Genomic DNA, 230,686 nt, shown 5'->3' on the forward strand with positions numbered 1-230,686 from the left:
GGAAAGTCCCGAAGATAATGAATGATATCCTGGCAATGGCGGGGAGCTTCGTACTTCCTTCTCGACGGCAAAGGCATTACCCACGGGCAGTAAAAAAGAAGCCGCAACGTTATACGTTGCGGCTTCCTCAAAAGCTTAACTGACAAGCATTAGGCGATTTATCGCCCCGTTTTTTTATGTTTGTCTGTTCGTCGTTTACTTTTTCTTGCCGCCTTTGGCGCCGGTTTTCAACAGCTGGCGGAGTTTCTTCAGCTCTTTCTGGCTCAGAGGCTGTTCAATTTCTTCTTCGGTGCTTTGGTTGTCGATCTCGCCATGGTGCAGCTCATCCGCCTTTTTGGCCGGTTTTTCTGCCTTGGCGGCGGGCGCACTGAAGCTGCTTTCCAGGCGCTGGCACACTTCCACGCTCAACGAAAATTCGTTTTCAGCGGCGGCGGCGCGGATTTTTTCCTTGAGTTCCAGAGGAATTTTAATGGTAAGTGTCGATATCTCGCTCATTTTGAAAGCCTTTCTGCAGGAAGATGCCTTCAAGCTAAGCCACTGGCGATCGGGTGTCTAGTGTGTAATAAAAATTTAATATTTCTGTAACAAATAGGGGCGGGGGAAAACGCGGGTTTTTTAGGCGAGAAACAGAGGCAGGGCCCGAACGCGCGGGCCCTGTACCAGAAATGTTATTTGTAGATGATGGCGGTGCCGCTCAGCATGTTGTTACCACCGGCGGAGATGATGCGGTAGCTGCTGGCGCCTTGAGCGTCGGCCTTAGCGGCCAGCTTTTTCTCCAGGCTGCTGAGGGTGGTCGCGTGGCCTGCGGAAACGATGCCGGTGGCGGTCAGGTTATCGGCCTGCTGGCTGTTGACCGGTTCAGCGGCGAAGGTGGCGAAAGAGGTCAGTGCGATAGCAGCAGCGGCTGCAAAATATTTGATGGTTTTCATAGGTGACTCCAGTCTGTTTATTTAGGAAGGAAGCCATTCGCTTCCGATGGACTGAATAATAAAGCATCTGCAAAGATTGAAAATCTGATAATGCTGAGTAATTCATTCAAAATATCTGATTAACAATTTACGCATCTTTACGGCGTTTTACGCTGCGTGGTTTATCGCTGATGCGCTTTCGTTGACGCGCCATGACAAAGGTGAGAGGTAACATGACAGAGCGCCGCTGTGCGCTGCGGCTGGGATTTCTGCCCCCCGACATGTAGAATGCGGCGGTCAGTTTCGCGGGTGAGTCCCTGATTATGTCTATTTTAGAGAAGGTAGAAGAAATGAAGTCTGAAAATAACGCTAATAACAATGACTTAAAATCATCTCCAATCGTTGTGGCGTTAGATTACGCCGATAAGAACGCTGCGCTGGCGTTCGCCGACCGTATCGATCCGCAAGACTGCCGGCTGAAAGTGGGCAAAGAAATGTTCACGCTGTTTGGGCCGCAGCTGGTGCGCGATCTGCATGGGCGTGGCTTCGACGTGTTTCTCGACCTGAAATTCCACGATATTCCCAATACCACCGCGCATGCGGTCGCGGCGGCGGCCGAGCTGGGCGTTTGGATGGTCAACGTCCACGCCAGCGGCGGCGCGCGCATGATGACCGCCGCTAAAGAAGCGCTGGCGTCATTCGGGGCGGATGCGCCGCTGCTGATTGCCGTGACGGTGCTCACTAGCATGGAAGCGGAAGACCTGCGCGGCATCGGCATCGAGGCCAGCCCGGCGGAACACGCCGAGCGCCTGGCGCGCCTGACCCGCGACTGTGGGCTGGACGGCGTGGTGTGTTCGGCACACGAAGCTCAGCGGCTGAAGGCGGCCTGCGGGCAGGCATTCCAGCTGGTTACGCCGGGGATCCGCCCTGAAGGCAGCGCAGCGGGCGATCAGCGCCGTATCATGACGCCGGTGCAGGCACAGGCCGCCGGCGTGGACTACATGGTGATTGGGCGTCCGATCACCCAATCTGCCGATCCGGCCGCGACGCTGCGCGCGATCCGCGCCTCTTTGGCCTGAGGAGCCGCCAATGAATGACGATAACAGCCGCCTGGTGTATTCCACGGACACCGGCCGTATCAAGCAGGAAGAGGTTAAACCGCAACGCGCCAAGGGTGACGGCATCGTGCGCATCCAGCGTCAAACCAGCGGCCGCAAGGGGAAGGGCGTGTGCCTGATCGCCGGTGTCGATCTGGATGACGCTGCGCTCGACAAACTGGCGGCCGAGCTGAAAAAGAAATGCGGCTGCGGCGGTTCGGTGAAAGACGGGATCATCGAAATCCAGGGCGATAAACGCGATCTGCTCAAGCAGCTGCTGGAAGCCAAAGGCATGAAGGTCAAACTGGCGGGCGGTTGAGCTGAATCGCCATACCGCGGTGCAATGCCGCGGCATGGCTTGAGGTTGTTGCTGCCGGGGGTTAGCCCGTTAACGGCAAAAGAACCATAGACTTAAAGTAAAACAGACCTGAAATCATCGTTATTCTGGTTAATACGTCAAAGCGCCGAGGCGCTTTTGCCAGCCTGTTGGCCGAGGACGCTCGGTCAGGTTATTTGCCAACCTGGTGACCGATAATGCCCCCCACCGCAGCCCCACCCAGCGTGCCCAACGCGCTGCCGTTGGTCAGCACTGCACCGCCGACTGCACCGGCACCGGCACCGATTGCGGTGTTGCGATCGCGTTTGGACATGTTGGAACAGGCGCTGAGTGAAAACGCCAGAGTCAGTGCCAGAGCGGCGGTGGCGAAACGTTTATTGATAATCATCATAATGACTTCTCCTTAGCATTGGCTATATGGAAGTGCCCTATAAGTATAGGCGTTAACCATAAATCAGGCCTGCCGTTGGTTCCCATACAGTATCGATATAAAAAATGGCATTTTTTGTTAAAAGCCGAATAATTAGCAAGTTACGGCCCAAAAGTTGCCGAAACTGAGTATAGGTTTCTCGGGAAGGATAAACAGGTAAATAGTCTTAAAATCCCGCTGCGCAGGGGGAAAGGCGCGCGGCGTGGCCCGCGCGGCGCGCTTGGTATGATGGGGGCCCGCGTTAGTCGTTGACCAACTCCACCTGTATGCCCTGGCGTTTCAGCTGATGCTGATACTCGAGCGCCAAGCGCGAATCGGTGATCACCCGGCTGATCTGGCCCGGCTGCGCCAGCGGGTTGGGCTGGATCTGGCCGAATTTGCTGGAGTCCGTTAGCACGATATTCTCCACGCCCTTGGCCAGCACTGCGCTGACCACGTCGGCGCGCATCATGTCGCGGCCGGTAAAGCCGGTTTCGGCCTGAAAGCCGTCAATGCCGATAAACGCCTTGTTGAAATGCACCTGCTGAATGCACAGCCGCGTGAGTGGGCCGACCACGGTCTCGCTTTTCTTCTGGTACATGCCGCCCAGCACAATCACGTCGCAGTCAGTTTCTTTCAGCAGGTTGGCGATGTAGTGGCTGACGGTGATCAGCGTAATGCGCTTGCGTTCGGCGATGTAGCGCGCCAGCAGGGCGTTGGCGCTGCCGCTCTCGATAAAGATCGTCTCGCCGTCGTTGACCTGCGCGGCGGCATACTGCGCCAGCCGCTGCTTGAGAGTGAAGTTGGACATCATGCGGGCGTCGACGTCGTCGCTCTCCAGCGCCACGGCGGAGCCATGTACCCGCTTCAGGTAGCTGCGCTTTTCCAGCAGGTTGAGATCTTGCCGGATGGTGACTTCCGAGACGCCCGAGGCGCGCGCCAGCTCATTGACGCTGATCCGCCGGCGATCGTTAACCAACTGCAATATGGTCTGTTGTCGTAAATTCATATCGGCCTGATGATGCGGCCGCCAAGGTGCGGCCGCTAAGAGTCAAAGGTTTAAAGAGTATGTTCTGTGCGCGCAATAATATCATCCTGCGCCTCAGGGGATAATGCGGTAAAGAAGGCGGAATAGCCAGCTACGCGAACCACTAAATCACGATATTGGTCAGGGTGTTGCTTCGCTGCCAGCAGCGTTTCGCGCGACACGATGTTGTACTGCACATGCCAGCCGCGATAGCTCTCGAAGAAGGTGCGCAACATCAGCATCAGCTTTTCCCGATCGCGTGGGTTGTCCAGCGTCGTCGGGTTCAGCTTTTGGTTGAGCAACACGCCGCCGAGGATCGCTTCGGTCGGTAGCTTGGCGAGCGAATTGAACACCGCCGTCGGCCCCAGGTGGTCGGTGCCGGACGCCGGGCTGGCGCCTTCCGCCAGCGGCTGGTGCGCCTTACGGCCATCCGGGGTCGCCAGGGTGGCGGCGCCGAAGGGCACGTTGGCTGAGATAGACGACGTACCGGAGTAGTAGCCGCCGCCGATCGGCCCGCGGCCGAAGCGGGTGTTGCGATACTGCTTCAGTTCCTCGATGTAGGTTTGGTAGGCGCGCACCAGCAGCCGATCGACGTCGTCCACGTCGTTGCCGTATTTGGGCGCGGCGTTGAGCAGCCGCTGGCGCAGCTGTTCGCCATCCAGCCCGGCGAAGTCGTCGGCCAGCGCCGCCGCCAACTGCTGCTGGCCGATTGTCCCTTGCTCGAACACCAGTTTGCGCACCGCCGCCAGGCTGTTGCCGAGGTTGGCGATGCCGACCTGCAGGCCGGAAACCCAGTCGTACTTGGCGCCGCCTTGCTTGATGCTTTTGCCGCGTTCGATGCAGTCGTCCACCAGCGCGGAACAGAGGATATCGTGGGCGTTCTCCTCCAGCACGCTGTCCACCACGCATTCGACCTCAATTGACTTGCGCGTGTAGTAACGGATTTGCCGATCCCACGCTGCCATCACCTGCTCGAAATCGGCGAAGTTCCCTTTGGACAGCGCCTGTTCCTGCGGCAGGAAAATCTGCCCGGAGGTGGCGTCGCGGCCCTGTTCCAGCGCCGCCAGCAGCACGCGGGCGAAGTTGATGAAGCTCATGCCGGTGCAGCGATAGCCCCATTTGCCGCCGACGGCGGTCTCGATGCAGCCGATGGCGGCATAGTCGTAGGCGTCCTGTGGCTCAACCCCCAGTTTGATGAACTCGGGAATGACGATTTCGTCGTTGTTGAACGCCGGCATGCCGAAGCCGCAGCGGATCACCTGCACGCAGGCGTCGAGGAAATCGGCGCTCATTCCGGCGTGGTAACGCACGCTGAGGTTGGGCTGGGTGGAGCGCAGGCGGCCGCAGGACTCGAGAATGGCGTAGGACAGCGGGTTGACCGCGTCGCACGGCCGGCCGTCGATCAGTTTTTGGCCGCCGATGGTGACGTTTTGGTACAGCGGGCTGCCGGCGGAGGCCTTGGAGTGCGAGCCGGAGCGGATCTTGTTGACCTCCAGCAGCTTCAGCCAGCAGCTGTGCAGCAGCTCGATGGCGTCTTCCCGCGCCAGGTTTTGCTCCAGCTCGACGTCGCGCCGATACCAGGGATAGAGATATTGGTCGAGACGACCAAAGGAAACCGAATGGCCGTTGGATTCGATCTGCAACGTCAGCTGGATGAAATAGCACAGCTGCAGCGCCTGCCAGAAGGTCTGCGGCGGACGATGGGCGATCAGATCGCAGTTGTCTGCGATAGCCAGCAGCTCGGTGCGCCGCCAGTCGCGGGTTTCGCGTTGCGCCATGTCGCGCGCCATGCGAGCGAAGCGCAGGATGTGCTCGCTCAGCGCCGCCAGTACGATGTCGATGGCGTTGAGAAACTGCGCTTTGTGCAGATCTTCCCATTCGGTCAGGTGCAGGCGGCTGCGGCGCGCGTTCACCTTTTCACGCAGGCCGTCGAGGCCTAGCGCCAGCAGCAGCGGGAAGTTGACCGCCAGGTGGGCGTCGCCGGAGGTCATGTTGCCCTCGGCCTTGATGATGCCGGTGGCCAGCAGCGCCTTCTGTTCGTCGGTAAACATGCCGTAGCAGCGATCCTGCACCGTTTGGCCGCGCCACCAGGGGCAAAGACGGTGCAAAATCGCCTTGTTCTCTTCGCTGACCGAGAAGCCGGCGCCCGGCCGGTCGGCCAACTGGTCGATCTCGTTTTCTATCCAGCCGACGGTGTATTCGGGGAAGATCGGCGCGGCGCGCAGCTCACTGGCCTGGTTGCCGATGATCAGCTCGTCGTTGGCGATCCAGATACTGCGCTTCGCCAGGTGGTTGGCCAGCGCCAGCGCACGGCGCACCGGCAGCGGCCGATCCTGATGCTGTTGATAGGCTTCGGTATAGTGCTGCGCGCGTTCGGTGCACACCGGCGGTTTGACGATGTGGATCAGCGCGTTCTTATGCGCCTGAATACGGGCGCTGAGGGTGGTCAAATCCAATGTGGTCATGGCGTTATCCTCGCAAAATGGCGGTCAGGCCTTTGGCGCCGGCGTACGCTTCGGCGAAGGCCAGCAGATCGGGCGCGTCCAGCGGCGTGCGGGCGGCGCGGTAGGGCTCGCCGAGCAGGTGATACTTGTTGATGCCCAGCGTGTGGTACGGCAGAAAATGGATCTCCGATACGCCGATCTCGTCGGCGGCGAAGTCGACAATCGCGCGGACAGAGTGGCGATCGGCGTTGAAATCGGGGATCAGCGGCACGCGCACGGTCATTGGCACGCCGTGCGCCGCCAGCCGGCGAAAATTGTTCATCACCCGACGGGCGGAGCCGCCGGTCCAGGTTTTGAAGCGCGCTTCATCGGTGTGTTTGAGATCGGCCAACAGCAGATCCAGCCAGGGCAACGAAGGAGCGATGTAGCGCCAGGGAACGTGCAGACAGGATTCGACGGCGGTGTGGATGCCGGCTTCGCGGCCGCGCCGCAGCAGCTCCGCCGCGATTTCCGGCTGCATAAAGGGTTCGCCGCCGGACAGCGTTAAACCGCCGCCGCTGCGCAGGTAGAAAGGCTTATCCCGCATCACCTCGGCCATGATATCGTCGGGGTTGACCGCGCTGCCGCACAGGCTGAGCGCGCCGGTCGGGCAGGCGGCGGCCAGCGCCGCATAGTCGTCTTTGCTGATGACGTCGCGCCGCAGCGTCAATGCTCCCTCGTCACGCCGCAGGCCTTGCGGGCAGCGCTCGGTGCACAGCGTACAGCCGCTCAGGCACAGGCGCTCGTCAAACAGCAGATCCGCGTGGCGCGAGCGGCTTTCCGGGTTCTGACACCAGTGGCAGCTCAGCGGGCACCCTTTTAAAAAGACCACGCTGCGGATGCCGGGGCCATCATGGGTCGAGTAGCGCTGCAGATTGAAGAACATGAGTCACCCGTTTGGCGTTGCTGAATCTTTCGCCATTAAAGATGTTTCGAATGAAAGTTGAATTGATTTTGGTCAAAAGTTGACAGGGTTTTTGCCCTATGATGATCAGAGTTTGAATCCGTCCACAGAACATGACACAGGAGTCCGTGATGGAGCTTTATCTCGATACCGCCGATGTGACTGCGGTAAAACGCCTGGCGCGCATTCTGCCGCTGCACGGCGTCACCACCAACCCGAGCATCGTGGCGAAGGAAGGCAAGCCGATCTGGGAAGTGCTGCCCGCGCTGCGCGACGCCCTCGGCGGCACCGGCAAGCTGTTCGCGCAGGTGATGGCGGCCGATGCCGAGCGCATGGTGGCGGAGGCGGCGCTGCTCAGCCAGCGCGTACCGGGGCTGGTGGTGAAGATCCCGGCAACCGCCGAGGGGCTGGCAGCGATCAAGAAGCTTAAAACGATGTCCATTCCGACGCTGGGCACGGCGGTATACGGCGCCGGGCAGGGGCTGCTGGCGGCCTTGGCCGGGGCAGAATATGTGGCGCCTTACGTCAATCGGCTAGATGCGCAGGGCGGCGACGGTATCGAAATGGTGCACGAGCTGCAGCAGCTGCTGAGCCTGCACGCGCCGTCGGCGCAGGTGCTGGCCGCCAGCTTTAAAACGCCGCGCCAGGCGTTGGAATGCCTGCTGGCGGGCTGCCAGGCCATCACGCTGCCGGTGGATGTGGCGGAGCAGTTCCTCAGCGCGCCGGCGGTGCAGGCCGCGGTCGAGAAGTTCGAGCAGGATTGGCAGGGGGCTTTCGGCTCCACGCTGCTGGGTTAAAGCCTGGCCAGTAAAAAGGGCGCCGCGGCGCCCTTGCTGGATGACTGAAACGCTTAGCTGCGGCCGGTTTCTTCCCTAAGCACGGCGCTCACCTCGTGCGCCGTCGGCTGTTCGGTACGCAGCGCCCGGCGGATCGCGAAGAAGGCGGCGATCAGCATGGTTACCGCCACCAGCATAAAGAACCCGCACAGCGCGGCGTTGATTTGGTTGCTGAACACGATGGTCTCCATGTCTTTCAGCGATTTGGCCGGCGCAATGATCGTGCCTTGCTCAATGCCGGTGGAGAATTTCTTCGCCTGCGCCAGGAAACCGATGCTCGGTTTCTCGTGGAAGATTTTCTGCCAGCCGGCAGTCATGGAGGTCACGAACAGCCAGGTGGTCGGCAGGATGGTAACCCAGGCGTAACGCTGTTTTTTCATCTTGAACAGCACCACGGTGCCGAGGATCAGCGCCATCGATGCCAGCATCTGGTTGCCGATGCCGAACAGCGGCCACAGGGTATTGATGCCGCCGAGCGGATCGACCACGCCTTGATACACGAAGAAGCCCCAGCCGGCTACCGCCACCGTGGTGCCCGCCAGATTGCCGAACCAGGAACGGTTGTTGGCCAGCTGCGGCACCGCCACGCCCACCAGATCCTGCACCATAAAGCGGCAGGCGCGGGTACCTGCGTCGACGGCGGTCAGGATGAACAGCGCTTCGAACAGAATGGCGAAGTGGTACCAGAAGGCCATCATCGCCCGGCTGTTGAACACCTCGCTGATGATGTGCGCCATGCCCACGGCGAAGGTTGGGGCACCGCCGGCGCGCGACAGGATGGAGTTCTCACCTACTTCTTTGGCGATCAGCGCCAGCGTTTCCGGCGTGACGATAAAGCCCCAGCTGTTAATGACCTGCGAAGCATTTTCCACCGTGGTGCCGATCAGCGCCGCCGGTGAGTTCATGGCGAAGTAAACGCCCGGATCCAGCACCGAGGCGCAGATCAACGCCATGATGGCGACGAAAGACTCCATCAGCATGGCGCCGTAACCGATAAAGCGAATGTGGCTTTCGCGTTCCACCAGCTTGGGCGTGGTGCCGCTGGAGACCAGCGCGTGGAAGCCGGAAATGGCGCCGCAGGCGATGGTGATGAACAGGAACGGGAACAGGGCGCCGGCGAACACCGGGCCGCTGCCGTCGATGAAGCGCGAGACCGCCGGCATTTTCATCTCCGGCATGGCGAAGACGATGCCGATGGCCAGGCCGATGATGACGCCGATTTTCATAAAGGTGGAAAGGTAGTCGCGCGGCGCCAGCAGCAGCCACACCGGCAGCACCGAAGCGACGAAGCCGTAGATCACCAGCACCCAGGTCAGGGTGGTGCCGTGCAGCGTGAAGAACGGCCCCCAGTAAGGATCTTGCGCCACGTTGCCGCCGTAAATAATCGCCAGCAGCATCAGCACGAAGCCGATCACCGAGATTTCAGCGATCTTGCCCGGCCGGATAAAGCGCATGTAGATGCCCATGAACAGGGCGATCGGGATGGTGGCGGCGATGGTGAACAGCCCCCACGGGCTGTCGGCCAAGGCTTTTACCACCACCAGCGCCAGCGCCGACAGGATGATGATCATCACCCCCAGCGCGCCGAGCATGGTGATCACCCCGGCGAACGCGCCCAGCTCTTGCTTGGCCATTTCCCCCAGCGAACGTCCGTCGCGGCGTGTGGAGATGAACAGCACCAGGAAATCCTGCACCGCGCCGGCCAGCATAACGCCGACCAGGATCCAGATGGTTCCCGGCAGGAAGCCCATCTGCGCGGCCAGAATCGGCCCCACCAGCGGCCCGGCGCCGGCGATGGCGGCGAAGTGGTGGCCGAACAGCACCCATTTGTTGGTGGGCACGTAGTCCAGGCCGTCGTTGTGGCGTTCTGCCGGGGTCAGACGGCGGTCGTCCAGTTCAAAGACCTTATCGGCAATGAACCGGCTGTAGAAGCGGTAGGCGATGCTGTAGCAGGCGACGGCGGCGACCACCAGCCAGACGGCGTTGACGTGTTCGCCGCGGCTGAGCGCCAGCATGGCGAAGGCGAAGGCGCCGACCAACGCCACCAGCAGCCAGATAAGTCCTGACCTGATGTTTTTCATGAAACAACTCCTTGGCGTACAGAGGTAAAAATCGACGTTGTTATTAGGAATGACGTTTTAACAGTAGAAGTTTTGCCGCCGAACCGCGGCAGGTCGGATGAGAAATGTGAAGCAGGTGGGGTTTTAGTGTAAAAACAACGTGATGAAACCGCGTTGGCGCAGGCTGCCGCCCATGCAACCCCCGGCAGTTATTCATTCTGCATTTTCACGGCGCGTACAGCGAATCATCGTCGTTTTTTATTCGGGCACGGCGTCTGGCGAATTATTATTTTATCTGTCGAGGCGTGCCGAAATAAAATCATCCGTGCCGTGTTATACCTTTATTTCAACCCGCAGGTTTAATCATTCATAAAATAAATAATAAAGTCACGAAAGGAATTTAATTATGATAAATAAAATCATCGAAGGGTATTTACCGCAGCTCACGGCCATTCGGCACGATATTCATCAACACCCTGAACTGGGTTTCGAAGAGTTTCGCACCAGCGATCTGGTGGCGGATTATCTGAATTCGTGGGGCTATGAGGTGCACCGCGGATTGGCGGGCACCGGCGTGGTGGGCACGCTGCGGGTGGGCGACGGCGTTAAACGCCTCGGGCTGCGCGCCGATATGGACGCCTTGCCGATCGAGGAGAACAACGGCAAGCCCTGGAGCAGCAGCGTGGCCAACCGCATGCACGCCTGTGGCCATGACGGCCACACCACCATGCTGCTCGGTGCCGCTCGTTACCTGGCGCAAACGCGCAACTTCAACGGCACGCTGCACCTGATTTTCCAACCGGCGGAAGAGATGCTGAACGGCGGCGCGCGCATGGTCGAACAGGGGCTGTTCGAGCGCTTCCCCTGCGACGCCATCTTCGCCATGCACAACATGCCGGGGATGCCGCTCGGCGAGTTCTTCTTCCAGCACGGCCCGTTTATGGCCTCGATGGATCAGTTCAACGTGCGGGTGCAGGGGCGCGGCGGCCACGGTGCCATTCCGCAGCTGACGGTCGATCCGGTGCTGGTGGCCTCGCATATCACCGTCGCGCTGCAGAGCATCGTTTCGCGCAATATCGATCCGCTGGAGGCGGCGGTGATCACCGTCGGCAGCATCAAGGCCGGTGAGGCGGCCAACGTGATCCCGGACAGCGCGGAGATGAAGCTCAGCGTGCGCTCGCTGGATCGCCAGGCGCGTGCCACCTTGCTGGCGCGCATTCCGGCGCTGATCGAAGCGCAGGCGGCAAGCTTCGGCGCTCACGCGGTGGTGGAACACGTTAACGGCACGCCGGTACTGGTCAACGACGAAGCGATGACCCGTTTCGCCCACCGCGTGGCGCAGCAGCAGTTCGGCGATGACCGCGCACACTACGGCGCCCGGCCGCTGATGGGCAGTGAAGATTTCGCCTTCATGCTCGATGCGCATCCGCAGGGCTGCTACCTGATCATCGGCAACGGCGATGGCGAAGGCAGCTGCATGGTGCATAACCCGGGATATGACTTTAACGACGGCTGCCTGGCGGCCGGCAGCCAGTATTGGGGAGCGTTGGCGGAAGCGTATTTAAAATAAACTCGAAAATAATAACAGGGAAGGTAATGATGAGTGAAAATATGGCTGAAACCCAGGCGGCAATAATATCGGCCCCGAAGGCCGGCGGCAAAAAGGTCATATTCGCCGCCTCCTTCGGCAATGCGCTGGAGTTTTTCGATTTCGGTATTTATAACTTCTTCGTTATTTACATCAGCGTATTATTCTTTCCGCCGTCCAGCGATCCGCATCTGGCGTTGCTGTTGGCGTTTGCCACGTTCGGCGTCAGCTTCTTCATGCGGCCGCTGGGCGGCATTCTGATTGGCGCCTATGCCGATCGCCATGGCCGCAAGCCGGCGATGATCCTGACGATTTCCTTGATGAGCCTGGGCACGGCGATGATCGGTTTTGCGCCGACCTACGCCAGCGCCGGCTATTGGGGAACCGTCACGCTGGTGGCGGCACGCCTGATCCAGGGCGTGGCGGCGGGCGGCGAGGTGGGGGCATCGATGTCGTTGCTGGTGGAGTCGGCGCCGCCCAACCGGCGCGGCTTCTATTCCAGCTGGTCGCTGGCGACGCAGGGCATCGCTACCGTGGTCGGCGGCGTCACCGCGCTGGCGCTCAGCGCGGCCTTGCCGGTGCTTTCCGGTGAGCCGAACGCTATGGCTGAGTGGGGATGGCGCATTCCTTTCTTTATCGGCGTGGCGCTGGCGCCGCTCGGTTGCTGGCTGCGCCTCGGGTTGGAGAGCGATCGGCCGTCGGTGTCGCGAGCCCACGAGCCGCCTGCGCAGTTGCGCCAGCACTCGCGGGCGGTGGTGCTCGGCGTGATGTTGACCATCGGCGCGACCGTCGCCACTTACATCTCGATGTATTATCTCGGCACCTACGCGGTGAAATACCTGGGGATGGCGCAGGCCTACGGCTATGCCGCGATGCTGCTGGCGGGCCTCGTCACCTTCGGCGGCAGTCTGCTGGTCGGGCACTGGTGCGATCGTTACGGCCGTTTGCCGCTGATCCGTGGGTCGCGGATCGCGATTCTGATCGTGGCCCTGCCGGCATTTTGGTGGCTGAGCGCGGTACCGCATCCGGCGGTGCTGCTGCTGATTGTCGCGGTGCTGGTCGGGTTGACCACGCTCGGTTCGGTGCCGACCATGCTGATGATTTCGGAGCTGTTCCCGCAGCGCATTCGGGCGCTGGGGTTTGCCTTGGTCTACAGCCTCGGGGTGGCGATCTTCGGCGGCTTCGCCCAGTACATCGCTTCGCAGTCGATCGCGCTGAGCGGTTCGCTGCTGGCGCCCGCCGTCTATCTGATGCTGGCGACGCTGGCTTCGCTGGCGGTGCTGCCGCTGCTGCGTGAAACCGGCGGCGAGCCGCTGCGCTAGTCGAAAAAAAACGCCGGCGGTTTTCACCGTCGGCGCTGTGCGTTGCGGCCGTTTCAGGCGGGCGTTCAGGCCGCCGGACGGGCGATCACGCTGCGGGTTTCCATGCGCACTTCGGCGATGGTGACCTGCAAGGTGTCGCTCTGGCGGTAAACCACTTCACCCTTGATCTGCACGGTGCCGGTTTCCTGGCTGCACTGCATCTCGTCGCGCACCGCGTGAATAAACGGTGCCGGGATGAAGGCAACCGCACCATTGTCCAGCAGGCGCACGCGCAGGCCGCCGCGGGTCACGTCGATGATCTCGGCGTTGAAGCGGGTATCGGTACCGGCCTTGTCCTGCAGGAAGCGGGCGTACAGCCAGTCGCCGACGTCGCGCTCCGCCATGCGGTTCAGGCGGCGGCGTTCCGCCAGCTGCACCGTGACGTCATCCTGCGGTTTTTCTGCCGGCTGCTGGTTGATGATCGCCTTCAGCAAGCGATGGTTGACCATATCGCCGTATTTACGGATCGGCGATGTCCAGGTGGCGTAAGCCTCCAGACCCAGACCGAAGTGTGGCCCCGGCGTGGTGCTGATCTCGGCGAAGGTCTGGAAGCGGCGGATGCGGCTGTCGAGGAACTGGGTCGGCTGCGCATCCAGGTGGCGGCGCAGTTCGCAGAAACCGTCGAGGGTCAGCAGCTTCTCGGCCTCGGCTTCCACGCCGTTGGCCTGCAATACGGTGACCGCTTGCTCGACCAGAGCAGGATCGAAACCGGTGTGCACGTTGTACACGCCGAAGCCCAGGCGATCGCGCAGCACGATGGCGGCGCAGACGTTGGCGGCGATCATGCACTCTTCAACGATGCGGTTGGCGCTGCGGCGTTGCTCGGTAACGATCTCGAGCACGTCGCCTTTTTCACCCAGCACGAAGCGGTAGTCCGGGCGGTCTTTGAACACCAGCGCATGCTGATGGCGCCAGGCGTTGCGCGCGTCGCAAACGCGCTTCAGCAGGGTGATTTGTTGCGCGATGGCGTCGCTCGGCGGCTGCCAGCCGGCAATGCCTTCCAGCCAGTCGGAGACTTCGTCGTATACCAGCTTGGCTTTGGATTCGATCTCGGCGGCGAAGAACTGAATATCCTCGCCCAGCGCGCCGTCGGCGGCGATGGTTACGCGGCAAGCCAGCACCTGGCGGCGCTCGTTAGGGCGCAGCGAGCACAGGTTGTCCGACAGATCGCGCGGCAGCATCGGGATGTTGAAGCCCGGCAGGTAGTTGGTGAAGGCGCGCACGCGGGCGATATCGTCCAGCTTGCTGCCTTGTTCGACGTAGGCGGTCGGATCGGCGATGGCGATGGTCAACTGCAGCGAACCGTCGCCGTTGTCGGTCACATACAGCGCATCGTCCATGTCTTCGGTGCTGGCGCTGTCGATGGTGACGAATTCGAGCGCGGTCAGGTCTTCACGCACCAGCGCAGCGGCCGGCTCGCTGAGAGCCTGCATCTCCGGTGCCTCTTTCTCCAGGTTGTGACGCGCCAGCGTCACCCACCACGGGGCGAAATGGTCTTCACCTTCGGTGATAAAGTGGGTCAGATCGGCGTTGAAGCTGCGATCGCCTTTCAGCGGGTGACGGCGCATTTCCGCCACCGCCCAGTCGCCGGCCTGGAAGTTGTGGGTCAATTCACGCACCGGGCGGCACGGAATCGCATCTTTCAGCAACGGATGATCGGGCACGATGGACAGACGGTCGTCGCGCTTTTGCACGCGGCCGACAAAGCGCGACAGGAACGGCTCGACCAGGGTTTCCGGCTCGGCGATTTCGCGCTCTTTCTCGGTGTGCAGGGTGGCGATAATGCGATCCCCGTGCATGACTTTCTTCATGTACGGCGGCGGAATGAAGTAACTTTTTTGACCGTCTACTTCAAGAAAGCCAAAGCCTTTCTCAGTCCCTTTCACTACGCCTTCAACGCGCGGGGTCTGAGAGTGAAGTTGCTGTTTAAGCTGCGCCAGCAGCGGGTTATCTTGAAACATATCGTCCAGTGAATGGGTTGTGAGTGGCAAGATTTGCGGCTGACAGTTTTACGCGAATCACCCGCTGCGAGCAAGCCTAACGTCACGGAACCCCGCGTTGCCACGCGATTTTGCGCAAGAATGGTCAATCGGAGTGCTATCGATGGAAAACCCCGGCGCGAAGGCCGGGGTGGAGGGCGGGTGGCGATCAGTCCCGCAGCGGCGTCGGCTGCAGGATTTCAATCCAGTAATCGTCCGGATCGCGAATGAACGCCACGTAGTTCATACGGCCTTCATGCAGGCGCTTTTGGAAGGTGACGCCGAGGCGCTCAAACCGCTCGCAGGCGGCGCGCACGTCCGGCACCGTGACGCACAGGTGGCCAAAACCGCGCGGCTCACCGTTGCCGTTGTGGTAGTGGAAATCGGCCTGATTTTCGGTGCCGTGGTTATGGGTCAGCTCGAGAATGCCCGGCTGGCTCAGCGCCCAGCGTTTGCGCTCATCGTCGTCCTGCGGTATCTGTTCACGCGGGCTGCGTGTCAGGTAGCAGATGGTAAAAGCGGCTTCTTCGAACGTTTCCAGATAGACCGGGGTAAAGCCCAGCACGCGGGTGTAGAAATCCAGCGCTTTGGTCAGATCCTTCACGCGGATCATGGTGTGGTTGAACACGTAACCGTCGGTTACCGCGTCCGGTTGGGCCGCCACGCCGGGCAGCGTCAGTAGATCATTCAGTGGCATCAGAGATCCTCCTCAGGGTGTCGGCAGACTGTAGGTGAAATCGATGCTAATCTAAAGTGATTGTTTTTAACTAAAGCACTAACTAAAAGTGAATGATAGATGAAGCTGAGCCAGCTGAAGTTTTTCTGTACCGTGGTGGAGCACAAAACCATCGCCGCGGCCGCGCGCGAGCTGCACTGCGTGCCTTCCAACGTCACGCTGCGGCTGCGCGAACTAGAGGAGTCGCTGGGCGGCGAACTGTTTTTCCGCGACAAGAATCGGCTGTACGTCAATCCCAAAGGGCGGCTGTTCTATCAGCAGGCGCGCGACATTGTGGCGCAGGCGGAGCGCAGCAAGCAGCTGTTCGCCGGCGAGCATCAGCGTGGGCTGCTGAACCTCGGGGCGCTGGATTTCTCGCTGGTCAGCCATTTGCCGGCGCGCATTGCCCGGCTGCGCCGTTTACAGCCTCATCTGCACATCAACGTGCTGAGCCGCGACTCGCTGGTGCTGGAACGCATGCTGATCGACAGCGATCTCGACCTGGCGATCACCGACGGCCCGATTGAACATCCGCTGCTCGCCAGCCAAAAGGCATTCGATGAACGGCTGGTATTGTTGATGCCGGCCGATGCAGGGGAACCCGACGCCGCCACGCTGGCGCCGCTGGAGTTTTACACGTTCAGCCGCGAATGTTCGTTTCGTCTGAAGGTGGATCACTGGCTGGCCTCGCGTGGGCTGAAACCGCGCATGACGCTGGAAATGGAGTCTTATACCGCGATGGCGGCCTGCGTACAGGCCGGTTGTGGTGTCGCCTGCGTCCCCGGTTCGTTGCTGCCGCTGATCTTGCCGGCGCCGGGGCTGAAGGTGGTGGAAATGGGCGAAGAGGGGCTGAGCGACCTGTATTTCGTCTGGCGACGGCATCAGCTGTCGGACGAGTTGCAGACCATCCTGGGGATATTGGCGCACCCGGCGTGAACCGGGCGCGCATTTTCAGGCGATGCGCAGCGAAGGTTGCTGTTCGCTGCGGCGGATCACCACCGGAATCGACTTCGAGGTCGGGGTACCGGTACCGTCGCCGAAGCTGGCCAGTGGCACCAGCGGGTTGGTTTCCGGGTAGTAGGCCGCCAGGTTGCCACGCGGAATGTCGTAACTCACCAGCTTGAACCCGTCCACTTTGCGCACCACGCCGTCGTTCCACAGGGTTTCTATCTGTACCCGTTCGCCATCCTGCAGGCCCAGCGCCGCCAGATCCTCCGGATGGATGAACAACACTTCACGTTGACCGTAAACGCCGCGGTAGCGGTCATCCAGACCATAGATGGTGGTGTTGTACTGATCGTGCGAGCGCAGCGTTTGCAGGGTGAACGGCGCTTTCTCGCTGCCCAGCTGTGGGAACAGGGTGGTCGGCAGCGCGGCGGCGCTGAATTCCGCCTTGCCGCTCGGCGTGGCGAAGCGCAGTTCGGCGGCGGCATTGCCGAGGTAGAAACCGCCGGGCTGGTCGCAGCGCCGGTTGAAATCTTCGAAGCCGGGAATGGTAGCGGCGATGTGATCGCGGATCAGCGAATAGTCGTCGGCCAATTCCAGCCAGTCCAGCTGCTGGGTGCCCAGCACCGCGTCGGCGATGCCGCAGACGATCGCCGTCTCCGAACGTTGGGTCTCCGCCAGCGGCTTGCCGATGCCTTCCGAGGCGTGGACCATGCTGAACGAATCCTCGACCGTAATGTACTGCGAGCCGCTGGCCTGCATGTCCAGCTCGGTGCGGCCGAGCGTCGGCAGGATCAGCGCGTCTTTACCGGTCACCAGATGGCTGCGGTTAAGCTTGGTGCTGATATGCACCGTCAAATCGCAGTTGCGCAGGGCGCGGGCGGTGCGTTCGGTGTCCGGCGCCGCGGCGGCCAGGTTGCCGCCCAGCGCGATCAGCACTTTCACTTCGCCGCGCAGCATCGCTTCGATCGCTTCCACCGTGTTGTGGCCCAGCGCGCGATTGGCGGTGAAGTTAAAGTGGCGCTCCAGGCTGTCGAGCAGCGCCTTCGGCGACTTCTCGTCGATCCCCATGGTGCGGTTACCCTGGACGTTGCTGTGGCCGCGTACCGGGCACAGGCCGGCGCCCGGTTTGCCCAACTGCCCGAACAGCAGCTGCAGGTTGGTGATTTCACGCACCGTCGCAATAGAGTGTTTATGCTGAGTCACGCCCATCGCCCAGGTGCAGATCACCCGTTCGGCGCCCTGATAGGTGGCCGCCGCCTGGCGCAGCTGCGCCTCGCTCAGGCCCGACTGCGCGGTAATGGTCTGCCACTCGGTGGCGTCTACCTGCGCCAGGTAAGCCTCCACGCCGACGCTGTGCCGTTCGATAAACGCCAGGTCGAACAGGGCGGGCTCGCCGGAGGCTAAACGCTGACGGTGGGTTTCCAGCAGGGCTTTCACCATGCCGCGCACCGCCGCCATATCGCCGCCCAGATTCGGCTGGTAATAGGAAGAGCTGATCGGCGAGGATTTTGGCGTCAGCATCTGTACCGGATCCTGCGGATCGGCGAACCTTTCCAGCCCGCGCTCGCGCAGGGTGTTGAAGCTGACGATGCGCGCGCCGCGTCGGGCGGCGTTCTTCAGGCTGTGCAGCATGCGCGGGTGGTTGGTGCCGGGGTTTTGGCCAAACACGAAGATGGCGTCGGCCTTTTCGAAGTCATCGATGCGGATGGTGCCTTTGCCGACGCCGATGCTCTGCTTCAGCCCGACGCCGCTCGCCTCGTGGCACATATTGGAGCAGTCGGGGAAATTGCTGGTGCCGAGCATGCGGCCGAACAGCTGATAAAGGTATGACGCTTCGTTGCTGGCGCGGCCCGAGGTATACAGCTCGATCTGGTTCGGGTTGTCCATGCCGTTGATGTGTTTGGCGATCAGCGCCAGCGCGTCCGGCCAATGGATAGGTTCATAGTGGTCGGTTTCGGCGTTGTAGCGCATCGGATGGGTGAGGCGACCCTGATACTCGAGGAAATAGTCGCTCTGCTGCTGCAGCGTGCTGACGCTGTGGGCGGCGAAGAACTCAGGCTCCACGGCGCTGCGCGTCGCTTCCCAACTGACCGCTTTGGCGCCGTTTTCGCAGAAGCTGAAGGTGCTGTGATTGTCGTCGCCCCAGGCACAACCGGGGCAGTCGAAGCCGCGAGCTTTGTTGACGCGCATCAGGTTGCGCATGTTTTTTAGCGTTTGTTTACTGTCGAGGACAAAGCGGGTGGTGGCTTCAAGCGAACCCCAGCCGCCCGCCGGGCCGGTATAAGGCTTGATTGACGGTTTGAATTTCATGGTGACACTTCGCAGGTGGTTGTAGCTAAAAAGTAAACGCTTTTTTATGCGTCTTGCGTATTTATGTCACAAGTTTAGGGGCGCTGCGGGGTGGCGTCTAATCGAATGGGGCAATGGCGGCATAGAGCGCATCTATCGCCGGCGGGCGGTGCCGTAAACAAATGGTTGCATAAAGACACCCGCTGCAAAAGAGTAATGGTTTCGTCTGAAAGTGAATTCATGCAGTCTATCTCGCGGATTATATTGGCATTTTATTCAGCCTGCGGGCCTGAGGAACACAGCGTGAAGCGTTCAGTATCAGTGGTAATCGGCGGCATATTGCTGCCTTTAGCGGCGCAGGCGGCGGAAACGACGCCCAATTTTCCTACCATGGCCCCGCCGGCGATAGACGCCGCCTCTTACGTTTTGATGGATTACACCACCGGCCAGGTGTTGGCCGCCGGCAATGCCGACGAACGGCGCAACCCGGCCAGCCTGACCAAACTCATGACCGGGTTGGTGATCGACCACGCGCTCGATCAGCACAAGATTGGCCTCGACGATGTCGTCACCGTGGGGAAAGACGCCTGGGCGCAGGGCAACCCGGTGTTCAAAGGATCTTCGTTGATGTTCCTGAAGCCAGGTGACAGGGTCACGGTTCGCGATCTCAGCCGCGGTATCATCATCGATTCCGGCAACGACGCCTGCGTAGCGATGGCGGATTATGTGGCGGGCAGTCAGGCCAACTTCGTCAAGCTGATGAACGAGAAGAGCGCGCAGCTGGGCCTGCAGAACACCCATTTCGAAACGGTACACGGGCTGGATGCGCCGGGGCAGTTCACCACCGCCGGCGATCTGGCGGTGATTGCGCGCGCCATCATCATGAGTGAACCGGCGGAATACCATATGTACAGCGAGAAGTCGCTGACCTGGAATGGTATCACGCAGCAGAACCGCAATGGCCTGCTGTGGGATAAGACGCTGCACGTCGATGGGCTGAAAACCGGGCACACCGCCTCGGCCGGCTTCAACATCATCGCCTCCGCCACCGAAGGGGATCGCCGCCTGATTGCCGTGGTGATGGGCGGCAAAAGCGCTAAAGGGCGTGAGGAGCAGGCGCGTAAGCTGTTGACTTGGGGGCTGAGCGACTTTGCCACCGTACATCTGTTCAGCGCCGGCCAGAGTCTGGGGGAAGAGCCGGTCTGGTACGGCGAGAATCACCGGTTACCGGTCGGTAGCGCGCAAGAGCAGTCGCTCAGCCTGCCGAAAAGCGAGGCGGACAAGCTGAAGGCGCAGTACGTGATCAATACCGCACGGCTGGAAGCGCCGATTGGCAAAGGGCAGACCGTTGGCGAGATCCGCATCAGCGACAATGGCCAGGTGGTGAAAACCTTGCCGCTGGTGGCGCTGCAGGCGGTGCCGCAGGGCGGCGTGTTCTCGCGCCTGGTGGATTACGTGAAGCTGAAGCTCTGACTCGCCGGGCGGACGAAGGTGCCCGGTGGTATACTGGTGCGAATGCCGATCATTGAGCCGCGCTATGGATATTAAACAACTGATTTATTTGTGTAATTTAGAACGAGAACGTCACTTCGGCCGGGCGGCGGAGGCCAGCTTCGTTAGCCAGCCGACGCTATCCATGCGATTGAAAAATCTGGAAAAAGAGCTGGGCGTTTCGCTGATTAACCGCGGCAACCATTTCGGCGGTTTTACCGCCGAAGGCGAGCGGGTGCTGGCGTGGGCCCGTGAGATCGTCTCGGTTTACCAGGGGCTGAAGCTGGAGGTGGAGTCGCTCAAGCACGGCTTGCACGGCACGCTGCGCCTTGGCGTGGTGCCGCAGTGCAGTATCTCGGTATCGGAAATGCTCAAGGCGGTCAGCGAGCGTTACCCGCATCTCGATTACCGGCTGGCGGTGCTGAGCGCCGATCAGCTGCTGGAGGCGCTGACGGCGCATACCGTTGACATCGGCATCGGCTTTTTCGAGCTGTCGACCTTAAAGGAGCTGCACTTCCAATCGCAACCGCTGGTGGAAACCGGCGTCGAGCTGGTATTTCATCCGCAACACTTTCCGAAGCTGGTGGGCGATACGCCGTTGCCGCTGGAGGCGGTTGCCGCTTTGCCGCTGTGCCTGGCCGAGCCGACGCGTTATTTCCGCCGCTATCTCGATCAACACTTCCGCGACGCCGGGTTGACGTTGCACACGCGGCTGGAGACCGCCTCGATCTTCCAACTGCTGGAGGGGATTTTCGTCGGCCTGGGCTGCGGGTTGTTTCCGCGCGGCCAGCTGCAATCGCCGCTGATGCCGGCGTTGCAGCGCCGTCCGGTGGCCATCGGCGCCATGCCGCGTCATGCGGCGGTGGTGGTCGATATGGCAGAGCGCGCCACGCCGTTGGCGCAAAAATTCTTCGACGCCGCCAGCGAGTGGCTGCGTCAGCAGAATGTCTAAAACGCGGCGTATCACGGCCGGTAATCAGGCCGCGTAGCGGTCTTCAGTCGGCGGCGATGAAAGGCTCCGCATCGCCCAGCGTTTGGCGCAGCCGATTTTCCCAGGCGTAGAGCGCGGCGGTGAGGATCACTTCCAGTGCCTGCGCCTGATTCAGGCCGCTGTTGAACAATGGCTGCACGCTCTGCGGGGTAAATTTCTCCGGTGCGCGCGTCAGCTCGGCGGCGGAGTGGATCACCGCGCGTTTGACCGTGTCCTCGGTAGATGCCAATCCCTGAGGCAGCCCGGCGAACATCGCCTGTACCAATCCGTCATCCTGCAATTCATGCGCCACCGTGGCCGCGCAGTAGCGGCTGCCGTTGATGCGCGAGACCGCCAGCGTCGCCAGCGCTTTCAATCGGCTCGACAACCCATATCCTTCGGCATTGATGCCGTTAAACACGCCGTTGCGCTCACGCAGTGCGGCGGCATCGTGCGCCAGCAGCAGGTAATAAGATTCGGCGCGAGCCTGCGGGTGGCTCTGATCCAGCACGTCAAGCTGTTCGGCGGCGGCGGCTTCCGTGTCGATTGGCGGCAGGCGCGCAGTCCAGCTTAACTCTTCGGCACTGAAAGCGACGCCATCGGCATCTTCGACGTTCGGGAAACCGGGCACTACCACCGCCGGTCGGCCGGCCAACGCCGCTACGCCCGCCACCACGCGCGCTTGGTAACTGACAAAACCGATGACCTGCGAAAAGGTGACGATATCCGCCGGGCTCAGCCCGACGTCGCCAAGCTGCTGCAGCGCTCTGCGGCAAATCAGCGTGGGCTGGCTGGCGAGCTGGCGGGCGTATTGGGTGATCTGGGCGAGGCGGATATTGCTTTCCCGGGAGGCGTCCGGGCTGTGCAGCGGGGCGAGGCGGGCGGCGTAGTGGCTACAGAGCGACTGCACACCGGTCACCTGAGCGACGGTCAGCGCGGTGCTGAGGCGATCATAGGGTGACAATGTCACGTATCGTGATAGCGACACCTGGTCGGGAAACAGGGCGTGGTAACCGGCCAGCGAGGCGTTGAATACCCCGGCGCGGGCGCCGAGCGCAGCGTTTAACGCTTCATCGGCGAAGGCGCCCAGCCCCAGCAGAAAACGATCGCGCAGGGTAGCCGCCTGCGGCTCCAGCGGCGCATCGCCCCGCACGCTGCTTTGGGTTTCGTGATACCACTGGGCATTATGTTGTCGACGGAGTCGTTCCATAGGGTCAATCCTTAATCATGAGCAACAGCCACCGGTGCGTGCGGCAGCGGCGGCTGGACAAAGAGTCAACATGCCCGCAGGCGGGGCGAAAGGCAGATTTAGCGCAGCTCATCGCAGCACAGCGCGTGGCCGTAAGGCGGCCAGCGTGAGCAGAAACTGCGTGAGGCGGCGATGGCGAAGGCTGTTCATCAGTGCGATATCCTGTCGTATGAGAGGCTCAACGTAGGGGATATCCTCACCGATCGCCCTGGCGAGATAAAATAATGTTACGGACTAATCAATAACTGAAAGGAATAAAATATAAGGATATATAACAAGAATGTAATTTGTATGTGCGCTTTCTCGCTAAGCGGCAGGCACGCGCGGCAATAAAAAACCCGCCGCAGCGGGTTTGCATGTACAGCCGTGGCTCAAAAACGCCCGCCGTCGCGTCGCCAGGCGTCGGCGGTCAGCGCCTCGCCGAAGTGGCTGGCGATAAGGCGCTTGGTCAATTCGTGCAGCGGCGCCGCCAATACCTCGGCGGTGCTGCCGCGCTCGACGATTTCCCCTTCGTGCATCACCAGCACCTGGTCGCTGATATGCTTCATCATGCCGAGGTGCTGGGTGACATAGATATAGGAAATACCGTGTTTTTCCTGCAGCTCCAGCATCAGGTTGATGATTTGCGAGCGCATCGACATGTCCAGCGAGGCCAGCGCCTCATCGGCGACGATCACTTTCGGCTGCAGGATCAGCGCACGCGCCAGCGCGACGCGCTGTTTCTGCCCGGAAGCCAGCATGTGCGGATAGTAGTAGGCGTGATCCGGCAGCATGCCGACCTGGCGCAATGTCTGGTTGATGCGCTGCTCGCGCTCGGCGGGTTCCAGACTGGTGTTCAGCCGCAGCGGCGCGTCCAGCAGCTGGCCGATGCGCTGGCGCGGATTGAGCGAGGTGCTCGGATCCTGAAAAATCATGCGAATGCGCTGGCTGCGATAGCGATAATCGCCGAATTCCAGCGGATGATCGTCGATCAGCAGTTCGCCGGCGGTCGGTTCCACCATGCCGGAGAGCATCTTCGCCAGCGTGGATTTGCCGGAGCCGTTCTCGCCGATTACCGCCAGCGTCTGGCCTTCGCGCAGGGTAAAGCTGACCGATTTCACCGCCTCGACGTGCTGGCGGCGGAACAGCCCGGTGCGGTAGCGGTAGGTTTTGCTCAGGTTGCGCACTTCCAACAGCGTTTCCATGTTATTGCTCCTCCATGTTCAGCGGGAAGTGGCAGGCAAAGAAGTGGTTTTTGACCGGGCGCAGGCGCGGTGTTTCGATGCACTTCTTCTGTGCGTAAGGGCAGCGCGGCCCCAGACGGCAGCCGATCGGCAGGTGTTCCAGCGAAGGAATGGCACCCGGCAGCGTGTTCAACCGGCTCTTGTGCGGCAGCGAGCGGCCGAAGTCCGGCATAGCGCGGATCAGCGCCTGGGTGTAAGGGTGGTGCGGCGCCGCCAGCAGCTCTTCGCACTGGGCGCTTTCCACCGTTTGCCCGCAGTACAGCACGTTCACCCGGTCGGCCCACTTGCTCATCATCTGCAAATCGTGGCTGATCAGCAGGATGGTGGTGTTGTTGTTCTGATTGAGGCGCGCCAACAGGCGGAAAATCTGCGCCTGGGTGGTCGGCTCCATGGCGTTGGTCGGCTCATCGGCGATCAGCAGGCGCGGCTGGTTGGCCAGCGCGATGGCGATCATCACTTTCTGGCACTCACCTTCGGTCAGCTCGTACGGGAAGCTGCCCATGATGTCGTCGTGATCCTTAATGCCGACGCGGTGCAGCAGTTCGATGGCGCGGCGTTTGCGCCAGTTGAAGCGCTGCCACCAGCGGCCCTTGTAGGTCCAGCCCGGAATGGCCTGCGCCAGCTGGCGGCCGATGCTTTCGGAAGGATCCAGACAGGACTGCGGCTCCTGGAAAATCATCGAGACGTTGTGGCCCACCAGCCTGCGCCGCTCGCGCGGGCTCAGCTGCAGCAGATCGATGTCGTCGAAGCGGAAACGGTCGGCGGTGACGCGCCAGTTGTCTTTGGTTACGCCGCAGATGGCTTTGGCGATCAGGCTCTTGCCGGAGCCCGATTCGCCCACCAGGCCGCGCACCTCGCCCTCGGTCAGCGTCATGCTGACGCGATCGACCGCCTTGACCGGCCCTTCGGCGGTCATAAATTCAATCGTTAGATTGCGGATATCGAGTAACGGCATTATTCCACCCCGGCATTGATTGCGCGGCGCATACCGTCGCCTAACAGGTTAACCAGCAGCACGCTGACGAGGATGGCCGCGCCGGGCAGCATCACCGTCCAGGGCGCGACGTACACCAGCTCGAGCGAATCGCCGAGCATCGCTCCCCATTCCGGCGAAGGCAGCTGCGCGCCGAGATCGAGGAAGCCAAGCGCGGCGATATCCAAAATGGCCATCGACAGCGCGCGGGTGAACTCGGTCACCAGCACCGCCGCAATGTTCGGCATCACTGCGTACCACAGGATCTGCAGCGTGGAAGCGCCGTCGAGCCGCGCCGCCACCACGTATTCTTTATCCAGCTCGTCGTGCACCGCGCTGTAGATGGTGCGCACCATGCGCGGCAGCAAGGCGAGCCATACCGCCAGCATGGCGTGTTCAAGTTTGGGGCCGATAAACGCCACCACCACGATCGCCAGCAGCAGCGAGGGAATGGACAGCAGGGTATCGAGAATGTGGTTGAGCACCGCCGAGCGCAGCCCGTGAGTGACGCCGGCGAACACGCCGAGGATCACCCCGCAGAACGCCGCAGCCAGCGTCACCGCCAGCGCCGAGCCGAAGGTGGCAGCGGTGCCGGTCAGTAGCCGGCTGAGGATGTCGCGCCCGAGATCGTCGGTGCCGAGAAAGAACGACACGTTGCCATAGCGCGACCAGGAAGGCGGCAGCAGCTGATAACCGAGGAACTGCTGATCCAGCGCGTAGGGCGCCAGCAGGCTACCGAACAGCGACAGCAGCAGCAGGGCGATCACGCCGTAAAAACCGATCATCGCCAGCGCGTCGCCGTAGAAAATCCGCCAGGTGTAGCGCAGCGGGCTCGGCATCTTTTTCTCGCGGTATACGTTATCGAAGGGCATACCATTCCTTATGTTTCAGCGGGTTGGTTGCCGCACCCAGAATGTCGGCCAGGACGTTAATGGTGATCACCAGCGTGCCGACCACCATGACGCCGGCGGAGATCGCCGCATAGTCCTGCTGGCGAATGGCGTTGATCAGCCACCGGCCGAGGCCCGGCCAGCTGAACACCACTTCGGTGATCATCGCCAGCGTGAGCATGGTGGAGAACTGCAGCCCCAGCTTGGGCACGATCGGCGGCAGCGCATTGTGCAACACGTGGCGGCGAATGATGGTGAAGCGCGACAGGCCGCGGGTGGCGGCGGCCTTGATGTAGTTTTGGCTCAGCACGTCGTCGGTGCTGATGCGCATCAGGCGCACCACTTCGGTGGTGGGCGCCACCGCCAGCGCGGCGATCGGCAGGATCATGTGGCGCAGGGCGCTGCCGATCATCTCGGCGCGGTATGGCGAGTCCGACAGCCAGGCGTCAATCAGCGCGAACCCGGTGATCGGCTTCACCTGATACAGCAGGTCGAAACGGCCGGAAACCGGCAGCCAGCCCAGGTGCAGCGAGAAGAACAGCATCAGCAGCAGCGCCAGCCAGAACACCGGCATCGAAAAGCCCAGCAGCGCGAAGGTGCTGATGGCGGTGTCCTGCCATTTGCCGCGCAGCACGCCGGCGATGATGCCCAGCGGAATGCCGATAAACAGCGCCAGGGCGAAGGCCAGCAGGCACAGTTCCATGGTAGCCGGGAACACTTCGCGCAGCTGTTCGCTGATCGCCTGGCCGTTGATGCTGGAGACGCCGAAGTCCCAGTGCAGCAGGCTGACGAAGTAGAACTGATAGGCGTCCAGCAGGGCGGCGCCGTTCAGCGGCGCGCGCGGCGTGAAATAGCTCAGGCTGAAGCTGACCAGCGTCAGGAAGAACAGCGTGATCAGCAGCAGCAGAATGCGGCGCAGGGTAAAGATAATCACTTTTTCACCTCCGGCGCGGATTCACGGTACACCCCGGCGAACGAGGCGTTGCCGAACGGGCTCAGCACCAATCCCTTGATGTCGTAGCGGTAGGCCTGCAGCCGCAGGGAAGAGGCCAGCGGCAGCACCGGCAGTTGCTGCTCGAGGATCTTCTGCGCCTTGCGGTAGTTGTCGATGCGCTGAGACAGCTGCTGCGACAACAGCGCGTTCTGCAACACCTCGTCGAAGCCCGGGTCACACCAGTGAGCATAGTTGGTTTGCGAACGGATTGCCGCGCAGCTCAGCAGCGGCCGGAAGAAGCTGTCCGGGTCGTTGCTGTCGGTGGCCCAGCCGGTCAGGGTCAGATCGTGGTTCATCTCCATCAGGCGCGCCTCCTGGAAGCGCCCCTCTACCGGCACGATGGTGACGTTGATGCCCACCTGGCCGAGATCGGCCTGGATCAGCTCGGCGGTTTTCAGCGGGCTCGGGTTGTAAGATTGCGAGGCGGTCGGCACCCACAGCTTCAGGTTCAGTTGGCCGACGCCGGCCTGCCGCAGCATTTCGCGTGATTTGGCCGGATCGTACTCGGTGACGTGCGCGTCGTTGTCATAGGCCCAGGAGGCGCGCGGCAGGATTGAGGCGGCGGTTTCCGCCGTGCCGTAATAGATCGACTGCATCAACCGCTGGTTGTTGATCGCCAGCGAGATCGCCTGGCGCACGTTGAGGTTGTCGAGCGGCGGTTTGCGGGTGTTGAACGCCAGGTAGGCGATGTTCATCCCCGGGCGTAGCGTCAGGCGCAGGCGCGGATCGTCGCGCAGGATAGACAGCTGGCTGGCCGCCGGATAGGCCAGCACGTCGCATTCGCCGGTCAGCAGCTTGGAAAGGCGGCCGGTGCCGCCTGCGCCCAGATCGATCACCACCTGCGGCATGCGCGGCAAGCCTTTCCAGTAGGCGGCGTTGCGCGCCAGGCGAATATATTGCCCCGAGCGGTATTCATTGAGCAGGAACGGGCCGCTGCCGACCGGCTCGCGGTCGATCAGCTCCTGGTGGCCTTCGCGCGTCAGCGTGTCGGCGTATTCAGCGGACAGCACCGGCGCGTAGTGGGTCGCCAGGTGCCACAGGAACGAGGCGTCCGGCGACTGCAGGCGGATCTCCACCGTGTAGTCGTCGAGCTTTCTCACGCTCTGCACCGAATCACCGAACTGCAGGCTGTCGAAATAGGGGTATTCGCCGCCGTTGACGTCGTGATACGGGTGTTTTTGGTCAAATACGCGCGCGAAGCTGAACACCACGTCGTCGGCGTTCATCTTGCGGGTGGGCGTGAACCAGGCGGTGGTCTGGAACGGCACGTCCTTGCGCAGATGGAAACGGTAGGTGGCGCCGTTGTCCAACACTTCCCAGCTTTGCGCCAGCTCGGGGATCAGCCGGTAGGTGTAGGGATCGACATCCAGCAGACGATCGTACAGCTGGGCGGCCAGGGTATCCACCGTCAGGCCGCTGCTGGCCATTTGCGGGTTAAAGGTATTCAGTATGCCGCTGACGCAATAGACAAAGCCGCTCTGGCGAATGTCCGGCAGCGGCGCCGCGGCGGGCGCGGGCGGTGTTGTCGCGGCCAAGGCGGAGCCGGTAAAGCACAACGACACTATCCAAAGGGGTAAACCACGCATAGGGGCTCATGGGTTAATCAGCAATAGCGTTAGTGTATCGCACTCTGACCGGCAGCCCAATCCATTGAGCAAAATCGCTGAGTTTTCTGCTACTTGATTAATCAGGTCGCCCAACGGCGTGAAAAAAATCTCATTTGATATGTTATAACATAACAAAATCATGATACCGTTCCCCGGCAAAGTCACAATAACGCAAGGGGATGTATGAACGAAGTTGCACTTCCACCACGCCGTTCGCTGCCGGACGCTCAGGCATGGCGCGGCGAAATGAGTGATGTCGGGCTCGATTGGGTCGGGATGCAAGGGATCGCACTGCCGCTGGAGCTGGCCGGCAAGCCACTGATGGCCAAAGTCGACGCCGGCATCAACCTGCGCGCCGAAGCGGCGGGCGAACGCGGTATTCACATGTCGCGCCTGTATCTGGCGCTGGATGAATTGACGCAGGGCGAGCTGACGCCGCAGCGCATCGGCCGAACGCTGCAGGCCTTTCTGGATTCGCAGCCGGAACACAGCGATCGCGCCAAACTGGCGATCGGCGGCGAGCTGCTGTTGTCTCGCCCGGCGTTGCTGTCGCCGCAGCGCGGCTGGAAGGCTTACCCGCTGCGCATCGAGGCGACCCTGACGAACACGCTGACGCTGGCGCTGACCGTCGGTGTGCCTTACTCCTCTACCTGCCCGAGTTCGGCGGCGCTCAGCCGTCAGTTGGCGCAGCAACAGTTTCAGTTTGATTTTGAACAGGCGGCGGAGCGGATCAGCCAACGCCAGGTGAGCGAGTGGCTGTTGGAGCAGGGAATGCCGGCCACCCCTCACAGCCAGCGCAGCTGGGCCTGGGTCACCGTGACGCCCGAGAATGAACGGGCGTTCGAACCGGTGAAATTGATCGACCGCATCGAACACGCGCTGGGCACGCCGGTACAAACGCTGGTGAAACGCCGCGACGAGCAGGCCTTCGCGCTGGCCAACGGTCAGAACCTGATGTTTTGCGAAGATGCGGCGCGCCGTCTGTATCGCATGCTGCGCAGCCAGTGCGATTACCGCGCCTTCTCGCTGCGCGTCGAGCATCAGGAGAGCCTGCATGCCCACAATGCGGTGGCGGAGTTGAGCTGGCGGGGAGAAAATCATGTTGCGTAAAAATCCCAGCGGCCATCTGCCGCAGGTCTCGCCGCTGGCCTACATCGATCCCACCGCCATTATTTGCGGCCGGGTGATCGTCGAAGATTTCGTTTACGTCGGCCCTTATGCGGTGATCCGCGCCGACGAGTTGAACGCCGCCGGCGACATGGAGCCGATCGTCATCGGCTCGCACTCCAATATTCAGGACGGCGTGGTGATCCACTCCAAGAGCGGGGCGGCGGTCACCATTGGCCGTTACAGCTCGATTGCCCACCGCGCCATCGTCCACGGTCCGTGTCGCATCGACGATCGGGTGTTTATCGGTTTCAACAGCGTGCTGTTCAACTGCCACATCCAGTCCGGCTGCGTGGTGCGTTACAACGCGGTGGTGGACGGCGTGACGCTGCCGGAAAACCGCTATATCCCCTCGACCGAGCGCGTAGGGCCGGACAGCGACCTGTCGCGCTATCGCCAGGTCGATCGCGGCGCGCTGCAGTTTTCGGAAGAAGTGGCCGCCACCAACGTCGAGCTGGTGCGCGGTTACCAGGCATTACGCAATGAATTTTAATGAGGCTCCCATGAAACAACTTCCCGTGACCGTGCTTTCCGGCTTTCTCGGCGCCGGCAAAACCACGGTGCTGAACCACATTCTGAACAACCGGCAGGGCATGCGCGTGGCGGTGATCGTCAACGATATGAGTGAGGTGAACATCGACGCCGCGCTGGTGGAAAATGCCGTGCATCTTGATCGCCAGGAAGAGAAGCTGGTGGAGATGAGCAACGGCTGCATTTGCTGCACGCTGCGCGAAGACCTGCTGGTATCGGTGCGTGAGCTGGCGCAGGACGGGCGTTTCGATTACCTGCTGATCGAATCGAGCGGCATCTCCGAGCCGCTGCCGGTGGCGGAAACCTTTACCTTTGAGGACGAAAAGGGCGAAAGCCTGTCGCAGTTCGCCCGGCTGGATACCCTGGTGACGGTGGTCGACGGGGTGAATTTCATCCAGCAGTACCAGCAGGCGCAAAGCCTGCAGGAGGCCGGCCAAAGCCTGGGCGAGGACGATCTGCGCAGCGTGGCGGATCTGCTGATTGAGCAAATTGAGTTCTGCGACGTGATCCTGGTCAGCAAGACCGATCTGTTGACGCCAGCCCAGCAGGGCGAAGTGATGGCGCTGCTGGCCAGCCTGAACCCCGATGCCCGCATTGTGCCGATCGCGCCGGGCAAACTGCCGCTGGAGGCGGTGCTGAATACCGGCAGCTTCAGCTTTGAAAAGGCGCAGCAGGCGCCCGGCTGGCTGAAAGAGCTGCGCGGCGAACACGTGCCGGAAACGGAAAACTACGGCATCAGCAGCTTCGTCTACCAGGCGCGGCGGCCGTTTGCGCCGGACAAGTTTTACCGCGTGATCAACGGCGATTGGGGCGGCGGCAAGTTGCTGCGCTCGAAAGGCTTTTTCTGGCTGGCGACGCGGCCGCGGCAGGCCGGGCAGTGGAGCCAGGCAGGGGGCATCGCCCACTACGGCCTCGCGGGCACCTTTTGGCGCGCCATTCCGCAAGATAATTGGCCGCAGGATCCCGAAGCGCGGGCGCACATTCAGGAAAAATGGGTGGAGCCGTTCGGCGATATGCGCCAGGAACTGGTGTTTATCGGCCAGCATTTGCAGCAGGCGACGATCGTGCGTATGCTGGACGACTGCCTGCTGAGCGACGATGAAATGGCCGCCGGCGTGGGCTATTGGCTGGACATGGCAGACCCGTTCCCTGAGTGGTAATTGCGCAATCTTCGTGTGGTAATGAGAAAAATTCTCAACAAAGTGCTTTACAGACGATACTGATAACTATTATCATCGCCTGGCAGTTCACGGAAGGCCACAGTTTGCGGCTCTGATGTGGAAGGCACGACATTGCTCACATTGCTTCCAGTGTTTTTTAAGCCAGCTCGGGTGCTGGCTTTTTTTTTGCCTGTCTAAGACCGGAAACCTCGCTTGGCGAGCCGCCATGATCCACTTCTCTTCTCTTTGCGCCGCGTAACCTGGACGATCTCGACAGAAGTTCGGGGTTTCATGCATTCACAGTCACGTGACGGAATTTCATACTTCTTCTCATCGACGCGCTGGCTGCGTTTGGCCGGTCACTGTTAACCGTGAGGAGAATGCCTGTGATTACCCAACAAACCCCCATCAAGTCAGGATTTGGGCCCAAAACGACCGCCGGCGAGGTGCTCGCAGGCCTGGATCTGTCAGGCTCGCAGGCTATCGTCACCGGTGGTCATTCAGGTCTCGGTCTGGAGACGACGCTGGCGCTGGCCGGTGCCGGCGCACGTGTCATCGTTGCTTGCCGGGCACCGGCGGCAGCCAAAGAGGTGTTAGGACAGAGCGCCGGCGTCGAGATCGCCGAACTCGATCTCGCCGATTTGAACAGCGTGCGCCGCTTCGCCGCTGACTTTTCCGCATCGAGCCTACGGGCGGATATTGTCATCAACAACGCCGGAGTGATGGCATGCCCGGAGGCGCGGGTGGGGCAAGGTTGGGAAAGGCAGTTCGCCACCAACCACCTCGGCCACTATGCGCTGACCAACTTGCTGTGGCCGGCCATTGCCGATGGAGGGCGGGTGGTCACCGTCTCCTCCGCCGGGCATCACCATTCGGCGATCCGTTGGGAAGATGTGCAGTTCGAACGCGGTTACGACAAGTGGCTGGCGTACGGTCAGTCGAAGACGGCGAATGCCCTGTTCGCCGTCAGGTTGGATCTTCTGGGCCGCTCGCGGGGGATCCGCGCATTTAGCCTTCATCCTGGCAGTATTGCCACGCCGCTGCAGCGGCACATATCGAGAGCAGAGATGATAGCCCTGGGCTGGATGGACGAAGACGGCAATCCGGCCGATCCCGACGCTCTTAAAACGCCTCAGCAGGGGGCCGCTACTCAGGTGTGGGCCGCCACTTCACCGCAATTGCAAGGTTTGGGGGGCCTTTACTGCGAGGATGGTGATATTGCCGGCATCGCCCCGCACGACAGCCAGGCGCTGGTCGGCGTGAAGGAATACGCGATCGACCCGGAACAGGCGCAGCGTTTGTGGGCGCTTTCGGCATCGCTGACCGGCATTGATGCTTTCGCCTGACCAGGCCGCTAATCGGATAAGGGGGCGCCCATGATGTCGATGATGAAAGAAAAAAACTTGGCGATATCCAGCATGTTTTTCATGCTTGGGCTGTGTTTCGGTAGTTTGAGTTCAAGGATGGCGACGATCAAAGGAGGGCTTGCGTTGTCTGACGGCGTATTTGGCAGCGTACTGTTCGCCATGTCGGCCGGGGTGGTCTTGTCTCTGCCGATATCGGGATGGGCGATCGCCAAACTTGGCAGCAGGGTGGTCGGCGTCGCGGCCATACTGATCAACGCCATGCTTTTGCTTCTGGTGCCCTTCGCCGCGACGGTCCCTCAACTGGCGGCGTTGCTGTTTTTCTCCGGGTTCGCTTATAGCGCGGTCAATGTCTCGAACAATATGCAGGCCAGCATCGCCGAGGCGGTCAGCGGTAAAACCAGGTTGCCCTTCTTTCACGGCATATGGGGCGTGGCCGGGTTTGTCGGCGCAGGGATCGGGGCATTAATGATCGGCCGGGATGTCGCCTTGCCGCTGCACTTTGTAGGAATAGCGGCGGTGGCGTTGATGTCCGCCTTGCTGTGCCGGCGTGCGTTGTTCGACAAACCGGAGCTGGAACAGACCGGGCGTGCTTTTGCCATTCCTGACCGATCGTTGTTCAACTATGGCCTGATCGTTTTCTGCTCGATGGCTTGTGAGGGCATCATGTACGACTGGAGCGTCGTTTATTTTCAGGATGTCGTCTCGGTCGATCGAAAATACATCGGCCTGGGTTTTACGGTATTTATGGCGGCCATGACGATCGGCAGGCTCATGTTGAACCGGTTCGTTGATCGGATAGGAGTGAGAAGAACGTTACAGTGGGGCGGTATGCTGGCGTTCATCGGCATGACGCTAACGACCTGGTTACCGGGGTTGGTGACATCGATAATCGGTTTTTTCCTGGTTGGCCTGGGTATTTGCGCCATAATTCCGCTGGTTGCGGGGGCGGCTGCAAGGTCTTCTTCCATGGCACCAAGCGCCGCCATTGCGGCGGTGCTGACCATCGGCTTTCTGGGCACGCTAATCGGGCCGCCGTTAATCGGGTTCTTATCCGAAACTTTCGGTCTGCGTTATGCCTTTCTGGTCTGCGTCGCGTTGTCGCTCGGCGTCATTTACCGGGCAGGAAAAATACCGCAGTGATCTTGCAAGAAGGTGATTCATCGGCGGGACATTCCCGCGCAGTGAAGTGACCGTCGGGAAAGACCGACATCTCCAGGCGGCTGTTCTCAGGCCACATCTCTCAACCTGGGGTTAATAGCTGACGGCCGGGAAAGACCGGCACCCCATCTCCACGTTGTTATTCCTCGTCCGCTTCGCCGTTTTGTAGCAGCGCATGCTTTTTCAGCATGCCGCGCAGCTGGTGATAGGTGAGCCCCAGCAGCTGCGCCGCCTTGCGCTGATTGAAGCGCCCCTGCTGCAGCGCCGCTTCGATCAATGCCTTTTCCTGCTCGAGCTGCCAGTGTTTCAAATCCAGCGGTAGCGGTGGTAACGCGCCGGCGTCTTCAGGAACGGGCGCGACCGGCGTGGCCTCGCGTGGCGCAAACGGGTTGATGACGATGTCGTCCAGCGGGCTGTCGCTGTCGCCGTGGCGATAAACCGAGCGCTCCACCACGTTTTTCAGTTCGCGCACGTTGCCCGGCCAGCCATACTCGAGCAACGTTCGCCTGGCATGCTCGGTAAAGCCGGGAAACAGCGGCAGCGCCAGCTCGCGGCACATTTGAATGGCGAAATGCTCGGCCAGCAGCATGATATCGGGTCGCCGTTGGCGCAGCGGCGGCAGCTGCACCACGTCGAACGCCAGCCGATCCAGCAGATCGGCGCGGAATTTGCCCGCCGCCGCCAGCGCCGGCAGATCGTCATTGGTGGCGCACACCAGGCGCACATCCACACGCAGCGGCTGGCTGCCGCCCACGCGCTCCAACTGGCCGTATTCGATCACCCGCAGCAATTTCTCCTGCACCAGCATCGGCGCGGTCGCCAGCTCATCGAGAAACAGCGTGCCGCCGTCGGCGCGCTCGAAGCGCCCCAGATGGCGCTTTTGCGCGCCGGTAAACGCGCCGGCCTCATGGCCGAACAGCTCGGAATCCAGCAGGTTTTCATTCAGCGCCGCGCAGTTAAGCGAGATGAACGGCCCTTGCCAGCGGTTGGAGAGGTAGTGCAGACGGTGAGCGATCAGCTCCTTGCCGGTGCCGCGCTCGCCGATCACCAGCACCGGCTTGTTCAGCTTGGCGACCTGGGAGACTTGCTCCAAGACTTCGACAAAGGCGTTTGCCTCGCCCAACAAATTCTCTGGCTGTTCGTTCATGATGAAATTCGCCAATGTTTGGTGAAAATAATCACTCTACAGCAAGCGCGCAGAGAGTCAAAAAATAATATTCGTTACTTTTCAATAACATAAAAGTTGGCACGGGTTTTGATTATATCTTTGGGCAAGCTGTACGACTTAACGCGGCGCTTCAGACGCCATCAGAACCAAGAGGAAGTGAATTATGGGTATTTTTTCTCGTTTTGCCGACATCGTGAACGCCAACATCAACACCCTGCTGGACAAGGCGGAAGATCCGCAGAAGCTGGTGCGGTTGATGATCCAAGAGATGGAAGACACGCTGGTTGAAGTTCGCTCTACGTCGGCGCGCGCGCTGGCGGAGAAAAAGCAGCTGCTGCGTCGCATCGAGCAGGGTGAAAACCAGGTAAGCGACTGGCAGGAAAAAGCTGAACTGGCGCTGCGCAAAGATAAAGAAGACTTGGCCCGTGCGGCGCTGATCGAAAAACAAAAGGTGGCCGATCTGATCGCCACGCTGACGCAGGAAGTGGCGACCGTAGAAGAAACGCTGGCGCGCATGAAGAGCGAAATCGGCGAGCTGGAAAACAAGCTGACCGAAACCCGCGCGCGGCAGCAGGCGCTGGCGCTGCGTCATCAGGCCGCGTCTTCTTCCCGTGACGTGCGCCGCCAGCTCGACAGCGGCAAGCTGGATGAGGCGATGGCGCGTTTCGAACAGTTCGAGCGCCGTATCGACCACATGGAAGCCGAGGCGGAAAGCATCAGCATCGGTAAAAAGAAGTCGCTGGACCAAGAGTTTGCCGAACTGAAGGCCGACGACGCCATCAGTGAGCAACTGGCGGCGCTGAAAGCCAAGATGAACCGCTCAGAGTAAGGCGAACCGCGGCCACACGCCGGAGGTGGCCGCCTATCCAGGACCCGATAAGAAGGAATAACAATGAGTGCTTTATTACTTGCCATTCCGCTGACAATTTTCGTGCTGTTTGTCGCGCCGATTTGGCTTTGGCTGCATTACAGCAATCGGCAACAGACCGGCATCCAGCTGAGTCAGCAAGAAATGCAGCGCCTGGCGCAGCTGGCGGAAGACGCCAAACGCATGCGTGAACGCATTCAGGCGTTGGAAGAGATCCTCGATACGGAACACCCGAACTGGAGACAGTCCTGATGAGCACGACGCTGGGCAGTAAAAAGCTTTATCGCGTTCCCGAAGAAGGCATGGTGAAAGGCGTCTGCGCCGGTTTGGCCCACTATTTCGACGTGCCGGTGCGCCTGATCCGCGTGATGGTGGTGCTGTCGCTGTTCTTCGGGCTGTTCTTCTTCACGCTGGTGGCCTATATCGCGCTGGTGTTCGTGTTGGATGAAGCGCCGGCCAGCCGTTTCGAAGGCGAGCATCAGAAGACGCCGCGCCAGCTGCTCGATCAGCTGGAGTATGAGCTGGGCAGCGGCGAGCAGCAGCTGCGTCAGGTCGAGCGCTACGTGACGTCCGATACCTTCGGCGTACAGAGCCGTTTCCGCAAGCTGTAACCCTTCTTGCGATACCCGGCCTGCACAGGCCGGGTATCTTCGCCGCCGTTATCCCATAAATGTAACCTTAATCGTCTTGTGCCGGAGGGCATTGTCATGAATAAAATCGATGTCGCAAACACCGCCAAAACGGGTGGATTTAAACGAGGAGCGGCGGCAATGTTGAAGACATTGGCTAAAGTCATCATCATAGCGTTATTGAACTATGGCCCGGCGGGCGCCGCCGGCTGGCTGTTGAAGACCGTCGGCCGCAAACCGGTGCGCTTCGTGCTGGCGCTGGTGCTGGAACCGCTGTTCCGTAAAGGCCTGAACAAGGCATTCGGGCGTTACGTCAAGGAGAGCAATGAAACGACTGCAAAATGAGTTAACCTCGCTGGTCAACCGCGGAATGGATCGCCATCTGCGCCTGGCGGTGACCGGCCTGAGCCGCAGCGGCAAAACCGCCTTTATCACCGCCTTCGTCAACCAACTGTTGCATGTGCACAGCGGCGCGCGCATGCCGCTGTTTTCACCGGTGCGTGAAGAGCGCCTGCTGGGCGTCAAACGCATCCCGCAGCGCGATCTCGGCATCCAGCGTTTCACCTATGACGAAGGGCTGGCGCAGCTGTACGGCACGCCGCCGGCCTGGCCGACGCCGACGCGCGGCGTCAGCGAAATTCGTCTGGCGCTGCGTTACCGCTCCAACGACTCGCTGCTGCGCCACTTTAAAGACACCTCCACGCTGTACCTGGAGATCGTCGATTATCCCGGCGAATGGTTGCTGGATCTGCCGATGCTCGAGCAGGACTACCTGGCCTGGTCGCGCCAGATGACCGGGCTGCTGCAGGGCGAACGCGCCGAATGGGCCAAGCCCTGGCTTGAGCTGTGCAAGGCCTGCGATCCGCTGGCCCCGGCCGATGAAAACCGCCTGGCGGCGATCGCTCAGGCCTACACCGATTACCTGCTACGCTGCAAAAGCGAAGGGCTGCACTTCATTCAACCGGGGCGTTTCGTGTTGCCGGGCGATATGGCCGGCGCGCCGGCGCTGCAGTTTTTCCCATGGCCCGATGTGGCCGCGATCGGCGAATCGAAGCTGGCGCAGGCCGACAAACACACCAACATCGGCATGTTGCGCGCTCGCTTCAACTACTACTGCCAGTCGATCGTCAAAAACTTCTACAAAGAACACTTCGTCCGTTTCGATCGGCAAATCGTGCTGGTCGACTGCCTGCAGCCGCTCAACAGCGGCCCGCAGGCGTTCAACGACATGCGTCTGGCGTTGACCCAACTGATGCAGAGCTTCCATTACGGAAAGCGCACGCTGTTTCGCCGCTTGTTCTCGCCGACCATCGACAAACTGATGTTCGCCGCCACCAAGGCGGACCATATCACCGCCGATCAGCACGCCAATCTGGTGTCGCTGCTGCAACAGCTGGTGCAAGAGGCGTGGCAGAACGCGGCGTTCGAGGGCATCAGCATGGATTGCGTCGGCCTGGCCTCGGTGCAGGCGACCGAGAGCGGCATCGTCGATCATCAGGGGCAACGCATTCCGGCGCTGAAGGGCAACCGCCTGAGCGACGGCGCGCCGCTGACGGTGTTCCCCGGCGAAGTGCCCGCCCGCCTGCCGGGGCCGGCGTTCTGGCAGAGCCAGGGGTTCCACTTCGATGAGTTCCGTCCGCGCGCCATGAGCGTGGACACCCCGTTGCCGCACATTCGTCTGGATGCGGTGATGGAGTTTTTATTGGGAGACAAATTGCGATGAGCGAGCCGATCAAACCGCGTATCGATTTTGACGAGCCGCTGCAGCCGCCGCAGGAGCCGGCGTTGCGCGCCGGCGTCGCTTTCGATGCCGAACAGGCAGAAAGCTTTTTCCCGGCGGCGCCGGAGCTGCAGCAGGAAGAGGAAGAAGGGCGCGCCGAAGGCATCATCAATGCCGCGCTGAAACCTAAACGCAGCCTGTGGCGCAAAATGGTCACCGCCGGCCTGGCGCTGTTCGGCGTCAGCGTGGTGGCGCAGGGCGTGCAGTGGGTGCATACCGCCTGGGTGCAGCAGGACTGGATCGCCATGGGCGGCGGCGTGGCCGGCGGCCTTATCGTGTTCGCCGGCGTCGGTTCGGTGGTCACCGAGTGGCGGCGTTTGTATCGGCTGCGCCAGCGCGCGGAAGAGCGCGACGTGGCGCGCGAGCTGTTGCATAGCCACGGGCTGGGGCAAGGGCGCGAATTCTGCGAGAAGCTGGCGCGTCAGGCCGGGCTGGATCAGGGGCATCCGGCGCTACAGCGCTGGCAGGCGTCGCTGCATGAAACGCAAAACGATCGTGAAGTGGTGGAGTTGTACGCCAAACTGGTGCAGCCGGTGCTCGATAACCAGGCGCGGCGCGAAATCAGTCGCTCGGCCGCAGAGTCGACGCTGATGATCGCCGTCAGCCCGTTGGCGCTGGTGGATATGGCGTTTATCGCCTGGCGCAACATCCGTTTGATCAACCGCATCGCCGCGCTTTACGGCATCGAGCTGGGCTACTTCAGCCGCATTCGTCTGTTCCGGCTGGTGCTGTTGAACATCGCCTTCGCCGGCGCTTCCGAGCTGGTGCGCGAAGTGGGCATGGACTGGATGTCGCAGGATCTGGCGGCGCGGCTGTCGGCGCGCGCGGCGCAGGGCATCGGCGCCGGGTTGTTGACCGCGCGGCTGGGCATCAAGGCGATGGAACTGTGCCGCCCGCTGCCGTGGCTGGAAGGGGAAAAGCCGAAGCTTGGCGATTTCCGCAGCCAGCTGATCGGCCAGTTGAAAGACACGCTGAAAAAGAGCGACGGCAAGGCCAAATGACCCCACGACGGCGCTCTCAGGAGCGCCGTTTTCTCAACGGCGCCGACGCCGAACGTAATCGAGACTTGACGACAGTCGATCCCCCTGTGAGTGCGTGATAAATCTCTGCAAAATTAATTCTGGTTGTGATAACTCTCTGTTTGTAGGCTAAAATGACGCCGATACTGTTATCCGCTTGCGTTTAAAATCAGCAACCACGGCAATAAATCAGAGTTCTGTCAACTTTTGCTGACAGATCGCTTCTACCGCCCGGTGCGAGGGAGTATCATCATCGTCAACGATCCCCGCACCTGCAGAGATAAGGCCAACACTGATGCGTTTGGAAGTATTTTGCGAAGACCGCCTCGGTCTCACTCGAGAATTACTCGATCTTTTGGTATCGCGCAGCATTGACTTACGTGGCATCGAGATCGATCCCATCGGCCGCATTTACCTCAATTTCTCCCAGCTGGATTTCGATACTTTCCGCGCGCTGATGGCGGAGATCCGCCGCATCGCCGGCGTAACCGACGTGCGCACCGTCAGCTTTATGCCTTCCGAACGCGAGCATCGCGCGCTGCGTGCGCTGCTGGAATCGATGCCGGAACCGGTGTTCTCTATCGATATGAAGGGCAAGGTCGAGCTGGCCAACCCGGCGGCACAGGCGCTGTTCAGCCTGAACGAAGACAAGATCCGCAACCAGACCGCCGGAGCGCTGATCGGCGGCTATAACTTCAGCCGCTGGCTGGAGAGCGAGCATACGGCGCCGCACTCCGAGCGAGTGGTGATTCGCAGCCAGGACTTCCTGATGGACATCACGCCCATCTATCTGGAAGACGAACAGCAGCAGCCGGCCGCGGTCGGCGCGGTGGTGATGCTGAAGTCCACCGCGCGCATGGGCCGCCAGCTGCAAAATCTGTCGGTGAACGACGATACCGAATTCGACCACATCGTCGCGGTAAGCGCCAAGATGCGCCACGTGCTGGAGCAGGCGCGCAAGTTGGCGATGCTCGATGCGCCGCTCCTGATCGTCGGCGATACCGGTACCGGCAAGGATATTTTGGCCCGCGCCTGCCATTTGCGCAGCCCGCGCGGCAAACAGCCATTCCTGGCGCTGAACTGCGCTGCACTGCCGGATGACGTGGTGGAGAGCGAGCTGTTCGGCCATGCGCCGGGCGCTTATCCCAACGCGCTGGAAGGCAAGAAAGGCTTCTTCGAGCAGGCCAACGGCGGTTCGGTGCTGCTGGATGAGATCGGCGAAATGTCGCCGCGCATGCAGACCAAACTGCTGCGTTTCCTCAACGACGGCACCTTCCGTCGCGTTGGCGAAGAGCATGAGGTGCACGTCGACGTGCGCGTGATCTGCGCCACCCAGAAAAACCTCACCGAGCTGGTGCAGCGCGGTGAATTCCGCGAAGACCTCTATTACCGCCTCAACGTGCTGACCATCACCATCCCGCCGCTGCGCGAGCGTCCGCAGGACATCATGCCGCTGACTGAGCTGTTCGTGGCGCGCTTCGCCGATGAGCAGGGTGTGGCGCGGCCCAAGCTGGCGAGCGATCTGGGCGGCTTCCTCAGCAAGTACGGCTGGCCGGGCAACGTGCGCCAGCTTAAAAACGCCATCTACCGTGCGCTGACGCAAACCGAAGGCTATGAGCTGCGGCCGCAGGATATCGTGTTGCCGGAGTTCGAGGTGGAGATGTCGCTGGGCGACGAGGTGCTGGACGGCTCGCTGGACGACATCAGCAAGCGTTTCGAGCGCTCGGTGCTGACGCGCCTGTATCGCACCTATCCCAGCACCCGCAAGCTGGCGAAGCGCCTGGGCGTTTCCCATACCGCCATCGCCAACAAGCTGCGCGAGTATGGCCTGAGCAGCCGTAAAGGCGGCGCCGAGGGCGAGGAATAAGAAAGGCGCCTTGCGGCGCCTTTAACGGGTTTCCAAAGCCGGCGTTCGCCGGCTTTGTTATTTCAGCGCAGCCAGCGCTGCGTCGTAGTCCGGCTCGGTGGTGATTTCGTTCACCAGCTCGCTGTACAGCACGTTGTCCTGGCCATCCAGCACCACGACCGCACGCGCGGTCAGGCCTGCCAACGGGCCTTCGGCGATTTCGACGCCGTACGCCTGCTTGAACTCGGCGCCGCGCAGGGTGGACAGGGTGACCACATTGCTCAGGCCTTCCGCGCCGCAGAAGCGAGACTGCGCGAACGGCAGATCGGCGGAGATGCACAGCACCACGGTGTTATCCAGGCCGCTGGCCAGCTGGTTGAATTTACGCACCGAAGTCGCGCAGACGCCGGTATCGATGCTTGGGAAGATGTTCAGGACTTTGCGTTTACCCGCGAAGCTGCTCAGCGCTACGTCTGACAGGTCTTTGGCAACCAGTGAGAAGGCCTTGGCCTGTTCGCCCTGCTGTGGCAGTTTGCCCGCTACGCTGACCGGATTGCCTTGAAAATGTACTGTCTGAGTCATTGCTAGATTCCTTTTACAGGTGTTTATACAAAGGGTATGAACCTGATGAAACGGCGCACCGGCAACGGCATTTAACATCAGGTTCACACCCTGACGCCAGTTTATGACAACCGGGGCGGATTGGATATCAAAGTTTGCTAAATAGTTGTATATATTAGGCTGTTCTATAAAACATCACCGGCGCATCAGCCTGGCTGAATGCGCAGTTTTCGCTCAGGAGCCGTTATGAGAGACATGCGTTTTTACCCGGAAGCCTGGCCGCTGCATACCGCCTTCGTGATTGCGCGCGGCAGCCGCACCGAAGCCCGGGTGGTGGTGGTCGAAATCGAACAGCAGGACGTGCGCGGCATCGGTGAGTGCACGCCGTACCCGCGCTACGGCGAAAGCGAGGAGTCGGTGATGGCGCAGTTGGCGGAGATGGCGCCGGCGATCGCACAAGGCATGACCCGCGAACAGCTGCGGGTGCAGATGCCGGCGGGCGCCGCCCGCAACGCGCTGGATTCGGCGCTGTGGGATCTCGAGTGCCGCCTTCACGGGCAGAGCCTGTGGCATCTCAGCGGCGTGACGGCCCCGGCGCATATCCGTATGGCGCAGACCGTCAGCATCGGCACGCCGGAAGCGATGGCCTTCGCCGCGCGTGAACTGGAGCAGCAGGGCGCTACGCTGCTGAAGATCAAACTCGACGATCACTATATCAGCGAACGATTGGTCGCGATCCGCGCTGCGGTACCCCAGGCGACGCTGATCGTCGACGCCAATGAATCCTGGCAGGCGGAAGGGCTGGCGGCGCGCTGCCAGCTGCTGGCCGATCTCGGCGTGGCGATGCTGGAGCAGCCGCTGCCGGCCGGTGACGATGCCGCGCTGGAGCACTTTATTCATCCGCTGCCGATCTGCGCCGATGAAAGCTGCCACACCCGGGCCGATCTACCTCGGCTGGCGCAGCGCTATCAGATGGTCAACATCAAACTGGACAAAACCGGCGGCTTGACCGAGGCGTTGGCGCTGGCGCAGGCCGCGCGCGAACAAGGGTTCGCCATCATGCTCGGCTGCATGTTGTGTACGTCGCGGGCGATATCCGCCGCCTTGCCGCTGGCGCCGGCGGCGCGCTTCGTCGATCTGGACGGCCCGACCTGGCTGGCGCGGGACGTCGAACCGGGCCTGGCGTTCGAATGCGGGGCGATCGTCGATATCGCCCCGTAGGGATTAATTCGGGTAGGTCAGCAGCTCGGTCATCGCGTCGATGTAGCGCTCGCTGGCGGCATCGGCGGAGATCGGCGGGAATTCGGCGGTGATGCACGGCAGCGACAGATCCGCGCACCAGCTGCCAAACGAACCGGGCGTTTCATAACCGACGCTGGTCACCAGCGGCAGCTCGAACTTGTGCGCCAGCCAAACGCCGAGCCGCGAGCTGGCGGGATCTTCGATGCAGGCCAGCGGCTCATGGAACGACACCACCCAGTGCGGCTTCAGGCGATGGATCAGGTGACACAGCGCCTGAGTTTCAGGTTCGGAACCGGGGCGCCCGCCGGTGGAGAGCTTGACGTCGCGCACCGGCGCCGCGCTGTTCCAGCGGTAGACGGTGTCGCCGGAGCGCCAGTTGGCGGCCGGGAAGTTGCGGTTCAGATCGACGCCGTTGGCATTGGCGCGCAGCCCCAGTTGGCAGCCGTCGGGGTTGACCGCCAGCACCACGTGGTGCCGCAGCCGCTCGGGGGCGATGCTGCGCAGCGCGCAGGACAGGGTCACGATGGCGGCGCTCTCATCGCCGTGGGTGCCGGCGATGATAAGGCCGGTCTCCGGGCCGCTGACCGCCGCCGGGAAATAGAGCAGCGGCGCGCCCAGCAGCGAGCTGCCGTAGTTCTCTCCTGCGACGGCCAACTGGCCACGTTCACTGCGCGGTCGATGTTCGGTCATGGTGTTGTCCCTGAGTAAAAGGCCGAGAGTCATTGTCATTTTATTCAGTGTATTACGCTTTGAGGCATCTTTCCCATCGCAATTGTGCGGCGTTTGCGCGATCTGTGACGCGGCGGCGGCGAAAACGCCAATTAAACCGCACCTGGCCTGACGCTGTTGTTATACTAACGGCAGTGCTAAGCCAATCACCCGCAAGAGGATTTAACATGCCAGTAGCCAGAATCATCGCCAGCTATAGCGAAAATGAAAATGACACCATCACGCTGCTGTGCGGCGTGGACGCTGAAAACCAGATCCGTCAGGGGGAGTGGTTCGGCGTGGTGAAAAACGACGACGGGCGCGGGGACGAATCGAATTATCCGTTCACCCTGCATATCGATTACCAGAAAGATGTCTTCTACCTTGATTACGGCTACGACGACGCCGACGCGCGCCAGCTGCAAAAAACCGATATTTCGGCCCGTCCGCTGGCCGAGAAAGGCTTTTTCACCGTGTTCGATGAAGAAGAAGGCGAAGAGTTCAGCTACCGCATCAACAGCATCCACCTGTACGACTGACGGTCGCTGCTGCAAACACCGCCCGTGCCGCCCTGCGCCGCACGGGTTTTTTTATCGCCTGAATCGCACTTTTTGCAACTTCTCGGCCGTGAGCGCTAGGCCGGACGGATCTTGTGCTATATGATAAAAAATTCAGATGGTTAACGGGGGGAACATCATAATGACGGGAAGAAAAATGCAACGAGGTTTTCGTTTGGCGCTTTGCGCGGCGGCGATCGGCGCCTGTATGAGCAGCGCCATGGCGGCGCAGGTTCCCCCGGGCACCGCGCTGGCGGCCAAACAGGAAATCGTGCGCCACATTAAAGACGAACCGGCCTCGCTCGATCCGATTAAAGCGGTTGGCCTGCCGGAGGCCCAGCTGGCGCGCGATTTGTTCGAAGGGCTGGTCAATCAGGACGCAAACGGGAAAGTGATCCCCGGCGTCGCCACGCGCTGGCAGACCAACGACAACCAGACTTACATTTTCCATCTGCGTAAAGACGCGCGGTGGTCAAACGGTGACCCTGTCACGGCGAAGGATTTCGTCTACAGCTGGCAGCGGCTGGTAGAGCCGAAAAACCTGTCACCGTTCGCCTGGTTCGCGCAGTTGGCGGGGATCCAGAACGCCGAGCAGATCATCAGCGGCAAATTGCCGGCCGATCGCTTGGGGGTGTCGGCGCCGGACGACTATACCCTCAAAGTGCAGCTGGACAAGCCGGTGCCTTATTTCGTCAGCCTGACGGCCAACTTCAGCCTGTTCCCGGTGAATAAGGCGGTGGTGGAAAAATACGGCAACGACTGGACCAAGGTCGGCAATCTGGTGGGCAACGGCGCGTTCAAACTGCAGGAGCGGGTGGTGAACGAGAAGCTGGTGCTGACGCCTAACGATCATTACTGGGATCATGCGCATACCGTGCTGACCAAAGTGACCTTCGTACCCATCAACCAGGAATCCAACGCCACCAAGCGTTACCTGGCAGGTGACATCGATATCACCGAATCCTTCCCGAAAAACATGTATCAGAAGCTGCTGAAAGACATTCCGGGGCAGGTGTACACACCGGATCAGCTCGGCACCTATTACTACGCGTTCAACACCCAGCGCGCGCCGACCAACGACGTGCGGGTGCGCCAGGCCTTGTCCTACGCCATCGATCGCAAGATTATCGCGGAAAAAGTGCTGGGTACCGGCGAAAAACCAGCCTATCATTTCACGCCGGACGTGACCGCCGGGTTCAAACCGGAGGCGAGTTTGCTGCAACAGCAATCGCAGGCGGAGCTGGACGCGCAGGCCAAGGCGTTGCTGCAGGCGGCCGGCTACGGCCCGAACAACCCGCTGAAGCTGACGTTGCTGTATAACACCTCGGAAAGCCACCAGAAGATCGCCATCGCCGTGGCCTCGATGTGGAAGAAGAAGCTCGGCATTGACGTCAAGCTGCAAAACCAGGAGTGGAAAACCTATATCGACAGCCGCAACACCGGCAATTTCGACGTGATCCGCGCCTCCTGGGTGGGTGACTATAACGAAGCGTCGACCTTCCTGTCACTGCTGACCTCGACCCACAGCGGCAACATCGCCAAGTTCAAGAACGCGGACTACGACAAGCTGCTGGCGCAGGCGGGGCGGGAAACCAATCCGGCGGCGGTGACCGCCGATTACAACAAGATGGAGCAGATCATTGCCGACCAGGCGCCGATCGCGCCGATTTACCAGTACACCAACGGCCGCCTGATCAAACCGTGGGTAAAAGGCTACCCGATCACCAACCCGGAAGACGTGGCCTACAGCCAGACGATGTATATCATCAAACACTGAATCGATTTATTTATCGCCCCCGCCTAATGCGGGGGCTTTATTTTATCGACGATGCAACGAAGGCGATAATTAATTTTCCCACGCGATAAACCCCGTTTAATAATAAACAGGGTTGCCATCATCATATGATTATTTCGTTATTTCAGAGAGAGGTTACGCTTATAGACAGTCCCGCATGGCATCCACCACCACACGGCCGCTCATGTCGGTCTGGGTGATGCGGTAGCTGGTGGGGTACGAGCGTCGGGTGCTGAAACGATCGTGGACGGAGACCTTGCCAATCTGCAGGCCGGCGGCGTTCTTCACCACAAACTCACTGATCTCTTCCTGGCCCTGGTTTTGCAAATGGATATTACTGATTTTTTCCAGCGTATCGCTGGCGTTTATTTTTAAATGGTCGCGTAACATAACTACCTCCTCGTAGTGAGAAAAGTATATGCCCCTAAAATTTGCGCTGAAACAGCTTTGTGTTGATTTATTATTATCATTTTGAATTAAAATTGATAGCAATATGTTAAGTCATAATAATAACGGCTTTGCCAGCGCTTTATCGGCGATATTGCCTGATTTATCGGCAATGGTTTATTTCATTGCCGTTATTATTAGTCTGCATTAATGGGGAAAAGCGCCTGCCTGGCCGCCGGGGCGGGAAAGACGCAGGCGACGTTGTGCCCGCAGCCGGGAACGATCGTTAACCGATGCGGCTTATCCGGCACCAGGTAACGCCGGTCATAGTCGGCATAGGCCAGGGCACGTTGCAATCGATAGGGGCCCTGCAGCTGGGCGGCGCAGGATTTGTCGAGTATCCGATAGTAGGCGCCCGGCGCGGTGCCGGTATCACCGGCGGCGGCCAGGTAGGAGATATCCGCAGCGGCATAGCGCCCGCGGGCCGCATCGGCAGTGCGCTGCAGGTGAGCGGGAAGCGATTCCAGGCCGTATTTCCACCGGTTGGCCTGTGGGCACTGGCCGGCGTTCAGCGTTTGCCAACGGAAGCGGCAGGCTGTTTCACTGCCGCAGCTTCCCCCATATGTTGGCTGGGGGCGCAGATTATCAAAATAGAGCCAGCTGCCGGGATCGGCCACCACATAGCGCAGCCGCACCCCGCCTGGCAGATGGGCAAAGCCGACATAATGTTGCACGAACTGGGCGCCGGCAGAGAAACCGGCCAGGGTGATCGTCTGCAGCGACGGCCAGCGCCGTTTCATATCGGCCAGCAGGTTATCCATGGCGTTGAACGAACCGGTCTTCCCGGCATTATCCAAACCGCCCTCGATCCAGGAACCGCAGCGCCACAGGGCGTCGCCGTCTTGCGGCTGGGGCAGACCGGCGGAATGGCAGTGGACGGCGAGTTTTTCCGGCACCTGGAACAGCGGGGCGGCCAGTAAGGCATCGTCTCCCGCTCCTGCCGCCTGCGCGGCGTCGATCGCCGCTTGCAGCGTTTTAACGGCGTCGCGTGGATGACCGTGCATCACCACCAGTGCGTTATGCGGCTGGGCGCTGTGCTTCTGGGCGACATAGTAAGAAAAATTGCCGCCGGCCGTCGTGACCCGTAAAGGGGTAGACATGCGTTCCAGCGCCGGCTCCGCGCGCAGCGGTTGGCTGGCGAACAGCAGCAGCGCCGCCATAGTACAGAACAGGCACCGCAGCACAGCCAGGTTCAATGCAAAATGTCTTGCGCCTGATTCACTACTTCCCGCCATCGTCGTTCCTCACCCGTTCGCAAATGTGGCTTCGCCTGAAGTATAGAGCACGCTTTTTGTCCGGCGTGAAAACTGGCGTTACAGCTTGGCCTTTGATCTCCAAGGTGTTAACGCTAGACTCAGCAACATAAGCAAGACTGAGGGGATAAATGAATGGATGTGATTGAGGGGAGCGAGCTGCAGGTCGCCGATGCGGTTTACGCTTATCAGCTGGACGGTAAGGGCGGCGTCACGCCGATCGAGCAGGATGACAAGATCACCTGCGACGCGCCGTGCTGGCTGCATCTCGATTATGCGCACCCGGCCAGCGCCGAATGGCTGAGCACCACGCCGCTGCTGCCGGATTCGGTGCGCGAGGCGCTCTCAGGCGAAAGCTCGCGGCCGCGCGTCAGCCGCCAGGGTGAAGGCACCATGATCACCCTGCGCAGCATTAACTTCAACGCCAACTCCCGGCCGGATCAACTGGTGACCATCCGCGTGTACATCACCGATAAACTGATTATCTCCACCCGGCACCGCAAGGTGTACTCCATCGATCAGGTGGTGAACGATCTGCAGAGCGGCGCCGGGCCGACCAACAGCGGCAACTGGCTGGTGGAGATTTCCGATGCGTTGACCGATCACACCAGTGAATTTATCGAGGATCTGCACGACAAGATTATCGATCTGGAGGACGCCTTGCTGGAGCAGCAGGTGCCGGAGCGCGGCCAGCTGGCGTTGATCCGTAAACAGCTGATCGTGCTGCGCCGTTACATGGCGCCGCAGCGCGACGTCTTCGCTCGGCTGGCCAGCGATCGCCTGCCATGGATGAGCGACGACGATCGCCGCCGCATGCAGGACATCGCCGATCGCCTGGGGCGGGGATTGGACGATCTGGACGGCAGCATCGCGCGCACCGCCATCTTGTCCGATGAAATCACCACGGTGATGGCCGACGCGATGAACCGCCGCACTTACACCATGTCATTGTTGGCGATGGTATTTCTGCCGACCACCTTCCTGACCGGGTTGTTCGGGGTCAACCTTGGCGGCATTCCGGGCGGCGGTAATCCCCTCGGTTTTGCGGCATTTTGCCTGATGCTGGTCGGGTTGGTGCTTGGCGTCGCTTGGTGGTTGAAGCGCAGCCGCTGGCTGTAGGCAAAAATGACGAAAACCCGGTTAACATTGAGCAATATCAACATTTAGCCGGGGGAAATGGGGCATGATCTCTCTCGCAGGTGAATGCAACGTCAAGCGATGGGCGTTGCGCTCCATAATTGTCTTACTTTCTTATTTTTGAATTACTGCATAGCACATTTGATTCGTACAATGCCGGTTTAATCACCGGCATTTTTTTATTCGGCTTTTACTCTGCTTCAGGCCGCGCTTTCATCCCAGAAGCTGGCTTCAATCTTGTGCCCATCCAAATCCCGAACAAAGCAGCCGTAGTAAGCCTCACCGTAGTGCGGCCGCGAACCGGGCGCGCCTTCATCGACGGCGCCGGCCAGCAGCGCCTGCCGATGGAATTCATCCACCTGTTGCTTGCTGGTCGCGAAAAAGCCGACGTGCGTTCCGTTGCCGGGCGCGGCAGGCCGGCCGTCAATCGGCACCTGCAGCCAAAACTCCGGGTAGTCGCGACCGTAACCGATGGCGCCGGGATGTTCCAACACGCGTCGGCAACCCAAGGCGGCCAGCGCACGATCGTAAAAGGCCGCGGCGGCCTCGAAATCGTTGGAGCCTAGCGAGACGTGGGACAGGCAGGGGGTAATATTCATTGCGCTCTCTCCAATTGACTGTATAAATAAACAGTATAGGGTAAAAGCGGCACTGCCCAGTAAGTTTTGCGCAAACTGTGAACAGGATCGAGATCGTCGAGAGCGGGGAATGTCGCCGCTTGCAGAGGGCAAGCGGCGAGAGGGGCTTATTTGATTTCCAGCACGTTCAACCGCTCTGGCGCTGGCACCGCGTCGTCTGAGTCTTCCGGCTGCCAACCGACCGGTTGCATCGGGATGTCTTCGCGATCGAAGGCCAAATCGCCGCCGTCTACCACGGCGCTACCGTGGTGAATGCCTTTGAAATCGAACAGATTGATATCGCTCAGGTGCGAAGGCACCACGTTTTGCATGGCGCTGAACATGGTTTCCAATCGGCCAGGGTAACGCTTGTCCCAGTCGCGCAGCATGTCGCCGATCACCTGGCGCTGCAAATTAGGCTGCGAGCCGCACAGGTTGCACGGAATGATCGGGAAGGCTTTGGCGATAGAGAAACGCTCGATGTCTTTCTCGCGGCAATAGGCCAGCGGGCGGATGACCACGTGTTTGCCGTCGTCGCTCATCAGCTTGGGCGGCATGCCTTTCATTTTGCCGCCGTAGAACATGTTGAGGAACAGCGTTTGCAAAATGTCGTCGCGGTGGTGGCCCAGCGCGATCTTGGTGGCACCCAGTTCGGTGGCGGTGCGGTACAAAATGCCGCGACGCAGGCGCGAGCACAGTGAACAGGTGGTTTTGCCTTCCGGAATCTTGTCTTTGACGATGCTGTAGGTGTTCTCTTCGACGATCTTGTACTCCACCCCCAGGCTTTCCAGGTAGGCGGGGAGAATATGCTCCGGGAAGCCGGGCTGTTTCTGATCGAGGTTCACCGCGATTAACGAGAAGTTAATCGGCGCGCTCTGCTGCAGGTTGCGCAGGATCTCAAGCATGGTGTAGCTGTCTTTACCGCCGGACAGGCAGACCATGATGCGGTCGCCTTCTTCAATCATATTGAAATCGGCGATCGCTTCGCCCACGTTGCGGCGCAGGCGCTTTTGCAATTTATTCAGGTTGTACTGCTCTTTTTGGCTAACGGATTGCTTTTCTGACATTTAAATCGTGCTCATTCTCAATGGGGGGCACTAGGGGCATGGCGTTGTAGACCGCGAGTTTACCATTCAACCGGCCAATTTTGATCATTATTCATCATCCAGCTTCCACGCGCCCGACGCGAGGCCTGTATGGTACGGATTGTGGCGATGAATGCCAGCAGGTTTTTCGGCTCACAGCATTCGCCGTCATTTGAACGACGGCTTCGAGGGAACGTTGTTTCACGGTGCGGGTCTCATCTCAGTCAGAACTTACACCGAGAGGCACAGAGAGCATGAAAGGAATCACTGTTGTTGGACTTTGCGCATCGTTTTTTGCTTACGCAGAAAACGCACTGGCGTTTGACACGATGCCTGTTGGTTTGAGCGAACCGACCGAAACCGTCGTACTGGTACCGCGAGAGCAAAAAGAGCGTCTTGATGGCAAGGATAAGGGAGATGCACTTTATTGTTACTATGACGGGAAACTATTTTCGCTGGGCGCCACGTTCAAAGACAAGGTTTGTGCTTTAGCGGAGATTAGAACGGATAAGCCATTCTCGACACGCGTCATGGCGCAATGGATAAAAGAAAAAAGCGCGGCTCGTTAAGTGTGAGGCCCTTGAGCATTGAGGGCCACCGCTGATTCAAACGGCATGTGAAAAACAGGGCGCGAATCGCTCGCGCCCTGAAGGGGATTACTCAGTGGCGGATTTTTCCGCCTTGCCGGCCAGCAGGCTGAGGAAGTCGTATTTCTCCTTCAGCTCTTTCTCGGCGGCCTGATACAGCGCGCTGGCCACTTCCGGCTGCTGCGAGTTCAGGCGGCGGAAGCGCTGTTCTTTCAGCAGCGTTTCCGACAGGCTGCTGCTCGGCGGCCGGGAGTCCAGCGCCAATGCGGCCTTGCCCTCGGCGCTGCGGCGCGGATCGAAGCGGTACAGCGGCCAGAAGCCGGTGGCGGTCAGCTGTTTCATCTGATCGTGGCTGAGCGCCAGATCGTAGCCGTGCTCTTCGCACGGGCTGTAGGCGATGATCAGCGACGGGCCCGGATAGGCTTCGGCCTCCTGAATCGCTTTCACCGTTTGGTTAAGCTGCGCTCCCAGCGAGATCTGCGCGACGTAGACATGGCCGTACATCATCATGCTGACGCCCAAATCCTTGCGCGCCTTGCGCTTGCCGTGTTCACCGAACTTGGTCACCGCACCGAGCGGCGTGGCCTTCGACTGCTGGCCGCCGGTGTTGGAGTAACATTGGGTGTCGAGCACCAGCACGTTGACGTTTTCCGTCAGGCTGAGCACGTGATCCAAACCGCCGAAGCCGATGTCGTAGGCCCAGCCGTCACCGCCGATTAGCCAGATGGATTTTTCCACCAGGTAGTCGGCGTCGGCCGCCAGCTGGCGCGCGTCTTCGCCTTCGAGACTCGCCAACAGCGTGCGCAGTTCGGCGATCTGCTTACGGCGCGGCTCCGGCGCCACGTCGTCCATCTGCAAGGCATTGACCAACTGCTCCGGCAGCTGCGGCGCCAGCGAATTCAGCAGGCGCAGCACCCGTGCGCGATGTTGATCGACCGTCAGACGGAAGCCCAGGCCAAATTCGGCGTTGTCTTCGAACAGCGAGTTGGCCCACGCCGGCCCGCGCCCTTCGGCGTTGGTGGTGTAAGGCGTGGTCGGCAGGTTGCCGCCGTAGATCGACGAACAGCCGGTAGCGTTGGCGATCAGCAAACGGTCGCCATAGAGCTGGGTCAACAGCTTGATGTACGGCGTTTCGCCGCAGCCGGAACAGGCGCCGGAATACTCGAACAGCGGCGTGATCAGCTGCGAGGTACGAATGTCGATGCGCTCCAGCTGCGCCGGATCGATTTCCGGCAGCTGCAGGAAGAAGTCGTAGTTGTCTTTCTCAGCCGTCAGATTATCGAGGCGCGAAGCCATGTTGATGGCCTTGATCTCCGGGTTCTGGCGATCTTTCGCCGGGCAGACCTCGACGCACAGGTTACAGCCGGTGCAATCTTCCGGGGCTACCTGCAGCACGTATTTCTGGCCGCGCATATCGCGCGCTTTGACATCCAGAGACTGCAGGGAAGCGGGGGCGTGTGCCATCTCCGCCGGCTGAACCACTTTGGCGCGAATGGCGGAGTGCGGGCAGGCGGCGACGCAGTGGTTGCACTGGGTGCACAGGTCGGGCTGCCAGACCGGGATTTCTTCGGCGATGTTGCGCTTTTCCCACTGGGTGGTGCCCACCGGCCAGGTGCCGTCCGGCGGGAAGGCGGAAACCGGCAGCGCATCGCCCAGCCCGGCCAGCATCGCGGCGGTGACGGTTTTGACGAAGTCCGGCGCGGCGTCCGAGACCACCGGCGGGCGCATCGGGCTGCTGGCGTCGACCAGCTGCAGCGGGATCTCGGTCAGCGCGGCGCGGGTGGCACCCAGCGCCTGCCAGTTGCGCTCGACGATCTCCTGGCCCTTGCTGCTGTAGCTGCGGGCGATGGCGTCCTGCAGCTGTTGCAGTGCCACGTCGCTCGGCAGGATCTGCGTCAGGTGGAAAAACGCCATCTGCATTACGGTGTTGATGCGCGCGCCGAGCCGGCATTCGCGCGCCAGCTTGGCGGCGTTGATGATATAGAAACGCGCCTGGCGTTGGTGCAACAGCGCCTGAACCTCCTGCGGCAGGCGCGACCAGACCTCGTCGGCGCCGTAAGGGGTATTGAGCAGGAAGGTGCCGCCGGGCTTCAGGCGTTCAACCATTTGGTACTTATCGATAAATTGCAGCTGGTGGCAGCCGACGAAGTCCGCGCGGCTGACCAGGTAGGCCGAGTTGATCGGCTGCTCGCTGACGCGCAGGTGCGACACCGTCAGGCCGCCGGCCTTTTTGGAGTCGTAGACGAAATAGCCCTGGGCATACAGCGGCGTGGCGTTGCCGATGATCTTGATGTTGTTCTTGGTGGCCGAGACCGAGCCGTCGCTGCCCAAACCGTAGAACAGGGCTTCCAGCGAGGCGCGCTGTGGCAGGATTTCGTCGCTCAGCGGCAGTGAAAGCCCGGTGACATCATCGAAGATGCCGACGGTAAAGCGCGGACGCGGCTGCGGCTGGGCCAGCTCGCGGAACACCGCCAGCGCGCAGTCCGGGCCGAACTCTTTCGACGACAGGCCGTAACGGCCGCCGATCACCCGCGGCAGCGTGGCGCGCTCACCCCGGCTGTAGGCTTCCGCCAGCGCGGTCATCACGTCCAGATACAGCGGTTCGGCCAGCGCGCCCGGCTCTTTGGTGCGATCGAGCACCGCGACGCTGCGCACGCTGTCCGGCAGCGCGCTGAGCAGATACTGGGCGGAGAACGGCCGGAACAGGCGCACCTTCAGCACGCCGACTTTCTCGCCGCGGGCCAGCAGGGTGTCAATCACCTCTTCGCAGGTGCCGGCGGCGGACCCCATCACCACCACTACGCGCTCGGCCTGCGGGTGGCCGTAATAGTCGAACGGCCGATAGTGGCGGCCGGTAAGGGCGGCGAAGGCCGCCATGGCGTCGATCACGTGCTGGCCGGTGGCGTCATACCACGGGTTGGTGGCTTCGCGCGATTGGAAATAGGTGTCCGGGTTGGCCGAAGTGCCGCGCACCACCGGATGATCCGGCGACAGCGCCCGGCTGCGGTGAGCGTCGATCGCCGCCTGCGGCAGCATTTGCCGCAGCGTATCGTCGCTGAGCGGCACGATCTTGTTGATTTCGTGCGAGGTGCGGAAGCCGTCGAAGAAATGGATAAACGGCACGCGTGCGTTGAGGGTGGCGGTCTGAGAGATCAGCGCGAAGTCCTGCGCCTCCTGCACGTTGCCGGCACACAGCATGGCGCAGCCGGTCTGGCGCACCGCCATTACGTCCGAATGGTCGCCGAAGATAGACAGCGCGTGCGTGGCCACGGTGCGCGCGGCGACGTGCAGCACGAACGGCGTCAGCTCGCCGGCCAGCTTGTACAGCGTCGGGATCATCAGCAGCAGGCCCTGCGATGAAGTGAACGAGGTTGACAGCGCGCCGGTTTGCAAGGCGCCGTGCACGGTGGCGATCGCGCCGCCTTCCGACTGCATTTCCACCACCCGGGGGATGTCGCCCCAGATGTTTTGCCGGCCATCGCCGGACCAGGCATCCGCCTGTTCCGCCATGGTGGAACTCGGCGTGATAGGGTAGATGGCAATCACTTCGTTGGTGCGATAGGCCACGGAAGCGACTGCATTATTACCATCTGTAGTTATCATCGACGTTACCTTTTCATTGCTCACAAAGCCGCGAAAGCGCACTTTCGCAGTAATGGAAAAAAGTCTAACAGAGGGTTTGAACATGGCTTTATCGTGTTTGTGTGGCGGGTGATAAATCGTCAAAGGCGTATTTCCTCGCCGATTGGGTGCCGGCGGCAATAAATTGTTTTCACCGTTTAAAGACAATTTATTTCCGGCGCGTCATAATTGCGTATCGGCAAACTGACAGAAGAAAACCATGAGCGCATTTATGTATTTGACGATGGCGATAGTCGCGGAAGTGATCGCCACCACCATGTTGAAAGCCTCCGAAGGCTTTACCCGCCTGTGGCCGTCGGTGCTGGTGGTGCTGGGCTACGGCGTGGCATTTTGGGGGCTGTCGATGGTGGTCAAGAGCATGCCGCTGGGCATCGTCTATGCGATCTGGTCGGGCATGGGCATCGTGCTGGTGTCGGTCGCGGCGGTATTCGTTTATCAGCAAAAATTGGATTGGCCGGCGATCGTCGGTATGGGATTAATTATTGCCGGCGTGCTGGTGATTAATTTACTGTCCAAAGCTTCGGTGCACTGAGTGTTATTTTAATGTGAAAAAAGGCCGGCGTGACAGCAAGTCGCGCCGGTTGAAGAATTCAGCCATCATTCACTGAAAATAGTGGAATGCTAATTACTTAGCGCCGCCAGCATAGACGCAAATATCCTCCTCTCCGGTAGCAAAAAATGCGCCGTCATACTGAAAGCACGCGAAGATAATGAATATCGATATTGCGGGAGAAATCTCCCCGTCGGCAGCAGTGACGTTATCACTTTCTGCGTGCGGCCAGGGCCGGGTAGCGGGTGGCGCCGTCACGTTTGGCACCGCGCGCCGGTGTGGAAATATTCTGCAAACAAAATAAATGTCCGGTCGGCGCAAAAAAACGACAAATAATGGCTGGAATATATTTTCATTATTTATATATCGAGCTAGATTAAACAAGTTTGCATCAAAGATAGCGAAACGTGTCCGCCAAGTGACGCGCGTTATCAGCAATGGCGATTTTACACAGCGCAGTTCCGGGTTCAGGAGTGGGATAATGACGACATCAAAATGGCTGCTTGCCAGCGCCGTGCTGCTTTTAGCCGCCTGCAGCAGCAATAACGAAGAGCCAGTACAGCAGGGCAACAGTGCCAGAATCAATACGTTGCAGACCAGCGCCGGTTGCGCGGCGGTCGGCGGCGTCACCACCATCGCGCACAACCTGAACGGTGAAGCGCTGCGCATGTGCCAAATGCCGAACGGCAAGCAGTGCGAAGAACGCACGCTGGGCCTGGGCAGCTGCGCCGGGTAAGCCCGCGGCGCCAGGCTCAGCGTGCAGGATCAATACACCCAATCGCGCAGGGTATAGATAAGCGTGTGGCCGCTGCCGTTGAGCGTCAGCTGCTGGGCGTTTAGCGTCACTTCGGCGCCGTTTTCCAGCACGGTGCCGATCACCCGATCCCAGCGGTTGCGCTGTTCATCAGGGCACAGCCTGCGCGTCGTGGCCAGCGGTTTCACCGTCAGCACGCCGTCGCGTAATTGCCCCTGGCCGAAGAAGCGGTTGCACATCGTGCCGGAGACATGCAGGCTCTCACCGAACTCCAGATTGAGCAGGCCGCCACCCGCCGGTGATTTCGCCGTTTCGCCATCCACGCTCTGCAACACAAAGTTGTGATGTAACAGATCGCCTGGCGTGACGGCCGTGTGTGGTTTCATGCTGCACCCCGCTAAGGCCAGCGCCGCAAGGGCGGCTACCGTGGTTTTTCTCATCGCGTTCTCTCAAATAAACAGGGCGCCGCAAGGGCGCCCCGAGGTTACGCTCAGGCGTTCAACTGGTTCGGGCAGGCTTCGCCGCGTTCCAGCTGGCTGATGTTCTGCAGCGTGGTTTGCGAAATGCTGGTCAGCGCCTCTTCGGTCAGGAAGGCCTGATGGCCGGTAAACAGCACGTTGTGGCAGGCCGAGAGGCGGCGGAACACGTCGTCCTGAATCACGTCGTTCGACTTGTCTTCGAAGAACAGATCGCGTTCGTTCTCGTAAACGTCCATCCCCAGCGCGCCGATTTTCTGCTGCTTCAGCGCGTCGATGGCGGCGGTGGAGTCGATCAGCGCGCCACGGCTGGTGTTGATCACCATCACGCCGTTTTTCATCATCGCGAAGGCATCGGCATTCAGCAGATGGTGGTTTTCCGGCGTCAGCGGGCAGTGCAGGGTGATCACGTCGGACTGCGCGTACAGCGTTTTCAGATCGACATACTCCGCGCCCAGTTCCAGCGCCTGTTCGCTCGGGAAGGGATCGTAGGCCAGCAGCTTCATGCCAAAGCCTTTCAGAATGCGCATCGTCGCCACGCCGATTTTACCGGTGCCGATCACCCCGGCGGTGCGGTTGTGCATGTTAAAGCCGATCAGCCCTTCCAGCGAGAAGTTGGCGTCGCGGGTGCGTTGATAGGCGCGGTGAATACGGCGGTTCAGGCACATCATCATGCCTACCGCGTGCTCTGCCACGGCCTCCGGCGAATAGGCCGGCACGCGCACCACCTTGATGCCCAGTTCTTGGGCGGCGTCCAGATCGACGTTATTAAAACCGGCGCAGCGCAGGGCGAGAATTTCGACGCCCAGCGCCGCCAGTTCTTCGAGCACTTCACGGCTGCCGTCGTCGTTAACGAAGAGGCACACCGCCTTGCAACCGGCGGCCGTTTTGGCGGTTTTTTTACTGAGTAAAAAGTCGAAGAATTCCAGCTCGTAGCCAAACTGCTGATTCACCAGTTCGAGATATTTACGGTCATACTGTTTAGTACTGTATATCGCCAATTTCATCGTGGTTTCTCCACCGTGATTTTGTGATCAATTTAACAGATTTTAGTAAATTCGACAATTGGTTAGCCATTTTCGACGCGGGCGATATGGCCGCTGCCGGGCAGTTGCGGAGGCGTGATACGGTGGAGGGAAGGCGACGGTGGCGGCAGGCGGCAAAAAAATCCCCACGGGGGTGTGGGGAATGGCTTCTCTAGTACACAGTTAGCTAGCAGCTAAACTTTTATTAGAATGGTTGCAAGACTATTAATCATCAACGGTAACGACAATAACAAAAGTCTGAAAACTGTCCTATTTATGTGATGTATATGTAACGAAAATCTACAACCCCGCACACGTTTGCGCCAAAAAGGTGCAAATCGCTTCTGGAACCGCACTCAGCTTCACCCTATGTCAAATTCGTGCCATCATTATTGTCAATTCAGGCATAGACTTAACGAATGCCTAACTCAGGAACAAGCAATCATTTAATGACCAGGCGATTGAAAGTATTCATAGGGACGGTGGCGGGCTGTGCAATTCTGGTGTTGGCGTTGTGGCAAACCCTGCCGCGCTGGCTGCCGGGAGTGCTATCGCATTGGTTACCGGCGGGGAGCCGGCTGGAATTGCAGGGCAATTTGCACTGGCGCCAGGGCGGCCTGGCGTTGGCGGGGGCGCGTTTCACCGCGCAAGATTGCCTGCTGGCCAACGTCGGGCCGACGCGGCTGGCTTATCACCAGGGCCGCTGGCAGCTGTCGAGCGATAAGGTCAGCGTCGACAGCGCCTGTTTGTCAAAACTGCCGGGCGGCGACGCCAACAGCGCGCCGCTGGCGCTCGATCAGCTGCAGCGGGAGCTGCCGTCGCTGGATCTCACCCTTAGTGACCTGACGCTCATTCCCTGGCAGCGCTATGCCGGCAAGCTGCAGCTTTCCTCCGGCCCTGACGGGCAACGCCTGCATTATCAGGGGCCGAATCTCAGCGCCGAGGCGCAGCTGGATGAAAAACAGCAGCTGACGTTGCAAAGTCTGACCATTGTCCCGCCCAACAGCGCGCAACCGCTACACCTCGCCGGCAAGATAACCATTCCGCTGGATTTGGCCAGCCTGCCGACGCAGGGGGCGTTGCAGGGGGAAATGCAGACCGCCTATCTGGAAAAGCCGGTGTTGCTGGACATGCGCTGGCAACAGCAGCAGGGCGTGTTGACGGTGAGCGAAAAAGGCGACGATCGCCCGCTGGCGGTGTTGCCGTGGGAAGTCGCGCCGCAGCGGCTCAGCATCAAGCAGGGCGAGTGGCGTTGGCCGTACAGCGGGCAGCCGTTGAGCGGCGGCCTGAACATCGCGCTGCACGACTGGAGCAAAGGGTGGGATGAAACGGAGATCAGCGCGCGGCTGAACGTGATCACCGCCGGCCACAACGGCAAGGGCAATGCGGTGCTCACCCTCGGGCCGGGCAAGGTAGGGTTGACCGACAGCGATCTGCGCTTCCAACTGACCGGCCAGGCCAATCTGGCCGATTTCTCCACCACCGCGTCGATCCCGGGCGTGATTGGCGGCAGCATTCTTAATCCGACGCTGGTGCTGCAGCCGGGGTCGCTCCTGCGCCTGTGGGGCAAGGTGACGCCGGAAATGAAGCTGGAGGAGGCGCGTTTACCGCTGGCGGGCGTGAAGGTGACCGCCGCCGGTATCACCGGCCGCCTGCAGGCGATTTTGAGCGCCAGCGACAGTTATTGGGGGCGTTTCAAGCTGCACCTGGACGGCCAGGCGCAGGATTTCTGGCCGGACAAGGGTGACTGGCAGTGGCGCTACTGGGGCAATGGCCGGTTGCCGCCGCTGCAGGCCGCCTGGGACGTTGCCGGCAGCGGCCGCTGGCAGGACAGCGAGCTGGTGCTCGACAAACTCTCCACCGGCTTCGACAAATTAAAGTACGGTCTGGTGACGGTCGCCGCGCCGCGCCTGAGCCTCAACCAACCGCTGCGCTGGCGGCGCGATGAACAAAACCCGCAGTTCAACGGCGAGCTGCAGCTGGCGGCGGATAAGGTCAGCTTCAGCGACGGCGGCCATCTGCCGGCGCCGGTGCTGGCGCTGCAGCTGAACGGCCGTTCGCCGGACAGTTTCCAGCTGCAAGGCAAACTGCAGGCGCAGCAGATCGGGCCGATCGCGCTGCGCGGCCGCTGGGACGGCGAACGCCTGCGGGGCGAAGGCTGGTGGCCGAAACAGTCGCTGAAGGTCTTCCAGCCGCTGCTCGCGCCGGATCTCAATCTCACGCTGCGCGACGGCGAGTTTTATGCGCAGTCGGCGTTTTCCGCCGCCCGCGAGCAGGGCTTCGAAGCCGGCGGCCACTGGGTGGTGAAAAACGGCGGCATGTGGCTAAAGGACGGCGAAATGAGCGGTCTGGATTTCATCCTGTCGTACCGGTTCAAGCAGCATCAGTGGCTGCTGGGTGCCAAACAGCCGGTATCGCTGCGCATCAAGTCCTTCACCAACCTGTTCGAGATGCAGAACATTTCCGCCGATCTGCAGGGCACTTATCCCTACAGCGAAAGGCAGCCGCTGACGTTGAGCAACGTCGGCGTGGACATGCTCAACGGGCATATCAGCCTGTCGGCGCTGCGGTTGCCGCAGCATGACGCCGCGGTGCTGAAGCTGGACAAGGTCGATCTCAGCGCGCTGTTCACCGCCCTGAAACCGAAGCAGTTCGCCATGTCCGGCCGCGTCGACGGCGAGCTGCCGCTGTTCCTGAACCACCCGAAATGGCTGGTGCAGAACGGCTGGATCGCCAACGCCGGCACGCTGACGCTGCGGCTGGACAAAGACATGGCCGACGCCATCGGCAGCAACAACCTGGCGACCGGCGCGGCGATCGACTGGCTGCGCTATATGGAAATCAACCGTTCGCACGCCCGGGTCGATCTCGATAACCTGGGCGAGCTGACGCTGAGCGCGCGCATCGACGGCATCAACCCGCAGAAGAGCGCCAAGCGCGAGGTGATCCTGAACTATCGCCATCAGGAAAATGTGTTTCAGCTGTGGCGCAGTTTGCGCTTCGGCGACAATTTACAGGAGTGGCTGGAGCAGGCCCTCTCACAACCTGGGGAACAACAATGAAAATCATGAGTGTGCCGGCGCTGGCAGCGCTGCTGTGCGTTTCGCTGCTGAGCGGCTGCGTGCCGCGCATCGAGGTGGCGACGCCGAAGGATCCGATCACCATCAATATGAACGTCAAGATCGAGCATGAAATTCATATCAAGGTGGATAAGGACGTCGAGAACCTGCTGAAAACCCAAAGCGGTCTGTTCTAGGAGCCGACATGAAAAAACGTTATTTGTGGCTGGCCGGCGCCGCCTGGTTGTTCAGCGGCGTGGTGATGGCGCTGACGCTGGATGAGGCGAAGCAGCAAGGGCGGGTAGGCGAAACCCTGAGCGGCTACATTGCGCCGGTGAAGCAGGACGCGGAAACGCTGGCGCTGGTGAAGCGCATCAACGCCGGCCGCGCCGAGAAGTATCAGGAAGTGGCGGACGGCAACCACATCGCCGTTGACGAAGTGGCGCGCATGGCCGGGCAGAAGCTAGTGACGCGGGCGCAGAGCGGTGAGTATGTGCGCGGCATCAACGGCCAGTGGCTGCAGAAATAAAAAAAAGCGCGCCGTCTGGCGCGCCAAGAGATACGGATAGATGATTATTATGAGGGTAGTGCAGGTTTGACAGGACGTGCGTCTTGTCCGGCAGGGGCGTGGCGCCCCTGCGCAGGGTCTTAGGCAGCAACCACCTGAGACAGGGCCGCCTTGGCGTCTTCCTGGGCTTTGGTCGCCACTTCCGGGCCGTAGGCGATGCCTTCCGCGAAGACGAACTCCACATCGGTGATGCCGATGAAGCCCAAGAACAGACGCAGGTAAGGTTCTACCAGGTCGGTTGGAGTGCCTTTGTGGATGCCGCCGCGGCTGGTCAGGATCACGGCGCGTTTGTTTTTCACCAGGCCTTCCGGACCGTTTTCGGTGTAGCGGAAGGTTACGCCGGCGCGGGCAACCAGATCGAAATAGTTTTTCAGCTGGGTCGGGATGTTAAAGTTGTACATCGGCGCGGCAATCACGATGACGTCATTGGCCTGCAGCTCGGCGATCAGCTCGTCCGACAGGGCCAGCGCTTCTTGTTGACGCGGGGTCAACGGAGCATCGGAAGGACGCAGCGCGCCGACCAGCTCACCATCCAGCACCGGGATTGGCTGCGCGGCCAGATCGCGTACGGTGATGGTGTCGCCGCTGTGGGCGTTGCTCCATTGCTCTACGAAGAAATCGGCCAGTTGGTTAGACTGAGAGTAGGTCGCCAGGATGCTTGATTTCAGAACCAATACTTTGCTCATCGATAATTCCTTACGTTGTGACAGTGACATCAGGACTCAGCGTCCCTTGCATGAAGTACATGCTATTCACATTCCCCCAACAGTGATAGCGCAATATTTCGAGATCTTCGTTCGATTTTATTGAATGACATGGCGACGCTTTACTCGCGGAAGTAGGGGGAGAAAGCCGTTTGTGATAGGCTGTGCGGCTAAAGTAAAAAAATCGCTAAAAAAACACCAAACCGTTGCTAAGCCTGCCTTGGCGGCGAAGAAACAAGGAACACCGAACGTGAAATCTCCGCTCGAGGCACTGCCGGCCCAACTGGGTGAGCTGATGCTCCGCGATCAACAACGCCTGCGTCGTCGCCTGCAGGGCGCACGAAAAATCAAAAATCCCGATGCCCAGCTGGCGGTTGCCGCCGAAGTAGAAAGCGACATCGCGGCGGCGCGGCAAAAAGTGCAGGCGCGCGCCGCGTCTTGCCCGCGCATTACCTATCCGGAAAGCCTGCCGGTCAGCCAAAAAAAGCAGGACATTTTAAACGCCATTCGCGATCACCAGGTGGTGATCGTCGCCGGGGAAACCGGCTCGGGGAAAACCACCCAGCTGCCGAAGATCTGTCTGGAACTGGGACGCGGGGTGAAAGGGCTGATCGGCCATACCCAGCCGCGCCGCCTGGCGGCGCGCACCGTTGCCAACCGCATCGCCGACGAGCTGGAAACCCCGCTCGGCGGCAGCGTCGGCTACAAGGTGCGCTTCAACGATCAGGTGGGGGAAAATACTCTGGTCAAGCTGATGACCGACGGTATCTTGCTGGCGGAAATTCAGCAGGACCGCCTGCTGATGCAGTACGACACGCTGATCATCGATGAAGCGCACGAACGCAGCCTCAACATCGACTTTATTCTCGGCTACCTGCGCGAACTGTTGCCGAAGCGCCCGGATCTCAAGGTGATTATCACTTCGGCGACCATCGATCCGCAGCGCTTCTCGCGCCATTTCAACAATGCGCCGATCATCGAGGTTTCCGGCCGCACCTACCCGGTGGAGGTACGCTACCGCCCGGTGGTCGACGACGGCGACGATACCGATCGCGACCAGCTGCAGGCGATTTTCGATGCGGTGGACGAGCTTGGGCGCGAAGGGCCGGGCGACATTCTGATCTTCATGAGCGGCGAGCGCGAGATCCGCGATACCGCCGACGCCCTGAACCGCCTCAATCTGCCGCATACCGAGGTGCTGCCGCTGTATGCGCGCCTGTCGAACAGCGAGCAGAACCGGGTATTCCAGTCGCACCACGGCCGGCGCATCGTGCTGGCCACCAACGTGGCGGAAACCTCGCTGACGGTGCCGGGCATCAAGTACGTCATCGATCCGGGCACCGCGCGCATCAGCCGCTACAGTTTCCGCACCAAGGTGCAGCGCTTGCCGATCGAACCGGTGTCGCAGGCCTCCGCCAACCAGCGTAAAGGGCGCTGCGGTCGCGTATCGGAAGGGGTGTGCATCCGTCTGTACTCCGAGCAGGATTTCCTCTCGCGGCCGGCGTTTACCGATCCGGAAATTCTGCGCACCAACCTGGCGTCGGTCATTCTGCAGATGACCTCGCTGGGGCTGGGCGACATCGCCGCGTTTCCGTTCGTCGAGGCGCCGGACAAGCGTAATATTCAGGATGGCGTGCGCCTGCTGGAAGAGCTGGGGGCGATCGCCACCGCCGATAACGGCCACTATCAGCTGACGCCGCAGGGCCGCCAGCTGGCGCAGTTGCCTATCGACCCGCGTTTGGCGCGCATGGTGCTGGAGGCGCAGAAGAGCGGCAGCGTACGCGAGGTAATGATCATCACCGCCGCGCTGTCGATTCAGGATCCGCGTGAGCGCCCGATGGACAAGCAGCAGGCCTCGGATGAAAAACACCGCCGCTTTGCCGATAAAGACTCGGACTTCCTGGCGTTCGTCAACCTGTGGGATTATCTGCAGGAGCAGCAAAAAGCGAACTCTTCCAGCCAGTTCCGCCGGCTGTGCCGCAACGATTTCCTCAACTACCTGCGGGTGCGCGAGTGGCAGGATATCTATACCCAGCTGCGCCAGGTGGCGAAAGAGCTGGGGCTGCCGATCAACAGCACGCCTTCCGACTATCGCAGCGTGCACACCGCGTTGCTGACCGGCTTGCTGTCGCACATTGGCCAGAAGGATGCGGACAAGCAGGAATTTACCGGCGCGCGCAACGCCCGTTTCTCGATCTTCCCCGGCTCCGGCCTGTTCAAGAAGCCGCCGAAGTGGACCATGGTGGCCGAACTGGTGGAAACCAGCCGCCTGTGGGGGCGCATCGCCGCGCGCATTGAACCGGAATGGATTGAGCCGCTGGCTCAGCACCTGGTGAAACACAGCTACAGCGAGCCGCACTGGTCGAAATCGCAGGGGGCGGTGATGGCCAGCGAAAAGGTCACGCTGTTCGGTCTGCCGATCGTCGCGGCGCGCCAGGTCAATTACGGCGCCATCGATCCGCTGCTGTGCCGCGAGCTGTTTATCCGCCATGCGCTGGTGGAGGGCGACTGGCAGACGCGCCACGCCTTCTTCCGCGAAAACCAAAAGCTCCGCGCCGAAGTGGAAGAGCTGGAGCATAAATCGCGCCGCCGCGACATTTTGGTAGACGACGAAACGCTGTTCGGCTTCTACGATCGCCGCATCCCCAACGACGTGGTTTCCGGCCGTCATTTCGACAGCTGGTGGAAGAACGCGGCCAAACAGCAGCCGGACCTGCTGAACTTCGAAAAAGAGATGCTGATCAAGGACGGCGCCAACAAGATCAGCGCGCTCGACTACCCGAATTTCTGGCATCAGGGCAACCTCAAGCTGCGGCTGAGCTACCAGTTCGAGCCGGGCACCGACGCCGACGGCGTGACGGTGCACATTCCGTTGCCAATCCTCAACCAGGTGGAGGAGCAGGGCTTCGAATGGCAGATCCCCGGCATCCGCCGCGAGCTGGTGATTGCGCTGATCAAATCGCTGCCGAAGCCGGTGCGCCGCAACTTCGTGCCGGCACCGAACTACGCCGAGGCGTTCCTTGGCCGCGTCACTGCGCTGGAATTGCCGCTGCTGGACGCGCTGGAGCGCGAGCTGCGCCGCATGACCGGCGTGACCGTGTCACGTGATGATTGGCAGTGGGATCAGGTGCCCGATCACCTGAAGATGACCTTCCGCGTGGTGGGCGAGAAAAACCAGACGCTGCGCGAAGGCAAAGACCTGGCCGCGTTGCGCCTGCAGCTGAAAGAGAAGGTGCAGGAGACGCTGTCGGCGGTGGCCGACGACGGGCTGGAGCAGAGCAATCTGCATGTCTGGAGCTTTGGCCAACTGCCGGCGTTTTACGAGCAGAAGCGCGGCGGCTATTCGATGAAGGCTTACCCGGCGCTGGTGGATGAAAAGGACAGCGTGGCGATCCGCCTGTTCGACAGCGAAAGCGAGCAGCAACAGGCGATGTGGCAGGGCACGCGCCGCCTGCTGTTGCTGAATATTCCTTCGCCGATCAAATACCTGCATGAAAAGCTGCCGAACAAGGCCAAGCTGGGGCTCTATTTCAACCCGTACGGTAAGGTGCTGGAGCTGATCGACGACTGCATTTCGTGTGGCATCGACAAGCTGATCGCCGAACACGGCGGCCCGGTCTGGCAAGAGGAAGGCTTTGCCCGCCTGCAGGAGCAGATCCGCGCCGAGCTGAACGACACGGTCGTCGAGGTGGCCAAGCAGGTTGAGCAGATCTTGACGGCGGTCTTCAACATCAACAAACGGCTGAAAGGCCGGGTGGACATGTCGTTGGCGCTGGCGCTGTCGGACATCAAGACCCAACTCGGCGGGTTGGTCTACCGCGGTTTCGTGACCGGCAACGGCTGGAAACGCCTGCCGGACACGCTGCGTTACCTGCAGGCGATCGAGCGTCGGTTGGAAAAACTGGCTATCGATCCGCATCGCGATCGCGCGCAGATGTTGCGGGTGGAGCAGGTGCAGCTGGCGTGGCAGCAGTGGCTGAACAAGCTGCCGCCGAAGCGACAGCAGGAGGAAGAGGTAAAAGCGGTGCGCTGGATGATCGAAGAGCTGCGCGTCAGCCTGTTCGCGCAGCAATTGGGCACGCCTTACCCGATCTCCGACAAGCGTATTTTGCAAACTATCGAGCAGCTTTCGGGCTAAGCTCAGGTGCGCCGGCCGGCAAGCGGCCGACACACCACAGGCTCAACAGGCCGCACAGCAGCAGCGTGGCGGCCAAATCCTGCCCGCGTGCCGCGATCGTCAACCCCAGGCCGATCAGCAGATAGTACAGCAGCCCGAATAACGCGCCGGCGGTGCCGAGTTGCTCCCGGTAGCGGGTCAGCGCCTGGCTCAGCACATTCGGGATAGCCAACCCGAACGCCAGCATCACCAGCGCGCAGGGAAGCAGCATCCAGAGGCTGTGTTGCCACCAGAACAATGCCACGCCGCTGGCCATCGCCAGCAACCCGCCCAGCAGGATCTGACGCTTGGCGCTGACGCCGCGCGCTAGCAGGTGGCGGTTCAACAGCGCTCCCGCCAGGCTGCCCAGCGCCAGCATCACGCCCGAGTAGCCAAACTGCTGGCTACTCAACCCAAGCCTTTCGAACATGAACGGCGCCAGGCTGAAGTAGCTGAACACCATGATATTGAAGCTGGCGACCAGCAGTGCCGAACACCAGATATGCCGATCGCGCAGCATCGTCGTCAGGGCAATGCCCGGTGCGGCGGCCGTTGCGGTCTGCCGCTGCTGCGTTTCCGGCAATGTGCCGTAGCTCCACAGCAGCAGCGCCAGCGCCCAGGCCGCCTGTGCGATGAAGATCGCCGCGCTGCCGCCCCAGGCGACCAGCGCGCCGCCGGCAAACATTCCCAGCAGCGGGCTGATGGAAAGCGCGATGCCGACCAGCGCGAACATGCGCCCCAGCGCCGGGCCTTGATAGACGTCACGCAGCATGGTTTGCGTGACGATTGAACCGACCGCGGCACCGAAGGCGATCAGCGCACGGGCGACCAGCAACAGCGTGAAGCTGCCGCTCAGCAGCGCGATGCCGGCGCCGACCAAATAGAGCGCCAGGCCGGCCAGCATCGCCGGACGGCGGCCGAACCGATCGCAGAAGGCTCCCCAAAAGGCGACGCCGAGGGCGAAGGCGAAGAAATAGATGGATAACGTCTGCCCGGCCTGCGCGGCGCTGATGCCGAAATCGCTGCGGATGGCGGTAAGCGCCGGGCTGTACAGCGTTTCCAGGATCTGCGGCGTCATGATGGCGGTGACGAGCAGCGGTAAAGATAAGCGTTGCATGATGCACATTCTCCCTAAAAGTTAATGCGGCCAGTATAGGGAGCGACGCTTTGTTCGATTACAATCATTAGGACAAAAAACAACGGATATAGGACAATCTGATGGCGCTGATTCAACAGCATCACCCGTTCGACCCGGATCGGCTGCCGGCACCGGTGCTCGGCATTGCGGCCGAACTGGCGGAGCACGACTCCGGGCTGCATTGGCATCAGCGCTCGCAGCTGCTGTATGCGCCGCAGGGGTGCATGACGGTCACGTTGGCGCAGCAGTGGCTGATTCTGCCGCCGACGCGCGGCGTCTGGATACCGGGCGGCATTGCGCATCGGGTGCAGCTGCGCGGCCGCGTCGCGTATCGCTCGCTGTATTTCGATCCGGCGCTGACCGCCGCCATGCCGCCACAGGCTGCGGTGCTGGCGGTGAACCCGCTGTTGGCGGCGATCGTCGAGCGCATCGCGCACTGGCCGCTGGACTCTGCGTTGGCGCAGCCCCAGGCGCGCGATTTGCTGGCGGTACTGATCAATGAGCTGAGCGAGGCGCAGCGCGAGAATACCCAGCTGCGGCTGCCGCAGGATAGGCGTCTTGCCGCCTGGCTGGCCACGCTGCCGGAGAGTGACGAATTGCCGGGGTTGGCGGCGTTGGCGCAGCGCTTGAATCTGCACGCCAAAACGTTGACGCGGCTGTTTGTGCGGGAAACCGGCCTGAGCTATCAGCAGTGGTGCCAGCAGTGGCGGTTGATGCGCGCGATCGAACTGCTGGCGACGTTGCCGTCGGTCAGCGCGGTGGCGCAGCGGTTGGGGTTTTCCAGCGACAGCGCGTTTATCGCCTTTTTCCGTCAGTTCACCGGCACCACGCCGCGGCGCTATATGCAAGGGGGCTGAAAAGCACAACGGCGCATAATGCGCCGCTGAGAGAGGATTACTTGCCTGCGGCCAGGGCGTCCAGCGCTTCGCGGATGCCGGGCACCGCCAGGGCGCGGTTATCGGCGCGATAGCGATCTTTCGCCGCCGGCGCCGAACTTTGGATGGCGATCAGCTGCCAGCCGTCGGCGGTTTTCAACAGCAGCGGTGAACCGCTGTCGCCGGGCAGGGTATCACATTGGTGCGACAGTACGCCTTGCTGGGCCCAGCCGGTCACCTTGCAGTTTTGGTGGCTGTAAAGGTCATCCAGATGATCTTCCGGGTAACCCGCCTGAGTAATCAGCCGTTTGGCCTGTTTCAGGGCCTGGGTCAGCGCCTTGCTGTCGCCTTGCCACAGCGGCAACGGTGCGATCGGCAGCGGCTTTTTGTCTTTCAGACGGATCAGCGCAAAGTCATAGGCGGCGGCGGCGGGCGGCACGATCCAGCCATCACCGTCCGGCTTCAGCTTTTTGCCCAGTTTGCTGTCGACCAGGGTCTCGATATTGCCGGTTTGATACTGCCAGGATTTATCGCCTGCCACGAAACGCAGCGCGATGGCTTTATCCAGTTGTCCGGGCGGCGCCAGTACGCAGTGGCCGGCGGTCAACGCCAGGTGCGGGGAGATCAGCGTGGCGGTGCACAGATTGCCGCTGGCGGTTTCGACCTGGCCGATGGCCTGCCACGGCTGGGCGGCGGTATCCGTGACCTTGATTCGTTCATCTTTGCCGAAAAACAGACGCGTTTGCTCGGCCTTGGACGGGCCGTCGGCGCGTGCCGCCTGAGCAGCGATGAGCGGGAGTGAGCACAGCAACAGTAAAACGGATATGCGCATAGATCTCTTGCCTGACAAATACGGATCATCCATAAACACACTGAATGCTAACTATAGACTGATTTAGCAGCCATGTGGATGGGCAATAATTGATTTTTCAATAATTTCCCGCCGGCGACGCGGCAGGCTACAGGTAAAAAAAGACGGCGATCAGTCCACAAAGGATCAGGGCGGTCAGAACGATCTCGAACAGGTAGCGGCGCAGCATCAATGAGAACCCCCCGATGAAAAAACACCCGGCGAACCGGGTGTCGTACACGTCAAGCCTGAAGCGGTGAGGGGACCCTCACGTCATTACGCTTTTTTGTGGCTGGCTTTCTTGTGGTGCTTTTTAGCCGCCTGGGCTTTTTGAGCCGGGGCTTTCTTACCGGCTTTTTTGTGATGCTTTTTGGCCGCCTGAGCTTTCTGAACCGGGGCTTTCTTGCCGTGGTGTTTCACCTGAGCTTTAGCCGGCGCAGCGGTGGCGGTGGTTGCGGTAGCCGCAGGTGCGGTGGTGGCAGCCTCGGCAGCGAAAGCCACGGAAGACAGACCCATTGCAGCGGCAACAACCAGAGCTAATACTTTTTTCATCGCAGAATCCTCAATATGACTTTTGGGTATCAACCCCACTGCGGGGCCGTTGAGATGATAGTAGGCAAACGGCGCCCGGCTTTCCGTGAGTGATTGGTTTCGGCTTGTAACCTAATGTACAGGGCGGCGGCGGCAAGGGGGATTGCTGCTATAATGACCGCCAGGGGCGATAAAAGGGATTTAAAATGAAAGAGATAACGATTCGCTGTGGCGTGACTGAACAGGGCGAGGTGCCGCTGGCCTATGAGGACTGGGGCGATGAGGCGCACCCGCCGCTGCTGCTCATCATGGGCATCGGTGCACAGCTGCTGCTGTGGCCTGACGATTTCTGCCGCGCCCTGGTGGCCAAGGGATTTCGGGTGATCCGTTATGACAACCGCGACGTTGGCCTTTCCGGCAAAACGCAGGCGCAACGCACGCAACCGTTGTGGCTGCTGATGCTGCGCGCCCAGCTCGGTTGGCAAACGCCGGTGCCTTATACCCTGGCGGACATGGCGGCGGACGCGACGCATCTGCTCGATCACCTGCGTATCCCACAGGCCCACGTCTTGGGCGCCTCGATGGGTGGCATGATCGCGCAGGTGCTGGCCGCCGACTATCCGCAGCGTGTCGCCTCGTTGTGCATCTTGTTCTCCAGCACCAATCAACCGCTGTTGCCGCCGCCGGCACCTTCGCTGCTGTGGCTGTTGGTGCGCCGGCCTGCGGCCGATCTGACGCTGCAGCAACGCCGCGAGGGGATGAAAGCCTTCCTGCGCGCGCTCGGCACCCGGTTTTACCCACCGGAGGAGGCGGAGCTGGATGCGTTGGTGCATCGGCTGTTAAAGCGGGGCGTGGATCCGGAAGGCATGCAGCGGCAACTTTCCGCGTTGCTCGGCAGCGGCGATCTGCGTCGCTACAGCCGGCGCATTGCCGTGCCGACGCTGGTCATTCACGGCGATCGCGATCGGCTGGTGCGCAAGGCGGGCGGGGTGGCGATCGCCCGCGCGGTCGCCAACGCCAGATTACATATTATGCCGGGCATGGGGCATGACCTGCCGTCCCCGTTGAGGCCGCAGCTGGCGGCGATGATCGCCCGTCATGCGCTGGGATGAGAGGCCGGAACGCCGGCGTTTTTTGCTATTTTAGTTACAACATACAAATGGAGGGAGGCCACCCGCCACTCTGTGGCCAAGGCGATGTCGGCACAGAACGTGCGTTATGAAGCATTATCCGGTCATACAGGCGGGAAAAGGGCGCGGCAGGGCCGCGCCAGCGGAGATTACAGGTAGCGGTTTTCCAAATGCTGACGGAAATAGCGTGGGTTGAGCGCTTCGCCGGTTGCGTTGGCGATCAGCGTCTCGGTCGGGAAACGGCTGCCGTGGCGCCAGATGTTGTGCTGCAGCCAGTGGAACAGCGGCTGCAGGTTGCCGGCGGCGATGTCCTCGCCGAGAGAAGGCAGGGCCTGACGCACGCTGTGGAACAGCTGCGCGGCGTACATCGCGCCGAGCGTGTACGTCGGGAAGTAGCCGAAAGCGCCGTCGGTCCAGTGAATATCCTGCATGCAGCCGTTGCGGTAGTTGCCGATGGTGTCGAGGCCGAGGTAAGCATGCATCTTCTCATTCCACAGTGCCGGAATGTCTTCCACTTCGATATCGCCTTCGATCAGCGCTTTTTCAATTTCGTAGCGCAGGATGACGTGGGCAGGATAGCTCACCTCGTCGGCGTCGACGCGGATCAGGCCCGGTTTAACGCGCTGGTTGAGGCGAATGAAGTTGGCTTCTTCCAGCGCCGGCTGTTCGCCAAACTGCGCGGTAACCAGCGGACGCAAGATTTTCAGGAATTCATTGCCGCGCGCCAGCTGCATTTCGAACAGCAGGCTCTGCGATTCGTGGATAGCGGTGGAACGGGCCAGGGCGACCGGCTGGCCGAGCAGATCGCGCGGCAGGTTCTGCTCGTAGCGGGCGTGACCGGTTTCATGCACGATGCCGAGCAGCGCGGTCAAAAACTCTTTCTCGTTGTAACGGGTGGTGATGCGCACATCTTCCGGCACGCCGCCGCAGAACGGGTGGGCGCTGACGTCGACGCGGCCGTTGTCGAAGTTGAAACCGAGCAGTTTCATCACGCTGAGGCTCAGCTGGCGCTGGGTGTCCACATTGAACGGGCCCTGCGGCGTCTGGCAAGGCTCATTGGCCTGTTTGGCCACCACGCGCTGCAGCAGATCCGGCAGCCAGGTTTTCAGATCGCCGAAGATGCGGTCGAGATCGCTGCTGCGCATGCCCGGTTCATACAGGTTGAGCAGGGCGTCGTAACGGCTGGTGCCGGCTGCCTGTGCGCGGATCTGCGCCTCTTCCCGACTGAGTTTGACCACCTCGCGCAGATTCTCGACGAAACCGTCCCAATCGTTGGCCGGGCGCTGGGCGCGCCAGGCGTGTTCGCAACGCGCGCCGGCGAGCGACTTGGCTTCGACCAGCGACGCCGGCAGCAGCACGGCGTCTTCATATTGGCGGCGCATTTCGCGCAGGTTGGCGCGATCGAGTTCGTCCAGCGTCTCTTGCTGTGCGCGATCCAACAGCTCGCCGGTGCTTTGTGCCGTTAAAATTTGGTGCTGCAGCACGCTCAGCTCGGCCAGCGCTTCGGAGCGCGCCTTGCTGCCGCCCGGTGGCATCATGGTTTGCATGTCCCAACCGGCGATGGCGGACAGGTGGCCGAAACGCGACAGCCGGCTGAACAGGGCGCGCAGGTGATCGTAAGCAGACGTGTTGGAATGTGCAGATGTCATTATTATTCGGCTCCAATGAGAAGGTCCGGCGGTATTACGCCAGATCGGCTTTTAAACTGAATGTCGGCTTCACCGGCCAGCAGAAACGGAAGCTGGCGCCGCCGAGCGAACTGCCTTCGACGAACACCTGTCCCTGGTAGGCGACGGCGATGGAATGGACGATGGCCAGCCCCAACCCGCAGCCGCCGGTAGCGCGATCGCGGCTGGGGTCGAGACGGACGAAAGGTTCAAACACCCGTTCGCGCTCTTCCGGCGGGATGCCCGGCCCGTCATCCTCGACCTGCAAGCAGGCGAGGTCGCCGTCAAACCACAGCCCCACGCGCAGACGCTGTTCGGAATAGCGCAGCGCGTTGTTGACCAGGTTGTCGAGCACGCGCTCCATCAGGCGCAGATCGACGCCGCCGAAGTCGCCGACGTGCGGGATATCGAGCTGGATGTCGCGTTCCTGATGAATAAGACGGATATCATCGACCTTGTCCTCGAGCCACTTTGGCAGATCGATGGGTTCAATGTTTAACGCAACCTGCGGACGGTCCAGACGGGCATAGGTCAGCAGCTCGTCGATCAGCGACTCCAGCTGGCCGATATCGCGGTTCAGCGCCTGCTGCTCGCTTTCGGACAGGTTATCGCTCATTTCGAGCCGGTAACGCAGGCGCACCAGCGGCGTGCGCAGCTCGTGGGCGATGCCGTCGATCAGCTGTTTCTTGCTGGCGATCAGGGTGTTGACGTTGTCGGCCATCTGGTTGAACGCCACGCCGAGCCGGCTCAGGCTGGAGGTGGGATCGAAGTGGGTACGTTCATCCAGATGCCCGGCGCCGAGCCGCTGGGCGGCGTTTTCCAGCTTGAGCAGGTCTTGCCAGTGCGGCCGCATCCACAGAAACACCGGCAGCGCCAGCGACATGCCGATAAACACCAGCAACACCAGATCCAGCAGGCGCATCTGATGCAGATAGAACAGATAAGGAATGGGGCCGACCACCAACACGTAGTGGCTGCGCGGAATGCGCTGCATAAAGGTGTACTGATCGTCGAGGGCGATGATTTCCCCCAGCCGCAGCCGTTTTTTCAGATCCTCGCTCAGCGCCTGTTTGCCGAGCGGCTCGATATGCAGCTTGAACGACAGGTTGAGATCCAGCGTGGCGATGGTCTTGTTCCAATCCTTCAGCGGGATTTCGCGCAGCTCGCTGCGCATCAGGTACAGCGAACTTTTCATCAGGTCGTCCATCGACTGGCGGCCAGCGCGCTCGGCGGTCACTTTGTACACCAGGCCGACCAGCATCGCCATCACCAGAAAACAGACGAACAGCAACAGGAAGAACTGGACGAAAAGTTTTCTCATTGTTGCACCGATGCCCAGGCGTTCGGGGCGAACAGATAACCTTTATTGCGCACGGTCTTGATACGGAACGGCTCCAGCGCGTTGTCGTACAGCTTGCGGCGCAGGCGGGAGATCGCCACGTCGATGCTGCGGTCCATTCCGTCATAGCTCACGCCGCGCAGGTTTTGCAGCAGCGCCTCGCGATCCATGATCTGCCCGGCGTGGGTCGCCAGTTCCCACAGCAAATCGAAATCCGAGGTGGACAGGGTGACGGTTTCTTCGCCCAGCGTGACCTGCCGGTTGACCGGATCGATGCACAACAGCCCGAAATGCAGCGCGTTGTGCTGGGTGAGCGGCTGAACCGACTCTTCTTTCGGCTGCTGGCTGTGTTGGCGCAGGTGCAAACGCAGGCGCGCCAGCAACACCGCCGGCGGCGTGGTTTTCAGGATATAGTCGTTGGCGCCCATCTCCAGCGACAGGATATGGTTCATGTCGCTGTCGAGCGAGGTGAGCAGCACAATCGGGCCGGGGAAGGTGGGGCGCAGATCGCGGCACAGCGTCATGCCGTCTTTGCCGGGCAGCATGATGTCCAGCAGCACCAAATCGGGTTGCTCGCGCTCGATGCGCGCCTGCGCGCTGTCGCCGCGCGGCTCGATCAGCACCTCGATGTCGTGTTTGCCCAGATAGGCGGCGATCAGTTTGCCGACTTCAGGATCGTCTTCCACAAAAACAATTTTATGCATATGCCCGTGTTTTAATAAGAAAAGCGGATTTCAGCATAGCGCGGCCCGCGAGGATGCGCCATGCGGATCTTTGCGTCAGCGTAGCGGCCGCCCGCCGTCGACGCCGTGGGTGCGGCCGGTCACGTAGCGGCTCTCCAGCAGGTAGTTCACCAGGTTGACCACTTCGCTCTCGCCCGGCGCGACCTTCATCAGCGACTTCGCCAACGCCTGCTGGCGATAGGCTTCATCGTCGCCCGCATTGAAGATGATCAGCGCCGGCGCGATGGCATTGACCTTGACCTCCGGCGCCAGTTTGCGGGCAAACGAACGGGTCATATTGTCCAGTGCGGCCTTGCTGGCGGCATAGGCGATGTGTTTGTCGCTGCCTTTTTCCACCACGTAGTCGGTCAGATGGATGATGTCGGCACCGGCCTGGCCCTGGCCGGTCAGGCAGGATTCGAGCAGTTGATTGAGCAAATAGGGCGTATAGACGTGAATCTGCAGCATCGCCGCCATTACCTGCTCCGGCGGCACCTCCGGCGACTCGGCCTGCCAGGCGCTGGCGTTGTGGATCACCGCGCGCAGTTTGGGTGCCACCTGCCGCACCCGGTCGGCGAAAAGGTAGATGCCTTCGTGCGTGGAAAAGTCGCCCTGAATGCAGCAGGCGCCCAAGGTTTTCAACTCGGCCATCGCCGGATATTCGCTGCGATAGGCGATGATGACGGGAACGCCGCGCTCGAGAAACGCTTTGGCGAGCGCCAGCCCGATGCGCCGCGCGCCGCCGGTAATCAGCACCGGGGCAGAGTTGGGGTGTTCCATTGATTAAAGCTCCTGGACAGACTGGCAAACAATAGGGGAATTATGCCATTATACGGCGGAAAGTCGTTAAAGCTTCGCATGATTATCCATTTCTGGATGTAAGATCCCCAATGCATTTCAGGTTGTCGCCCGGCGGCGGCTTGAAAGACCACGGGTTAACACTGGCCATGAGAGGAATGAGGGGATGAACAGCAATCACCTTGCATCCATCGCGCGCAGTGAGAAAATCTGTTTCGACTACATGGATTTTCTGTCCGCATCGTGCAGGAAGCACTGGCGCTTTGTTGATGCTATTTATGGTGTGATGCCGATCTTCGGCATGGTGTTGAAATCGCGCGTGACCACGTCACAAACGCGCAAAGAGCAGTTGAAAGAGCTGGCGCTGCAGGTGGTGTCAACGCAGGTCAGCGATGAAACCAATATCGTGCGCCTGATTGACCTGGCGCAGCAGCAGGGCCTGACGGTGTTTGATATTCAGCTGCCCTATGCACTGGAGACTCAACAGCTGGCGGCCATTCAGAAAGAGTGCGCGGAAGGCATCGCGATTGCCCTGGTGGGTGAGCGTATGACCGTCACCATTCCTCCTAAAAGCTGACCGGTTGCATCGACCGGCCGCCCGTTCATGGTTAGGCAATTGACTGACCGCGATGGCCTAACCATGAACGTGAAATTCCGCGCTGCGTAGCGGCCTGCCTTTAAAGCCGGGTCCCGGCATTGGGGCCGGAGCGCAGGGTATAAATACTGTCTATATGAATGAGCACCGCGTATTTCGGCGGCTTCATTCCATTTTTTTCTGCAAATGCCAACGCGTCGTCAAACGGCTTGCCCGCCAGGAACAGTTCCGGGGTGCCGACGAAGCGGTAACCGTCCAGCGCCTCGCGGTCGATGACCACGACGGCCATTTTCGATCCCTCCCTGATATTTTGCAGCGTCTGGCCACCGGTATTTTCGTTGTAAATCAGCGTACGGTCATCATAGAGGCGCAGAGAACGTTTGGGGCCGATATCGGGCACGCCGTTCGGGCTGCTGGTTGCCTGTACAGGCAGCTGTTTGGCCAGCATTTTCTTCATGTCGTCATTCAATTCATTCATTGGCAGATTACCCCTCAGGTCGTGGTGTCGTTGTTAATGCACGGTGGCGGAATGGTTTACCGTGGGTGCGCAGACGCTGGTTTCCGGCAGCCGGTGTTCGCGCAGCACCTGCAGCGTCTCTATTCGGAAACGCAGCAGGTGCCGTTCTGCGACCTGCTGCATCTGTTCGCACAGCGAGGTATCTTCCATCACCTGCTCGATGGCGAGCCGGGCCTGATGCACGTGCGGCTCAACGCCGCGCAGAGGCTTTTGCCGCAGGCGCAGATGGGTCATGTTGTTGAACGTGACGATCAGCGCGGCAAGGGCTGACTCGAAAAGATTCAGCGCTTCAAATCTGGCGGTATAGTCCGCATTTAGCCAGGGTTTCTCGGCGAGGATCGCCTGAGCGACTTCCAGCGCCTGTTGATAGTGCGTCATTGCCAGGCGATCGCGTTGCTGATTGAACGCCGTGTTGCCTTCGGCGATCAGCGCTTCCCAGGCGGCAAACAGGGGGAGTGCGTGCAGCAGTTTTTCAGCCATGAAATTCCTTCCATTTTCAGCCTGTCTTAACAAGACCTCCTGATGTTTGCCATCGGGGGCCTCACCTGTGTCCTGCCGGTGATGCTATAAATGATAATGATAATTAATTGCATTTAAGATCGCAAGCGTGGCAATTGACCGATCAACAACAGGGAGAGAGGTAAAAAAGAGGGAAGCGGCGAAACGAAATGCGGCTGCAGGGCAGCCGCATTGGCCGACGATGTTAGTGCAACATAAACCAGCCGGCAGGCAGCGTGGCCACCAGCAGCAAGAAGATGCTGCTCTTTTCCAGGCGATTCAGCAGATTGATATCCCGGTGGCCGCGGCGGGCATACATGAACACCAACAGCCCTGGCGCATACAGCAGCACCGACATCAGCAGGTGCATCAGCCCGGACGCGTACAGCAGCCACAAACCATAGACGCAGGCGCCGGTCGCGGCGAAGATCAGGCGCTTGTCGCGGCGGCGGTAAGCCACCTTGAACAGAAACGCGCCGACCAGGAAGTAAGGCACCAGGATCATTTCTGAAGCGATGGTCAACAGCGAGTTGTAGTTGCTGCCGGTCAGCCAGATCAGCACCAGCGCCAGCTGCACTGCAATGTTGGTCAGCCACAGCGAAGAGGACGGGGCGTGATGGCGGTTCTGCTTGCCGAACACGCGCGGAAACGCGCCGTGCTGCGCGGCCAGCAGCGGCACTTCGGCCGCCATGATGGTCCAGCTCAGGTAGGCGCCGCACACGGAAATGATCAGGCCGGCGGCGATAAGCACGTCTCCCCACGGGCCGATCAGTTCCACCATCAGCACCGCCATCGACGGGTTGCGCATTTCGGCCAGTTCGCTGCGCGGCACCACGCCCAGCGACAGCAACGTGACCATCAGATACACCGCCAGCGCCGACAGCACCGCCAGCATGGTGGCGCGGCCCACGTCTTTCTTATTGCGGGCGCGGGCGGAAACCACCACGGCGCCTTCCACGCCGATAAACACCCACAGAGTGATCAGCATGGTGTCCTTGACCTGTTCCCACACCGGCTTGCCGAGGGCGATGCCTTTGAAATCCAGCGTGAACACGTCCATTTTAAAGGCGATCGCCGCCAGAACGGCGAACATCCCCAGCGGCAGCAGCTTGGCCAGGGTGGCCGCCAGATTGATGCTGGCCGCGGTTTGCACGCCGCGCAGCACCAGCGCATGCACGATCCACAGCAGGGCGGATTCGGCGATCAGCGCCTGCCAGGTATTGCCGTCACCGAGAATGACGCTGCCGCCGCGATCGGTGAAGATACTCAGCGCCGCGAACACGATCACCAGGTACGAGACGTTGGCGATCACGGCGCACAGCCAGTAACCCCAGGCGGAGCAGAAGCCCACCAGCTCGCCGAACCCTTCCTTGGCGTAGGTGAAGATGCCGCCGTCCAGATCCGGACGCAAACGCGTAAGCAGCAGCATGGCGAAGGCCAAAAACAGAATGCCGACGCCGGTGATCCCCCAGCCCAGCAGCAGCGCGGCGGGGCTGGCGACCTGCGCCATGTTTTGCGGCAGACTGAACACGCCGGCGCCCAGCATCGAGCTGAGCACCAAAGCGGTTAGCGCGGTAAGACCGAGTTTTTTTTCCAATGACGGATCCTGAACGCAGAATAAACAACTGGAAGGGAACTGCTTGGCGGCAACAATGTATTAACAACCACTGCGCGAATAGACAATAGCCCTAAAAATTGGCGCAAATTTTACGGAGGGATGATTAGAGATGCAATGATTGAATATGCGGAATTTACAAAAAACTATTCAACGTGCGATGAAAAAAGCGGCAATAAAAACGGGCAGCTCAAGGGCTGCCCGATGGTAAACCGAAAAGCGGGTTTTATTTGAACAGATCGGCGCTGACGGTCAGGTTGCCGCCGCTCTTGTTCTGCCACTGGCGGGTGACGTGGTAGTACTTGGCGCCTTTCTCGGCCGCGCGTTTCGCCACTTCGGTGGAGACATCGGTCATGCTGTTGAAGTGGCCGGTGAAGGTGACGGAATCGAACGGTACCATCTGCGCGGCGGTCACGTTGTTCACTTCCTGGATCTTGGTGCCGTTAGGCAGCGTGACGGTATAGCGCTGGCCGGTAGAGGACTGGGTTTCGAAGAAACGGCCCACGTCGCGGCTTGGCGAACCGGAAGACGCGACGCCAGGAATTTCGACTTTCGCGGCAGCGGCGCCACCGGCGGCCAGTGCGGCGCGGCCGGCGTCAGAATCGGCCGGAATGGCATCCGGGCTCTGCACGCGGCGTTTTGGCGCATCGGCCTTATAGATGTAGGCGGTGACGAACTGGTTACCGCCGGAGTTGGCGTCAACCTGGCGCACGATGAAGAAGGATGCAGCGCCTTTTTTCTTCGCTTCTTTGGAGATGGCGTCGTTGATGTCCGGCTGGCTGCGGTAGAAACCGCTGACGCTCACGGTATCGTAAGGCTCCAGCAGATAGGCTTCATCTTTAGGCAGTTCGTTCACGCCGTTAAATACGCGGTATTTTGGTGTTTTGCTCACTTCTGGCGCATCTTTATGATAAAGGTCTGCGGTGACGCGCCAGTTGCCGCCGTTGTTGCTGTTGTTGCTGTCCTGGATATAGAAGGAATCGGCACCCAGTTTGTCTGCACGGCGGGATACGGCGTCGACGGCTTCATTGATGGCATTGAAGCGGCCGGTAATCGTGATGCGATCAAACGGCTTCAGCGCCGCTGCTTTCTCAGGAGTTAACTCTTGCGCCGCATGAGCAGACAGCGCGGTGAGTGATAACAAGGCTGACGCGATGATCGTGGTCTTCAGCTTCATAAAAAATCCTTTCGCCTAGCGCATTAACGTTTATAACGTACTGAACTGTTTAAGTGTAATTCAGCCGTCGATTATTACATGTAATTCTGAAAACTGTCTCAGCATTTTATGTTATCCCGTGCGACAAATCGCCGACGTTGACGCGGGCCGCACGGATGGCGCCATCGTCATAAGTTTCCATAATAAAGGCTCTGGTGTCATTAATGTTAATTATTCACAAAATGATAACTTTTATGCTTTTTCGCCGCGAGTGGCCATAAATCGTTACGCCGAGCGTAAACCTCTTGTCACGCAGAATGCGCTGTTCTGTATGGGTTTTTTCACGGTAAATTGCGATTTGTCATATCACGCGCGGCGTTTTTATGTAAAAACAGAGCTGAATGCGTAAGCAATTATGGATCATCGACCTTATTTTCAGTAGGTTATAGTTGGCGTCTGAAATCAGTGCGGGCAAGTTAACGCCTCGCTCGCCGCTGGCGTCATGCTATGGGCAGGAAAATAATAAACATCATCCAAGACAGGTGAGAAGGGAACATTATGCGTATTGGTGTACCAAGAGAGCGGTTGGCCAATGAAGCCCGGGTCGCAGCCACGCCGAAAACGGTGGAACAACTGCTGAAGCTGGGTTTTACCGTCGCGATTGAACGCGGGGCGGGCAAACTGGCCAGTTTTGAGGACGTCGCCTACGAAGCCGCCGGTGCGGCGCTGGTCGACGAAAGCGAAGTGTGGCAGTCGGATCTGATCCTGAAAGTCAACGCGCCGCAAGACGACGAGATCGCCTTGATGCGCGAAGGCAGCACGCTGGTCAGCTTTATCTGGCCGGCGCAAAACCCCGAATTGATGGCCAAGCTGGCGGCGCGCAACGTCACCGCGCTGGCGATGGACTCGGTACCGCGCATCTCGCGCGCCCAGTCGATGGATGCGCTGAGCTCGATGGCTAACATCGCCGGCTACCGCGCGATCGTCGAAGCGGCGCATGAGTTTGGCCGCTTCTTCACCGGCCAGATCACCGCCGCCGGCAAAGTGCCGCCGGCCAAGGTGATGATCATCGGTGCCGGCGTGGCCGGCCTGGCAGCGATCGGCGCCGCGGGCAGCCTCGGCGCCATCGTGCGCGCCTTCGACACCCGCCCGGAAGTGAAAGAGCAGGTGCAGAGCATGGGCGCGGAATTCCTCGAGCTGGATTTTGAAGAGGAAGCGGGCAGCGGCGACGGCTACGCCAAAGTGATGTCCGAAGCCTTTATCAAGGCCGAGATGGCGCTGTTCGCCGCGCAGGCCGCGGAGGTCGATATCATCGTCACTACCGCGTTGATCCCGGGCAAACCGGCGCCGAAGCTGATCACCAAAGAGATGGTGGCGTCGATGAAACCGGGCAGCGTGATCGTCGATCTGGCGGCGCAAACCGGCGGCAACTGCGAACTGACGGTGGCCGACACCATTACCGTGACCGACAACGGCGTGAAAATCATCGGCTATACTGACCTGCCGAGCCGCTTGCCGACGCAATCTTCGCAGCTTTACGGCACCAACCTGGTCAACCTGCTGAAGCTGCTGTCGAAGGAGAAAAACGGCGAGATTGACATCGATTTCGACGATACGGTGATCCGCGGCGTTACCGTGGTGCGCAGCGGTGAAATCACCTGGCCGGCGCCGCCGATTCAGGTCTCCGCCCAGCCGAAAGCGGCACCCGCCGCCGCACCGGTGGCCAAACCCGAAGCCAAACCGACCTCGCCGTGGCTGAAGTACGGCCTGATGGCCCTGGCGATCCTGCTGTTCGGCTGGCTGGCGGATGCGGCGCCGAAAGAGTTCCTGTCGCACTTTACCGTGTTCGCGCTGGCCTGCGTGGTCGGTTACTACGTGGTCTGGAACGTCAGCCATGCGCTGCATACCCCGTTGATGTCGGTCACCAACGCGATCTCAGGAATTATCGTGGTCGGTGCGCTGTTGCAGATCGGCCATGGCGGCTGGGTGAGTTTCCTCTCCTTTATCGCCGTGCTGATCGCCAGCATCAATATTTTCGGTGGGTTCACCGTCACTCAGCGCATGCTGAAGATGTTCCGCAAGAACTAAGGGGTAACAAATGTCTGGAGGATTGGTTACAGCTGCATACATTGTTGCCGCTATTTTGTTTATTTTCAGCCTGGCGGGCCTGTCGCGCCATGAAACGTCGAAGCAGGGCAACCTGTTCGGCGTCGCCGGTATGGCGATCGCGCTGATCGCCACCATTCTGGGGCCGGATTCCGGCAACGTCGGCTGGATCATCATCGCCATGATCATCGGCGGCTCGATCGGCGTCTATCTGGCCAAGAAGGTCGAGATGACCGAAATGCCGGAGCTGGTGGCGGTGCTGCATAGCTTCGTTGGCCTGGCAGCGGTGCTGGTCGGCTTCAACAGCTACCTGGATCACGGCGCGCCGATGGAGCCGGTGATGGCGAATATCCATCTGACCGAAGTGTTCCTCGGCATCTTTATCGGCGCGGTAACCTTCACCGGTTCGATCGTCGCCTTCGGCAAGCTGCGCGGCATCATCTCTTCCAAACCGCTGATGCTGCCGAACCGCCACAAGCTGAATCTGGCGGCGTTGGTGATCTCGTTCCTGCTGCTGGTGGCGTTCGTGCGTACCGACAGCGTGGGCTGGCAGGTGGTGACGCTGCTGTTGATGACGGCGATCGCACTGGCGTTCGGCTGGCATCTGGTGGCCTCGATCGGCGGCGCCGACATGCCGGTGGTGGTGTCGATGCTCAACTCCTACTCGGGGTGGGCGGCGGCCGCGGCGGGCTTCATGCTGAGCAACGATCTGCTGATCGTCACCGGCGCGCTGGTGGGCTCTTCGGGTGCGATCCTGTCTTACATTATGTGTAAGGCAATGAACCGCTCGTTTATCAGCGTGATCGCCGGCGGTTTCGGCAGTGACGGTTCGTCTACCGGCGATGCCGAAGAGATGGGCGAATACCGTGAAACCACGGCGGAAGAGGTGGCCGAGCAGCTGAAGAACTCCACCTCGGTGATCATCACGCCGGGTTACGGCATGGCGGTGGCGCAGGCGCAATATCCGGTGGCGGAAATCACCGAGAAACTGCGGGCGCGCGGCGTGAAGGTGCGCTTTGGCATTCACCCGGTCGCGGGGCGTTTGCCGGGCCACATGAACGTGCTGCTGGCGGAGGCGAAGGTGCCGTACGACGTGGTGCTGGAGATGGATGAAATCAACGACGATTTCCCGGATACCGACACCGTGCTGGTGATTGGCGCCAACGACACGGTGAATCCGGCGGCGCTGGAAGACCCGCGCAGCCCGATCGCCGGCATGCCGGTATTGGAAGTGTGGAAAGCGCAGAACGTGATCGCGTTCAAACGCTCGATGAACACCGGCTACGCCGGCGTGCAGAACCCGCTGTTCTTCAAGGAGAATACCCAGATGCTGTTCGGCGACGCCAAAGACAGCGTGGAAGCGATTCTGCGGGCATTGCAGAAGTAGTTGAGCAACCAAAAAAACGGGCCGCTTATTAGCGGCCCATTTTTTTATGCGTGAAGGCTAATCTTCGTCGTCGTGCTCATCGTCTTCATCCGCCTCGATCGGGCAGTTGAAGTTCTCCGGCTTAATCACCAGCAGATCGCATTTCAGATGGTCGATCACATGTTCCGCGGTGTTGCCGATAAAGGCCGCCGAAATGCCGGTGCGGCCCAGGGTGCCCAGAACCACCACGCCGGCCTGCAGGTGTTCGGCCAGATCGGGGATCACCTCTTCCGGCAGGCCTTTTTCCACGTGGGTGAACTCTTCCTTAATGCAGAATTTCTGCCGCAGCGCCTTCATGGCGATCAGATGCTGGCCGCGGATGGCGTCGTTGTAGACGCTCGGATCGAAGTCGGGCAGCTCGATGGCGATGTTGATCGGGGTAACGGGATAGGCGCCGACCAGGTGAACCTCGGTCTGGTTGACGTTCTGCGCCAGTTCGACGGTTTCTTGCACCAGTTTGATATTGAGCGGGTCGTGATAGGGTTCTTCGCTGGCCAGGTTGACCGCCACCAGCGCTTTGCCGCCTTCTGGCCAGGGTTGGTCTTTTACCATCCACACCGGGCAAGGGCATTTGCGCAGCAGGTGCCAGTCGGTGGGGGTGAAGATCACCGACTCCAGCCGGTCGTGCTGGTGCGCCATTTTCAGCAGCAGATCATGCTGGCCGGAAAGCACTTCCTGAATGATGGCTTCGAAGGGGCGGTTATGCCAGACCACTTTGATTTCGATCGGCACGCCGTCGTTGAGATAGAAACGGCACTGCTCGTTGATCCAGGCGGCGCGTTGGCTGATCACACCTTGCCGCATCGCCGTTCTTTCGTCCGGGGAGAGCAGGGTCGTCATTTCGTAAGAGAAGTCATAAATGGGCAGGAAGGCTTTGATGCGCCCGCCGTTCCGTTTCACCAGGTACACGGCGCGGCGCAATGCCGGCTGATCGTCCTGATTGGGGTCAATAGCCACCAGAAGATTCTGATACTTCGCCATAGGGCCTCCTTACAGCTGAAATCAACAGTCTGTTAATTTACAGAGTAACCCAACATTGAAAAACAGAACAACAACAGAAGCGTGCCGGATCAACAATTTCGGTGAAATGTTGATCCGGCAGGGGAATCAGGCGTTGACGGTCACGTTGATGCGTGGCGTACCGGCCAGCACCGACAGGGCGTCGGCGTTTTCGATGGTGATGTATTTGCCTTTCACGCTGAGGATTTCGCTTTTCTGGAAGCGGCCCAGCAGGCGGCTGATGGTTTCCACCGTCAGGCCGAGGTAGTTGCCGATGTCGCCGCGGGTCATGGTCAACCGGAACTCGCGCGGCGAGAAGCCACGCTCCGCGAAGCGGCGCGACAGGTTGTAAACGAACGCCGCCAGGCGCTCTTCGGCATTTTTCTTCGACAGCAGCAGGATCATGTCCTGGTCGCCTTTGATCTCGCCGCTCATCAGTCGCATGATCTGCTGACGCAGATTAGGCATTTTGCCGGACAGATCGTCGAGGGTTTCGAATGGGATCTCGCACACCATCGAGGTTTCCAGCGCCTGAGCGAAGCTTGGGTGCTTCAGACCGCCGATGGCGTCGAAGCCCACCAGGTCACCCGCCAGGTGGAAACCGGTGATCTGCTCGTCGCCTTGCTCGGTGATGGTGTAGCTTTTGATGGTCCCGGAACGGATCGCGTACAGCGATTTCAGCTCGTCGCCGGCCTTGAACAGGGTCTGGCCTTTCTGGATGGGCTTTTTCCTCTCGATAATGTTGTCGAGCTGGTCCAGCTCGTGGGCATTAAGGGTGAAAGGAATGCACAGCTGGCTGATGCTGCAGTCCTGGCAATGGATCGCACAACCACCAGACTGGATACGACGAATCACGCGTTTTTCCGGGATCATAGATTACGCTCATTCAATAATTGATATGAGTCAATTTTAACATCTTTTGCTGCAGCTGATAAGGGTGGCATTAGCATGAATAGGGGTATTGTGTGCGAATTTTGCGCACACATGCCGCCGATTATTCTGTATCGCGCTGAAGTCGCTAGATTTATTTGGCACTTATGCGCAACGTGCGGTCGCCATTCCGGCGGCATAAGGCAGGGCAATCGGCGCGGGTGGTCTGCGCGGCTCGCATTGACAGGTTTTAGCGGCGTGAATCAATCATCCTTTGACACATTTACTGGCGAAAGCTTGTCGCATTCATCCGAATCCTCACCGCAAAGCCGCGCCGCATCGGCGTTAAGCTGAAGGTCAGAAAGGCAGGTGAACGATCCTGTTCGGGAGTGGATGATGAAAAAGCGCATACTGTTGATGGCGGCCGCCGCGGTGTTGATGACGGCCAGCGCCGCCGCCTTCGCCCACGGCTATTACGGCCACGGCTACTACCGGCACGGCTATTATTACGGCGGGCCGCGCGTGGTGATCGGCGTGCCCTGGGGGCCGCCGCCGCTCTATTACCCGCCGCCGCCGGTGGTGTATGTCACGCCGCCGCCGCCGCAGACCTATATCGAAAAGCCGCCGAGCTATGCCTACTACTGCCGCCGCCCGGCGGGCTATTACCCCCAGGTGCCGCGTTGTCCTGACGGTTGGATGAAGGTGGTGCCAGACGGTCCGTTCTCCCGGTGATTAAAGGCGGTGCGTGATGAGACACTCTTTTGCTTTCCCGATAGTGGCGCTGGCCGGGCTGTTGGCCGGCTGCGTCTCTGCGCCTTCCGGGCCCGGGGTCACCGCGCTGCCCGGCACGGGGAAAAGTTACGAACAATTCAATCGCGATGAGGCCATGTGCCGCGGCTATGCGCAAAACAGCCTTGGCAGCGGCGCGCAAACGGCGGCCAATTCGGCGACGGGAACGGCGGTGGCGGGAACGGCCGTCGGCGCGGCGGCAGGGGCGTTGATTGGCGCCGCATCCGGTCATGCCGGCCCCGGCGCGCTGATCGGCGCGGGTGGCGGGTTGCTGGTCGGCAGCGCGATGGCCAATAACTCGGCCTGGCGCAGCAGCGATGACCTGCAAGACCGCTATGATACCGTGTATACGCAGTGCATGTACGCCAAAGGTAACAAGGTGCCGGTGGCCTACGGTTATGGTGAGGCCACCTCATCTCCGGTGCCGCCGGACTTCTATCCCGCCGCCCCGGCGGAGGGCGTCCCGCCGGACTATGTGCCGCGCTAGCGCGAGAGCAGATCCTGCGGCAGGTAACCTTCGTGCTGCAGCAGCCACTGCTTGCGCTGCACGCCGCCGGCATAGCCGGTCAGCGCGCCCTGCGAACCGATCACCCGGTGGCAGGGCACCACGATGCTGATCGGATTCGAACCGTTGGCCATGCCGACCGCGCGTGAGGCGGTCGGGCGGCCGATACGTTGCGCCAGTTGGCCGTAGGTCAGGATCTCGCCGCACGGGATTTGGCGCAGCTGTTGCCACACGGTGCGTTGGAACTCGGTGCCGGCGGTCATCACCGGCAGCCGATCGATAATGCCCAGTTCCCCGGCGAAATAGCGTTGCATCGCGTCGGTCAGCCCGCTGGGATCGCGCTGCTCACGCAGGGTGAAGCGATCGGCGCGGTAGTGGGTATTCAGCAGCTTCATCAGGCGCGCTTCGTGATCGGTCCAGTCAATCGCCCGCAGGCGCCCCTGTTCATCGGCAATCAGCACCAGTTCTCCCACCGGCGTGGCGGTACGATCAATCAAAAAAGTCTGCATCTGGATCACTCCTCGGTTTGGTATGGCGATTATCGCATGAAAGCGGGGGAAGCGATGGCGGATTTCGGACATGCTGATGGGCAACCGCAGGGTTGCCCAAATAGCCGGCTCAGGGTAAGCCGGGGAGTCATTGCACGTTAAATTTATAAAATAAATTTATAAGTCATCAAGACAAGTTGTGTCTTGTTTATTATTTCATCAGACATTAACGCGTTGGCGTTACTTATAGCTGATGGTCACGCGCTTTAAATGGGGATCGTTATTCACCATTTCGCTGGTGACGGCAGAGACTAATTCTTTTGGCATTTCTTTTAACGAAGAGGAAATATACCCGTTCTGATATTCCGTCACTTTACCGTAGCAGTTGGAGATAAGCTGTTCATCCTGATGTGTGATGGTGCAGGCCGGGGTGGTAATGGCGCCGGTGAAGCGCACGACGCCGGAGGCGACCGGGCTGCCGGAAAGCGGTTTTGCTTGCAGAGCGAAGGGCAGAATGACCAATGCGCTTAATACGGCTAAGTAATGGTTCATACGCTGTTCCTCTCAGAGTAAAAATGCTGCCAATTAAAAAACAAGCACGCTTGTTTTCATCAAATAAGCTATTTCGCCTGGCGAAATAAAAACGAATGGGCAAAAATCCTACTGCCTGCATCCAATGAATTTGATAATAGGGAGGTAGGGTGAGTAAAACCATGATTTGGATCATAGTGAAGACCGGTTAATGGTTTCCGGCGCGGGCAGGGTAAAAGGCTGTGATCGTTCTCTCAGGAAAGCGGGAAATGGCGGGATGTTTTCGCCCCCGTGGTGCAGCCACGAAACCGGGGGCGAGCGCGGGGTTACAGCATGCCGCTGCTGCCGCAGATGCGGATCTTTTCCGCCACCACTTCTTTCATCGCCAGCTTGCCGGGGACGATATATTTGCGCGGGTCGTTGGCATCCGGGTGCTGTGAAAAGTAGCTTTTCACCGCATCGGCGAAGGCGATTTTCAGTTCGGTGGCGACGTTGACCTTGCAGACACCGAGCGAGATCGCGCGTTTGACCATCACCTCCGGAATGCCGGAGGCGCCGTGCAGTACCAGGGGCACGTCCACCTGTTCGCGGATCAGCGCCAGGCGCTCGAAGTCCAGCTTCGGCTCGCCGTGATACAGCCCGTGGGCGGAACCGATCGCCACCGCCAGCGAATCGATGCCGGTGGCGGCGACGAACTCGCGTGCCGCCACCGGGTCGGTATAGAAACTGTCCGCCGTATCGACGATCAGATCGTCTTCCTGCCCGCCCAGGCGGCCCAGCTCGGCCTCCACGCTGGCGCCATAGCGGTGGCACAGGGCCACTGCGGCAGCCACTTTGGCGATGTTCTGCTCGAACGGCAGATGGGAACCGTCGATCATCACCGAGCGGATGCCGCTTTTCACCTTGTGCTCGATGTCGTCCAGCTCCTCGTGATGATCCAGATGCAGCGCCAGCGGCAAATCGTAGCGGTGCGCGGCCGATTGGCAAATGCCGATCAGGTAGTCGGTGCCGGCGTAGCTGAAGGTGCCGGGCGTGCCGGCCATGATCACCGGCGAGCGCAGCTCGGCGGCGGTTTCCGCCACCACCTGCACGGTTTCCAGATTGTGGACGTTAAACGCCGGGACGGCGTAACCCTGGCGCTGCGCCTTGAGCAGCATTTCTCGGTTGGCTATCAGATACATGGGATCTCCTTACAGCACGGGGGAAGGGAAACGGTAAATCGTCACGCCTTTCACCACCCGGTTAACCTCGCCGGTTGGGCAAGGGTTGTCTGGGGTCAGCCCCAGCGCCAGCGAACTCTCGAAGGCCAGCATCTGGGTGAACAGCAGATACGGGAACAGCAGCCAGATATCATCCGTGGCTTGGTGCATAGGCAGCAGGGCATCGGACGGCGTCTGGAGATCGCCGGTCAAACCGACCAATTGCATCGCCAACCCGTCGCGCTGCAGCTCGTTCCACAGATCGCGGTCATACTGGCGGGCGTAGTCGTCGTGGGAGAACATCACCACCACCAATGTTTGGCCGTCGACCATAAATTTCGGGCCGTGGCGCAGGCCGAGCGGCGAGTCGTAGCGCGTCACGATGCGCCCGGCGGTCAGCTCCAGCATCTTGAGCGAGGCCTCTTCCGCCAGGCCGGTAAAGCAGCTGCCGCCGAGGGTGATATAACGGCGGAAACCGCTGGCGGCCAGCGCCTTTACCTGTGGCTGCAGCGTTTCGCGCAGTGCGCGGCAGCGCTGCACCATGGCGTTCAGCGGCGCCTGGGCGGCCTCGAGCGAAAGCGGGCCGAGCAGCAGCGCGGCGCTCAGCATCATGCAGCTGAAGCTGGAGGTCATGGCGAAGCTCTGATCGTTGGAGCCTTGCGGCATCACCAGCGAACAGACGTTGTCGCGCCGATGCGCATACTGCGCCAGCTTGCTGTCCGGGTTGCAGACCAGCATCAGGTGGTAGCTTTCCGGCAGCAGTTGGTCGGCCAGCTCCACCGTCGCCACGCTCTCCGGGCTGTTGCCCGAGCGGGCGAAGGAGACCAGCAGCGTCGGCCGCTCAGGATCGAGGTACTGCCGCGGGTTGGCGACGATATCGGTGGTGCCGTAGGCCGCCACGTCGCGGCCGGTTCGTTCGCGCAGCCAGGGCGCCAGGGCGCGGCCGGCGAACGCCGAGCTGCCGGCGCCGCACAGCACGATTTGCAGCCGAGGATTGGCCAACAGCGGCGCCAGGAACGGCTGCCACTGCGCCTGTTGATCCTGCAGTTGCCGGTGCAGCGCCGCCCACAGATCCGGCTGCTGCCAAATCTCTGCGGCGGTGTGCCAGGCGTTGCGCTGCTTCAGCCAATCCGCCTCGTAAGAGAAATACGCGTTCATGATGACAACTCCTTAAAAGCCTCGGTTAACGGTCGGCGATAATCACGTCGATCCCTAAATGGTGCAGCGCCTGCAGATAGTGTTCCGGAATGCGGCTGTCGGTGACCAGGCGGTGGAGCTGGCCGATTTCGCGGATCATGCAAAAGCTGGTGCGGCCGAATTTGCTGGCGTCGGCGATGGCGATCACTTCGCGCGCCACCTCGCACATCACGCGGTTCAGCTGCGCTTCGCCCGGATCCGGCGTGGTGATGCCGCCCGCCAGATCGAAACCGTCGACGCCGAGAAACAGCTTGTCGAACCGGTACTGACGCAGCTGCTGTTCGGCGGCGGGGCCGTACAGCGACCAGGCCTTGCGGCGCACGCTGCCGCCGACCACCATCAGATCGATCTGCTCGTTGTTGGCCAGCTCGAAGGCGATGTTCAATGCATTGGTCATCACCACCAGATCCTTTTTCCCCGCCAGCTGCGGCGCCATCTGGCTGGTGGTGGAGCCGGAGTCGAGGATGACGGCGTCGCCGTCTTCAATCAGCGCCGCCGCCGCGCAGGCAATGGCGTGTTTTACGTCGCGGTTGATGCGGCCCTTGTCTTGCAGCGGGCGATCGAAGGCGAACTGTTTGTTCAACATGGCGCCGCCGTAAGCGCGCACCGCGCAGCCGTGTTTTTCCAGCTGGCGCAGATCGCTGCGGATGGTGACGCTGGACACCGAAAACTGCTGGCTGAGCTGTTCCACGCGCACCGAGCCTTCGCGGCACAGCTGGTCGATAATTAATTCCCGGCGTTTTGCGGTATTGATCATTAACGCAGACTCCTGATTTACCTGTAGCCGTGCCCGACCGCGGCTTAATAAGCCGCAGCGATACCGACCGGAGCGCTTTCAGTTGTTCGTGGCGAATTACAGCAAACGAAACACTGAAATGCAATCGATTAATTTAAAAATATCTATATCTATCAGTTGGTTATATTTAATTTTGCTTTCGATTTAGCGGTAACCGAAAGCGGTATTAACACAAAGTGAAAACGGCAAATTCGTTATTTTTCAGTCGACAATTCTCGCGATGGCTTTATTCGGCCCTGCGGCGGCGAAAGCCGCAGCGATCATTCGGCAGCCGCCGGGCTTTCACTGTTTTTTTATGCCGCCGCCTGTAATAGCGCCGCGCCACGCACGCCGCTGCTGTCACCGTGCACCGGCGGGAATACCGCTGCCGGTTCCACGCCCGGCAGCAGCCAGTGCCGCATCGCCGCCGGCAGCAGCCGATACAGCTCGCCGACGTTCGACAACCCACCGCCCAGCACGAAGGCATCGACGTCCAGCAGCAGCTGCAAACCGGCCAGCGCGCTGGCCAGAATGTCGACGTAGACGGTCATCAGCCACTGTGCGAGCGTATCCCCCGCGCGATAGCTGGCGACCAGCGCCGGCACGTCGGCGGCCGGATGGGCAAAGTGGCGGCTCAGCGCCAGCAGCCCGCTGCCGGAGACGTAGCGTTCAAAGCAGCCGGTCAGCCCGCAGTTGCAGCCGAACAGCGGCAGATCGTAACGCTGCGCCAGCTGGGCGGAGATCGGCATATGGCCCCATTCGCCCGCCAGCCCGTTGCGCCCCTTGTGCAATTGCCGGTTCACTACCAGGCCACCGCCGGCGCCGGTGCCGATGATGGCGCCGAACACCAGCGGCAAATGGGCGGTTTGCGGCGTGCTGGCTTCCGACAGCGCGAAACAGCGGCAGTCGTTCTCGATGGCGATCGGCCGCGCCAGCGCCTGCGTCAAATCATCCGCCAGGCAATGCCCGGTCAGGCAGGGCACGTTGACCGCCAGCTGGAGGCGGCTGACGGGATCGGTGATCCCCGGCAGGCCGATGCCGATGCTGCCGCGCGTATGTAGCTCGCGGTCCGCCTGCTCGACCAGCCCGGCGATGCAGGCCACGAACTCGCCATAATCGCCGGTTGGGGTGCGCACGCGCTGAAGCAGCACCTGATTGAGCCGGCGATCATAAGCGGCCATTTCGATCTTGGTGCCGCCGATGTCGAAGCCGTAACGCATCTCTCTCGTGCTCATGGTCAGGCTCCGTTCAGGGCGATCACCGCCGCTTCGCGGCGCGCGCGTTCGGCGGCGAACACCATCAGGTGGCTCTCCAGCGCTTCCGCCGGGCCGGCCAACACCTGGCTCGGATCGTTGGTGCGAATGGCCGCGATAAAGTGCTGCATCAGGTAGTAGTCGCCGCCGCCGTGGCCGGCCATGGCGTGCAGATCCTGGCCGGCGTCGGTGTCGTAATGCGTTTCGCCGTCGTCGAGGAACGAGGTGATGCGGATATGGCGGCCGTCGCCTTCCAGGCAGCCGCGGCTGCCGAAGATGCGGGTGTGGCGATCTTCGTGGCGGGTAAAGGCCGTCATGGTGAACGACGCGGTGCGGCCGCCGGCGAACTGCATGTTGACCACCTGATGATCGACCACGTTATTGTCGCAGCGGTAAACGCAGCGGCCATAGGGCCCGTCGCGCAGCGCCGCCCGCAGCGTCGTCTGGTCAGGTTCTGGCGTCAACACGCGCAGAAAGCCGGGCGTGGCCTTGTGGTCGTCGCCCAGATAGATGCGTTTGGCGGAATAGGGGCAGGACGCCTCCACCGCGCAATCCAGGCAGTTGTCCGCCGCGCCGGCCGGTTGGTTTTCCCGGCGGAAGTGGCGCAGGTTGCCGAAGGAGCTGACCTGTTCGCAGGGCTGCTCCATCACGTAGCGGATCCAATCGATGTCGTGGCAGGATTTCTGCAGCAGCATAAAGGCGGCCTGCCGATCGTTGCGCCAGTTGCCGCGCACGAAGGAGTGCGCCTGATGCCAGTAGCCGACCGGCTCCAGGTGTTGCAGGCTGACGATGTCGCCGATCGCGCCGTCGCGCAGCAGCTGTTTGAGCTTTTGGGTATAGCGGGTGTAGCGCAGCACGTGGCCGACCGAGAAGATCAGCTTTTGGCGCACCACCTCGGCGACGATGGCGCGGCACTCGTCGGCGTCCGGCGACAGCGGCTTTTCCAGCAGCATGGCGTAGCCCTGGCGGGCGAAGGCCAGCGCCGGTTCCAGGTGCATCTGATCCTGAGTGCAGATCAGCACCGCGTCGGCCAGCTTGCCGGCATCGGCGGCCTGGCGCCAGTCGGTGAAGACGTTTTCCGACGCGATGGCGTGCTGTGCCACGAACTGTTCGCGGTAGGCGTCGCGCGGTTCCGCCACCGCCACCACCTGCATCAAATCGGGGTGCGCCAGCGCATAGCGCGAGTAGATTTCACCGCGCGCGCCGGCGCCGACCACCAGCACCTGCACCGGGCGCTGGGCAACGTTGTTGGGTTGTGTTGACGACATTGCTGATACTCCGCTGTTGTTATTTGAGGTTTTGGCCGCTGAGCTCGTCGAACAAATGTGCGCGCGTCAGATCGAATGCCAGATGAACGCTTTCGCCGAGGCGCGGCTCCCAGTCCGGCAGCGACGCCATGCGCAGCACGAAGCGCAGGTCGGCCAGTTCACAGTGCAGCAGCTCTTCGTTGCCCATGCGCTCGATGGTGACGATCTGCGCCGGGAAGCAGTTGGCGCTGCCGGGCGCGCACAGCCGCAGGGACTCCGGCCGGATACCGAGGCACACCCGCGCATGCGGATAGTCCGTCAACTGCCGCTGCAGCGCCGGCGGCAGCTCGAGCGGGTGCTGCAGGCCGATGCGCAGCCGCACCGTTTGGCCGTCGCGCACGATCGCCAGATCGTGCAGGTTCATCGACGGGCTGCCGATAAACTCGGCGACGAAACGGTTGGCGGGGTGGTGGTACAGGTTGATCGGTTTATCCACCTGCATGATGGCGCCGCGGTTCATCACGCAAATGCGATCGCCCATGGTCATCGCTTCGACCTGATCGTGGGTGACGTACACCATGGTGGCGGCGGCGCCTTCCTGCTTCAGCTGATTGTGCAGTTCGATCAGCTGCACGCGCATCGACACTCGCAGCTTGGCGTCGAGGTTGGACAGCGGCTCATCGAACAGGAACACTTTGGGTTTGCGCACGATGGCGCGGCCGACCGCCACCCGCTGGCACTGGCCGCCCGAGAGCTGGCCCGGCTTGCGCTGCAGCAGGTTGGTGATCTCCAGCTTTTCCGCCGCGTCGCGCACCCGGCGGTCGATCTCGGCCTTGCTCTCTTTGCCGATCAGGCCGAACGCCATGTTCTTGTACACCGTCATGTGCGGGTACAGCGCATAGTTCTGGAACACCATGGCGACGCCGCGATCCTTCGGCATGCTGTCGTTGACGCAGCGATCGTGGATCAGGATCTGCCCCTCGCTGACGCTCTCCAGCCCGGCGATCATCCGCAGCAGGGTGGATTTGGCGCAGCCGGACGGGCCGACGAACACCATAAATTCCCCGTCCTCAATATCCAGATTGACGCCGTGCAGCGCGTGGAAACCGTTGGGGTAGACTTTTTTAACGCTGTTTAACTGAATTCCGGCCATGTCATTTACCTTGTCTGCGCGTTAGCCTTTCACCCCGGCGCTGGCGATGCCCTGGATGAAATAGCGTTGGAAAATAATGAACAGCATCAGCATCGGGATCACCGCCATCAGCGCCCCGGCCATCAGCAACGGGTATTCCACCCCGGCGCGGCTGGAGAGCGAGGCGAGGCCAACCGGCAGCGTCAGCTTCTCGGTGGTGGTATTGACGATCAGCGGCCACATCAGGTTGTTCCAGCTCCACAGGCCGTTGATGATGACGCAGGCGATAATACCCGGCCGGATCAGCGGCAGCATGATGCGCCAGAAGATGGCGAAGTAGCTGTAACCGTCGATCAGCGCCGCTTCCTCCATCTCCTTCGGCACCGCCAGAAAGAACTGGCGCAGCAGGAAGGTGGCGTAGACGCTGAAAATGCCCGGCAGCACCAGCCCGGTGATGCTGTTGACCAGCCCCAGCTTCTGTACCACCAGAAATTGCGGGATCAGAAACGCCTGGCCGGGCACCATCAGGATCGACACGCACACCAGGAACACCGCGTCGCGGCCGCGAAAATGCAGGCGCGAGAAGCCATAGGCGGCCAGGGTGGCGATCGCCATCTGCAGGGTGACGGTGAAGAAGGTCGCCAGCAGCGAGTTGAGATAAAAACCGGCGAACGGGATTTCGTGCATCACCCGGCCGTAGGCCTGCAGGCTGGGGTGCGCCGGCAGCAGCGTCAGCGGGATCTGGATGCTCTCGGCCTGGGTTTTCAGCGAGGTCACCAGCATCCAGATAAAGGGCACGACCGAGGCCAGCGCCGCCAGCCCCATAAACAGGTACACCAGCGTTTTATTGCTTGCGTTCATGTGCAGCTCCTCAGCTGACTTTCAGGCGCTTGCCGATCGCCATTTGAATCAGGGTGATCACCAGCGTGACGGCGAACAGCACCACGGTGATGGCGGAGGCGTAGCCTTTTTCCTGCAGGTAAAACGCGTACTTGTAGAACAGGTTGGTGACGGTCATCACGTCGTTTTCCACCAGCGCGCGGTCGAACATCAGGAACACCACGTCGAAGATTTGCAGGATCTCGATAAAGCTCATCACCGACACGAAGAACAGCGTCGGCACCATCATCGGCAGCGTGATGCAGAAGAAGCGCCGCAGGGTGCCGATGCCGTCGATATCCGCCGCCTCGTACAGCTGGCGCGGAATACTCTGCAGCCCGGCCAGCAAAATGATGATCTTCAGCGCCAGCGACGACCAGATGATGATGATGGACACGCTGATGCGCACCACGTCCGGATCGGACAGCCAGGCGACCGGCGCAATGTGCAGCAGGCCCAGCGCCTGGTTGATCAGGCCGAAATCCTTGTTGAACAGCCATTGCCACACCATGGCCACCGCCGCGGGCATGGTGACCGCCGGCAGGAACAGCAGGGTGCGCAGCAGGCCTTTGCCGCGGATGTTCTGGTTGAGGCCGATCGCCAACAGCAGCGACAGGCTCAGGCTGATCGGTACGCACACCACCACGTAGAACAGGGTGTTGGCGGCGGCGGTGTAGAAGTCGTCGTCTTCGAACAGGTTGAGATAGTTATCGACGCTGATGCTGCTCCAGCGCATGAACTGGTTCAGATCGGTAAAGCTGTAAAAAATGTTCTGCAAAAAGGGGATTAGGTAAAACACCGTGACCCCCAACAGCAGCGGCAGGATCATCACCCAGCCCCAGAAGCGTTCGGCGCGTTCGAGCCGATTGAGCGCGGGGCGGGCGGTGCGCCGGGATGATTTCAGGGTGACCGTAGCCGTTTCTGCCAGCGACATGTTGCCATTCCTCACCTATCACTTTCAGCGTGGGTCCACCGCGGCGCACACTCGGGGTAGCGCGCCGCGGCGGGGCGATTACTGATCCATGACGCGCGCGATCTTCTTGACCGACTTGTCCATTTCCTGCTTGGCGTCCGCGCCCATAAAGATTTTCTTCAGGCTGGCGATCCACATGTTCTGCCATTTCGGCGTATTGGTGCCGGCGGTGGGGTAAGCCTGGGTCACTTCAAGGGTCTGGATATAAGGCGAGACGTCGACTTTCTGGATCTGCTGCGCCCAGACCTTGGCCGCCGTCTTGTTGGCCGGGATCACCACCTTGGCCAGCTCCGCCTGCGAGGCTTCGCTGCTCATGAAGGTGATATATTTCCAGGCGGCCTGCTTGTGGGCGCTTTTGGCCGACATGGCGAAGGCCAGGCTGTGCGCTACGCCGGACTGGCGTTCAATTTTCGGCATCATCACCACGCCGATGTGATCGTTGATCAGCGGGTTGTTGGCGAACGGCGCCGCCAGCCAGGAACCGGCATAGACCATCGCGGCGCGGTTGGACTGGAAGATGTTCTCGGTTTTGACTTCGCTCATTTGCTGGGCGCTCGGCATCAGGCCGTCTTTCATCATGCCCTGCAGCTGCTGGTAGACCCAGATGGATTTGTCGTTGGCGATGTCGGTGGGTTGGCCGTCTTTCGGCACGATGTGATTGCCGTTTTGGAACAGCAGGTTCATATAGCTGTCCTGGCCGTCGATGCTGAGATCCATCACCAGCGGGAAGGCGGCGCCTTTCAGCCCGTTTTTCAGGGCGGTGGCTTTGTTTTTCAGATCGTCCCAGCTCCAGTCGCTGGTGGGGTAGCTGACGCCGGCCTGATCGAACAGTTTTTTGTTGTACCACACGGCGATGGAGTCGACGTCGCGCGGAATGGCCATCTGTTGGCCGTCGTACTGGTAGGCTTTCACCGAACTGGCGACCACGTCGTCCAGCTGAAGGCCGCTGTCCTTAATATAAGGCGCCAGCGGCTCCATAATGCCGTTTTTGGCGTATTGCACAAAATAAGGCATATTGATCCAGAATATATCCGGCGCCACGCCGCCGGCGGCAGCGGAATCCAATTTAACGAAATATTGCGCAGAGGGCGTTAATTCTATTTCTATTTTTATATCCGGATTGGCCTGTTCAAAGCGGTTGGCGATCTCCTGTTCGGCAGGTAATTGGTTTCTGTCCCAAACGGCATAGCGTAATGTTATTTTATCTGCAGCGTGGAGCAGGGTGGGTAATAATAATGCGCTGGCAAGAATAGAGTGCGCCAGCAGGCGTCCGGTATTTTCTATCGGTGACATTGCTTTCCCCTCGGTGAGCGACGAATAACGTTTTTCGCAACGTAAATTCTTTCTATCCCTTAACTTTCAATGTGTCAATACACCCCCGGATGCCCAAAAATGGGGCGCAAATGTTTCACTGTTGTTAAAATCGAAAGGCTTTCACGGCCAAGTGAAAGGTGGTTTTGTTCACATTTCGTTAACCTGCTGATGGGTTTTCTCCCTGCTGTCGCGGCATTTAGCGGCCCTCGCAGGCATAGGAATAACTGATAACCCTTGCACCATAATGGGGATTAAAAACATTTTTATTGTGCAAGCATCAGCTTCTTTCATTTTTGTGATGCAAATAAACAAAAAAATCGGGTCGCGGCAGTCAAAGAAGGGTATGGGAACGATTTTTATTACCGGCTATTGTCTGTGGCGATAAAAGGCGCTAGCCTGAATTTCACCGTGTTTATTCATTAAAAATAAAGAGGGCCGAACATCATGCGCCTGTCTCTGGTATTTACTCATTGCCTGGAGAAAGTATTTCATCGCCACAGCGTGCCGCCTATTTCCGTGGAGGAAAGGCTGAGCGGGTTAAATAACGAGGTGCTTTCCTGGCAGGCGGTGTACTGTTTGCAAACGCCGGGCAACGAAACCCGCCATGAGCTGTGTTATCAACTCGACGGGCCGCTGGCGGAGTATATCAGCGTGCGCCAGGTGCAATCGGTGCCGAGCGGTTTTCCCTGTTATCGCGAGACCGACGAGAATTACCTGACGACCGAGCCGGGCTTATTTCCCGATCCGCTGATGCCGCTGCCGCAACGGCGTTTTTTCGCCGCCTGCCGCTATTATGGCAGCCTGTGGCTGACCCTGACGCCGCCGGCCGATGTGCAACTGGCCGGCGACTTTCCGTTGACCCTGCGGTTGCTGGATGCCCAGAGCGGCGAGGCGCTGGCCGAGACCACGCTGACGCTGCATCTGGTGCCGGCGGCGTTGCCGCCGCAAACGCTGTTGCACACCGAGTGGTTGCACACCGACTGCCTGGCGGATTACTACCGTCTGGCGGTGTTCAGCCCGGATTATTGGCGCGCAGTGCGCCACTTTGTGCGCTGTGCGGTGCGCGCCGGGGTCAATATGCTGCTGACGCCGCTGTTTACGCCGCCGCTGGATACCGCCGTCGGCGGCGAACGCACCACGGTGCAGCTGGTGAGGGTGACGCGTTCGGCGCAGGGGTATGGCTTCGATTTCAGCCGCCTGGCGCAGTGGGTGGCGCTGGCGCAGGAAGAGGGCATCGAGCACTTCGAAATCGCGCCGCTGTTTACCCAATGGGGCGCGGCGCATGCGCCGAAGATCGTGGTGGAGGAGCAGGGCGAGGCGCGACCGCTTTTCGGCTGGCACACCGATGCGCAGGGCGAACCGTATCAGCGTTTCCTGCAGGCGCTGCTGCCCGAATTGACCGCCTGGTTCCGCGAACGGGGGCTGGAACGGCAGGTGTGGTTCCATGTTTCCGATGAGCCGACGCTGGACAACCTGGCGGCCTATCGGCGCGCCGCCGCCGCGCTGCGGCCGCTGCTGGACGGCTTCCGCACCTTCGACGCGCTGTCGGATTTCGCTTTCTATCAGCAAGGCCTGGTGGAAACCCCGGTCGCCGCGACCGATCATATCGATCCCTTTATCGAACACCGGGTGCCCGGCCTGTGGGCCTATTACTGCTGCGTGCAGAAAACCGAGGTCGCCAATCGGTTCTTCGCCCAGCCTTCGGCGCGCAACCGCATATTGGGCGTGCAGCTGTATCTGTACCGCATTGCCGGCTTCCTGCATTGGGGATTCAACTTCTATAACAGCGCCCATTCGCGCGAGCGCATCAATCCGTACGCGGTGACCGACAGCGGCCATGCGTTTCCCTCCGGCGATCCGTTCGTGGTCTATCCGGGCGAGGATCTGCAGCCGGTGGAGTCGCTACGCCTGCGGGTGCTGCACCAGGGGCTGCAGGATATGCGCGCGCTGCAGCTGCTGGAGAGTTTGACCGACCGGGCGACGGTGGAGGCGCTGATCGAACGCGAGCTGGGCATGCGCATCACCTTCAAGCGTTATCCGCACCAGGCCGGGCCGCTGCTGCGCCTGCGAGAAGCGGTGAACCGCCGCATCGAAGCGTTGCTGGCGCCGATGTGAGGGGCAATGGGGGCGAAAATGCGTCTTTCGCTCCCAAATCGCCATTACTTTGCTATACCTGATAGTCGATGGATTCATTTTATTGTCATGTAACTGACACGTCAGAGTCACGGCTCTGGCTTAAGTTTGCAGCGACTACGTCAGGAGATAACGCGATGTTCAGCCTGGATTCTCTGTTGCAAGATGCATTTCCACACCGCAATACCCCTGCCTGGCAGCGCAGCCTGCTAAGAACCCTTCTCTTCGAAAAAGAATTCAAACAGTTCGCCGCCGACTATCCCCACCTGAAAGGGCTTGATCTGATCGAGCAGGTGGTGGACTACTTCAACCTCAGCTGCGAGCTGGTGGACGGCGATCTGGAAAACATTCCGAGCCAGGGGCCGGTGGTGCTCGTGGCCAATCACCCGATCGGTTCGCTCGACGGCCTGGTGCTGCTGCGCGCCGTCGCGGCGGTGCGCCCGGATGTGAAAGTGGTGGCCAGCCAGCTGCTGACCTACATCGAACCGCTGCGCAACCTGTTCGTGCCGGTGGATAACGTCGCTTATAAAACCAGCCGCAAGCAGATTGAAGGCATGCAGCAGCAGCTGGACAATCAGGGCGCGCTGATCCTGTTCCCGGCAGGCGAAGTGTCGCGTATGAGCCCGAAGGGCATCCGCGACGGCCACTGGCATACCGGCTTTCTGCGTCTGGCCGCCAAGGCGCGCGCGCCGATCGTGCCTATTCATATCAGCGCGCGCAACAGCAACCTGTTCTACTTTACCTCGCTGGTCTACCGGCCGCTGTCGACGCTGTTGCTGGTGCGCGAAATGTTCCAGCAGCGGGGCGGGCGCATCAAGATCCGCATCGGCGGCCGCGTGCCGTTCGCCAACTGGCATGACGGTCACACCAGCGCCAAGGATCTGGCGGAGCGTTTTCGCCGCCATGTGTATCGCCTGGGCCAGGGCAAGCCGGGGCTGTTCGCCAGCGAATCGCCGATCGCGCTGCCGGAAGAGCGTTTGGAGCTGAAAAAAGCGCTGGCGAACTGCGAACGCTTGGGGGTGACGCCGGACGGTAAAACCATCTACCTCTACCGCCGCCACGATGAAGCACGCACGCCGATCCTGCGTGAGCTGGGGCGCCTGCGCGAGATCGCCTTCCGTGCGGTAGGGGAAGGCTCCGGCCGCCGCCGCGATCTGGACAGCTACGACGACGACTATTATCACCTGGTGCTGTGGGATGAGGAGGAGCTGGAGATCGTCGGCGCCTATCGCTTTATCCCCACCGCCGAACAAATCGAACGCAAAGGGCTGGAAAGCATCTACAGCAATAGCCTGTTCCACTACGACCGCGATATGGAACCGATCCTGGCGCAGGGCATCGAGCTGGGGCGCAGCTTCATTCAGCCCGCCTATTGGGGCAAACGCGGGCTGGACTATTTGTGGCTGGGCATCGGCGCCTACCTGTCGAAATACCCGCAGTACCGTTATCTGTTCGGCCCGGTGTCGATCTCCGGCGGCATGCCGCTGGCGGCGCGCGATCTGCTGATCGCCTTCTATCGGCTCTACTTCTCGCCGGATCATGCCTTCGCGCAGTCGCGCCGGCCTTATCCGGCGTCGCTGCCGCAGGTGCTGGCGCAGTTTGCCGGGGACAACTACCAGGAAGATCTGGTGCGGCTGAAGAGCCTGCTCAGCAACATCGGCTGTTCGATCCCGACGCTCTACAAACAGTACACCGAGCTGTGCGAGCCGGGCGGGGTGCAGTTTATCGACTTCGGCACCGATCCGGCGTTCAACAACTGCATCGATGGGCTGGTGCTGGTGGACACCACGCGGCTCAAGCCGTCGCGCTATCAGCGTTATATTGCAGTGCATCAGCCACAGCCAGCCGAGACGGCATGATTGTAGTCTGACTCATGCCTTTTTGATCTAAGCACGACCTTGGGGCCGGCGACGGGATAGCGCTACGATAAACGTTTTGCTTTCCACCGCCGGAGCCTTGCATGCCTCACTCGTTTATCCCGCCGTTATTGTCCGCCGATGAACCCTCTGCCGCCGCCGTTGAAATCCCGCATGGCAAAGCGCCATTTTTGCTGCTGTGCGATCACGCCAGCAAGGCGATACCGCAAGCCCTCGGCGATCTCGGCTTACCGCCCGGGGAGATCGAACGCCACATCGGCTGGGATATCGGCGCGCTGAGCGTGTCGCGCCATCTGAGCCGCCAGCTGGACGCGACGCTGATCCATCAGCGCTATTCGCGGTTGGTGATCGACTGCAACCGGGCGCCCGGCATCGCCAGCTCGATCCCGCACTTGTCCGAGCTGACGCCGATCCCCGGCAATATCGGTATCGACGCCGAACACGCGCTGGCGCGTGAGCGCGAGGTGTTTTTGCCGTATCACCACGCCATCGACGACCATCTGGGGCAGCGCCAGCTGCGTGAACTGCCGACGGCGGTGATCGCCATGCACAGTTTCACACCGGTGTTCAAAGGGGAATCGCGCCCCTGGCAGGTGGGGCTGCTGTTTAACCGCTACCCGGAATTTGCCCATCTGCTGGCCGAGCTGCTGCGCGAAGAGGGGGATTTGCAGGTGGGCATCAACGAACCTTATGCGATGACGGACGCCACCGACTATACGTTGCCGGTTCATGCGGAACGCCGCGGTTTGCCTTATGTCGGCATCGAAATTCGCCAGGATCTGATCGCCGACGAACGCGGGCAGCAGGCGTGGGCGAAACGTTTCGCGCGCCTGTTGCCGCAGGCCTGGCAACGCTGGCAAATTTGACTTTAGGAATATTCCCAGAGATGATAACCGTAAGGAATACGTAAGACGTCATTAGAAAAAAAGTCAGGAGAGACGTGTGGAGCACAGCGATAACGGACTGTTTATCAAACGGGAGCGTTTTGAAGTTCTGGCGATTCTGCGTGAAATTTGCAAACAACGCACGCCGCTGCGCGTAGAAAATCAGCAGCACCGGTTTCAAAGTCTGTTATTGAGCGTCGGGCCGGACAATATCGTGTTTAGCGGTGAGGAAGCCGCGAGCGCCATCGACGGCGCCTGCACCATCGTGATTGAAAGCAACGACGCCAAAATCGAGTTTTCCGTCGGCCAGGCGGAGCTGACCGAACATCAGGGCGTCCAGGCCTGCTCGACCCGTCTGCCGCAGGAGCTGGTTTACATTCAGCGCCGTCGCCAGTTCCGCATCACCACGCCGCACTGGCGTCAATTCTTCTGCACCGGCGAATACCCGGACGGTACGCCTTATGAGCTGCGGATCCACGATCTGTCCGCCGGCGGCGTCGGTTTGCGCTTCGACGGCCCGCTGCCGGAATTCTTCCAGCCGGGTTTGCAGTTCAAGAAAGCGCTGCTGGATCTGGGCAGCTACGGCAGCTTCAAGGTCAACATGGAGCTGGTGGTGGTCAACGACGATCAGGAAACTGACGACAACGATCAGGTGGTACACTTCTCGCGCCTGTCATGCCGCTTCCTCAAGCTGGGGCTGGCGATGGAGCGCAAAATCCAGAGCGCGGTGTTCGCCTTCGAGCTGGATTTCAACAAAAAGAAAAAACGCTGATCCTCTGTTCCGGCGCGTCGGGCTGGATGCCGCCCGGCCGCGCCGCCATTCTCTCCCCGTTCAGGGGACGTAAATAATCTCGAAGCTGGACGTATTGTCGTAGGAGGACTTTTTGCCGCCGTCGACGTAGATAATCTGCAAATCGTAGTGATACACCAGCTTCTTGTCCGGATGCAGGATCAGTTCCAGCACGGAGATCTTCACGTTAACCGATTGAACGGGGTGCTCCTTGTCCAGCTCAATGGTCTGGTTGTCGATGCTGATCAGCATGCGCTTGATCGGCCGCGGCCCGGCAGGATCGTAGGCGCCGGCGTCGCTGCGGAATTCCACGGTCTTATTGATGTCCGCCGGTGCGGATTGCTTGATGAAATCCGGCAGCCTGTTCTGGTATTTGGCGTCCAGCGCCAGCGCTACGGGCAGATTATCCGGGTTGAAGCCGGTGAACTGCACCGCCAGATACCCCTTGAGCAGCAGGTTTTGCGGCGACCGATCGAAGAAGGCATCCCAAATCAATCCAAATTGGCTGGCGGGCAGCGTGAATGAATCCACGATGCCGCTCTGCAGATTGATCAGCGCGTTTTTTTCCTCCGTTTTGCCGTCCGGCAGCCCCAGCAGCAGCGTCAGGGTGTCCGCGTTGGCGAACGGTGCCAGCTTGCCGTCCGGTTGCATCTGCGTGAACTGTGCGGTGGCGTCGCCGATGCGCGCCTGATTGACCTTGGGTGACAGGAAATAGTCGAACGTCACCTCGACATCGTTGAGCGAGGTTGCGTGCGGCGCTGCAGAAAACGAGATAGACAGCATCGGTTTGTCGTCGTCGGCGGCGTTGGTCGCCAGCAGGAAAGTATCCGGCAGGTAATAAAGATAGTTTTTTCGTACATAGTCCTGATAGTAGTTGTACCACAGATGCCCGAAGGCCAGCGGCGTGAGGATCAGCTGCAGGCGCGGCGGCGGCGGCAGGATGCCCTGATAGATATAGGGATAGTAGTTCTCGGCGAAGTAGAAGACTTCCGGCGAGGTGATGGTGTTGAGGAGCCCGTTATCGGTGACGATGGCGACCACCAGCGTGGTTTGCGAGTCATAATCCGACAGCGCTCGCAGCAGCGCGTCACGCTGTTCCAGGCGGTCCAGGTCGAGCTGGGCGCGGTAGCGGGTCGGTGGGACGTCCAGCAAAACCTGTTCGAAGATCATTTCTTCAACCTTGCCGAAAGTGCTGAAGGTCAGCACCACGTAGGGCACCTGCTGAACGGCGCGGCTGAGCGCGAAATCCACCGTCATATGCCAGCGCGTACCGTCACTGCTGGTGGCGATGCGATAGCGCGTCTCTCCCGAGACGACTTCGGTACAAACATCGGCCTGCAGTTCGTCGGCCACCGGCGCGGGCGCGGCGCGGTAGCGCAGACGGGGGGCTTCGGCGTCGGGAAACTGTTCGCGCGCGTTGTCCAAAATGACCTTGTTCAGCGTCACCAGATCATTGAGAAAGATGTTCATAGCGATCCTCCAGGGAAGAAAGGCGTGCCAGATGTCTGAACTGGTTCAGGCAGGCGGAAGTCCAAAGAAAATGACCGTCGTGACGGCGATAGAGCGGGCTTTCGTCGTTGGTCGCCGGCAAGCGCCAGGCGGCCAGCGCATCGATCGCCGGTGCAAGCTGCGGCACCCCTTGCCGCCTGGCGTATTCCAGCGTACTCAGCCACTCATGCGGGTGGGCATAATAGGGCGTTAACGCGTTGAGGCGGTTGTAATCGCCGTCGCTCCAGTTCACCGCCTGATTCAGCATTTGGATAATGCGCGGATAGGCCGGCGGCAGGCTGCCGTGAGCGGCGGTCAACGCATGGATTAAAATCAGCGCGTTGGTATTCACGCAGCAGTCCAGTTGCGTGATGTCGCCGTCGTCTTTCATCCAGGTGTGAAAGGCGTAACACTCGGCCCAGGGATAGGGCGTCGTCTTCAGCCGCCGTTCGACGCGCTGTACCTGATAAGCCTGCATCTGCGCCAGCGTCTGTCTGGCTTGCGCCAACGAGCGCCGATGAAATCGATACAAGAGCTCAGTGATAATGGCGGTATCGTCGATGTCAGCGTCGATCCGCTGGCCCGCCATCCAGGCGGGGTGCTTGCCGGCAGGCCAAAAATGGAAGTGGTGCGGGTGGCTCTCGCAACCGAGCAAAAAGTCGAGCGCCAGCTCGATATGGGGCGCGGTCTGGGCGGTATAATCCAGCGTGCGCAGCACCTGGGCGGTGACAAAAGCATTTTCATCCTTGTGCCAGCGGCCATCCGGCGTTCTGACATGAGAGGGAAAGGCGCCGCTGGCACACTGCTGCGCCAACAGCTCCGCCAACGGCAATGGCACAAGCGGTGCCGTTTCGCGCGCTTTGCATGGCAGGATTTCGAAATGCGCGTTTTGCGGGCTGAACGTGCAGCTGACGCTGTGATTGCCCTGGCGATCGCAGGAAAAGCCGACGACGTTGTACTGCAACGGAACCTGTTCGCTCACCGCGCGGTTAAGCAGCGGCATGGCTTGGCCATCGGGTGCCAGCAGCGCGGTGATGCCGTCGAAAACGCGGCGGTTATCGCCGAAAAAACTTGCCGCCATGGCGAACAGCGTAAAACTCTCCAGATTGCCGTCCGGCGCGTATCCCAGACTGAATCCGTAGGTGGTCGGGGGGAAGTCCCGCCTGTCCTGCTGCCGCAGCGCGCGGTCCAGCAGCGGCATCAGGGCGGAAAAACGGCTTTCTCCCTCGAACAGCCGCATGACGGCGAGGATATCGTCACGCGTGATCCGCGCACTGTGCCACTGGTAGTAATATTCGCGCGGAGAGTCGGCAGATTCCGGGTAATACCCCACCATCAGCAGCGTCAATCCCGCCGCGCGGCGGGCCTCGGCGGTGAGCGGCCCCTGCAAGCCATCGGGCGCGGCCGCCATGTCCGCGGGGGTTTCAACGTAGACCTTGGTTTTGATCGCGTCCGGGGCGTATTTTCGCCCCAGCCAGGCGCCGAAGCGCAGCGGCTGAACGCTTGCACATTGCATACGTCGCACCGCCTCCAGGCTGTTGGCGGGATCGGCGAGCGGGGCCGCGGTGATCGCCTCACAGTGTCGGGCAAAGGCGCCGGCGCTGCGGCGCTGCGCATAGCGCGGTAAAAAGGGATCCAGCGTGCAGGCGAGCCCCTGCGGTTTGGCCGACGACACGGTGAACTCCAGCGGGCTGCCGTTATAACCGAGCAGGCTGGTGGTAAACGCGACGGACAAACCGCCGGGCGTCGCCTTCGTCCGGCTGAAGCGGGCGACGTCCGGGGCCAGCGTGTTTTGCAAATGGGGCGCTTCCTTGCACAGGGCGTTGACCAGGGCGTTCCATGCCGCGGGTAACACTGCGTTGCGATCGATCATGGTGCTCACCTAAACCAGGTTGGGGATGACGATCGCCGGCGGGTTTTCGCTGCCGCTGCGTTCGACGGTTTCCCCGCCAACCAGGAAGTAGATCAGTGTGTAATTGACCGCCCAGGGCTTCTCCGTCAGACAGCGGTATTTGAACGTTTGGCTCTCGTGCGCGCCTTGCGTAAAGGTATATTTCTTGGTCTTGCGGCTTCCTTTGTCGTCCTGATAGCTCAGCTCCACCATGACCTGGTTACAGTTTTCCCACGAGAATTTGCGGTCGAGGAAGATACTGATCTCGTTGAAAGACAGCACCGAGCCGGGATCCATGTTCAGCAGGGTCGAGGCCGATTTGGACTGCGGCTGATAGCTGCTGCTGCCTTCCCAGCCCGAGGAGGCTGCGGATTTGAACGCGAATTCGCTGGTGATATGGAACAGCTCGTTCTTATCGCTGCTGCGGGCAATGCGTTTGGTCCATGTCCCGTCATCGTTGGTGAAAGGCGCGCCGGTATAAACCTGGTTGTTGTAACGGATGTTGAAGGTGGCGGCCTTGATACCGTACTCCTCGAAGCTGTCCGGCCCGAGCACGGTCAAATCCAGCTGTTGGAAGAACGGATCGTTGACGTTGACCTGAATAAAGTAGGGCGCGGTTTTCTGGGCGTGCAGGATATCGCTGCCGATGAAGTTTTGCGGCACGGCGGACTGGCTGAGGGCTTTCGACGAGGTGTAGTTGAAGTTCAGGCTTTTGGTTTCCTCGATCCGCACCAGCTTGATCTCCAGCGAAGCGCTGGGGAACAGGCCGCCTTTGCCGGCTTCTTCGCCTTCTTTCTTGTCGCTGGCGATCAGCGAATCCAGAATGGCGTCGCTGGCGGATTTCGCCTGCGGGTTGCTGTCGTCGTTAGGTTTGAGCGTGGCGCTGAAAAAGCTTTTCAGGATCTCTTCCTTGACGAACTGCAGTGCCCACTCTTTCTCTTTGGCCTCTTCGTCGCCCGGCATGCTTTCGGTGACCTTGATCACCAGTTTCTGATCCTGCTGCAGTTTTTTGATGACGCTGTCGAAGCCCAGCCAGAAGCTGGCCGGCGTCTCAACCGGAATGGGAATGTTGGCGCCGAATTTCAGATCGAATTCTTTGTAGATGCTTTCGAACTGTGCGGTCACTTCGACCTTCAGCGCCGGCGTGATGCCGGTGAAGCTGAGGTTATAGGCGACGGCGGCCGGCGCCTTGGCCTGGGTGAACGCGGCTTCGAGGATCACCGCCTGGGACGGCGTCAGCTTGGCGCTGAAAATGGCGCTGTTGTTGCCGAACAGGCTGGGGCAAGGGGCGCTGATCAGCTCACCGTTGGTGGCACCCGCGTCGAGCACGAAGAAGTTCACCGTGCCTTTATCATACGGCACCTGGGCCTTGCGGGCATTCTTGGGATCAACGTTCAGTTTGCGCAGATAGTCGTTGAAGGCACGGTTCAACACCGCTTCGTCGATCGCCGTATTGACCTCGAAGTTGATGTATCCCCCTTGCGGATCGCTGGCGTCGCCGGTGTATTTGATCAGCGAAAACACCGGTTCGCCCGACTTCTGCGCAATGTGGATATCACCGGGCAGATACCAGAACTGGTTATCGTCTGAATCGTCGGCGAAGAAGGTGATGTTGTTGATGGTGGCAGTTTTGGCTCTGAGTAATAACATGGCGTTTCCTTAGTTAACTGAGGGTGGCGAGATCGAGAGCGTTGGCGTCGGTCGAGCACTGCACGTTTTCGGGCCGATCGCCGCCTTCGCCGGGTTGATAGGTAAACCAGATATCCAGATCGACGCTCATCTGCTCCGGATCAAGCTGATCGGCGCTGAAACAGCGCGGGGCGGCATCGGATTCGGTAAATTGAAACACCTGCTGCAGCGTTTCCGCCGGCGTGCAGGCGTAGCTGGCGGAAACGATGACCATTACCACCCGGCGCCAGTCCATGTCGGCCGACAGCGTCAGCACGCGCTGGCGATACAGGGTCGAGAACAGGTAGACGTCCTGACCGGTCGGTTCTTGCAACTCGGCGGAAATATGCGGTGAGTTGACGGCGGCGCTGTAGGTTTTGTCGACGTCGAATTGGTATTCGTCCGGCTCCGGCAGCATGACCGGGTAGTGGGCTCGCGGGCTGGTCTGGTCAAGTTGGAAGCTGCGCGACACGCTGCTGTTCGGCTGTTGCCGGTGGCGATAGCGCAGCGTGACCAGCACGGATTGATAGCGCTGCCAGTCAAACTGTTGCGCTGCTTCGATCGCGAAATCATAGCGGCCGTAGAGCGACTCGACGTCCAGAAAGACCTCGCTCATCTCCGTTTGCAGGCTGCCGGAGCTGACCGAAGTCACGCCGCCTATCGACTGGTTGAAGTACACGGTGAAGTCATACTCGACCGGCCACAGCATTTTTCCCGTTTTCGGGTCGATCAGGCTGGGTTCCTTAAACGGTTTGGGCCCGAAGTCGTCGCGGGTAAATTTCAGCTGTCGGCTGTTTGAGCCATAGCGCAACCGGGCCGTCACCAGCAGGATATTGGCGTCAAGCGCATCCGACAGCAGGCTGACCCGCACCTCGCGATAGGCGAAAAAGTCATCCTGCAGATCGCGTTTGACGATCGCGCGATCGGCCTGATAGTCCGTGCCGTTGACCAACTGGGCGAACAGGGCCTGCGGATAGAGCGAACGTTGCACGACGGTGGTTTCGCTGATCTTGCCGCTCAGGCGGCGTTGATCGATGTTTTCAACCGAGACCTGTTGCAGATAAAAGCCGGCTTTGGGGCTTGTCTGCTGCGGTTCGTTGGCGATAACCGGCGTGAAGAACTGGCTGGTGAGGATCTGCGTCAGTTCGGCGGCCGCCTGCGCCATATGGCCGTCGGGATCGGTGTCCCTGACTTTGACGGTGACGATTTTCTCGCTGATCAACTGGGCGGATGTCTGCTCGATACCGACGCTAAAGATCAGCAGGTTAAAGCCTATCGAGCGCTGCAGGTAACGGTAAACCTGGTCCCAGTTGGCTTCCAGCTCGAAGGTGGCCGGCGGCAGTTGCTGCAGGTAGTCGATTTTGTAACTGACGGCGATCGGCGTCGAGGCCGGCGTGCGCATCAGGCTTGCCAGCAGCAGGATATCGTCGTCGTCGTCCAGTTTGGCGGACAGGTAGCAATATTGCTGGTCGCTCAGCGAGGTTTTGCTGGTCTGCCCGGGGATAAGATCGGGGATATTCAGCGTCGCGCTGCAGGCGATCGCCTGCAGCGGCAATAAGATCGCATCGCGCGGTATATCCGGGCTGGCGTCGGCGGCGCGTTGCGCCGCGTCGGGCGAACTGGCCAGCTGGGTCTGCAACGACAGCGTGGCGTAGTAAAGATCGTCCGGTTGGTTGAGGTTTCTGAAAATTTGCAGTTGGACATCGGGTTGATTGCCTGCGGTGACCTGCACGCTCGGCGCGGCGGCACAGTAGTAATACACGGGCCGATCCGGGTCCGCTCGAATAAAACAGATGTCTTGCATGATTACCTGATCGCGCATAGCGGCAACCCCACGTCATCGGAGAGGGAGCCGGAGCAAGGCGTGCTTGCTCCGGCGGAGACCGGCCGTCAGAAGGTCACGACCACGATGGTGCTGGTGCCCGTGATCGGCTTGGTGACGGTTTTCTCCTGGTTATCGCCGTAATAGACCGTGGCGGTGTAGCTGATCTGCGGCTCGTTGCCTTTCTCTTGCTGCATCAGGTTGAATGTCAGGTACTGCGTGAGTGACTTGGTGTCGAACTCGGTTAACGCAATGGGCTGCGTCTGCGAGAAGTCCCATTTCGGGTAGTTCACCGTCATCTCGAAGGTGATCAGCGAAACGTCTTTTTGCGACGGTTTGAAGATGATGGTGTATTTCTGCTGCTTCGGCAGGGCGTTGGCGATCAGGATCTGATTGCCGCGCGTTTCGCCATAGCCGGGCAGCTGCGGGTTGCTTTCCACGCCCGGCGGGAGGTAGGTCAGGCTGTCGCCGTCCAGCGCATAGTAGTCGGCCGAATAATAAAGCGGCTTTTCCACGTTGGTGCCGATCGGATAAATAAACGGCACCGGCGGGTTCTTGTCGCTGATCACCTGGGTGTATTGCTTGAGCGGCACGCTGTGCTCTTTGTCTTCGTACTGGGTCTTGACCACGACCTGGCTGAAGACCTCCCAACCCAGCGGGTTGAGCAGGGTGGAGATATCTGCGTAGACGATGCCGCTTTGCGCCGCGTTGATGGTGACCACCAGATCGTCTTTGACCTGGATGTCCCCAGACAGGTAAGGCCTGGCCTGCATGCCGGTGAAGTTGACGGTGTAATGATAACGGTAGGCGCGGCCGAGCTCGGGTTTGATAAACCATTTGTCGGTTTTCTTCGGCCCCGGATCCTTCGGCGTAAAGGTCAGCGTGCTCTTGAGATCGTCGTCGTATATCGCGGTGACCACGATATTGGCGATGTCATACTTGGCCATGTCTTCGGTGACGAAGAACTCCGGCTGGATGTACTGATAGAACGGGTCGTGGAGATCGTACTCTTTGAAGTACTGATCCAAATCGGCTTCGCCGACGATTGAGCGTATCGACGGCAGCTGAGTTTGCGGGTAAATGGTGGAGGACACCACGGCGTTCTCTTCATATTCGCGGGTGAAGCTCAGAGTTTGCGAGATTTTGGACTGGAATTTTTCGAAGCTGCCGGCGTCGTTCAGCAAATTGAGACTCATGTCGATGCCGGTTTGGCTGCTCAGGATCTGCTCGACCTGCTGTTGCCCCCAGTTCCGCAGACTTTCTTTCCATTTATCATAGGCGGCGGGTTCCATGCCCATCTCTTGCGCCGTCAACCCGATCCGCACGTCCACCTTGATCGCTTCCTTGGCGTAAAACTCCTGCTCGATCTTTTTCTCGTCGGCCGACCAGGTGTGGTAGTTGATGGTTTGCGCTACGGACTTGGCCTGCTCGCTGTTGTAGGTGACGATCACTTTGGCCGCCGACATGGAGGCATCCAGGGAGAGGTCGAAGCGCACGCCGACGCTGGCGTTTTTATCGGTGCCTTTCAGCACCTGTTCAAACAGCGTGGCGCCTTCCCCGGTCAGCGACAGGCTGAACACGGTATTGTTGTCGCCGAGGCCGGAGGGGGACAGCGGCGTTGGGATCTGGCGATAGAACTTATCGTTGCCGTCGAGGATCAGCATGGCCTGTGCCGAGGTGTAGCGCGGCTGCATCAGTTCGATTTTTGCAGCGTCCGCCGGCATCAGTTCGCTGAGGAATTGATCGTCGCCCTTGTTGCCGTCGTAGAGCGCGACAAACCGGTTGAGCTGTTCATCGCTCAGGCCGGTATTCTTCTGCGCCTGGTCCATCGCGGTCTTCTTGGTGTTGTTTTCCGGGTCCGCTTCATAGGCCTGTTTTGCCTTGATGTAGTCGACAATGAGCTTGGATTTTTTATCCAGCGGGCCGTCTTTTCTGCCAAGGCCGTTATACAGCTGCAGGCGGATGCGGTCTTTCATTTCCGCATTCGGCTGCGGCAGCTGCACGGTGAATTGCGCGTAGCCGCCTTGCGTATCTTCGCTGCGGTATTTGTAAAACATAAAGCTCGGCGTATTGGTATCCCGTTTGGCAAACACCGGGATCTCCGGCACCACATAGAAGATATCCTTGCTGTCGCTGTCGCCGTAGCAGGTATACGCGTATTCCTTGACGCCCAAATACTCGGTGACGTCGATTTTTATCGATTGCTGCAAAGCGGTGGTTAACATAGGGCGGTCCTCTTGTTTATGTCACTTGTGGTATTGCAGTTTGATGGGGCCGGTGGTGGCCTGCAGGGGGCCGGAGTCGTAATTTTTGGGGAATAGCGCCGCCGTTTTCCCTTGCCAGCGATAGTCCACCCGGCCGTTGAGGCCGGCGGCATGGGCGTTGATCCACCAGATGGCTTGCCACTGCGCGGCGGAAAAGGCGAAGGTGAAGTTTTGTTTCTTGCCCTGGCCCGCCGGGAGATAGCTGGCGCTGCCGGAGATCGTTTTGAATTCGGACTTCAGAGACTCGGCGTCGAACAGCAGGCTATAGAAACCCACATCCTGCGGCGTCAGCGCGATGGCGTTCTGCCACGCCAGCCGGCTCTCGAAACTGGTGTAATCGGCGAAGGTCACCTTGAGTGCGATATCGCTCACCGCCGCTGTCGTTTCCAGCGTCACTGGCGGGAAGCTGGGCCATGCCATCGGCGTCTGTTGATCTGCCCAGCGCAGCTCTATCGCCATGATATTGAAGCCTTTCGGATCAAATCCCAGGCTGACGGTGCAGCGTTGAGGCTCGATCGGCTTATCCGGCCTGCTGGGTTCCGGCAGGGGCGTAGCGGTAAAGGAGATGATGCCGTCGGCCGGCAGCCGATTCAGCAGTTCGGCAATGTCGCGTTGCTGCTCCAGCAGATAGCGCTGGGGCACGGTGTCGTCGTATTCGATCTGGTAATTCAGCTTGTTGGGGATTTGTTCTGGCGACGAGATATTGCGTAGCGTGTTGGCGATCAGCAGTGAGGCGGTGTTTACCAACGCCTGGCGAACGCGAGCTTGCGTCTGTTCTGAAGGCGCATTGTCGAACTGCGCTTGCACAATGACGACGCCGGCGTCGATTTGTTGGTTCAGCAGCCTGGCGATCGCTTCCGGTTGCCGCGCCTGCTCGTTGAAGGCCAGGGTGACAAACGCGACCCAATCGGCCTGCAAACGGGCATTGACGCGGCTGTCGACGCTGAATCGGCTGCGGGTGAGAAAATAGACCTGGTCTTTTGTTCCCTGGATCGCGCCCGCCAGCCGGCCAGACTCCTCATGGGTCAACGCCATTTTGGACTGTTCAAATTCGACGCTGTAGGCGGCAGCAGCCGGCCGCTGCGCGAAGTGCAGCCACAGCGATTGCTGGATCTCCTCCTGCTCCAGGGTGATGGTTTCCGGAGCGGGGACGAAATGGCGGCGGATATAGTCCTCGATCGCAGCCCTGTCGACCGGCAGCTTCGGTGCGATGAAGGTCGCCAGGCCGCCGCCGGGGCTGGTCAGCAAATGCAGTGAGCTGATCTTGCCGGCCGGCGTTTCCTGCACCACCTGCGGCGTATAGCTGCCGTAGGTGTAACAGCCGCTGGGGCGCGTTTGGTCGTGAAACGCCAGCGCGCGGTCAAGAAGAAAGAAGTTTTGCAACGTACGTTGCGGATCCAATTCGTCGGTCATGGTGTATCACCCTTGATATCGATCGTTTGGTCGCCGGTGACATAAGGCGACCAGGGGCCAGTGGGAGTCTTGTAGCGGAAGCCGGCGGCGAAAATGGAGGTGACGTTCCATTTGTAGACGAAGCTCGGCTGCGAATGCGTAAAAGTGCGGTCGCTGATGCGCTCGCTGTCCTGCGGCTGAAAACTCAGTACGGCGCTGAGCGACTGCGGCGGCAGTCGAACGGTGATCGTCGCCTGCTGTGCGCCGAACTGCGGAAAACTGTAGGCGCCGATGGTGGCGTTTTGCACGATCGGGGCGGGTAACGGGACGGCGCCGTCGCCGGAAAGCGAATAGGCGGTCGCCTCAGCAAAAGTCGGGTCGCCCAGGATCGGTGCGCTGAAATAGGGCGCCGATGCGCTGAGCGCCCACGTTTGGCGCCAGTCGGCGGAGTAATAGGGGCCGCCAAGTCGGCTTTGCTGGGCGAACGTTGGGTCGAGATAAAGGGTCAGGAAGCGGCAAGGCAGCGCGGCGTAATCCAGCACCAGGTTATCCTCGTCGCAGCGACGTTGTTCGCCGGGCAACGTGCGGTAAACGCCGTCTTGCGGGTAATTCACGCGGATCTGGTAGAAAAACGGCTGTGCATCCAGCGCGCTGTTGTGAAACTTGAAGGTTAACCAGGTGCGGTCGGGGCGCAGCGCCAGCGTTTGCGTTTGCTCGATCGGGTAGATATTGCCGGGCGGTACGGTCAGCTGAATATCGATCGTAACGCCGGATTGCAGCCCCAGCGGGTAGGCGTAAAAGACGTTGATCTCTCGCTCTCCCGCCGGCAGCGGCGGTGCGGTGGTACGATGGATAATGGTATCGGGCGAAACTTTGGCGATCTGCTGCGCGGCGGCGAACGGATCCAACGTGAAGCAAAGTGGCCGCTGAGTCAGCGCGACATTGGCCAAATCGCACCGGGTCCGGCCGGTATGCGGGGGCGGCGTCAGCAGGATCTGCGCCACATTGCCGGCGGCGGGGCCGGCAGACGGCGCACCGTACAGGTTGTATAGCCGGTCGAGCAAAGCCTGGCTGAGCAACAGATCCCCGGCCGGATCGTTAGCCGGTGGCGGTGGGTCGATGTCGAGCGGCAAGCGGGTGAGGTTGCGGCTGAGGTAGAGGGTCAGCCCGTCGTAGGGAAAGACAATCCCGGTATCGCCCACGGCATGGGCACCTTCCACGCCGGCGGCCAGGGCCAGGATCAGCGCACGGGCATCAAATTCCACCCGGTAGGCCAGACGCGGCGATACGCCTTCGACGAAACCGTCCAGACGCGCGTTGAAGCCTATCGTCTCATCGAGCAGGGTGCGCTCGATCAACTGAGTGCTTGCCGCATTGAGCAGAATGATGAATTGACTGCACTGTGCCGAATACCAGGTGGTGTCGTAGTGCCGGCCGTACAGTTCGCTGTGGTAGTCGATGGGCACGTCGAATCCCAGGCTGCCCGGCAAGACCGGCAGCGCCTTCACCGCACAATCCGGATACTGTTGCTTGAATACCTGCAGGCTTTGTTCACCGGCGAACTGCAATTGCGTGGTGAAATTCAGCCAGCCGTAGAGGCTTTCGGTACTGTAGCTGCGCACGATATCCAGCGAGAAAGCCAACGGGTCGGCCGCCAGAATGCTGAGCGCCTGCGGATATAAATAATAGGCGTCGTTTTGCCGATACGCGGCGACGAAACGTTGATCATCGCAGATAAGAATGCGTTGGAAGTCGGGGTAGCCTTCATACATGATATTATTCTTCCGCTGCATTGATCATATTGTGGTAATCCTGGTGCCACTCGGCAGGCAGCGTTTTCAGCACGTTTTTAGGGCGTTGGTGATATTCGTCTTCATAGAGGTGTTGAACCAGCGCGTCACCGACCAGCACGCCGTTAGCATAAAAAGTACTGAGGGCGCATTGCGTTTTTTGCAGCGGAGAGTCAGCGCTGAGTTGCAGGTTATAAACGGTTAACTCACCGGACTGGAGAGAGAGGGCGGTAATTTCGCACTCACCGTGCCGAGTTTTAAGACGCATGCCTGAGGTCAATTCACGGGCAAGACAAATACCGTTTGCGGTGACGAAAGGGTGCCCCAGGCTGGCTTTTATGCGATATTCACGTGCCGCCTGGTCGCGGGCGGTAATGTCAATGTAATGCTGCTCCTGCCCCGTGGTGATATTCTCAATGCGTCTGGGGTGGTTATTGCAGCAAATAACGAATTCATCTGCCGTGAGGGCATTGATCGGCTTTTCTGTCCCATCCTGCATTAAAATCAACGTATCCTCTGCCAGGCAGCCATAAATAATCTGCATCGGTTTGATTTGTACGGTATTGAGCAGGCGGCGATCCGGATCGCTTTCTTTGGGCGCGTTAGTAATAAAGGCGGCGATGCTGCGGCCTTCGACATCAAGCGTAATTTTAAAAACGTAATAAACCATCTCGCCGGATTCAAAATCGACGCGGTTGAATTTCAGCCAGTCAAGATCCCAGGTGATGTTATTTCCGCTGATTCGGGTTGCGGCAGAATTAAAAATATTATAGCCGCCGTAAGGGGTGATTGGATCGCCGCCGGCGCGGGTGCGGATAAGATAAATGGTATTGCTGGCGTTGACCGGCTTGCCATTGCTGAGATCAATATTGCCAAAATAGGTGATGTTGCCTTTTATCGGCACTTTAACCGTGCCGTCCTGATCGTAGCCGGTGCGATAATCACAGTCGCCATCGTCACGCGTCAGGCAAATCTTGATCATGCGCTGGTTATACAGATTCCTCGGGGAATCGTTGATCATTTCTTTCGGGTAGCTTTGCGTCGTGACGATTTCGGCGCCGTAAACGGTTTGCTGGCCGACCGTTTGCGCGAAGGTATAGATCACCGTAACCGGAAAGCTGCCGCCGGTCTGGCTTTGCGGATAGTCACCGCTGGCACCGATGGTGCAGTCCGCCGTGTAAACGTAGTCGCTTTTGTATTCCACCTTGCCGACGTTATCGGCGCCGCCGTCGAACAGGCCGAGGGTTTGCGTCACATTGGTCGCCTGAACCGGCAGAGAGCCGATGGCGTCGGTTTGATAACGTTTACCGTCGGTGGAATCCAGCCTGACGATGCTGTACACCGGCTGAGCGCCGCTGGTGTTGGCCTCGCTCATCCGGCCTGCGACCCGTTTGACGCGTTTCGTCTGCTGCCAGAGCTGGGTGAATTGCGGTGCGGCGGCGGCGGTGACGCCGGCCAGTTTTAATTGAATATCATAAAATTCGGTTAAAATCGGATCGCCTGGCTCGATAAGAAATACGCCGCTGTTCTCGTATCGGTCGATAACGTTTTTTACGATGCGTTTCTCATCTGACGTATAATCTTTTGCGAGCATAATATCGGCACCAATAAATTAATGGCATTGCCAGAGATGCACGCCATCATCATGGCGTGCCCATCGTTTTAACAGGCGTTATTTGCAGGTTTCTTTACAGTAAGCGTAAATGGCGCTCAGGCAATCTGAAGATAAATACTGTTCGAATTCCGCATCGGTGGGTTCAATATCGACATCCAGCGTCATTGCATAAAGTTCTTGAGCAAACATGTCTTTAGTGGCAGCGGGTTTGTTTTTAAAATAGGTTTTTATTTTGCCTTTGCTCACTTTCCGAATCCAGGCAAACTCACCGCCAATGGCCACTTTCCCGGTGAAAGTGAAGTCTTTACTGGTATAAACGCTGATGTCATTGGGGTAAACCTGATATCTTACCACCTGTTCCACGCCGATATTTTGATTGGTTTCTTCCCAGGTTTCTCTTTTTATTACATTCAACGCAAAGTTTTTTCCATCGACCGGGCCATCTTTAGCATCGGCGGTGCCGCCAAATAACATCGGGCAACCTCTGGCAAAACCTTCGTTCTTTAACCCTAATAGAATAAAATCGGAATTGCCGACAGCTTTGGGCGCGCTATCAAGAATGACATACTTTTTAATAGGCATAGTCAGATCCTTATACGCAGGATGGTATAAAAAGGAGGTGGTGAATCGCTTTGTCGCCGCGTTTTACTCACATTCAACAATAGCAATGGCGCTTGAAAAAGCAATACATACATAAAAATAAATTAAGTGTTTATTCTTGCATAACAGATAATCAATAAAATCACGGCGTTGTAAAAGAGGAGGAATAGTTTAAGAAATCAAAAAAACAGAATGTTTTTTGCGGTTTTTATTTTCTTATTGGCTTTAATTTTAATAAATCAATGTGTTGAGTGTGGTTATGATTTTAAATGGCTCTAATCATTAGTTGTTTAATCTTTTATATATAGTGAATTAATTTATCATTACTGTGCGCATCATTGACGGAGTAATAAATAAAATTCGCAGCGGAATGATTGCCACGGTGAGCAATCAAGACGGATGAGGCGGGGCAGCAGGCTGCCCCAGGTCAGGGTTTAGGTTAACGCCCGCAGGCTGCCGATCTCTTCCCAACCGAAATGCGCCGCTTCGGCCAGCACGTCGCACACTTCGCCGCCGGCGGCAACCACTGCTGCGTCGAGCGCGGTGCCGTGCAGCAGATGGCTCACCAGCAGTGCGGTGAACAGATCGCCGGTGCCTTTGACCGCCGATTTGACCTTCGGATGGGTAAAGCACTGCGCTTCCTGCCGGGTGACCAGCATTAAACCCACTTCGTCTTCGTGCTGTGCCACGCCCGGCGCGCTGGTGACCAGCACCCATTCGGTGGTGTCGTTCAACAGCGCCTGCGCGGCGTGTTGCGTCTGCTCCCGGCTGCTCAAAGAGCGGCCGCACAGCTGCTCCAGTTCGAAACCGTTCGGCGTCAGGCCGTTGGCCAGCCGCAGGAACGGCGAGCGATAGCAGTTGACGATGCGCTCATCCACGTAGATCCCTTCGCCGTAATCGCCCATCACCGGATCGATATAGATCTTTATCTGCGGATTGAGGGCGCGCACCCGCTGCAGCCAGTTGGCCAGAATATGGCACTGCATCACATCGCCCAGATACCCGACGATCACCGCCCGGGTGCGTTTCATCACGCCGCGGGCGATCAGATCGTCGAGAAAGCCGCCGAACCACTCGCCGGAGATGACGCCACCGTGCGGTTTGCCGTAATAGGGTGGGCAGCCGAACAGCACGCTGGGCACCTGCAGCGCTTCCAGCCCCTTTTTCAGCAGGGCGCGGTAGGCGATACCGTTGCCGACGCTGCCGTAGACCACCTGAGATTGAATGCTGATCACGTCGATGGACGGTGACCGTAAGGGTGAAGTCTGTTGCATGAGTTACATCCTTGGTTCGTTATTATCCAGCCAGCGGGCGAACACCTGCCGCGCACGCTGTTCCAGCTGTGTGCCGTGGCGCGCCGCCTGTTCGCGCAGGCTTTGGGGCGCAACGCCGGCCAGTTCCAGCTCGCAGGCATGGCCAATCAGCCAGCGTTCGATATCGCGATGATCCGCCTCCAGATGGAACTGCAGGCCGAGCGCAAACCCCTGATAGTCGAAGGCCTGATGCGGACAAACCGCCGTGCCGGCCAGGCAGCGGGCGCCCTCCGGGATCGTGAACATATCGCCGTGCCAATGCAGCACCGGCGTATCGGCCAGCGGCGCCAGCGGCGAGTCGTCTTCCGCCGCTAGCGTGGTCAGCGGGGCGAAGCCGATCTCTTTGACGCCGAGCGAGATCACGTCGGCGCCCAGCGCCTGGGCGATCACCTGAGCGCCGAGACACACCCCGAGGGTCGGCCGCCGCTGCGCCAGGCGCTGTTTGACCAGCGCCAATTCATGGTCGAGAAAATCATAGCGCAGCGCGCCGGAAAAGTGCTGGGCAGCGCTGATCGGCCCGCCGAGCACCACCAACAGATCGGTCTCTTCATTATTGATAGCACGAATATCATCGCGGCCGGCATCGTAATAGTCGATCTGATAGCCACGCAGCGAGAGCAGGGAACCGAGGATGCCCAGGTTTTCAAAATTGACGTGTCGAATGGCGACGGCTTTTTTCATTGTTTAACCTCGTGAGCGTGGGTGAACGGCGTCAGCGCCAGCGACTCGCCCAGCACGATGATGCCTTGCGCGCCGCTCTGGTAGACGATACGGCGTTCGCTGACCTGGCTGAGCTGCACCTGATAACCCTGCGCAGCCGGGAACAGCGCGCAGGCCTGCTCCAGCTGATCGGCGGCCCAGGGGGTGAACATCTCCAGGCGGGCAAAGGCTTTTCCTGCATACTGAATGTCGAGCACGTAATGTTTATCCATGGAACCCCTTACTTTTGGCCGCGGAAGCTGCTAATCTTGTTTGAACTAGTACAAAAGGATTTATGTATGACTTCATTGTATGCAAAAGGCGGCGGCGCTGTCCAGATTGCCGAGCAGATCGCCGCACGCATCAAAGGCGGCACGCTGCGACCGGGTGAGCTGCTGCCACCGGTACGCCAGCTGGCGGCGGAGCTGGAGGTCAATGCGAATACCGTCGCCAGCGCATACGCCCGATTGCGCGATGCCGGTCTGGTGGCGACGCGTGGGCGGGCGGGAACGGTGGTGCTGGAACCGCCGCTGGCGGCGGTGAGTGCGACCTATACGCCGCGCCAGGTGCCGGCGGGAATGTGCGATCTGGCCAGCGGCAATCTGGATGCCGCCCTGTTGCCGGCGTTGGCGCTGGGCGCGGCGGAGGGATTCCCGCAACAAAACGGCTATGACATCAGCGGCGATCTCCCGGTACTGACCGGCCTGGGGCGCGAGTGGCTCGGCCGCCAGGGCGTTAGCCTGGGGGAGCCTGCGGTATTCTCCGGCGCGCTGGACGCGATGGAAAAGGCGCTGCGCTGCCATATGCAGCCGGGCGCGGCGGTGTGGGTGGAAGACCCCTGCTGGCCGCCGCTATTGACGCTGCTGCGCCACCTGCGTTTGCGGCCGCTGCCGCTGGCGATGGATGAGCAGGGATGCCGGTTGCCGGAAAGCGGAGCGGCGGGCGCGGTGATCCTGACGCCGCGCGCCCACAATCCGACCGGCGCCTCGCTCTCTGCGCAACGCGCGCAGCAGTGGCGGTGTTTTCTCAGCGAAAATCCGCAGTGTCTGGCGATCGTCGACGATTTCTGGGGGCCGCTGTCGCAGCAGCCGCTGCATCTGCCGTTCGACGGCGATCGCGGCCTGTACGTGCTGTCGCTGAGCAAGTTTCTCAGCCCGGATCTGCGCATCGCGCTGGCCTGCGGCAACCCGATGTTGCTGCAGGCGATGCGCGCCGATCAGTACATCAGCGAACGCTGGGTCAGCCATATCTTGCAGCAGATTGCCGCCAGACTGTGGGGGCAGGCCTTGCAGGAGGGGCAGCTGCAGCAGGCGCAACAGGCGTATCAAGCCAGAAGGGATGAGCTGGTGCGACGGCTCAACGCGCTGAATCACACGGCGCTGGCGGTGGGTGAAGGGCTGCATCTGTGGTTGCCGGTGCGGTCGGAAACCGCCGCCGCGCAGCTGATGGCGCAACGGGGGTGGCTGGTGCAGGGCGGTGAACCTTTCCGCCTGAAGGGCGACCCTGCGATCCGCGTCAGCCTGGCCAACGTCGTGCCGGCGCAGCTGGCGCCGCTGGCGCAGGATCTGGCCGACGCCATGCGGGCCAGCGCGGCGATCAACTAGGCCGGCGTCAGGCTCTCCTCCGCCAGCAACTGCAGTGAGGTGAGCCGGGCGCTCGGTTCGCCGATCGGCGTGTCGATGATGAACTCGTCCACGCCGTAGCGCTGCTGCAGCTGCGCCAGTTGCTGATGCACCTGCGGCGCAGTGCCGAGCAGGATATGGCTTTCTCGGGGTTCGATGCGGTAGTCGGTGGCGCCGGCCTGCTGCACGAAACTCTCCGCCTGGGCCAGGCTGCCGACGGTCACGCTCTGCTCACCGGCGACGTGCACGCGGTATTGCTGAATATCCGCCGCCAGCGCCGCGGCCTGTTCCGCGTTTGGCGCCGCGATCGCCGCCACCGCCAGCAGCGCCTTGCGGCCACCGCTCAGTGCGGTGTAGTGCGCCAGCGCCTCGCGGATATCCTGCGGATTGCCGTTCAGATGCGCGGCGAACACGAAGGCCCAGCCGGATTCGGCCGCCAGCGTCGCGCTCTCTTTGCTGGCGCCGAGCAGAAAGCGCTGGGCGGCGTGCGGCGGCAGCGGTGTGGCGCTCAGTCCCGGCTCGGCGTCGTCGTTCAGATAGGCGGTCAGCTGCGACAGCTGCTGCGGGAAAGCCGGTTTGTTTTGGCGGTCATGAGCGGCCTGCAGCGCCTGGGTGGCGAGCGGCAGCCCGCCGGGCGCTTTGCCCACCCCGAGATCGACGCGCCCCGGTGCCAGCGCCGCCAGCAGGTTAAAGTTTTCGGCCACCTTGTAGGCGCTGTAGTGTTGCAGCATTACGCCGCCGGAGCCGATGCGAATGCGCGACGTCTGGCCGAGCAGGTAGCCGATCAGCACTTCCGGCGACGGGCAGGCGAGCTGCGGCGTGTTGTGGTGCTCCGCCAGCCAGAAACGCCGATAGCCCCAGCGTTCCGCCTGTTGCGCCAGATGCAGCGTGCGCGCCAGCGCCTGAGCGGCGCTTTCCCCGTCGGCGATCGGACTCTTTTCCAATATGCTCAAGGCATAAGCCATTTTCCCGCTCCTTTCCTCATCAGATATGCCTGACAAATACCATGCGGGCGGCGCGTGCCTTAATACTGATTGGCGATAGGATATTCCATTGATCCAAAACGGATTTGGATATGCGCAGAACAGAATAATGCCTAAGCGACGAAATGTTGAACGCCGTTCGGTGTAAACAACACTGGGTTTTAGATGCACACCTGAGGTTCAGGTATCTGAAATACCTGAGTGGAAAAACCTGACTCGTTTAATAAACTTGCCAGGAGCAGTTTCTTTAAACACGATCGCTTTGCAGTGATACGTGATTTTTTTGCAGCCTTTTGTTGATTGTCATGGCCGGGCTTTCTACCCATTTGAAGCTTAAATAGGCAAAAGCACTTGAAATGATCATCGACAGTACAATATTGATGTAGGGCGATGCCACAAATACGGATGCGATGACTTGCTGTGTTGGAAATGCCCAAAGATAAATGCCGTAGGAGATATCATTTTTTATCTTAAACTTTTTCAGATAGGACGTCGATGCGCAGTATAATAGAAGCATAGTGGCGAAAACGTAAAATAACGCGGTCTTGCCGACCTCATCGTTGACGATAAAGAAAGCGATGAGTGCGATAATGGCTATTGCCAACAGGTCGCGGGTGGTTACCCGATCTTTCAGTATTGCCAGAAGGCAACCTATTGCAAAAAAAGGATAAAGTAAATAGATGCTTGGGCTGTCTGATTTCGCAATCAGATGACCTTTTAACGGCGTAAAGGGCTCAACGAGTATGACGATTGATATGAATGCGATAAATAGCTTCTTGTAGGGGCCAAAGATAAGGCTTGTCAGGTATATTAAGAGCAAATAAGAATATGCCTTCGCTTCCATAGGAATAGTCCAAAGAGAACCGTTTATGGCGTTGGTGGCATTGTTGCTAAAGACGCCGGGGAGATGGTACTGAACATCAAGTTTTAATGTTTTAATGACATAAGACCAAACGTCACTTGATATGAAATAATCGGAAAGACTTAGTGTGCTTAACCAAGGGCTAATGATGAGTGCTGATACGATGACCGTTAGCGCATAAGCTGGAAAAACCCTGAGAAAGCGTGAGCTAACATAATTTATTATTTTGCCATTGACAAGGAGACTATTGGTAACGAGTAGGCCGCTGATTAGGAAAAAGGTTTTTACGGCCAACCCACCGAATGAAACATGTCCCAGCAAGGTTATTTTGTATAAGATGTCATTACTGCCCTCTGATGGAGATAGGACGAAGGCATGGGCATAAATAACAAAATAAGCGCATAGAATCCTAATTAAATCAAGGTTGTTGTTTTCTCTTTTTATAAATTGATCAATGGTAATTGCTTTCATTCATAAACCACATTATTAAAATTTACCCGTCAGTATATTAACATTGTCGATGCAGGACAGGAAGGCAATTGCCCACGGTTGTATCCCTGTATCTCGGGAAAGCAATCGTTCTGCTATCGCTCCTCATTGCAGAGTGATACGCGTTGTGCCATTGCAGTAGCGGCTACAGCAGCCCGCGTTGCCGCAGCGTGAAGCGGGTGGCCTCGTTCAGATCGTACTCCGCCAAGCGCTCGCGCGGCACCCAGGCGTAGTCGTCAAACTCGTCGTTGATCGTCACGTCGCGGTTGGCGGCATGGCAGTCGAAAATCAGGTAAATCATATAGATTTGCTCGCGGCTGCCGTCGGCGTAGGTTTTGATGCGCACGTCGTCGCGGAAGGTCCAGGGCGTGATGCTGTCGAGGATCAGCGCGGCGCCCAGCTCTTCGCGCACTTCGCGTCGCAGCGCCTGTTCTATTTGCTCACCCGGCTCGACGCCGCCGCCGGACAGCGCCCACTGGCCGGGGAATACGCCCTTGTGCGCGGCCATCTTGCACAGCAGGAAGGCGTTATCGTTTTCAATCAGCGGGCAGACAATGATGCGTTGGCGCATGGAAGACTCCTGTCAAAAAACAAACCCGCAGGGTAGCAGGTTTGGGGGCGTAAGATCGGAAGCCGGATCGCGTTCTGCGCGAGAGAAAATTTTTTTGTTCCGCAGCGCTTAACGCCTTGATAAAGGAGTAATCTGGCGGGGTTGCGAATTCACTTAAGAGGGAACTTTATGAATTACCAGGTGGTGCCGTTTTGGTTTTACTCCGGCAAGGTTCTGCTGGCGGTACTGGCCGCGATCGGATTGGGGCTGTGTGGCGTCAACGCGGCGATTTTTTACTGCCTGCTGTTCGGGATTGCCTGGCCGGTCGCCGTTTCGATGCGGTTGCATCAGTGGGTGGAAAAGGGCGTGGCAATGAATCCCCGGCAGGCTTCGCAGTGGATGGTCTATGTGCAGGGCATTCCGGTACAGGAAACCCGCCAGGTGTTAACCAATCCCTGTTTTGCCCTGGAAAATCAGATGCGAGCCTTTTTTCTGCGCGCTTTCGCCGGGAAAGTTGTGCTGCAGATGGCGCTGTTGCTGCTGTTGATCGCGCAGCTGGCGGCGGTGAGCCCGTGGATCGCCTTGGCCGGCGCATTGTTTGGCGCCTGGCTGGTGTACCGATCCGTCGAGGGTGCGCGCGCGTTGCGCGAAGTGGCCCGGCAAAGCTGGGTCAGCGAGCGGTTAGTCACCGCACAAGACACCGTCTGGTATCGGGCGGCGTTTAACGGCCGTAAAGGGACGGTGGCGGCGTTGGATCGCCTGCTGGCGTGGTGAAAATGTGAAGGGCAGAAGACGGGCTTTCGCTCGTCGTTCTTCAACCGGGCGTCAATCGATAGTGTTATTGAGTATCATTTGCGATCGCTTCTGGTCAGGATAAAGAGGGCTTTTTAACCTGTCACGGAGTGGATAACGCATGCTTAATGGAATAAAACCGCTGTGCCTGACTCTCTTGCTGTTGCTGTCGGCTTGCCACAGCGCGTCGGTCAGACCGCCACCTCACGACGCTACGGCGTCTGCCCCTATCGATCCAACCAAGTCGCTTTTTCCGTTGGACAATTATTCGCAGTCTGTCGATAAATGGCTGCCTCCCGGCCCGCAGCGGCAGGTCGCCGTACTGGATGACGCTGCGCAGCAACGTCATTTTTCTGCCCTCAAATCCCACTATTTTGGCATGGGGCCGAATGAGGAGTCCCCCTGGAATCCGCATTACATCGCTTCCGTCTTGAGCCGTGAAGCGGAAAGCCACCGTGATGCTGCAATGGATAAATATCTTGGAAATGACAGCGTTTCCTGGGGGGAAAACTTCAGGGCTCACGCTGAGCGCTGGAAACAGCAGGTCAGGAATAATGCGTCTGTCGGCATTGACAAGGCTTATCATTCTTCGGCCAGAGGTATTGCGATTAGGGAAACGCTGGTCAGGATGTTGCCGACAGACGATCCGGCTTATGACGATCCGCGTCTGGCAGGGCAAGGTTATCCCTTTGATAATTTGCAGGACTCTTCTATCCGCCCCGGTACACCGGTATACGTTGTGGCGGAAAGCCGCGATAAACGCTGGAAATACGTCATATCGCCTACGGTGATCGGCTGGGTGCATAGCGAAGATATCGCGGCGGCGGATCGGCGGTTTGTCAGCGAATGGCTGGCGCTGGCAGGGAAAAATTTGGGGGCATTCATTCAGCAGCCGGTGTCGGTACAAGAGGGGGAGCTGTTTTATTTTACGGCGCGTCATGGCACGGTTCTGCCATTTTACCGCCATCGGCAGGGCGTTTTTAGCGTCGCCGTGCCGGTACGCCGGGAGGATGGTCGCGCGCAAATTCGCCGGATCGATTTAAAGGAGGGGGAGTTTGCCGCCATGCCGTGGCGAATGACGCCAGACCATCTTGCCACGCTGATGCGTTCGATGAGCGGCAGGCCCTACGGCTGGGGGAATGATAACTTCAATAATGACTGCTCTTCTGAACTGCGCAGCCTGTTGATGCCTTTCGGGGTGTTTCTTCCCAGGAATTCCGCCGCGCAGATAGAGGCGGCAAGCCGAGTGGTCGATCTCAGTCAGGCGAACACGGATGAGCGGCTGCGCTATCTCAAGGAGCATGGCAAGCCGTTCACCACGCTGGTCTACATTCCGGGCCATATCATGCTGTATATCGGCAATGCGGCGATTAACGGCCGGAGTGTCCCGATGACGTACCAAAATATCTGGGGCCTGCGCCCGGCAGATTCAAAAAGCCGCAGCATTATCGGCGGCGCAGTCTTTTTCCCGCTTCTGGCTACCTACCCGGAGGATCCTGAGCTGACCTCGCTGGCGGGCAAGGCGCAGTTCAAACTGGGTTTTATTGAGTAACGTCTGAATGCCTATCAAGTGGCCGCCTTGACGGTCTCTTGATAGGCGAGGGCAAGCGGGGCGTGTTAATTGCCTAGCCGGTTTTTGATGATTTTATTATGTTCATCCGTCAGGTTGGCGTAATTCCAAATAAACAATCCGCCAAGATTAAAATCCAGAACCTGATCGATAAAGTAATTTAAATTCCAGTCGGTCAATCCCCGGGTCGTCAGGGCCAGAATGCATTTTTTATTCTCGGCACCGTTGGCCAACGATTGTTTTAATGCCGGGATGACATTGGCGACAATATCGTCATCGCTCCACATCGCTGCGGCATAGCAGTAATGAATAAAGCGATCGCACTGGCCTGACAGGATGATTTTTCTGACTTTCTCGTTGAGCTTTTTACCATTTTCCGTATTGGGATGATTGTAGGAATAGCCGGCAATAAAACCCAGGCTGGTCTCTTTTCGGGCCTCTTTTAGCCGTTTCATGGCTTCGATGACCCGTTCGGTGTTCATATTGCATTCGTCATCAAAATCGACGCCGTCCCAGCCCCGGTCTACCGTGGCTTCGACGATCCTCAACACTTCATCCTCATTTGCCGGCTTTTGCTGTGGGGAGCATCCGCCGCCGCCATAAACCCAGAGCGTCTTTCCTTTAAAACCGGGGAGAGTATCGGGTTTGTTTTGCTTTTCCGGGCTCCATCCTGGATGCGCTGATGTGCCCGTGGTCAATCCATCAAGGTTGGTGACCATGCCATACATCATGACATCGAACTCTTTGAGAGGCTGGCCAGTCAGAGACTGGCTCCATCCGCCTGTAATAAACGTATTCATTGTCGTTATCTCCTTATTGGTCGTGTTCCTTAAATATATGTCTTGCGTGATGGAGGGTACCAGTCTCTATATTCATGTTGCCATTGTGCGGTCGCTGAGCGGGCAAGGGATGAAAACGATGTTGAATGGCGATGACGTTTTTATGACGAAAATATTAATCATCGGGAACGCTGAAAATCATTAACGCCGATAGATAAAGATTGCTATAACAGCGGGGACGATCTGGGTTAACGGCGAAAGGCAGGATAAGGCGTTATGGTGCAACGGTTGGCGGAAAAGATGCACAAGCTTGATTTCGATGATGAAGTGACCGGGCTGATCTACGGCCATGCGTTTCGTTCCGGTGAGCCGCCGGCGCGCCTGAACTCGCAGCAGGTTTGCCAGGCCTACCAGGCGTTGCCGCCCGGCGACGGTTTTATCTGGTTGCACCTCAATCTCAACCACGCGGCGGCGGAGAAGTGGCTGAAAAATCATTTCGCCATTTCCGATTTTTTCTTTCACGAGATTCGTCACGGTTCCCATACCACGCGCATCGAGCGCCAGGGCGACGATCTGTTCGCCGTGCTCAACGACGTGATTTTCCACCCCGAGGACAGTAACCCGGAGACGGCGACGCTGTGGCTCTATTGCTGCCGTGGGCTGGTGGTCACCGTGCGTCACAAACCGGTGCGACTCATTGAACGGCTGCTCGGCCGCCTGACGGCGCTGCAGCTGGCCTCGTCCACTGAACTGCTGGCGCACCTGCTGGAAGAGCAGGAGGACGTGCTGGAACAGGTGGTGCGGCAGGCCAACCAGTATGTCGATACCATTGAGGATCGTCTGCTGACCCGCCGCGTCAAACGCAACCGCGCCGAGCTGGGGCGCATGCGCCGCATGTTATTACGCTTTCAGCGCCTGTTGGCGCCCGAGCCGGCCGCGCTGTTTCGCCTGTTGAACCGGCCGCCGACCTGGCTGAGCCGCGAAGTGGTGCAGGATCTGCGGCAGTTTACCGAAGAGTTCACCGTGGTGTTGAACGATCTCGCCAGCCTGACCGAACGGATCCGGCTGCTGCAGGAGGAGCTGGGCGCCAAGCTGATGGAGCAGAACAACCGCACGCTCTACACGCTGACGGTGATTACCGTGCTGGCATTGCCGATCAATATCGTCGCCGGTTTCTTCGGCATGAACGTGGGGGGGATCCCGCTGGCCAGCAATCACCACGGTTTTATCCTACTGGTGTTGCTGGTCGGCAGTTTTACGCTGATCGCCGGTTATCTGGCGTTCAGGCGCAGGGACGAGACGTAATTACAGGCGGGCGCGGTACTCTTCTTCCAGCCGGGCATGGGTGCTCCAGAACGGCTGCGGCGCCCGATCGTGCAGGCGATCCAGCAGGATATCCAGATGGGTGTGCCAGCCGCCGGCGACGCTGAGCATCTCGTCGCGGTTGGCCAAGCGCCGGTGGGTGACCGTCAGCAGCACGGCGCTTCCCTGTTCCGTCAGTTCGAAAGTCACCTCGGAAGGACGGCCCTGATCCTGTTCGGCCCAGGTAAAGCTCAGCAGGCGCGGCGGAAACAGGCAGGTGATGTGGCCGCGGTTGCTGACGCAGCCGCCGTGCTGTTTGTACTTGGCCGGCGGTGGTTCGTGCTCGCCCGCCAAATCGGAGTTGCGAAACTCCAGCTCCAGCGGCGCGCCGTTTTCCAACTTCATGGCGCCGGCCGCCAGCCAGGTGGCGCGCTTGTCGGATTCGGTCAGGTAAGCCCACACCCGCTCGATGGGGCCGGGCAGCAGCCGCTGGATGCGCAGCGTGCCGGGTTCGATAATCATGCCGTAATCATTCATGGTTCACTCCTTGGGAGGAAGCTGTTCGGGCTGCAGCAGCGCCTGTTCGAGCGCATCCAGCCGTTCAGTCCAGAAATGTTCATAGGTTTGCAGCCAGTGCATGGCCTGCGCCATAGGCTCGGGTTCGAGCCGGCAGATATGGTTTCTTCCTTGCACGGTGCGTTGCACCAGGCCCGCATGTTCCAGTGCTTTCACGTGCTTGGAGGCGCCGGCGAACGACATTTGCAGCGGCGCGGCCAGTTCGCCGATGCTGCGTTCACCGCCGGCCAGCGCGCGTAACATCGAGCGGCGGGTCGGATCGGCCAGCGCATGAAAAATGGCGTCCAGCTGTGAGGAAGATAATTCAACCATATGGTTGAATATAGAACAGGCAGGCTAATATTCAACCGTTTTGTTGAATATTTTTTGCCCCGGCGAAAAACCGGGGCGAGGTTCAGGCGTCGGCGTGTGCCAGCAGCGCGTTCAGCAAGACGTCGGCACCGGCGGCGGCCCAGGCGGGGGTGATGTCTTCCCGTTCGTTGTGGCTGATACCGTCCACGCAGGGAATGAAAATCATGGCGGTCGGCGCGACGCGATTAAGGTAACAGGCATCGTGGCCGGCGCCGGAAATCATGTCGCGATGGCGATAGCCCAAGGCTTGTGCGGCGTGGCGTACGCTGTCGATGCAGCCCCGATCGAAAGCGATCGGAGGATACTGAAAGATGCGCTCGGCGCGAGCGGTCAGGCCGCCTCCGTTGACGTGGTTTACCGCCGCCAGCAGGCGCTGCTCCATCTGCTCCAGGGTTGCCTCCTCTGGATGACGGAATTCGACGCTGAAAAAGACCCGGCCCGGCACCACGTTGCGTGAATTGGGGGTGATTTGTGCCATGCCCACTGTGGCGCGCGCATCGGGCGCGAAATCCCAGCCGATACCGTTGACCGCCGTCACCAGCTCGGTGAAGCCCAGCAGGGCGTCGCGGCGGCGATCCATCGGCGTGGTGCCGGCATGGGCGCTGAAGCCGACGACCTCCAGTTCGTACCAGCGCTGCCCTTGTGCGGCGGTCACGACGCCGATGTCGAGGTGTTCCGCTTCCAGAATCGGCCCCTGTTCGATGTGCAGCTCGAAGGCGGCGTGGGTCGGCATGCCGCCCACCGGATGCTCACCGGCGTAGCCGATGCGTTCCAGCGCCTCGCCGAGGCTGACGCCATGCTCGTCGCGGCGCGACAGGCCGTATTCCAGGTCGAAGACCCCGGCGAACACCCCGGAGGCGATCATCGCCGGCGCGAAGCGCGCGCCTTCTTCATTGGTCCAGTTGATCACTTCAATCGCGCGTTCGGTGACGATCTGCCGATCGTTAAGGCTGCGAATAACCTCCAACCCGGCCAGCACGCCGTAGATGCCGTCGAAACGGCCACCCTGGGGCTGCGAGTCGCCGTGAGAACCGGTGACCACCGGCGCCAGCTCGGGCCGCGAACCTTCACGGCGCAGGAACATGTTGCCCATTCGATCGACGCGCACGCTGCAACCGGCCTCCAGTGCCCAGAGACGCAGCTGATCGCGCGCCTGCCGGTCCTCTTCGCTGAGCGCCAGGCGGGTGACGCCGTTGTCGGCGATGGCGCCGAACTGCGCCATCGCGTGCAGGCTTTGCCACAGGCGCTCGCCGTTGACCCGATACGTCATTGTTCTTCTCCCGGCGTTTTGGCGGTGTAGCGGAAATCGCAGCAGGGGGCGCCGGACATGATGGTTTGGCTGCGCTGCAGCTCGACTTCCGGGGCATAGCCGACGATAAACTGGCTGTCGCGCGCGCAGGAGAGCAGGTGGCCGATTTCCCCCAGCCCCATCTCGTGATACATCTCGGCATAGCGGCAGCGGGTGACGTTATAGTCGAAGTGCTGTTCGTCCTGGTTGATCACCTCGACGCGCAGCGCATCGTCTTTTTCCCACAGGTACTGCAAGGCGGCGAAGCTGCGCAGATCCGCGCCGTTCGACTCCTGTGCGGCGAACTGCTTGCCTGCCGCGATGGCGGCATTCTCGATGGCTTCGCCGATCACCGCCTGAGCGCGCACCTTGCCGATTTCACGCACCAGAATCTGGTAGATCGGTTTGATGATCTCCGCTTCGATCTTTCTGCGGGCCAAAATGCCCAATTCGTTGTTTGCACAGCTCATCGCCTTGCTCCTCTTGATTTATTGTGGTTTGGCGCCGCCCAACACGGTTTGCGGCTGCCATTTGCCGTCCACGACCCGGTACAGGGTGAAGCTCGGCTGTTGCAGGTTGCCCTGCGCATCGAAGGCAATGGCGCCGGTCACGCCCTGGTAATGTATGGCGCGCAGTTTCGGCAGGTAATCGGCCGGATTGGCCGAGCCGGCCTGTTCGATGGCGGCGATCAGCACCCGGGTGGCGTCGTAGGCGAAGGGCGCATGCAGTTCGATGTGGGTGTGGTAACGATCGCGGTAGGCTTGTTCAAACGCCTTGCCGCCCGGCATCTGTTCCAGCGGCAGCCCGGGCTCCAGTGCCACCACGCCTTCGCCTTCCCGCTGCGCCAGCGTCAGGAAGGTCTGGCTGACAAAGCCGCCGGCGCCCATCAGCTGCGCGTTCATGCCCAGCTGTTTCAGTTTGCGCGCCAGCGGTGCCGCCTGGGAGTCCACGCCGCCGAAGAAGATCAGATCGGCGTTTTTGCTGCGCACGGTGGTCAGCACGGCGCTGAAATCGACGGTCTTGTCGTCGACGTACTCGCGGGTGACCGGCTGCACGCCCTGGGCCTGCAGCGATTTGATGAACTCGTCCGCCAGGCCCTGGCCGAAGGCGGTGCGATCGTCGATCACCGCGATGCGCTGGGCTTTCAGCGTTTTCACCGCATACTGCCCGGCATAGTTGCCGCCGTCGTCGTCGTGGCCCATCACGCGGAAGCTGGTGTCAAAGCCTTGTTGCGTGTAGCCGTGGCCGGTGGCGACCGGTGCCACCTGGGCGATGCCGGCGTCGTGGTAGATGCGCGCCGCCGGGATGCTGGTGCCGGTATTCCAGTGGCCGACCACGCCGGCCACGCCTTCGTCGACCAAACGCTGCGCGACGGCCACGGCGGTGCGCGGATCGGACTGATCGTCCTCGGACAGCAATTTGAAGGTGACCGGTTTGCCGTTCAGCGTCGGCTTTTGCGCGTTGGCGTCGGCGATCGCGAGGCGCGCGCCGTTTTCGAGATCTTTGCCGATGCGCGCGGAAGGGCCGGTCAGCGGCCCGGCCAGGCCGATCAACACGGTGTCGTCCGCCAGCGCCGGGAGGCTCAGGATCATCGTCACGGCGGCCAGCGCCAACGGCTTGATGCGAAAGTTCTGCTGCATGTCATACTCCTGGTGCGGTTAAAGGTAGCAACGGTTATTCACCCAAATAGATCTGTTTGATTTTTTCATCGTCCAGCATGTCGGCGGAGCGGCCGCTGTGGCTCAGGCTGCCGCTGTCCAACACATAGGCGCGATCGGTAGACTCCAGCGCCAGGCGGGCGTTTTGCTCGACCAGCAATAGCGTGACGCCGTCACGAGCCAACTGTTTGATGACCGAAAAAATGGCCTCCACCACAATCGGTGCCAGCCCCATCGACGGTTCGTCCAATATCAACAGGCGCGGGCGGCTGAGCAGCGCGCGGCCCATCGCCACCATCTGCTGCTCGCCGCCCGAAAGCAGCCCGGCCGGTTGATGCAGGCGCTCGTTCAGGCGTGGGAAGGTGGCGCATACCCGCTCGAAATCGTGCCGCACCGCCGGTTTGTCACGGCGCGTATAGGCGCCCAGCTGCAGGTTTTCTCGCACCGTCAGGCGGGTGAAAATGCCACGACCTTCCGGCACCATCACCAGCCCCTGTTGCAGCAAGCGGTGCGGCGGCACGCCGCGAATCGAACGGCCGTCGAACAGGATGTCGCCCTCGAACGGCTGCAGGCCGGTCAGCGCCCGCAGGCTGGAGGTCTTGCCCGCGCCATTGGCGCCGATCAACGTGACCTGCTCGCCGGCGTTGACCATAAAATCGATGCCTTTGACCGCGTGAATGCCGCCGTAAGACACGTTGAGTCGTTTAACGCTCAGCAGGGCTTCAGACATGCGCGCCGCCTCCCAGATAGGCCTGAATGACCGCCGGTTCACGCCGAACCTGCGCCGGTTCGCCTTCGGCAATCGCTTTGCCGTAATCCAGCACCGTCAGGCGATCGCACAAACCCATCACCAGCTTGACGTCGTGTTCGATCAACAGCAGCGTTTTGCCGCTGTCGCGAATGCGCAGCAGCAGCTCGCGCAGCGCCACTTTTTCTCCGGCGTTCATGCCGGCCGCCGGTTCGTCCAGCGCCAGCAGCCGGGGCTCGGTCGCCAGCGCGCGGGCGATCTCCAGACGGCGCTGGTGGCCGTAGGCGAGATCCCCGGCGCGGTAATGGGCAAATTGGCCGATGCCGACATACTCCAGCAGCGCATGGGATTTATCGCGTACCGCCTGTTCTTCCTCCCTGGCACGGCGGTGGCGGGCGATCGCCGCCCACAGGCCGTTGCGGGTGCGTACGTGGCAGCCGACCATCACGTTTTCCAGCACGCTCATTTCGTTGAACAGCCGCAGGTTCTGGAAGGTGCGGGCGATGCCGGCCTGCGCCACTTTATCGATCGCCTGGGGCTTATAGCGCTGGCCCTGCAGGCGAAATTCGCCCTCGTCGGCACGGTACAGGCCGGTGATCAGATTGAAGCAGGTGGTTTTACCGGCGCCGTTTGGCCCGATCAGGCCATAGATTTCCCCCTGGCGGATGCTCATGCTGACGTCATCCATCGCCGTCAGGCCGCCGAAGCGTTTGCTGACGTGGTGTAAAGCGAGCAAAGGCGTCATGCGGCATTCCCTCTTAGGTGGCGGGCCGGCCACAGGCCCGCCGGGCGATACAGCATCACCAGGATCAGCGCCAGGCCGTAAAACAGTTGGCGGATAATTTCCGGGTCGATCAGCACCTGGCCGAACAGCGCCTGCTGCAGCGGCCCCATGCTGCTGCGCAGCAGCTCCGGCAGAGCGGCCAGCAGCAGCGCGCCCAGGATCACGCCGGGGATGTGCCCCATGCCGCCGAGCACCACCATCGCCAGTACGGCGATCGACTCTTGCAGGGTGAACGATTCCGGCGACACGAAGCCCTGAAACGCGGCGAACAGCGCGCCGGCCACGCCGCCGAAGGTGGCGCCGATGGCAAAGGCCAGTAGCTTGAAGTTGCGGGTGTTGATGCCCATCGCCCGCGCGGCGTCCTCGTCTTCGCGGATCGCCGTCCACGCGCGGCCAATGCGCGAGTTTTGCAGCCGCAGGCTGATAAACAGGATCGCCAGCAGCAGCGCGGCGAACAGGTAGTAATAGAGATACAGGCCGGAGAAACGCACGCCGAACCACTCATGCATGCCGGAAAACTTCAGCCCGAACAGGCTGACCGGGTCGATGCCGGAAATGCCTTTGGGGCCGTTGGTGAGGTTGACCGGGCGGTCGAGATTGCGCATCAAAATACGCACGATCTCGCCGAAACCGAGCGTGACGATCGCCAGGTAGTCGCCGCGCAGCCGCAGCGTCGGCGCGCCGAGCAGAATGCCGCACGCCGCCGCCAGCAGCGCCGCCAGCGGGATCAGCCACAGCATCGACAGGTGCAGCCCATCGGGGAACCACTGCAGCAGCAGCGGGAACTGCTGCGTCAGATGCGGTGACGACAGCAGCGCGGCCAGATAGGCGCCAACGGCGTAAAAAGCGATAAAGCCCATGTCCAGCAATCCGGTCATGCCCACCACGATGTTCAGCCCGAGCGCCAGCATCAGGTACAGCAGCGCGAAGTCGACGACGCGCACCCAGTAGTTGCCGCCGGCGGCGCCCGCCACCCAGGGTGCCAGCAGCAGGGCGAGAATGAACAGCGTCAGCCCCAGCCTGGCGCGCCGAGGCGTGGCCAGAGGAAGCGAGGAAGTTAAAACGGTCATCGTGATGTCCTTATGCGCGCGTGGCGATGCGTTCGCCCAACAGCCCGGAGGGGCGGAAGACCAGCACGGCGATCAGCACCAGAAACGCGAATACGTCCTGGTAGTTGCTGCCGAATACGCCGCCGGTCAGCTCGCCGAGATAGCCGGTGCCCAGCGATTCGAACAGCCCCAGCAGCAAACCGCCGAGCATCGCGCCGCGCAGGTTGCCGATGCCGCCGAGCACGGCGGCGGTAAAGGCTTTGATGCCGGGCAAAAAGCCCATCGAGAAACCGGCGTTGCCGTAGTTGCTGGCCATCATGATGCCGGCTACCGCCGCCAGCGCGCCGCCGAGCGCGAAGGTCAGAACGATGATGCGGTCAGGACTGATGCCCATCAGGCCGGCGACCTGCGGGTTTTCCGCCGTGGCGCGCATGGCGCGGCCGAAACGGCTGTGTTCGACCAGCAGCCAGAGGCCGGCCATGACCGTCACGGCCACCGCCAGCGTGACGATCGCGGTGCCGGTGATCACCGCCGGCGCATGTTCGGCGCTGCCTGCGGTCAGGGCGATGGGCGTCATCGGCAACAGCTGCGGAAACATCAGGGGATTGCGTGACCAGATCAGCATCGCCAGGGTTTGCAACAGCAGCGAGACGCCGATGCCGCTGATCAGCGGGGCCAGGCGCGGTGCATTGCGCAACCGGCGATAGGCCAGACGTTCGATCGCCATCGAGGTGATGGCGCAGACGGCCATGGCGAACAGGGCCGCCAGCAGCAGCGTGGCGTAGGGCGGTAACGCGGGAAAATGATGCTGCAACACGCCGATCGCCGACAGCGCGCTGAGTGCCCCGACCATCAGCACGTCGCCATGCGCGAAGTTGATGATGCGCAGGATGCCGTACACCATGGTGTAGCCGAGCGCGATCAGCGCATAGATGCTGCCGAGCATCAAACCGTTGACGGTCTGCTGTACCAGCGTATCCATAGGGAGAGTCCGGAGATAATGAGTCAGGAGGCTCACAGTAGAGAATTTAAAAAAATTGTAAAATACGGAAAAATACTTTCTTATACAAAAAACGAGTGATTTTAATGCTTTGATTTTTATGTATATTAAATAAATACTTCTCCCGGACTTTCCATAAAACAATCGATATATGAAAAAAACAGAACAGTACGATGAGCCGTTGCCGATGTTGCCGAACGATCCGCCGCTGCGCGCCGTGCGGGCGTTCGAGGCCATCGCGCGCCTGGGCAGCATCAGCGCGGCGGCGAAGGAGCTGATGATTTCGCCTTCGGCGGTCAGCCATCAGCTGAAAACGCTGGAGGCATTCTTGCAGATGCCGTTGACCGAAAGGCAGGGGCGCCATCTGGTGCTGCGCGGCGAGGGGCGGGAATATTACCGCTCGATCCGGTCGGCGTTTAACGTGCTGCGCCAGGCGACCGAACACGTTCGCGAGCAGTCCGCGTCGCGGCAGGTCACCATCAGCCTGATCCCGCTGTTCGGCATGGGCTGGTTCATTCCGCGGCTGCGCGGCTTTCTGCGCGAAAATCCGGATATCGACATCAATGTGGTTTACGCCAACCACCGCAATTACCTGAGCGACGCCGCCGATCTGTCGATCCGCTTCGGGGTTGGGCAGTGGACCGGCTATCGCAGCGAAAAGCTGATGTCCGGCCAAATGGTGCCGGTGTGCAGCCGGGCATTCAGTAAACTGCACGGTTTGCTCGATACGCCGGATCAGCTGGCGGCGCTGCCGCTGCTGCATGATGAGGAGCGTAATACCTGGATGCAATGGTTTCAGCTGGCCGGCGTTAAACGCCCGCTGCGCAGCATCGGGCCGATGTTCGAAGACGGGTTGCTGACGCTGGCGGCGGTGCAGGCGGGATTGGGGTGTGCATTGATGCGCGAGCCGTTGATCGCCCAGTACCTTGAAAGCGGCGAGTTGATCAAAATGTTCGATCTGCCGATAGACGACGGCCGGGATTATTACCTGTGCGCTCGCCTGGATAGCGAACTGTCACAGGAGGGCGAAAACCTGCGGCAGTGGCTGCGCCGCGAGGCCGATGAGCGCCGGCTCGCTTAAAACTCGACGTCCTCCAGGCTGAAAAACGCCGTTTGATCGTTGTAGGAGAAGATTTCGCCGTAACGGCCCCAGTTGATCACCGTATCCAGCGTCTCTTTGGCGGCGCTGTCCGACAGCGAATCCTCCAGCTCCTGCTCGAAACGCACGCGCGGCGCGCGGTGCCCCGGCCGCTCGTCCAACACGTTTTTGATCAGCGCGGCCAGCGGCACATAGCGCAGCAGATGCTCCGCGAACAGTACTTTGCGCGCCTGAACGTCGCCGTCGGCGAAGGCGCGCGCCGGCGGCGTCAGGAAGATGTCGCCTTCGCGCACGTCGGCGAAGCCCAGCGACTGCAGCACTTCGGCGATGGGGAACAGCTCATCGACCTCCAGATGCAGCGAGAGAGCGATCTCCGGCATGTCGGCGCGGCCGAAATAGGGCGCGGCGGCCAGGGTTTCGATCAGGCCGGCGATCAGGTTGGTGGACACGTGCGGCAGTCGGGTGCCGAGCTTCAGCCCTTTCTTGACGTTGCCGTCGGTCGGGCGGGCGGTCATCTTGGCGTAGACATCGTCCACCAGGCGGCGGAACTGCGGATCCAGCCGGTTGCGCGGGTGGCTGAACGGCACCTTGATTTCGGCGATCACCCGGCCGGGGTTGGAAGAGAGCAGCAGAATGCGATCGCACATGAAGACCGCTTCCTCGATGTTGTGCGTGACGATCAGCACCGATTTGATCGGCATTCGCCCCTCGGTCCACAGATCCAGCAGGTCGGTACGCAGCGTTTCGGCGGTCAACACATCCAGCGCCGAGAACGGCTCATCCATCAGCAGCAGCGTCGGATCCACCACCAACGCGCGCGCGAAGCCTACGCGCTGGCGCATGCCGCCGGAAAGTTCGCGCGGGTAGGCGTTTTCGAAGCCGTCCAGGCCGATAAGATCGATGGCCGCCAATGCCCGCTCGCGCCGTTCGGCAGGGGCGACGCCCAGCGCCTCGAGGCCGGCCTCAACGTTTTGCAGCACCGTCAGCCAGGGGAACAGCGCGAAGGTTTGAAACACCATGGCGACGCCTTTGGCGGGGCCGTTCAGCGGCTGCCCCAGGTAGTTCACCGTCCCGGCGGTGGGGGTAACCAGGCCGGCGATGATGCGCAGCAGCGTCGATTTGCCCGAGCCGGAGCGGCCCAGCAACCCGACGATCTCGCCCGCCCGCAGCGACAGATTGACCCCGTCGAGGATCAGCAGCTCGCCATGTGCCTTGTCATAGCCATGGCTGACCGCGTTGACCGCTAAAATTTCCTCGCCGGGCGAGTGCGTCGCCTGCGTTGGGTGAAGGTCTGACATCTGAACGGCTCCTTAATCGATGCGGAAGCGGGATTCGGCGTAGGCGTAAAGCGGCCGCCACAACAGACGGTTGAACAGCGTAACGAACAGTGACATCACGGCGATGCCCAAAATGATCTTGGGGAAATCGCCGGCGGCGGTGGTTTCGGCGATGTAGGCACCCAGCCCATGTGCCTTCACCTGGGTGCTGCCCCACTGCACGAACTCCGCCACGATGCTGGCGTTCCAGGCGCCGCCGGACGCGGTGATGGCGCCGGTAATGTAATAGGGGAAGATGCCCGGCAGCATCACCTGGCGCCACCATTGCCAACCGCGAATGTGAAAATTGGCGGCGGCCTCGCGGTAGTCGTTGGGCAACGCGGTGGCGCCGGCCACCACGTTGAACAGAATGTACCACTGGGTGCCCAACACGATCAGCGGCGACAGCCAGATATCGGGGTTCAGCCGGAAGTGGACGATGGTGATGACGAACACCGGGAACAGCAGGTTAGCCGGAAACGCGGCCAGAAACTGGGCGATCGGCTGGATCTTTCCGGCCAGCGTTGGGCGCAAGCCGATCAGTACGCCGAGCGGCACCCAGATCAGCGACGACAGGGCGATCAGCACCGCCACGCGCAGCAGCGTGATCAGCCCCAGCACCATCACATGGCCCACGTCATTGAGCGTCACGCCGGTCTGCACATAGAGAATGACGCGCCAGGCGATCGCCAGCGTCAGCAGGATGACGATGGTGCTCCAACACCGATCGATCGTGCGCGAACGCCGCTGCCGTTGGGCGCTATTGCCGCGGCGCAACGGCCGGGCGGGCAGGCTCAGTTTCAGGCGCGCGGTTTTGGCCAGCAGTGCGCCCAGCGGCGTCAGCAGCAGGTGGATCAGGCGCGTGCGGCGCATCAGGTTCAACAACCAGGAAGTGGGGGCGCTCGCCGAGCGGGTGGTTTCCATGCGGAATTTGTCCGCCCATGCCACCAATGGCCGAAACAGCAGTTGATCGTAGGCCAGGATCACCACCGTCATGGTGAGCAGCACCCAACCTATCGCGAGCAGATCCTTGCTGAGGATCGCCTGCGCGAGATACGCGCCGATGCCCGGCAGCGTAAAGGTGTTGTTGCCGACGGTGATCGCTTCCGACGCCACGATAAAGAACCAGCCGCCGGACATCGACATCATCATGTTCCAGATCAGCCCCGGCATGGCGAACGGCGCGTCAAGCTTCCAGAAACGTTGCCACGGACTCAGATGGAAGCCGCGCGCCACTTCTTGCAGATCGCGCGGCACGGTGCGCAGCGACTGGTAGAAGCTGAAGGTCATATTCCACGCCTGGCTGGTGAAGATGGCGAACATCGCCGCCAGCTCGACCCCCAGTACCCGGCCGGGGAACAGCGCGATGAAAAAGGTGACGGTGAAAGAGATGTAGCCGAGTACCGGCACCGACTGCAGAATATCGAGGATCGGCACCAGCACCTTTTCGGCGCGCCGGCTCTTGGCGGCCAGGGTGCCGTAGACCAGCGAGAACGCCAGCGCGGCCACCATCGCCACCAGCATGCGCAGCGTGGTGCGCAGGGCGTATTCCGGCAGGTTGGCGGGATCGAGCGATATCGCCTGCGTTTTCAGCGTGACGATCGGTTGCAGGGTTTGATGCAGGCCGATGGCCATCATGGCGATCAGGCCGATGATCAGCGGAAAGGCGATGACGTCCCAGCCATTGGGCAGCAGGCGCCGGGCGGAAACATGGGTGTTGAGCCGGACGTTCATTTCACTTCTCCCACGGCGGGCGCAAACAAGAAAGTGACAATCGCATAAGGACTATAGACCATCCGGCGCGGGCGATTCTAAACCGTTGCTCACCGGCGGCGGTTTCTGTGCCGCAAACGGGCGATACTGTAACCCGTGAAGATGACGGTTAAGTTATGCTTATCGCTGCCGAGCGAGTGGCGCGGCGGCAATAAAGTGACAATAATTCCAACTCACTGTGCAAGGCTAAGGAGCAAGCAGATGTCTGTCGGCAATGATACGGAAACCTCGAACAAGACCGGCCTGGCGCCGTTGGCGCTGGGCGCTTTGGGCGTGGTGTTCGGCGATATCGGCACCAGCCCGTTGTACACCCTGAAAACCGTGCTGTTTCTCTCCGGCGATGCGCCGTCGGCGCCGGTGATCCTTGGCCTGCTGTCGCTGATTTTCTGGACGCTGGTGATCGTCACCTCGCTCAAATACGCCATGTTCGCCATGCGCATCGGCAACCGCGGCGAGGGCGGCATCATGGCGCTGATGTCGCTGCTGGTCAGCAGGCGGAAATCCCGGCCGCTGGTGCTGTTCGCCGGCCTGTTCGGCGCGGCGTTGATCTACGGCGACGGCGCCATCACGCCGGCCATCTCGGTGCTCTCCGCCCTCGAGGGGCTGAATATCGTGCTGCCGGCGTCGCAGCCCTACATTCTGCCGGCGGCGGTAGTGATTTTGCTCAGCCTGTTCGCCATTCAGCCGCTGGGTACCGCACGTATCGGCCGCGTGTTCGGGCCGATCATGGCGCTGTGGTTCCTGTCGATCGCCGCGCTGGGCGTGTGGGGCATCATCCAGCACCCGGCGGTGCTGCTGGCGCTGAACCCGATGTACGGCATTCATTTTCTGTTCTCGAACGGGCTGACCAGTTTCCTGGTGCTGGGCGGCGTGTTTCTGTGCGTCACCGGCGCCGAAGCGCTGTACGCCGACATGGGGCACTTCGGCAAACGGCCGATTTGGCTGGCCTGGTTCGGCATCGTTTTTCCCAGCCTGTTGCTCAACTACGCCGGCCAGGCCGCGCTGATTTTGGCCGGCGCCGACGTCACGCAGAACATCTTCTTCCGCCTGTGCCCGCCGGCGCTGCTGATCCTGCTGGTGATCCTGGCCACGCTGGCGACGATCATCGCCAGCCAGGCGATCATCAGCGGCGCGTTTTCGATGACCCGCCAGGCAATCCAGCTGGGTTGGCTGCCGCGGCTGCGGGTTAAACAAACCACCGAGGAAAGCTACGGGCAGATCTACATCGGCGCCATCAACTGGCTGCTGATGGTGGTGACGCTGTTCCTGACGGTGTTCTTCAAATCCTCGGACAATCTGGCCGCCGCCTACGGCATCGCCGTTTCGTTGACCATGATCATGACCACCGGCTTGCTGTTCGTGGCGATGCGCGAGGTGTGGCGCTGGGGGCTGGCCGCCAGCCTGTTGGTGGCGGGGTGTTTCTTCGTGGTCGATCTGAGCTTCCTGACGGCCAACCTGACCAAGGTGTTGCAGGGCGGTTACATCCCGCTGCTGCTGGCCGCCGCGGTCTATACCGTGATGCTGATCTGGCATCGCGGGGTGCTGGCGGCCGTGCGCACCCTCGGCGAGACGACGGTGCCGATCGCGGATTTCCTGGCGAAAATCCAGCGTGAATCCGTGCCGCGGGTGCCGGGCACCGCGGTCTTTCTCACCCGCAGCCTGCAGGGCACGCCGCCGGTAATGAAATGGCACGTCAAACGCAACGGCTCGCTGCACGCCAACGTGCTGGCGCTGACCATTGCCATCGTCAATGAACCGCGGGTATCGAATGCCGAACGCCTGGTGATGCGCGAACTGGTGCCGGGGTTTTGGTGCGGCGTGGCCAGCTACGGCTTTATGGAGCGGCCGAACATCCCGCAGCTGCTGCAGCACGTTGAGGCGCAAAAATGTGGCCTGAACTTTGACGAGGCGACTTACTATCTCGGCCATGAAACCGTGGTGCGCCGCGAGGCGAGCGACCGGTTGCCGTCCTGGCAGCGCAACCTGTTCGCGCTGATGGTGCGCAACGGCATGCACGTCACGGATTATTATTACCTGCCCAGCGATCAGGTGGTGGAGATCAGCCGCCGGGTGCCGGTATAGGCCGGGCGGGCATAAGCTACAACCCGGGATTCTTTCCACGCCGGCCGCAGTCGGCGTAGAGTGCCGCTACGTTCGATAACCACAGGGGGTACCGATGCTGTTCGATTTAAACCTGCAGGCGGCCGAACTGCCTGAGGCCTGGCGTTCTACCGTGCTGGGCCGCGTCGGTGCGGCCAATATCAAAGTGCTGCGCATGGATGAGCGCAGCATAGCGGATGAAGTGCATGATTACAGCGAAGGGCTGCTGGTGATCCGCGGGCAGCTGCGGCTGCAGGTGGCGGGGGAAACGATTGTGGTGCAGGCCGGCCAGCTGTATCAGGCCGCGGCCGGCGTGCCGCACCGCGTGTTGCCGGGCAGCGAAGGCACGCTGGTGATTTTCGATCTGCCCGAAGATTAAGCGTCGCCCAGGGCGGTGAGCGCCACCTTTACCGCCGCCAACAGTCGCGCTTCAGTGACACCGTCACGCGCCTGAATCGACAGGCCGTGCAGGAAGACGGCGAAAAAGTCCCCCAGGCTGTCGGCGTCGGTGCCGGCCGGCAGTTCGCCGGCTTGCACCGCCTGCCGCAGCCGTTCGACGATCTGCTGGGTGCGCTGCAACCGATGCTCAGCCAGCCAGGTTTTGAGCCCGTCGTTCTCCGCACTGACGCTGGCGGCGGAGGAGACCACCATGCAACCCTGCGGCAGATCCGGCCGGCTGTAGAGCCGCACGGCATCTTCCAGCATACGTTGGATCGCCGGGCGAACGCCGCTTTCCTGCGCGAAGGCGCGATCGGCGAAGCCGCCTTCCTCGGTTTCATAACTGGCGATCGCCTCGCGGAACAGCTGCTCTTTGGAGCCGAACGCCTTGTAGATGCGTGCGGAAGCAATGCCCAATTCCGCCACCAGATCCGACATCGAGGTGCCTTCGTAACCCTGTCGCCAGAATAAGTTTCGCGCCTTCAAGAGCGCCTGTTCGCGGTCGAACTCGCGCGGTCTGCCTGCCATTCGCTGCTCCAATTTACCTGCCATTCAGCGACATAGGATCGCTTAAATCGGCGGGAATACCAATGTCTTTATAAATTTCGCTTGCGGTCATCGCGCTTTGCTCCTATTGTTTGTCAATCGACAACCAATAGGAGTTTACGATGAAAACCCTCAAAGGTCCAAGCCTGCATCTCGCGCAGTTCAGCGATGAGACAGCGCCGTTCAATAGCCTGCCCGCCATCGCCGAATGGGCGGCGCAGACCGGCTTTAGTGCGCTGCAGATCCCGGCCTGGGATCGGCGTTTATTCGACGTGGCCACCGCCGCGGAAAGCCAAACCTACTGCGATGATTTGACCGGCATGTTGGCGGAACAGGGGTTGGTGGTCAGCGAGTTGACCAGCCATATCTTCGGCCAGCTGATGGCGGTACACCCGGCTTACGATGCGCTGTTTGACAGCTTCGCGCCGCCGGCGCTACAGGGCAATCCGCAGGCGCGTGGCGAGTGGGCGCGGCAGCAAATGCTGTTGGCGGTGAAGGCGTCGGCGCGGCTCGGGCTCAGCGAACTGGGCACCTTTTCCGGTTCGCTGGCCTGGCCCTATCTGTTTCCGTTCCCACAGCGTCCGGAAGGACTGATCGATACCGCGTTCGACGAACTCGCCAGGCGCTGGCTGCCGGTGCTTAACGCCTGCGACGAGCAGGGGATCAACCTGTGTTACGAAATTCACCCGAGCGAGGATCTGCACGACGGCGTGACATTCGAAATATTTCATGAGCGCGTCGGCCACCATCCGCGCTGCCGGGTGCTGTTCGACCCGAGCCATATGGTGCTGCAGCAGCTCAACTATCTGGAGTTTATCGATATCTATAAAGAGGTTATCGGCATGTTCCACGTCAAGGACGCCGAGTTCAATCCGACCGGTCGGCAGGGTATTTACGGCGGCTATCAATCCTGGATCGATCGCGCCGGCCGCTTCCGCTCGCTGGGCGACGGCCAGGTCGATTTCAACGGCATCTTTTCACGCCTGACGCAGTACGATTATTCGGGCTGGGCGGCGCTGGAGTGGGAATGTTGCCTGAAAAACCCGCAGGACGGCGCACGCGAAGGCGCAGCCTTCATTCGCGATCGCATTATCCACGTCACCGACAAAGTGTTCGACGATTTCGCCGGCGCGCCGGTCAACCCACAGCAGATCAATGCCTTGCTCGGCATTCGCTGAGCCTAATCCTTCAGGGAGTTACCCCATGCAATACCGACAGAACGAGGTCACGTTGGCGGATCTCGCGGCGGAACACGTCTATCTCCAGGTCAACGGCCGGCGCCTTCACTGCGTGGTGGCCGGTGAAGGGCGGCCGGTGCTGCTGATCCCTGGCTGGCCGCAAACCTGGTACACCTGGCGCCATGTGATGCAAGCGCTGGCGGCGGCCGGTTTTCAGGCGATCGCCGTCGACCCGCCGGGCATCGGCGATTCTGACAAGCCCGCTGGCGGCTACGACACCGGCAACGTTGGTGCGACGTTGCACGCGATGATGGCGCAGCTGGGCCATGAACGTTACCAACTGGTTGGCCACGACATCGGCATGTGGATCGGCTACGCCATGGCGAGCGATTTCCCGCAGGCGGTGGAGCGTCTGGTGCTGACGGAGGCGGTGATCCCCGGGCTGGCGCCGCCGCCGCCAATTTTCGTCGCGCCGGAGGAGAACATCTTCCTGTGGCATTTCATGTTCAACCAACTGGCGGATTTGCCGGAGGCCCTGACCCAGGGGCGTGAGCAGGAGTATCTTGGCTATATCTTCAATCGCTGGTCCTATCGGCGCGATCGGGTGGCGGCGCAGGTGTATATCACCGCCTATTCGGCGCCGGGCGGCCTGCGCGCCGGATTCGACTATTACCGGGCGATCCCGGAGACCGTGCGGCAGAACCGGCTGCGCGCCGCCACGCCCCTGACGATGCCGGTGTTGACGGTAGGGGCGGAGCACGCGACCGGTAATGCGCCGCTGACGACGCTGCGGGGCAATGCGCACGATCTGCGGGGCGAAACGGTCGCCGGCTGCGGGCATTTCATTACTGAGGAGTGCCATGAGGAATTTATTGCCCTGATTACGCCGTTCCTGGCAGGAGAACCCCATGCCGCTCGATGAACGCATCGCCGCCTTTTTGACGGCGTCGGCCGATGCGCCGCCCCCCGCGTCGCTGGCGGAAATGCGTGTGGCCACGGAAACCGGTTTACGCCGGCTGCAGGGCGAGGCGGAGCCGAGCGGCGGCGTCAGGGACTATACGGTGGTCGCCGCCGATGGACACAGGATTGCGCTGCGCACTTATCTACCGGCAGGGGAAAACCGCGCGAACGCGCAACCGGCGATGCTGTTCGCCCACGGCGGCGGCTGGTGCCTCGGTTCGCTGGCGCTGTACGATCGGCCCTGTCAGGCGCTGGCCAACGCCACCGGCCGGGTGATCCTGTCGGTCGACTACCGTCTGGCGCCGGAATACCCGTTTCCGCAGCCGCTGGAAGATGTCTACCAGGCGCTCTGCTGGGTGGCGCAACAGGCGCCGCAGTTGGGGATCGACGCGCAGCGCCTGGCGGTGGGCGGCGACAGCGCCGGGGGCAATCTGGCGGCGGCGGTCGCGCTGTTGGCGCGGGATCGCGGCGGCCCGCACATCGAGCGCCAGCTGCTGCTGTACCCGGCGCTCAGCCGCGAGATGACGACGACGAGCTATCGCGAGTTTGCCGAGGGGCACTTTCTGACGCGCGACGCGATGGTATTTTGTTGGCAGCAGTATCTGGCCCAGCGGCGCGATCCCGGCGCCGAGCCGCTGCACGCCGCCACGCTGCGCGGGTTACCGCCGGCCACCATCCTGAGTTGCGAATACGATCCGCTGCGCGATGAGGCCGAGCAGTATGCGCAGCGGCTGCGCGAGGCGGGCGTGCCGGTGCGCTGCGAACGGTTGCCGGGCATGGTGCATGCCTGCATTCACATGCTGGGGCTGACCCCGGCGGCGCGGCGGCTGTTCGAACTGGCTCGCGAGTAAAAAAAAGCCCCGCACTGCGGGGCTTTTGGCTATTCATCCGACGCGCGATTAACGGCCGGCGACGGTGACGAAGCGGGTTTCCAGGTAGGACTCGATCGCTTCGCTGCCGCCTTCGGTGCCGTGACCGGAGTCTTTCACGCCGCCAAACGGCGTTTCCGGCAGGCCGAAACCGATGTGGTTGATGCTCAGCATGCCGCTCTCCACGTCGCGCCCCAGCGCATTGACGGTGGCGATGTTGCGGCTGTAAGCGTAGGCGGCCAGCCCGTACGGCAGGCGGTTGGCTTCGGCGATCGCCTCGTCATAGGTGGCGAACGGGCGCAGCAGGGCGACCGGGCCAAACGGCTCTTCTGACATGGCGCGCGCGCTCAGCGGCACGTCGCGCAGCACCGTCGGCTCGAAGAAGTTGCCTTTGCCCGCCACGCGCTTGCCGCCGGTGCTGGCTTTTGCCCCGTGGGCGACGGCATCCTGCACCAGCGCCTCGATATTGTCGACGCTGCGGCCCAGCACCATCGGCCCCATGGTCACGCCGTCTTCCAGCCCGTTGCCGAGCTTGAGCTCACGCACGGCGGCGGTGAATTTCTCCACGAAGGCTTCATAAACGCCTTGCTGGATCAGGAAGCGGGTCGGGGCGATACAGACCTGGCCGGCGTTGCGGAACTTGGACTGCGCCAGCTCTTTGGCCGCCGCGTCGAGATCGGCGTCGTCGAAGATCAACACCGGCGCGTGGCCGCCCAGCTCCATGGTGGCCTTTTTCATATGCTGGCCGGCCAGCGCCGCCAGATGCTTGCCCACGCGGGTGGAGCCGGTGAAGGAGATCTTGCGAATGGTCGGATGCGGGATCAGGTATTCCGAGATTTCCGCCGGGGTGCCGTACACCAGCGCGATCACCCCGGCCGGGATCCCGGCGTCGGCGAAGGCTTTGATCAGCTCAGCCGGCGAGGCCGGCGTTTCTTCCGGGCCTTTGACGATGATGGAACACCCCGCCGCCAGCGCGGCGGACAGCTTGCGCACGATCTGGTTGATCGGGAAGTTCCACGGCGTGAAGGCGGCCACCGGGCCGACCGGCAGCTTGAGGGTTTGCTGCTGCACGTCGCGGGCGCGGGACGGAATGATTTGCCCGTAGGTGCGGGTAGCTTCGCCGGCGAACCAGTCGATGACGTCGGCGGCGTTGAGAATTTCGATTTTGGCCTGCGCCACCGGTTTGCCCTGTTCCTGCGTCATGACGGCGGCGATGGCATTGGCGCGTTCGCGCAGCAGCGCCGCCGCTTTGCGCATCAGGTTGGCGCGCTGGTGCGCGGCGGTGTCGCGCCAGACGTTAAATCCGCGCTCGGTGGCGGCCAGCGCCAGATCGAGATCCTCTGTGGCGGCGTGCGCCACTTGACCGATTATCTCGTCGGTGGCGGGGTTGGTGACCGGCAGGGTTTTCCCGGCCAGCGCGTTGCGCCATTGTCCATCGATATACAGTTGAGTATCCGGATACATTGTTGCCTCTTGTTTGCGGAGTGTCAGGGGCCGATGAGCTTCGCGATGCGGCACGCCTGAAAGGGACAGGGACCTTAACCCTACGCCGAATGGCGGCGATCGTCCAGGCGAGGGGCACGAAAGCGCCAGGGCGGCTACTCAACCGGCGATGTTTTGGCTATGCTGAGCAGATTGTCAGCACGGACGAGGAGGTCGGGTGCAAGGGGTACCACAACAGTTTCCGTTCGAGAAGGATTGCGCGCAGTTCCGGCATTTGTCGCATCTGCCGGGCGTCGAACTTTATCAGGCGCATATCGAACGCTATGCCTTCGAGCCGCATACCCACGATGCCTTCGCTATCGGCACCGTAGACACCGGAGCGGAGCGTTTCCGCTATCGCGGCGCGCAGCATCTGGCGGCGCCGGGCGCGCTGGTGCTGATGAACCCCGATGAGCTGCATACCGGCGAAGCCGAAACGCCGGGCGGCTGGTGTTACCGCATGCTCTATCTGGCGCCCGAGGCGCTGGAGCAGCTGTCCGGCGATAGGAGCCAGTGGTTCACCGATGCGGTGCGCCACGATCCGCGGGCGGCGCAGCGCCTGTCCGCCATTCTCGCCACGCTGTGGCAAACCGACGATCCGCTCACGCTGGACGGCCTGCTGTTGGAGGCGGTCGAGCTGTTGCACCCGCACATTCGCACCGGGCAGCGGGAAAAAGCCGAGGCGGCGCACCGTTTTGAGGTGGTGAAAAGCTACCTGCACGACAACTTCGCCGAGGCGGTGACCCTCAATCAGCTGGCCGAGCTGGTGTCGCTCAGCCCGTACCATTTTCTGCGCAAGTTCAAGGCCGAATACCACGTTTCGCCGCAGCAGATGCTGATGGCGATCCGGCTGTCGCAGGCCAAACGCATGCTGGAGCGCGGCATGCCCGCCGCACAGGTGGCGGCGGCGGCGGGGCTGACCGATCAGGCACACCTGACGCGCGCCTTCGCCAATCGTTACGGCGTCACGCCAGTGCGTTTCCAGAAACAGGTGAAATTGGGCTAAAACAGCAACCTGCTACAATAATTCCTTCCCGCGTTTTCGCTACTCTGCCGCTGTCTTGTCGGGCGGGTTGGCCGCACCGGCCGTTTGTCGGAGTCGTTATGTTCATTGGCGTTGTGTTTGCCCTGGCCGCCGGGCTGATGTGGGGATTGATCTTCGTCGGCCCGCTGCTGGTGCCGGATTATCCCGCCGCGCTGCAGTCCACCGGGCGCTATCTGGCCTTCGGGCTGATCACCTTGCCGCTGGCGTGGTTCGATCGCCGCCGCCTGCGCAAGCTGCGGCGCCAGGATTGGCTGGAGGCGCTCAAGCTGACGGCTATCGGTAACCTGCTGTACTACCTGTGCCTGGCCAGCGCCATTCAGCGTACCGGCGCACCGGTATCGACCATGATCATCGGCACCTTGCCGGTGGTGATCGCCATCTGCGCCAATCTGTTTTACGGCCGCCACGACGGGCGGCTGGCCTGGGGCAAGCTGGCGCCGGCACTGCTGCTGATCGTCTGCGGGTTAGCGTGCGTGAACGTCGCCGAGCTGCGCGGCAACGCGCTGCCGATCGACGGCTGGCGTTATCTCAGCGGCCTGGGGCTGGCCGTGTTGGCGGTGGCGTGCTGGACCTGGTTCCCGCTGCGCAACTCGCGCTGGCTGCGGGAGAACCCGACGCAGCGGCCGGCTACCTGGGCCACGGCGCAAGGGCTGGTGACGCTGCCGCTGGCGCTGCTGGGCTATCTGGCGGTCTGCGGCCAATTGGCGCTGAGCGAACCGGCGTTCGCCTTGCCGTTCGGCCCGCGCCCTGAGGTGTTTATCCCGCTGATGCTGGTCATCGGCGTGTTCTGCTCCTGGCTGGGGGCGCTATGCTGGAACGAAGCCAGCCAGCGCCTGCCGACGGTATTGGTGGGGCCGCTCATCGTGTTCGAAATTCTGGCGGGGTTGGCCTATACCTTTCTGCTGCGCCAGGCCTGGCCGCCGCTGCTGACGCTGGCCGGCATCGTCTGCCTGATCGCCGGCGTGGTGTACGCCATGCGCATCAAGCCGCAGCCGGTGGTGGTGGCGCTGGAGGACAAGCAGGGGTGACGCCCGCCGCGAAGGCGGGCGCGAGGGTTAACGCTTGCTGTGGTGAATGATCTCTTCGGCCACGTTGCGCGGCGCTTCGGCGTAGTGGCTGAATTCCATGGTGTAGGTGGCGCGGCCCTGCGACATCGAACGCAGGGTCGTCGAGTAGCCGAACATCTCGGACAGCGGCACCTTGGCACGAATTTCCTTGCCGCCGCCGCCCGGTATCTCTTCCATGCCCTGCACCAGGCCGCGGCGTGAGGAGAGGTCGCCCATCACGTTGCCGGCATAATCTTCCGGCGTTTCCACCTCCACCGACATGATCGGCTCAAGGATCACCGGATCCGCCAGGCGGCAGGCTTCCTTGAAGCCGAAAATCGCCGCCATGCGGAACGCCTGTTCCGACGAGTCGACGTCATGGTAAGAACCGAAGGTCAGGTGCACCTTGACGTCCACCACCTGATAACCGGCCAGCACGCCGTTGTTCAGCGCCTCGAGCACGCCTTTTTTCACCGCCGGGATAAATTCGCCCGGAATGACGCCGCCCTTGATCTCATCGAAGAATTCGAAGCCTTTGCCGGGTTCGTTGGGTTCGACGGTCAGCACCACGTGGCCGTATTGCCCTTTACCGCCGGACTGGCGCACGAACTTGCCTTCCACGTCGGCCACCCGCTTGCGGATGGTTTCGCGGTACGACACCTGCGGCTTGCCGGTGGTGGTCTCCACCCCGAATTCGCGGCGCATGCGATCGACGATGATCTCCAGGTGCAGCTCGCCCATGCCGTAGATGATGGTTTGGCCGGATTCTTCATCGGTGCGCACGCGGAACGACGGATCTTCCGAAGAGAGGCGCTGCAGCGCGATGCCCATTTTCTCCTGGTCGCCCTTGGTCTTCGGCTCGATCGCCTGGGCGATCACCGGCTCGGGGAAGGTCATGCGTTCCAGCGTGATGATGGCGCCGGGGTCGCACAGCGTATCGCCCGTGGTGACGTCCTTCAGGCCGACGCAGGCGGCGATGTCGCCGGCGTGCAGCTCGTCGATGTCCTTACGATCGTTGGCGTGCATCTGCACGATGCGGCCGATGCGCTCCTTTTTGCCCTTGATCGGATTGTAAACGCTGCTGCCTTTGGCCAGCACCCCGGAGTAGACGCGCACGAAGGTCAGCTGGCCGACGAACGGGTCGGTCATCAGCTTGAACGCCAGCGCCGAGAATTTTTCGTTGTCGTCGGCTTTGCGGGTGATGATTTCATCGTGTTCGCCGTGGCCCTCCATCGGCGGCACGTCGAGCGGCGAGGGCATCAGTTCAATTACCGCATCCAGCATGCGCTGCACCCCTTTGTTGCGGAACGCCGATCCGCACAGCATCGGCTGGATTTCGCCGGCGACGGTACGCACCCGCAGCCCGTGGACGATCTCCTCTTCGCTCAGCGGTACCTGGTTGAGGTATTTCTCCATAAGCTCTTCCGAGGCTTCGGCGGCGGCCTCAATCATGTTTTCGCGCCACTCCTGCGCCGAATCGCGCAGCTCGGCCGGGATCTCTTCGAAGCTGAAGTTCATGCCCTGCGAGGCTTCGTCCCACAGGATGGCCTTCATCCGCACCAGATCCACCACGCCGCTGAAGTGGTCTTCGGCGCCGATAGGGATAACGATCGGCACCGGGTTGGCTTTCAGGCGCTCGATCATCATTTTGCGCACGCGGAAAAAGTCCGCGCCGATGCGGTCCATTTTGTTGACGAACGCCAGCCGCGGCACCTTGTATTTGTTGGCCTGGCGCCAAACGGTTTCCGACTGCGGCTGCACGCCGCCCACCGAGTCATAGACCATCACGGCGCCGTCCAGCACGCGCATCGAGCGCTCCACTTCAATGGTGAAATCGACGTGCCCGGGGGTGTCGATGATATTGATGCGGTGCTGCGGATAATTATGCTGCATGCCGTTCCAAAAGCAGGTGGTGGCCGCCGAGGTGATGGTGATGCCGCGCTCCTGTTCCTGCGCCATCCAGTCCATGGTCGCCGCGCCGTCATGCACTTCACCCAGCTTGTGGCTGACCCCGGTGTAAAACAGAATCCGCTCGGTGGTGGTGGTCTTGCCGGCATCGATATGCGCGGAGATGCCGATGTTGCGGTAACGTTCGATAGGGGTGGTGCGAGCCATAATCAACCTTTCTTAGCCGCGTGAAGGAGAGCGGCTTAAACAGCATGGATAATGGTGATAATCCTCAGAGGGTTATCTGCCGGATCGCAGAGCCTCGCTCTGGTCACAAACTAATCGTAGTTGAAGGCGTTGGTTTTTTTAAGCGATGGCTGTGATAGATGAAAGTTTGCGCGCAGGGGGAGAAAAGGGCGAAAAAAAAGGCCCGTAACGGGCCTGTTGTCGAGCGGCGCATTCGCCGCTTATTTGCGTCCCAGCAAGAAGCCGAAAACGATGCCGACCGCCGCCGCAACGGCCACGCCGGCCAGCGGGTTGGCTTCCACCTGGGTTCTTACGCTGTCCGCTGCGTCTCGGGCGGCATAGCTGGCCTGGGAGGCGTATTTGCGCGCCGCGCCGCGCACCTGATGCTCCGGCGAATCCACGGCTTTGCCGAACGCTTCTTCTACCGCGCCTGCGGCTTCATTGGCTTTGTCTTCCGCTTTACCAAACATGCTGCTCTCCTGATCCTTGTGGGTTAACGAATCCTAAGCCTAGCAGGTAGACGCCGTTTTTTGCAGCATTCTGTGCGTTATAAGAGCAATCCGAGCAGAGAAAAATCTTGCCGGGCGCGCGGTGACGGCTTCACCCGCACGGCTTTTTGTGTTCTATTGGCTAGCTGTTTAACCGGGTATCGTTAACCTTTGACCGATTCGTTGAGTTGAAAGGACTCCCCATGTCAGTACTGCGTATTCTGGCGCTGCTCGCCGCGACCGCCGCCGCGTTGCCCGCCCAGGCCAAGCCTGTGCTCCACGGTGCCGCGACCGAGAACGGCATTCGTTGGCAATCATGTCTCAACAGCGGTTTTCAGCGCTGGTTCGATGAGCCGCCACCGCCGGGGCTGCGCTGCGGTTACCTTGAGGTGCCGTTAGCCTACGCCACGCCGCCCGCTCATGCGGCGCAGGCGGGCGAACAGACCGTGCGTTTGGCGCTGACCCTGCTGCCCGCCACCGGGCCGAAAAAGGGCAGCGTGGTGATGATCAGCGGCGGGCCGGGCCTGCCGGGCATCAATCCTTATTTGGGCAATGATGGTCACGTCGCCAGGCTGCGTAAATCCTACGATATCATCGGTTACGATCCGCGCGGCGTCGGCCAATCGACGCCGAAAATCTCCTGTCAGGTGGCCGAAGGCGACGAAACCCCGTCACCGGACGACAACGACGTGGCCGGTGCGGAGAACCAGACGCGCACCCTGATTGCCGCCTGCATCAAACAGACCGGCGCGGACGTGCTGCAACATATCGGCACCGACGAAGCGGTCAACGATCTGAACGCGATCCGCCACGCGCTGGGCGAACCGGGGCTGACGGCGATGGCGTACTCTTACGGCACCAAGGTGGCGGCGCTGTATGCCGAACGTTTTCCGAAGAAAACGCGCGCGCTGGTGCTCGACGGGGTGGTGGATCTGGCGGAAGACGATTTCACCCAGCGGCTGAACCAGGAGCGGGGCTTCCAGCAAAGCTTCCTGCGCTTCGCTGCCTACTGCGGCAAAACCGACAGTTGCCAGCTGGGCGGCGGCGCCAATCAGGCGCTGCAGCGTTATCATGCCTTGCTGCGTAAGCTGCATGAGCAGCCGTTCGTCACCGCGGCGGGGTATGAAATCTCCGCCGACGACGTGCTGACGGTCACGCGTTCGCTGCTGCTGTGGCCGGAGCGCTGGCACGAGCTGGCGACCGTGCTGCGCCAGCTCGATGCCGGGATCGCCGGGCAGCAGGTTTCCGATCTGATCGACGAAAGCTATTCGCCGGATGCCGATGACGCCCTGAACGTCATCACCTGTGCCGACGTCGCCAACCCGACGGCCGATACGCAGCTGTTGCGCCGGCAGCGGCAGGAGATCAATACCGCCGCTATGTATGCCCACTATCTGCCGCTGCACGAATACCCGCTGGAAATGTGCGATCTGTGGCCGTACCGCGGCAAAGATCGGCCGCACACACCGGTGGCGTCTGCCGCGTTGCCGCCGCTGCTGTTCGTCGCGCAGCGCTACGATCCGACCACGCCGTACCGCAACGCGCAGGTGATGGCCGCCGCCTTTAAAAGCCCGCTGATCACCCGCGAACGCGACGGGCATACGCTGGTGCTGAACGGCATCGACAGCTGCGTTGACGAAAGCGTGGTGGATTATCTGCTGGCGCCGAAAAAGCCGCGTCACGACAAGACTTGCCGTTGAGGAGGCCGGGCGGAAGCCCGGCCTTGGCTGTAGCGACCTGCATTTATAAATGGGCAAACCCGCCGCCAGAATACGATCGTCTTTTTTTAACCGAAAAAACCGGTCAGCAGGTGACCGGTTTGTGTGACGGGTGGTGTTAAATCAGAACTGGTAAACCAGCTCGTGGCCACGACGTTATCCGTCGGAACACCGGTATATAGGTCTAGGGAGTCATTGTGATGATCTCCCTAAATGAACTCGTGCCAGACTTGACCAGTGTCGGTCAAATAATCATCAAATTGCCTTCTCCCCACATACCAAGAAGTCACCGGGCGTAAGTTTCTGGCATCCCTCAGAACAACATCGTTGCGGCTGAAACAGTAGCCTAAAATAACATTTTTATCTGTACTGTTTACTATACGAGAGTACTCACTTGTTGATATTCTCGAAAGGTTTCTGACAGATACCCTCGAGTTCCCTAGACTGAGGGAACGATCCTCGCGACCAAATTGGCGCACAATAAGACTATCGCGCCTGTAAGAGCCTTCCCAGTTAACGCCTCGAGAAGTACCATGGCTTCCAGATAGAATTACTATATCTTTATCATTGGCCTTAGATACAAAGTTGACAGCATCTTTCACATAATCGGCATTTATTACACGGTTACTCGCCATAAGATAGGTCCCATTCTCATTACGAATGGAATCGTCCCACGCTCTTGGATTCTCTTCAGAACCAGAATGGTAATCTATATTAACATGCTCCTCCGCGACTCCGCCTTCGATGCGACCTCTTGTTCTGGGATTGTCCGTCAATGTCCTCTCCATTGAACCGCCCACATCCTGCACCGCCGCCCCCACACCAACGGCGGCGGACGCCGCGCCGGTTCCCAGCGATACCCAGCCCAGAATACGACTGGTTTCGGGATGCGAATTGCTTTCCGCCTGACTGGCAATATTGGTTCCAGCGGACGTCACGGCGAGCAATGCTCCCGCTACCGCCAGCGGTCCGCCAAAGGTTGCGGCCAGCCCCAATCCGATAACGGATGCCACGCCACCGACAATGGCTTGCCAGCGTACGTGATGACCTGTCGGGTCGGTGTGGTTGATGGGGTCGCCCTCACAATAGGCATAGGGATTAATCCCTCCTTTCCCAAACGGGCTCAGGCTGTCAGGAGAGGAAAAACGTTTCAGGTAAGGGTTGTACAGGCGGTAACCGTTGCCCAAATGGTAACCGCCAAGAATCTCGTCCTGACGTTCACCGTTATACCCCAGCACGCTGCCGCCGGGATTATTGATGCTCTGGCCGTACGGATCGTACGTTCCCTGGTCTTGCCGGGCATCCTGCTCTATGCTCAGCACCGAGCCATTGGCATCCGTTCCCGTCAGCCAGACTCCGGGGTTAACGCCGGTGCGGATCTGCGCCAGATTGCCGCCCGGCCCCGTTATCAGCCGAACCTCATCTCCTGCTTTCTGCTGATTCACCAGCGTTGTTCCACGGTAGTGCAGCGCTGTTTCGTCCTGCTGTATCAGCCGGCCCATGGCGTCATATTGATAAACCGTGCTTTGCGATGAGGCATCTTTGAGCTTGCGCGTTGCGCTGGATAAACGCCCTTCCTGGACGGATGAGTAATAGTTCAATGTCCTCGCGGATGCCCCCATGCCATCATCCGTCAGCATGCCATTCAGGTCATATTTCATCGGGATGGTGGTTTCATAGCTTGGATGTGTATGCGTCGCCTGGGTCAGTTGGCAAGGGTCAGCGGGGTTGTTATAGGTGCAAGCCAGTGTATCCTTGCTACCATCCGCAAACGTACTCTGCACCGAGGTAATATTGCCGTAGGCATCATAGCTGAATGACTGTGACGTTATCTGGTTGCCTTGCTCATCTTGCGGCAACTCGCTGCCACTGGCGCTGTAGTTCGTGAGGCGGTTGCGCGGATCATAACTATAGTTTTCCGTACGTACTGCTTGTCCGCCGCGTTTTAGCATTTTCGTTTTAACCTGAGCATTGGAGTACCATTCAGACTCCAGCGTCCAGCTATGGGCACTTTGGTTACTGGTTACCGTACGCAGTTTTTCTCGGCCCAAATTATCCCACTGCACCGTCGTCGTCAGCGTCGCTTCGGTGGACAGATCCTTACTCACCCACTGATTCGGTCGATCTAATTCGTCATACCCAAGCGTTATCATCACATCTTTATCGCTGACCCCCGTCTGACGGCCAAAACCGTCGTAACTCGTTACCGACTGAACTATTTTCGTAACGTCGATGTAGCTCGTGACTTCACCGGCCGCCGTATAGGTGTACTTCGCCGCCACTGTTGCCTGAGAAAAAAGCTCAGCGGATAAGCGGCCCGACGGCGTATAGGTGTTAGTAATGCTGTTTTCCACCTGACTGCCATTCTTGACTTTCGCGGTTTTCAGCTTGCCCGTTGCACGATCATAGGTAAATTCTTTACGCTGCGGGAGTGCGGCACTCTGCGCAAAGGCCAGCTTGCCGCCCAGCGCCGCAATATAGCCGTAGTTGACCCTGTTGTTGTTTGGCGAGGTCAAACTGTCCGGACCGTGCAGGCTACCGGGCGATATGGCACCCTCTTTAAGCTTGGTTCCTGCGCTGTAGCTGGCCGTCCAGGTCCGGCCGCCAGATGTGCGGCTTGTCACCCGGCCTAAACCGTCAAAGTCCTGGGTACCCATGGATACCGGTGCTCCCCGCGCACCCGACTTAGTCTCGTTTTCCGCCGCTACCTGAATGTCGCTCAGCCAGGCTGATGGCGAGGCTTCACTGTAAATTCGGATGATTTGCGTACCGGCACTGATACTGTCGGAATACACTTTGGGCAATGTTGTCGCCGCAATCCGCCCAAACGGATCATAGTCGAACGCCGTTACGCGGCCCAGTTCGTCCGTTTGCCGACGCAGTTGGTTGAGACCGTCGAATTCCGCGCTGGTTGTACTGTCGGCGCTTTGAACGGCGAAATCGGGCGCCGTCGGATCTTTGGTATTGTTATAGACGTCAATTTGTACCGCCACCCGATTAAGATTGTACCGGGTGACCGTCGTGGCGCTGCGGACATTGTTTTTCCCAACGGTATAGGCAGTTATCGTCATGGCTATCGGATCCGTTACACGGTAATGCAGCAGGTCATGCGACGTCGCAACGTGATGTTGCAGCCCCCAGTCATCATAGGACAATGTGCTGGACAGGTTTTGGCTTGCTTTACTCTCCAGATTCCCTGAGCCCATTGGCAGATAGTCACTGTTCGTCACTGAGGTCGGGCGCAACAGGCTGTCATAGCTTCCCGTTTTTAACGTTTTCCAGCTTTGGCTCAGGTCGTCGGCCAGGCAGACGTCTGTGCTCATCATTTTTCCTGCACCGTTGTAGCCGGTACGCACCTGATTATGGTTCGCATCCGTCGCAGTGATGGAGAATGGGGTACTGTTGTCAGCGTTGATATCATAGACCCAGGTTCGCGTATTTTCATAATCCGTATTTTTCGCCGTAATGATCTTGGTCATGCGCCCCAGCATGTCGTACTCCATCACATCTTTCACACCCAGCGCGTCAACCGTTTCCCATACTCGCCCGGTGAAACGCGAGAGCCTCTGCTGATGTGTCAGGCTCAGGCCGTCATGCGTTAACAGGGTGTCAGTCTGGATTAATGCATTGTCCGCCGCATTCAGCGTGTAGGCCGTGCCGTTCGTGGTCTGATACGTCTTCCCCTCCTTTCCTGATGGATAATGGATATCAACCGTCTTAATCAGGCGGCCAAATTCGTTGGTCTTATCTTGTTTGTCCGAGTAGAAGTAGTCATAGTTCGCCAGTAGCTGCTTGCCGCGACAATGGGTTTCGCGGCTCTTCATGATGGTCAGAGAAATCGCCTCTTTTGCATCATCCGGCGTTTCCATGCCCACGTAAGCATAAGTGGTGACCTGCTCGGGGCTCTTGTAGCCGCCGGTCAGTCGGGGCGTCGCCGTCATTGTCTTGATAAACCGTATAAATCCGTTTGGTTCCGCTGGACAGCCAGTCCCGGCGGCGGCATCCGCCGTCTCCCCTCCAGCGGGATAATATGTCCAGACGATGTCGGTGCCGATGGGCGTGCACACCCCACTGCCGTCTTTCGATACTGTTGATTTTTTTAGCGGGTTCCCCGAGTCATCAAATGTGGTGCTGGTGATTTCACTGCGAGTTTTTGCCGATGTACCGCTGCCTCTGGTCCAGGTGGTGGTGGTGGTTTTGGGCAACTGATAGTTTGATGGCTGAACGTCAAACGTCGCGTTCTGTGCAATATGATATTCCGTAAGTTGCGCGGTAACGCAGTCGTTGCGTGTGGTCACCTGGGATTCGAGCAGGTGATAATTGTTATAGGTTCGAACGGTGGTCGTTTGTACCCCGGCATCGTCGGTGTACGTCTGGGTGGAGCTGTATTTATAGTCGCTTGCCGCACTGTAGAGATTATCTTGCTGCGCCTCCCAGCCTATAGATGAACCATAACCAAGAAAATTGTGGTCGGAATAATCATATTGCTGCGTCTGGGAAAACGACATGTCCGCCGTTGTTATGCTTGAGACACACGGCAACGGGGGGAAGCCAGCCCCTTCCGGAAAGCGTTGCGCATTATCACCGCAAAGGTAAGTGACGCTTTCCCTGAGCCCGCCTGGCCAGGTCAATGAGGTTGCCCACGGCCCCCAACTGTTTCCACTTTGTTCCAGCAGGTCATAGCCAATATTCCAGGTTAATGATGTATCTTTTTCACCCAGGCCATTACACCACAGCTCCGTCAGGTGATATTCATTATCCAGGGTTAACCAAACGTCGTACCCTTCCGTCTGATCAGGCAACACGTGCAGAACGGCGGAGTTTCCCGTGTATTCCAGGGTAAGTAAGGATATACCTGCCTCATCGGTAATATTGCTCAGCCGTAACGGGCCGCAGGAGACATCCCAATGTAGCGTGATATTGTTGCCGCTTGGCGTGAATATCTGGCTAGGAACGCAGAAACCGCCAATCTGCCCGAGCAGCTCTACGCTGCCATCTTTATGCAGAATACGATAGTTGTCTTCCGACATATCGAACCTGAAATTGTCGAGTTTTTTTTGCTGAATGCCGCCGTCAATGACCTGATAGCGTTCACCGGTGGCAAGCGTAAGCAACCCGGACTGAGCGTCACCGTGATAAGAAGACAGCCCGAGAGCAAAACCAATGCCGAAACCGATATCGGTGGTATTGAGAGGAGAATAACTGAGCGACAGAGGCAGGACCGGCCCCCGGCGATCGTTGGCAACCAACTGACCCAGGGTAATATTGATGCCGTATAGACCGGTACGCGGATCTACCCCCCCGGATACGGCGCTGATAAAGTTACTGGCTTGGGTGAAAAAGGCAGAGTCGTCACTCATGTGATTTTATCCTGTTTATAATGATAAGCGCCTTCAGTTGAAACCGCGGCAACAAGCAGGAGGCGATGATTTTATTTTATAGGTTTAAATGACCACTGTAATGCAGGGAGGTTAGGGATATCTTCCGGGCTGTAATATCCGTCACCATAGACATGATAATAACCCCTCGTATGTGTGGAGGTTTCGTTTTCCGCTCTTAAATAGATATTTCCCGCGTAGGTGGCGATCCCAAATAGTTGTTGTGACCACAAAGGTTTTAAACTGAATGACGTCCAGTTATCATTGAGATTGCCACAAGGGATCATTTTAAAATCCTTGCCGCTTTTATTGCCCCGCATTAAATACCTCTCGGTATTCGTGCTGTATAGACTGAATATCGTGCGGCCAGGGGACTTGACCGGTGAGAGTGTCCATTTATAGTAATTGCTTAATCCGTCCTGGTGAGTTTGCGCCTCCTGGTTGTTCCAGATAAACATGTTACCGGAATGGTTGTTAACTATTGCTACGGGATAGTTTGTATTGATAACGTTATTCTGATTTCCACTACAGGGAGACCACGATGTATCGTTTAATAACTGTGCATAATTGGGCAGGTCAGGGCTCAGATAAAACGCGCCGGAATTTCCATTTTCATCATAAACCGTGATTTTGTTGGCGCTGCATCGCTGTCCCTCGGCATAATCCGTGTTCACGCTGAAAATCAGACTGATTCTTATCTTATCGCTTTCATCGCCAATATTTATGAGAGTCACATCGTTCTGGTCGGTTTCCGACGGAGAGATGCCAACAATTGGACGATCTTTTGGTGGCGAATTTTTTTGCGTTGACGGCCAAACATATGCGTCGGTACGATAACCGTTAATGGTACGCGTACTGCACGGGGACATAAGATTATTCGATTGTTTCTGCGGTGGGCATGAAATTTGGTAGTAAAGCTTACTTCCCGCACCGCTTACTCCAGGATCAATGCTGATGACGCCGTTATACTGCCGCCAGAAGTTACTGATCGAATCAATGCTCGAGTCCCAGGTATCGCTGCTGCCGCTATGGGATACCGGTTGCCACGAGCAGACAAAATTGTCGGGATAATAAGTTACTGTGGGGTTTGCGATAATGGTAAGGGGAGCCTCGCTAATGCCCTTTGGCGCATCATAATAGCTGCTGGCACCCGGTCCCGTCGGGGTGATCTTAACGCCTATTTGAAGACTGAGCATTTTTGGGCTTTTACACAGAACGTAATAGATCACTTGAGCACGATTGGTTGGTGTCACCGCATTGTTGGCTGCGCTTGACACAACCAGAAATTGATTAGGCTTATCCGTATAAGCCCAACCGTCACTCCAACCGTCAGGGGAAAGGTTATCCATAGTGGGGCAACTGGTTAACCTCTTTAATTCATTGTGTTTTATATCATTGTATACAATAAGCGTTGTGGCTTTTTTTAGCGTGGCAACGTCAGGCGTGTTTTTGGCCGGGAGGTTTTTATCCGACGTGCTGTTTCCATTCAAAAGGTCAAAGCTGACATAAACCTTTATCATATTGAGCCCATTACCAAAAATTTGCACGGGACTTGAACCCGCATCCGTTCTGATTTGGATGTTACTTACTGCCATCCACTGTGTGGAGACATCGGACGTTACAAGTTCACTCACATGATTTGATTTATTTTCCATTGCATCACCCCTTTATTATCGTTAAAGGAAAAATAATTTTTCGCCACAGAAAGCACAACATACTTGCAGTTTAAATTATTAAATAAATAATCAATTGCAGTATATTTGGCGTACCTAATTCAATAGAATAGCTTTAAAATAAATTAATGCTTTAATTATTTGTTACGGACGTAGGAAAATAGCCATATAAACTCATGTACTAATCAATATAAATTAATAAGATAATTATTGCATAGGAAATGGTTTTTAGTTTTCAAAATGTATCCATTAATGGGATGTCTCTATCTATTTATATAACAATGGTTTCTTTTTTTTAAATTATAAAAACGGACCTGGTACGTTCTATTCATCCATGAAACGACCGTGTTATGGACGCTATCCTGTGACGTTCACTATCGGTCTGCAATCCGCATGGCTGGGGTCGGTGCGGATAAATGCAGGTTCATTTGCAGGTATTGTGGGTCTGAGACCAGCGCTGGTTGCAATTAATGTGGGCTGAAAATCTGGAGTAAATGCAGGTTTGCCCATTTATAAATGCAGGTCGCTACACTTAGCGTTTCGCTTAGGATCGTATCTCTTCCGCCAATGCCAACGTCAGGAACGGCCCCGACAGCGTCTGGTTGTGGTGGCGAATAATGGCCTCGGCGGCGAGGGGAGCGTCAAGAGGCTCCCCCCGCCATGTCAACCGGCGAAAATATGCGCCTGGCCCATCACGTTGAGAGTGACCTGAGAACCGGGCTGCAGGCCTTCGCGGCTGACGGTTTTGATCTCGATTTGCGCGCCGCCGGCGGCCATTTGCAGGTTGAGCGTAGAGACGAAGCCGGCGAAATCGATGCCGGTGATCACCGCCTGGCCGTGCTGCGCCGGATCTGACAAACCGATTTGAATCTGCTCCGGGCGCAGCATGATGCGCGCCGGGCCGCTGCGTTGCCGATCGTCGACGGCGATGCGCCCCAATGCGCAGTCGGCCCAGCCGTGCGCCAGTTCGGCGGTCAACACCAGCGTTTCGCCAAGGAAGCTGGCGGTCGGCTCATCGACCGGCCGCAGATAGAGATCTTGCGGCGCGCCCACCTGCGCCAGCCGGCCGTTGCGCATCACCGCTACCTGATCGGCGAACGACAGCGCTTCGCTCTGATCGTGGGTGACCAGAATCGACGCCACCTTGGCCTCCGTCAGCAGTTCGGCGACCGCTTTGCGGGTGGCGGCGCGCAGGCCGGTATCCAGCGCCGAGAACGGTTCGTCCAGCAGCATCAGCCGGGGTTGCTGCGACAGGGCACGCGCCAGCGCGACCCGTTGTTGCTGCCCGCCGGACAACTCGTGCGGCCACAGCGCGGCCAGACGGCGATCCAGCGCCACCATCTCCATCAGCGCCTCGATGCGCCGCTGTTTCTCACGCTTGCTGCCTTTAAGGCCAAAACCGATGTTGCCGGCGACGGTAAAGTGCGGGAACAGCGCGCCATCCTGCGGGACGAAGCCGATGCCGCGCAGATGCGCCGGCACCCAGCCGCCGCCGTTGCCCATGGCTTGCCCCTGCAGCAGGATCTGGCCGCCGTCAGGAATTTCAAAGCCGGCGATGATGCGCAGCAGGGTGGTTTTGCCGGAGCCGGAAGGGCCGACGATCGCCGTGCGGCTGCCGGCGGCAACCTGCAGGTCGATGTGTTCCAGCACCCTGATGGCGTTATAAGATTTTTCGATACCGTGCAGTTCGAGCGTGCTCATAGTCCCGCCGTGCGTTTAGATTGAGAATAAAGAAGCCAGGTGAGCGGCAATGACAGCGCCACCATAATCAGCGCATAAGGCGCGGCGGCGACGTAGTCTATCTCGCTGGTCAGCGCCCAAAATCCGGTGGCCAGCGTGCGGGTGCCGTTCGGCGCCAGCAACAGCGTGGCGGTCAGTTCATTGGCGATCGCCAGGAACACCAGCGCCGCGCCCGCTGCGGCACCCGGCGCCGCCAGCCGCAGCGTAGTGCTCCACAGCGCCTGCGCCGGCGATTTACCGAGGCTGCGCGCCACGTTTTCCAATTCCACCGGCGCCTGTGCGATGCCGGCGCGCAGATTGATCAGCGCCCGCGGCATAAACATCAGCAAATACGCCAGCAGCAGGGTGATTTCGGTTTGGTAAATCGGCCGGAAGCTGTGAATGGTGATGGTCACCAGGGCCAGCGCCACCACGATGCCGGGCAGCGAGCTGGTCACGTAGTTACAGCCTTCCAGCACGCGGTACAGCCGGGCCGGATAGCGCACCGACAGCCAGGCCATCGGAATGGCGCACAGCGTGATCAGCAACGCGCCGACGGCGGACAGCGACAGCGTTTGCCACAGCGCAGGCCACAGCTCGGCGTTGCGCCACACCTCGAATCCCCCCAGCCACAGCCAGCGGGCCAGGGTAATGAAAGGCACGCCCAGCGCCAGCGCGGTCAGCGAAATCGGCAGCAGCAGCGCCAGCGCGGCGAGCGGCAGCGAAAGGCGACGCGGCGTTTGGCTGCGGGCGCTGCCGGAACCGACGCGGGCATAGCGCGCGCGGCCGCGGCTGAGAGCCTCAAGCAGCAGTAAACCGAGGCAGCACAGCACCAATACGCCGGCCAGCATGTTGGCCGCCGGGCCGTTGAAGGTCGACTGGAACTGATCGAAGATCGCGGTGGTGAAGGTATCGAAGCGTATCATGGCATACAGGCCATACTCCGCCAGCAGGTGCAATGCGATCAGCAGGGAACCGCCCCAGACCGCCAGCTTCAGCTGCGGCAGCACCACGCGGAAAAAGACCGTCAGCGGCCGGGAACCGAGCGAGGTGGCGACGTCTTCGATACCGGGATCCAGACGGCGCAGCACGGCGGCGGCCGGTAGGTAAATAAACGGGAAATAGGCGAGCACCGAGATGAAGACCCCGGCGCCCAGGCCGTGCATCGACGGCACCAGGCTGATCCAGGCATAGCTTTGCACAAAGGCCGGCACCGCCAGCGGCGCGGTGGCCAGTACCGCCCAGAGACGGCGGCCCGGCAGCGTGGTGCGCTCGGTCAACCAGGCCAGGGCTACGCCCAGCACGGCGCAGATCGGCAGCGTCAGCACCACCAACAGCAGGGTGTTCAACAGCAGTTCCGCCACGCGCGGGCGGAAAACCAGAGCGTTGACCGTTTGCCAGCCGGTTTCAAACGCCACGCCGATAACGAATCCCAGCGGCAACAGCGCCAGCAGCGACAGCAGCACGGCGCTGGCCACTACGATCGCTCCCGGCCGCTGATGACGGGGGATAACAGAATAACGCCGCGCGGTCTGCGCGGCGTGGGTACTCAGGTTTGACATAACGATCAAAAACTCTCGGTTTGCCGGCGGGCCTTACAGCAGGCCGGCTTCGGTCATCAGTTCGACCACTTTTTTACTGTTCAGCTGCGCGGCGTCTACTTTCGGTGCGTCCAGATCTTTCAGCGGCACCAGTTTCGGGTTGGAGGCCGCGCCGACGCCGACGGCGTATTCGAAGGCGTTGTTGGTGCGCAGGATCTCCTGGCCCTGTTTGCCGGTGATCCACTTGATGAACGCCTGTGCCTGCTGCTGATGCTTGCTGGAAGCCAGCACGCCGCCGCCGGAGATGCTGACGAACGCGCCCGGATCCTGATGTTTGAAGTAGTACAGCTTGATGTTGTTGCTGTTCTCGCCGGTTTTAGCGCCATCCACGAACGGGTAGTAGTGATAGATCACGCCGCTGTCGACCTGGCCGGCATTGACCGCTTTCATCACCGTGCTGTTGCCCTTATAGGCGGTGAAATTGGTTTTCATCGCTTTCAGCCATTCCAGCGTCGCTTTCTCGCCTTTCAGCGCTAGCAGCGCGCTGACGATCGCCTGGAAATCGGCGCCCGACGGCGAGGCGGCCCAGCGGCCTTTCCATTCCGGCTTGGCCAGGTCCAGCAGCGACTTCGGCAACTGCGCTTCGGTCAGTTTGGCCGGGTTGTAGACGAACACGGTAGAGCGGGCGGCGATGCCGGTCCAGCGGCCGTGGCTTGGGCGATACTGCGGTTCCACCTGGGCCAGCGTCGCGGCGTCCAGCGGGGCGAACAGCTTGGCGTTATCCACCAACACCATCGCCGGGGAGTTTTCCGTCAGGAAGACGTCGGCAGGCGAAGCGCTGCCTTCTTGCACCAGCTGATTGCCCAGCTCGCTGTCGCCGCCGTTGCGCAGCGTGACCTTGATGCCGGTGTCTTTGGTAAACCCGTCGACCCAGGATTTCACCAGGTTTTCATGTTGGGCGTTGTAAATGACGATGCCCTGATCGGCCGAGGCCGCCTGAGCGCCGAAGGCCAGCATCATCGAGGAGGCGAGCAGGGCGACGGGGCCGAGAGATGAAATACGCAGCTTCATGCAGTTATCCTTTTAGCGTTCGAATGAGGAAAACGAATATCGCCTGGCAAGCGCAAGCAGCCCGATTTTAGCCAAGAACATCAATAATGATAGTGAAAACGATTCGTATTAAATTATTTTTGACGATCGCTCACAAAATGAATTGCCCTAAGGATAAGTTAAGTTTTGGCTGGAATAATCTGTATTGATTGCCTGAATTTATTTCACTGGCGGTTCGCGACGTTCCTGTTCGGCGATGCCGGCCGCCGCGCCCTCCCGCTTGCTTTAGCCTGTTTCCGCCACTACTTCATTGATAATGAAAGAAATTCAACACCGCTTTTGGTTATGACTCATAGCGATTAATGATTTAATTTATTCCACTGCCACATTGCATATTGAACGCGATAAAACACTAATCAGGGATATCGACGTGAAATATTCATTTAATGGCAAGAAACTGGCTGGTTTAATCCTCCTGGCTTTTAACGCGACGGCAGCTCAGGCGGCCGACGTACCGGCGGGCGCTAAACTGGCGCCGGTACAGGAATTGGTGCGCGCCAACGGCTATGAACCGGCGACGCTGGATCCGAACCTGGCCGAGAGCAATGTGGAGTTCTACATCTTCAACGATCTGTTCGAAGGTTTGCTGCGCGTCGGTAAAGACGGCGAAGCGATCCCGGCGCTGGCGCAGAAATGGGAGCATCAGGGCAACGTCTGGACCTTCCATCTGCGGCCGCAGGCCAAATGGTCGAACGGCGATCCGGTAACCGCCGACGATTTCGTCTACAGCTGGCGGCGCCTCACCGATCCGAAAACCGCGTCGCCGTACGGCAGCTATCTGGCTTCGGCCTACGTGCTTAATGCGGCGGCGATCAACGCCGGCAGCAAACCGCCGAGCGAGCTGGGCGTCAAGGCGCTGGACGCGCATACCCTGCAGGTGACGCTGTCGGAGCCCAACTCCTACCTGCTCAAGCAGCTGGTACATTTTCCGGTCTTGCCGGTTAACCGCAAGGTGGTGGAACAGTACGGCAAGAACTGGACTCAACCGGCGCATTTTGTCGGCAACGGCGCATTCCGTCTCAGCCAGTGGGTGGTGAACGAAAAGGTGGTGGTGGAGCGTAACCCGCAGTATTGGGACAACGCCAACACCGTGCTCAACAAGGTGACGTTCTTGCCGATACAGGGCTTCCCGGAAGTGGCGCGTTTTCGCGCCGGCGAGGTTGAGTTGGGGTATACCACGCCGCCGGAGCTGTATCAGCAGCTGAAAAAAACGCTCGGTGAGCAACAGCTGGTGACCTATCCGCTGCTCTCCACCAGTTATTTTGCCTTCAACAACCGCCAGGCGCCGTTTAACGACCTGCGGGTGCGCCAGGCGCTGAATCTGGCGCTGGACAAAGAGATTATCGCCGGCAAGGTGCTGGGATACGGCCAACAGCCGGCCTGGACCTTTACCCCAACGGGGGCGGGCGGCTATAGCCTGCAGCCCGGCGCGGCGGCCGGCTGGACGCCGGAACAACGGCACGCCCAGGCGAAGCAACTGCTGGCGCAGGCCGGTTTCAACGCCGAGAACCCGCTGCGGTTTACCGTGCTGTACAGCAATGACGCCACCATCAAGAAGATCGTCATCGCCGCCGCCGCCATGTGGAAAAAGAACCTAGGGGTAGAGGCCAGCTTGCAAAGCCAGGAGCGTAAAGTGACGCTGGATAATATCAACCGCGGGCAGTACGGCGTGGCCTTTACCCGCTGGCTGGCAGATTACAACGATCCATCCACCTTCCTGAACGTGTTCCGTTCCGACAGCAGCGAGAACAGCCCCAAATACCATAACCCGGACTATGACCGCATTCTGCATCAGGCGACGGCGGCGCAGACGCCGCAGCAGGTGCAACAATATTTCCAGCAGGCTGAGGCGGTGCTGGCCGCCGATACGCCGGTGGCACCGGTGTACTACGAGGCTAACGCCACGCTCATTAAACCTTACGTGAAGGGGATCGACTTTACCCGTCAGGGCGCCTTGTACGATAAAAACGTCTATCTTCTCGAGCACTGAGAAATAAAAAACGGCTGATTTATATCAGCCGTTTTTATAGATTCGTGTTTAATAACATTATCCTAAATACTCCATAAACGACGGGCAATCTTTTCTTCCCGCTGAAGAAAACACCGCCTATACTGCGCCGGTAGTTTATATGCAGTATCTCGTTTGGCGAGGCTCCTATACAAACACAGGTTACTGATCTGACGACATCGAGAGATGCCCAAGGTTAAGACAGGCTTTATCGGATTAAGGTTCAGCCCAAAGTAACTTCCGAGCAACAGTTCGGATACGTTGTATAGTGCTAAAACCTGGACGCGGAGATAGGCAGTCTGCACTCCCTCTGTGGTTACGCCCCTATGCGATTCGCTGTTGAAGTTCAAAACAGAAATAGGGACTGACAATGATCAAGTCACATCAACATTATTCTTCTCCGGCGCTGAGCGCGACTGAAACTCTCGACGAGACCTCGGTCGCCGGCTATATGAACGCCGATTTTATTACTGTTCCCGCGACGATGACGGTCAATCATGCCCGGGAATATTTACTTTCACAGCTAAAAACGGACGAAATTCCCACCCGGGTATTTATTACCGCGGACGATTATCATCTGCGCGGCACGCTGTCGGTGAAAAAACTGCTGCAGTGCGACGAGCAGGATAAAGCGGTCGGCGTGATGATGGACCACAGCTATTTTCAGGTTTCGCCCGACGACGATCGCAACGACGTGGCGCATCTGCTCGGCAAGGGCGGCCTGGACGTGGTGCCGGTCGTGGCGAACAACACGCTGGTCGGCGTGCTGGGGGAGCGAGAGATCGCCCGCCTGGTCGAGGATGAAAACACCGAAGACGCGCAGCGCCAGGGCGCGAGCCTGCCGCTGGACAAGCCTTATCTGGAGACCAGCCCGTGGGCGCTGTGGCGTAAACGATCGGTGTGGCTGCTGATGCTGTTCGTCGCCGAAGCTTACACCGGCAACGTGCTGAAGGCGTTTGAAGATCAGCTCGAAGCGGCGATCGCGTTGGCGTTCTTCATCCCGCTGCTGATCGGCACCGGCGGCAACAGCGGCACCCAGATCACCTCGACGCTGGTGCGCGCCATGGCGCTGGGTGAGGTCAGCCTGCGCAACCTGGGCGCGGTGATCCGCAAGGAAGTGACGACCTCGCTGCTGATCGCCGTCACCATTGGCCTGGCGGCCTGGGTACGCGCCTGGATCATGGGCGTCGGCATGGAGGTGACGTTGGTGGTCAGCCTGTCGCTGGTGGCAATCACCGTGTGGAGCGCGATTGTCTCGTCGATCATTCCGATGCTGTTGAAACGTCTCGGCATCGATCCGGCGGTGGTATCGGCGCCGTTTATCGCTACCTTTATCGACGGCACCGGCCTGATTATTTATTTCAAAATTGCCCAGCAGGTATTGGGTATTTAACCGCGCTCCGCCCGATGTTGCGGGCGGAGATGTAAAGCCTTAATGAGGAGGACGTTAAAAAACATGGATACCGACCAACCCCGATATTTAACGCAAGGGGCTTTTATCGATAACATTTAACCTGAGGACAAAATAATGGGAAACATGACTATTTTTATGGGATTCCTGGCAATGATCAGCTCACTGGGCCTGTTAGCGGCCTATATGAGCACCAAATGGGATGATTGATGAACGCAAAAGATCCGCCTAGATGCATCCTCCCCGTAACCGCTATTTATTATGGGGAGGATTTTTAGCGGCGCGCCGAACGCGCGGCCTGATACGGGAGTTGATAATAATGACGATTCTTATTCTGGGATTGCTCTACGCCATTTTAATGATCTCGGTGGGCGTTAATGAGATTTATTTTTATTCCACCGGAAAATCCAATTTTCTTACTAGCCTCATGCTGACATTTTCTGGCAGTATGCTGCTGATCGCCTTTGTCTGGCAATTATCCTCTAAAGTAAAAAAATAAATCACCGTCCGAATGTGAGCAGCATAATGCAGAATGAAAAACAGGCCGTGGCCAGAAACTCGATGATCGCCAGCGGGTTACTGGCTACGGGCAAGTTCGTCGCCGGTATTTTTACCGGCAGTATTGGCCTGATATCCGAAGGGATCCACTCTTTTACCGATTTTATCGCCACCAGCATCACCTGGCTGGCGGTGCGCATCAGCGATAAGCCCGCCGATGACGATCATCACTTCGGCCACGGCAAGGTGGAAAACCTGGCGGCGCTGTTCGAGGTGCTGCTGTTGCTGGGCGCCGCCGGCTGGATCGTTTATGAGGCCGGCAGCAGCCTGCTCGGGCAACCGCATGAGATCGTCGCCGCGCCGGTGGTGATTGCGGTGCTGCTCATTTCCATCTGCGTCGATTTCTTCCGCGTGCGGGCGCTCAACCGCGTCGCCAAAGCGACCGACAGCGCGGCGCTGGAAGCGGATGCGCTGCATTTCTTCTCCGATATGCTTTCGTCCGGCGTGGTGCTGCTGGGCATGGTGTTTGTGCTGCTGGGCTTTGGCCGCGCGGACGCCATCGCCGCGCTGATCGTCGCCGGCTTTATCTTTGTCGCCGCGATCAAACTGGGCAAACGCTCCTTCGACTCGTTGATGGATGCCGCGCCGGCCGGGGCTACTGAGGCGATCCGCGCCACGCTGGCAAGTTTTCCGGCGGTGCTGGCCTGCGACAGCGTGCGCATTCGCAACGCCGGTGCGGTGCTGTTCGTCGAAATCACGGTGGCGGTGTGCCGCACCTTGCCGCTGGAACGCATCGACGCGCTGAAGCGAGAGATCGTTGAGCGGCTGCGGGAGCAGTACGCCAGCGCGGAATTTACCGTCATCGCGGTGCCGCAGACCCGCAGCGATGAAGACATGGCGACGCGCATTCGGGCGATCGCCGCCAACCACGGCGCGCAGGTGCAGAATGTGACCTTGCAGCAGCTGCCGACGCGCATGGCGATCGGCATGGATTTGGCGGTGCCGGCCAACGCCAGCGTGGCGCAGGCGCATGACATTGCCACGGAGATAGAGGGGATCCTGCGCCAGGCGATCGGTGAAGACACCGAGATAGAGACGCACCTGGAGCCGCAGACGCCGCATTGGCTGACCAGCGAGGATGTCGATGCGACGGAGCTGGCCGATATTCGCCGCATCCTGCAGTCGGCGCTGGAGCAGGGAGAGAGCGTGCAAGACGTACACAACGTCCGCGCGCGCAAGACCGACGGGGGCATCATCGTCAACTTCCACTGCCGGGTGTCGCCGGCGGTCACCATCGCCGCCGCGCACGATGCGGTCGATCGGGTCGAGCGCCGGCTGCGCTCGCTTTATCCTGCCATCACGCGCGCGATAGGGCACGTCGAGCCGATCAAGCCTGGCATTTGAATCAGTTCGACCAACTGCGGGTAGAGCGCCGCGTTGGCCAGCAGCAGCGGGTTGCCGCGCCGCAACCCGTCGTTGTGCATAAAGTCATTCGCCACGCCGCCGGCTTCGCGCGTCAGCACCCAGCCAGGCAGGCTGTCCCAGGCATTCATGTGCGGTTCGTAATAGCCCAGCAGCCGACCGGCGGCCACCTGGGCGGTCATCAACGCGCCGGAGCCGCTGCGCACAAACATCCCTCCCGCCTGCAGCAGGCGACAGAGAAAGCCGCTGAATTCCGCCGCTGAAGCGCGCGGTGAAATCCCGACGCCCATCACGCCATCCGCGACGCTGCGCCCGGCATGCACGCCGATCGGCTCCCCGTTGAGAAAGGCGCCGTGGCCGCGACAGGCGCGGAACATCTCGCGGTGGTTGGGATCGTAGACCACGCCTATCGTCGGCTCGCCGTCGATCACCACGCCTATCGCGATACACCAGGTATGCAATCCGTTCAGGAAGCAGGCGGTGCCGTCAATCGGATCGACGACCCAAACGCAGGCGGCGTTTTCGCCGGTGCTGCCGCTTTCCTCGCCGAGAAACCCGTCCTGAGGAAAGCGGCGGCTGATCATGCGGCGGATCAGCGCTTCGACGCGGCGATCGGCCTCGCTGACCACGTCCTGCAGCCCCTGTTTGAAGTCGACAGCCAGAGTTTGCCGCCGTTGATAAAAGCTGAAAGCGAGATCGGCGGCGGCGCGGGCGATCTCACGCGCAAAGCGGTAGCGCGCCTCGATGTCCCGTGGGGAAAGTGAAGTCATGGCAGGCTCGATAGCAAAGAACGAATCGGGTTACCCTGCCATAAAAGGATGAAGGTAATGTGTCGCTCAGCGCGGCGGGGATGAAAAACGCAGCTGCATTATGGCATCGGGGGCCGATAGCGGTTCGGTCGTGGCCCCGGCCGGTATTACCGCGCGCCAAAACGCCAGCCCGCGCGGATTATCCGGGCTGACCGACAGCGACCAGCCGCCGGGATGTTGCGCGAACAAGGCGTGGGCGGCCCGTTGCCCCAGCCCGATGCGCCGCCACTCGGGCTTGACGTAGAACTCCGCCATTTCGACGGTGGCGCTGTCCAGGCGCCGGACCAACGCGAAACCGGCCGTTTGCCGATCGCTCAAAATCAAATAGGGGTAGCGGCCGACCTCGCGCCAGTAGAGCGGCAGATAGGGGTAATCGCCATCGGCGCCCAGCTCGCGAAGGCAATCGGACAGCATGACCGCCAGCAGTGGCCGCTGCGCGTGTGTAGCCTGCTCAAGGGAAAATGCCATGTCGAACTCCGTCAAAAAACAGGCCGCCGGAGGGCGGCCTGTCAAGGTTAGCCTAGATTCAACCGGGCGGTGATGTCGGCAATCTCGCGGCGCCAGCGCGCCTGAAGCGCCGGTTTCTGGTGCTTCGGCTTGCGCGCCAGGTCGTCCTCCAGTTTGCTTTCGAGGGCAAACAGGGTGGTCAACAGCGCTTCTTCGCCTTCCAGTCGCTCATCCGGCGTCGGACCGCCTGCGTTGGCCTTGTCCGCCGTCGGCAGCGCCGGCGCTTCGCCCGCCAGGCGCTGATACACCGGCGCCAGATCGTGCCACTCATCCAGTTTTTGCTGGTCGATCAGCCAAAAGCGGTTGCAGCTCTGTTCGATCAGCATCCGGTCATGGGTGACCAATATGACGGCGCCGGCGAACTGGCGCAGCGTTTCCGCCAGCTCTTCTTTGCCTGCCATGTCCAGGTGGTTGGTGGGCTCGTCCAGCAGCAGCAGCGAATGGTTGGCCAGCGTCAGGCCGACGAACAGCAGCCGCGAACGCTCGCCGCCGCTCAGCGAACGGATCTGCTGATGGTGGCGCAGGTAAGGGAAACCGGCGCCGATCAGCGCCATTTTCCGCTGTTCCTCGGTCAGCGGCGCAAACTGCGCCAGCGCTTCGCTCAACGTGTCTTCATCGCGCAGCTGTTGCAGGCTCTGATCGTAATAGCCGATGCGCACGCGCGGGTGGAAGATCGCCGGGCGTTCCGCAGGGTGCTGATACGCCTGCCACAGCAAGCGCAGCAGCGACGATTTCCCGCAGCCGTTGCGCCCGACGATGGCGATGCGATCGCCGCTTTTGACGCGCAGATGCTCCAGGCTGAACAGCACCGGCGCATCCGGCGCCGGGCGCACGGTCCATTGCGGCAGCGCCAGCAGGCGATCGGCGTCCAGCGCCTCTCCCTGTAATCGCAGCCGCCACGGGCTACCGGCGGTCAGGGTGGTCTGTTCTTCCTTCAACCGATCGACGCGCTTTTCCATTTGCTTGGCTTTGCGCGCCAGATCTTCGTTGTCATAGACCTTGCCCCAGGTCGCCAGGCGTTTGGCGCTTTTTTCCACCCGGTCTATCTCTTTTTGCTCGGCCTGGCGCCGATGCTCGTCCGCAGCGTCCTGTTCCGCCAGTGCGGCGCGCGCAGCGGAGCAGGGCAAACGGAAGAACTGCAGCGTTTTATCGCGCAGGATCCAGGTACAGTTGGTCACCTGATCGAGCAGATAGCGATCGTGCGATACCAGCACGAAGCTGCCGCTCCAGCTGCGCAAGAACTGCTCCAGCCACAGCAGCGTGGGCAGATCCAGGTGGTTGCTGGGTTCGTCGAGCAGCAGCAGATCGGGCTGGCGGATCAGCGCGCGCGCCAGCAGCAGGCGGGTGTGCTGGCCGCCGCTGAGGGTGCCGGCGGTCAACGTCCAGCTCGTCGGTTCAAACCCCAGCTCGGCAAGCAGCGCTTCACAGCGCCAGCGTTCGCTGAGGTGTTGGCCCGCGGGCAATTGCGCCAGTACCGCATCCAGCAGGGTGCTGGCGTGCAGCTCAGGCGGCAGGTGTTGTTCGATGCGCGCCATCAGGCATTGGTGTGACAATGTCACCGTTCCGCTGTGGATGGGCAGGGCGCCGCTGAGCAGTTGCAGCAGGGTGCTTTTGCCGCAGCCGTTGTCGCCGATCAAACCGATGCGATCGCCTTTTTTCAGGCTGAAGGAAATCTCGCTCAGCAGGACGCCGAACGCGTTGTCGTAACCGACAGATTGTGCAGACAGTAGTGTGCTCATTGCTTACTCAAGAGTTACAGGCATGACAATGCCTATCGTCAAACATCGCTGACGACAACCCGGTAAGCCGGAGGGAAGATCCTGGATTTTAGTAAGCTTCGCTCAAGCTGGGTTATCGCAGCACGATACCGGTAATGCTTGAGCGGCGACGATTACCAAAGAAGTGTGAGTGAAAAAACAATTCACACGTCAGCATAGTAAGTCTCCTTTTATTGGTTGCAGGTTAATCGGTGGCAGGAGTATAGAGCGCTTTGCGCCGCGCCGCCAGTGTAAAAGCGCCTGAATAATCAGCAGGCTAAGTCCGGTGGGCGCGCGTGGCACACAATGGGAATAATTACTGTATTTCGGCCGACATTAAGCAGCTATTATAATTAGCGTTTATGGTTAAGCGACGGTTCATCCGCCGCCTGTTCGTCTGTCTATCAGATAATGATGCTGAGCACTGAATTTATGTTAAAGCCTCGCCCGTTCCTGCTGTTGTTGTTATTGCTGTTGGGTTTGCAGCTGACGCCGCTCGCCGCCGTCGCCGCTACCCAGGATGATCCCGCCGCCGAAAGCGCGCCCGATCCCACCACGCAGCTGAAAGCCGCGCAAAAGCAGTTGGACAGCATGAAGCAGCTGGTTTCCAAAGCGACCACCGATACCCAGCTCAGCAAACTGCGGCTGGCGACCGACGATCTGGTCGCCGGCATGGAAAAACTTGCCACCGATCTGCAGCCCGAGCAGGACAAACTGAAAGCGCAGCTGGACGTCCTGGGGCCGGCCCCGGCGGCCGGCGCGCTGCCGGAAACCCCGGCGGTGGCCCAGCAGCGTAACGCGCTGAACAACAGCAAAAAGCTGCTGGATGACGCGGTGAAACGCGCGCAGGCCATCAAGAGCAGCGCCTTCGATCTGGGGCAGCAGATTGGCGATCTGCGCCGGGTGGCGTTTAAAACCCAGCTGGCGCTGAATACCGGCAGCATTTTGGGGATCAAATTCTGGGCGCCGGTGCTGCAGCCGTCCGAGAATGACGTACAGCGGCTGGATCAGTTCAACGCCGAGATGAAAGCGGCCTGGGACGCCAGTTGGCAGGACGAGTGGCGGTACGGCACGCTGGCGTTGCTGGCGCTGGCGGTGATTGTCTGGTCCTGGGGGCGCTATTTCTCCGAGCGTTTTCTCGCCTGGGTCAGCATCCGTTTCCTGCCGGACGGGCGCCTGCGCCGCAGCTTTATGGCGATCGTCACCGTAGCGGTGACGGTGATCACCACCTCCATCGCGCTGAACCTGCTGTATTACGTTTTTGTGCGCGTGCAGCCGCTGCCGGTGACGCTGGAGGATTTCGCGGAAGGTTTCAACCGTCTGGGGATTTTCTGCGCGCTGATCGCCGGGCTGGGGCGTGCTGCGCTGTCGTTGAATCGCCCGTCGTGGCGTCTGGCGTCCATGGATAACGACGTGGCCGCCGGGCTGCGTTACTTCTCGCCGCTGCTGGCCGGCCTGGCGCTGGCGTTCGGCACCGTGGAGCTGATCAACAACGTCGTCAGCGCTTCATTGGCCACCACCATTTTCGGCAACGGCCTGGTGGCGGGGTTGATCGGCATGGTGCTGCTGGCGGCGCCGCTGCGCGGCCAGCGCATTCGTCGCCGTCTGGAACAGCAGGGCGCGCACCTGGAAAAACGCACGCTGGTCGGCGGGCTGGTGCACCTCGTCACCCTGGTCTGTTCGATGGTGATCCTGTTTTCCCTGCTTATCGGCTACATCGCCTTCGCCCGCTTCCTGACCTACCAGCTGATCTGGGTGGTGCTGGTGCTGATGGCGTTCTATTTTATGGTGCTGTTCGCCACCGATTTGTGCGCCGCGCTGTTTTCGCCGCAGACCGTCAGCGGCAAGATGCTGAAGAAAACGCTCAGCTTCAAGGATCGCCATCTGGAGCAGATGTCGATCATCACCACCGCGCTGGCCAAATGTTCCCTGTTGCTGTTGATGATCGTCGCGCTGTTCAACGGCTCGTTCGGCAGCACCACGCCGGGCTCGCTGATGGAGAAAATCGTCTCCATCCTGACCGGTGAAGGGCTGCAGCGTTTCAACATCGTGCCCGGCAACCTGCTCAACGCCGTGATCTGCCTGGCGATCGGCATCTATATTTTACGCGCGGTGCGGCGCTGGCTGGGGTCTGAACTGCTGCCGAAAACCATCTCGGACGTCGGCATTCGCGCCTCGCTGGTGACGCTGTTCAGCAATATCGGCTATGTGCTGGTGATTCTGATCACCCTGGCGGCGCTGGGCATCCAGTGGAGCAACCTGGCGTGGATCGTCAGCGCCCTGTCGGTCGGTATTGGTTTCGGTTTGCAGGAGATCGTGAAGAACTTTATTTCCGGCCTGATCCTGCTGACCGAACGCCCGGTGAAGGTGGGGGACATGATCGGCATCGGCGGCGTGGAAGGCGACGTGCGGCGCATCAACGTGCGCGCCACCGAAATCCAGCTCAGCGACCGTTCCACCATGATCGTACCGAACTCGCAGCTGATCTCGCAGAACGTGCGCAACGCCACCATGGGCAACGCGCAAGGAGTGGTGACTATCGCGCTGACGTTCCCGACCTCCATCGATCCGGAGCAGGTGCGCAATATCTTGCTCAGCGCCTATAACGAGTACGAAACCATTCTGGAAACGCCGGCGCCTTACGTGCGCTTCAGCCAGCTGGGGCCGGACGGCATTATCCTGAGCGTGACCGGCTACGTGCCGAGCCCGCGCATGGTCGGCGCCACCAAGAGCGAACTGCTGTTCAATATCCTCAAGCTGCTGCGCGCGCAGGAAGTGAGCCTGTCCAGCCCGCAGGAAGTGGTGTTTATGAAGCAGCAGGCGACGCGATATCAAGCCAACGAAGAGGAGCACTCCTCCTAGTCCCCCTAAGGCGGCGGGCCTTTACGCGACGGCCCGCCGAACGCGGCTAGTACATCGACGGCTCCACCGATTGCGAGCAGTCGCTGTTGGCGCTGGATTTGGTGCAGGTATAAGGCTCATTCGGCGATGCCGACGGCGCATTCGACGGGCCGCCGCCGCCGCCGATACACCCGCTCAGCATCAGCATCAAAAACACGAGAATTATTTTCTTCATCTCACCGTCCTCCATTGCGATTCCTCCCTTAAGTATATGTCGGGAAAGCGAACGGCACCGCTCGCCGGGGCGATCTATACTCCTTTGATGCCTTGTTGGCGCAAAACGTCGGCGAATGAGGAGGAAAAGATGCAAACCGACGACGAGTTGACCCGCTTTGCCGCGCAGGGCGCGCCGCCGTTGCCGCCCACGTCCAGGCAGGGATTTGTCGAACATGACGGGGCGCGCATCTGGTATGCCGCCTATGGCGTGGCGCCGACGGTGATCCTGCTGCACGGCGGCCTGGGCCACAGCGGCAACTGGGGGTATCAGCTGCCGGCGCTGCTGGCCGCCGGGTATGGCGTGCTGGTCATCGACAGCCGCGGGCACGGGCGCAGCACGCACGACGCCCGGCCTTACCGTTACGATCGCATGGCCGATGATCTGTTGGCGGTGATGGACGCGTTGCGGATCCCGCACGCCGCGCTGGCGGGCTGGAGCGACGGCGCCTGCGTCGCGCTTATCGCCGCCCATCGGGCGCCGCAGCGGGTGGACGGCGTCTTTTTCTTCGGCTGCAATATGGATCCCAGCGGCGTTAAACCGCCGGCCGCCAACCCGATCGTCGAGCGCTGCTTCGCCCGCCACGTGCAGGACTATGCCGCGCTGTCGCCGACGCCGCAGGAGTTCGATGAATTTGTCGCCGCCGTGAGCCTGATGATGAGCAGCCAGCCGAACTACACCGCGCAGGAATTGGCGGCCATTCGTGTGCCGGTGACGGTTGTTCACAGCGAACACGATGAGTTTATCCGCGCCGAGCATGCTGCCTACCTGAGCGGCAGCATCCCCGGTGCCCGTCTGGTGACGCTGCCGGGCGTCAGCCACTTCGCGCCGCTGCAGCGGCCGGCGGTGTTCAACCGCGCGCTGCTGGATTTTCTCGCCGATGTGATGCCGCCGCCTGCGCGTTGACGTGCGTTGTTCTATGCTGGAGGCGGGGCATTTTGACATCATCGAAGAGGACATCATGAGCGAAAGCATCGTGGTCAGGCCGCTGGAAGCGCGGGATTACGCTGCCTGGCTGGCGCTGTGGCAAGGGTATAACGCATTTTACGGCCGTGAGGGAGCAACGGCGCTGCCGGACGAGGTGACGCAGACCACCTGGCGGCGTTTTTTCGACGCCTACGAACCGATGTTTGCGCTGGTCGCGGAACATCAGGGCCAGGTGGTCGGGTTGACGCACTACCTCCTGCACCGCAGCACCACCCAGCTGCAGCCTAACTGTTATCTGCAGGATCTGTTTACTGCGGAGACGGTGCGCGGCAAAGGCGTAGCGAGAGCGCTGATCGCGGCGGTCTACGAGCGTGCGCAGCAGCTGGGGTTGCCGCGGGTTTATTGGAATACCCACGAAACCAACCAGACCGCCATGCGGCTGTATGACAAGGTGGCGGAGCGCCCCGGTTTCGTGATGTACCGCAAGGCGCTTTGACGCCGGGCGAAAAGAAAACGGGCGCCAAACGGCGCCCGGAGATGGGGGGTTAGAAATCGACCGTCGCCTGCAGGCTGAGGCTGCGCGGTTCGCCTTCAATCACGCGCAGGTTACCGGCGCTGGAGGCGTAGTATTCGCGGTTAAACAGGTTTTTCACATTCAGTTTCAGCTGAGTATGTTTGCCAAGCAGCTTGCTGTCCCAGGCGACAAAGGCATCCGCCACGGTGTAGGCCGGCATGGTGAAGCTGTTCTCCGGATCGCCGGCGCGGCGGCCGACATAGCGCGCACCGCCGCCCACGCGCACCTCGCCGGGCACCACCGGCAGCGTCATGCGGTGGCTGAGATACAGGCCGCCCATGTTGGTCGGGGCGTTGACCAGCCGGTTGCCGACGTTGGCCGGATTGAGGTTGTCTTCGACGATCTCGGTTTTGTCGTAGCTGTAGTTGGCGGTGAGATCCCAGTTGGGCGCCACTTCGCCGTTCAACTCCAGTTCAGCACCGGTGGATCGCGCCTTGGGAATGCTGCGGGTCACGCCGTTGATAAAGATCGACATATTGCTTTCATCAATACGATAGAGCGCCAGCGTGGCGTCGAACGCCGGGGCGATCTGCCATTTGCCGCCCACCTCATAGGTGGTGCCGGTTTCCGGCGTGGCGACGTTGCCGTTATCGTCGATGGCGGTGGACGGCGTGAAGGAACGGCTGTAGTTACCGTACAGAGACAGGTTCGGCGTCAGCTTATACACCAGCCCCGCCTGCGGCAAAAACTGATCGTCTTTGTCATTGAGCGTATTTTTCGGCTTCTGGAAACCGTTGCTGTTGTTCTGGTAATACGACTGATAGCGTGCGCCGAGCACCGCAATCCACCGGTCGGAGAGATGAATGCTGTCCTTGGCGTACAGGGAGCGGCTGAACAGCGTCGTGCGCAGGTTGCTCAATGCGTCGTTGTAGGTGGTGCTGTCGGTGACGGGCGCTTCGCCATACGCCGGATCGTACATGTTGAACGTCTTCGACACTTTGCCGCGATAGGAGTAGGCCTTGTAAGTCTGGTTCTTTTCGTAGTCCACGCCCAGCAGCAGGTCGTGTTGCATGCCGAACACCTCCGGCGAACCGGTCACATCCCAGGAATAATAATCGGTCTGGTGATTGAAGCCGCGGTTGGCGTCGGCGCGGCGCGAAACGATGCCGGTCGCGGTGTCGATCGCGGTGGCGCGCACTTCGTTGCTGTCGTAACGGCGTTGCAGCCAGGCGTAGTTGAGGCGGGTGGTCCAGATCGGATCCAGCGCATATTCATAATGGGCGTTCAGGCGTTTGTTCTTGCCCCAGGCGCGGTTGGCGTAGTCATCCAGCCGGCGGTTATAGGGCACATCGACCGGTTTGCCGTCGATAAACGCGGTGCCGCGATCGTAAGGAATGTCGTATTTGTACTCGCTGTAGGCGATGTTAAAGGAAGCCTGGTCGCCGAACCAGCTGAGTGAAGGAGCGATCAGCGTGTGTTCGTCGCTGCCGAAGTTACGCCAGTAATCCTCGTGCTGGCGCTCGGCGATCAGGCGGAAGGCGAAGCCGCCGCCCAGCGGGCCGGTCACATCGACGCTGCCGCTGCCGCCGCCGAAGCTGTTGGTGGCGCCGCTAATGCGGGTGTTCCAGTCATACTGCGGTTTTTTGCTGATCAGGTTGATGACGCCGCCGGGGCTGAGGATGCCATACAGCAGCGAAGCGGAACCTTTCAGCACCTCGACGCGATCGGTGGTGGCGTCCATGCTCAGCCCTTGGTTGCTGCGCACGCCGTCGATGAACACCGAACCGTCGGAGTTAACCCCAAAGCCGCGTTTGACGAAGCCATCCTCGGTGCCGCCGAGCGTGTTGCCCTGGGTGACGCCGCTGACGAATTTCATCGCGTCATTGACGCTTTTGACCTGGAAGTCGTCAATCACCTGTGAGGTGACGACGCTGACCGATTGCGGCAGTTCACCGATTGGCGTGGCGGTTTTGCTGCCGGTTGAGGCGGTATCGGCGCTATAGCTGCCGGCAGGCAGGGCGGTGGCGGTCACCGTGATGGCGTCTTCCTTTTTTGCGTCGGGCGCGGCGGCGATCGTCAGGGCGGGAAACAGGCCGGCGATCAGGGGCAGCGAGCGGAAAACGTGATTTTTTTTGTTTTTGTTGGGGCGGCGAAGAACTGACTGGTGCATATCATTCCATGGTAAATAATAAATAATAACGATTATCATTATAATTATCGTTTAATGGGCTTGGATAGAGGGCAAAGGAGAGATCCGCGCATTGCCCGATTTTATTTTGTCATCAAGGAAAAAGACGGCGGTTTTACCGGTAAAAATCCGACGAATTGACCATAATGATCAAGACGGCCGGGATGCCTTGGCAGTTTCTGCGCCAGATAGGCGAGTGTCGTCAATATATTGATACACAAATATATTTTTCCTTGATGAATAAACAGGTGTCCGGACCGGCAAAACTGGCAATAATAGGCGGGTCGGCCGTTTATCTTCTCCTCATCGTCGACGGTTGTGACACGCAAAGACTGTCACCTTACGCTAGCGGAAGTCTCTGGATCCAAGATGCAAACCACCTCGTTGTCCGATACCCGGAAAATCTGGCCCGCGCTCAGCATTTTTTTGCTGGTGTTCGCGCTGTGTCTGCTGGGCATCGTGAGCCGGCCCGGCAGTTTTCTGGCGATATTCTGGCCGGCTAACGCCGTGCTGCTGGCCGTTTTGGTGCGCCGCCCGCAGTGGGCGACGCGCGCCGGCTGGGGGATGGCGGTGCTGGGCTACCTGGCGGCGGATCTGTTGACCGGCAGTGCGTTGGAGAAAGCGCTGCTGCTGAACGCCGCCAATCTGGCCGGCGTGGTGGTGGGCTATCTGCTGTTCATGCGGCTGTCGCCGCCGGCGCGCATGTTGCAATGCGGCGCGTCCAGCATGTATCTGTTCGGTATCTGCCTGGCCGCCGCCGCCGCTACCGGCTTGGTGGGGGCCGTTGCCTCGCAGTGGTTGTTCGGCAGGCCCTATTTGACCTCGCTGGCGCTGTGGTTCTCATCTGAATTCACCAACTACGTCACGCTGATGCCGTTCATTCTGGTGTTTCCCGCCGATTGGCGACATCGCCTGCGCGCGGCCTGCGCCATGTTGATACAGCGCAGCCAATGGCCGCAGGCGGGGGGGAAACTGGCGGTGTTGGCGCTGCTGGCGCTGGCGGCGGTCTGCAGCGTGCTGATCGGCGGCCCCGGCGCGGTGATCTTCCCGATGCCGGTGCTGCTGTGGCTGGCGATGTCCTTTTCGTTGTTCAGCACCATGATCGCGGTGCTGGTTTACGTGCTGTGGTGCCATCTGGCGATCGATTTCGGGTTGCTTAGCACCACGCTCGACATGAAGGTGCTGCAGAACGCGGTATCCATGCGCCTGGGCATCGCGCTGCTGGCGCTGGGGCCGATCGCCGTCGCCAGCATGAACTATGCGCGCAACGCGTTGTTACGCACGCTGGAGCACGTGGCGAATCACGATGCGTTGACCCACGTGCTGACGCGCAATGCGTTTATGCAGCGCGGCGAGCGGGTGATCGATCAGAAAGGCGAGCTGGTGTGCGTCATGATGCTCGACATCGACTATTTCAAATCGATCAATGACCGTTTCGGCCACGCCGGTGGCGATCAGGCGCTGATGGCGTTTACCCGTGCGATCGCCGCCGATCTGAACGTCAACGATCTGTTCGGCCGCATGGGCGGCGAAGAGTTCGCCATCGTCTCGACGCTCGGCCAGCCGCAGCAGGGGTTGCAGCTGGCCGAACGGCTGCGGCAACGCATTGAGGCGGAATCGATCACCATGCCGGCCGGCCATCCGCTGCAGATCACCGTCAGCATCGGCATGGTGACCTGCCCGGGCGGTTCCGGCCATAGCCTGGCCGACCTGCTCAAACTAGCGGATCTGGCGGTATACAAAGCGAAAAATGCCGGCCGTAACCGGGTCGCCACGCCGGAATCTTACCCGCCGAACGATCCTGGCCGCTGAACTTCCGATCCGGGCCGCGCGCCCGCCGTCTAAACTGGTAGGGGGCACGGGCAACGCCGCCCGTGCTGAACCGACTGTCCTTAATCAGACAAGAGGATACCAGGATGAAATACGTAGACGGGTTTGTGGTGGCGGTGCCGGCCGCCAACAAGGAGGCTTATCACCGGCTGGCGGCCGCTGCGGCGCCGCTGTTCAAAGAGTTTGGCGCCACGCGCATCGTGGAGTGTTGGGGCGATGACGTGCCCGACGGCAAACTCACCGACTTTCGCGGCGCGGTAAAGGCGCAGGAGGGCGAAGTGGTGGTGTTTAGCTGGATAGAGTACCCCTCCAAGGCGGTGCGCGACGCCGCCAACCAGAAAATGATGAACGATCCGCGCATGAAGGCGCTGGGCGAGATGCCGTTTGACGGCAACCGCATGATCTTTGGCGGGTTCGCGCCGATCCTCGATGCCTGAAGGAGGCGCCGATGGCCAGAATTACGCAACATCTGTGGTTTGAAAAAGACATGGAGGTGGCGCTGAATTGCTACGTCGCGCTGATCCCCGGTTCGTCCGTGAACTGGTTTTCCGATCTGCCGGCGGATACGCCGAGCGGCCCGGCCGGCAGCGTGAAGCTGGCCTCCTTCACCCTGGGCGACCAGCGCTATGCGGCGATCGAAGCCGGGCCGTTGGATCCGTTCAATCACAGCTTTTCCGTGATGGTGGAATGCGACGATCAGGCGGAGGTTGACCGGCTGTGGGATGCGTTGAGCGAGGGCGGCGAGGCTGAGCAGTGCGGCTGGCTGCGCGATCGCTGGGGGCTGTGCTGGCAGATCGTGCCGCGGCGCCTGACCGAGCTGATGAACGACCCCGACGCCGCGCGCGTGCGGCGGGTCACGGAAGCGATGCTGCTGATGGGCAAAATCGACATCGCCGGCCTGGAAGCGGCGGCGCGGGACTAGCGGAAAGAGAACGTGGGAGAGAAAGGATGCATCGAGAGCGGCACAGTATTGAACGCATCGGCTGGCTGCGGGCGGCGGTGCTCGGCGCCAACGACGGCATCGTCTCAACGGCCAGCCTGCTGCTGGGCGTGGCGGCGGCCAGCGCCTCGCATTCCGCGCTGATGATCGCCGGCGTCGCCGGGTGGGTGGCGGGCGCGATGTCGATGGCCACCGGCGAGTACGTGTCGGTGTCGTCGCAGGCGGACACCGAGAAGGCCGCGCTGGCCGAGGAACAGGCGGAGCTGCTCGAAGACTATCCGGGGGAGTTCCGCGAACTGACGTCTATCTACGTGCATCGCGGGCTGGACCCGGCGCTGGCCCGGCAGGTGGCGGAAAAGCTGATGGCGCATGATGCGCTGGAGGCCCACGCGCGCGACGAACTGGGCATTTCCGCCGCCACGCGCGCCCGGCCGCTGCAAGCCGCGTTGGCATCGGCCCTCAGTTTCTCTCTCGGCGCGCTGTTGCCGCTGCTGGTGGCGCTGTGGGTGCCGGTTGCCTGGACGCGGCCGGCGCTGGTGGCATCGGCGCTGATTTCCCTTGGCATTCTCGGCGGTATCGCCGCGAAAACCGGGGGTGCGCCGATCTTGCCGGGCGTGGCGCGTATCCTGATCTGGAGCGCCCTGGCGATGGCGGTTTCCTCCGGCGTCGGCATGCTGTTTGGCGTCGCGGCCGGCTAGCGCCGCGCTTGCATCAATCTGTTGCACCTCAAGTTCAGTATTTATCATTTGTCAGCCGCCGGCGTTCGCGGCATGGTGACGGCAACGCCAAATCAGTCAGGGACATTTATGCAAAAATCACAGATTCAACCGTGGGTTGCGCAGCATCCGCTGTTGCAACGACTGGTCGCCCTCGAGCCTATCACCTGGTTCAATCCGCGTGCGACAACGCTGGCCGCAGGCTTGCCCCATGTCGGCCTGACCGCCGCCGACGTCGCCGCAGCGGAGCAGCGCCTGGCGCGCTTCGCGCCTTATCTCGTCGCGGCCTTTCCCGAAACCCAGCCCACTGGGGGGATCATCGAATCCGAGCTGGTGGCGATCCCCGCCATGCAGCAGGCGTTGGATCGGCGCTATGGGCTGCGGCTTGGCGGGAAGCTGCTGCTGAAAAAGGACAGCCATCTGCCGATCTCCGGCTCAATCAAGGCGCGCGGCGGCATCTACGAGGTGCTGACGCACGCGGAGACGCTGGCGCTGGAGGCGGGGCTGCTGCAGACCGGAGACGACTATGCCCGGCTGTTTTCCGACGAATTTCGTCAGTTCTTCAGCCAGTACCGCATCGCCGTCGGCTCGACCGGCAATCTGGGATTATCCATCGGCATCATCAGCGCCCGGCTGGGGTTTGACGTCAGCGTGCACATGTCGGCAGATGCGCGGGCGTGGAAGAAGCAAAAGCTGCGCGATAACGGCGTCACGGTGGTGGAGTACGCCGAAGATTACGGCGTGGCGGTCGAGCAGGGGCGCAAGCAGGCGGCGAACGATCCGCGTTGTTTCTTTATCGACGATGAAAACTCGCAAACTCTGTTCCTCGGCTACGCGGTGGCCGGCGGCCGCCTGAAGCGGCAGTTCGCCGAACAGGGCATCGTGGTGGACGCGCAGCACCCGCTGTTCGTGTATCTGCCGTGCGGCGTCGGCGGCGGGCCGGGCGGCGTGGCGTTTGGCCTCAAGCTGGCATTCGGCGATCACGTTCACTGTATTTTCGCCGAACCGACCCATTCGCCCTGCATGCTGCTCGGCGTCTACAGCGGGCTGCATGACGGCATTGCGGTGCAAGATCTCGGCATCGACAACCGCACCGCGGCGGACGGGCTGGCGGTGGGGCGCGCCTCCGGTTTTGTCGGCAGGGCGATGGAGCGCCTGCTGAGCGCGTTTTACACCCTGAGCGACGAAGAGATGTTTGCGCTGCTCGGGCTGTTGGACAAGCACGAGCATCTTCAGTTGGAGCCGTCCGCGCTGGCCGGCATGGCCGGGCCGTGGCGCGTTGCAGCCCATGCGAAGGCGCTCAGCGAGCAAGGCATCAGCGCCGAGAGTCTGGCGCAGGCGACGCACCTGGTATGGGCGACCGGTGGCGGCATGGTGCCGCCGGCGGAAATGGCGAAGTATCTCGCCGCCGGGCAGGCGGCGGAATAAGGCGCAGTAAAAAGGGGCGAAAATCGCCCCTGATTGCCTGCCGTGCGGTTACAGCTGTTCGCCGTTGCTGGCGATCACCCGGCGGTACCAGTCGAAGCTCTTCTTGCGCGAACGCTCGAGCGTGCCGGTGCCGTCGTCATGCTTGTCGACGTAGATGAAGCCGTAGCGTTTGCTGTACTCGCCGGTGGTGAACGACACGCAGTCGATGCAGCCCCACGGCGTATAGCCGATCAGGTCTACGCCGTCTTCAATCACCGCTTTCTTCATCTCTTCGATATGGGCGCGCAGATAGTCGATGCGATAGTCATCGTTGATCCGGCCGTCCGCTTCCACTTTGTCGAAGGCACCGAAGCCGTTCTCCACGATAAACAGCGGCTTCTGGTAGCGTTCATACAGCACGTTCAGCGAATAGCGCAGCCCGACCGGATCGATCTGCCAGCCCCAGTCGGAGGCTTTGACGTGCGGGTTGGGCACGTTGCCCGGGAAGCCGAACATGCCGTCGCTGCCGTCCACCGCGTTAGCCTGCAGGGCGTTGCTCATGTAATAGCTGAAGCCGATGTAGTCGGTGCAGCCCTCGCGCAGGATCTGCGCGTCCTGCGGCTGCATCTCGATTTTCAGCCCTTTGCGTTCCCAGTCGCGCAGCAGGTAGCTTGGGTAGTAGCCGCGCATCTGCACGTCGGTATACAGATAGCGTTGGTGCATCGCCTCGACGGCGTACATCACGTCGTCCGGCTTGCAGGAATACGGGTAGAACGGCACGCAGGCCAGCATGCAGCCGATCTTGAATTCCGGGTTGATCTGATGGCCGAGTTTGACCACCTGCGCGCTGGCGACGAACTGGTGGTGCAACACCTGGTACAGCGCCTGTTCCGGGTTGTCTTCCTGGGTGTAATCCACGCCGGAGCAGCAGTAGCCGAACAGCGGATAGCGGTAGTTGCTCTGGTTATTGATCTCGTTGAAGGTCATCCAGTACTTCACTTTTTCGCGGTAGCGGCGCATCACCACCTCGCTGAAGCGCACGAAGAACTCCACCACCCGGCGATTTTTCCAGCCGCCGTAGGCCTTCACCAGATGGTAAGGCATTTCGAAGTGGGACAGGGTGATCACCGGCTGGATGCCGTATTTCAGCAGTTCGTCGAACAGGTCGTCGTAAAACTGCAGGCCGGCCTCGTTTGGCGTCGCTTCATCGCCGTTCGGGAAGATGCGCGTCCAGGCGATCGAGGTGCGGAAGCATTTGAAGCCCATCTCGGCGAACAGCGCCACGTCCTGCTTATAGCGGCCGTAGAAATCCACCGCTTCGTGGTTGGGGTAGCGATAACCCTCGAGCACGCCGTCGGTCATCACGCGATCCACGCCGTGCGAGCCGCCGGACAGCACGTCGGCAATGCTGGGCCCTTTGCCGCCCCGATCCCAACCGCCTTCAACCTGGTGCGCGGCAACCGCGCCCCCCCACAGAAAATCCTTCGGCAACTGTTTCATCGTCAATGTCTCATCGGTTTATTTAATGAAGGGTAATAACGCTGCGTTGAGAATAGAGTAGCAAGACCGAAAGAAATGTCACGATATAACAAATCACCGTGGAAAGTGATTTGTCACAATAAAAAAACAGCCTGTTTTATTTTGCCGAATTAATATGCCCGAGCCGTTTACCGATGGTTTCAATAATGTAAAGTACGGGGATCTGCGTGGTGATATTGTGATGCCCGCCGATCAAATGCTGCGGAACGTGGTAGGAGAGGTTGAAGTCCGCCAGCCTCGCCAGTGAAGAGGTTTCGTTGTTGGTGATGCTGATGATCTTGCAGTGGTGCAGGCTGAACTGGCTGGCCAGCCGCAGGATCTCTTCGGTTTCGCCGGTGACCGACAGCATGATCGCCACCGCGTTTTTATACATGTCGCTGTTGACGGGATAATAAGGATCGTCGATGTGGGTGCTGAATTTCCCGACGTTGGAAAAGAAACGCGCGCCATATTTCCCCAACGCGCCTGAGGTGCTGATACCGACGAAAATAATCCGCTCGGCGGCGGCGATATGGTGCACCGCCTGATCGATCAGCTGATTAAACTCTTCGTTGCTGACGCTTTTAAAAAAGCTGAGGATTTCGCCGATGCCGGAATCGGCCGGCGGCGCATCGGTTTGTTCCAGGTACAGCTTGAAACGGATGCGAAATTCCGAATAGCCGTCACAGCCCATTTTCTTGCAAAACCGCAGCACGGTGGTGGTGGACACGCCGGCGGCCTCGGCCAGCTCGCGGATGGTCATGTACATCACTTGATTCTTGTGTTTGCTGACGTAGGTATAAACCATCAGCTCCAGGGCGTTGAGCTCGGCGATTGCTTTATGGGTAAACATGAGTCGGTCCGGCGGCTGAAAACGGGAAGCTTATCTGCGGGTTAACATAGCAAAATTCACCGCCGCTGGCACTGCCGGGCAAAAAGAAAAGCCGCACCAGTCAGGCGCGGCCCAGGGTTCACGACGAACAAATAAAGCAAAACGTTCCGGAAGACATGCCATGAAAACGGGTTTCATCACACCGGGTTAGCATAGGTCAGCGGATCCCGGCGGCAAAATGCCGGTTTCTGCTTTCTAAAGTTAAAGAACGGCAAAGTTATGGCGCCGCATCCCTGGCGCGTGAGCGTGCCAGCAGCGGCGGCACCACCAGGTACAGGGCGGCGGCCAACGCCCACACCAGCCCAGGCCAGACATCGCGCGTGGCGGCATACAGCGCCGTCGCCACCAGCGGCCCCGCGACGCCGATCAGGCTGCCCATGCTGGCCAGCGTTCCTTGCAGCTCGCCCTGATGATCGTCGTCCACCTTGTGCGCCATCAGCGCCTGCAGTGCGGGCAACGCCATGCCGCCCGCGGCGAAGAACGGCAGCAGGGCGAACGGCGCCCAGCCGCGCGTGGCGACAGACAACAGCGCCAGGCCCACGGCGTCGGCGGCCAGGCCGATCAGCAGCGCCTTGCGCTCGCCGAGCCGCGCGACCAGCGGGCCGATGGCAAAGGCCTGCGACAGCGCGTGGCAGGCGCCGTAGCCGGCCAGCGACAGGCCCGCCACCATCATGCTCCAGCCGAAACGATCCTGACCGTATAAAATCCACAGCGTGGCCGGCGCCTGCGAAACCAGCGCCATAACCAGATAAATGCCGGCCAGCGGCAGCAGGCCAGGCTTGCCGTGCAGCCGGCGCAATGACGAGAAGGGATTAAGGCGAATTTTCTCGGCGGCGCGGGGGCGGGATTTACGCGATTCGGGCAGCAGGAAAAACGCCATCACCAGGTTGAGGGCATTCATCATCGCCGCCGCCAGGAAGGGCGCATGCAGATGCCATTCGCCCAGCGATCCGCCGAGCAGCGGGCCGACGATAAAGCCGACGCCGAACACCGCGCCCACCAGGCCGAAACGCCGAGCGCGCTGGCCGGCGGGGGTAATATCGGTGACGTAAGCGGTGGCGACCGCCATGTTGGCGCCGGTGATGCCCGCCAGCAACCGCCCCAGATAGAGCCAGGCCAGCGTCGGCGCGAACGCCATCAGCAGGTAGTCGGCCGCCGCGCCGGCGAGCGAAATCAACAGCACCGGCCGCCGCCCGAAACGATCGCTCAGCGCGCCGAGGATCGGCGAAAACAGGAATTGCATCAACGCATAGGCCGCCAGCAGGGCGCCGTAATGCACGCTGCCGGCATCGAGACCGCCCAGCGAGCGCAACAGCGCCGGTAGAATAGGCATGATCAGACCGATGCCCACCGCATCCAGCAACACCGTCAACAAAATAACCAGCATGGGTTTTTTCAAAATTGTGACTCTAACAGTGATAGAGTATGGAGTATTCCACAGTTACCCTATCAGTGATAGAGAGATGAGCGAAAAAAATACTGCGGCGCGTTTAACGCGTGAAACGGTCCTGCGCGGGGCGCTGGCGTTACTGGATGACATCGGCATCGATGCCCTGAGCACCCGCCGCCTGGCGCAGCATCTGGGCGTGCAATCCCCCACGCTCTATTGGCACTTCAAAAACAAGGCCGAGCTGCTGAAGGCGATGGCGGAAACCATCATGTTGGACCACCGCGAAGAGGTGCCCGCCGACATGCCCTGGCAGGCCTGGGTGACCGCCAATGCGATCAATTTCCGCCGCGCGTTGCTGGCTTACCGCGACGGGGCGCGCCTGCACGCCGGCACCCGGCCGCAGGAACCGCAATTCGCCATCATCGAGGCCAAGGTGGCGCTGCTGTGCCGGGCGGGCTTTACGCCGGAACACGCCGTTAATCTGCTGTTCGCCGTCGGGCGTTTTGTGGTGGGTTGGGTACTGGAAGAGCAGCAAATGCAGCCCGATGATGCGCTTAACGAAGCCGATCGCCGGCGCTACCCGCTGCTGTGTGGAGGCTGGGAAAAGCTGCAGGACAAGGGGGCAGACGCGTTGTTCGAAGCCGGCCTCCGGCTGTTGGTTGACGGCGCCGAGGCCGCGTTGACGAACGCCAATAATCACGGCGCGCAATCATAAAACCAGGCTTATCTATAGGAAATTTATAGAAAATACCCACTTTTCGTTAAAGCCATGGCGGCTACATTCCCTTAACATTATCAAGTCTTTTGATGATAATTATTAGCACGCTGCACAATTATTCATCGCAGTGATGTTACGGATTAAATCCGTTTGCTTAAGGGATAGTTTCACCATGGAAATCAATGTTAACGGCCGGGTGGTTCCACTCGGCGACATCTCGCCCGACACCCCGCTGCTGTACGTTTTACGCAACGATCTGCAATTGAACGGCCCCAAATACGGCTGCGGCCTGGGGGAGTGCGGCGCCTGCACGGTGCTGATCGACGGCGTCGCCGCACGCTCCTGCTCAATGCCGCTGTCCGCCGTAGGAAAAAAATCCGTCACCACGCTCGAAGGCCTGAGTACACCGGAGGCGCTGCATCCGGTGCAGCAGGGGTTTATCGATGAGCAGGCGGCGCAGTGCGGTTACTGCACCAACGGCATGATCATGACGCTGGTCGCGCTGTTCGAGCGCGAGCCGGAGGCGGACGAACAAACCATCAAGAAAGAGCTGGCCTACAACCTGTGCCGCTGCGGCACGCATATCGAGATCCTGCATGCCGCCGAGCGCGCCCGCGATCTGCTGGCCGCGCGGAGGCAAGCATGAGCCGCCTCGAACTGACCCGCCGCCAGCTGCTGCAGGCCGGCGGTGTGGTAATGGTCAGTAGCCTGCTGCCCGCGCCGTTTAACGCCTTCGCCGCCGAGGCGGTTGCATCGCCCGCCGAGCTGCCGCTGGATCGGGTGGACAGCTTTATCAGCCTCACCGCCGACGGCCGGGTGACGGCGTTCAATGGCCACGTCGATCTGGGCACCGGCATTCGCACCGCGCTGGCGCAGATCGTCGCCGATGAAATTTGCGTGCCGTTCGAGCAAGTCACGATGATCCTTGGCGATACGCAACGCACGCCGGATCAGGGGCCGACCATCGCCAGCGCCACCCTTCAGGTGACGTCGGTGCCGCTGCGACAGGCGGCGGCGCAGGTGCGGCACCTGCTGACGGCGCTGGCGGCCAAAGCCTTCGAACTGCCGGCCGAACAGCTGACGGCGGCGGCGGGGCAGGTATTTGTGACCGGGAACCCAGGGCGATCGCTGAGCTATGCGCAGCTGGCGAGTGGGCAAAATCTGCACGTGATGCTGGATAAAAACGTGCAGCTGAACAGTGAACGGCAGAACCAGTATGTGGGCCGCGCCGTGCCCCGGGTCGATATTCCGGCCAAGGTCAGCGGTGGGCTGACCTACGTACACGACCTGCGCTTGCCCGGCATGCTGCATGGCCGCGTGGTGCGCCCGCCATACGTAGGCGCCGACAGCAGCGCGCCGTTGGGCAGTGGCCTGCTGTCGGTGGATGAAAGCTCGATCGCGCACCTGCCGGGCATCGTGAAACTGGTGGTGATCAACGATTTCATCGGCATCGTGGCCGAGCGCGAGGAGCAGGCAATCGCCGCCATGCGCCAACTGAAAACCACCTGGCAACCCTGGGCCGGATTGCCGGATCTGTCGCCGGAAGCGCTGCCCGCCGCACTGGAGGCCAATCCGAAGACCGACCGCGTGCTGCGCGACGACGCGGGCACGGACGCCGCGTTGGCATTGCTGCATACCGAAGTGCAGGCCGACTATGTCTGGCCTTACCATCAGCACGCCTCGATCGGCCCTTCCTGCGCGGTGGCGGAGGTCAAAGACGGGCGGGCGCAGGTGTGGTCCGGCACGCAAAACCCACACGATCTGCGCAAAGATATCGCCAGGCTGCTCGAGCTGCCGCCTGGGCAGGTGCACATCACCCGCATGGAGGCTTCCGGCTGCTATGGCCGCAACTGCGCCGACGACGTCTCGGCGGACGCGGCGCTGCTGGCACGGGCCACCGGCCGACCGGTGCGCGTGCAGCTGATGCGCGAACAGGAATCCGGTTGGGAGCCGAAGGGCACCGGCCAGCTGATTCGGGTGCGCGGCGGCCTCGATGCGCAAAACCGGGTGGCGGCCTACGAATTGAAAACCAGCTATCCCTCCAACAATGCCGTGACCTTGCCGCTGGTGTTGACCGGCAAAGTGGCCAACCGGGCCGACGTGCAGCAGATGGGCGATCGCACCGCCATTCCGCAATACGAGTATCCGCACATGCGGGTCGTCTGCCAGGACGCCGCGCCGATCGTGCGGGCTTCGTGGATGCGCGGCGTTTCGGCGCTGCCCAACGTGTTCGCCCATGAGTCCTGGATCGACGAGCTGGCCTGGCGCGCCGGTGAGGATCCGATCGCGTTTCGTTTGCGCTATCTGAACGATCCGCGTGCGGTGGCCTTGATTGAAGCCCTGAAACGGCAGGCGAACTGGCAAGACGGCCCGGCGCACCGGGCGCGCGCCGCCGGCGCCGAAGTGGTGAGCGGCCGAGGCTTCGCCTACGCGCGCTATTTCCACAGCAAGTTCCCTGGCTTCGGCGCCGCCTGGGCGGCCTGGGTGTGCGATCTCAGCGTCAACCGCCGCTCCGGGCAGATCACGCTCGATAAAATCTTCGTGGCGCATGACTGCGGCCGCATGATCAACCCGGCCGGGGTGCGCCATCAGGTGCACGGCAACATTATCCAGTCCGCCAGCCGGGTGCTGAAAGAGTTTGTGACCTTCAACGAGACGGGGGTGACGTCATTGGACTGGGGCGGCTACCCGATCCTGCGCTTCGACGAACTGCCGCAGATCGATATCCAGCTGATCGACCGTCCGGAGGAAGCGCCGATGGGCGCCGGAGAATCCGCCTCGGTGCCGAGTGCCGCGGCGATCGGCAACGCGCTGTTTGACGCGCTCGGCGTGCGGCTGCGCGAGGTGCCGTTTACGCCGGAGCGGGTGCTCGCCGCACTGCGCGCTCAGGCCGGCCATTAACCCCCCGTAACGAACAAGGACAGCAAAGATGAGTAAGATGAAAAAAATCGTCGGGTGGGGTGGCTTCACGGCGATCGCCGTTGTGGTGGCCGGCGTTGTCGCCAGCTGGCAACCGGAAATCGCGCCGCTCGCCGCCGATGCGACGCACAGTTTCAGCGAGGCGCAGATCGCGCGCGGCAAAACGCTGGCCGATCTCGGCGATTGCGCGGTGTGCCACACCCGTTCGGGCGGTGAGCGCAACGCCGGCGGGTTGGCGATGGAGATCCCCTTCGGCACCATTTACACCACCAACATCACGCCGGACGTGGAAACCGGCATCGGCAGCTGGAGCTATGCGGCGTTTGAACGCGCCATGCGCCACGGCGTCGATCGCCAGGGCCGCTACCTTTACCCGGCGTTTCCCTATACCGCCTTTACCCGCACGAGTGACGACGATCTGCAGGCGCTGTACGCCTACCTGATGTCGCAGCCGCCGATCAACTCCCGGCCGCCGGCCACCGATCTGCACTTTCCGTTCAATATCCGCCAGGGCATCTTCGCCTGGAACCTGCTGTTCCTGACGCCGGGCGCGATGCAGGAAGACCCGGCCCAAAGCGCCGCCTGGAACCGCGGCGCTTATCTGGCCGAAGGGCTGGGGCACTGCAGCGCCTGCCACTCGCCGCGCAACGTGCTGTTCGGCGAAAAAACCGGTAGCGACCACCTGGCCGGCGGCGTGGCGGAAGGCTGGACGGCGCCGGCGTTGACCGGCCGCTCGCCTGCGCCGCTCAATTGGACGCAGCAGGATCTGGTCGATTTTATGCGTACCGGCTACTCGGCCAACCACGGCGTGGCCGCCGGCCCGATGGCACCGGTGATCGAAGAAGGGTTGTCCCGCTTGCCGCAGGCCGATCTGCAGGCGATCGCCGTCTATCTGCGCAGCTATCATCCTGAAACGGCGGCGGGCGCGACGGCGGCCGCGTTGAACGCTCAGGCGGAACGGCAGGTGGAGCCCCTGAGCTCGCAAGGCGCGCGGCTGTTTTCCGGCGCCTGCATGGCTTGCCATGCGCAGGAAAAAGGCGCACAGATGGCAGGAGTACGGCCGTCTCTGGCGCTGAACACCAACCTGTTTGCCGAGGCGCCGGACAATGCCATTCGCGTGGTGCTGGATGGCATACAGCGGCCGGCGAACGCCGAGCTGGGCTATATGCCGGGCTTCCGCCATAACCTGGATGACGCGCAGATCGCCATCCTGCTCAACTACCTGCGGCAGCACTACGCCGGTCAGGCGCCGTGGCCCGAGTTGGCGGCGCAGGTCGGCCGCCTGCGCGCCGAAACCGCGCAGAAATAGCCGCCGAGGGCTGGACAGGCGCGCTGCGTTGGCGACAATAGGGCCTTTCACATGGACAGAGGCAGTAAAATGAATACGTTAGACGCAATCCGCCAGCGCCGCGCCACCAAGCAGTTCGATACGCAGCACGTGATGACGCTCGAAGAGAAAAAAGCGTTGCTGACTATCGCGCTGCAGGGCGCGCCCAGCGCTTTTAACCTGCAGCACTGGCGCCCGCTGCTGATCGAAGATCGCGCCCAGCGCGAGAAAATTCGCGAGGCGGCGTGGGGGCAGGCGCAGGTGACCGACGCATCGATGCTGGTCGTGCTGTGCGGCGATCTGTCGAGCTGGGAGTCACAGGTAAAAAACGTTTGGGCCGAGGCGGCGGAGCCGGTACAGCAGTTCATGATCCCGGCCGTCGATCAGTATTATCGCGGTAAGCCGCAGGTGCAGCGCGACGAAGTGATGCGCAGCAGCGGCATCTTCGCCCAGACGCTGATGCTGGCGGCCAAGGCGCAGGGCTACGACTCTTGCCCGATGGACGGGTTTGATTTCGACGCCGTGGGCGAAATCATCAACAAACCGGCGCACTATCAGATCGCGCTGATGGTCGCCATCGGCAAGGCGGCGGGGCAACCTTATCCGCGCATCGGCAAACTGCCGTTCGACGACGTGGTAAAAACCGACCGTTTCTGATCTGAACGGTGAATGACAAAAGGGAAGGCTTGCGCCTTCCCTTATTTTTTTGCGACGCACAGTTCGTTCCAGTAGCTGAAACGGATGCGCCGTTGCAGGCGGTGATGCCACATAGAACACTCCTTCTACCCTACACGGTTTAAATAAATAGCACCGCGCCGGGCGCAAGACGAATGCCTTATTGTGCATAGCTTGCCCGCCGGATGGGATTAGCGGTATTTATTGACGTTGGCCACGGCGGAATCTAAAGACGTTACCTTATATTTCCAATAGGTTATTTTATTGGCCTGCGCTGCGCCCACCGCACCGAAATAGGTTTGCCACGCCGTGGCGCTGGTCAACAAATCGCTAAACATCTGCCCCAGGTCGGTCACGCTCCAGACGGTACGGTAGCCTTTCACCGCAGAAGGCGCCGGCGGCGTATGTTGAACATAGCCGCCAACCGAATACCGGTTCTCGTAGGCCATAAATACGGTGTAAACCCGTCCGTGCGGCGCCGTATGCTGGTACCAGGGGATCACCACAAAATGGTGGACGGGCGGGCCAATCATGAAATGCCAAACGGCGGTTTCCGAGTTCGCCCCAGAGAACCCCAGCGCGATATTGATATTCTTTTGCATGTCACGGTTATTTTCGATCGTGGTTCCGGCCCCGCTATCGTCCTGCGTTTTGCCATAAACGGCCCGGCTCATTTGGGCGGGAACGCCAGGGCAATTATTTATTGCCATCAGAGAATTATTGCTGACGATGGCATTGATTAATGTCTCACCGGTATTGCTCATATTGATATTTCTCCACACGCAAGGTAAATATTCTAATTATTTTCATGCTTAATAATTAGAATAGATTAAATAGGCTGAGTGGCGGCATCGATAATAAGGTTAGACATAAAACGCCTTCGGCATTCGCTTATGCTCATTTATTTTTCTGTCTCACGACGGCAGGCTCGGCTGCTGTTGAGATTGAATGGCGTTTATAAAACATCATGCCCGCCGCGGCGCCCAGGATCGCCAGCGTGCCCAGCAGCTGCAGCAGGCTGAGGCGGTGGCCGAACACCGCCCAGTCCACCACGATCGCCACCGCCGGGTAGATGAACGACAGGGCGCCGACCAGGGCCGTGGGGATCTTCTGAATGGCGCCATATAGCAACGTGGACATCAAACCGGTATGCACCAGGCCGAGGGTCGCCAGCAGCAGCCAGTCGAGGGGGGCCGCAGGCGGCGTAGCCAGGCCGGCGAACGGTGCCAGCGCCAACGCGCCGACGGTCAGCTGAATCAACACGATCAGCTGCGGCGGCAGCGCGGCCAGCTGTTTGACGATCGCCGCCGCAATGGCGTACATCAGGGCTGCGCCCAGCGCCAGCGCCACGCCGAGCAGGTAGCCATCGCCGCTGCCGCCGTTTTGCCGGCCGGCGACGATCAACACCATCCCCGCGAACGCCAGCAGAAGCCAGCCCAGCCGATCGGCCGTCAGTTTTTCGCCGAACAGCAGCGCCCCCAGCGCCACCAACATGAACGGCTGAACGTGGTAGGTGACGGTGGCGACAGCGATCGAAGCATGCTGATAGGCGGCAAACAGCAGCGTCCAGTTGAGCACCAGGGCGATCCCCCCCAGAATGGCGAAGGCCAGCTGGCGGCGGTTGATCGCGCCTTGTTTCAACTGACCGAGTGCGGCGCAGGTCGCCAGCATGGCCAGCGCGCCGAACGCGCAGCGCCAAAACACCACCGTCGCAGGCGGCTGCCCCAAAACGAGCACCGGCCACCCCACGGTGCCGGAGATGGTCATGGCGAGGATCATTTGCACTGCACCGCGCGTTTTCGTTTTCATGTTGTTTCCTTCGTTGCCTGGCCGTACTTGTGGTGAAGCGGCTTAATCATTAAAATGAACAATCGAACATTATGATGAACACGAACACGAGTGTTCGTCAAGCCGAACAAATGGATGGCATAGCGAACAATGAGTGACGATCGGATGCAGAACATCACGCCTATCGGCCTGCTGTCGGCGGCAATCCGCCGCGAGCGGGAGCGGTTGAACCTGTCGGTGACCGAACTGGCGAAGCGTGCGGGCATCGCCAAATCCACGCTGTCGCAGCTGGAAGCCGGCAGCGGCAATCCCAGCCTGGAAACGCTGTGGGCGCTGGCGATGGCGCTGGACGTGCCGGTCAGCCGGCTGATTTCACAGCCGAGCAGGCAGGTGCAAGTGATCCGCGCCCATGAAGGCACGCCGGCGCTGTCGGAGCAGGGCAACTACGCCGCCACGCTGCTGGCCACCAGCCCGCCGGGGGCGCAGCGCGACATTTACCGGCTGCGGGTGCAGCCCGGCGAAGCCAAACTTTCCCGGCCGCATCCCCCCGGCACCGTCGAGCATGTGATCATCAGCAGCGGGCGGGCACGCCTCGGGCCGGCGGACCAGCCGCTGGAGCTGAGCGCCGGCGATTACATCAGCTACTCCGCCGATCGCGAGCACGTTTTCGAGGCGCTGGAGCCGGAGACCACCGCCGTGATGCTGATCGAACAGGGGTAGCCCCGGCGTTGAAGGTCCGTTTATTGAAAATGATTCTCAATTATATTAGTGTGCCCGCCTGTTTTGACGCCGGGACGGGCGCGTAGCCCGGCGTCGCCGTTTATTGCCCTTCAAGGACCGAAGATGAAAATCGCTATTCCTTCCCTGCTGTTATTCGCCGGTTTGACGGCAACGCACCCGGCCACCGTGTTGGCCGTTGCACCGCCCGCCGCGGCGGATCAGGGCCAGAACGACACGGCCAACAACGATTTCAGCTTCGTACGCTATCGCGCGGATTACCGCGTCAACGCCAACGCCACCAACGTGAAAACGGAAAGCTACGAAATGCTGCTGAAGACCAAGGCGGCGGTCGAGAAATTCAGCCAGATCCGCCTGAGCTACAGCGAAAAAATGGAAACGCTGGAGGTGGTCGCCGCCTACACGCTGACCGCCGACGGCCAGCGCCACGACGTGGCGCCCGATCGCATCTATACCCAGGAAAGCTACTCCAGCGCCACGGCGCCGCTGTATGCCGACCGCAAAGTGCGCGTCATCGTGTTCTCCAACCTGGCGCCGGGATCGCGCGTGGTGTATGAGCTGCGCCGCACGCAAAACACCCCGTATTTCCCCGACTATTTCGGCCTGTGGGAGACGTTCAGCGTTTTCGATCAGTTCGACGACGCCGAAGTGACCCTGCAGGCGCCGGCCAGGCTGCCGATGCATATCTTCACGCGCGGCGTGGAAGGCGGGGACCAGCCGCAGATCCGCGACGGGCAGGCGCACTGGCGCTGGCATTATTCGCGCAGCACGCCGATGAAATCACAAAACTGGGCGGCGGACAGCTGGACCTTCAGCCCGACCATCATGGCCAGCACCTACCGCGAGTGGCCGCAGCTGGCCAAGGCCTACCAGCTGAAGGCCGGCGCGGCGGCGCAGGTGACGCCGGGCATTCAGGCGCTGGCGGACAACATCACCGCCGGCATCAGCGATCGGCGCGAGCAGGCGGAGGCCCTCTATCGCTGGGTGGCGCAAAACATTCGCTACGTGGCGGTGTACCTGGGCAACGGTGGGCTGGAGCCGAATTCGGCGCAGAGCATTCTCGACAACCACTACGGCGACTGTAAGGACCACGTGGTGATCCTGGAGGCGCTGCTCGCCGCCAAGGGCATTGCAAGCTCGCCGGTGCTGATCGGCATGGACGAAGGCCCGATACTGCCTAAGGTGCCGCTGCTCAGCCGCTTTAACCACGCCATCACCTACGTGCCGGAATTCAAACTGTACCTGGACTCCACCAATCCGTGGGCGCGGTTCGGGCAACTGCCGGAAGGCGACCTGGGGGCACCGGTGCTGCTGACGCGCGACGCCAAACTGGCGCGCACGCCGGGCAGCGACGAGCAGCCGGTCAAGAGCGCGCTGAGCGTCGATTTCGTGTTCGACAAAGCGGGCAATCTGCACGGGCAAACCGAGCGTCGGCTGAGCGAAGTGGAAGAGATTGACCTGCGGGGCTACTTCTCGCAGATCAACCGGCAGAACCGGGCGCAGGCCGAAGCGTCGATCATGTCCGCCTCCGGCATCGACGGCAGCGGCGAGGTGGCGATGAACAGCGATCCGCTGGATCTCAAAAAACAGTTCGGTTACCGCTTCCGCTTCAAGGCGGACGACTACGTCGATTTCGGCGTGGTGGGCGGCATGACCCTGCCGAATCCGCCCGGCGGCAAATCGTTTCGCACGCTGTATACCACCACGCCGGCGCCGGACAACGAAACGCCGTTCTACTGCAGCGCGCAGCGCTACGACGAAACCTACCGTCTGCAGCTGCCGGCCAACGTGCCGATCATCGCCATTCCGCAAGACAGGCAGTTCCGCAATGCGGCGGGCGACTATCGCGTGGCGTGGCGACGCGACGGGCAGCAGGTGATCGTCAATCATCGGCTGCAGGTGAACGCCATTCGCGGCAAGGAAGCGCTGTGCCAGGCGCAGGATTATCCGGCGTTCCGCGAGCTGTTCCAGCAGGTGCGGCGCGGTTTCCGCGGCCAGGTGGTGTACGGCGAATTGGCCAACGGAAAATAAGCTGCTGCCCCGTCGCGCTAAGCGGCGGGGCGCACGCCTCAGTTGAACTCGCCCGCGACCTCGGACCACAGGCTGACGCGGCAGCCGCGCGCGGCGAAAGAGTCCATCTCGCGCTTGATGCCGCCGCTCTCTTGCCAACCCGGCAAATCGAGCACGATCAACTCATCCATCGCCGCCATGAACAGGGCGTCGATCGGCGCCCACAACTTGCCGATGGCGGTTTTGTCGAGCTCTTGCAAACACAGATTGATCGGATGCGACATGCTGACCTGGCTAAAAACGGCGCTGCCGGCGCGCACGATAGCGGCGGCGACGTCGTTGCACGCCATAAAGCGCTGCTGCACGACGTTGGCGTCGGCGTGGCTGTAGGGGCAGGCCAAAAATATCTTTCTCATTACCGTTTTCTCTCTCAATAACTAGAACGTGGGGGAAAAAAGGGCGCAGCTTCCCCGTGAGGCGGCGCCCCGTTTATTTTTTATGGTGCAGGGATAAATTCAGCGAGCGGCGGCGGCGATGGCCGTCGACTGCCTTTGCGTCTGTTCTTTTTCCAGCAATTCGGCTTCCGGCACCGAGATCTTGATGGCGATCAGCACGGCAATCATGCCGCCGAGAAATTTACCCATCATGATCGGCAGCACCAGCGAAGGTTGGAAGTTAGCGGTAAACGCCAGGTGATCGCCCAACGTCGCCTGCGCACAAATACCGAAGGCGACGCACAGCACCTTATCGCGTGCCCGCATACCTTTGAACAGGTGATAAACCGCGATGATATTGGCCAGCACCATAATAAAGCCCAGCGCACCGGTATCCGACAGGCCGAGTTTTCTGCCGATGAAATGCATCGGCTTACGGCAATAGCGCTGGAACAAATAACAGATGGGGAATGTGCCCGCCAACATAATGCCGATGTAACCGGCAATCTCGATAGCGCGGAATAATTCGTCTTTGTCGGCGAATAACGGATCGAATACCCAGCCGCCGAAGACCTTTTTAAACACGCCGGTAAAATGCTCGATGATGCACAGCGCCAACACCAGTTTGATAAAGGCGTCCGCCGCCTTGCCGAAGATCAGGAACCCTTTCACCATGGCCGCCGGCCGCAGCTTCAGGCCCAGCGCCAGCAGGAAACACAGGGCAAACAGCGGCGACAGCAGCCGCAGCGCCTGCAGGAAATCCAGCTGCAGATAGTGCGCGGCGGGCGAGGTGGTGGAAATGATCTCCCTGACCGGCAGGTTGTTGAAGGTGATGGTCACCAGGGCGATCAGCACGGCGAAAGGAATGCTGATAAGACCCGCCATCGCGCCCAGCGCCAGATATTTATGGTCGTCGCGGTTCAGCATGATAAGCCCGACGGGGATCAGGTACACGATGCTGGCGCCGGAGGTGTAACCCACCAGCATGGCGACGATCCACATGTCGCGGTTGGCGGCGATGGCGTCGGCCAGCTGATAGCCGCCCATGTCCACGGCGATCACCGCCAGCGCGGCGATCGAGGCGTCGGAGCCCAGCGCCGAGAAGAAGGGGCCGATGCTGTACATGATCAGGTAAGAGATGATCGGGATCGCCGCCATGATGCCCGCCTGGGCGAGAAACACCGGGCCGATGGCGTGAATGCCGTTGACGAACTCGCGCCCCAGTTCACCTTCCGGTTTAACGATCGACGCCAGTGCACCGATCAGGGTGCCGGCCATGATGATATAGATGATGAAATTACCGAACTCAGCCATGGTGTTCCTCCTGCGATGAACGTAAGCCGCGCGAGCGGGCGATGATTTCCTGATAGCGGGCGAACCAGACCGCCATATCGACCTCGGCGGGCTCCGTCACTTCATAGCGGTTGAGCACCTTAAGCGGCTGTTCCACGCCCAGCCCTTTGCGCGCCAACTGCGCCACGCCCTGAGCGGTGATCTCTTTGTTGGCGGGCGTAACGATGCGCTTTTGGATCAGGTTGGCGAGGAACTGCGTGAAATAGCGGTTGGCGGACAGGCCGCCGTCCACCGAAATGCTGTCGCCGATCGGTTTCAACTTATCCATGGCGTTGATCACCTCGGCGGAACGCATGGCGATGCCTTCGAGGATCGACTGCAGCAGATCCTTGCGTTCGGTTTCCAGCGACAGGCCGGCCCACATCCCGGCGGCGGAGCGATCCCAATACGGGCAGGCCAGCCCGGAAAGCGCGGGCACAAAGGCCAGGCCGCGCGCGATGGCAGGCTGGGCCGGGAAATCGCCGAATTCATCGAAGTCGTTGAACAGGCCTATCTTTCTCGCCCAGTTAATGGCGGAGGCCGCGTTATAAACGCCGCCGTCCAGGCCATATACCGGCTCGCTGCCGGGCAGCTTCCAGCACAGCGTGGGTAACAGGCCGGACTCGCCGGCGTTGATCGGGCGCGGCCCGGTGATCGCCTGTAAAAAGGCACCGGTACCGAAGGTGATCTTCATCTGCCCCGGTTGATGGCAGCCGTGGCCGTATGTGCCGGCAAACTGGTCGACGATGCAGGCCGTCAGCGGCACCGGTTTGCCGTTGAGCGCGACGTCGCCGAAGTGGCCGATGTTGTCTCTGACCTCGGGCAGGCTGTCGATCGGCACGCCGAACAAACGGCACAGCTCTTCATCCCACTGCAGGGTATGAATGTTGAACAACGAGGTGCGCGAGGCGGAGTTATAGTCGGTGAGATGCCGGCCGCACAGGTGGAACAGGAAGAAGGCGTCCATGGTGCCGAGCCGCAGGCGGCCGCGTTGCGCCAGCTGCCTGGCCCCCGGCGCGTTGTTCATCAGCCAGCCCATCTTGCTGGCGGAGAAGTAGGTATCGAGCGGCAGACCGGTTTTCGCCATCACCAGCGGCTCGACGCCTTCGCGTTTCAGGCGCTGGATCTCCGGCTCGGTGCGCTGATCTTGCCAAACGATGGCGTTGTACAGCGGCAGGCCGCTGTCGGCGTCCCAGGCCAGCAGGCTTTCGCCCTGATGCCCTAAACCGATGGCGTCCACCATGTCGCACTGGCTGAGACAGCGGCGGATATTCGCCAAAATCTCCAGGGCGTCGTGTTCCACCCAGCCCGGATTGGGGGTGATCTGCTTGTGCGGCATGCTGGCCGGCGAATGGTGCCTGCCGTCTTCGCCGAACACCACGACCCGGGTGCCGGTGGTTCCCTGATCAATCGCGGCATAACGTTGATTCATCATTGCTTCGCTCTCTTATAGGTTTTGTTTTTTATTGTGCCTGGTGTTGTTTGTGTGACTGTTTTAATAATCTATCTTCAATTTCACACATTAAAGCAACATAAATCACAAGATAAAATAACCCCGCGTGATCGACCTCATACTTTTTGCTTATCACCCCATTCTGCGGCTTTTTTTTGGGAGTTATGTTGTTTTTGTCATTTCAAATGCGGTTATTGTGTGGTTTTATTGTGGTTATCACATCAAAACGGGACATCAGCATGATGGAAGAACAAACGGGTTGGGACATTGTCGTGATTGGCGGCGGTGTGGTCGGGTGTGCGGTATTCCGCAAATTCTGCCTGATGGGCGCCCGTACGCTGTTGTTGGAAAAGGGGGGCGATATCCTGTCCGGCGCCAGCAAAGCCAACAGCGCGCTGCTGCATACCGGCTTCGATGCGCCCAGCGGCAGCCTGGAGCTGCGCTGCATGCAGGCCGGCTACCGAGAATTTATCGCCATTCGCGAACGAATGAATCTGCCGCTGCTGCCCACCGGCGCGCTGGTCGTGGCCTGGGACGAGCAGCAGTTGGCGGCGCTGCCCGCGATCGTGCAGCAGGCACATGACAACGGCGTGCCGGACGTGGCGCAGATCGACGCCGCCGAGCTGTATCGCCGTGAACCGCAGCTGGCGCCCGGCGCATTGGCGGCGGTAGAGGTGCCGGGCGAGAGCGTGATCGATCCCTGGAGCACGCCGCTGGCTTACCTGACGCAGGGCGTCAAACACGGCGGCGACTATCGCTTCAATACCGAGGTGACCGGCGCCGAACGCTTGCCGACCGGCTGGCGGCTAACCAGCAACCGGGGCGAGTTTCACGGCCAAATCGTCATCAACTGCGCCGGCAATCAGGGCGACCGGGTAGAAAGTTTCTGCCATCAGCCCGAGTTTGAAATCCGCCCGCGCAAAGGGCAGTTCCTGGTGTTCGACAAGGCCGCCGCCGGGCAGGTCAACGCCATCATCTTGCCGGTGCCGACCGCGATCACCAAAGGGGTGCTGCTGTCGAAAACCATCTTCGGCAATCTGTTGCTGGGGCCGACCGCCGAAGAACAGCAGGATCGCGAGACGGCGACGGTGGACGAAACCAAAATGCGCGAGCTGATCGAACAGGGCACCCGGCTGCTGCCCACGCTGGCAAATTACAGCGTGACCGCCAGCTATGCCGGATTGCGCCCGGCGACCGAACAGAAACACTACCGCATTCAGCCCTATCCCGAGCGGCAGTGGATCTGCGTGGCGGGCATTCGCTCCACCGGCCTGACGGCGGCGCTCGGCATCGCGCAATACGTGGAGCAGCTTTACCGCGACCATTTTACGCCGTGCTTCACGCCGACGGCGCCGCAGACCGTGCATTGGCCGCAGATGCCGATGCTCGCCGACTACGCGCTGCGCGATTACGCGCGCCCGGACAACGGCGGCATCGTTTGCCATTGCGAGCTGGTGACCCAGCGGGAAATCGAGGCAGCGTTCGATTCCGCCGTGCCGCCGGAGTGCATCGGCGGGCTGCGGCGCCGCACGCGCGTGATGATGGGGCGCTGCAACGGTTTTTATTGCAGCAGCCGGGTGGCGGAAATGGTAGGCGATCGTTTTGGCCAGACGCTGGCCGTAGGGAGCATTGATGAAAACTGAGTATCAGGTGGCGATTGTCGGTGCCGGGCCGGCCGGGATCGCGGCGGCGACCGCGCTGCGGCAGGCGGGGATCGAGGATGTGGTGCTCCTGGAACGGGAGCGGGAAGCGGGCGGCGTGCCGAGACACTGTCGGCACCCCACCTTCGGGCTGCAAACGTTTTACCGGCCGATGCTCGGCTCCACCTATGTCGATAAGATACTGGCGCGCGCCGGGCAGGTGGAAATCCGCACCGGCGTGACGGTACTCGCCATCAAGCCGGGCGGCGAGCTGAGCATCACGGATCGCCGCGGCGTCAGCACCTTGAAAGCGCAGCGGGTGATCCTGGCGACCGGCGTGCGAGAAACGCCGCGCCATCCGCGCCTGGTGAGCGGCCTGCGGCCGCAGGGCGTGCTGACCGCCGGCGCGCTGCAGCAGTTCGTCTATCTGCGCGGGCTGCAGCCGGGCAAGGCGCCGGTGGTGGTCGGCACCGAGTTGGTCAGTTTCTCCGCGCTGTGGACGCTGCGCAACGCCGGCGTGCGCGCCGTCGCCATGATTGAAAACGGCGACAGGACCGTCGCCTGGCGTCTGAGCGCGCTCTATGCGCGCCTGATGGGAGTGCCGATCCATTACTCTTCGCGGGTGACCGATATTGCCGGCCGCGATCGGGTCGAATCCATCGAGGTGGAAAACCGCCGCGGGGAGAAACAGCGCATCGCCTGCGACAGCCTGATCTTCACCGGCCGCTTCACCGGGGAGTATACGCTGATCCGCCAGAGCCACCTGGCGCAGCGGCCGGACAGCGGCTGCCCGCTGACCGATCAGTTCGGCCGCTGTTCCGACACCGCCTATTTCGCCGTCGGCAACATGCTGCACCCGGCGGACATGGGCGACCAGTGTTATCAGGAAGGGCTGCGCGTTGGCGAAGCCGTTGCCCGTTCGCTGCAACGCACGCTGCCGCCGGCGCGGCAAATTCTCCCGGTGCGACACGACGAGCGGATCCGCCTGACCGCGCCTGCCAACGTGGCGCTGATCGGCAAACCCACCCGGGTCACGATCAATATGCGGGTGGAACGGGCGGTGTCCGGTTCGGTGGTGGTGCGGCTGGGCGAGGAAGTGCTGTATCGCAAAACGCATCGCTGCCTGCCGGAACGGCGGATCCTGCTGCGCAACATCGCTTTGCCGGCCGACGGCGAGCGTGACGCGCTGCACATCAGCATCGAATCCGCCGGGTGAACGGCTTGCGTCTAACGCCCTGAAACCCGTAGTATTCCGTCAGTTGACGCCGCGAGTCTCGGCGCAAGCGGTCACTCTTACTTAAGGCAGCGAGTGTAATGTGAATGGATATCTCTAATTCCGTGGATAGGCGCAATGAAATATTGGCGCTGATCCAGGCCAACGGCCGGGTTTACGTGAATGAGCTGGCGGATAAATTCCAGGTTTCGCAGGAAACCATTCGGCGCGATCTCAACAAGCTGGAAGATTATCGGCTGATTAAGAAGATCCACGGCGGTGCGGTCAGCAGCCAGTTCAAATTCGAGCATGAATTCAACGAACGGGCCAAAATCGCCGAGGCCGAGAAGCGCGCCATCGCGGAGAAAGCGGTGACGCTGATCCAGCCGGGCGATACGGTGTTCGTGGATTTCGGCTCCACCACGCTGGAGTTCGCCCGCCAGTTGGCGACCGTCGATCAGCTGACGGTCATCACCAATTCGCCGCTGATCGCCAACGTCTGTCTGGAAAATGACTCCATCGACGTGGTGCTGATCGGCGGGCAGTTCATCGGCTCCAAAATGGAGTGCCTGGGGGCGATCGCGCTGAATAACATCGAGGCGTTTTTCGCCGATTACGCCATCATCGGCGCCGGCGCGGTCAATGTGCAGACCGGGGTGATGGATCAAAACGTCAATGAGGCGGCCATCGCGCGCAAAATGATTGCGCAAAGCCGCAAATGCATCGTATTGGCGGACGAAAACAAGCTGCGTGGGCATGCGATGACGTTGGTGGCCAAATGGCCAGAGATCGATTATCTGGTGACCTCCGACAGCGGCAACGCGTTGGAAGGGCTGGTTTTCCCGGCCAACGTCAATGTGTTGGTCGCACAGGTATAAGCGGCGGCCCGTTTAACCGGAGGCGGGCCGCCGGGGCGTTACTTTTTCACCACCAGGCCCACGCCGCGGCCGCGCGGATCGGACGCGGTTTCCGGCGTGCGGCCATCGATGCGGATAGCCTGAATGTCCCCCATGTTCCAGCCCTGATCTTCGAGGGTGTAGCCCATGGCTTTCAGCTCCTCCGCCGGTTTGCCGGTCAGCGGCGCAAAGCTGTCATAGTACAGGGTGTCCTTCGGCAACAGCTGATGGTGCACGCGCTGGGCGGCCACCGCCTGCGCCAGCGGCAGATGGTAATCGTAGAGGTTGTTGATCACCTGGAAGATCGACGTGAAGATGCGCGATCCGCCCGGCGTGCCGATCACCAGGCTGATCTCGCCGTCGCGGGTGATGATGGTCGGGCTCATCGAGGAGAGCATGCGCTTGCCCGGCTCGATGGCGTTGGCGTCGCTGCCCACCACGCCGAAGGCATTGGCGACGCCGGGTTTGGCGCTGAAATCGTCCATCTCGTCGTTGAGCAGGAAGCCGGCGCCTTTGACCACCACGCCGCTGCCGAAGTCCCAGTTGAGCGTATAGGTGTTGCTGACCGCGTTGCCGGCGGCATCAACGATCGAGAAGTGGGTGGTTTGGTGGGTTTCCAGCCCTGGCCGCACCTGTTCGGTCGGCGAGATCGCCGTCGGGTTGATTTCGGCGGCGCGTTTTTGCAGGTAGTCGGGGGCGATCAGCTGTGCTTCCGGCACCTTAGTGAAATCCGGGTCGCCGAGGTAGTCGGCGCGATCGGCGAACACGCGCTTTTCGATTTCCGCCAGCAGGTGGATATAGCGCGCTGAGTTCAGCGGCACACCCTTGAAGTCGGCGGCGCGATCTTCTTTTATCCCCAGCAGCTGCGCCAGCGCAATGCCGCCGGAGCTGGGCAGCGGGGCGGTATATACGGTGTTGCCGCGCCAGCTGATGCGCATCGGCTCACGCCATTTCACCCGATAGTCGGCCAAATCCGCCGCGCCGATCAGCCCGTTGTCGCGCTGCATTTGCGCCACCAGCAGGCGCGCGGTTTCGCCGTGATAAAAATCGTCGGCGCCCGACTTGGCGATGCGCTCGAGGGTGGCGGCCAGCTCCGGCTGTTTGAACACCGTGCCGGGCTTCATGGCGCCGAAATAGTCGCCAAAGTTGGTTTTACCGGCGAACAGCTTGTTGGCGTCTTCACGGTACTGATACTGCTGATCCGCCACGGTGAAACCTTGCCGGGCGTAGCCGATCGCAGGCGTCAGCAGTTCGGCCCACGGCAGCTTGCCGAAGCGCTTGTGGGCTTCCCACAGCCCCAGCACGGTGCCCGGCACGCCGGCGGCGCGGCTGCCCACCAGGCTGAGATTTTCGATCACTTCACCTTTCTCGTTCAGGTATAGGGTTTTGCTGGCGGCCTTGGGGGCCACTTCGCGGTAGTCGAGGAAATAGGGTTTGCCGTCGATATACAGCGTCATAAAGCCGCCGCCGCCGATATTGCCGGCTTCAGGGTAGGTGACCGCCAGGGTAAAGGCGGTGGCGACCGCCGCATCGACCGCGTTGCCGCCGGCCTGCAGAATGTGCGCGGCGACTTTTGCGCCATACTGATCCGGGGCGGCGACCGCGCCGGCGGTCAGATCGGCGGCAAAGGCGGTAGGAACGGTGCAGGCCAGGGTCACGCTCAGAGCTATCGTTTTCAATAAACCGGCAGACATAGAAGATCCTTTTAGCGATTTTCAGTTATCAGGTGAATTCAACTAATTATTTTGAAACAGCAGGTTAGCGCGTTTTCTTCGGGCTGTTGCGGCGCTTTATTGAAGGTAGCAGCGGTCAGGCGGGGCCGCCTGACCAGAGTAGCGAATCGTGACGTGGCGCGTTATGCGCCGGCGGGCAACGCCGACTGCAGCCATTGGCAGAAGTGCCGGGCGAGCGGGTTGTGTTCGCTGTCGCGGTGCAGCAGCCACCCCCAGTTGGCACCGCGCACGCGTTGCTCGGTTAACGGTTGCAGCAGCCCGGCGTCGCGCGCGTGCTGCGCCAGCAGTTGGCTGACCAACGCGATGCCGAGGCCATTGCAGGCGGCGTCCAGCAGCAGACCGGGATCGGAGAAGTTCAGCCCGCTATCGCGCTGGCCGACGTGCGCACCGCCCGCCACCGTCCAGTGGCTCCAGTCCATCTCCCGTTCGCCGTGCAGGGTCACGCGCTGCTCCGCCGCCAGCGCCAGCAGGCTGGGGTGGCAGGCGGGATAGAGCCGGTCGCTGCAGAGCACGTTAAAGCTGCAGTCCGCCTGCGCGCTGAGATCGTCGCGGATCGCCAGATCGATACTGTCCGTCGCCATATTCGGCGGTTCAAAGCTGGTGAACAGCCACAGGTCGACCTGCGGATGCTGCCGATTGAAGTCGCCCAGCCGCGGCATCAGCCAGTGCCGGGCGAAAGCCGGAGTGGTGTTGACGATCAGCTGATTGGGTTTGCGGTACTGATCCAAACGGCGAATGCCGACCGCCAGCTGTTGCAGCATCACCTGCGCGGTGCTGAACAGATCGTGGCCGGCGTCGGTCAGCGCCACGCTGCGGCCGGTGCGGAAGAACAGCGGCTGCTCCAGAAACGCTTCGAGGCTGCGGATCTGCTGGCTGATGGCCGATTGGGTAAGGTGCAGCTCTTCGGCAGCCTGATGAAAACTGCCCAGGCGCGCTGCCGCTTCGAAGCCGCGTAGCGCGCTCAAGGGGGGCCAGTGTTTTAACATTATCGATAAGCCTGTCTAATCAGATATCCACTAAATATATCGTTTGTCGCGGTGGCAGGGGAAGACTAGCATAAGATTCAACCGCATAACCATGAATTATTCGGTTAACCTTTTGAATTATAAATGATTAAAAGAGGTCTTTAATGTCAACTCGCCGCGTGTTTATTAAACAGCTTTCCGCCGTCGCCGGAGTCGGTCTGACGGCCTCGCTGGGTGTTTCGTTACACGGTCACGCAGAAGCTGCGCTTAATCCGGCCTGGCGGATGCCCGACGAAGGGGAACCGCAGCAGCGGGCATTTCTCGCTTTCGGCGCGCAGCGGGCCATCTGGGGCGAATTCACGGCGGATGTGCAGGCGGCGCAGGGCCGTATCGCCCGCGCCATCGCCGAGTTTCAGCCGGTGACGGTATTTTGCCGCGAGCATGAACGGCAATTGGCCGAGGCCACCTGCGGCAGTCACAACGTCAGCTATGTCGTCACCGAGCTGGATGACATCTGGGTGCGCGATTTCGGCGCCAATTTCGTCGTCAACGGCACCGGCGAACTCGGGGCGGTGGATTTCAACTTCAACGGCTGGGGCAATAAGCAGCGGCATGCCAAGGATGCGCGCCTGGCGGCGTTTGCCGCCAACCGCTACGGTGCCGCCCAACTGCGCCGCAGCGCACTGATAGGCGAAGGCGGCGGTATCGAAGTGGACGGGCACGGCACCGGCATCATGACCGAAAGCAGCTGGGTGAATGCGAACCGTAATCCGGGCTGGAGCCGGGACCGGGTGGAGCAGGAGCTGAAAGCGATGCTCGGCCTGCGCAAAATTATCTGGCTGCCGGGCATTAAAGGCCGGGACATCACCGACGCCCACGTCGATTTTTACGCCCGCTTCGTGCGGCCGGGCGTGGTGGTGGCCAATCTGGACACCGATCCGGCCTCTTATGACCATGCGGTTACCCAGCAACATCTGGCGATCCTCAAGGCGGCGACCGACGCCGACGGCCGCCGGCTGCAGGTGCATACGCTTTCGCCGCCGCTGGCGCCGCGTGACAGCCGATTCAGCCGCAACAATCCGGATTTTGCGGCGGGCTACATCAACTATTTCGTCATCAACGGGGCGGTGATCGCCCCGGAGTTTGGCGACCCGCAGGCGGACCGGGCGGCGCTTGAGCTGCTGACGGCGCTCTATCCGCAGCGCAAGGTGGTGCAGCTGGAGATCGACGCCATCGCGGCCGGCGGCGGCGGCATTCACTGCGCAACCAACCAACTGCCGGTGCATGGCAGGTCACGCTGAATAGGGCGCTTCGCGCCCGGTGGCTAACGCGCCGGGCCGATGCCGTAACGCAGCAGGGCGACGGCGTGGCGGGCGATATCTTCGGCGTTCAGCTGGCCTTTATCCCGTTCGCGCCGCCATTTCGGCGCGGTGGCCAGCGGCAGCAACGTGATGCCGAACAGCGTGAAGAACAGCAGGGAAGGCTCGAGATCGGGGTTGAGTTTACCCTGCGCCTGCCAGCGCGTGATGGATTGTAGCGCGATTTGGCGGTGCTCATCGCCGAAACGTTCATCCATGCGCTGTTTCAGCACGCCGCTTTCACTCATGACCTCCCGCAGCCACAGCGGGGCGAACCAGGGGTGTTCCAACGCGATGTCGATAAAACGTTGCGCCAGCAGGGTGAAGGCGGTGACGGGATCGTCCGCGTTGGCGTCGAACACCTCGCCGGCCATTTTGCGCACCGGCAGAAAGCGCTCCTCGATCAGTACGTCCAGCAGCTGATCGCGGTTATGAAAGTAGTAGTGCAGCATGGCCGGGGTGACGTTTGCCTCGCGCGCAATGGCGTTCAACGAGGTGTCTACGATCCCCTGGCGGGCAAACAGGTTCAGTGCGGTATCAAGCAAATGCTCGCGTTTGTCCGCCCCTTTGGCGCCGCCGCTCGGCCGGCCGGGGCGGCGAGGCTTGGCGGGAGTTTGAACGTTTCGTGCTGTCATCGCGGTGAGATCCATTGACCGGAGAAAAAGATGACTCATATATTAATTATGCGATTAATTAATTACAAGTGAACTGACTCCGATGGAGATTGAAAACCCGACAACCCGGCCCGATCACGGCGGGGCGCCAGCCAAGGCGCCTTCGCTCACGTTGCTGTTTTCCGCGTTGCTGCTGGTGATGCTGCTGGCGGCGCTGGATCAAACCATTGTCTCCACCGCGCTGCCGACCATCGTCGGCGAGTTTGGTGGGCTTGAGAAACTGTCGTGGGTGGTGACGGCCTATCTGCTGTCTTCCACTATCGTAGTGCCGCTGTACGGCAAATTCGGCGATCTCTTCGGCCGCAAGATTGTGCTGCAAATCGCTATTGTACTGTTTTTGCTTGGGTCGGTACTGTGTGGGCTGGCGCAAAACATGACGCAGCTGATTCTGATGCGCGCGCTGCAAGGGTTGGGCGGCGGCGGGCTGTTGGTGGTCACCCTGGCGGTGGTCGGCGACGTGATCCCGCCGGCGGAACGCGGCCGTTATCAGGGGCTGTTCGGCGGGGTATTCGGCTTGGCCACGGTGGTGGGGCCGCTGATCGGCGGCCTGCTGGTGCAGCATTTTTCCTGGCGCTGGATTTTCTACATCAATCTGCCGCTGGGCCTGTTCGCCCTGCTGGTGATTGGCGCGGTGTTTCAGTCGCAGGTCAATCGAGTGCGGCATGAAATCGACTTCCTCGGCGCCGGTTATCTGGCGATGGCGCTCACCTGCATCATCCTGTTCACCAGCCAGGGCGGCACGGTCATGGCCTGGTCGGACGGCCAACTGTGGTGCATTCTGGCCTTTGGCCTGGTGTCGCTGGGCGGCTTTATCTATGAGGAACGGCTGGCCGGTGAACCGATCATTCCCCTTGGGCTGTTTCGCAACCGCACCTTTGTGCTGTGCGGCCTGATCGGCTTTATCGTCGGCATGTCGCTGTTCGGCTCCGTGACTTTCCTGCCGCTGTATCTGCAGGTGGTGAAAGGCTCGACGCCATCGCAGGCCGGGATGCAGCTGCTGCCGTTGATGGGCGGCATTATGGTCAGCTCGATCATCAGCGGCCGGATCATCAGCAAACGCGGTAAATACCGGCTGTTTCCGATCGTCGGCACCCTGTGCGCATTAGGGGCGATGACGTTGCTCGGCACCCTGACCAATAACACGCCGGTGCAGCATCTGTACCTGTACATTTGCCTGCTGGGATTGGGGCTGGGCATGGTGATGCAAGTGATGATCCTGGCGGCGCAAAACAGCGTGGAGCCCCGGCATATGGGGGTCGCGACCTCGAGCGCCACGCTGTTCCGCTCTATCGGCGGTTCGATAGGCGTAGCGGTGTTCGGGGCGATTTTCACGCAGGTGCTGCACACCCGTTTGGCGGCGCTGTTGCCGGAAGGCGCGCAGCTGCCGCGCGCGCTCGGTGCAGAAGCGGTTCACCATCTGCCGGCGGCGCTGCAGCAGGATTACCTGCAGGCCTTCGGCGGGGCGATCCATTCGGTGTATCAAATTGCCGCCGGGGTGATGGCGTTGGCTTTTGCGCTGACCTGGCTCTTGAAAGACGTGCCGCTGCGGCACAAATAATCCCGACGCCGGCCGCTCCGGCCGGTTCTTCCCGACGAACTTTTACCGAATCCTTACGCAACCCTTTCAGAAGCGCATTCCGGCATTCGATATATTGAGAATAGTCATTCTCAACAGGATCGTATTGCAATGCAGAGGAAAACGCTTTTGGTGCTTGGGCTGTCGCTGTTGCTGGCCGCCTGCGATGGGCAAAACGCCGGTGCGCCAGCCGGCGCGGGCGCAGAACAGGAGGTCGGCGTGGTCACGCTGCGCGGCCAGTCAGTGACCCTGAGCAGCGAGCTGACCGGCCGGGTCAACGCCACCATGACCTCCGACGTGCGGCCGCAGGTCGACGGGATTATCAAGCAGCGGCTGTTTACCGAAGGGGCCGAGGTCAAGGCCGGGCAGGTATTGTATCAAATCGACCCTGCCAGCTATCAGGCCAGCTACGATCAGGCCGCCGCCCAGCTGAAAAACGCCCAGGCCACGGTGCAATCCACCCGGCTCAAATCGCAGCGCTATGCGGCGCTGGTGAAAGAGAACGGCGTTTCTCAACAGGATGCGGACGATGCCAAAGCCGCCTATCTGGCGGCCGTGGCGTCGGTGGCCCAGTATCAGGCGGCGCTGGAGACGGCGCGCATCAACCTCGCTTATACCCAGGTGCGGGCGCCGATCGCCGGGCGTATCGGCATCTCGTCGGTGACGCCGGGCGCGCTGGTCACCGCCAGCCAGAGCGATGCGTTAGCCACCATCCGCGCGCTCGACCCGATCTATGTCGATCTGACCCAGTCCAGCGCCCAGCTGCTTAAACTGCGGCGCCAGCAGGCGGCGTTACAGCGCGGCGCGGTCACGCCGGTCGCCATCAAGCTGGAGGACGGTACGCCTTATGCCCATGCCGGCAAGCTCGAGCTGACCGAAGTCGCGGTGGACGAAGCCACCGGTTCGGTCACGCTGCGCGCGGTGTTCCCCAACCCCGAACATGAGCTGCTGCCCGGCATGTATGTCCACGCCACGGTGGATAACGGCGTCGATCCCAAAGCGATTCTGGCGCCGCAGCAGGGCATAACCCGCAACGCCAAAGGGGAAGCCACCGCGTTGGTGGTGGACGAACAGAACAAAGTGGCGCAGCGCACCGTCAGCGCCGAACGGGTGGTGGGCAGCAATTGGCTGATCGGCAGCGGCCTGAACGAAGGCGATCGCCTGATCGTCGAAGGCACCAGCAAGGTCACGATCGGCGCCGCGGTTAAGCCGGTTGAGGTTTCGGTCGACAAAACCCAACGCGGGGAGCAGTGATATGGCGCAGTTCTTTATCCGGCGGCCGGTATTCGCCTGGGTGATCGCCATCATCATCATGCTGTGCGGCCTGATGTCGATCAATTCGTTGCCCGTTTCGCAGTACCCGGACGTCTCACCGCCGCAGATTTCCATCTCCGCCACCTACCCGGGCGCAGACGCGGAAACGCTGGAAAACAGCGTCACGCAGGTGATTGAGCAGCAGCTCACCGGCCTGGACGGCCTGCTGTATTTTTCTTCGACCAGCAGCTCCAGCGGCTCGGTCAGTATCAACGTCACCTTTGATCAGGGCACCGATCCGGATATCGCTCAGGTGCAGGTGCAAAACAAGGTGCAGCAGGCGGAAAGCCGTTTGCCGAGCGCGGTTACCGCGCAGGGCGTGACGGTCAAGAAATCCCAGAGCAGCTTCCTGCTGATCGTCGGGCTGTATGACGAAAGCGACAAGGCGACGATGGCCGATATCTCCGACTATCTGGTCAGCAACCTGCAGGATCCGCTGTCGCGCATCGAGGGCGTGGGGGACGTGCAGGTGTTCGGCTCGGAATATGCGATGCGTATCTGGCTGGATCCGACCAAGCTGGCGAGCTATGCGTTGATGCCTTCCGACGTGCAGACGGCGATCGAAGCGCAAAACACCCAGGTGTCCGCCGGCAAGATCGGCGATCTGCCGGCCGCCGCCGATCAGCAGCTGACCGCCACGGTAAAGGCGCAGTCGCGGCTGCAAACGCCGGAACAGTTTCGCAATATCATCCTGAAAAGCGACAGCAGCGGCGCGCTGGTGCGGCTGGGCGACGTGGCGCGAATTGAGCTGGGCAACGAGGACTACTCCGCCAGCGCACACCTCAACGGCCACCCGGCGGCGGGGATCGCGGTCAAGCTGGCGGCGGGCGCCAACGCCCTCAGCACCGCCAAGCTGGTGAAGGCCAAGGTGGCGGAATACCAAAGTGCGATGCCGCAGGGCTACAAGGTGGCCTACCCGAAAGACAGCACCGACTTTATCAATATCTCGATCGAGGAGGTGGTGAAAACGCTGTTCGAAGCGGTGGCGTTAGTGGTGGTGGTGATGTTCGTATTCCTGCAAAACCTGCGCACCACGCTGATCCCGACCATCACCGTGCCGGTAGTGTTGCTGGGCACCTTCGGCGTGCTGGCGGCGTTCGGCTATTCAATCAATACCCTGACGCTGTTCGGCATGGTGTTGGCGATCGGGCTGTTGGTGGACGACGCCATCGTGGTGGTGGAAAACGTCGAACGCGTGATGCGGGAGGATAAGCTGCCGCCGCGCGAGGCGACGGAGAAATCGATGCGCGAAATCACCGGCGCATTGGTCGGCATCGCGCTGGTGCTGTCGGCGGTGTTTCTGCCGATGGCGTTCTTCGGCGGCTCCACCGGGGTGATCTATCGCCAATTTTCGATCACCGTCGTCTCCTCGATGGTGCTGTCGGTGGTGCTGGCGTTGACGCTGGCGCCGGCATTGTGCGCCACGTTGCTGAAGCCCGCGCACGACGCGCAGACCGACAAGGGCTTGCTGGGCAAATTCAACCGCGGCTATGACCGGCTGCAGGAGAAGTACGCCGGCAAGGTCGGTGGGGTAATCCACCGGCCGACGCGCTATCTGCTGCTGTACGGCCTGCTGTTGATCGCCGCGGCCGTGATGTACCTGCGCTTGCCGACCGGCTTTCTGCCCAACGAGGATCAGGGCACGGTGATGGTGCAGTACACCTTGCCGGCAGGCGCCACCAACGCGCGCACCTCGGCGGTGAGCGAGGCGGTGACCGCCTATTTCCTCGACCAGGAAAAGGCCAACGTCAGCACCATTTTCACCATCAACGGTTTCGGCTTCAGCGGCAGCGGGCAAAACGCCGGCATGGCGTTCGTCAGCCTCAAAGACTGGAGCCAGCGCAGCGGCAGCGCGAACACCGCCGACGCCATCGCCAAACGCGCCATGGCGCACTTCGCCTCGCTGCGCGACGCCCAGGTCTTCTCCATGAGCCCACCGGCGATCGACGGTTTCGGCCAGTCCGACGGCTTCACCTTCGAGCTACAGGCCAAAGGGGCGACCACCCGCGCCGAGCTGCAGGCGATGCGCGACCAGATCGTTGCCGCCGCCGGCAACAATCCGGCATTGCTGGCGGTGCGCGCCAACACCTTGCCGGACACCCCGCAGCTGCAGGTGGAGATCGACAACGGCAAGCTGCAGGCGCTCGGCCTGAGCGCCGCCGACGTCAACAGCACCCTCAGCAGCGCGTTCGGCAGCACCTATATCAACGACTTTATCGATCGCAACCGGGTGAAAAAAGTCTATATGCAGGGCGATGTGCAGTACCGCGCCAAGCCGGAAGATCTCGACCGCTGGTTTGTGCGCGGCACCAACGCGTCGGGCGCCAGCAGCATGACGCCGTTCTCCGCCTTTGCGTCTTCGCACTGGATCTACGGGCCGGAAAATCTGTCGCGCTATAACGGGCTGTCGTCGTTCGAGATCACCGGGCAGGGCGCCGCTGGCGTCAGCTCCGGTACGGCGATGAGCGAGATGGAGAAACTGGCGGCAACATTCTCCGCCGGCAGCAGCTATTCCTGGAGCGGGCTGTCCTATCAGGAGCGGCTGACCAGCGGCCAGGCGTCGTCGCTGTACGCCATTTCGCTCATCGTGGTGTTCCTGTGCCTGGCGGCGCTGTATGAGAGCTGGTCGATTCCGTTCGCGGTGATGTTGGTGGTGCCGATGGGCGTGGTGGGATCGCTGCTGGCGATCACGCTACGCGGGCTGGAAAACGACATCTACTTCCAGGTGGCGCTGCTCACCATCATCGGCCTGTCGGCGAAGAACGCCATTCTGATCGTCGAGTTCGCCGAGGAGATGCATCAGCGCGGTGAAACGCTGATTGCCGCGGCGGTCCACGCGGCGCGCATGCGCCTGCGGCCGATCCTGATGACCTCGCTGGCGTTTACCGCCGGGGTGCTGCCGCTGGCGGTATCCAGCGGCGCCGGCGCCAACAGCCGCATCGCCATCGGTACCGGCATCATCGGCGGCACCATCACCGCCACCGCATTGGCCATCTTTTTCGTCCCGCTGTTTTATGTGTTGGTGCGCCGCATGTTTACCCGTCGGCCCGCCAACCCGCCGTCACAGGCAGGAGAATAACGTGTTGCAACGAGTCATGATGTTAACTTTACCGCTGCTGCTGACCGGCTGTCTGTCGCTGGATCCGCACTACCAGCGCCCGGCGGCGCCGGTGCCCGCCAACCTGCCGCAGGGCGAGGCCGGCGGCAACCAGGCGCTGAGCTACCCGGACGTCGCCTGGCGTGACTATGTCCAGGACGCCCGGCTGCGCCAGGTGGTGGCGCTGGGGCTGAACAGCAGCCGCGATCTGCGCGAGGCGATCGCCAATATCGCGTCGGCGCGCGCCCTGTACGGCGAGCAGCGCTCGGCGCTGTTCCCGACAATCAATGCCACCGCCGACGGCAGCCGCGGGCGGGCGCTGACCGGCAGCGGCAACGCCACCGCGCTGAGCCAAAGCTACGAAGCCGCGGCCGGCGTCAGCGCATTCGAGTGGGATCTGTTCGGCAAGAACGCCAGCCTGTCGCGCGCGGCGTTCGAAACCTATCTGGCGAACTCGGAGGCGGCGAAAAGCACCCGTCTGACGCTGATCGCCGATATCGTCACCGACTGGGTGGCGGTGGCGGCCGAGCGCAGCAATCTGGCGGTGGCGCAGCAGACGATGGCGAGCGCCAAACGGTCGCTGGACGTCACGCGCAACAATCAACAGCACGGGATTGCGTCGCTGGTTGACGTGGCGTCGGCGGAAACCGTCTATCAGCAGGCGCGATCGGACGCCGCCAGCTACGCCACCAGCGCCGCGCAGGCGAAAAACGCGCTGGATTTGGCGGTAGGGCAAAGCGTGCCGGAAAACCTGCTGCCGAGCGGCATCGAGGCGCTGGGCGGGATCATGCGCGATCTGCCGGCCGGCGTCTCTTCGCAAGTGTTGCTGAAGCGGCCGGACGTGCTGCAGGCCGAGCATAACCTGAAATCCGCCAACGCCAATATCGGCTCGGCGCGGGCGGCGTTCTTCCCGTCGATCAGCCTGACCGCCAGCGGCGGCGTGGGCAGCGGTGAACTCTCCTCGTTGTTCAGCCACGGAGCCGGCGTCTGGTCGTTCGCACCGAGCATCAGCCTGCCGATCTTCAGCGGCGGCTATAACACGGCTCAACTCAACTACACCCAGGCGCAGAAAGACCTGTATGTCGCCACCTATGAGAAAGCGGTGCAGACGGCATTTCAGGAAACCGCCGACGCGCTGGCGCGCAAAGCCACGCTGCAGGAACAGCTGGCGGCGCAAACCGGCTATGTGGCGGCGGCGCAGCAATATTATCGCCTGGCCGAGCTGCGTTACCGCCAGGGCGTGGACAGCTACCTGACGCTGCTGGACGCGCAGCGCACGCTGTACACGGCGCAACAGGCGCTGATCGCCGCGCAGCAGACCGCGTACGACAATCAGGCCACCCTGTATAAAGTGTTGGGCGGCGGCGTTACCGCCGAGCGGCAGGGGGATGGCGTCCTCGCCGACAAGGCGACGCTCAGCCGCTAACCGTCGACCGCGCGCGCCAGGCATTTGGCTGCGCGCGGTTTTTTTATGGAAAGTGTAAAGAAACAGAAAACCCGGCCGGCGGCCAGAACTCGCCGCGGTGAGCAGAGTCAGACAGAGAACCGCATTCATCTTTTATTCATACCGGCTCGAGGTCGTCATGGCAGAAGACATTCAGCAACAGGTCATCGCGCTTATCGCCGCCTTCAACGCATCAGGGCGGCTGAAGAAGGGCGTGGCCATCACCCCGGAAACCGAGATCAACACCGCGCTCAACCTGTCGTTCAGCGATTCCAATACGCTGATGCGCCGCTACTTCGATACCTTCGGCGTCGACAGCGGCAACTACAACCACGAACTGTATTTCCAGCCGCCGACCAACACCGGACGCTGGTTTTCCCCCTCGGCGTGCAAAGAGCATCCCCGGCCGCTGTGCGTGTCGATGCTGGTGCGTTCCGCGCGCGCCAAGCGCTGGCTGTACGACATTCACTTCCTGATCGAACAGCTCCGCTAGCGCTGCGTTACTGCTCCAACACCTCGGCGAACTTCGCCAGCCACTGCGGATGCGCCGGCCAGGCCGGGGCTGTGACCAGATTGCCGTCGACGTGCGCCTGATCGATGCCGATCTCCGCATAATGGCCGCCCCCCAGCCGCACTTCCGGCGCGCAGGCCGGGTAGGCGCTGCAGGTGCGGCCTTTCAACACCCCGGCCGCCGCCAGCAGCTGCGGGCCGTGGCAAACGGCGGCGATCGGTTTTTTCGCGGCGTCAAACGCCTGCACCAGCGCGATCACGTCGGGGTTCAGACGCAGGTATTCCGGCGCCCGGCCACCGGGGATCAAGAGCGCATCGTAGTGCTCTTCCTTGGCGGCGGCGAAGTCGGCATTTAAGGTAAAACGGTGGCCGGGTTTCTCGCTGTAGGTCTGCGCCCCGTCAAAGTCGTGGATTGCGGTTTGGATATAATCGCCGACGGCTTTGCCGGGGCACACGGCGTCCACCCAATGGCCGATCATCTGCAATGCCTGAAACGGCACCATGGTTTCGTAATCTTCGGCGTAGTCGCCGACCAGCATCAGGATCTTTTTCTTGCTCATGATCACAACTCCTGCGGGATAGGGATTGCCTAAGGTATAGCCCAGCGCCCCTGGGAATGCGAACCGCAAAGCGCCTATCTATACTCGTGATACTGCGGCGCTTTTCTCGCCGCTCAACCCCAGGGAGGATCCCCGATGCTGAATCTGGCTACCTTGCTTGAAGAGAGTGCGCGCACCTGGCCGGAGCGGCCGGCGGTGATACAGGACGACAACCCGCTCAGCTATCGGGCGCTTAACGACATGGCCAATCGGGTGGCGAATTTGTTGGCCGCGCGCGGCGTGCGGCCCGGTGAACGGGTGGCGCTGGCCTGCCCGAACCGGCCGGAGTTTCCGGCTATCTATTACGGCATTCTTAAAAGCGGCGCGGTGGTGGTGCCGCTGAATATTCTGCTTAAAAGCGCAGAGTTCGACTATTACCTGGCGGATTCGGCGGCGGTGGCGCTGTTTTGTTTCGAGGGCAGCAGCGGCCTGCCGCTGGGGGAGGAAGCGCTGCGGGCGGCGGCGAAGGCGGAGCAGTGCCGTGAGGTGTTTATCATCGGCGATCGGTTGCCGCTCGAGGGGGAACGTTTCAGCGCGGCGATAGCCGAGCAGGCTACCGAATTCGCTTCGGCGACGACGATCGAAAGCGACACCGCGGTGGTGCTGTATACCAGCGGCACCACCGGCCGCGCCAAAGGGGCGGAGTTGACTCACGCCAATCTGGTGCTCAACGCCTTGGGATCGGTACGGCTGTTCGACGGTTCGGAGATGGCCCCCGATCGTCACCTGGTGACCTTGCCGCTATTCCACACTTTTGGTTCGACGGTGCAGATGAACGCCGGTTTCGCTTCCGCCGCCACTCTGGTGCTGGTCGAACGCTTCGACGCCGCGCAGGCCATCGCGCTGATGCAACGGCACGGCATCACCTTTTTCGCCGGGGTGCCGACCATGTATTGGGCGCTGTTGAATGCACTGGATGAGCATACGGATATCGAGCGCTTGCGCAGCACGCTGCGTATGGCGGTGTCCGGCGGCGCCAGCCTGCCGGTGCAGATCCTGGAGGATTTCTCGCGCCGCTTCGGCGTCAACATTCTCGAAGGGTATGGGCTGTCGGAGACCAGCCCGGTCGCCACCTTTAACCATCCCCATCGGGTAACCAAACCCGGCTCCATCGGCCAACCGATCTGGGGCGTGGAGGTGCGCCTGCTCGACGCCACCGGTCAGCCGGTCGACGGCATCGACCAGGTCGGGGAGATCGCGGTGCGCGGTTACAACATCATGAAAGGCTATCTGAACCGCCCTGAGGCGACGGCAGAGGTGCTGGAAAACGGCTGGTTCCGCACCGGTGACCTGGCGCGTCGCGACGCCGACGGCTTCTATTTCATCGTCGATCGGGCCAAGGACATGATCATCCGCGGCGGGTTCAACGTCTATCCGCGCGAGATTGAAGAGGCGCTGATTCGCCATCCGGCGGTGTCGTTGGTGGCGGTGATCGGCGTCGAGCACCCGTCGCTGGGCGAAGAGATCAAAGCGGTGGTGGTATTGAAAGAGACGGAAGAGCCGATCGAGGAAGAAACGCTGATTGCCTGGAGCCGGGAGCGGCTGGCGGCGTACAAGTATCCGCGTATCGTCGAGTTCGTCGAGCGTTTGCCGATGACCAGTACCGGTAAGGTGTTGAAGCGCTGTTTGCGCTGAGGAAAATCCGGCCTGCCGGAGCAGGCCGGGATACGGGCATCAACCTGGGTAGATGCCGCGCTCTTTACGTGCGGTCAGGATGCGCTCACAGGCCACGATGTAAGCCGCGGTGCGCAGGCTGCACTCTTTCTCGGCCGCCTTGTTCCAGACGTGGACCATGGCGTCGGTCATGATCTTGTCCATACGCTCGTTGATCTCGGACTCGCTCCAGAAGTAGCTCGCCATGTCCTGCACCCACTCGAAGTAACTGACCGTTACGCCGCCGGCGTTACAGATAACGTCCGGGACCACGGTGATGTTACGGGAACGCAGAATGTCGTCCGCTTCTGGGAAGGTTGGGCCGTTAGCGCCTTCCAGCACCAGCTTGGCGCTGAGGATTTCGGCGCGCTGACGGGTGATTTGGCCTTCCAGCGCCGCAGGGATCAGGATGTCCATGTCGACCGACCAGAACGCTTCGCTTTCGATCTCGCTGGCGCCAGGGAAGCCGGCGATCTGCTTGTGCTTGGCCTGGTATTCGGTCAGCGCGGTCAGGTCGATGCCGTTGGCGTTGAACAGGGTGGCGGAGTGGTCCTGGATGGTGACGACGCGCGCGCCGACGCCAACGAACAGGCGAGCCGCTTCGCTGCCCACGTTACCGAAGCCTTGTACCGCCACTTTGGCGCCTTCGATCTGCACGCCCAGACGCTTGGCCACTTCGCTGCCGGTGACGAACACGCCGCGGCCGGTCGCTTTCTCACGGCCCAGGGAGCCGCCGAGGTGGATTGGTTTGCCGGTGACCACGCCGGTGATGGTGGTGCCGTGGTTCATGGAGTAGGTGTCCATCATCCAGGCCATCACTTTGGCGTTGGTGCCGACGTCCGGCGCAGGAATGTCTTTCTGTGGCCCGATGATGAAGCCGATTTCGCTGGTGTAGCGGCGGGTCAGTCGCTCCAGTTCACCTTCAGACAGTTTGAACGGGTCGACGCGGATGCCGCCCTTGGCGCCGCCGTACGGCAGGTTGACCGCGGCACACTTGATGGTCATCCAGGCGGACAGGGCCATCACTTCGTTCAGATCGACGTCAGGGTGGAAGCGGATACCGCCTTTGCCCGGCCCACGCGACAGGTTGTGCTGTACGCGGAAACCTTCGAAGTGACGGATGGTGCCATCGTCCATCTGCAGCGGGATATCGACAATCAAAGCGCGCTTAGGGTGACGCAGCGTATCAACCCAGCGTGACAGCTCGCCGAGGTAAGGGGCGACGCGATCGATTTGTTGCAGATATGTAGCCCAAGCGGTGGTGCTGCTGTCTGAAGCGTAGGATAGCTTTTCCATAACCAACCTTTATATATTAGAGGTATTTATTTCGTTTAACCGTGGATTAGCAAGCGCATAACACTTTGCGACGCTAAATTTACCACTAATTATGCCGGTTGTTAGCCCCCCGCTCATCGGGCCAGCGGACGGTTTTTCGCCGCCTGCAGGGCGGCAAATGAATAGTTAATTACTTTTCATCGACGCTGAGCGTATGCATGCATACTTTATGCATATAAAGCGCATAAAAACCCTTTTTATCTATTTTTCAGAAGCTTGAATGTGATCAAAAAGTTTCATTTTATTTAACTGCTATGTTGACAATGGCGTTTCCCCTCGGCAGCGTTAAAATCCTGTTAAAACGCCGTCTGCGGCCGTGTTTTTATCGTGCAAAGAGAAGCCTAATCCGAGGCTGTTTTAATGTGTTGCGGCCGTCGAGGCAGGGTCTGATAAATGTGCTCACCTGAAACGGACGGGTGACCGCGAGCGGCCACCCGTTCAGGTTTTGCCAATCAGCGTTAAAGAAGACCGCGCCGCCGTGGCGTGGTCATCCGGCACGCATTACGCGCCGGTATGCTGATAGCGTTTTAATTCCACCGGCTCAGCGCCGATACTCGCCAGATATTCTTTGACGGACGCCGGCGCGGAAGCCCGCGTAAATTGGTAGATGTTTTCATCCGCATCCAACAGCGTCTCCCATTTTACAATGTTCACCCAGCGAGGTTCATTGTCTACGCTGATGCCTGAGTCACGCGAAATGAACCCGTTCTGGTTTGAGATAAATTCCTCTTCTACACGCTTGTCCAATACGGCAAACGCTTCAGGGCTGAGTGAGGCCGGCAGTTTAAAACTTGAAACTTCAATAATGTAGCCGTTGGCGGAACAGTCCGCCCTGGATTCATGGTTCATAGTAAAAGTCCTTTAAATTAAATTGCTTATACAACTCAAATTAAGCTGCATCCTTATTGCAGTACTGCAAGTTAAATTTATTCTCGATGCCAGAAGGAAATAGTTAGGAATAGTCCGAATTAGCTTTTTTATTTATGCAAAAGCTGATGATTTTAATGGGATTTTTCTTGGATAAAGGAGTCCGCTAATCAATTCGCGATCGGCATGAAGTGAATAATTCAATAAAGGGGGTGTGGATTAATGTCATTGGCAAAGGTGCGGCTTTTAAATAACAAAACGGCATGTGAATAAAGTGACTTTAAATATTTCCCTTTCCTCTTTCGCCTGGCGGGAGGTATTTTTCCGACGACCGGCAATGGCCAATTCTGATCCCGGGTGTGAACACTAAGGGCGTTTGCAGCGCCGCCGTCGGCGCAGGGGGCGCAAACGCCATCCGCTCGGCAAGCGGCGGCAACTGCGGTATGCTAAGCGGCTGAACAGCAAACCAAACCGGGCTATACGGAGACACCCCAGCGTGCCGAACTCTTCTTCTCAACTCGAACTTTTGCGCTCGGTCGCCGACGGCATCGCGGCGCTGTTTTTCCCGAATGCGGAAGTGGTGATCCACGATCTGGCCACCAACAAGATTGCTTATCTGGCGAACAACCTGTCGAAGCGCAAACCGGGTGACGACGCCGGGCTGGACGACTTCGAGCTCGCTGGCGGCGCCGGCGTGACCGGCCCCTATGAGAAGCTGAACTGGGACGGCAAAAAGATGCGCTCGGTGAGCATCGCCGCGCGCGACGAGCAGGGCAAGCCCAGCTATCTGCTGTGCATCAACCTGAGCACCGCGATGTTCGAGGACGCCCGCAACGCGCTGGACATGTTCCTGTCGGTCACCCGGCTGCAGCCGCAGCCGCAAGCGCTGTTCAAAGATGACTGGCAGGAGAAGATCAACACCTTCCTACACGACTGGCTGCGGCGCGAAAACGCCGCGCTCGGTGCGCTGAGCCGCGAACAGAAACGGCGGCTGGTCAGCGATCTCTATCATCAGGGGGCGTTCAAGGCCAAAAGCGCCGCCGACTACATCGCCAACGTGCTGTCGATGGGGCGCGCCACGGTGTACAAGCATTTGCGAGAGCTGAAACAGGAGTAAAGGCGGCGGGAAAGGCGGAAGAAATGGGCGGCGCTGGCCGCCCATTTTTGTTACCAGCGGTAGTTGACCGAAGCGATGATGCTGCGGCCGCTGCCGTAGAAGCAGGCGTACTCGCCGCTGCAGGATGAAACGTATTTCTTGTCCGTCAGGTTCTGTACGTTGAGCTGAAGCGCTGCACCGCGCAGCGCCGACGAGGCCTGGCCGAGGTCATATTTCACCATGGCGTCGTACAGCGTGTAGTGCGGCACATCGTACTGGCCGATGGCGTCGGCCGGTGCATCGCCGATGTAACGCACGCCGCTGCCGACGGTCAGGCCGTTCAGCGCGCCGCTCAGGAAGCTGTAGCTGCCCCAGGCGGACACCGCGTGGCGCGGGATGCCCGCCGGGCTGTGGCCGATTTCGTCCGCCGAGTTGGAGTCTTTGGTCACCACGTCGGTGTAGGTATAGGCGGCGGTCAGCTTGATCTCCGGCGTCGGCTGAGCGTGCACTTCCGCCTCAATCCCTTTGGATTTCACCTCGCCGATCTGCTCGTAGGCGGAGGTGAGGCGGTTATAGGACGCCACATTGCGCTGGGTAATGTCGAACCAGGAGAGGGTCAGCAGGGTGTTGCCGCCCGGGATCTGGTACTTCACGCCCACCTCGGTTTGTTTGCCGGTGGTCGGCTTGAGCGGATCGGCGCCCGGCGCGCTTGGGTACAGGTTAGGATCGAACGAGGTGCTGTAGCTGACATACGGTGAAATACCGTTGTCGAAGGCGTAAAGCAGGCCCGCGCGGCCGGTAAACTGGGCATCGTTGTAGGTCTGCTCTTTACCGCCGCTGGTGCGATCGCGAGTGTTGACCTGCGACCAGTCCTGACGGCCGGACAGCAGCAGGTTCCAGTTATTCCACTCCAGCTGGTCCTGCAGATACACCCCGACCTGATTCAGCGTCTTCAAGTCGCTGGAAGCCAGCGCCAGCGTGCTGCCATCGATGCTGGGGCGAACCGGGTTGGCCCAGTCGATCGGGTAGTCGTTGCCGCGATCGCGATACATCTTCGAATCGATATGGCTGTAGCGGTAATCCAGCCCGCCCAGCACCGTGTGCTTCACCTCGCCGGTGTCGAACAACCCCTTAAGCTGGTTATCCACGCCAAACTCGTTGGTCATCTGCGTTTCATGCTGCGCCATGCGGGTGACGGTGTGGTCGTTGACCTTCGAGTTTACGTTATAAACCAGATATTTATAGTCTTCATCGCGGTGGGTGAAGCGCAGGTTCTGGGTGAACGACAGCGCATCGCTGAAGTTATGCTCGAGGCTGTAGCCGATCGACGCCTGCTCGCGCCGCGACTTGTTGAAGCTGGGTTCGCTGATGTTGAAGTCGTAGGGCACATAGCCCGCGCTGGTCGGGAACAGCGTGCCGGCGCGCGGCAGGAAGTTGCGCGATCCGGCTTTCGGATCGTTCTGGTAGCTGGTCAGCAGCGTAAAGCTGGTGTCTTCGTTCGGCAGCCAGGTGAAGGCCGGCGCGATGGCCACCCGTTGCTGCTTGCTGTCTTTGACAAACTCATGTTCGGTTCTGGCGATGCCGTTCAGGCGGTAGAACAGGGTATTGTCGTCGTTGAGCTTGCCGCCGAAATCGAACGCCGTTTCCGCCAGATGGCGGTTGCCGGTGCTGAATTTGACTTCGTGAATGCTTTGGGCGGTGGGGCGCTTGCTGGTCATCACCACCACGCCGCCGGGGCTGACCTGGCCGTACAGCACGCCGGCCGGGCCGTGCACCATCTCCACGCGCTCCAGCAGCCAGGGATCGATCTGCCCGGCGCCGCCGTTTTGGCTCGAAAGGCCAAAGTGCAGGCCGTCGAGCAGCTTGGGCGCATAGCGGAAGCCGCGGCTGATCACTTCGTCATTGCGGTTGGAGTTGCCGCGGTAGGTGGTGATTACCCCGCTGGTGTAGTTCAGCGCGTCGGCGACCGACGCCGGCTCCTGGTCGTTCATCTGCTCGCGCGTGACCACTGAGATGGACTGCGGCGTTTTACGCAGAGAGGCGGCGGTCTTGGTGCCGGCGGCGCTCTCTTTGGCGACGATCCCCTTGACCGGGGCGGTCACGCTGTTTTGCGCGTCGGCGGTCACCAGAATCGTCTCGTCCGCGGCGGCGGACGCGTGTGGCGCGAAGGGCAGTAAGGCCAGCGCCGATCCCAGCAATAGACGCTTGGCGGACATCGCCTCTGCGTTCGCGTTTTCTATCCCTTTGTTTTTAATCTTCATTATCTCTCCTGCATACCTGCTTTCGTGTGTCATGCCACCCTGATAAACCCCGAAATGCCGACAAGCGTTCTTCACCCGTCGACGCGGAAACGCCGTGTGTGCACGACGGTAAAAATCCGACAAATAGTATTGAAAATGATAATGAGTATCAATACGATTGTCAGGTTTTGTAAAAATCACTCATGTTATGTAAGGGGCGCTATGGAGTTTTTGCCGGAAAAGAGGCCAGAAAACGGTCATGAGGGATTGGCGGCGCAATGGCTGCGTGAAGAGGCGGCAGGGCAGCCCGCGTGGTGGCAGAAGGTCGCCTCACACGGCACGCCCATCGTCGAGCCGCACGATGACCGCCACGTCAAAATGACCTGGCTGTGGCGCGATCCCGCCGGCGATGAACGGCACTCGCCGATATGCCGCGTTTACGCCGATATCAACGGCATTACCGATCATCACAGCACGTCCCCCAGCAGCCTGACCAGGCTCCCCGGCACCGACGTTTGGTACGGCGCCGCCGTTATCGATCGGCGCTGGCGCGGCAGCTACAGCCTGATCCCCATCACAGAGCGAGATCTTCCCCCCGTCTTCAGCGGCGACGAAGCGTTGCGCGATCGCCAGCAGCGCGCCTGGTGGGTATCGCTGTTCCCGCTGGCGACCGCCGATCCGCTGAATCGCCTTTCGCTGGGGCCTTCGCATCGCCCGCGCCCGGTTTCCCTGGCGCAAGGGCCGGATGCCGACGACCAAAGCGCCTGGCAGGCCGTCGATCGGCCATTGGATGAGGCGCGGCTACAGCTTTTTCAGTGGCGCAGCGAACGTCTGGATAACCAGCGGCGCGTTTGGCTGTATGCCAGCGGCGACGCGGCGGTGAAAGCGAACCGCCCGTTGGTGCTATTGCTCGATGGCCAAAACTGGATCGAAAGGCACGCGCTGTTGCCGGTGATCGAGCACGAAACCGCAAAAGGGCGGCTGCCGCCCGCGTGCTGGCTGCTGATCGATGCGATCGACGGTGAACACCGGGAAAACGAGCTGCCCTGCAACGCCGCCTTCTGGCAGGCAATCATCGAAGAGCTGCTGCCGCAGGCGCAGAAGCGCGAAGCGTTCAGTGAGGAAGGGGCGCGCACCGTCGTCGCCGGCCAAAGCTACGGCGGGCTGGCGGCGTTATATGCCGGTGTGCACTGGCCGGAACGCTTCGGCCGCGTGCTGAGCCAGTCCGGCTCCTTCTGGTGGCCCACGGTGCAATTCGTTACCCAGTTCGAAAAACGCCACGAACTGGAGGAAGGCTGGCTGATACGCCAGGTTCGGCAACGCGACGCGGCGGCGCCCACGCTCACCGTGATTCAGCAAGCCGGCGATCGGGAGGCGGACATCGAATTCGTTAATCGCCAGATGCACCAGGCGCTGACGGCGGCGGGGCACCGCGCCGAATACCGCGTATTTTCCGGCGGGCACGATGCGCTCTGCTGGCGCGGCGGCCTGGTGGACGGCGTGCGCCAGCTGCTTTCCGCGATGGAATAACCCACACATTTTGACAGACAGGTAATGCAAATGACTCAGGAACAACAAAACCCGTTCGATGACGAAAGCCTCCGTTTCACCGTTTTGGTCAACGCGCAGCAGCAGTATTCGCTGTGGCCGCAGTTTGCCGAGACGCCGCAGGGGTGGCGCGTGCTGATGGGGCCGGCGTCGCGCGGCGAATGCATCGACTACATCGAAACGCACTGGCAGGACATGCGGCCGGCGGCGCTGAAAGCGGCGGATGCGGCGCGTTAAGCGCCAGGCAGCCACATCGATACATTCCGTTTGAGGAAAAGGACAGACACCATGTCAGAAACGCTTTCTTTGCCGGATACTCAGGTCGAGTATCGGGAGTATCCGCTGGTTGCAGCACAACCGGGGATCTGGATCGCCGACCAAATCGCGCTGCGCCGCAACGGCTTCGCCGTGGCGCACTACACCGAACTGCACGGCGCTATCGATCGTTCGGCGCTGGAGCGCGCCATCCGTCAAGGGCTGGCCGAAGCGGATACGGTTCAGGCGCGATTCTTTGAGGCGCAGGACGGCCAGCCGGTGCAGCGTTTGCCGCTGATAGCCGACCCCGCACGCGTGCAGGCGCCGGAGTGGCTCGATTTCAGCGCACGCCCGGACGCCGAACAGGCGGCGCTGGCGCTGATGAACGACGATCTGGCGCAGGATCTGCCGGCAGACGGCGAGCGGCCGCTTTATCGCCATGTGGTGATCCGCGTCAGCGCCGATCGCTGGTTCTGGTACCAGCGCTTTCATCATCTGACCCTGGACGGCTTCAGCTTCGAAGCCATCACCCGCCGGATCGCCGATCTCTACCGCGCGCTGCGCCACGGGCTGGCGCCGGCGGCCTCGCCGTTTACCCCGTTCGGCAAGGTGGTGGAAGAGTTTCAGCAATGGCAAACGTCGCCCGCACGTGAGCGGGCGGCCGAATTCTGGCGCCAGCATCTGCGCGATTTGCCGTCGCCGCTGTCGTTATCGACGGAAAACCGGGAGGTTGAACCGGGCGCCCGGCCGCTCAAACAGGCGCTGGTGCTGCCTGAATCGCTGTTTGACGAAGCGCGGCGCGATGATGCGCTGCAGTCGCTGCAACCGGCCGATATCGTCACGGCGGCGCTGGCGATGTATCTGGCGCGCATGAGCGGCGAAACCCGCTTCTCAATCGGTTTTCCTTTCATGCGCCGGATGGGGTCGCAGGCGCTGGCGGCGGTCGGCCCGGTGGTCAACGTGCTGCCGCTGCTGCTGAACGTGACGCCGGATCTGTCGCTGGCGGACGTCTGCCAGGCCACCGTGGCGGAGATCAAGCAGGCGCGTCGCCATCAACGCTATGAGGCGGAGCAGATCAAACGCGATCTCGGCCTGGTCGGCGGCCATCAGGAACTGTATGGCCCGGTGGTCAACGTCAAGGTTTACCACGGCGCCTTGTCGTTCGACGGTCAGGCGGCCGTCACCCATACGCTGGCGATGGGGCCGGTCGACGATCTGGAGTTTGAGATCGGTTTTCGAAGCGGCGTGCTGACGCTGTCTTTGGTCGCCAACCCGGCCAAATACTCGCCGCGCACCTTGCATCATCACGCGGAGCGCATCGGCCATTGGCTGCAGCAGCTGGCGCGGCAGCCGCATCAGCCGCACGGTCAACTGGCGTTGATCGGCGAAGGGGAACTCAGACAACTCGCGGCCTGGGGGCGCGGCGCAGAGCTGGCGCCGCCGGCGGGCATGGTCTCGATCATGGATGCGTTCCAACGCCAGGTTGAGCGCCAGCCCGAGGCGTTGGCGGTGGCCTGCGGCGACGTGCGCCTCAGCTACCGGCAGCTCTCCGAACGGGTGATGCAGCTGGGGCGAGTGCTGATCGAAAGCGGCATCGGCGCCGAAGACGTGGTTGCCATCGGCATTCCGCGCTCGGTGGACACGCTGGTCGCGCTGTTCGGCGTGTTGGCCAGCGGCGCAGCCTATATGCCGCTCGATCTGGACTATCCGCGTGAACGTTTGGCGCTGATGTGCGACGACGCGCGGCCGGTGATGTTGCTGACCCACCGCGCCACGCGGGCCAACATGCCGGATCTGCCGCAGGTATTGTGCCTGGACGACGCCCCGTGCCTGGCGCGCTGCGCGGCCGCCGAGAGCACGCCGATAACGGATGCAGAGCGGCGCGTGCCGCTGAGCGAGGCGCATCTCGCCTATATGATTTACACCTCCGGCTCGACCGGCAAACCCAAGGGCGTCATGTCCACCCACCGCGGGCTGCTGAACCTGTTCCTGTCGCATCAGGCCTCTCTGTTCGGCCCGGCGATCGAAAAATTCCAGGCTCGCCACGCGCGCCGCTTGCGCGCCGGCCATACCGCCTCGTTTTCTTTCGACTCCTCCTGGGAACCGCTGTTCTGCATGATG

196 protein-coding genes and 1 riboswitch (1 of these 197 cut by a window edge) are annotated in these 230,686 nt (G+C 60.7%); of the genes, 89 read left to right on the forward strand and 107 right to left on the reverse strand.

The annotated features are described in order from the left end of the window. Positions 1-195: 195 nt before the first annotated feature. Positions 196-495 (reverse strand): Arc family DNA-binding protein, encoded by a 300-nt coding sequence (locus tag AWX27_RS00005; protein WP_038876228.1) that lies wholly within the window; start codon positions 493-495, stop codon positions 196-198. A gap of 173 nt (positions 496-668) precedes the next feature. Next, positions 669-929, reverse strand: coding sequence for a multiple stress resistance protein BhsA (locus AWX27_RS00010; RefSeq protein WP_049200066.1), 261 nt, complete (start codon positions 927-929; stop codon positions 669-671). Between the two features lie 329 nt (positions 930-1,258). Here AWX27_RS00010 and pyrF point away from each other — a divergent pair, with 329 nt between their 5' ends. Together pyrF and yciH are read left to right on the forward strand one after the other, a co-directional pair. Then, a complete protein-coding gene (gene pyrF / locus AWX27_RS00015; RefSeq protein WP_042705513.1) occupies positions 1,259-1,987 on the forward strand; it encodes an orotidine-5'-phosphate decarboxylase in 729 nt (242 codons plus the stop codon). A 10-nt stretch (positions 1,988-1,997) separates the two neighbouring features. Continuing rightward, positions 1,998-2,324 carry a stress response translation initiation inhibitor YciH gene (gene yciH, locus AWX27_RS00020; RefSeq protein ID WP_060418537.1) on the forward strand — a complete coding sequence of 109 codons (327 nt, stop codon included), beginning with the start codon at positions 1,998-2,000 and terminating at the stop codon, positions 2,322-2,324. Positions 2,325-2,514: 190 nt separating this feature from the next. On the opposite strand, the gene osmB is transcribed toward yciH, so the two are convergent. The 4 genes from osmB to AWX27_RS00040 all read right to left on the reverse strand — a co-directional run bounded on the left by osmB (position 2,515) and on the right by AWX27_RS00040 (position 7,147). Then, complete coding sequence (osmB, locus tag AWX27_RS00025) at positions 2,515-2,733, reverse strand: osmotically-inducible lipoprotein OsmB (RefSeq protein WP_004930634.1); 219 nt, start codon at positions 2,731-2,733, stop codon at positions 2,515-2,517. Positions 2,734-3,013: 280 nt separating this feature from the next. Continuing rightward, entirely contained in the window at positions 3,014-3,760 is a 747-nt protein-coding gene (locus tag AWX27_RS00030) for a DeoR/GlpR family DNA-binding transcription regulator (protein WP_038876236.1), read from the reverse strand. Positions 3,761-3,810: 50 nt separating this feature from the next. After that, positions 3,811-6,243, reverse strand: coding sequence for a formate C-acetyltransferase/glycerol dehydratase family glycyl radical enzyme (locus tag AWX27_RS00035; RefSeq protein WP_060418540.1), 2,433 nt, complete (start codon positions 6,241-6,243; stop codon positions 3,811-3,813). A gap of 4 nt (positions 6,244-6,247) precedes the next feature. Continuing rightward, on the reverse strand, positions 6,248-7,147 hold the full coding sequence (locus tag AWX27_RS00040) for a glycyl-radical enzyme activating protein (protein WP_060418543.1): 900 nt from the start codon (positions 7,145-7,147) through the stop codon (positions 6,248-6,250). A 149-nt stretch (positions 7,148-7,296) separates the two neighbouring features. On the opposite strand from AWX27_RS00040, the gene fsa reads away from it, so the two are divergent. Beyond that, entirely contained in the window at positions 7,297-7,962 is a 666-nt protein-coding gene (gene fsa / locus AWX27_RS00045; protein ID WP_060418544.1) for a fructose-6-phosphate aldolase, read from the forward strand. Between the two features lie 53 nt (positions 7,963-8,015). Here the strand turns inward: fsa and AWX27_RS00050 are convergent, their stop codons facing one another. Then, entirely contained in the window at positions 8,016-10,082 is a 2,067-nt protein-coding gene (locus AWX27_RS00050) for a carbon starvation CstA family protein (protein ID WP_060418546.1), read from the reverse strand. A gap of 385 nt (positions 10,083-10,467) precedes the next feature. On the opposite strand from AWX27_RS00050, the gene AWX27_RS00055 reads away from it, so the two are divergent. Further along, complete coding sequence (locus AWX27_RS00055) at positions 10,468-11,631, forward strand: M20 aminoacylase family protein (protein ID WP_060418549.1); 1,164 nt, start codon at positions 10,468-10,470, stop codon at positions 11,629-11,631. 29 nt (positions 11,632-11,660) lie between these two features. Beyond that, complete coding sequence (locus AWX27_RS00060) at positions 11,661-12,971, forward strand: MFS transporter (RefSeq protein WP_060418553.1); 1,311 nt, start codon at positions 11,661-11,663, stop codon at positions 12,969-12,971. Between the two features lie 65 nt (positions 12,972-13,036). Here AWX27_RS00060 and AWX27_RS00065 read toward each other — a convergent pair whose 3' ends face one another. Beyond that, positions 13,037-14,971, reverse strand: coding sequence for an exoribonuclease II (locus AWX27_RS00065; protein WP_060418556.1), 1,935 nt, complete (start codon positions 14,969-14,971; stop codon positions 13,037-13,039). Positions 14,972-15,158: 187 nt separating this feature from the next. Next, on the reverse strand, positions 15,159-15,686 hold the full coding sequence (gene gloA / locus AWX27_RS00070) for a lactoylglutathione lyase (protein WP_015378023.1): 528 nt from the start codon (positions 15,684-15,686) through the stop codon (positions 15,159-15,161). 99 nt (positions 15,687-15,785) lie between these two features. Here gloA and AWX27_RS00075 point away from each other — a divergent pair, with 99 nt between their 5' ends. Continuing rightward, on the forward strand, positions 15,786-16,640 hold the full coding sequence (locus AWX27_RS00075; protein WP_060418559.1) for a LysR family transcriptional regulator: 855 nt from the start codon (positions 15,786-15,788) through the stop codon (positions 16,638-16,640). A gap of 15 nt (positions 16,641-16,655) precedes the next feature. On the opposite strand, the gene AWX27_RS00080 is transcribed toward AWX27_RS00075, so the two are convergent. Further along, positions 16,656-18,962: an FdhF/YdeP family oxidoreductase gene (locus AWX27_RS00080; protein WP_060418562.1), complete on the reverse strand. Its 2,307-nt coding sequence runs from the start codon at positions 18,960-18,962 to the stop codon at positions 16,656-16,658. Positions 18,963-19,244: 282 nt separating this feature from the next. Between AWX27_RS00080 and dacD the strand changes: the two genes are divergently transcribed. Together dacD and AWX27_RS00090 are read left to right on the forward strand one after the other, a co-directional pair. Continuing rightward, on the forward strand, positions 19,245-20,414 hold the full coding sequence (dacD, locus tag AWX27_RS00085; protein ID WP_060418565.1) for a serine-type D-Ala-D-Ala carboxypeptidase DacD: 1,170 nt from the start codon (positions 19,245-19,247) through the stop codon (positions 20,412-20,414). Positions 20,415-20,478: 64 nt separating this feature from the next. Beyond that, positions 20,479-21,384, forward strand: coding sequence for a LysR family transcriptional regulator (locus tag AWX27_RS00090; RefSeq protein WP_025303008.1), 906 nt, complete (start codon positions 20,479-20,481; stop codon positions 21,382-21,384). A gap of 43 nt (positions 21,385-21,427) precedes the next feature. Here the strand turns inward: AWX27_RS00090 and AWX27_RS00095 are convergent, their stop codons facing one another. The 6 genes from AWX27_RS00095 to sapA all read right to left on the reverse strand — a co-directional run bounded on the left by AWX27_RS00095 (position 21,428) and on the right by sapA (position 28,317). After that, a complete protein-coding gene (locus AWX27_RS00095) occupies positions 21,428-22,612 on the reverse strand; it encodes a CMD domain-containing protein (protein WP_060418568.1) in 1,185 nt (394 codons plus the stop codon). 410 nt (positions 22,613-23,022) lie between these two features. After that, positions 23,023-23,835 carry a putrescine export ABC transporter ATP-binding protein SapF gene (gene sapF / locus AWX27_RS00100; RefSeq protein ID WP_033648455.1) on the reverse strand — a complete coding sequence of 271 codons (813 nt, stop codon included), beginning with the start codon at positions 23,833-23,835 and terminating at the stop codon, positions 23,023-23,025. A 1-nt stretch (position 23,836) separates the two neighbouring features. Further along, a complete protein-coding gene (gene sapD / locus AWX27_RS00105) occupies positions 23,837-24,829 on the reverse strand; it encodes a putrescine export ABC transporter ATP-binding protein SapD (protein ID WP_019452674.1) in 993 nt (330 codons plus the stop codon). Further along, positions 24,829-25,719, reverse strand: a complete 891-nt coding sequence (gene sapC, locus AWX27_RS00110; RefSeq protein ID WP_060418571.1) for a putrescine export ABC transporter permease SapC — start codon at positions 25,717-25,719, stop codon at positions 24,829-24,831. The genes sapD and sapC overlap by 1 nt, the downstream gene beginning before the upstream one ends. Next, positions 25,706-26,671 carry a putrescine export ABC transporter permease SapB gene (gene sapB, locus AWX27_RS00115; RefSeq protein ID WP_004930575.1) on the reverse strand — a complete coding sequence of 322 codons (966 nt, stop codon included), beginning with the start codon at positions 26,669-26,671 and terminating at the stop codon, positions 25,706-25,708. The genes sapC and sapB overlap by 14 nt, the downstream gene beginning before the upstream one ends. Next, the gene (sapA, locus tag AWX27_RS00120; protein WP_060418574.1) at positions 26,668-28,317 is read right to left on the reverse strand and encodes an ABC transporter substrate-binding protein SapA; all 1,650 of its coding nucleotides are present in this window, start codon (positions 28,315-28,317) and stop codon (positions 26,668-26,670) included. The genes sapB and sapA overlap by 4 nt, the downstream gene beginning before the upstream one ends. A 204-nt stretch (positions 28,318-28,521) precedes the next feature. Between sapA and folE2 the strand changes: the two genes are divergently transcribed. The 5 genes from folE2 to AWX27_RS00145 all read left to right on the forward strand — a co-directional run bounded on the left by folE2 (position 28,522) and on the right by AWX27_RS00145 (position 33,703). Further along, positions 28,522-29,448: a GTP cyclohydrolase FolE2 gene (gene folE2 / locus AWX27_RS00125; protein WP_060418577.1), complete on the forward strand. Its 927-nt coding sequence runs from the start codon at positions 28,522-28,524 to the stop codon at positions 29,446-29,448. Next, positions 29,438-29,998, forward strand: a complete 561-nt coding sequence (locus tag AWX27_RS00130) for an LbetaH domain-containing protein (protein WP_025303003.1) — start codon at positions 29,438-29,440, stop codon at positions 29,996-29,998. Before folE2 ends, AWX27_RS00130 begins: the two co-directional genes overlap by 11 nt. 10 nt (positions 29,999-30,008) lie before the next feature. After that, positions 30,009-31,196, forward strand: coding sequence for a zinc metallochaperone GTPase ZigA (gene zigA, locus AWX27_RS00135; RefSeq protein ID WP_060418580.1), 1,188 nt, complete (start codon positions 30,009-30,011; stop codon positions 31,194-31,196). 380 nt (positions 31,197-31,576) lie between these two features. Then, entirely contained in the window at positions 31,577-32,542 is a 966-nt protein-coding gene (locus AWX27_RS00140) for an SDR family NAD(P)-dependent oxidoreductase (protein WP_060418582.1), read from the forward strand. A 30-nt stretch (positions 32,543-32,572) separates the two neighbouring features. After that, positions 32,573-33,703 carry an MFS transporter gene (locus AWX27_RS00145; RefSeq protein ID WP_060418584.1) on the forward strand — a complete coding sequence of 377 codons (1,131 nt, stop codon included), beginning with the start codon at positions 32,573-32,575 and terminating at the stop codon, positions 33,701-33,703. 157 nt (positions 33,704-33,860) lie between these two features. On the opposite strand, the gene pspF is transcribed toward AWX27_RS00145, so the two are convergent. Next, on the reverse strand, positions 33,861-34,868 hold the full coding sequence (pspF, locus tag AWX27_RS00150; protein ID WP_060419675.1) for a phage shock protein operon transcriptional activator: 1,008 nt from the start codon (positions 34,866-34,868) through the stop codon (positions 33,861-33,863). Between the two features lie 184 nt (positions 34,869-35,052). Here pspF and pspA point away from each other — a divergent pair, with 184 nt between their 5' ends. The 7 genes from pspA (at position 35,053) to tyrR (ending at position 41,052) form a co-directional block, all read left to right on the forward strand. Next, positions 35,053-35,718 (forward strand): phage shock protein PspA, encoded by a 666-nt coding sequence (pspA, locus tag AWX27_RS00155; RefSeq protein ID WP_025303000.1) that lies wholly within the window; start codon positions 35,053-35,055, stop codon positions 35,716-35,718. Between the two features lie 63 nt (positions 35,719-35,781). Continuing rightward, on the forward strand, positions 35,782-36,009 hold the full coding sequence (gene pspB, locus AWX27_RS00160) for an envelope stress response membrane protein PspB (RefSeq protein ID WP_039565931.1): 228 nt from the start codon (positions 35,782-35,784) through the stop codon (positions 36,007-36,009). Continuing rightward, a complete protein-coding gene (pspC, locus tag AWX27_RS00165; RefSeq protein WP_004930552.1) occupies positions 36,009-36,368 on the forward strand; it encodes an envelope stress response membrane protein PspC in 360 nt (119 codons plus the stop codon). The genes pspB and pspC overlap by 1 nt, the downstream gene beginning before the upstream one ends. A 96-nt stretch (positions 36,369-36,464) precedes the next feature. Then, positions 36,465-36,731, forward strand: coding sequence for a phage shock protein PspD (gene pspD / locus AWX27_RS00170; RefSeq protein WP_072035771.1), 267 nt, complete (start codon positions 36,465-36,467; stop codon positions 36,729-36,731). Further along, the gene (locus tag AWX27_RS00175) at positions 36,712-38,109 is read left to right on the forward strand and encodes a YcjX family GTP-binding protein (protein WP_033632929.1); all 1,398 of its coding nucleotides are present in this window, start codon (positions 36,712-36,714) and stop codon (positions 38,107-38,109) included. The genes pspD and AWX27_RS00175 overlap by 20 nt, the downstream gene beginning before the upstream one ends. Then, complete coding sequence (locus tag AWX27_RS00180; protein WP_004930545.1) at positions 38,106-39,167, forward strand: YcjF family protein; 1,062 nt, start codon at positions 38,106-38,108, stop codon at positions 39,165-39,167. The genes AWX27_RS00175 and AWX27_RS00180 overlap by 4 nt, the downstream gene beginning before the upstream one ends. Before the next feature lie 313 nt (positions 39,168-39,480). Further along, on the forward strand, positions 39,481-41,052 hold the full coding sequence (gene tyrR / locus AWX27_RS00185; RefSeq protein WP_038880356.1) for a transcriptional regulator TyrR: 1,572 nt from the start codon (positions 39,481-39,483) through the stop codon (positions 41,050-41,052). Positions 41,053-41,109: 57 nt separating this feature from the next. Here tyrR and tpx read toward each other — a convergent pair whose 3' ends face one another. After that, positions 41,110-41,613, reverse strand: a complete 504-nt coding sequence (gene tpx, locus AWX27_RS00190) for a thiol peroxidase (RefSeq protein WP_004930536.1) — start codon at positions 41,611-41,613, stop codon at positions 41,110-41,112. 225 nt (positions 41,614-41,838) lie between these two features. On the opposite strand from tpx, the gene ycjG reads away from it, so the two are divergent. After that, the gene (gene ycjG / locus AWX27_RS00195; protein WP_060418587.1) at positions 41,839-42,813 is read left to right on the forward strand and encodes an L-Ala-D/L-Glu epimerase; all 975 of its coding nucleotides are present in this window, start codon (positions 41,839-41,841) and stop codon (positions 42,811-42,813) included. A 3-nt stretch (positions 42,814-42,816) separates the two neighbouring features. Here the strand turns inward: ycjG and mpaA are convergent, their stop codons facing one another. Continuing rightward, on the reverse strand, positions 42,817-43,524 hold the full coding sequence (gene mpaA / locus AWX27_RS00200; RefSeq protein WP_060418590.1) for a murein tripeptide amidase MpaA: 708 nt from the start codon (positions 43,522-43,524) through the stop codon (positions 42,817-42,819). Positions 43,525-43,730: 206 nt separating this feature from the next. Between mpaA and AWX27_RS00205 the strand changes: the two genes are divergently transcribed. Next, a complete protein-coding gene (locus AWX27_RS00205) occupies positions 43,731-44,081 on the forward strand; it encodes a hypothetical protein (RefSeq protein WP_025302994.1) in 351 nt (116 codons plus the stop codon). 160 nt (positions 44,082-44,241) lie between these two features. Beyond that, on the forward strand, positions 44,242-45,876 hold the full coding sequence (locus AWX27_RS00210) for a peptide ABC transporter substrate-binding protein (RefSeq protein ID WP_060418593.1): 1,635 nt from the start codon (positions 44,242-44,244) through the stop codon (positions 45,874-45,876). Positions 45,877-46,035: 159 nt separating this feature from the next. Here the strand turns inward: AWX27_RS00210 and AWX27_RS00215 are convergent, their stop codons facing one another. Together AWX27_RS00215 and AWX27_RS00220 are read right to left on the reverse strand one after the other, a co-directional pair. Continuing rightward, positions 46,036-46,284, reverse strand: coding sequence for a hypothetical protein (locus AWX27_RS00215; protein ID WP_004930507.1), 249 nt, complete (start codon positions 46,282-46,284; stop codon positions 46,036-46,038). 194 nt (positions 46,285-46,478) lie between these two features. Continuing rightward, positions 46,479-47,501, reverse strand: coding sequence for a hypothetical protein (locus tag AWX27_RS00220; RefSeq protein WP_060418596.1), 1,023 nt, complete (start codon positions 47,499-47,501; stop codon positions 46,479-46,481). A 228-nt stretch (positions 47,502-47,729) separates the two neighbouring features. Here AWX27_RS00220 and zntB point away from each other — a divergent pair, with 228 nt between their 5' ends. After that, positions 47,730-48,713 (forward strand): zinc transporter ZntB, encoded by a 984-nt coding sequence (gene zntB / locus AWX27_RS00225; protein WP_060418599.1) that lies wholly within the window; start codon positions 47,730-47,732, stop codon positions 48,711-48,713. A 218-nt stretch (positions 48,714-48,931) separates the two neighbouring features. On the opposite strand, the gene AWX27_RS00230 is transcribed toward zntB, so the two are convergent. Then, positions 48,932-49,330: a VOC family protein gene (locus AWX27_RS00230; RefSeq protein ID WP_060418601.1), complete on the reverse strand. Its 399-nt coding sequence runs from the start codon at positions 49,328-49,330 to the stop codon at positions 48,932-48,934. Between the two features lie 146 nt (positions 49,331-49,476). Beyond that, positions 49,477-50,415, reverse strand: coding sequence for a tRNA 2-thiocytidine(32) synthetase TtcA (gene ttcA, locus AWX27_RS00235; RefSeq protein WP_060418604.1), 939 nt, complete (start codon positions 50,413-50,415; stop codon positions 49,477-49,479). Between the two features lie 272 nt (positions 50,416-50,687). On the opposite strand from ttcA, the gene AWX27_RS00240 reads away from it, so the two are divergent. Then, positions 50,688-51,002: a hypothetical protein gene (locus tag AWX27_RS00240; protein ID WP_060418606.1), complete on the forward strand. Its 315-nt coding sequence runs from the start codon at positions 50,688-50,690 to the stop codon at positions 51,000-51,002. An 87-nt stretch (positions 51,003-51,089) separates the two neighbouring features. Here the strand turns inward: AWX27_RS00240 and nifJ are convergent, their stop codons facing one another. Continuing rightward, entirely contained in the window at positions 51,090-54,623 is a 3,534-nt protein-coding gene (gene nifJ, locus AWX27_RS00245; protein ID WP_060418609.1) for a pyruvate:ferredoxin (flavodoxin) oxidoreductase, read from the reverse strand. A 238-nt stretch (positions 54,624-54,861) separates the two neighbouring features. Between nifJ and ssmE the strand changes: the two genes are divergently transcribed. Continuing rightward, positions 54,862-55,194: a multidrug efflux SMR transporter SsmE gene (ssmE, locus tag AWX27_RS00250; protein WP_060418612.1), complete on the forward strand. Its 333-nt coding sequence runs from the start codon at positions 54,862-54,864 to the stop codon at positions 55,192-55,194. 499 nt (positions 55,195-55,693) lie between these two features. Next, positions 55,694-55,948, forward strand: coding sequence for a DUF333 domain-containing protein (locus AWX27_RS00255; protein ID WP_015377999.1), 255 nt, complete (start codon positions 55,694-55,696; stop codon positions 55,946-55,948). 29 nt (positions 55,949-55,977) lie between these two features. On the opposite strand, the gene hslJ is transcribed toward AWX27_RS00255, so the two are convergent. After that, positions 55,978-56,406 carry a heat shock protein HslJ gene (gene hslJ, locus AWX27_RS00260; RefSeq protein WP_060418615.1) on the reverse strand — a complete coding sequence of 143 codons (429 nt, stop codon included), beginning with the start codon at positions 56,404-56,406 and terminating at the stop codon, positions 55,978-55,980. A gap of 50 nt (positions 56,407-56,456) precedes the next feature. Further along, the gene (locus AWX27_RS00265) at positions 56,457-57,449 is read right to left on the reverse strand and encodes a 2-hydroxyacid dehydrogenase (RefSeq protein WP_038880333.1); all 993 of its coding nucleotides are present in this window, start codon (positions 57,447-57,449) and stop codon (positions 56,457-56,459) included. 467 nt (positions 57,450-57,916) lie between these two features. Here AWX27_RS00265 and AWX27_RS00270 point away from each other — a divergent pair, with 467 nt between their 5' ends. Genes AWX27_RS00270 through AWX27_RS00280 form a run of 3 tightly spaced genes read left to right on the forward strand, consistent with a single transcriptional unit; the run spans position 57,917 to position 61,055 of the window. Then, positions 57,917-60,529, forward strand: a complete 2,613-nt coding sequence (locus AWX27_RS00270; RefSeq protein WP_060418618.1) for a YdbH family protein — start codon at positions 57,917-57,919, stop codon at positions 60,527-60,529. Continuing rightward, the gene (locus tag AWX27_RS00275; protein ID WP_060418622.1) at positions 60,526-60,723 is read left to right on the forward strand and encodes a YnbE family lipoprotein; all 198 of its coding nucleotides are present in this window, start codon (positions 60,526-60,528) and stop codon (positions 60,721-60,723) included. The genes AWX27_RS00270 and AWX27_RS00275 overlap by 4 nt, the downstream gene beginning before the upstream one ends. 8 nt (positions 60,724-60,731) lie before the next feature. Beyond that, positions 60,732-61,055: a YdbL family probable chaperone protein gene (locus AWX27_RS00280; RefSeq protein WP_060418625.1), complete on the forward strand. Its 324-nt coding sequence runs from the start codon at positions 60,732-60,734 to the stop codon at positions 61,053-61,055. A gap of 119 nt (positions 61,056-61,174) precedes the next feature. On the opposite strand, the gene azoR is transcribed toward AWX27_RS00280, so the two are convergent. Continuing rightward, complete coding sequence (gene azoR / locus AWX27_RS00285) at positions 61,175-61,780, reverse strand: FMN-dependent NADH-azoreductase (RefSeq protein WP_019452650.1); 606 nt, start codon at positions 61,778-61,780, stop codon at positions 61,175-61,177. A gap of 268 nt (positions 61,781-62,048) precedes the next feature. On the opposite strand from azoR, the gene hrpA reads away from it, so the two are divergent. After that, a complete protein-coding gene (gene hrpA / locus AWX27_RS00290) occupies positions 62,049-65,936 on the forward strand; it encodes an ATP-dependent RNA helicase HrpA (protein ID WP_072265384.1) in 3,888 nt (1,295 codons plus the stop codon). Here hrpA and AWX27_RS00295 read toward each other — a convergent pair. Further along, positions 65,914-67,071, reverse strand: coding sequence for an MFS transporter (locus AWX27_RS00295; protein WP_060419679.1), 1,158 nt, complete (start codon positions 67,069-67,071; stop codon positions 65,914-65,916). The two genes, hrpA and AWX27_RS00295, sit on opposite strands and share 23 nt — an antisense overlap. 101 nt (positions 67,072-67,172) lie before the next feature. On the opposite strand from AWX27_RS00295, the gene AWX27_RS00300 reads away from it, so the two are divergent. After that, positions 67,173-67,949: an AraC family transcriptional regulator gene (locus AWX27_RS00300; RefSeq protein ID WP_060418628.1), complete on the forward strand. Its 777-nt coding sequence runs from the start codon at positions 67,173-67,175 to the stop codon at positions 67,947-67,949. A 37-nt stretch (positions 67,950-67,986) separates the two neighbouring features. Here AWX27_RS00300 and AWX27_RS00305 read toward each other — a convergent pair whose 3' ends face one another. After that, complete coding sequence (locus tag AWX27_RS00305) at positions 67,987-68,799, reverse strand: trypsin-like serine peptidase (RefSeq protein ID WP_049198285.1); 813 nt, start codon at positions 68,797-68,799, stop codon at positions 67,987-67,989. Positions 68,800-69,093: 294 nt separating this feature from the next. Further along, complete coding sequence (gene asr / locus AWX27_RS00310; protein WP_025302975.1) at positions 69,094-69,369, reverse strand: acid resistance repetitive basic protein Asr; 276 nt, start codon at positions 69,367-69,369, stop codon at positions 69,094-69,096. A gap of 185 nt (positions 69,370-69,554) precedes the next feature. On the opposite strand from asr, the gene AWX27_RS00315 reads away from it, so the two are divergent. Next, the gene (locus AWX27_RS00315; protein ID WP_060418631.1) at positions 69,555-70,460 is read left to right on the forward strand and encodes an alpha/beta fold hydrolase; all 906 of its coding nucleotides are present in this window, start codon (positions 69,555-69,557) and stop codon (positions 70,458-70,460) included. 167 nt (positions 70,461-70,627) lie between these two features. Here AWX27_RS00315 and AWX27_RS00320 read toward each other — a convergent pair whose 3' ends face one another. The 4 genes from AWX27_RS00320 to folM form a co-directional block, all read right to left on the reverse strand. Then, complete coding sequence (locus AWX27_RS00320) at positions 70,628-72,127, reverse strand: carboxypeptidase M32 (protein ID WP_060418634.1); 1,500 nt, start codon at positions 72,125-72,127, stop codon at positions 70,628-70,630. Between the two features lie 34 nt (positions 72,128-72,161). Then, complete coding sequence (gene rstB / locus AWX27_RS00325; RefSeq protein ID WP_049198288.1) at positions 72,162-73,466, reverse strand: two-component system sensor histidine kinase RstB; 1,305 nt, start codon at positions 73,464-73,466, stop codon at positions 72,162-72,164. Then, positions 73,463-74,188 carry a two-component system response regulator RstA gene (rstA, locus tag AWX27_RS00330; RefSeq protein ID WP_049198289.1) on the reverse strand — a complete coding sequence of 242 codons (726 nt, stop codon included), beginning with the start codon at positions 74,186-74,188 and terminating at the stop codon, positions 73,463-73,465. The genes rstB and rstA overlap by 4 nt, the downstream gene beginning before the upstream one ends. 75 nt (positions 74,189-74,263) lie before the next feature. Further along, entirely contained in the window at positions 74,264-74,986 is a 723-nt protein-coding gene (gene folM, locus AWX27_RS00335) for a dihydromonapterin reductase (protein WP_060418637.1), read from the reverse strand. 184 nt (positions 74,987-75,170) lie between these two features. Here folM and AWX27_RS00340 point away from each other — a divergent pair, with 184 nt between their 5' ends. Further along, on the forward strand, positions 75,171-75,581 hold the full coding sequence (locus tag AWX27_RS00340; RefSeq protein WP_038880297.1) for a hypothetical protein: 411 nt from the start codon (positions 75,171-75,173) through the stop codon (positions 75,579-75,581). Between the two features lie 100 nt (positions 75,582-75,681). Here AWX27_RS00340 and AWX27_RS00345 read toward each other — a convergent pair whose 3' ends face one another. The 4 genes from AWX27_RS00345 to ydgH all read right to left on the reverse strand — a co-directional run bounded on the left by AWX27_RS00345 (position 75,682) and on the right by ydgH (position 79,406). Continuing rightward, positions 75,682-76,077, reverse strand: coding sequence for a pyridoxamine 5'-phosphate oxidase family protein (locus tag AWX27_RS00345; protein WP_060418640.1), 396 nt, complete (start codon positions 76,075-76,077; stop codon positions 75,682-75,684). Between the two features lie 33 nt (positions 76,078-76,110). Beyond that, a complete protein-coding gene (locus AWX27_RS00350; protein WP_060418643.1) occupies positions 76,111-76,596 on the reverse strand; it encodes a hypothetical protein in 486 nt (161 codons plus the stop codon). Between the two features lie 223 nt (positions 76,597-76,819). After that, positions 76,820-78,211, reverse strand: coding sequence for an amino acid permease (locus tag AWX27_RS00355; protein WP_047730635.1), 1,392 nt, complete (start codon positions 78,209-78,211; stop codon positions 76,820-76,822). A gap of 244 nt (positions 78,212-78,455) precedes the next feature. After that, positions 78,456-79,406, reverse strand: coding sequence for a DUF1471 family protein YdgH (ydgH, locus tag AWX27_RS00360; protein WP_049198294.1), 951 nt, complete (start codon positions 79,404-79,406; stop codon positions 78,456-78,458). A 537-nt stretch (positions 79,407-79,943) separates the two neighbouring features. Between ydgH and pntA the strand changes: the two genes are divergently transcribed. Next, positions 79,944-81,473 (forward strand): Re/Si-specific NAD(P)(+) transhydrogenase subunit alpha, encoded by a 1,530-nt coding sequence (gene pntA / locus AWX27_RS00365; protein ID WP_047730636.1) that lies wholly within the window; start codon positions 79,944-79,946, stop codon positions 81,471-81,473. A 10-nt stretch (positions 81,474-81,483) separates the two neighbouring features. Then, positions 81,484-82,878 carry a Re/Si-specific NAD(P)(+) transhydrogenase subunit beta gene (gene pntB, locus AWX27_RS00370; protein ID WP_025159771.1) on the forward strand — a complete coding sequence of 465 codons (1,395 nt, stop codon included), beginning with the start codon at positions 81,484-81,486 and terminating at the stop codon, positions 82,876-82,878. Between the two features lie 57 nt (positions 82,879-82,935). Here the strand turns inward: pntB and uspE are convergent, their stop codons facing one another. Both uspE and AWX27_RS00380 read right to left on the reverse strand, forming a co-directional pair. Beyond that, a complete protein-coding gene (gene uspE, locus AWX27_RS00375) occupies positions 82,936-83,898 on the reverse strand; it encodes a universal stress protein UspE (RefSeq protein ID WP_004938281.1) in 963 nt (320 codons plus the stop codon). Positions 83,899-84,024: 126 nt separating this feature from the next. Further along, a complete protein-coding gene (locus AWX27_RS00380) occupies positions 84,025-84,789 on the reverse strand; it encodes an FNR family transcription factor (protein WP_004938278.1) in 765 nt (254 codons plus the stop codon). Positions 84,790-85,182: 393 nt separating this feature from the next. Here AWX27_RS00380 and AWX27_RS00385 point away from each other — a divergent pair, with 393 nt between their 5' ends. Both AWX27_RS00385 and AWX27_RS00390 read left to right on the forward strand, forming a co-directional pair. Next, positions 85,183-85,518, forward strand: coding sequence for a hypothetical protein (locus tag AWX27_RS00385; RefSeq protein ID WP_060418645.1), 336 nt, complete (start codon positions 85,183-85,185; stop codon positions 85,516-85,518). A gap of 16 nt (positions 85,519-85,534) precedes the next feature. Further along, entirely contained in the window at positions 85,535-86,062 is a 528-nt protein-coding gene (locus AWX27_RS00390; protein ID WP_060418646.1) for a glycine zipper family protein, read from the forward strand. Here AWX27_RS00390 and ogt read toward each other — a convergent pair. The 11 genes from ogt to AWX27_RS00445 form a co-directional block, all read right to left on the reverse strand. Continuing rightward, positions 86,059-86,589, reverse strand: coding sequence for a methylated-DNA--[protein]-cysteine S-methyltransferase (ogt, locus tag AWX27_RS00395; RefSeq protein WP_060418648.1), 531 nt, complete (start codon positions 86,587-86,589; stop codon positions 86,059-86,061). The two genes, AWX27_RS00390 and ogt, sit on opposite strands and share 4 nt — an antisense overlap. A gap of 219 nt (positions 86,590-86,808) precedes the next feature. Beyond that, positions 86,809-87,120 carry a hypothetical protein gene (locus AWX27_RS00400; protein ID WP_060418650.1) on the reverse strand — a complete coding sequence of 104 codons (312 nt, stop codon included), beginning with the start codon at positions 87,118-87,120 and terminating at the stop codon, positions 86,809-86,811. 305 nt (positions 87,121-87,425) lie between these two features. Continuing rightward, a complete protein-coding gene (locus AWX27_RS00405; RefSeq protein ID WP_060418655.1) occupies positions 87,426-88,280 on the reverse strand; it encodes a tagatose bisphosphate family class II aldolase in 855 nt (284 codons plus the stop codon). 9 nt (positions 88,281-88,289) lie between these two features. After that, a complete protein-coding gene (locus tag AWX27_RS00410; RefSeq protein ID WP_060418660.1) occupies positions 88,290-89,456 on the reverse strand; it encodes an SIS domain-containing protein in 1,167 nt (388 codons plus the stop codon). A 25-nt stretch (positions 89,457-89,481) separates the two neighbouring features. Beyond that, positions 89,482-90,252 carry a transcriptional repressor AgaR gene (gene agaR, locus AWX27_RS00415; RefSeq protein ID WP_060418662.1) on the reverse strand — a complete coding sequence of 257 codons (771 nt, stop codon included), beginning with the start codon at positions 90,250-90,252 and terminating at the stop codon, positions 89,482-89,484. A gap of 332 nt (positions 90,253-90,584) precedes the next feature. Continuing rightward, the gene (locus AWX27_RS00420) at positions 90,585-91,490 is read right to left on the reverse strand and encodes an ROK family protein (protein WP_060419680.1); all 906 of its coding nucleotides are present in this window, start codon (positions 91,488-91,490) and stop codon (positions 90,585-90,587) included. Positions 91,491-91,507: 17 nt separating this feature from the next. After that, positions 91,508-92,791, reverse strand: coding sequence for a Gfo/Idh/MocA family protein (locus AWX27_RS00425; protein WP_060418664.1), 1,284 nt, complete (start codon positions 92,789-92,791; stop codon positions 91,508-91,510). 19 nt (positions 92,792-92,810) lie between these two features. Next, positions 92,811-93,923, reverse strand: coding sequence for an ABC transporter ATP-binding protein (locus tag AWX27_RS00430; RefSeq protein WP_060418668.1), 1,113 nt, complete (start codon positions 93,921-93,923; stop codon positions 92,811-92,813). A 21-nt stretch (positions 93,924-93,944) separates the two neighbouring features. Further along, positions 93,945-94,763 (reverse strand): carbohydrate ABC transporter permease, encoded by an 819-nt coding sequence (locus AWX27_RS00435; protein ID WP_060418671.1) that lies wholly within the window; start codon positions 94,761-94,763, stop codon positions 93,945-93,947. A gap of 10 nt (positions 94,764-94,773) precedes the next feature. After that, complete coding sequence (locus AWX27_RS00440; protein ID WP_047730640.1) at positions 94,774-95,715, reverse strand: carbohydrate ABC transporter permease; 942 nt, start codon at positions 95,713-95,715, stop codon at positions 94,774-94,776. Between the two features lie 78 nt (positions 95,716-95,793). Beyond that, on the reverse strand, positions 95,794-97,047 hold the full coding sequence (locus AWX27_RS00445) for an ABC transporter substrate-binding protein (protein WP_060418674.1): 1,254 nt from the start codon (positions 97,045-97,047) through the stop codon (positions 95,794-95,796). 465 nt (positions 97,048-97,512) lie between these two features. On the opposite strand from AWX27_RS00445, the gene AWX27_RS00450 reads away from it, so the two are divergent. From AWX27_RS00450 to AWX27_RS00465, 4 genes are all read left to right on the forward strand, one after another. Then, complete coding sequence (locus tag AWX27_RS00450) at positions 97,513-99,183, forward strand: DUF4091 domain-containing protein (RefSeq protein ID WP_060418675.1); 1,671 nt, start codon at positions 97,513-97,515, stop codon at positions 99,181-99,183. 155 nt (positions 99,184-99,338) lie between these two features. Continuing rightward, positions 99,339-101,060, forward strand: a complete 1,722-nt coding sequence (olsF, locus tag AWX27_RS00455) for an ornithine lipid synthase OlsF (protein ID WP_049199741.1) — start codon at positions 99,339-99,341, stop codon at positions 101,058-101,060. A gap of 101 nt (positions 101,061-101,161) precedes the next feature. Beyond that, a complete protein-coding gene (locus AWX27_RS00460; RefSeq protein WP_060418677.1) occupies positions 101,162-101,944 on the forward strand; it encodes an N-formylglutamate amidohydrolase in 783 nt (260 codons plus the stop codon). Positions 101,945-102,020: 76 nt separating this feature from the next. Then, positions 102,021-102,734 (forward strand): flagellar brake protein, encoded by a 714-nt coding sequence (locus AWX27_RS00465; protein ID WP_049199733.1) that lies wholly within the window; start codon positions 102,021-102,023, stop codon positions 102,732-102,734. A gap of 60 nt (positions 102,735-102,794) precedes the next feature. Here the strand turns inward: AWX27_RS00465 and AWX27_RS00470 are convergent, their stop codons facing one another. The 12 genes from AWX27_RS00470 to AWX27_RS00525 all read right to left on the reverse strand — a co-directional run bounded on the left by AWX27_RS00470 (position 102,795) and on the right by AWX27_RS00525 (position 119,527). Continuing rightward, entirely contained in the window at positions 102,795-104,222 is a 1,428-nt protein-coding gene (locus tag AWX27_RS00470; RefSeq protein ID WP_060418680.1) for a hypothetical protein, read from the reverse strand. Beyond that, the gene (locus AWX27_RS00475; RefSeq protein WP_060419682.1) at positions 104,203-106,113 is read right to left on the reverse strand and encodes a hypothetical protein; all 1,911 of its coding nucleotides are present in this window, start codon (positions 106,111-106,113) and stop codon (positions 104,203-104,205) included. The genes AWX27_RS00470 and AWX27_RS00475 overlap by 20 nt, the downstream gene beginning before the upstream one ends. Before the next feature lie 9 nt (positions 106,114-106,122). Next, positions 106,123-107,781 (reverse strand): hypothetical protein, encoded by a 1,659-nt coding sequence (locus AWX27_RS00480; RefSeq protein ID WP_060418681.1) that lies wholly within the window; start codon positions 107,779-107,781, stop codon positions 106,123-106,125. A gap of 13 nt (positions 107,782-107,794) precedes the next feature. Next, on the reverse strand, positions 107,795-109,561 hold the full coding sequence (locus AWX27_RS00485; protein ID WP_230200960.1) for a hypothetical protein: 1,767 nt from the start codon (positions 109,559-109,561) through the stop codon (positions 107,795-107,797). Between the two features lie 128 nt (positions 109,562-109,689). Beyond that, positions 109,690-111,846 (reverse strand): hypothetical protein, encoded by a 2,157-nt coding sequence (locus AWX27_RS00490; protein WP_060418685.1) that lies wholly within the window; start codon positions 111,844-111,846, stop codon positions 109,690-109,692. Positions 111,847-111,867: 21 nt separating this feature from the next. Next, positions 111,868-113,298 carry a hypothetical protein gene (locus tag AWX27_RS00495; RefSeq protein ID WP_060418688.1) on the reverse strand — a complete coding sequence of 477 codons (1,431 nt, stop codon included), beginning with the start codon at positions 113,296-113,298 and terminating at the stop codon, positions 111,868-111,870. Further along, entirely contained in the window at positions 113,295-115,049 is a 1,755-nt protein-coding gene (locus AWX27_RS00500; RefSeq protein WP_060419683.1) for a hypothetical protein, read from the reverse strand. Before AWX27_RS00500 ends, AWX27_RS00495 begins: the two co-directional genes overlap by 4 nt. Before the next feature lie 4 nt (positions 115,050-115,053). After that, on the reverse strand, positions 115,054-116,661 hold the full coding sequence (locus tag AWX27_RS00505) for a Hint domain-containing protein (protein WP_060418690.1): 1,608 nt from the start codon (positions 116,659-116,661) through the stop codon (positions 115,054-115,056). A gap of 78 nt (positions 116,662-116,739) precedes the next feature. Further along, entirely contained in the window at positions 116,740-117,264 is a 525-nt protein-coding gene (locus AWX27_RS00510; protein ID WP_060418693.1) for an NUDIX hydrolase, read from the reverse strand. Positions 117,265-117,716: 452 nt separating this feature from the next. Continuing rightward, on the reverse strand, positions 117,717-118,556 hold the full coding sequence (locus tag AWX27_RS00515; protein ID WP_060418696.1) for a PfkB family carbohydrate kinase: 840 nt from the start codon (positions 118,554-118,556) through the stop codon (positions 117,717-117,719). Between the two features lie 3 nt (positions 118,557-118,559). Beyond that, a complete protein-coding gene (locus tag AWX27_RS00520) occupies positions 118,560-119,276 on the reverse strand; it encodes a glutamine amidotransferase (protein ID WP_060418700.1) in 717 nt (238 codons plus the stop codon). Beyond that, entirely contained in the window at positions 119,273-119,527 is a 255-nt protein-coding gene (locus AWX27_RS00525; protein ID WP_060418703.1) for a hypothetical protein, read from the reverse strand. Before AWX27_RS00525 ends, AWX27_RS00520 begins: the two co-directional genes overlap by 4 nt. A 66-nt stretch (positions 119,528-119,593) precedes the next feature. Between AWX27_RS00525 and AWX27_RS00530 the strand changes: the two genes are divergently transcribed. Continuing rightward, positions 119,594-120,898, forward strand: coding sequence for an aminotransferase class I/II-fold pyridoxal phosphate-dependent enzyme (locus AWX27_RS00530; RefSeq protein ID WP_060418705.1), 1,305 nt, complete (start codon positions 119,594-119,596; stop codon positions 120,896-120,898). On the opposite strand, the gene AWX27_RS00535 is transcribed toward AWX27_RS00530, so the two are convergent. The 3 genes from AWX27_RS00535 to nudI all read right to left on the reverse strand — a co-directional run bounded on the left by AWX27_RS00535 (position 120,895) and on the right by nudI (position 123,821). Further along, positions 120,895-121,881 carry an MsnO8 family LLM class oxidoreductase gene (locus AWX27_RS00535; RefSeq protein ID WP_060418708.1) on the reverse strand — a complete coding sequence of 329 codons (987 nt, stop codon included), beginning with the start codon at positions 121,879-121,881 and terminating at the stop codon, positions 120,895-120,897. The genes AWX27_RS00530 and AWX27_RS00535 overlap by 4 nt on opposite strands. 265 nt (positions 121,882-122,146) lie before the next feature. Further along, positions 122,147-123,232: an acyltransferase family protein gene (locus tag AWX27_RS00540; RefSeq protein WP_060418711.1), complete on the reverse strand. Its 1,086-nt coding sequence runs from the start codon at positions 123,230-123,232 to the stop codon at positions 122,147-122,149. Between the two features lie 163 nt (positions 123,233-123,395). Then, positions 123,396-123,821 (reverse strand): nucleoside triphosphatase NudI, encoded by a 426-nt coding sequence (nudI, locus tag AWX27_RS00545; RefSeq protein ID WP_060418714.1) that lies wholly within the window; start codon positions 123,819-123,821, stop codon positions 123,396-123,398. 168 nt (positions 123,822-123,989) lie between these two features. Between nudI and AWX27_RS00550 the strand changes: the two genes are divergently transcribed. Then, positions 123,990-124,574 carry a hypothetical protein gene (locus AWX27_RS00550; protein WP_060418717.1) on the forward strand — a complete coding sequence of 195 codons (585 nt, stop codon included), beginning with the start codon at positions 123,990-123,992 and terminating at the stop codon, positions 124,572-124,574. 139 nt (positions 124,575-124,713) lie between these two features. After that, positions 124,714-126,144, forward strand: coding sequence for a C40 family peptidase (locus AWX27_RS00555; protein ID WP_072265385.1), 1,431 nt, complete (start codon positions 124,714-124,716; stop codon positions 126,142-126,144). Positions 126,145-126,209: 65 nt separating this feature from the next. On the opposite strand, the gene AWX27_RS00560 is transcribed toward AWX27_RS00555, so the two are convergent. Next, a complete protein-coding gene (locus AWX27_RS00560; RefSeq protein ID WP_060418720.1) occupies positions 126,210-126,962 on the reverse strand; it encodes a hypothetical protein in 753 nt (250 codons plus the stop codon). A 255-nt stretch (positions 126,963-127,217) separates the two neighbouring features. On the opposite strand from AWX27_RS00560, the gene AWX27_RS00565 reads away from it, so the two are divergent. Continuing rightward, complete coding sequence (locus AWX27_RS00565; RefSeq protein ID WP_060418723.1) at positions 127,218-128,246, forward strand: transporter; 1,029 nt, start codon at positions 127,218-127,220, stop codon at positions 128,244-128,246. On the opposite strand, the gene AWX27_RS00570 is transcribed toward AWX27_RS00565, so the two are convergent. The 9 genes from AWX27_RS00570 to AWX27_RS00610 form a co-directional block, all read right to left on the reverse strand. Next, a complete protein-coding gene (locus AWX27_RS00570; protein ID WP_060418727.1) occupies positions 128,247-128,780 on the reverse strand; it encodes an SRPBCC family protein in 534 nt (177 codons plus the stop codon). It abuts the gene before it with no gap. A gap of 3 nt (positions 128,781-128,783) precedes the next feature. Beyond that, positions 128,784-129,131 carry an ArsR/SmtB family transcription factor gene (locus AWX27_RS00575; protein WP_004938187.1) on the reverse strand — a complete coding sequence of 116 codons (348 nt, stop codon included), beginning with the start codon at positions 129,129-129,131 and terminating at the stop codon, positions 128,784-128,786. 82 nt (positions 129,132-129,213) lie between these two features. Next, positions 129,214-130,440, reverse strand: a complete 1,227-nt coding sequence (locus tag AWX27_RS00580; RefSeq protein WP_060418730.1) for a Zn-dependent hydrolase — start codon at positions 130,438-130,440, stop codon at positions 129,214-129,216. Next, complete coding sequence (locus tag AWX27_RS00585) at positions 130,437-130,928, reverse strand: L-2-amino-thiazoline-4-carboxylic acid hydrolase (protein ID WP_060418733.1); 492 nt, start codon at positions 130,926-130,928, stop codon at positions 130,437-130,439. The genes AWX27_RS00580 and AWX27_RS00585 overlap by 4 nt, the downstream gene beginning before the upstream one ends. 18 nt (positions 130,929-130,946) lie before the next feature. Beyond that, a complete protein-coding gene (locus tag AWX27_RS00590; RefSeq protein ID WP_369803927.1) occupies positions 130,947-132,050 on the reverse strand; it encodes a branched-chain amino acid ABC transporter substrate-binding protein in 1,104 nt (367 codons plus the stop codon). An 82-nt stretch (positions 132,051-132,132) separates the two neighbouring features. After that, on the reverse strand, positions 132,133-132,846 hold the full coding sequence (locus AWX27_RS00595) for an ABC transporter ATP-binding protein (protein WP_060418736.1): 714 nt from the start codon (positions 132,844-132,846) through the stop codon (positions 132,133-132,135). After that, entirely contained in the window at positions 132,839-133,609 is a 771-nt protein-coding gene (locus tag AWX27_RS00600; protein WP_060418738.1) for an ABC transporter ATP-binding protein, read from the reverse strand. Before AWX27_RS00600 ends, AWX27_RS00595 begins: the two co-directional genes overlap by 8 nt. Beyond that, a complete protein-coding gene (locus AWX27_RS00605; protein ID WP_060418741.1) occupies positions 133,606-134,718 on the reverse strand; it encodes an ABC transporter permease subunit in 1,113 nt (370 codons plus the stop codon). The genes AWX27_RS00600 and AWX27_RS00605 overlap by 4 nt, the downstream gene beginning before the upstream one ends. 10 nt (positions 134,719-134,728) lie before the next feature. Continuing rightward, the gene (locus AWX27_RS00610) at positions 134,729-135,679 is read right to left on the reverse strand and encodes a branched-chain amino acid ABC transporter permease (protein ID WP_060418744.1); all 951 of its coding nucleotides are present in this window, start codon (positions 135,677-135,679) and stop codon (positions 134,729-134,731) included. A gap of 169 nt (positions 135,680-135,848) precedes the next feature. On the opposite strand from AWX27_RS00610, the gene AWX27_RS00615 reads away from it, so the two are divergent. Next, positions 135,849-136,778 carry a LysR substrate-binding domain-containing protein gene (locus AWX27_RS00615; RefSeq protein ID WP_060418747.1) on the forward strand — a complete coding sequence of 310 codons (930 nt, stop codon included), beginning with the start codon at positions 135,849-135,851 and terminating at the stop codon, positions 136,776-136,778. Here AWX27_RS00615 and AWX27_RS00620 read toward each other — a convergent pair. Continuing rightward, positions 136,775-138,094, reverse strand: coding sequence for an ABC transporter ATP-binding protein (locus AWX27_RS00620; protein WP_038880164.1), 1,320 nt, complete (start codon positions 138,092-138,094; stop codon positions 136,775-136,777). The genes AWX27_RS00615 and AWX27_RS00620 overlap by 4 nt on opposite strands. Before the next feature lie 12 nt (positions 138,095-138,106). After that, positions 138,107-139,846 carry an ABC transporter permease gene (locus tag AWX27_RS00625; RefSeq protein ID WP_060418750.1) on the reverse strand — a complete coding sequence of 580 codons (1,740 nt, stop codon included), beginning with the start codon at positions 139,844-139,846 and terminating at the stop codon, positions 138,107-138,109. A gap of 240 nt (positions 139,847-140,086) precedes the next feature. On the opposite strand from AWX27_RS00625, the gene AWX27_RS00630 reads away from it, so the two are divergent. Both AWX27_RS00630 and AWX27_RS00635 read left to right on the forward strand, forming a co-directional pair. Beyond that, entirely contained in the window at positions 140,087-141,967 is a 1,881-nt protein-coding gene (locus tag AWX27_RS00630; RefSeq protein ID WP_060418752.1) for a potassium transporter Kup, read from the forward strand. Between the two features lie 94 nt (positions 141,968-142,061). Next, the gene (locus tag AWX27_RS00635) at positions 142,062-142,364 is read left to right on the forward strand and encodes a cupin domain-containing protein (protein WP_047730662.1); all 303 of its coding nucleotides are present in this window, start codon (positions 142,062-142,064) and stop codon (positions 142,362-142,364) included. Here AWX27_RS00635 and AWX27_RS00640 read toward each other — a convergent pair. Beyond that, complete coding sequence (locus AWX27_RS00640; protein ID WP_060418755.1) at positions 142,361-142,951, reverse strand: TetR/AcrR family transcriptional regulator; 591 nt, start codon at positions 142,949-142,951, stop codon at positions 142,361-142,363. The genes AWX27_RS00635 and AWX27_RS00640 overlap by 4 nt on opposite strands. Before the next feature lie 140 nt (positions 142,952-143,091). Between AWX27_RS00640 and AWX27_RS00645 the strand changes: the two genes are divergently transcribed. From AWX27_RS00645 to AWX27_RS00655, 3 genes are read left to right on the forward strand one after another with little or no spacing between them, the layout of a single operon-like run. Beyond that, positions 143,092-144,147, forward strand: a complete 1,056-nt coding sequence (locus tag AWX27_RS00645; protein ID WP_060418757.1) for a sugar phosphate isomerase/epimerase family protein — start codon at positions 143,092-143,094, stop codon at positions 144,145-144,147. Positions 144,148-144,172: 25 nt separating this feature from the next. Next, positions 144,173-145,069 (forward strand): alpha/beta fold hydrolase, encoded by an 897-nt coding sequence (locus AWX27_RS00650; protein ID WP_060418759.1) that lies wholly within the window; start codon positions 144,173-144,175, stop codon positions 145,067-145,069. Next, positions 145,056-145,958 (forward strand): alpha/beta hydrolase, encoded by a 903-nt coding sequence (locus tag AWX27_RS00655; RefSeq protein WP_060418761.1) that lies wholly within the window; start codon positions 145,056-145,058, stop codon positions 145,956-145,958. Before AWX27_RS00650 ends, AWX27_RS00655 begins: the two co-directional genes overlap by 14 nt. A gap of 48 nt (positions 145,959-146,006) precedes the next feature. Here AWX27_RS00655 and AWX27_RS00660 read toward each other — a convergent pair whose 3' ends face one another. Next, positions 146,007-147,440, reverse strand: a complete 1,434-nt coding sequence (locus tag AWX27_RS00660; RefSeq protein WP_060418763.1) for an NAD-dependent succinate-semialdehyde dehydrogenase — start codon at positions 147,438-147,440, stop codon at positions 146,007-146,009. 196 nt (positions 147,441-147,636) lie between these two features. On the opposite strand from AWX27_RS00660, the gene AWX27_RS00665 reads away from it, so the two are divergent. Together AWX27_RS00665 and AWX27_RS00670 are read left to right on the forward strand one after the other, a co-directional pair. After that, positions 147,637-148,464 carry an AraC family transcriptional regulator gene (locus AWX27_RS00665; protein ID WP_060387784.1) on the forward strand — a complete coding sequence of 276 codons (828 nt, stop codon included), beginning with the start codon at positions 147,637-147,639 and terminating at the stop codon, positions 148,462-148,464. A gap of 98 nt (positions 148,465-148,562) precedes the next feature. Further along, on the forward strand, positions 148,563-149,531 hold the full coding sequence (locus AWX27_RS00670; RefSeq protein WP_060418765.1) for a DMT family transporter: 969 nt from the start codon (positions 148,563-148,565) through the stop codon (positions 149,529-149,531). Between the two features lie 27 nt (positions 149,532-149,558). Here the strand turns inward: AWX27_RS00670 and fusA are convergent, their stop codons facing one another. Then, complete coding sequence (gene fusA / locus AWX27_RS00675) at positions 149,559-151,664, reverse strand: elongation factor G (protein WP_015377944.1); 2,106 nt, start codon at positions 151,662-151,664, stop codon at positions 149,559-149,561. 239 nt (positions 151,665-151,903) lie between these two features. Continuing rightward, complete coding sequence (locus tag AWX27_RS00680) at positions 151,904-152,152, reverse strand: glycine zipper domain-containing protein (RefSeq protein ID WP_004938127.1); 249 nt, start codon at positions 152,150-152,152, stop codon at positions 151,904-151,906. A gap of 221 nt (positions 152,153-152,373) precedes the next feature. Between AWX27_RS00680 and AWX27_RS00685 the strand changes: the two genes are divergently transcribed. Beyond that, positions 152,374-153,870 (forward strand): alpha/beta hydrolase, encoded by a 1,497-nt coding sequence (locus AWX27_RS00685; RefSeq protein WP_060418767.1) that lies wholly within the window; start codon positions 152,374-152,376, stop codon positions 153,868-153,870. Positions 153,871-154,097: 227 nt separating this feature from the next. Here the strand turns inward: AWX27_RS00685 and AWX27_RS00690 are convergent, their stop codons facing one another. The 5 genes from AWX27_RS00690 to AWX27_RS00705 form a co-directional block, all read right to left on the reverse strand. Then, on the reverse strand, positions 154,098-159,248 hold the full coding sequence (locus tag AWX27_RS00690) for an RHS repeat-associated core domain-containing protein (protein ID WP_060418769.1): 5,151 nt from the start codon (positions 159,246-159,248) through the stop codon (positions 154,098-154,100). A gap of 71 nt (positions 159,249-159,319) precedes the next feature. Beyond that, positions 159,320-160,921 carry a hypothetical protein gene (locus AWX27_RS24905; RefSeq protein WP_139159366.1) on the reverse strand — a complete coding sequence of 534 codons (1,602 nt, stop codon included), beginning with the start codon at positions 160,919-160,921 and terminating at the stop codon, positions 159,320-159,322. 681 nt (positions 160,922-161,602) lie between these two features. Further along, positions 161,603-162,640 (reverse strand): ABC transporter ATP-binding protein, encoded by a 1,038-nt coding sequence (locus tag AWX27_RS00695; RefSeq protein WP_060418771.1) that lies wholly within the window; start codon positions 162,638-162,640, stop codon positions 161,603-161,605. Further along, positions 162,637-164,220 carry an ABC transporter permease gene (locus AWX27_RS00700; RefSeq protein WP_060418773.1) on the reverse strand — a complete coding sequence of 528 codons (1,584 nt, stop codon included), beginning with the start codon at positions 164,218-164,220 and terminating at the stop codon, positions 162,637-162,639. Before AWX27_RS00700 ends, AWX27_RS00695 begins: the two co-directional genes overlap by 4 nt. 33 nt (positions 164,221-164,253) lie before the next feature. Further along, positions 164,254-165,270 carry an iron ABC transporter substrate-binding protein gene (locus tag AWX27_RS00705; RefSeq protein ID WP_060418774.1) on the reverse strand — a complete coding sequence of 339 codons (1,017 nt, stop codon included), beginning with the start codon at positions 165,268-165,270 and terminating at the stop codon, positions 164,254-164,256. A 409-nt stretch (positions 165,271-165,679) separates the two neighbouring features. On the opposite strand from AWX27_RS00705, the gene AWX27_RS00710 reads away from it, so the two are divergent. The 5 genes from AWX27_RS00710 (at position 165,680) to AWX27_RS00725 (ending at position 170,630) form a co-directional block, all read left to right on the forward strand. Continuing rightward, on the forward strand, positions 165,680-167,299 hold the full coding sequence (locus AWX27_RS00710) for an ABC transporter substrate-binding protein (protein ID WP_060418776.1): 1,620 nt from the start codon (positions 165,680-165,682) through the stop codon (positions 167,297-167,299). A gap of 141 nt (positions 167,300-167,440) precedes the next feature. Further along, positions 167,441-167,614, forward strand: a riboswitch (M-box (ykoK) riboswitch). 73 nt (positions 167,615-167,687) lie between these two features. Next, entirely contained in the window at positions 167,688-168,710 is a 1,023-nt protein-coding gene (locus AWX27_RS00715; protein ID WP_049199101.1) for a magnesium transporter, read from the forward strand. 144 nt (positions 168,711-168,854) lie between these two features. Then, positions 168,855-168,938, forward strand: coding sequence for a protein MgtS (gene mgtS / locus AWX27_RS24910; RefSeq protein ID WP_369803928.1), 84 nt, complete (start codon positions 168,855-168,857; stop codon positions 168,936-168,938). Positions 168,939-169,047: 109 nt separating this feature from the next. After that, positions 169,048-169,227: a hypothetical protein gene (locus AWX27_RS00720; RefSeq protein ID WP_004938106.1), complete on the forward strand. Its 180-nt coding sequence runs from the start codon at positions 169,048-169,050 to the stop codon at positions 169,225-169,227. Between the two features lie 26 nt (positions 169,228-169,253). After that, complete coding sequence (locus AWX27_RS00725) at positions 169,254-170,630, forward strand: cation diffusion facilitator family transporter (protein WP_048234025.1); 1,377 nt, start codon at positions 169,254-169,256, stop codon at positions 170,628-170,630. On the opposite strand, the gene AWX27_RS00730 is transcribed toward AWX27_RS00725, so the two are convergent. The 3 genes from AWX27_RS00730 to AWX27_RS00740 form a co-directional block, all read right to left on the reverse strand. Continuing rightward, positions 170,573-171,418 (reverse strand): inositol monophosphatase family protein, encoded by an 846-nt coding sequence (locus AWX27_RS00730; RefSeq protein WP_060418778.1) that lies wholly within the window; start codon positions 171,416-171,418, stop codon positions 170,573-170,575. The genes AWX27_RS00725 and AWX27_RS00730 overlap by 58 nt on opposite strands. Positions 171,419-171,484: 66 nt before the next feature. Continuing rightward, the gene (locus AWX27_RS00735) at positions 171,485-171,925 is read right to left on the reverse strand and encodes a GNAT family N-acetyltransferase (protein ID WP_060418780.1); all 441 of its coding nucleotides are present in this window, start codon (positions 171,923-171,925) and stop codon (positions 171,485-171,487) included. A gap of 47 nt (positions 171,926-171,972) precedes the next feature. Then, positions 171,973-173,703 carry an ABC-F family ATP-binding cassette domain-containing protein gene (locus AWX27_RS00740; protein ID WP_060418782.1) on the reverse strand — a complete coding sequence of 577 codons (1,731 nt, stop codon included), beginning with the start codon at positions 173,701-173,703 and terminating at the stop codon, positions 171,973-171,975. Positions 173,704-174,153: 450 nt separating this feature from the next. On the opposite strand from AWX27_RS00740, the gene AWX27_RS00745 reads away from it, so the two are divergent. After that, positions 174,154-176,583 (forward strand): DUF3772 domain-containing protein, encoded by a 2,430-nt coding sequence (locus tag AWX27_RS00745; RefSeq protein WP_060419687.1) that lies wholly within the window; start codon positions 174,154-174,156, stop codon positions 176,581-176,583. A 46-nt stretch (positions 176,584-176,629) separates the two neighbouring features. On the opposite strand, the gene AWX27_RS00750 is transcribed toward AWX27_RS00745, so the two are convergent. After that, on the reverse strand, positions 176,630-176,797 hold the full coding sequence (locus AWX27_RS00750) for a hypothetical protein (protein ID WP_164550866.1): 168 nt from the start codon (positions 176,795-176,797) through the stop codon (positions 176,630-176,632). 129 nt (positions 176,798-176,926) lie between these two features. Here AWX27_RS00750 and AWX27_RS00755 point away from each other — a divergent pair, with 129 nt between their 5' ends. Beyond that, positions 176,927-177,742, forward strand: coding sequence for an alpha/beta fold hydrolase (locus tag AWX27_RS00755; RefSeq protein ID WP_060418784.1), 816 nt, complete (start codon positions 176,927-176,929; stop codon positions 177,740-177,742). A gap of 55 nt (positions 177,743-177,797) precedes the next feature. Continuing rightward, positions 177,798-178,259: a GNAT family N-acetyltransferase gene (locus AWX27_RS00760; RefSeq protein ID WP_060419689.1), complete on the forward strand. Its 462-nt coding sequence runs from the start codon at positions 177,798-177,800 to the stop codon at positions 178,257-178,259. A gap of 49 nt (positions 178,260-178,308) precedes the next feature. Here AWX27_RS00760 and AWX27_RS00765 read toward each other — a convergent pair whose 3' ends face one another. After that, entirely contained in the window at positions 178,309-180,447 is a 2,139-nt protein-coding gene (locus AWX27_RS00765) for a TonB-dependent siderophore receptor (protein WP_369819275.1), read from the reverse strand. 387 nt (positions 180,448-180,834) lie between these two features. On the opposite strand from AWX27_RS00765, the gene AWX27_RS00770 reads away from it, so the two are divergent. From AWX27_RS00770 to AWX27_RS00790, 5 genes are all read left to right on the forward strand, one after another. Further along, positions 180,835-182,277, forward strand: a complete 1,443-nt coding sequence (locus tag AWX27_RS00770; protein WP_060418786.1) for a GGDEF domain-containing protein — start codon at positions 180,835-180,837, stop codon at positions 182,275-182,277. Positions 182,278-182,381: 104 nt separating this feature from the next. Continuing rightward, a complete protein-coding gene (locus AWX27_RS00775; protein WP_060418788.1) occupies positions 182,382-182,732 on the forward strand; it encodes a DUF1428 domain-containing protein in 351 nt (116 codons plus the stop codon). 11 nt (positions 182,733-182,743) lie between these two features. Beyond that, positions 182,744-183,217, forward strand: coding sequence for a VOC family protein (locus tag AWX27_RS00780; RefSeq protein WP_060418791.1), 474 nt, complete (start codon positions 182,744-182,746; stop codon positions 183,215-183,217). Positions 183,218-183,243: 26 nt separating this feature from the next. Next, on the forward strand, positions 183,244-183,933 hold the full coding sequence (locus AWX27_RS00785; RefSeq protein ID WP_038871544.1) for a VIT1/CCC1 transporter family protein: 690 nt from the start codon (positions 183,244-183,246) through the stop codon (positions 183,931-183,933). A 108-nt stretch (positions 183,934-184,041) separates the two neighbouring features. Next, positions 184,042-185,379 (forward strand): D-serine ammonia-lyase, encoded by a 1,338-nt coding sequence (locus tag AWX27_RS00790; protein WP_060418793.1) that lies wholly within the window; start codon positions 184,042-184,044, stop codon positions 185,377-185,379. 48 nt (positions 185,380-185,427) lie between these two features. Here AWX27_RS00790 and AWX27_RS00795 read toward each other — a convergent pair whose 3' ends face one another. The 3 genes from AWX27_RS00795 to tet(41) all read right to left on the reverse strand — a co-directional run bounded on the left by AWX27_RS00795 (position 185,428) and on the right by tet(41) (position 189,167). Next, complete coding sequence (locus AWX27_RS00795) at positions 185,428-186,864, reverse strand: 6-phospho-beta-glucosidase (protein ID WP_087762786.1); 1,437 nt, start codon at positions 186,862-186,864, stop codon at positions 185,428-185,430. Positions 186,865-186,994: 130 nt separating this feature from the next. Next, positions 186,995-187,729: a MurR/RpiR family transcriptional regulator gene (locus AWX27_RS00800; protein WP_047730675.1), complete on the reverse strand. Its 735-nt coding sequence runs from the start codon at positions 187,727-187,729 to the stop codon at positions 186,995-186,997. Positions 187,730-187,985: 256 nt separating this feature from the next. Continuing rightward, entirely contained in the window at positions 187,986-189,167 is a 1,182-nt protein-coding gene (gene tet(41), locus AWX27_RS00805; RefSeq protein ID WP_072265386.1) for a tetracycline efflux MFS transporter Tet(41), read from the reverse strand. A 64-nt stretch (positions 189,168-189,231) separates the two neighbouring features. Here tet(41) and tetR point away from each other — a divergent pair, with 64 nt between their 5' ends. The 5 genes from tetR (at position 189,232) to AWX27_RS00830 (ending at position 194,779) form a co-directional block, all read left to right on the forward strand. After that, entirely contained in the window at positions 189,232-189,873 is a 642-nt protein-coding gene (gene tetR / locus AWX27_RS00810) for a tetracycline resistance transcriptional repressor TetR (RefSeq protein ID WP_060418801.1), read from the forward strand. A gap of 175 nt (positions 189,874-190,048) precedes the next feature. Further along, entirely contained in the window at positions 190,049-190,522 is a 474-nt protein-coding gene (locus AWX27_RS00815) for a (2Fe-2S)-binding protein (RefSeq protein WP_060418803.1), read from the forward strand. After that, on the forward strand, positions 190,519-192,777 hold the full coding sequence (locus tag AWX27_RS00820) for a xanthine dehydrogenase family protein molybdopterin-binding subunit (protein ID WP_060418805.1): 2,259 nt from the start codon (positions 190,519-190,521) through the stop codon (positions 192,775-192,777). The genes AWX27_RS00815 and AWX27_RS00820 overlap by 4 nt, the downstream gene beginning before the upstream one ends. A gap of 28 nt (positions 192,778-192,805) precedes the next feature. Further along, positions 192,806-194,104, forward strand: a complete 1,299-nt coding sequence (locus AWX27_RS00825) for a c-type cytochrome (protein ID WP_060418807.1) — start codon at positions 192,806-192,808, stop codon at positions 194,102-194,104. Positions 194,105-194,173: 69 nt separating this feature from the next. Continuing rightward, on the forward strand, positions 194,174-194,779 hold the full coding sequence (locus AWX27_RS00830; RefSeq protein ID WP_038871554.1) for a nitroreductase family protein: 606 nt from the start codon (positions 194,174-194,176) through the stop codon (positions 194,777-194,779). Between the two features lie 209 nt (positions 194,780-194,988). Here AWX27_RS00830 and AWX27_RS00835 read toward each other — a convergent pair whose 3' ends face one another. Together AWX27_RS00835 and AWX27_RS00840 are read right to left on the reverse strand one after the other, a co-directional pair. Further along, the gene (locus AWX27_RS00835; protein ID WP_060418809.1) at positions 194,989-195,561 is read right to left on the reverse strand and encodes a hypothetical protein; all 573 of its coding nucleotides are present in this window, start codon (positions 195,559-195,561) and stop codon (positions 194,989-194,991) included. Between the two features lie 133 nt (positions 195,562-195,694). After that, entirely contained in the window at positions 195,695-196,606 is a 912-nt protein-coding gene (locus AWX27_RS00840; RefSeq protein ID WP_060418811.1) for a DMT family transporter, read from the reverse strand. Positions 196,607-196,735: 129 nt separating this feature from the next. Between AWX27_RS00840 and AWX27_RS00845 the strand changes: the two genes are divergently transcribed. Next, complete coding sequence (locus AWX27_RS00845; RefSeq protein ID WP_060418814.1) at positions 196,736-197,305, forward strand: helix-turn-helix domain-containing protein; 570 nt, start codon at positions 196,736-196,738, stop codon at positions 197,303-197,305. 123 nt (positions 197,306-197,428) lie between these two features. Beyond that, positions 197,429-199,354 (forward strand): DUF3857 domain-containing protein, encoded by a 1,926-nt coding sequence (locus AWX27_RS00850; RefSeq protein ID WP_060418816.1) that lies wholly within the window; start codon positions 197,429-197,431, stop codon positions 199,352-199,354. A 38-nt stretch (positions 199,355-199,392) separates the two neighbouring features. On the opposite strand, the gene AWX27_RS00855 is transcribed toward AWX27_RS00850, so the two are convergent. From AWX27_RS00855 to AWX27_RS00865, 3 genes are all read right to left on the reverse strand, one after another. Continuing rightward, entirely contained in the window at positions 199,393-199,749 is a 357-nt protein-coding gene (locus AWX27_RS00855; protein WP_047567396.1) for a DUF1937 family protein, read from the reverse strand. 99 nt (positions 199,750-199,848) lie between these two features. Beyond that, positions 199,849-201,081, reverse strand: a complete 1,233-nt coding sequence (gene eutH / locus AWX27_RS00860) for an ethanolamine utilization protein EutH (protein ID WP_033640245.1) — start codon at positions 201,079-201,081, stop codon at positions 199,849-199,851. Further along, complete coding sequence (locus tag AWX27_RS00865; protein WP_060418819.1) at positions 201,074-202,534, reverse strand: FGGY-family carbohydrate kinase; 1,461 nt, start codon at positions 202,532-202,534, stop codon at positions 201,074-201,076. Before AWX27_RS00865 ends, eutH begins: the two co-directional genes overlap by 8 nt. A 257-nt stretch (positions 202,535-202,791) precedes the next feature. On the opposite strand from AWX27_RS00865, the gene AWX27_RS00870 reads away from it, so the two are divergent. The 3 genes from AWX27_RS00870 (at position 202,792) to AWX27_RS00880 (ending at position 206,283) form a co-directional block, all read left to right on the forward strand. Further along, positions 202,792-204,195 carry an NAD(P)/FAD-dependent oxidoreductase gene (locus AWX27_RS00870; protein ID WP_060418821.1) on the forward strand — a complete coding sequence of 468 codons (1,404 nt, stop codon included), beginning with the start codon at positions 202,792-202,794 and terminating at the stop codon, positions 204,193-204,195. Further along, positions 204,185-205,408: an FAD-dependent oxidoreductase gene (locus AWX27_RS00875; RefSeq protein WP_060418824.1), complete on the forward strand. Its 1,224-nt coding sequence runs from the start codon at positions 204,185-204,187 to the stop codon at positions 205,406-205,408. Before AWX27_RS00870 ends, AWX27_RS00875 begins: the two co-directional genes overlap by 11 nt. A 104-nt stretch (positions 205,409-205,512) precedes the next feature. Beyond that, positions 205,513-206,283 (forward strand): DeoR/GlpR family DNA-binding transcription regulator, encoded by a 771-nt coding sequence (locus AWX27_RS00880; protein ID WP_039566063.1) that lies wholly within the window; start codon positions 205,513-205,515, stop codon positions 206,281-206,283. A gap of 38 nt (positions 206,284-206,321) precedes the next feature. Here AWX27_RS00880 and ggt read toward each other — a convergent pair whose 3' ends face one another. Together ggt and AWX27_RS00890 are read right to left on the reverse strand one after the other, a co-directional pair. Next, positions 206,322-207,995, reverse strand: a complete 1,674-nt coding sequence (gene ggt / locus AWX27_RS00885; RefSeq protein WP_060418826.1) for a gamma-glutamyltransferase — start codon at positions 207,993-207,995, stop codon at positions 206,322-206,324. A 161-nt stretch (positions 207,996-208,156) separates the two neighbouring features. After that, on the reverse strand, positions 208,157-209,020 hold the full coding sequence (locus tag AWX27_RS00890; protein ID WP_060418828.1) for a LysR substrate-binding domain-containing protein: 864 nt from the start codon (positions 209,018-209,020) through the stop codon (positions 208,157-208,159). Positions 209,021-209,163: 143 nt separating this feature from the next. Between AWX27_RS00890 and AWX27_RS00895 the strand changes: the two genes are divergently transcribed. Continuing rightward, on the forward strand, positions 209,164-210,300 hold the full coding sequence (locus AWX27_RS00895; RefSeq protein WP_060418830.1) for an agmatine deiminase family protein: 1,137 nt from the start codon (positions 209,164-209,166) through the stop codon (positions 210,298-210,300). Positions 210,301-210,323: 23 nt separating this feature from the next. Here the strand turns inward: AWX27_RS00895 and AWX27_RS00900 are convergent, their stop codons facing one another. Further along, positions 210,324-210,992, reverse strand: a complete 669-nt coding sequence (locus AWX27_RS00900) for a TetR/AcrR family transcriptional regulator (protein ID WP_230200961.1) — start codon at positions 210,990-210,992, stop codon at positions 210,324-210,326. 82 nt (positions 210,993-211,074) lie between these two features. Between AWX27_RS00900 and AWX27_RS00905 the strand changes: the two genes are divergently transcribed. The 5 genes from AWX27_RS00905 to AWX27_RS00925 all read left to right on the forward strand — a co-directional run bounded on the left by AWX27_RS00905 (position 211,075) and on the right by AWX27_RS00925 (position 218,955). Next, the gene (locus AWX27_RS00905) at positions 211,075-212,589 is read left to right on the forward strand and encodes an MDR family MFS transporter (RefSeq protein WP_060418834.1); all 1,515 of its coding nucleotides are present in this window, start codon (positions 211,075-211,077) and stop codon (positions 212,587-212,589) included. A gap of 129 nt (positions 212,590-212,718) precedes the next feature. Next, a complete protein-coding gene (locus AWX27_RS00910; RefSeq protein WP_060418836.1) occupies positions 212,719-213,861 on the forward strand; it encodes an efflux RND transporter periplasmic adaptor subunit in 1,143 nt (380 codons plus the stop codon). A gap of 1 nt (position 213,862) precedes the next feature. After that, positions 213,863-217,000 (forward strand): efflux RND transporter permease subunit, encoded by a 3,138-nt coding sequence (locus AWX27_RS00915; protein ID WP_060418839.1) that lies wholly within the window; start codon positions 213,863-213,865, stop codon positions 216,998-217,000. 1 nt (position 217,001) lies between these two features. Further along, positions 217,002-218,444 (forward strand): efflux transporter outer membrane subunit, encoded by a 1,443-nt coding sequence (locus tag AWX27_RS00920; protein ID WP_060418841.1) that lies wholly within the window; start codon positions 217,002-217,004, stop codon positions 218,442-218,444. A 157-nt stretch (positions 218,445-218,601) separates the two neighbouring features. After that, positions 218,602-218,955: a DUF1493 family protein gene (locus AWX27_RS00925; RefSeq protein ID WP_049200624.1), complete on the forward strand. Its 354-nt coding sequence runs from the start codon at positions 218,602-218,604 to the stop codon at positions 218,953-218,955. 7 nt (positions 218,956-218,962) lie between these two features. On the opposite strand, the gene AWX27_RS00930 is transcribed toward AWX27_RS00925, so the two are convergent. Beyond that, positions 218,963-219,532: a DJ-1/PfpI family protein gene (locus AWX27_RS00930; protein ID WP_004937978.1), complete on the reverse strand. Its 570-nt coding sequence runs from the start codon at positions 219,530-219,532 to the stop codon at positions 218,963-218,965. 135 nt (positions 219,533-219,667) lie between these two features. Between AWX27_RS00930 and AWX27_RS00935 the strand changes: the two genes are divergently transcribed. Further along, positions 219,668-221,206 (forward strand): long-chain-fatty-acid--CoA ligase, encoded by a 1,539-nt coding sequence (locus tag AWX27_RS00935; protein ID WP_060418844.1) that lies wholly within the window; start codon positions 219,668-219,670, stop codon positions 221,204-221,206. Positions 221,207-221,245: 39 nt separating this feature from the next. Here AWX27_RS00935 and AWX27_RS00940 read toward each other — a convergent pair whose 3' ends face one another. Next, a complete protein-coding gene (locus AWX27_RS00940) occupies positions 221,246-222,520 on the reverse strand; it encodes a Glu/Leu/Phe/Val family dehydrogenase (protein ID WP_060418845.1) in 1,275 nt (424 codons plus the stop codon). 540 nt (positions 222,521-223,060) lie between these two features. After that, positions 223,061-223,408: an antibiotic biosynthesis monooxygenase family protein gene (locus AWX27_RS00945; RefSeq protein ID WP_060418847.1), complete on the reverse strand. Its 348-nt coding sequence runs from the start codon at positions 223,406-223,408 to the stop codon at positions 223,061-223,063. A 514-nt stretch (positions 223,409-223,922) separates the two neighbouring features. Between AWX27_RS00945 and AWX27_RS00950 the strand changes: the two genes are divergently transcribed. After that, positions 223,923-224,543 carry a helix-turn-helix transcriptional regulator gene (locus tag AWX27_RS00950; protein ID WP_060418849.1) on the forward strand — a complete coding sequence of 207 codons (621 nt, stop codon included), beginning with the start codon at positions 223,923-223,925 and terminating at the stop codon, positions 224,541-224,543. Between the two features lie 50 nt (positions 224,544-224,593). Here the strand turns inward: AWX27_RS00950 and AWX27_RS00955 are convergent, their stop codons facing one another. Next, positions 224,594-226,783, reverse strand: coding sequence for a TonB-dependent siderophore receptor (locus AWX27_RS00955; protein ID WP_060418850.1), 2,190 nt, complete (start codon positions 226,781-226,783; stop codon positions 224,594-224,596). A 201-nt stretch (positions 226,784-226,984) separates the two neighbouring features. Between AWX27_RS00955 and fes the strand changes: the two genes are divergently transcribed. The 3 genes in view from fes to AWX27_RS00970 are tightly spaced (at most 51 nt apart) and all read left to right on the forward strand, a layout consistent with a single transcriptional unit that may run on beyond the window. Beyond that, positions 226,985-228,292, forward strand: coding sequence for an enterochelin esterase (fes, locus tag AWX27_RS00960; protein WP_230200962.1), 1,308 nt, complete (start codon positions 226,985-226,987; stop codon positions 228,290-228,292). Between the two features lie 30 nt (positions 228,293-228,322). Further along, the gene (locus AWX27_RS00965) at positions 228,323-228,547 is read left to right on the forward strand and encodes an MbtH family protein (protein WP_060419694.1); all 225 of its coding nucleotides are present in this window, start codon (positions 228,323-228,325) and stop codon (positions 228,545-228,547) included. Positions 228,548-228,598: 51 nt separating this feature from the next. Beyond that, on the forward strand, positions 228,599-230,686 hold the 5' portion of the coding sequence (locus tag AWX27_RS00970) for a non-ribosomal peptide synthetase (protein ID WP_060418854.1). Its footprint extends 6,423 nt past the window's final position; the window shows 2,088 of its 8,511 coding nt (coding positions 1-2,088); the start codon lies at positions 228,599-228,601; the stop codon falls past the right edge of the window.

Origin of the sequence: Serratia sp. 2880STDY5682894 (genome assembly GCF_001537385.1) — a bacterium.
In the GTDB taxonomy this organism is placed as follows: domain Bacteria; phylum Pseudomonadota; class Gammaproteobacteria; order Enterobacterales; family Enterobacteriaceae; genus Serratia; species Serratia nevei.

Excerpts from the sequence above, each read along its gene's own strand:
- AWX27_RS00670 (WP_060418765.1), top strand. The coding sequence starts at position 148,563 with ATGTTCATTGGCGTTGTGTTTGCCCTGGCCGCCGGGCTGATGTGGGGA.
- osmB (WP_004930634.1), bottom strand. The coding sequence starts at position 2,733 with ATGATGATTATCAATAAACGTTTCGCCACCGCCGCTCTGGCACTGACT.
- AWX27_RS00755 (WP_060418784.1), top strand. The coding sequence starts at position 176,927 with ATGCAAACCGACGACGAGTTGACCCGCTTTGCCGCGCAGGGCGCGCCG.
- AWX27_RS00600 (WP_060418738.1), bottom strand. The coding sequence starts at position 133,609 with ATGACGCCTTTGCTCGCTTTACACCACGTCAGCAAACGCTTCGGCGGC.
- AWX27_RS00570 (WP_060418727.1), bottom strand. The coding sequence starts at position 128,780 with ATGAATGATTACGGCATGATTATCGAACCCGGCACGCTGCGCATCCAG.
- pspD (WP_072035771.1), top strand. The coding sequence starts at position 36,465 with ATGAATAAAATCGATGTCGCAAACACCGCCAAAACGGGTGGATTTAAA.
- mpaA (WP_060418590.1), bottom strand. The coding sequence starts at position 43,524 with ATGACCGAACATCGACCGCGCAGTGAACGTGGCCAGTTGGCCGTCGCA.
- AWX27_RS00730 (WP_060418778.1), bottom strand. The coding sequence starts at position 171,418 with ATGACTTCACTTTCCCCACGGGACATCGAGGCGCGCTACCGCTTTGCG.
- AWX27_RS00580 (WP_060418730.1), bottom strand. The coding sequence starts at position 130,440 with ATGACGTATCGGGTCAACGGCGAGCGCCTGTGGCAAAGCCTGCACGCG.
- AWX27_RS00765 (WP_369819275.1), bottom strand. The coding sequence starts at position 180,447 with ATGCACCAGTCAGTTCTTCGCCGCCCCAACAAAAACAAAAAAAATCAC.
- ssmE (WP_060418612.1), top strand. The coding sequence starts at position 54,862 with ATGAGCGCATTTATGTATTTGACGATGGCGATAGTCGCGGAAGTGATC.
- AWX27_RS00300 (WP_060418628.1), top strand. The coding sequence starts at position 67,173 with ATGGCGCTGATTCAACAGCATCACCCGTTCGACCCGGATCGGCTGCCG.
- AWX27_RS00940 (WP_060418845.1), bottom strand. The coding sequence starts at position 222,520 with ATGGAAAAGCTATCCTACGCTTCAGACAGCAGCACCACCGCTTGGGCT.
- AWX27_RS00590 (WP_369803927.1), bottom strand. The coding sequence starts at position 132,050 with ATGATCCTGAGCCTCCCGGCGCTGGCGGACGACACCGTGTTGATCGGC.
- AWX27_RS00425 (WP_060418664.1), bottom strand. The coding sequence starts at position 92,791 with ATGTCGTCAACACAACCCAACAACGTTGCCCAGCGCCCGGTGCAGGTG.
- AWX27_RS00450 (WP_060418675.1), top strand. The coding sequence starts at position 97,513 with ATGCGCCTGTCTCTGGTATTTACTCATTGCCTGGAGAAAGTATTTCAT.
- zigA (WP_060418580.1), top strand. The coding sequence starts at position 30,009 with ATGAAACAACTTCCCGTGACCGTGCTTTCCGGCTTTCTCGGCGCCGGC.
- AWX27_RS00060 (WP_060418553.1), top strand. The coding sequence starts at position 11,661 with ATGAGTGAAAATATGGCTGAAACCCAGGCGGCAATAATATCGGCCCCG.
- AWX27_RS00575 (WP_004938187.1), bottom strand. The coding sequence starts at position 129,131 with ATGGTTGAATTATCTTCCTCACAGCTGGACGCCATTTTTCATGCGCTG.
- AWX27_RS00735 (WP_060418780.1), bottom strand. The coding sequence starts at position 171,925 with ATGGCATTTTCCCTTGAGCAGGCTACACACGCGCAGCGGCCACTGCTG.
- agaR (WP_060418662.1), bottom strand. The coding sequence starts at position 90,252 with ATGATCAATACCGCAAAACGCCGGGAATTAATTATCGACCAGCTGTGC.
- AWX27_RS00140 (WP_060418582.1), top strand. The coding sequence starts at position 31,577 with ATGCCTGTGATTACCCAACAAACCCCCATCAAGTCAGGATTTGGGCCC.
- AWX27_RS00745 (WP_060419687.1), top strand. The coding sequence starts at position 174,154 with ATGTTAAAGCCTCGCCCGTTCCTGCTGTTGTTGTTATTGCTGTTGGGT.
- AWX27_RS00550 (WP_060418717.1), top strand. The coding sequence starts at position 123,990 with ATGAATTACCAGGTGGTGCCGTTTTGGTTTTACTCCGGCAAGGTTCTG.
- AWX27_RS00660 (WP_060418763.1), bottom strand. The coding sequence starts at position 147,440 with ATGTATCCGGATACTCAACTGTATATCGATGGACAATGGCGCAACGCG.
- AWX27_RS00740 (WP_060418782.1), bottom strand. The coding sequence starts at position 173,703 with ATGAGCACACTACTGTCTGCACAATCTGTCGGTTACGACAACGCGTTC.
- ggt (WP_060418826.1), bottom strand. The coding sequence starts at position 207,995 with ATGTCTGCCGGTTTATTGAAAACGATAGCTCTGAGCGTGACCCTGGCC.
- hslJ (WP_060418615.1), bottom strand. The coding sequence starts at position 56,406 with ATGAGAAAAACCACGGTAGCCGCCCTTGCGGCGCTGGCCTTAGCGGGG.
- AWX27_RS00275 (WP_060418622.1), top strand. The coding sequence starts at position 60,526 with ATGAAAATCATGAGTGTGCCGGCGCTGGCAGCGCTGCTGTGCGTTTCG.
- AWX27_RS00265 (WP_038880333.1), bottom strand. The coding sequence starts at position 57,449 with ATGAAATTGGCGATATACAGTACTAAACAGTATGACCGTAAATATCTC.
- pntB (WP_025159771.1), top strand. The coding sequence starts at position 81,484 with ATGTCTGGAGGATTGGTTACAGCTGCATACATTGTTGCCGCTATTTTG.
- AWX27_RS00825 (WP_060418807.1), top strand. The coding sequence starts at position 192,806 with ATGAGTAAGATGAAAAAAATCGTCGGGTGGGGTGGCTTCACGGCGATC.
- AWX27_RS00385 (WP_060418645.1), top strand. The coding sequence starts at position 85,183 with ATGAAAAAGCGCATACTGTTGATGGCGGCCGCCGCGGTGTTGATGACG.
- AWX27_RS00705 (WP_060418774.1), bottom strand. The coding sequence starts at position 165,270 with ATGAAGCTGCGTATTTCATCTCTCGGCCCCGTCGCCCTGCTCGCCTCC.
- AWX27_RS00895 (WP_060418830.1), top strand. The coding sequence starts at position 209,164 with ATGTCAACTCGCCGCGTGTTTATTAAACAGCTTTCCGCCGTCGCCGGA.
- AWX27_RS00760 (WP_060419689.1), top strand. The coding sequence starts at position 177,798 with ATGAGCGAAAGCATCGTGGTCAGGCCGCTGGAAGCGCGGGATTACGCT.
- AWX27_RS00055 (WP_060418549.1), top strand. The coding sequence starts at position 10,468 with ATGATAAATAAAATCATCGAAGGGTATTTACCGCAGCTCACGGCCATT.
- AWX27_RS00490 (WP_060418685.1), bottom strand. The coding sequence starts at position 111,846 with ATGTTAACCACCGCTTTGCAGCAATCGATAAAAATCGACGTCACCGAG.
- AWX27_RS00655 (WP_060418761.1), top strand. The coding sequence starts at position 145,056 with ATGCCGCTCGATGAACGCATCGCCGCCTTTTTGACGGCGTCGGCCGAT.
- asr (WP_025302975.1), bottom strand. The coding sequence starts at position 69,369 with ATGAAAAAAGTATTAGCTCTGGTTGTTGCCGCTGCAATGGGTCTGTCT.
- AWX27_RS00410 (WP_060418660.1), bottom strand. The coding sequence starts at position 89,456 with ATGAACGCGTATTTCTCTTACGAGGCGGATTGGCTGAAGCAGCGCAAC.
- AWX27_RS00180 (WP_004930545.1), top strand. The coding sequence starts at position 38,106 with ATGAGCGAGCCGATCAAACCGCGTATCGATTTTGACGAGCCGCTGCAG.
- AWX27_RS00535 (WP_060418708.1), bottom strand. The coding sequence starts at position 121,881 with ATGGCTTATGCCTTGAGCATATTGGAAAAGAGTCCGATCGCCGACGGG.
- AWX27_RS00770 (WP_060418786.1), top strand. The coding sequence starts at position 180,835 with ATGCAAACCACCTCGTTGTCCGATACCCGGAAAATCTGGCCCGCGCTC.
- AWX27_RS00075 (WP_060418559.1), top strand. The coding sequence starts at position 15,786 with ATGAAGCTGAGCCAGCTGAAGTTTTTCTGTACCGTGGTGGAGCACAAA.
- pspC (WP_004930552.1), top strand. The coding sequence starts at position 36,009 with ATGAGCACGACGCTGGGCAGTAAAAAGCTTTATCGCGTTCCCGAAGAA.
- AWX27_RS00925 (WP_049200624.1), top strand. The coding sequence starts at position 218,602 with ATGGCAGAAGACATTCAGCAACAGGTCATCGCGCTTATCGCCGCCTTC.
- AWX27_RS00390 (WP_060418646.1), top strand. The coding sequence starts at position 85,535 with ATGAGACACTCTTTTGCTTTCCCGATAGTGGCGCTGGCCGGGCTGTTG.
- AWX27_RS00695 (WP_060418771.1), bottom strand. The coding sequence starts at position 162,640 with ATGAGCACGCTCGAACTGCACGGTATCGAAAAATCTTATAACGCCATC.
- AWX27_RS00890 (WP_060418828.1), bottom strand. The coding sequence starts at position 209,020 with ATGTTAAAACACTGGCCCCCCTTGAGCGCGCTACGCGGCTTCGAAGCG.
- AWX27_RS00955 (WP_060418850.1), bottom strand. The coding sequence starts at position 226,783 with ATGAAGATTAAAAACAAAGGGATAGAAAACGCGAACGCAGAGGCGATG.
- AWX27_RS00530 (WP_060418705.1), top strand. The coding sequence starts at position 119,594 with ATGACTTCATTGTATGCAAAAGGCGGCGGCGCTGTCCAGATTGCCGAG.
- rstA (WP_049198289.1), bottom strand. The coding sequence starts at position 74,188 with ATGCATAAAATTGTTTTTGTGGAAGACGATCCTGAAGTCGGCAAACTG.
- AWX27_RS00815 (WP_060418803.1), top strand. The coding sequence starts at position 190,049 with ATGGAAATCAATGTTAACGGCCGGGTGGTTCCACTCGGCGACATCTCG.
- AWX27_RS00830 (WP_038871554.1), top strand. The coding sequence starts at position 194,174 with ATGAATACGTTAGACGCAATCCGCCAGCGCCGCGCCACCAAGCAGTTC.
- sapD (WP_019452674.1), bottom strand. The coding sequence starts at position 24,829 with ATGCCGTTACTCGATATCCGCAATCTAACGATTGAATTTATGACCGCC.
- AWX27_RS24905 (WP_139159366.1), bottom strand. The coding sequence starts at position 160,921 with ATGGAAAATAAATCAAATCATGTGAGTGAACTTGTAACGTCCGATGTC.
- AWX27_RS00255 (WP_015377999.1), top strand. The coding sequence starts at position 55,694 with ATGACGACATCAAAATGGCTGCTTGCCAGCGCCGTGCTGCTTTTAGCC.
- AWX27_RS00630 (WP_060418752.1), top strand. The coding sequence starts at position 140,087 with ATGTCTGTCGGCAATGATACGGAAACCTCGAACAAGACCGGCCTGGCG.
- fes (WP_230200962.1), top strand. The coding sequence starts at position 226,985 with ATGGAGTTTTTGCCGGAAAAGAGGCCAGAAAACGGTCATGAGGGATTG.
- AWX27_RS00230 (WP_060418601.1), bottom strand. The coding sequence starts at position 49,330 with ATGAATATTACCCCCTGCCTGTCCCACGTCTCGCTAGGCTCCAACGAT.
- AWX27_RS00965 (WP_060419694.1), top strand. The coding sequence starts at position 228,323 with ATGACTCAGGAACAACAAAACCCGTTCGATGACGAAAGCCTCCGTTTC.
- AWX27_RS00800 (WP_047730675.1), bottom strand. The coding sequence starts at position 187,729 with ATGTTTACCCATAAAGCAATCGCCGAGCTCAACGCCCTGGAGCTGATG.
- ttcA (WP_060418604.1), bottom strand. The coding sequence starts at position 50,415 with ATGTCAGAAAAGCAATCCGTTAGCCAAAAAGAGCAGTACAACCTGAAT.
- mgtS (WP_369803928.1), top strand. The coding sequence starts at position 168,855 with ATGACTATTTTTATGGGATTCCTGGCAATGATCAGCTCACTGGGCCTG.
- AWX27_RS00240 (WP_060418606.1), top strand. The coding sequence starts at position 50,688 with ATGAAAGGAATCACTGTTGTTGGACTTTGCGCATCGTTTTTTGCTTAC.
- AWX27_RS00515 (WP_060418696.1), bottom strand. The coding sequence starts at position 118,556 with ATGCAACAGACTTCACCCTTACGGTCACCGTCCATCGACGTGATCAGC.
- yciH (WP_060418537.1), top strand. The coding sequence starts at position 1,998 with ATGAATGACGATAACAGCCGCCTGGTGTATTCCACGGACACCGGCCGT.
- AWX27_RS00620 (WP_038880164.1), bottom strand. The coding sequence starts at position 138,094 with ATGTCAGACCTTCACCCAACGCAGGCGACGCACTCGCCCGGCGAGGAA.
- tpx (WP_004930536.1), bottom strand. The coding sequence starts at position 41,613 with ATGACTCAGACAGTACATTTTCAAGGCAATCCGGTCAGCGTAGCGGGC.
- AWX27_RS00775 (WP_060418788.1), top strand. The coding sequence starts at position 182,382 with ATGAAATACGTAGACGGGTTTGTGGTGGCGGTGCCGGCCGCCAACAAG.
- fusA (WP_015377944.1), bottom strand. The coding sequence starts at position 151,664 with ATGGCTCGCACCACCCCTATCGAACGTTACCGCAACATCGGCATCTCC.
- AWX27_RS00935 (WP_060418844.1), top strand. The coding sequence starts at position 219,668 with ATGCTGAATCTGGCTACCTTGCTTGAAGAGAGTGCGCGCACCTGGCCG.
- AWX27_RS00720 (WP_004938106.1), top strand. The coding sequence starts at position 169,048 with ATGACGATTCTTATTCTGGGATTGCTCTACGCCATTTTAATGATCTCG.
- AWX27_RS00865 (WP_060418819.1), bottom strand. The coding sequence starts at position 202,534 with ATGATGAATCAACGTTATGCCGCGATTGATCAGGGAACCACCGGCACC.
- AWX27_RS00510 (WP_060418693.1), bottom strand. The coding sequence starts at position 117,264 with ATGCCTATTAAAAAGTATGTCATTCTTGATAGCGCGCCCAAAGCTGTC.
- AWX27_RS00440 (WP_047730640.1), bottom strand. The coding sequence starts at position 95,715 with ATGTCGCTGGCAGAAACGGCTACGGTCACCCTGAAATCATCCCGGCGC.
- AWX27_RS00645 (WP_060418757.1), top strand. The coding sequence starts at position 143,092 with ATGAAAACCCTCAAAGGTCCAAGCCTGCATCTCGCGCAGTTCAGCGAT.
- AWX27_RS00090 (WP_025303008.1), top strand. The coding sequence starts at position 20,479 with ATGGATATTAAACAACTGATTTATTTGTGTAATTTAGAACGAGAACGT.
- AWX27_RS00505 (WP_060418690.1), bottom strand. The coding sequence starts at position 116,661 with ATGCTCGCAAAAGATTATACGTCAGATGAGAAACGCATCGTAAAAAAC.
- AWX27_RS00930 (WP_004937978.1), bottom strand. The coding sequence starts at position 219,532 with ATGAGCAAGAAAAAGATCCTGATGCTGGTCGGCGACTACGCCGAAGAT.
- tyrR (WP_038880356.1), top strand. The coding sequence starts at position 39,481 with ATGCGTTTGGAAGTATTTTGCGAAGACCGCCTCGGTCTCACTCGAGAA.
- AWX27_RS00750 (WP_164550866.1), bottom strand. The coding sequence starts at position 176,797 with ATGAAGAAAATAATTCTCGTGTTTTTGATGCTGATGCTGAGCGGGTGT.
- AWX27_RS00030 (WP_038876236.1), bottom strand. The coding sequence starts at position 3,760 with ATGAATTTACGACAACAGACCATATTGCAGTTGGTTAACGATCGCCGG.
- AWX27_RS00650 (WP_060418759.1), top strand. The coding sequence starts at position 144,173 with ATGCAATACCGACAGAACGAGGTCACGTTGGCGGATCTCGCGGCGGAA.
- AWX27_RS00820 (WP_060418805.1), top strand. The coding sequence starts at position 190,519 with ATGAGCCGCCTCGAACTGACCCGCCGCCAGCTGCTGCAGGCCGGCGGT.
- AWX27_RS00910 (WP_060418836.1), top strand. The coding sequence starts at position 212,719 with ATGCAGAGGAAAACGCTTTTGGTGCTTGGGCTGTCGCTGTTGCTGGCC.
- folM (WP_060418637.1), bottom strand. The coding sequence starts at position 74,986 with ATGGAACACCCCAACTCTGCCCCGGTGCTGATTACCGGCGGCGCGCGG.
- AWX27_RS00270 (WP_060418618.1), top strand. The coding sequence starts at position 57,917 with ATGACCAGGCGATTGAAAGTATTCATAGGGACGGTGGCGGGCTGTGCA.
- AWX27_RS00520 (WP_060418700.1), bottom strand. The coding sequence starts at position 119,276 with ATGAAAAAAGCCGTCGCCATTCGACACGTCAATTTTGAAAACCTGGGC.
- nudI (WP_060418714.1), bottom strand. The coding sequence starts at position 123,821 with ATGCGCCAACGCATCATTGTCTGCCCGCTGATTGAAAACGATAACGCC.
- AWX27_RS00625 (WP_060418750.1), bottom strand. The coding sequence starts at position 139,846 with ATGAACGTCCGGCTCAACACCCATGTTTCCGCCCGGCGCCTGCTGCCC.
- AWX27_RS00040 (WP_060418543.1), bottom strand. The coding sequence starts at position 7,147 with ATGTTCTTCAATCTGCAGCGCTACTCGACCCATGATGGCCCCGGCATC.
- AWX27_RS00835 (WP_060418809.1), bottom strand. The coding sequence starts at position 195,561 with ATGAGCAATACCGGTGAGACATTAATCAATGCCATCGTCAGCAATAAT.
- AWX27_RS00380 (WP_004938278.1), bottom strand. The coding sequence starts at position 84,789 with ATGATCCCGGAAAAACGCGTGATTCGTCGTATCCAGTCTGGTGGTTGT.
- AWX27_RS00905 (WP_060418834.1), top strand. The coding sequence starts at position 211,075 with ATGGAGATTGAAAACCCGACAACCCGGCCCGATCACGGCGGGGCGCCA.
- AWX27_RS00870 (WP_060418821.1), top strand. The coding sequence starts at position 202,792 with ATGATGGAAGAACAAACGGGTTGGGACATTGTCGTGATTGGCGGCGGT.
- AWX27_RS00345 (WP_060418640.1), bottom strand. The coding sequence starts at position 76,077 with ATGAATGAATTGAATGACGACATGAAGAAAATGCTGGCCAAACAGCTG.
- AWX27_RS00205 (WP_025302994.1), top strand. The coding sequence starts at position 43,731 with ATGCCAGTAGCCAGAATCATCGCCAGCTATAGCGAAAATGAAAATGAC.
- AWX27_RS00295 (WP_060419679.1), bottom strand. The coding sequence starts at position 67,071 with ATGCAACGCTTATCTTTACCGCTGCTCGTCACCGCCATCATGACGCCG.
- AWX27_RS00215 (WP_004930507.1), bottom strand. The coding sequence starts at position 46,284 with ATGTTACGCGACCATTTAAAAATAAACGCCAGCGATACGCTGGAAAAA.
- AWX27_RS00875 (WP_060418824.1), top strand. The coding sequence starts at position 204,185 with ATGAAAACTGAGTATCAGGTGGCGATTGTCGGTGCCGGGCCGGCCGGG.
- AWX27_RS00280 (WP_060418625.1), top strand. The coding sequence starts at position 60,732 with ATGAAAAAACGTTATTTGTGGCTGGCCGGCGCCGCCTGGTTGTTCAGC.
- AWX27_RS00005 (WP_038876228.1), bottom strand. The coding sequence starts at position 495 with ATGAGCGAGATATCGACACTTACCATTAAAATTCCTCTGGAACTCAAG.
- AWX27_RS00565 (WP_060418723.1), top strand. The coding sequence starts at position 127,218 with ATGGTGCAACGGTTGGCGGAAAAGATGCACAAGCTTGATTTCGATGAT.
- AWX27_RS00435 (WP_060418671.1), bottom strand. The coding sequence starts at position 94,763 with ATGAACGCAAGCAATAAAACGCTGGTGTACCTGTTTATGGGGCTGGCG.
- AWX27_RS00405 (WP_060418655.1), bottom strand. The coding sequence starts at position 88,280 with ATGTATCTGATAGCCAACCGAGAAATGCTGCTCAAGGCGCAGCGCCAG.
- ydgH (WP_049198294.1), bottom strand. The coding sequence starts at position 79,406 with ATGAAGCTGAAGACCACGATCATCGCGTCAGCCTTGTTATCACTCACC.
- AWX27_RS00470 (WP_060418680.1), bottom strand. The coding sequence starts at position 104,222 with ATGAACATCTTTCTCAATGATCTGGTGACGCTGAACAAGGTCATTTTG.
- AWX27_RS00880 (WP_039566063.1), top strand. The coding sequence starts at position 205,513 with ATGGATATCTCTAATTCCGTGGATAGGCGCAATGAAATATTGGCGCTG.
- pyrF (WP_042705513.1), top strand. The coding sequence starts at position 1,259 with ATGAAGTCTGAAAATAACGCTAATAACAATGACTTAAAATCATCTCCA.
- eutH (WP_033640245.1), bottom strand. The coding sequence starts at position 201,081 with ATGGCTGAGTTCGGTAATTTCATCATCTATATCATCATGGCCGGCACC.
- AWX27_RS00130 (WP_025303003.1), top strand. The coding sequence starts at position 29,438 with ATGTTGCGTAAAAATCCCAGCGGCCATCTGCCGCAGGTCTCGCCGCTG.
- AWX27_RS00690 (WP_060418769.1), bottom strand. The coding sequence starts at position 159,248 with ATGAGTGACGACTCTGCCTTTTTCACCCAAGCCAGTAACTTTATCAGC.
- AWX27_RS00540 (WP_060418711.1), bottom strand. The coding sequence starts at position 123,232 with ATGAAAGCAATTACCATTGATCAATTTATAAAAAGAGAAAACAACAAC.
- AWX27_RS00680 (WP_004938127.1), bottom strand. The coding sequence starts at position 152,152 with ATGTTTGGTAAAGCGGAAGACAAAGCCAATGAAGCCGCAGGCGCGGTA.
- AWX27_RS00845 (WP_060418814.1), top strand. The coding sequence starts at position 196,736 with ATGAGTGACGATCGGATGCAGAACATCACGCCTATCGGCCTGCTGTCG.
- AWX27_RS00945 (WP_060418847.1), bottom strand. The coding sequence starts at position 223,408 with ATGAACCATGAATCCAGGGCGGACTGTTCCGCCAACGGCTACATTATT.
- azoR (WP_019452650.1), bottom strand. The coding sequence starts at position 61,780 with ATGAGCAAAGTATTGGTTCTGAAATCAAGCATCCTGGCGACCTACTCT.
- AWX27_RS00500 (WP_060419683.1), bottom strand. The coding sequence starts at position 115,049 with ATGTATGAAGGCTACCCCGACTTCCAACGCATTCTTATCTGCGATGAT.
- AWX27_RS00445 (WP_060418674.1), bottom strand. The coding sequence starts at position 97,047 with ATGTCACCGATAGAAAATACCGGACGCCTGCTGGCGCACTCTATTCTT.
- AWX27_RS00685 (WP_060418767.1), top strand. The coding sequence starts at position 152,374 with ATGTCAGTACTGCGTATTCTGGCGCTGCTCGCCGCGACCGCCGCCGCG.
- rstB (WP_049198288.1), bottom strand. The coding sequence starts at position 73,466 with ATGAGAAAACTTTTCGTCCAGTTCTTCCTGTTGCTGTTCGTCTGTTTT.
- AWX27_RS00850 (WP_060418816.1), top strand. The coding sequence starts at position 197,429 with ATGAAAATCGCTATTCCTTCCCTGCTGTTATTCGCCGGTTTGACGGCA.
- AWX27_RS00635 (WP_047730662.1), top strand. The coding sequence starts at position 142,062 with ATGCTGTTCGATTTAAACCTGCAGGCGGCCGAACTGCCTGAGGCCTGG.
- folE2 (WP_060418577.1), top strand. The coding sequence starts at position 28,522 with ATGAACGAAGTTGCACTTCCACCACGCCGTTCGCTGCCGGACGCTCAG.
- AWX27_RS00210 (WP_060418593.1), top strand. The coding sequence starts at position 44,242 with ATGACGGGAAGAAAAATGCAACGAGGTTTTCGTTTGGCGCTTTGCGCG.
- AWX27_RS00400 (WP_060418650.1), bottom strand. The coding sequence starts at position 87,120 with ATGAACCATTACTTAGCCGTATTAAGCGCATTGGTCATTCTGCCCTTC.
- AWX27_RS00855 (WP_047567396.1), bottom strand. The coding sequence starts at position 199,749 with ATGAGAAAGATATTTTTGGCCTGCCCCTACAGCCACGCCGACGCCAAC.
- AWX27_RS00495 (WP_060418688.1), bottom strand. The coding sequence starts at position 113,298 with ATGACCGACGAATTGGATCCGCAACGTACGTTGCAAAACTTCTTTCTT.
- ycjG (WP_060418587.1), top strand. The coding sequence starts at position 41,839 with ATGAGAGACATGCGTTTTTACCCGGAAGCCTGGCCGCTGCATACCGCC.
- olsF (WP_049199741.1), top strand. The coding sequence starts at position 99,339 with ATGTTCAGCCTGGATTCTCTGTTGCAAGATGCATTTCCACACCGCAAT.
- uspE (WP_004938281.1), bottom strand. The coding sequence starts at position 83,898 with ATGGCGAAGTATCAGAATCTTCTGGTGGCTATTGACCCCAATCAGGAC.
- AWX27_RS00640 (WP_060418755.1), bottom strand. The coding sequence starts at position 142,951 with ATGGCAGGCAGACCGCGCGAGTTCGACCGCGAACAGGCGCTCTTGAAG.
- AWX27_RS00010 (WP_049200066.1), bottom strand. The coding sequence starts at position 929 with ATGAAAACCATCAAATATTTTGCAGCCGCTGCTGCTATCGCACTGACC.
- AWX27_RS00340 (WP_038880297.1), top strand. The coding sequence starts at position 75,171 with ATGAACAGCAATCACCTTGCATCCATCGCGCGCAGTGAGAAAATCTGT.
- AWX27_RS00035 (WP_060418540.1), bottom strand. The coding sequence starts at position 6,243 with ATGACCACATTGGATTTGACCACCCTCAGCGCCCGTATTCAGGCGCAT.
- AWX27_RS00595 (WP_060418736.1), bottom strand. The coding sequence starts at position 132,846 with ATGTCTGAAGCCCTGCTGAGCGTTAAACGACTCAACGTGTCTTACGGC.
- AWX27_RS00420 (WP_060419680.1), bottom strand. The coding sequence starts at position 91,490 with ATGCGTTACGGCTTCGACATCGGCGGCACCAAGATCGAAATGGCCGCT.
- gloA (WP_015378023.1), bottom strand. The coding sequence starts at position 15,686 with ATGCCACTGAATGATCTACTGACGCTGCCCGGCGTGGCGGCCCAACCG.
- AWX27_RS00145 (WP_060418584.1), top strand. The coding sequence starts at position 32,573 with ATGATGTCGATGATGAAAGAAAAAAACTTGGCGATATCCAGCATGTTT.
- pspB (WP_039565931.1), top strand. The coding sequence starts at position 35,782 with ATGAGTGCTTTATTACTTGCCATTCCGCTGACAATTTTCGTGCTGTTT.
- tetR (WP_060418801.1), top strand. The coding sequence starts at position 189,232 with ATGAGCGAAAAAAATACTGCGGCGCGTTTAACGCGTGAAACGGTCCTG.
- AWX27_RS00475 (WP_060419682.1), bottom strand. The coding sequence starts at position 106,113 with ATGATCGATCGCAACGCAGTGTTACCCGCGGCATGGAACGCCCTGGTC.
- AWX27_RS00610 (WP_060418744.1), bottom strand. The coding sequence starts at position 135,679 with ATGGATACGCTGGTACAGCAGACCGTCAACGGTTTGATGCTCGGCAGC.
- AWX27_RS00900 (WP_230200961.1), bottom strand. The coding sequence starts at position 210,992 with ATGACAGCACGAAACGTTCAAACTCCCGCCAAGCCTCGCCGCCCCGGC.
- sapC (WP_060418571.1), bottom strand. The coding sequence starts at position 25,719 with ATGCCCTTCGATAACGTATACCGCGAGAAAAAGATGCCGAGCCCGCTG.
- sapF (WP_033648455.1), bottom strand. The coding sequence starts at position 23,835 with ATGGAAACGCTGTTGGAAGTGCGCAACCTGAGCAAAACCTACCGCTAC.
- ogt (WP_060418648.1), bottom strand. The coding sequence starts at position 86,589 with ATGCAGACTTTTTTGATTGATCGTACCGCCACGCCGGTGGGAGAACTG.
- fsa (WP_060418544.1), top strand. The coding sequence starts at position 7,297 with ATGGAGCTTTATCTCGATACCGCCGATGTGACTGCGGTAAAACGCCTG.
- nifJ (WP_060418609.1), bottom strand. The coding sequence starts at position 54,623 with ATGATAACTACAGATGGTAATAATGCAGTCGCTTCCGTGGCCTATCGC.
- AWX27_RS00700 (WP_060418773.1), bottom strand. The coding sequence starts at position 164,220 with ATGTCAAACCTGAGTACCCACGCCGCGCAGACCGCGCGGCGTTATTCT.
- AWX27_RS00080 (WP_060418562.1), bottom strand. The coding sequence starts at position 18,962 with ATGAAATTCAAACCGTCAATCAAGCCTTATACCGGCCCGGCGGGCGGC.
- AWX27_RS00065 (WP_060418556.1), bottom strand. The coding sequence starts at position 14,971 with ATGTTTCAAGATAACCCGCTGCTGGCGCAGCTTAAACAGCAACTTCAC.
- AWX27_RS00220 (WP_060418596.1), bottom strand. The coding sequence starts at position 47,501 with ATGGCGGCGCTGCTGCTGTTCGCCAGCCAACCGCTGCGCGCGGAGCCG.
- AWX27_RS00095 (WP_060418568.1), bottom strand. The coding sequence starts at position 22,612 with ATGGAACGACTCCGTCGACAACATAATGCCCAGTGGTATCACGAAACC.
- AWX27_RS00585 (WP_060418733.1), bottom strand. The coding sequence starts at position 130,928 with ATGAGCTGTGCAAACAACGAATTGGGCATTTTGGCCCGCAGAAAGATC.
- AWX27_RS00560 (WP_060418720.1), bottom strand. The coding sequence starts at position 126,962 with ATGAATACGTTTATTACAGGCGGATGGAGCCAGTCTCTGACTGGCCAG.
- AWX27_RS00780 (WP_060418791.1), top strand. The coding sequence starts at position 182,744 with ATGGCCAGAATTACGCAACATCTGTGGTTTGAAAAAGACATGGAGGTG.
- pntA (WP_047730636.1), top strand. The coding sequence starts at position 79,944 with ATGCGTATTGGTGTACCAAGAGAGCGGTTGGCCAATGAAGCCCGGGTC.
- sapA (WP_060418574.1), bottom strand. The coding sequence starts at position 28,317 with ATGCGTGGTTTACCCCTTTGGATAGTGTCGTTGTGCTTTACCGGCTCC.
- AWX27_RS00430 (WP_060418668.1), bottom strand. The coding sequence starts at position 93,923 with ATGGCCGGAATTCAGTTAAACAGCGTTAAAAAAGTCTACCCCAACGGT.
- AWX27_RS00915 (WP_060418839.1), top strand. The coding sequence starts at position 213,863 with ATGGCGCAGTTCTTTATCCGGCGGCCGGTATTCGCCTGGGTGATCGCC.
- AWX27_RS00175 (WP_033632929.1), top strand. The coding sequence starts at position 36,712 with ATGAAACGACTGCAAAATGAGTTAACCTCGCTGGTCAACCGCGGAATG.
- AWX27_RS00315 (WP_060418631.1), top strand. The coding sequence starts at position 69,555 with ATGAAAGAGATAACGATTCGCTGTGGCGTGACTGAACAGGGCGAGGTG.
- AWX27_RS00350 (WP_060418643.1), bottom strand. The coding sequence starts at position 76,596 with ATGGCTGAAAAACTGCTGCACGCACTCCCCCTGTTTGCCGCCTGGGAA.
- AWX27_RS00615 (WP_060418747.1), top strand. The coding sequence starts at position 135,849 with ATGAAAAAAACAGAACAGTACGATGAGCCGTTGCCGATGTTGCCGAAC.
- pspF (WP_060419675.1), bottom strand. The coding sequence starts at position 34,868 with ATGAACGAACAGCCAGAGAATTTGTTGGGCGAGGCAAACGCCTTTGTC.
- pspA (WP_025303000.1), top strand. The coding sequence starts at position 35,053 with ATGGGTATTTTTTCTCGTTTTGCCGACATCGTGAACGCCAACATCAAC.
- AWX27_RS00555 (WP_072265385.1), top strand. The coding sequence starts at position 124,714 with ATGCTTAATGGAATAAAACCGCTGTGCCTGACTCTCTTGCTGTTGCTG.
- AWX27_RS00715 (WP_049199101.1), top strand. The coding sequence starts at position 167,688 with ATGATCAAGTCACATCAACATTATTCTTCTCCGGCGCTGAGCGCGACT.
- AWX27_RS00460 (WP_060418677.1), top strand. The coding sequence starts at position 101,162 with ATGCCTCACTCGTTTATCCCGCCGTTATTGTCCGCCGATGAACCCTCT.
- AWX27_RS00725 (WP_048234025.1), top strand. The coding sequence starts at position 169,254 with ATGCAGAATGAAAAACAGGCCGTGGCCAGAAACTCGATGATCGCCAGC.
- AWX27_RS00605 (WP_060418741.1), bottom strand. The coding sequence starts at position 134,718 with ATGACCGTTTTAACTTCCTCGCTTCCTCTGGCCACGCCTCGGCGCGCC.
- AWX27_RS00785 (WP_038871544.1), top strand. The coding sequence starts at position 183,244 with ATGCATCGAGAGCGGCACAGTATTGAACGCATCGGCTGGCTGCGGGCG.
- AWX27_RS00305 (WP_049198285.1), bottom strand. The coding sequence starts at position 68,799 with ATGCGCATATCCGTTTTACTGTTGCTGTGCTCACTCCCGCTCATCGCT.
- AWX27_RS00790 (WP_060418793.1), top strand. The coding sequence starts at position 184,042 with ATGCAAAAATCACAGATTCAACCGTGGGTTGCGCAGCATCCGCTGTTG.
- zntB (WP_060418599.1), top strand. The coding sequence starts at position 47,730 with ATGGATGTGATTGAGGGGAGCGAGCTGCAGGTCGCCGATGCGGTTTAC.
- AWX27_RS00525 (WP_060418703.1), bottom strand. The coding sequence starts at position 119,527 with ATGGATAAACATTACGTGCTCGACATTCAGTATGCAGGAAAAGCCTTT.
- AWX27_RS00320 (WP_060418634.1), bottom strand. The coding sequence starts at position 72,127 with ATGACATCTGCACATTCCAACACGTCTGCTTACGATCACCTGCGCGCC.
- AWX27_RS00050 (WP_060418546.1), bottom strand. The coding sequence starts at position 10,082 with ATGAAAAACATCAGGTCAGGACTTATCTGGCTGCTGGTGGCGTTGGTC.
- AWX27_RS00480 (WP_060418681.1), bottom strand. The coding sequence starts at position 107,781 with ATGTTATTACTCAGAGCCAAAACTGCCACCATCAACAACATCACCTTC.
- AWX27_RS00840 (WP_060418811.1), bottom strand. The coding sequence starts at position 196,606 with ATGAAAACGAAAACGCGCGGTGCAGTGCAAATGATCCTCGCCATGACC.